This is a genomic window from Halomonas sp. SCS19, from assembly GCF_040147015.1.
Classification (GTDB): domain Bacteria; phylum Pseudomonadota; class Gammaproteobacteria; order Pseudomonadales; family Halomonadaceae; genus Halomonas; species Halomonas litopenaei.
Genome location: NZ_JAMSHN010000001.1, coordinates 517839 through 747776 on the forward strand (window position 1 = coordinate 517839; position 229938 = coordinate 747776).

The window sequence follows — 229938 nt, forward strand, 5'->3', positions numbered from 1 at the left end:
CGATGGCGTCCTGCAGCAGTGTCATCGCGCGCAGCGGGTCCTGGCCGACATGATCGCCTTCCAGGTAGGCCTTGCCGAGCTGGTAGCTCGCCCAGGGGTGGCCAAGTTGCTGTCCCTGGCGCAGGTGCTCAAGCGCCAGTTGCGGTTGGGCAGGCACCTTGTCCCCGTCCAGATAGAGGCTTCCGAGCACGGCGTGGGCCAACGGGTCGCCCTGTTCGGCGGCCCGGTTCAACAACGCCGTGCCCTCGTCCAGATCTCGCTCAAGGCCGTTGCCTTCCACCAGGGCTCGCCCCAGTACCACCATGGCGTTGACGTCCCCGGCGGCCACAGCGCGATCGAGCCAGCGAAGGGCGAGGCGCGCATTGCCGTCGCTGGCCCTGAGGTGGTCACGTCCCAGCGCGGTCATCGCCGACACCTCACCGGCGTTTGCCGCCCGCGACAGCCATTGCCGACGCCGTTCACTGTTGCCTGGATGCCAGCCACCCTCGGCGTAAAGCTCGGCCAGGTCGACCATGGCCGCGGGTTCGCCGGCCTCGGCCTCGCGCTCAAGGGCCCTGAGCTGACGCCGGCGATAGTCTTCCACCAGCTCCGGCGCCTCGGCCAGCCAGCCGCCCGGCGCATGGGCCTCGGCCAGCGCCGCCATGGCCTCGCTATCACCGTCATCGGCCAGTTCCTGGTACAGCGTTCGAGCCTTCGCCGGATCGGCACGCACGCCATCTCCTCCACGGCTGAGCAGTGCAGCCAGCCGGGCCTTGGCGTCGCGCCCGACGTCCTCCTCGATGGCCTGCTGGAGCAGGTAGTAGCCCAGCAGATCATCCCGCTGCACGCCGTCGCCTTCCAGGGTCAGTCGCGCCAGGTTCAGCGACGCATGGCCGCGAATCCAGGAAGGCGTCGCCACCGCCTTGCGATAAAGCTCGGCGGCTCGCTCGGCATCGCGCGGCACGCCAAGCCCCTGGTCGTAGATCTTGGCCAGCTCGTAGTAGCCCTGGGGCAGCCCCTGATGGGTCAACCGCTCCAGCGCCCTTATCGCCTGCTGTGTGTCTCCGGCGGCCAGGGCTCGGTCGGCCTCCTCGACGCGGTTCTTGTGCATCCACAGAAGGTTATTGGCCTGGCCGCCGTTAAACAGCGCCTGGTCCTCGGCGGCAAGCTCGCGTGTCCCGTGGGGCCCCAGGTCGCTTGCGGTGGTGACACAGCCGGATAACAGCAGTGCCACGCCGGCGGCGCTGCCCCAGTGCCTGACATTTGTGATCAATCTGGGTGTTATCATGGTGGGCCTCCGTTATCGGGTATCAGCGAGACGCCATCGGCCTCGTTGAGTGCCTCCAGGGTCTGCTGCTTGCGCGACTGATCCTCGAGCTCCAGGTGTTGCTGGGCTCCTGGCGCCATGAAATAGAGCGTCACGTAGCCCCCGGCGCTGCGGTTGTAGATCGGCCGACGCTGCTCGAGAAAATCGGCGATGCGTGGGTCGTCGAAGCGCGACTGGTAGACCTCCATCCACGAGAAGTACTGGGGGTCTGTCAGAAAGCCGCGGTACTGCTCGCTGGGGGCCATATCCCCCAACACGCCAGGGTCATCGATGGCGCTCATGGTGAAGTCCACTGCGTCATGGATCGTCTTGCCGTCCACCTTCAGCGAGAAGATGTCGTAGCCCTGACGGGCGATCACCTGCATGTTGGTAATCAAGTACAAGAGTGCGTAGTTCTGGTAGTGGGTGGCGCGACGCCCCCGCTCCATCTCGAGCGGAAAGGCGCCTTCCTTGGTCATGTCATTGAGCGCCGAGTGGATGGCGCTGACGCCGAAGCGAAACAGCTCGTCGTTTTCCACCAGCACCCCCACCGTGCTGGCGTACAGCGCCCGCCGGTAGAAGTGGTTGTTGCAGCAACTGTTGCCGGCGTCGCCGGGGATCGCCGAATGCTCAAGCGCCAGATCCTCGAGCCAGCGCTCGACCCTCTGCCTCGGCTCTTCCAGACCGTCCACCTCGGGGCGCACCACCGAGTAGGCCAGCGCCGCGGCGAAGATCATCGACTCGGTGGCAAACCAGGCCTGGGGCTCCTCGGGCTCGTAATGGAAGCGAGTCAGGGCGTCCTGGCTGGCCCAGTGATCGAGATAGCGCACCAGACAATTGGCGTAGTAGTCATCGCCGGTGGCGACGAAGGTTCCCGCCAGCAGCGACACGCTGTCCTCGAACTCGAACAGCGGCGCCGAGGCTTCACGCCACTCCTCGGGGCTCGGGTAGAAGCCGGGAATGCGCATCTGCGAGGTGATGGGCGGCGGCTGCAACAATTGACGACAGCTGACACCCTCACCCAGGGAATCCTGTATCTGCGTCAGGATGCTGTTGTCCTGCTCTTCCAGCAGCGCCATGCGCGCCTCGACATCGAAGTAGGAGGCCTGTGGGTCCGAAACCCGGTAGTCCTCGAGGTCAAGCGCCTGGCGCTGCTCCAGGGTCAGGGCGCTGGCCACGGGCAGCCAGCCACCCAGCAGCAACGCAAGGCCGCCTGCTCGCGCCAGGCGCGGCAGTGTTATCGCTACATTCAGCATCGTGTCTCCTGGCCGGCAGCAGGTCGCTACCGGCGATAAAATTCGAAGTCGGCAAAGTCCAGGTGCTGGTCTCGCGGGGTGCGCCAGGACTCGCCGGTGCCACCGAAGAAGGTGGAAAACATCAGGCCGTCGATGTAGCCGTCCTCGACGTCGCGAAACTCCACGCCGGATACCTCGAGTCGAGGCTCGCCGTCGATCCACACCCGCATCAGGCCATCCTGACGGCTCGGCTCATTGAGCCGGATTTCCTGCTCGACGGTGACCCAATCGCCACTGGCGAAGTGCCAGCTCCCGCGCCCCAGCGAGGCGCCGTAGGCCGTATCCTGATTGACCACGTAGGCGTAGAGCTCACCCTGACCGTCGCGCCGCCACATGAAGCGGGCGCTGAAGCCGTTGTCACCGGTCGCCTGGGTGCCGCCACTGGGCGCCTCGCCCCCATAGAGCCCGGGCAGCTTGCCGCCCTTGACAAAATCGAAGCCGTCGGGAACACGCAGCCGATAGCGCAGGCAGGCATGCTCGGCCCCGGCCAGGGCCTGGGGCGCGGCGTAGAAGCCCGCACCGCCACGTTTACCATCGCTGGGTGAAGAGGTGCCCGCGGGATAGAAGGCCCGCAACACGGCTCCCGCCTCGGGGTCCTCGACCAGGCTCAGGTTCTCCAGGCCCCAGTCGCGATGGCTACCGAAGCGCTGCTCGATGATGTCGTCGATCTCCCCCTCGACGTCGTCGAGATCCGGCGCGAATACGGGTCGCAGCCGCTGCGAACAGGGTGCCGCCGAGACGTCGCTGGTGACCTCCATGGTGTCGGCCCCTGCCCCGGGGGCCAGGATGGCAAGCGAGAGCCCCAGGGCGAGCCCGACATACAGCGTCGGCCCGGTCTGTGACTGCGTTGTGTCGATGGTCTTGTCGTGGTGCATCGGTCGCTCCCGTCGGCCCGTTCGGGCCCTCGGTGGCGGTCATCACCGTGACGGGGTCTGGTCGGCCCCGCCACAGGGGCGTCTCGAGTGCTGCGCTAGACGTTCTCGCGCACGCTCTCTTCTACCTGCTCATAGAGGTCCTGAGCCTCGTTGAACACGGTACGGCCGCCCTGCCAGACCCGCTCGACGGTCTCGCCGATGATTGGGGTCTCGTTGAAGCGAACGTCCACCGGGGTACCGACGCTGCTGGCAGGTAGCGGTTTCTCGGGAATCAACAGCACACTGGCCACGTTCTTCTGCTGGCGAACCCAGCCAGGAAAGCCGGCGCGCGGCTCGCGCTCGACATCCAGCGCCACGCTGCGCACCCGAGCGTCGATCATGCCGGACTCGTGGGGCAACGAGATAAAGGCCTTCTGGTTGGGCTCGATTCGCTCGATATCGCTCATGTGAACCAGTGCCTCGACCATGATCTCGTCGTCACCGGTGCGCACCAGCGTCATGATCCGCTCGCCCTGGTCGATATAGGTGCCGTCGGCGCTGGACAGCGCCCAGGCCACCAGGCAGTTGCAGGGACTGAAGATCTCGTTCTGGGCCTGCTCGGCCTCGAGCGCGGCCAGGCGCGAGCTCTGATACTCGCGGGCGGTCTCGAACTGGTCGATGCGGGCCCGCGCCACCGCCGGTGACACCGTGTCGTAGCTCACCGAACTGCGCCCGGCCGGCTTCGACGAGTTGGCCACACTGACCGGGCCGGAGCCCGCGGCCTCGAGGCTCTGCTCCAGGTTGTCGATCAGCTGGTCGTTATACTCCTGGGCGGCCTGGGTCAGGATCAGCCCGGACTGCAGCTCGTGGTTCCTGACACTGGTGAGCTTTTCATCGCGCTCGACGCGATCCCCGGCGCGCAGCCCGTGCTCCATCAAGACGCCGGGCCCGGGGGCGCGCACCTCGATACGCGGTGCGCTGACCGCGGCAAAGCTTGGTTCGATCAGCATGAAGTTGCGATACAGCGCCGCCGTCAACACCAGACCGAGCGCCGCAATACCGGCGACCAGCAGCAGATAGCGGCCCCAGCGCCGACCACCGCCCCCCTTGTGGCTGGCGCCGGCACCTGCGCCACCCTTGCGCTTGCGCGGTGTCTGGGCGTTCTCGCTGCCGACCATCGACTGGGGATCGAGGTGGCGGCCGCTCAGGCGTGCCCGGACGATGTCCTTGACCAGCGCCAGGTGCTGCGGCTCGATCGAGGTGAATTCCCAGCCGGTCAGCGGCGCTTCACCCTGGTGGGCTTCGGTCTTGTGGCGGCACACCGCCGAGAAGGGCACGATGAACTCGCGCCCGGCTTCCTGGATACGCAACTCCGCCTGGATCCAGTCGCCGGGGGCGTGGCGCTGGTCGCCTCGCATGGCCATGCCGCCCAGGGAAAGATCGATGCCCCTGGCGTGCTCGCCCTGCGGCATCACCACCTCGAAGTCGGGTGAGACGCGAATATGGTGACGCTCGCTGCGAGCTTCATGGCTGACCTGATCCATCCGGCTCGCGGTGTCGTCACGCCTGTTGCCGTCGTTGTCTGTGGTCATGGTTGATCCGTTGTGCTTGGTGTCCGAAGGGCGCGCCCGCCTCTCGGGCCGGGACGCGCTTGCTTGCTGTGGTGTCGTTAAGTTGGCGAGTGGCAGGCACTCTGCGCACGTGGTGGCGCGCGGGCGGTGTGACGGTGGCTAGAGCACCTGCACCTCGAGGCGTTCCAGGGCGATCTCCTGCCCGCCCAGGGACAGCGCACAGCCGGCATCGACCGGGCAGCTCACCCTGGCCTCGCGGCTCGCGGTCAGTCCCGGCAGCCTGAGTGCCTGGGCGGCGAATTCGGGGCTCAGCGACAGCACGGTGGCGTCGCCGTCATCGGCGCCGAGCAGGCGCTCGACGCGCACCTCGTCCTCGCTGCCCAGTTCGCTGGCCAGCTGATGGTCCAGTGCCACCACGCCGGGGGGCAGGCGCAGCGCCGTGCCTTCCGGTGCCCGCACTGCCGCCTGGGACAACCAGCGGTTGTCGCTGCCAGTGTCGACCTGGTCGGCGGCAAGCTGCTTGCTCAGCAGGTTGGCGCTGGGCAGATCAGGGGCCTTGAGTGCCCCGGTGACCAGCACCAGCACCAGCACCAGTGCACCCATATGGAAGCCATGCAGCAGGTGGCCCATGCGCCGCTGGCGACGTGCCGCCCGTGGATCGTCGGGCTCGCCGGCGGCGATGCCCTGGCGCGACCAGGCCTGACGGTTGAAGCGAAAGCTGACGTAGGTCTTCAGCAGCGCACCGAAGATCTGGTTGTAGTAGAGCAGCGGCAGCCACAGCACGCTGAAGCGGCGACGCTGCAGGGCCAGCACCAGAGTCGCGATACCGCGGGTGAACAGGATCCACAGCAGGTAGGCGAAGATGAACGAAGGCCGCACGAACAGCGTGACCAGGATCGCCACCGTGGGACCGATCAGGGTGGTCCACATCGACAGCCGCTGATCGACCAGACACCACCAGGTGAACCAGCCCATGGGCCTGGGGCCGAGCTGAATAGCCCTGCCACTGGTGCGCAGCATGTTGCCGTACCAGCGACGCATCAGATCCGTGGTGGAATGAAAGAAGCGATGACGATCGGGCAGCTCCTCGAAACCACTGACGTACACGTCCGGCACGTACAGCATCTTCCAGCCGCGCTTGAGCAGGCAGAACCAGGTGGACTTGTCGTCCCCGGACAGAAACTTGAAGGTGCCGAAGCGCCAGTGGTCGATATGGTCGCTTTCGACCGTCTGGATAAACTCCCGCTCCACCGCCACATCGGCACGAAACACGCTGTAGCGACCGGTCAGCACCAGTTGGCGCTCGGAGATCGACATCGAGCTCATCATCAGGTGACGCTGGGCGTAGCGCAGGTCGTACCACTCGCGGGTAGCGTCGCCACCGGTCACCCGGGCGCGGTTGTTGGTGGTGATGGCGCCCAGGTCCGAGCGCATCAGCAGAAACGGCAGCGAGCGCTCGAGGGTGCCGGGTTCCAGCAGGATGTCCCCGTCCATCGACACCAGCAGCGACGAGGGCCCGGGCATCTGGCGCGAGATGGCACGCAGCACCTCGGCCATGGCCGAGCGCTTGCCGTCTCCGCGCTGAAACATGTAACGCACGGACACGTTGGCCGGCTGGCCGCATACGTCCATCACGTGCTGGATCACGTCGACGTCGGTGCGGTCGGACACCGAGGCGAAGATGGTGGTCGGCACGCCGTAGTTGGCGCACTCTTGCACCAGCGCCTCATAGACCGGGAAGCTCACCTCCGGCTCGATGCGAAAGGAGGTGCACAGTACGAAGAGTTCGTCCGGCCGTATGGCCTGGGCCGTGGCGTCGGCGTCACGGCGCAGCTGCGGAAAACGCACTCGGTTGTACCACAGCGAGCGCGCCGCATGGATGAACCACCAGCTGTAGCGCCAGGCACCGATGGCCCCGATGGCAAAGAAGAAGCTCTGCGACTCGGGGGAAAAGACGTCGTCGGGCAGCTCCAGTACCAGGATCGTCAGCAGCGCCAGCAACAGAAGCATGGTTGCAAGCTCGGTGACGCGGCTGGCCCTGGAGGAGGCGAAGGTCGCCTTGCTCATGCCTCCTCCTCAGCCGTTGGCCACGTGACGGCGGCCGATGGCGTGGTACTGAAGCCCCGCCTCACGCACACGGCTCGGCTCGAACAGGTTGCGTCCATCGATGATCACCGGACGCTTCAAGCGCTCGCGGATGGTGGCAAACTCGAAGCCACGAAAGCTCTTCCACTCGGTGCAGATCACCAGGGCATCGGCACCCTCGAGCGCCTGTTCGGCGGAGTCGGCCAGCGCCAGGTCGTCACGCTCTCCATACAGCCGCTGGCATTCCGCCTGGGCCTCGGGGTCGTAGGCGCGAACGCTGGCGCCGACCTCCCACAGCGACTCCATCAGCACTCGGCTCGGCGCCTCGCGCATGTCGTCGGTGTTGGGCTTGAAGGCGAGCCCCCACAGGGCGATGGTGCGCCCGGCGACATCGCCGTCCAGGGCCTCGTCGAGCATCCGAAACAGACGATGCTTCTGGCCCTTGTTGACCTGCTCGACGGCCTTGAGCAGCGCCACCGGCTGCTGGACTTCGTTGGCGGTCTGGGCCAGCGCCTTGACGTCCTTGGGGAAGCAGGAGCCACCGTAGCCGCAGCCCGGATAGATAAAGTGGTAGCCGATGCGCGGGTCGCTGCCGATGCCGTGGCGGACCTGTTCGATGTCGGCGTCCAGCTCCTCGGCCAGATTGGCCATCTCGTTGATGAAGCTGATCTTGGTGGCAAGCATGGCGTTGGCGGCGTACTTGGTCAGCTCGGCGCTGCGCACGTCCATGAAGATCATCTTGTCCTGCTGACGGCTGAACGGGCTGTAGCACTCCCGCATCAGGCGGCGGACCTCGTCGGAGTCGGTGCCGACCACGATGCGCGCACCACGACTGAAGTCATCGATGGCCGCCCCTTCCTTGAGGAATTCGGGGTTGGAGCAGACATCGAAGGCCTGCTCGGCGCCACGTTCGGCCAGGGTCTGCTCGACGGTCTGGCGAACCCGGTCGGCGGTGCCCACCGGCACGGTGGACTTGTCGATGATGACCTTGTAACCCTCCATGTGTTGACCGATGGTGCGCGCCACGCTCAACACATAGTGCAGGTCGGCACTGCCATCCTCATCCGAGGGCGTGCCGACAGCGATGAACTGCAGGGTAGCAAAGGCCACGGCCAGGGCCGGGTCGGTGGTGAAGTTCAGACGGCCGGCCTCGACGTTGCTGGCGATCAGCGTTTCCAGGCCAGGCTCGTAGATCGGGATGTCGCCTTGTTCAAGACGCGCGACCTTGTCCTTGTCGACGTCCATGCAGATCACATTGTGTCCCGCGTCGGCCAGACAGGCGCCTGTCACCAGGCCGACGTAGCCCGATCCAAAGATGGTGATATTCATGCGGTTCTATGCTCCAGCGACGAGCCGCCTCGATGCCTGGCAACGCAGGTCGACGCGTCGGTCGTTGTCGTCGAATGATCTTCCACTGCAGACCGGCGCAAGCCGCGGGCTCGCTTGAACACTGCGCGGTGGGCTCGTCGCCGGGTGCGAAAACGGGTGGTCGGGATGCCTTGCCAGTCCCTTCATCGGGCGTCCCTGGCTTGGGACGCCGAGGGCATCCCGACGCAAGGAGTGGTTCCGTCCAACTCCGAGGGGCACGTTAGGCGGCGAAGATTAATCCAGTATTAGCGGAAGGAAATTCTTTGCCGACAACCACTTGCTGACCCGATCGAGGCGCCCCTTGCCGATCAGCGGTACGCCGGACACACTGACGATTAGCGGCGGCGGCGATGGACTGGCGCCGCGGTACCCCAGACGACAACAGACTTCCGTCGCCCCCTCCCCGGACAAGCGAGGCCGCCGTGACCACATCGACTCCCACTTCCACCCTGTCGGCGGCCTGGAGCCTCTGGGCGCTGCTGCTCGGCGTCGGCCTGCTGATGCTCGGCAATGGCCTGCAGGGCAGCCTGCTCGGGGTGCGCGCCGCCGAGGAATCCTTCGGCAACACGGTCACCGGCCTGGTGATGTCGGCCTACTTCGTCGGCTTTCTGGCCGGCTCCACCCTGACCCCACGCAAGCTTCGCGACGTCGGCCATATCCGGGTGTTCGCCGCCCTGGCCTCGATCACCTCCATCGCCATCCTGGTCCACGTCATGTTCATCGACCCCTGGGTGTGGGCGGCGATGCGTTTGATGACCGGCTTCGCCTACGCCGGGCTCTACGTGGTGACCGAAAGCTGGCTCAACGGCCACGCCAGCAACCACCTGCGCGGGCGTCTGCTGGCGTTCTACATGGTCATCAGCTATCTCGGCATGGGCGGCGGCCAGTTGCTGCTGAACGTGGCCGACCCCAGCGGCATCCTGCTGTTCTTGATCGTCTCGATACTGATGTCGCTGGCGCTGGTGCCGATCCTGTTGAGCTACACCCCCCAGCCGGACACCAGCCAGCCCGAGGCGATGAACCTGCTGCGCCTGTATCGACTGTCGCCGCTGGGCACCCTCGGTTGCCTGCTGACCGGGATCGCCAACGGCACGGTGTTTGGCATGGGCGCGGTGTTTGCCGCCAACCATGGGCTGGAAACCCACCAGATCGCCGCCTTCATGGGGGCATTCATCCTCGGTGGGGCGCTGTTTCAATGGCCCCTAGGCAAGCTCTCCGACAAGACCGATCGCCAATGGGTGATCCTCATCGTCGCCGCCCTGGCCACCGCCTTCTCGCTGGCCGGGCTGCTGTTCGACCAGGGCGCAAGCCATGCGCTGACGCTGCTCGGCGTGCTGCTGGGTGGCACCACCCTGACGCTCTATTCGCTGTTTCTCGCCTGCGCCAATGACGTCCTGACGCCACAGCAGACGGTGTCCGCCAGCAGCAGTCTGGTGCTGGCGCTCGGCATCGGCGCCATCCTCGGCCCGCTAAGCACGGGGCTATTGATGGACCTGCTGGGCTCAGCTGGCTTTCTGTGGGACCTGGCGCTGATCCACGCGCTTATCGTGGTCTTCGGCGGCTACTGCCTGTGGCGCTATCCGAACCAGCCCTCGGACACCCACGGCCACTATGTCGCGGTCCCCGCCGGCACCGCCTCCCTGGGGGCGACCTGGGTCGAGGAAGCGGCCGACGATCCGGTGCAGCTCGACCTGGAACTCATGGACGCGGACGAGGAGTCCTCCCTGGAGGAAGGTCAGGTGAGCGCCGCCGAACCCGGGCGCAGCTGACAGGCCCCTGCCGAACGCGCCCGCCAGAACACGCCTACCGTCGTTTTTCCCCGCCAGTGCCTTGCGCTGGCGGGGCCCCGCATCACCGCCAATGTCCCTTCCCACCTCCAGCGGCGTCTTCTACCGCCGGCCGCCTTCTGCCAGATCGTCTTGCCCCTGGTCGTTCGCGTCAGGGCTGCTCTTCTTGCCTGGTTTCCTTTTCTTGCCTGACCTTCTCTTGGTTCCTGACCTTCTCCGCTTGCCCGGCCCCTGCACCAGGCCAATGGTGCCACTTCGCCAAAAAGTTCTGCCGTTTTGTGCATTTGTGGCATCTCGCATAGACAACTTGGCAGCGCTCATAAACACCCACCAATGGAAACGTGAATAATTTGCATTCTTAAAACATAAACAGGGAACCCCTTTCGTGCCGTACCATTCCGCTCCCCTCACCTGCCTTGTTCCAAGCCGTCTCGTTCCTGGCCACCTCGTTTCTGGCCACCTCGTTTCTGGCCACCTCGTTTCTGGCCGCCTGGCTATCGCCATTGCCCTGGCCTCCGGTGCCGCCCTGTCGACCCCGGTGCTGGCCCAGGACGCCGAGCAACTCGCCAGCATGACCGTGGTCGGTGACGACCTGCGTGCCACCACCGAATCGACCAAGAGCTACCAGGTGGCCTCCAGCACCAGCGCCAACGGTCTGACGCTGACGCCGCGCCAGACGCCACAGTCGATCAGCTTCCTGACCCGCCAGCAGATGGACGACGAGGCCATCACCAGCACCACCGAGGCGGTGGAACGGCTGCCCGGCGTCTCGGCGATCCGTCTGGACGGCACTCGCACCAGCTTCCAGTCCCGCGGCTACACCATTCGCAACTTCCAGTTCGATGGCCTGCAGAGCAATACCAGCGCGTTCTGGCCGTTCGGCGACGCCGAGTGGGACACCGCCATCTACGACCGGGTCGAGGTCGTGCGCGGCGCCACCGGCCTGATGACCGGGGTCGGCGATCCTTCCGCCACCGTCAACTTTGTGCGCAAGAAGCCGCTGGACGAGGCGGCGGGTAGCGTGACTGCCGCGGTGGGCCGCTGGGACCGGGGGCGCGGCGTGGTCGATGTCAGCACTCCGCTGGACAGCGAGGGGCGCGTCGGCGTGCGCTTCGTGGCGGCCAAGGACAGCTCGGACAGCTTCATGGACGGCGTCGAGAACGACCGCGAGACCCTTTACGGGGTGATCGCCGCCGAGCTGACCGACAACACCGAGCTCAGCGTGGGCATCGAATACCAGCACTACGACCAGGATGGCGCCTACATCGGCGTACCGCAGTACTACCTGGACGGTGGCCGTACCGACTTCGACCGCTCCACCGCCAACAACACCGACTGGGCCAACTTCTTCACCGAGAACACCCGCGCCTTCGTCGACCTGACCCACCACTTCGACAATGGCTGGTCTGCCCGCGCCGCCTACAGCTACGGCGACGCCAACTATGGCCTGACCTACAACTACCGCGGCGGCTATCCGGATCGCGAGACCGGTGTGCTCTACTACACGCCCAGCTACGCCACCGAGTCCTACCTGGTCGACTATCGCGGCGATCGCACCCAGAAGAATCTGCATGTCAGCGCCGAAGGTCCCTTCACCCTGTTCGGCCGCGAGCATCAGCTCGGCTTCGGCTACATGGACCTGCACGAGGACTACCAGATCAACAGTCGCGGCCCGGCCGGCGACGTGCCGGCGCTGGGAAGCTTCAGCGACCGCAACGACCCGGCCCTGGCAGAACCGGTCTGGGGCGAGTGGGGCCTGACCGATGACACCGTGACCGAACAGCAGGGCTACTACGCGGTATCCCGCTTCTCGCTGGCAGACCCGGTGCACTTTATCGTCGGCGCGCGCATGACCGACTGGAAGATCGACCAGGACTATCGCGGCGAGCGTGAGTACGAGTACGACAACGAGTTCACCCCCTACGCGGGTCTGATCGTCGACATCACCGACGACCTCAGCGCCTACGCCAGCTACACCGAGATCTTCAACACCCAGAGCGAGCGCTCGCCCAGCGGCGCCCTGCTGGATCCGCTGGAAGGCATCAACTACGAGGCCGGTCTCAAGGCCGAGCTGTTCGACGATCGTGCCGACGTGTCCTTCGCGGTGTTCCACAGCCAGCAGGACAATCTGGCGGTGGAAATCCCCGGGGTCTTCGTCGCGGGCACCACCGACCAGGCCTACACCACCACCGACGGCGCCGAGGTCGAAGGCTTTGAGCTCGAGATCGCAGGCGAGGTGGCCGACGGCGTCAACCTGTCCGCCAGCTACGCCCTGGTGGACGCCGAGGACGCCGACGGTCAGCAGCTCAACACCAGCTATGCCCGCCAGCAGGCCAAGCTGTTCGCCAGCTGGCAGCTGCCTGGCCGCTGGTCGAACCTGACCCTCGGCGGCGGTGCGCGCTGGCAGGGTGACACCTACCGCGACAACGACACCCCCAACGGCACCGAGAAGATCGGTCAGGGTGACGTCTTTGTCGCCGATGCCATGGCCCGCTATCGCATCAACGACAGCATGAGCGCCCAGCTCAACGTCACCAACCTGTTCGACGAGGAGTACTACTCGCAGCTCGGCTTCTATAGCCAGGGTATCTATGGCGAGCCGCGCAGCGCGCTGCTGAGCCTGACCTACGACTTCTAGCGCCCTGGAACGCCGAAACCTCGACATCCGCGTCGGGCGCTGTGCGCCCGACCGGCACTCGCGACACCACTGTCAAACCGGCTCTCCTGCGAGAGCCGGTCATCGCCTCTACAAGGAAGACCCCCATGCCCCTGATCCACCCACGCTGGCCGCTCGGCCTTGTGTTACTCGCCGCCGTCCAGCCTGTCCTCGCCGCTGGCGACGATGGCTATCCGATCGAAATCGAGCACGCGCTCGGCGTCACCGTGATCGAGGAAAAGCCCGAACGGGTCGCCACGGTGGCCTGGGCCAACCACGAGGTGCCGCTGGCACTGGGAGTGGTGCCGGTGGGGTTTCCCGCCACCACCTTCGGCGATGACGATGGCGATGGCCTCTGGCCCTGGGTGGAGCAGCGTCTTGACGAACTCGACGCCGGCCCTCCCAACCTGTTCGACGAAGGCGATGGCATCGACTTCGAGGCGGTGGCCGCGAGCCAGCCCGACGTTATCCTGGCGGCCTATTCCGCCCTCAGCCGCTCCGACTACGACACCCTTAGCAAGATCGCCCCGGTGGTGGCCTACCCCGAAGCGCCCTGGTCGTCGGGCTGGCGTGACATGATCCGGCTCAACAGCGCGGGCATGGGCATGGCCGAAGAAGGCGAGGCCTTGATCGCACGCCTGGAGGCCCAGGTGGAGCAGCAGATCACCGAGCACCCGGAACTCGCGGGCAAGAGCGCCATGCTGATCAGCCATATCAAGCCCACCGACCTCAGTCAGATCAACTTCTACAACGACAACGACGCCCGGGTGCGCTTCTTGCACGAGATCGGCCTGATCTCGCCCCAGTTCGTCACCGACAGCTCCGTTGACGGCCGTTTCGCCGGCTCCATCAGCGCCGAGCGTATCGACGAGATCGCCGATGTCGACATCATCATTACCTATGGTGGCGAGCCGCTGGTGGAGCGACTCAACGAGCATATGCTGACCTCGCGCCTGCCCGCGGTGGAACAGGGCTCGCTGGTGCTGCTCGGCAACAATCCCACCGGAACCGCGGCCAACCCGACGCCGCTGTCGATCCCCTGGGTGCTCGACGACTACGTCGAACGACTGGCCGAAGCCGCTCGCAAGCGTCAGCAACCCTGAATCAAGCGTCAGCAACCCTGAATGGAGCGTCTGGACGGGATGGATACGCACAAATGAGCAGGAAGGGAAGGATATGAAGGCAAGGCCGCTGGCGCCTGGCAGGCCACGCCATTCGCGCCCGACCGGCGTCTATCTGCTGCTGGCGGCGCTGGCCGCCAGCGTCATGATGTCGGTGGTCATCGGCGCCAGGCCGACGGATCTGACCGCGCTCATGGGTCTGCTGGATGGGCGTATCGACTCCATCGACGAAGCGGCGATCGCCAGCCGTCTGCCCCGCACCCTGCTGGGGTTGCTGGCAGGGGCCGCGCTGGCCGTGGCCGGGGCGACCATGCAAGGCCTGACCCGCAATGCTCTGGCCGATCCAGGCCTGCTCGGGGTCAACGCCGGCGCCGCGCTGGCAGTCGTCATCGGCATCGCCTGGTTCGATATGCAGCAGGCCTCTGGTTACATCTGGGTGGCCATCGCCGGCGCCGGCGCCAGTGCACTGCTGGTCTACCTGGTGGCCAACCTCGGACGAGGCGGCGCCACCCCTCTCAGGCTGGCGCTGAGCGGCGCGGTGGTGACCGCCGCCCTGACCTCGCTGACCTCCGCTGTGATTCTGCCCCGCACCGACATCGCCGGGCTGATCCATTCCTGGCTGATCGGCGGCGTCGGCGGCGCTACCCTCGATCGCATCACCCCGGTGCTGCCCTTTCTGGCCCTAGGCATTGCCGCGTCGCTGCTGGCGGCGCGCAAGCTCAACCTGATGGCGCTGGGCGATGAGGCGGCGACCGGCCTCGGCGAGCGCGTGGCCCTGGCCCGAGCGCTGGCCGCGGTGGGGGCCATCCTGCTGTGCGGGGCGACCACCGCGGCCTGTGGTCCCATCGGATTCGTCGGCCTGGTCGTGCCCCACGCGCTGCGCCTGCTGGTCGGTGCCGACTACCGCCGCCTGCTGCCGCTGTGTGCCCTCGGCGGCGCCCTGCTGGTCATCCTCGCCGACACTCTGGGCCGGGTGCTGGTCCGTCCGGCAGAACTCGACGTCGGTATCGTCACCGCCCTGCTCGGCGGTCCGGTCTTCATCTGGATCGTCCGCCGCCATACGCTGAGGTCACTGTGACGACGACACCGACCACCTCCCCGCGAGCGACGGCCACTCAAGCCATGTCCTGCCGAGCGACGTCCTCTCAAGCCATGTCCCCCCGAGCGACGTCCTCTCAAGCAAGGTCCACCCAAGCAAGGTCCACGCCGTCGACCGTCAGGCAACTGCGACGGCAACGCCAACGCCAGCGCCGGCGGATCATTGCGCTGCTGCTGTGTGCGCTGCTTGCCGGGGTCTGCCTCACCCTGATGCTGGGCCAGTCGTGGATCGACCCTGCCACGGTGATCGCGGTGCTGTCCGGCGAGCAGGTACCCGGCGCCTCCTTCACCCTGATGGAGTTGAGGCTACCCCGGGCGCTGATTGCTGTGCTGGCCGGGGCCTGCTTCGGCCTCGGCGGCGCCGCCTTCCAGACCATGCTGCGCAATCCGCTGGCCAGCCCCGACGTGATCGGTATCAGCGCCGGCGCCAGCGCAGCGGCGGTCTTCGCCATCGTCATGCTGTCGCTGCGTGGCGCTCCGGTGGCACTGGTGGCCATCGTCGGCGGTCTTGGCGTCGCCGTGCTGATCTATGCCCTGTCGTGGCGCCGCGGCGTCGCCGATACCCGCCTGATTCTGACCGGCATCGGCCTCGCCGCCATGCTCCAGAGCGCCATCGCCTACCTGCTGACCCAGGCCCCGGCCTGGCCACTGCAGGAGGCCATGCGCTGGATGACCGGCAGCCTCAACAGCGTGCACCTGGATCAGAGCCTGCCCCTGCTGCTGGCGCTGATCGTGCTTGGCCTGCCGCTACTTCACTTCGCCAGGGACCTGGAGGCGATGCGCCTGGGCGATGACATGGCCCGGGGGCTCGGTGTCAGGCTGTCGCTCACCCGCCTGGGCATCGTGGTCGCGGCGGTGGGGCTGGTCGCCTTTGCCACCGCGGTGACCGGGCCGATCGCCTTCGTCGCCTTCCTCAGCGGCCCGGTCGCCGCCTGGTTGATCCGTCACAACGGCTCGGTGCTGATCCCCGCTGCCCTGGTCGGCGCCCTGTTCGTGCTGCTGGGTGACTTTATCGGCCAGCATCTGCTGCCGGCCCGCTATCCCGTGGGGGTGGTCACCGGCGTGATCGGCGCCCCCTACCTGATTACCCTCGTCATGCGCGACAACGCCCGAGGATCCACCTGATGACGCCTACCCGACTCAGTGCCCGAGGCCTGACCGCCGGCTACCGTGACCGAGCGGTCCTCGACAACATCGATCTGGAGGTCAAGCCAGCGGGTATCACCGCCATCGTCGGCGCCAACGCCTGCGGCAAGTCGACCCTGCTGCGTTCGCTGTCACGCCTGCTGGCGCCGCAGCGCGGCCAGGTATTGCTCGACGGCCACGACCTGCACCGGCTGCCCGCCAGGCGCCTGGCCCAGCGCCTGGGCCTGCTGCCTCAGGCGCCACTCGCCCCTGAAGGCATCACCGTGCTGGAGCTGGTCAGCCGTGGCCGCCACCCCCACCAGGGCATGTTTCAGCGCTGGAGCCGCGAAGACGATGACGCCGTCAGCGAGGCGCTGGAAGCCACCGACACCACCGGCCTCGCCGAGCGTGTGCTGGAGGAACTGTCGGGCGGCCAGCGCCAGCGGGTGTGGATCGCCATGGCCCTGGCCCAGCGCACCGAGGTGCTGCTGCTCGACGAACCCACCACCTATCTCGATATCCATCACCAGGTCGAGGTGCTCGATCTGCTCGAGGACCTCAACCGCCAGCGCGGCACCACCATCGTCATGGTGCTGCATGAGCTCAACCTTGCCGCGCGCTACGCCGATGAGTTGATCGCCATGGCCGCCGGCAAGGTCTACTCAAGCGGCCCGGCCAGTGAGGTGATGACCACCACCATGGTCAGGGAGGTATTCGGACTGGACAGCCACGTCTTCGCCGATCCCGTCAGCGGCCGCCCGATGATGGTCCCGCTGGGTCGACAGGACCGCAGGCCACACTCGCAGGCAAGGGCAGTGCACAAGGATCGTCGATCGACGGTCCCCGACACCGAAGCGTCATCATCGTGACATGACCTCGGCAGCACGCTGGGACTCGCGGTGGCGACGGTCGGCCGCCCTGATCACGATGCTGGCCATGATGTTGGCCAGGATACGGGCCAGGGTGCCGACGCGATGCTGGCGCGATGGTTGAGCAGCGCCGCCGCGGCACGTTAGGGTCCCGGGCTGACAAATGCCCAGAGGCAAGCGCCCAGTGGCAAGCGCCCAATGGCCTTGCCAGGCGCTACGCCCAGGCGTGCCGCGACCGTTCCTTTTCCCAGACAGGAGCACGATGATGAAGACCATTCTGATCACCGGCGCCGGCAGCGGACTCGGCGAAGGTACGGCACTGGCCCTGGCCAGGGCGGGACACAAGGTCATCGCCACCACGGAGATCTGGCCCCAGGTCACCTCGCTCAAGGAAAAGGCCCGGCAGCAGGAACTGACGCTAACCGTCGAAAAGCTCGATATCACCGACAAGCGCGATCGGGACGCGGTGTTTTCCAGCTACGGACACCAGGTCGATATCGTGGTGGCCAACGCCGCCATCGGCGAGACCGGCCCGCTGGCCGAGATCCCGGTGGACCGGGTACGCCGGGTGTTCGAGACCAACGTCTTCTCGACCCTGGAATTCGTGCAGCCCTACGCCCGCGAGTTCGTCGAGCGAGGCAAGGGCAAGATCGTACTGACCTCCTCCATCGCTGGTTTCACCACCTTCCCCTACCTCGGTCCCTACGTCGCCTCGAAGCACGCCCTCGAAGGCATGGCGCAACTGCTCTACGAAGAGCTCGCCCCGCTGGGCGTCAAGGTGGCCACCCTCAACCCCGGCCCCTTCCGCACCGGCTTCAACGACCGCATGTACAACACCCTGGACCAGTGGTACGACCCCGACGCCTGCTTCACCCCTGAAAAACCGATTCGCTCGGTGCAGCAGCAGTTTGCCGGCGACGACCTGCAGCAGGACCCGGCGGCGATGATCGACGAGATGGCACGACTGATCCCGCTGGACGAGCACCGCTTCCGCAATGTCTACCCGGACAGCTTCGAGGCCAGTGCCAGGGAGTATCAGGATGGGCTATGGGATCGCCTCATCTAAGGCTTGTCCGAAAAGTGCCTGCGCTCGGTAATACGGCGTTAAAAATCGGATCAACATGCTCATTTACACCCCGTAAACTGCGCTGTCTCACCGATTTTTGCCTTGTCTAACCTTCGCTCGTCGACTTTTCGAATAAAGCCTGGGCGCCCCTGTTGATCGTGTCCCGGGGCCTGTAAGGTTGGTTGCCCTGCTAACGACCAACCCGGGACACCTTTCTTCAGGAGTAGAGGCCGACATGCCCACATCCCCAGATAGCCACGACAGCGACACCACCATCACCGTCGACATCGTCTCCGACGTCGTCTGCCCCTGGTGCATCATCGGCTACCGCCAGCTCGCCGAGGCGGCGCGCCAGAGCGGGATAGACATCGAAGTGCACTGGCACCCCTTCGAGCTCAATCCGCAGATGGGCGAGGAAGGCGAAAACCTGCGCGAGCATATCGCCGCCAAGTACGGCACCAGCGATGAGGACTCGCGCAGCGCACGGGAACGGCTCACCCAGATGGGCGCCGACCTCGGCTTCACCTTCAACTACACCGATGACATGCGCATGGTGAATACCTTCCGCGCCCACCAGTTGATCGACTGGGCGGAGCAGCGCTCTCCAGATGAAGGCCACCGCATGAAGCAGGCCCTGTTTAGCGCCTTCTTCACCGAGCGCCGCGACCTCCACCGAATCGACGTACTGGCCGATGTGGCGGCGAGTCTCGGCCATGACTGCGACGAGGTCGTGGCGATGCTCGAGTCGGGCGAGCGTGGCGAATCGGTACGACAGCGCCAGGCCTTCTGGCAACAGCAGGGCATCAGCGGGGTACCCGCCATGGTGTTCAACCGCCGCTACCTGGTCACCGGCGCCCAGGGCGTCGAGAACTACCAGGAAGTCCTTGCGCAGGTGGCCGCCGAGCGAGCCGAAGTGACGTCATGACGACAACGCCGGGTGCCACAACACCCGGCGTTATTGGTCAGGCCCGCGGGCCTGACCCTACGTTCTGACGAACGGAAAGGTCAGTTCAGCCCAACCCGGGATCATACACCTAGATGGCTCTGAGACTCTTCGAGCGGAAGATCGACCGAGGCATGTAGAAGGACACCACCCAGTTGGGCTGATCGACGATCTCGCTGACCCGTAGCCGCCCTGCCACGCTGCAAAGCGCGTAGGCCAGCTGCTCATCCATGCCGGCCTGACGGTGCAACCGATCGATCATGAAGCGCACCGCGTCACGGGCGCCCTGCATCAGCTCCGGCCCCACCCCGGTGGTGACCAGAAAGCCCGCATCTTCCTCGCTCGACGCTCCCGGCGGCACGTCGAACATCGGCGCAGGAATATTGCCCGCCTTGTGCAGACGCAATGTGGCCGTGGCGGCCATGCGGGTCTCTACCGCGGTTCCGCAGACCTCTCCGTCGCCCTGGCAGGCGTGGGTATCGCCGATACTCAGAAGTCCTCCCTTGACCTGCACCGGCAGGTACAGCCGAGCTCCCTTTACCAGGTCGCGGATGTCAAGATTGCCGCCGCAGATGCGCGGCGGCACGATGGAGTGCTGCCCCGGCTCGGCAGGCGCGAGCCCGATGGTACCGGCGAAGGGCCGAAACGGAATCACGATGTCCTCGTCGAAGTACACCGACTCGCTGTCGTACTCCGACACCTTGAGCCAGGGCGAGGTGAAATCGTCGGCCAGCAGCCCGAAACCCGGGATCAGCCCCGTCCAGCCCCACTGCCCCGGTTCGAAGTCGACCAGTTCCACCTCGATCACATCGCCGGGTTCAGCATCCTCCATATAGAGGGGGCCACACACCGGATTGAGCTCCCCTGCCGGCAGTCGGGTCAGCGCGTCGGCCTGGCTGTGTCGGGTAATCAAGCCACCGCTGGCATCGAGAATATCGAAGCGCCGAGTATCACCGGAACTGATCGTTTCCTGCGGCTCGAGGGCGTGGTCAAAACAGTGATGAACGTCGTGTATCGTCTTGATCTTCATTCTTGTGTCTCCACCTCGAGGCGCCGGTCGTCTCCGCCGACCGACGCCTCGAGTGTTTTCAATTGGCCCTGGGCGCTGTTCTCAACATCGACTAGCGCAGGCACTTTTCAGGCAAGCCTTAGATTTCCATCTGCACGGCACGTCCACCGCGCTTGGCAAAGGCGTAGACGCCGACACCGACAACCGCCCAGGCCAGCCCGATCAGCACGGTATAGGACTCGAACCCGCTCCAGATGTAGCCGACCACGGCCAGGCCGAGCAGCGGACACAGGATATGCAGGAAGGGATTGGCGGCCTTCTTCTTGAACACGAAATAGTAGAGCGTGGTGATGTTCAGAATGATGAAGGCGGTCAAGGCGCCGATGGTCACGATGGAGGTCAACAACGCCAGCTGCTGCATGAAGGCGATCCCCGCGACGATGGACACGGCACCGACCAGCAGCGCACTGACGTAGGGCGTCTTGAAGCGCGGGTGAACGCGAGCCAGCGGCGCCGGCAGCAGCCGATCACGGCCCATGCTGTAGAGGATTCGCGCGGTCGCGATCTGGGCCACCAGGGAGTCAGCGACACCCCAGGCGATAGCGGTGGTCGCGGCGGTCAGCACCGCCAGCCAGCCGCCCCCGGCGATACGTGCGGTTTCATAGAAGGCGGTGTCGAGATTGTTGAACGAGGCGGGATCGGGCTGGATCAGCGCCGCCACCCAGGTCTGGGCGATGAACAGGCCACCGATGATCAAAAGCACCAGGAAGATCGCCTTACTGACCGCCTTGCCACCGCCCTTGGCCTCTTCTGCCAGGGTGGAGATGCCATCGAAGCCGAGAAAACTGAGCACCGCGATCGGCACCGCAGAGATGATCAGCCCCAGCGAGAAGTCATCGGCATCGTAGACCGGGGCCATCGAGAAGACCGCACCGTTGACGTTATTGCTGATGGCCACCACCCCCACCACCAGAAACACCGCCAGCACCAGCAGTTCGGCCACCAGCATCCAGCGGTTGAAGGCGGCGGTAAAGCTGATGCCGCGAATATTGATGTAGGTGTTGAATACGACAAAGGCCACCACCAGCAGGATCGGTGACAGCGACGGGAAGATGTCGTGAATCGCCAGCGCCCCCACCACGTACAGCAGCGCCGGAATCAGGATGTAGTCCAGCAGCATGATCCAGCCCGCAACGAAGCCGGCAAAGCTGCCCGCCCCGCGGGACACGTAGGAGTACACCGAGCCTGCTACCGGGAATTCCTTGGCCATCTGGGAGTAGCAGATGGCGGTAAACAGCATCCCAACAAGGCCGATGACATAGGCGGTGACGATCATGCCACCGCTGGCGCTCATGACGTGGCCGAAGATTCCGAAGGGAGCAATCGGCACGATGAAGATCAGGCCGTAGATCACCAGATCTCTCAGCTTGAGCGTTCGTGAGAGTTCCTGGGTGTAGCCCAGACTCTCCAGGGTATTGTCACTCATCGGTGACCTCCTCTTGTTGTAGTTGGCAAGGCGGGGATCTCCCGCCATCGAGCGGTCGTAGACGTCCACCGGGGGCGAGGCTGCCTGCGTGGCGACACTGGGCGGCCTCTTGCTGTGCATTCCCTTGGCCGGTCAAGAATCTGACGGCGCCGTGTATACTCGAACCCGCCGGTAGACCCGGACGCGGCTCGCGACCGGCGACAGTGCGCCTGACACAGCGACGTTGACCGCTTCATTTTTAGAAAATCACACTTAAAGGTATTGTGACAATACCTTTTGGAGAGAATCCTATGCTTGAACCGTCTCGAACCGACCTGCCAGGCGCCGGCGGCGCCCGCTCTGCCACCCAGGAGCTGGCGGACCGGATCGTGACGGCGATCGCCATCGGCGCTTACTCCCCCGGGGATCGCCTGCCGCCGGAGCGCGACCTGGCGGAGCGCCAGGGGGTCAGTCGCGTCACCGTCCGCGGCGCCTTGAAGATCGTGGGCGAGCTTGGCCTGATCGAATCCCGCCGTGGTCGTGATGGCGGTACCTTTGTCACCTTCAAACGGGTCGACGAGGCCTCGCCCAACACCGCCCAGCGTATCCTCGGACAGGAGCTGCCCCAGCTCAGGGACTTCTTCGACTATCGCTGTCTGGTGGAGGGGCTGGTGGCCAGAACCGCCGCCGAGCGTCACGACGAGGCCCAGGCCAAAACGTTGCAGGCGCTGCTGGACCGCTTCTGCGACACCGACGACGCCTCCGTCGCCCGCCAACTCGATGAGCGCCTTCACGACTGCATCATGGCGATGGCCGACAATCACCATCTGGTCGCCCAGTCACGTCAGCTGACGGCGCGAGCCACCCTGGGATTCGGCTCCGAGCCCTACCCTGCCGAATCATTGCCAAGGGCAAGACGGGAACATCGTGAACTGGTCCAGGCCATCCTCGAGCGACGCGCAGACGACGCCTTCAGCGTCGCCCAGCATCACTTCACACTGACGCTTGCGATCATGGAGCATTCACTGGATGGGCGACCGCTCTAGCCCGACTCCCGGGAAAGCGGCTTTGGTGAGCGCCTTTGATAAAGGACTTTGCAAGCGGCTTTGGCGAGGGGTTTGATGAGGGGCTTTGCTGAAGTGCCTTGGCAAAGAGTTCAGAAATCAAGGAAGAGAACCGGTGGACGAACGAGCCGGGCAGGCCCTCTGATTCGCCTAAAAAATGGCCCGCTATTCGCGGGCCATGGTCGTCTCGGTGCATCCGTCTTCAGGCTTCGCAGAACTGCGCCACGCCATCCCTGAACGACCAGTCGATGTCCTGGTTCTCGGTGATGGTGATCATGACGTTGTGCGGGGGGATGCCGGGGTTTTCGGCAAGTGACTCGACGACCCTGGCGTAGAACGCCTTCTTGTCGGCGTCCGGACGGCCACTTCGCATCACCAGGTGCATCATGACGCGATCCGAATCACGCCGTTGCAACTGCAGGTTCTCCGGCTCGCACTCATTGATCACCTGATAGCGATCGTCGTCTGGGAAGCCCATGGTATCGATGACGGCGGCGTTAACCTGATCCGCCACGGCCCTGACGTAGTCTCTCGACTTCCCTTTCACTAGATTGATCGTCACAAACGGCATCCACCCCTCCTGCCCCGGTCAATGATTGACGCTCTGTATTCGACGCTGTTGGTCGTCTTTCGTCGCTAGCTCGGCAGACGTCTAGCGATGGCGGAAGACCGGCGCACGCTTCTTGACGAAGGCATTCATGCCTTCCTTCTGCCCCTCGGTGGCAAAGGCCGCCTGGAACAGTAGACGCTCCTGGCGCAGGCCTTCCGCCAGCGGGGTCTCGAAGGCCGCGTTGACCGCTCGCTTGGCCATCTTGACGGCTGGCGCGTTGTAGCCTGCGATGGTGTGCGCCGCCTCGAGGGCAGTCTGCATCAGCTCATCCTTCGGCACGACTCGCGCCACCAGCCCGATCTCCTTGGCCTCCTGGGCGCCGATGTTGCGACCGGTCAGCACCAGGTCCATCGCCATCGCCTTGCCGACCGAACGTGCCAGTCGCTGGGAGCCACCGATGCCGGGCAGGATCCCCAGCTTGATCTCGGGTTGCCCGAACTGGGCGTCGTCGGAGGCGATGATCATGTCGCACAGCAGGGCCAGCTCGCAGCCGCCGCCCAGCGCAAAGCCGGCCACCGCAGCGATGATGGGCTTGGAAATCTGGCGCACCTCGTCCCAGGGGGCCAGGAAGTCATCCATGTAGAAATCGGTGAACGACTTCTCGGCCATCTCCTCGATATCGGCGCCGGCCGCGAAGGCTCTCGGGTTACCGGTAATCACGATGGCACCGATGCCGGGGTCGGCGTCCAGCTCGCGCAGTACCGCGAGCGTTTCTTCCGCCAGTTGGCGATTGAGTGCGTTCAAGCTTTTCGGGCGATTCAGGATGATCAGCCCGACCCGTTCACGGCGTTCCACCACGATCATCTCTGGCTCACCGTCACCTGCCTCAAACGAAGCCTCCGAGGCGACATTCTGTGTTTGTTCTTCGACCTTCTTGTTCATCTCTTGTCTCCTGACGTTACCCGTAAACCAGCTGCGTATCGGTTCAATACGCTCCCACCTGCGGCCGCCACCTCGCCTGGTCGTGATGCGACCTGACAGCGCCGCGCCACACCGGATATTCACGACCCGGTATCGCCAAGCGGCGTACATCTGATGAAAAAACGCGTCTGACGACTATGGTTTTCCGACCCGCTTGCCCAGATCTCGAGCGGGTTCTTGACCCTGTTTGTCGGAGGCCGACTGGCCACCCTTTATCCGGGTGGCGGCGCTGCCACTCGCCTTGCGCGAGTCTTGCCTGGCCATCGCTGCTTGATCGCTCTGGGCTCCTCGACGTTGCCCCGAGGATGTCGCGTCGGCCTTGGCCGACCGCGCCTTGTCGGCTTGCCCTGGCGTGGAAGGCAGGCAATAGGAACCGTGACGTGCCATCAACTCATCGAGAATGGCCTGTCGATGTTGACCCAGGCCTGGCGCCACAAGCGGTGTATCGCTGCCAAGGTCCACCCTGCCGGTCATCTTTATCGGGTTGCCCGCTGTCCTGAAGGGCTTCCCAGCGCTTCCCTGGACCTGGACGATCATGTTTCTCGCCTTCAACTGGGGATGATCGAGCAGTTTGTCGATGGTGTTGATCGGCGAGCAGGGAACGCCTTCCTCGTTGAGCAGGTCGACCCAGTGCTGCACGGGCCTGGTCGTCAGGATGCGCTCCATCTCCTCCACCAGCGCCGGGCGATTCTGGCAGCGAAGATCATTGGTGATGAACCGGGGATCGAAGGCCAGTCGCGAGGCGCCGATGGCATCGGCCATCAGCAGAAACAGGGTGTCGTTGCCGGCGGCGATGACCAGCTTGCCATCCTCGGCCTTGAAGCTTTCGAAAGGCGCCAGCGACGGGTGGCAATCACCGGTTCTATTCGGCACGACGCCTTCGATGTCGTAGCGTGCCAGCGCCGTTTCCATCATCGCCGCCTGGCAGTCCAGCATGCCGATATCGACACGGGTCCCCTGGGCGTCCTTGGTTCGGCTATACAGCGAAGAAATGATGCCCACCGCCGCAAACAGGGCCGCGCTCAGGTCGCCAAAGCTGGTACCGACTCGGGCCGGTTCACCGTCCGGCCAACCGGTCAGACTCATCACGCCGCCCATGGCCTGCACCACCATGTCGTAGCCTGGCAACTCGCTGAACGGGCCGGTGTGACCGAAGCCTGAAATCGAGGAATAGATCAGGTGAGGATGGGTCTGGGCGAGGCGCTCCGGACCATAGCCAAGACGCTCCATGACCCCGGGTCTGAAGTTCTCCACCAGCACATCGGCCTCGTCCAGCAGGCGCTCCAGCAACTCGCGATCACGCGGCGACTTGATGTCCAGTACGATGCTTTCCTTGTTTCTATTGAAGCAACTGAAGTAGGCACTTTCGTTTTCGACAAAGGGGCCGAACTCTCGTGTGTCGTCACCGGTGCCGATCTTCTCGACCTTGATGACGCGGGCGCCAAGGTCCGCCAGGACCATGGTGCAGTAGGGCCCTGCAAGCACCCGCGAGAAGTCCAGTACCGTCACGCCGTCCAGAGGCCCTTTCTTTGGTTCGTCCAGTGGTGTGTTGGCCATCAACTTGTCTCCTGTGTTGTTGTATCGAGCGCCAGCGTCAGCTGGCGACTGGCCACACCGGAGGCACGGTGGCAGGCGTGCTGATGGCCCGGAGAGGCAGGTTCACCGATCTGGCCAGCGACGAGATGGGAAGCGATAGCGGTCATGGGGATCGGCCCTTTATAAAATTTGTTTAATCTGCACCGAGGGGAATCGACCCTTAGCGGGGCTCCTTCTTGGTTATGCCTCAGAATATGGGGACCACAGACCAGTACAATTCAGTTATTCGCAACCCAGATATAAGTTTTGAAAATATCAAAACCCACTAAGTGAGAACCCGATACGGTACTCACCGCCCGAGGCGCGCCAGCATCACGATGGTGTGCCCAGCCGATCGACATCACGACGACATCTCCCGCTGGTGAACATGTCCTGGCGTTGCATCTAAAGTTGAAGCTACAAACAACGACGCCCGGGGGACCGGACAGTATTGGGCGTGCACGGGTTAGGGATGGTGTTCGAGTGCCGCTGCCTGGCCATCGGCGTGCAGGGGGCGGACAACTACCGCAAGGGGCTTGAGCTGGGGTCGGTCGAGCAGGCCGATGAGGCGTCATGGCCTGAAGTCGAGCGCGGACGGTCTGAAGAATCGCTTTCAGGCCCCAGCCGCGCCCTGTTGCAGATCTTAAATCGCCTGCCATGCCTCCGGCAGTTCCACATGCCCACTCAGTGCCGATCCGACAAAGGAGGCGGCAGCCTCGAGTCCGGCCAGCGCCATGGCGCCACCTTGCCAGCCGAAGATGCCGTTGCCCGAGTCACGAGAAGATTCAGCGCTGAAGGAAGCCTCGTCATCGAACAGGTCACCAAGGTGAAGGGCGTCATCACGGGCCCCGACCGAGGAGACGCTATCGCCGGCATCGGCAAGCGAGACCTCTTCCCTCGACCACTCGGCGCCTTGGCCGTCCTGAGGTGCATCAACGAAGGCAATATCGCGATCGAACCAATCGAATCGAAACTCGTCTTCCAGACGATCGTCTTCGATAACGTAGCGCAGGCCGGGACCGGCACCGCGAAAGCCGCCGCCGTACTCGAACTCGATGCGCTCGATGCCGCTCGCCAGGGTCAGGGAATCATGGCCGGACACGCCAATCCGCCCATCGTCCAGCCGGTAGACCTCGTAGTCGTCCGCCTCTCCCTCGAATAGCAGCGTGTCAGTGCCCTGCCCCCCTTCGACCTGATTGGTGCCGGTCGAGACCCGGATCTCGTCGTCTCCGGCAAAGCCTTCGATGTAATCATCGGACGCGCCGTCACGCAGCAGGTCGTCAAAGACACTGCCGACAATAAAGGCCGGCTGGCCCGCGTGATTGGATGTCGGCGAGTCGACGTCGCCCACCCAGTGTATCGCGCGCCCGGCAGCACCAAGCGAGGACACCACCACTACGCAGTCCTGACTCATCAGCTCATAAAACGATGAGGAGACAATGCGCGCGACCGCGTCCGACGTGATGCCACCGAGATGCGCGCCCCAGGCGAAGGGATTCAGCCCGCTGTCGCTGGCCAACAGCCAGGGCGACTTGCTGTAGACGGCATCGAACAGCACCAGATTGTCCACGGAGCTTGAGTAGTTCTCATCGCTGTTCTCCAGAAAGCCATCGAAGCCCTCGAGCGCCGACTTCAGATCCTCGTGGTCACCGACGAAACGATGGATGACGTCGTTCTCGAAACCGATATTGAGTACGTTGTCGGCTTCGAAGATCAGCGGTGACGCATGGCCAAGATAGTGACTGTCAGCGAAGAACCCGCCCGCCAACTGATCCGAGAAGCGCGCCTGGATATTGGCCAGCGCCCCACCCAGGCTATAGCCGGTAATGATGGCGTCATCACCCTCAAGCCCATGCTGGTCCATGAACGACGCCACCCCGGACAGCACGGGTGCCATGGTCTTCGCGATCTCCTTGCCGGAATTCAGAAAGGAGTAGTCGACGATATCTACCGGGGCATTGGTACCGGCATAGGCCACGCTGACGCGGCTGATGTTGCCCAGGGCGTCCTGCTCGGCCAGGACCTTGAGCTGGGGGCCACGGGAGACATTGCCGAGCAAGGGGCTCTGAAGCGTGATGTAGCCATCGACGTCCACCAGAGAGGATGGCAACCCCAGTTCGCTGGCCGAGACTTCTCGCCAGCCACCCGGCAGGCCACTGGTGACCTGATTGGCTGAAAAGGTCCCCGGTCCTGCGATGTTGTCCAGGGTCACCAGCATCTGTCCAAGGGGAAGCCCGAGCGCACGGTCTGTCTGCGAGTAGGTCGCCAGCGCATGCGAGGTGACGGCGAGCTCGGCAGAGGCCGACGAGTCAAGCCCGGAGATCGTAAAAAGTGGCATAGAACATCCTCACCTGTGAACTTCCGCACAAGAAAAGACAACAGCCTAGCCCAGTTTCTACGCTTTCCGACCCCATCATTGCTTCACCGACTTTTCAGGCAAAGCAGCTGCGATAAAGCGTCGAAAAAAGAAGCGATATGGAAAGAAGATTCCTCCCATCCATCTTGTATTTTACGAGCTATCAAGACGGTGAGTTTTACCGGACCACCATGCCCGAACCAGTGTCGATCGCTGCGTAGATGTGCCCGAACGGTGCCCTGGCAATGGCCCGCCAAGCACCTGGCCGGCTAGCGCTCACGGGCTATCGCGCTGCCGGACCAGCTATGGTTAAGCCAAGGTTCAGCCAAGGTTCAGAAGAATGGAGAGACATCGCTCTACGGGCGTACGACGGGCGCAACTCTCACTCAGTCTTGGTCCGATGCCTAAAGCACGCGAGTAGCCCCTGAAGCGGATGTGGCAAGTGGGCGCCAGAAAACCGCCGAGCCTGGCAGCGACAGGAATAGCCGCTGGCCAACAGGCGTCCCTGAAGATCCGGATCCTCGACTCGGGGCTGCCAGGATTGCGCATAGATAAGCGCAGACGTCTGGCGATGCTCCACTTCATGGCCGTAGGTACCTGCCATGCCGCAACAGCCGCTTTGCAGCACCTCGAGCGACAGACCAAAGGCTTCGTACAGACGCTGCCAGTCCTTGGCCGCCCCGGACACATGGGTCGCCTCGGTGCAGTGAAGCAGCAACCGATAGTCCGGGTCCTTGACGACCGACGACCGTGCGGCTTGTTGCGCCGCTCGCGGCCTGCTCGTCAGCCACTGCGCCAACCAGGAGCCCAGCAGTTGCACCTGGGGCACCGCAGCGGCGCCCAGTGCCTTCACGTACTCCTGGCGATAGGTCAGCGTCATGGCCGGGTCGATGCCGACCAGCGCCACCCCGGCCTCGGCCAGCGCCCGCAGGCGCTCGGCCTGCCTTGCGGCGGTGCGTTCGAAGGCTCCGAGAAAGCCCTGGACATGCAGCGGCTTGCCGTTGGGGCCATAGGGGGCCACGAACACCCTCACCCCGAGCCCTTCCAGCAACTCGACGGTATCCATCACCAGACGGGATTCGAAGTAGCTGGTGAAGGCGTCCTGTACCAGCACCACGCTGTGCGCCTTTTCCGCCTCGTCCAGGCGCTTGAGCGCCTCTGGCGTGGCCCGCTCGACCCCATGGCGATCGAGCCAACCATCAAGGCGCTCTGGCGACAGCCGCGGACTGTCGACCACACCGAACACACCGGCCATCAGGCACGAAACTCCTGGTATTCGCAGCGTGGCGTTGTACAGCGGCGCAAACCGCGAAAGTGTCGGCAGCATGACTTCCAGCCCCCCGACCAGGTAGTCCCGCGGCGCGCGCAGGTAGCGGCTGTGATAGAGCTCGAGGAAACGCGCCCGGAAGCTCGGTACATCGACCTTGATCGGACACTGGCCGGCGCAGGACTTGCACGACAGACAGCCGGCCATGGCCTCATGCACCTGATGCGAGAAGTCTCGCTCGCCGCGACGGCGCCCTAGGCTTCGCCCCAGCCTTGCGGGGAAGGCCTTGAGCGCCGCCCAGGCGCTGCGCTTGCGCAGCCGCCGGGACACGTCCAGCACATCGACACCCGCCAGTTGCTGCTGGCGTAGCCATTCACGCATCAGGCTGGCACGCCCCTTGGGTGAGTGGATGCGCTGCCGCGTCGCCTTCCACGAAGGGCACATGGCGTCGTCGGGATGGTAGTTGTAGCAGGCGCCGTTGCCGTTGCAGTACACCGCCTCGCCGTAGGCCTGCCACACCCGCTCGTCGATCTGGCGATCGAACTGACCACGCAACGCCACCCCATCCACCGCGAGCAGCCCCGGGTCGCTCTCACGGCCCGTCGTCTGGTCGGCGTGGTCGAGCGGATCGGTGGGGGGATCAGTGAGCGGTGTCGCGATCTTGCCTGGGTTGAGCTGATTGCAGGGGTCGAAGGCGCCCTTGAGCCGTTGCAGGCTGGGGTAGAGCGGCCCGAAGAAGGCCGGGGCATACTCCGAGCGAATGCCCTTGCCATGCTCGCCCCACAACAACCCACCGTACTTGTGCGTCAGCTCAGCGACCTCATCGGTGATCTCGCGAATCAATGCCACCTGGGCGGGGTCCTTCATGTCCAGAGCCGGACGCACGTGCAGGACCCCGGCATCGACGTGCCCAAACATCCCGTACTCAAGCCCCCTGGCGTCGAGCAAGGCGCGAAATTCCGCGATGTAGTCGGCCAGGTGCTCGGGTGGCACGGCGGTGTCCTCGACAAAGGGCAGCGGACGCCTCTCGCCGGCCACATTGCCCAGCAACCCCACCGCGCGCTTGCGCATGGCATAAACCCGGGTAATCGCCTCGCGTCCCTGGGCCAAGGTGTGGCCCAGACGCCTGACACTCGAGTCTTGGTCCAGATACCGGCAAAAGGCCTCGACCCGGCGCCCCAGCCGTGCCGGATCATCATCGTTGAACTCGACCAGGTTGATGCCCTGGGTCCGGATATCGCCGGCATCGGGGAAGAACTCGCTGACCGAGTCCCAGACATAGTCACCACGGGCCAGCTCCAGCACCCGCTCGTCCACCGTTTCGATGGAAGTGGGTGCAGCGTCGCTGGTCATCAACGCCCGAGCGTCACCCAGCGCCTCCATGAACCCGGCGTAGCGAACATTGACCAGGGTCGAGTGGGCCGGGATCGACAGCACCCGGAGCACCGCCTCGCTGGTGAAGGCCAGCGAACCCTCGGCGCCGCACAGCACGCTGTTGAGGTCGAAGCGGCCATCCGCCGTGGTCAGATGGGCAAGATCGTAACCGGTGAGGCAGCGATTGAGCGGCGGAAAGGTCTCGTCGATACGCTCACCTTCGCACTCGAGAATGTCGCGGACGACGCGGTGCACGCGGCCCACACCGTCCTTGCGAGCGCACAGCGCCGCCAGCTCGAACTCGTCCACTGGCCGGCTGACCAGGCGCTCGCCGCCCAGCAGAACGCTCTCGAGTTCCAGCACATGATCGCGGGTCTTGCCGTACTCGCAGCTGCCCTGGCCGCTGGCATCGGTGGCGATCATGCCCCCGAGGGTGGCGCGGTTGGAGGTGGACAGCTCAGGGGCAAAGAACAGTCCGTAGGGCTTGAGCGCGGCGTTGAGCTGATCCTTGACCACCCCGGCCTGGACGCGCACCCGGCGGCGTGCCACGTCGATCTCGAGGATGGCGTTCATGTGCCGCGACACATCCACGACCAGACCATCGGTCAGGGATTGCCCGTTGGTGCCGGTGCCTCCTCCCCGGGGCGCCAGCACCACCTGGCGGAAAGCTTCGCGCCCCGCCAGCTCGGCGATACGCACCAGATCCTCGGTCCCGCGAGGATAGAGCACCGCCTGGGGCAGGCGCTGGTAGATCGAATTGTCGGTGGCCAGCACCGTGCGATTGGCGTAGTCAGGGGCGACCTCCCCTTCGAAGCCCTGGCCCACCAGGGCTTCGAGAAAACGCCGATAGCTCGTGGCCACGTCCATCCCCGCATCATTCCAGGCGTGGTGGCGGGAGTCGTGGCGGGCGTCATCACGGAGGGCGATCCGGGCAATCATGGCGTGAGCGTCGCCAACGCGCGCTCCAGCCGCGCCATACCTTCTCTCAACACCTCAGGCTCTGCGGTCAGCGGGGCCAGCAGGCGCAGCACGTTGCGGCGACGCCCACTCGGCATCAACAGCACCCCCGCCTCGCGTCCGGCGGCCAGCAACGCGGCCAGGTGCTCGGCGCCGCTGGCCCCCGCGGTATCGTTGAACACGATGCCGCGCATGGCACCTACCCCGGTCAAGGCCCCCACCATCGGAAAGCGCTCCTTCAGGCGGGCGTGGGTCGCCACGATCAGTGACTCCTGGGCCTCGCTCCAGCCCGCCAAGCGCGTCTCGCTCATCACCTCCATCACCGTACGAGCCGCCGCACAGGCCACCGGGTTACCGGAATAGGTACCGCCGAGCCCACCCTTGGGCAGGGCATCCATGAATCGGGACTTGCCGGCCACCGCCGCCAGCGGCAGCCCCGCCGCCATGCTCTTGCCCATCAACAGCAGGTCAGGCTCGACGCCCAAATGGGTGAACGCAAAACGCCTACCGGTACGCCCGAATCCGGACTGGATCTCATCGAAGATCAGCGCCATGCCGTGGCGGTCGCAGAATTCGCGAAGGTGCGCGGCGAAGGTCGCATCGAGCAGGCGGAAGCCGCCCTCGCCCTGCACCGGTTCGACGATGATAGCGGCGATCTCGTCAGCGGGCAGCTCGACCTCGAGCAGACGGTCGAGGGCGTGTATGGCCTGCTCGGTGCTGACATCGTTGTCCCGGCTCGGGAACGGCAAGTGATACACCGGCCCCGGCAGACTGCCGAGCCCGGTCTTGTAGGGCTTGACCTTGCCGTTGAGGTTGAGCGCCGCGAGGGTGCGGCCGTGAAAACCGTCATCGAAGGCGATGACCGCCTGACGACCGGTCGCCCCTCGCGCCACCTTGAGGGCATTCTCGGTCGCCTCGGCACCGCAGTTGGTCAGCATGCACGACAGCGGGTAGGACACTGGCACGAAGGCATCGAGCGCCTGGGCCACCTCCAGATAGCCACGGTGGGGCAAGGCGTTAAAGGCGGAATGCATCAGCCGATCCACCTGGGCTTTCACCGCTTCCACCACCGCCGGATGTCCATGCCCCAGATTGAGCACGCCGATGCCGCCGATAAAGTCGACGTAGTGTCGACCGTTCTCGTCCCATAGCTCGGCGTTGCGCCCATGCTCCACACACAAGGGGTGAACGATGCCCAGCGAGGCGCTGACGTGAGGAAAGTCCATGTCCGGTACCTGTCGAATCGTCGAGGAATTCAGGACGACGATGTAACCAGCGGCACTGGAGCTCTTCAAACGAAAAAAAGCGTCTTATGCATTCCAGAAATGAATACCAGGCGCGTCGATATCCTCTCGAAAAACTGCGGCATCGGCACGTAAATGAGCAAAAGGAATAGATCGAGTATTAGATTTCTTTTGTGGGTGATAAAGGCTCGTGGTAACAATGCCCGCCGCTCTGCTTGCGCCAGCGACAATAGCCAAAAAAACATGGCCAGAGAGCCACGACATCACCTCAACGACAGGAACGTCACATGACTCATCCCCTGAAGCCGGCCGCGATCGCCATCGCCGCATCCACTCTTCTCAGCGCCTGCAGCGACGGCGCCTCCTCTACCCCGAACGTGGCGATCGGCCCGCCCGCCAGCACCACCCAACTGGTGTCAAAGCTGCTGCTCGACGCCCACGGGGTGAAGGAAGATGACTACAGCGCCTATCAGGAAGGTTTCGGCGCGGCGCTCGACGGTGTCCAGGACGGCAATATTGACCTGTCGATCGGCATCCTCGGCTTGCCGTCCGGAAGCATCGAGAACCTTCAGGCAGCCGCCGGTGACGTTCGCATGATCGGCCTGAGCGACGACGCGGTGGACTATATCGAAGCCAATAGCGAGTACCGTCGCTTCGTCATCCCCCAGGACAGCTACGAGTTTCTTGACCAGGACGTGACCACGGTGACCGCCTACGCCGTGCTGGTGGGCAACACCCACAGCATCGACGAGGAGCTTGGCTATGAACTGGCTCGCCTGATGCACGAGAAGGCCGAAGAAAACACCCACGCCCAGTCCGCCTTCATGACCCTGGAGAACGCACTGAACGGCTCGGCTGGCATCCCGATCCATCCGGGTGCCAAACGCTACTACGAAGAGCAGGGACTGGAGGTGAGCAACCCGGTGGCTCAGCTCGAGATCCAGGGCGACAAGAGCGAGTACATCCTCGGTACCGGCAGCCAGGGCGGCACCTACTACCCGCTGGGTGGCGAGATGGCCACCATCTGGAACAACTATCTCGACGGGGCCAACTTCACCAACATCGAGACCGGCGCCTCCATCGAGAACCTCGTCAGCATACGTGACGACCGCATGGACCTGGGCATGACCGTGCATGCACCGGCCAAGGACGCGGTATCCGGCAACGGTGAGTTCGACGACAACGCCATCGGCAACGTCGCCTTTATCGGCCACATCTATCCGGAAGTCATCCAGATCGTGACCCGCGAAGACAGCGGTATCACCAGCCTCGACGACCTCGCCAAGTAAACCATGTCATCGTCAGGCGCCGGCGTGTCGGCGCCTGGCGATCATCGGGAGATTCACGCCATGGTCGAAAAAACAACGGCCGATGCCCCTCGGCAATTGCTCGAGAAGTACGACCGGGAGTCCAGCGTTCGCGCTCACCTGGGCCGCTGGGGCTGGGCGGTGTCGCTGCTCGGCATCGCGCTGACATCCTTTCACCTCTATACCGGCTACTTCGGTACCCTGCCATCGCAACAGCAAGGGGCGGTACACCTGGGCCTCGCGCTCGGGATGATCTTCCTGCTATTCCCCGCCTGTCGCGGCGAGCGCGCCCGCCGAGCGGTGCCCTGGTACGACGTGGTACTGGCCTTCACCGCCACCTTTGGCGCCTACTACAAGATCCTGTTCTACGACGAGGTGCTGCGCGCCCGCATCACCGGCTATTCCACCCTGGACCTGATCGTGGCCGGCGCCGGTGTGCTGTTCGTGCTGGAAGCGACGCGTCGCACCGTCGGCTTGCCCATCGTGATCGTGGCCCTGCTGGCGCTGGCCTATGCTCTGCTGGGCAACCATATTCCAACGGCGCTGCTGTCCCACCCCGGGTTCTCGCTCGAGCAGGTCGCTCCCTATCTGTGGTTCCGCGAAAGCGGCGTGTTCGGCACGCCCCTGCAGATCTCGGCGAAGTTCATCTTCCTGTTTCTGTTCTTCGGCGTGGTACTGATCCAGACCGGGGTCGGCCGCTTCTTCAATGACCTCGCCTTCGCCGCCACCGGTCGCTTCACCGGCGGGACCGCCAAGGCGGCGGTGATCGCAAGCTCGCTGCAGGGCATGATCTCGGGCAGCTCGGTCGGCAATACCGTGGCCTCGGGCTCTTTCACCATTCCGATGATGAAGAATGCCCGCTTCCGTCCCGAGGTCGCCGCCGCCACCGAGGCGTCGGCCTCCACCGGTGGGCAGATCATGCCGCCATTGATGGGCGCGGCCGCCTTCATCATGGTCGAGTACGTCGGCGTGTCCTATCGCGAGATCATGTACGCCGCACTGATACCGGCGCTGATGTACTTCACCGGTATCTTTATCGGCGTGCACTTCGAGGCCAAGCGCAGCCGTATCCTGGGCATCCCCAAGGACCAGCTTCCCAGCAAGCGCAAGCTGTTGATGCGTCAGGGATACATGCTGCTTCCGCTGGCGGTGATCGTGACCACCGTCAGCGTCGGCTTCACCGCCCAGCGTGCCGCCCTGCTGGGCATCGCCGCAGCACTGGCGGTCAGCCTGCTGCGCAAGGAGACCCGACCGTCGCTTGCCGACCTGGTACGCCTGCTGGACAAGGGCGCCAGGGTCGCGCTGCCGGTGATCGCCGCGGTGGCCACCGCCGGCATCATCGCCGGGGTGGTGGGCATGACCGGGCTGGGCGCCAAGTTCGCCGCTGGCATCATCAGCCTGGCCGACGGCACCCTGATCCTCGCCCTGATCTTCACCATGCTGGCCTGCATCGTGCTGGGCATGGGCCTGCCGACCACCGCCAATTACGTCGTCACCGCGACCATCGCCGCGCCGGCGCTGATCAACGAGTTCGGCCTGGCGCCCATGGCGGTGCACCTGTTCGTGTTCTACTTCGGGATCGTGGCCGACATCACGCCACCGGTCTGCCTGGCGGCCTACGCCGGCGCAGGGATTGCCGGGGCCAATCCGATGAAGACCGGAGTGACGGCGCTGAAACTGGCCATCGGCGCCTTCATCATCCCCTACGCGCTGATCTACAACCCGGCGCTGGTGATGATCGACGCCACACCGCTGGGCCTGGTACGCGATGTCGGCTTCCTGCTGGTGGGCCTGGTCGGCGTAAGCGCCGCTTTGATCGGCCACTTCGTGCGTGATGCCTTGATGTGGGAGCGGGCGGTGCTGCTGGCAGCGGGCCTGGCCATGGTGGCCCCGGCCCCCATCACCAGCAGCCTGGGGCTGGTGGCCCTGGCGCTGGTGGCATTGTGGCAGTCACGCCGCCCCGAGGCGCCGCTGGATACGGCAACGTCGGCCCAGCGCTGACGGCGACGGTGTCGATGAGCGCCAGTTCCCGGCGGCCCTGTTCTGGGCGCCCCTGTTCCCGGTAGCCCAGTGGCCGCCGGGAACTTAAATGAGCACCTCAGCAGGAGGTCGTTTCGAAAAACGTACCGGCAACAGCGGTAGTTCCTCGGTTGGGGTAGAATGGCGGTTTTTTACGCTGGAGTCAGCGTTCGATGAAGGCCCGTCATCTCCCCTCGACCACCACGCTTCAGTGTTTCGAAGCCGCCGCCCGGCACCTGAGTTTCACCCGGGCGGCGGATGAGCTGAGCATCACCCAGAGCGCCATCAGCAAGCAGGTGGCCCAGCTCGAGGACTACCTTCAGCACAAGCTCTTCCGTCGACTCAGGCGCACCCTGGTGCTGACGCCGGAGGGCTCGCTGTACCTGACCGAGGTGCGCAAGATCCTGGCCCACCTCGAGATGTCGGCCAACGCCATCATGACCTACAGCGGCCACGGTGACGTGCTCAAGGTGGCCACGCTTCCCACCTTCGGCACGCGCTGGCTGTCGCTGCAGCTACCGGCCTTCTTCGAGGCTCACCCCGGTATCACCCTGCACCTGTCCGACCGCGTGGAGACCTTCGATCTGGAAAACGAAGGCATCGACATAGCGATCTTCCACGGCCACGGCAGCTGGCCCAACCTCGAATGTCACAAGCTGTTCGAGGAAGAGGTGATGGCGGTCGGCGCACCCGGCTATCTGGCGCGCCAGCGCATCGTCAGCCCCGCCGATCTGGCCAACTGCCGGCTGCTGCACCTGTCGACCCGCCCCGACGCGTGGCACCGCTGGTTCGACGAACAGGGCATTCGCACCGATCGCAGCTACCACGGTATCCGCTTCGAAACCTTTCAGACGCTGATTCGCACGGTCATGGCCGGCGGCGGCCTTGCCCTGATTCCACGCTTCATGATCGACCATGAACTAGAAGCCGGCGCCCTGGTCCCCGCCTGGCCCACCCTGTTGCGCGGTCCCGACGCCTACTACCTGGTCTATCCCGAGCACCTGGGCGAGCTCGCCAAGGTGCGCCAGTTCGTCGACCACCTCAAAGGCTGCGCCGCGCCACAGGCCCCGTCCGAGCAGGCCCGGTCAAAGTAGGCCCGGTCAAAGTAGCCCCCCGCGAGTAGTCCCCGTCCGAGCTAGCTCCGCCCGAGTAAGCCCCATCCGAGTAAGCCCCGCCCGAGTAGCTCCCAGGGGGGCAGCCGGCTGAGACCCTCCGTTTTCGGTGGCTCGGCACATGGCCTGGCCCCTTCCCTGCTCCTGCACGAAAAGTTTTCTTCTGGCTGTAAGGTCCCGCTTTCAGATGCGACACAGCCTCCCACGGCGCTCGCCCATCGAGCGCCATCCCCTAGAAGACGACCAAGGAAGCTCAGATGCACACTGAAGGAAACGAGATGGCGGGCCTCAAGGGCGGGCTGCTGGCGATGCGTATCGGCATCTTTCTGGTACTGCTGGTCTGGACCCTGAGCAAGTTCATCAATCCAAGCCAGGGCAGCGGGATCATGGACAAGTATTTCGGCATCGCCGGCGTCGGCACCGCCGTCGTGGTGGCGCTAGGTGTGCTCGAACTGGTGCTGATCCTGGCCTTCGTCAGCGGCAGCTTCAAGCGCATAAGCTATGGTGGCGTGCTGCTGGTACACGGCGTCTCGACACTGGTGACCATCCCGGCGATGGTGACCGATCCCTTCGGCCATATGCTGTTCTTCGCCGCCCTGCCGATGCTGGCCGCCTGCTACACCCTCTATCGACTGCGCGACCAGGACACCCTGCTGACCCTGGAACGCCCGGCGCCCCTCGCCACCGCCTGAGGCGACGTCGCCAGAACAGACGCGCCCCTGGTAAGCAACCACTTGCTCACCAGGGGCGCTTGATGTAGCGACTTCGCTAGCTCACTACTGGTGCACTGCGAGGCTCCAGACGCCTCTCGGGCTCACTGAGTGGTCACCCCAGGCACCCAGGTCTTCCGCTCGACCCAGCCAAGCAGGCTTGCCACACTGGACGTCAGCACAAGATAGATGATCCCCGCCCAAAGAAACACGTGGAAAAAGTCCAATGTTCGCGAGCCGATATCCTGAGCAATTGCCGTAATCTCAACCACGCCGATGGTATAGGCAATGGAAGTGAACTTGAGCTCGATGATCGCTTCGTTGGACCACTGAGGTATCACCCGCCGTAACGCCTGCGGCAACATGACGTGTCGGATAGCCTGCCATTTGCTCATCCCGCACGCCCTTGCGGCGGTCAATTGCCCTGAAGGCACCGACAGGATCGAACCACGAAAGTACTCAGCCTGGTAGGCGGCACTGTTCAAGGTGATGGCGATCACCGCGGAGGTGAAAGCATCAAAGACAATGCCTACGTGGGGGAGACCCAGATAAATAAAGAACATCTGGACCAGCATCGGCGTCCCGCGAAAAAGCTCTATATATGCGGTACTGATCCAGTACCAGACTCGCCCGCCGTAGACACGCGCCCAACACAGCGCAAGCCCGAGAAAGAAACCGAGCGTGATCGCAATCGCCCAGAGGGCGAGGGTGATCGGAACCCCTGTGAGGAGTTGCGGCAGCCACTCAAGGCCAAAGCTCAAAAAATCCATCATAGCGCTCACCCATGCTCTGCGATGACGTTGAGGAAAGCCCTGGTTCGCTCATTCTCTGCGCCTGTGAACAGGGTCTGAGGGTCACCCTGCTCAACGATATAGCCCTTCTCCATAAAGATGATCTCGTCGGCAGCCTGACGTGCAAAACTCATCTCGTGAGTTACCACGACCATCGTCATCCCGTCACTGGCGAGTTGCTGCATGACTTTGACCACTTCCCCCGTCAACTCCGGGTCCAACGCTGATGTAGGTTCATCAAACAGCAGCACGTCAGGGTCCATCGCCAGCGCCCTTGCAATAGACACACGCTGCTGCTGACCACCCGAGAGTTCTGCCGGATAAGCATCTGCCCTGTCCGACAACCCCACTCGCTCCAACTCCTCGTAGGCGCGACGAGTCGCCTTATCTCGCTCGACTCCATTTACCCTGATTTGGCAAATTCGTACGTTGTCCAAGACGGTCAGATGGGAGAACAGGTTAAAATCCTGGAAAACAAAGCCGATCCGCGCCCGCATCTTGTCGATATTACTGTCGGTGACTTCTTCTCCCTTGAGGTAGACCTTGCCATCGTCGGGGTGAGTGAGATGGTTGATACTGCGCAAAAGCGTACTTTTTCCTGATCCGGATGGACCAATAAGAACTTTTGTTTCACCCCGATGAAGAGAAAAGCTGATACCTTTCAGGACCTCTACACCGCCATAGCTTTTCTTCACACCTTTTACATCGAGAACCAGATCGCTGTCCATATCATTATCTCTCATCTTATTTTTCGAACCCCGGAACCGACAACTTCCTTTCAAAAGCATAAAGGGCACTATTCCCGGCTCTATTTAGAATAAAATAGAGAAGGGCGACTACCGCAAATACGATGAGGACGTTTCCTTGGGTACTGGTAATTATATAGTGAGCTTGACGCGTCAGTTCGACAACACCGATCACGTACGCAAGCGACGTTTCCTTTATCTGAGATGAAAACTCGTTTGTCCAAGGCCCTATTGCGTGTCGTATGGCTTGAGGTAAAACGATATATGCAATCGCCTTGGAACTAGACATTCCCATCGCCCTCGCAGCCAGCATCTGGCCCTCAGGAACAGACTGGAAGGCACTACGAAAAATCTGAGATTGATAAGCAGCAGATCTTAGCCCCATTGCCAAAACTGCCGCAGCGAAAGCGGAGATATCGTATACACCAGATAGTCCATAGAAAAAAATGAACAGCATTATAATGATTGGAATACCACGAAAAATTCGCTCGTAGACGATCAGCGGCCACTGAACAAAACGAGAACGTGGCCCGTACAGCTGTATCAAGCATATAGCCAGGCCAAGAAATAAACCTATAACCAAAAGACAGAGCAAGAGGACAATCGCGACCCCCAGCCCTTTCAAAAGAAAGGGAAAGTCTCTAATAAGTACATCATAGATATCCATGACATCGGCCCCGATGAAAAAAGGCGCTTCCGGTCGAGGAAGCGCCTACAGCAATATAACGCCAGATTTATTCGTTTCCGAGCTCGGGAAGTCCACTCACCGGCTTGTCATAGGTATCTACGAAATCCGGCATATGGCCAGGAATGGCAGGCGCCACAACCCCGGGGATATAGCTGCTTACGATTTCCTGCCACTCACCAGAGTCATAAATATTCATGATACCCTGGTTCAACTTTCCAAGGACCTCCTGCGGATCATCCTTGGTGACAGCCAGCGCCAAAGGAGCACGAATATAGATCTTGCCAGCCATCTTTACCGGTCGGCCAGAGTTGATATATTCCTGAGCCGACGTATCGTCCACGATGACCGATGAAATCCTGCCGATCGCCATGTCATCGACAGCGGTCACATAGCTGTCGTACTTGGAGAGAGAAACGTCAACATCGCTATTGTTGATAACGTTCTCTTCCATCCATGCCTGCTGGGACGAACCACCTTGAACGCCGACACTAGCGCCACAGCAGACTGCCGTAAAGACATTGGCGTCAGAGTCTTCAGGAACCAACACAACATCGTTGGTTTCCCACCAGGGTATACTGAAATCGATAGCCCCTGCCCGCTCCTCTGTCACAGTCAGTCCGGTCGCCAATATATCAATTTTTTGAGCCGCCAGCGCTGGAATCAGAGAAGGGAAAGGCATGTCCTGAAATTCAATCTCAAAGCCTTGATCTTCAGCAATTGCACTCATCGCATCGATGGCAATGCCCTTGAACTCACCACTTTCTACATATGCCCAAGGTGGAAAAGAGGCTTCAATACCCACCGTGTATGGATCTTGAGCCAATGCCGTCGAGGAAATTCCCGTTCCTGCAAGACCTACTGTTGCTAGAGCAAAATAGGTGACCCAGGATGGCTTCTTGTTCTTCATAATTGCCTCATATTGTCTAACGAATTTATCGATTAACCAATCCAATATGGTGGCTATTAAGGCTGCATGTCAAGCCAGCATCCCTTCGTTAAAAATGAGTTGATGCATAATCGCGAATCAAACAAAAAAACCTTAGCCCTCCCGCTGAATACAGAAAAAACCCATATTCATTGCTGCTCCGACAAAAAAAATGGCAGGCAGGCGCCCCTTGCCATCTTCTCGGGCATTCACTCACGGTGACGGCCATCCCCCGGATCAGTTCAGCATCCGGCAGGCCCTGCCCTACCCCCGCCGTGCCGCCCTTTCCGCCAGCGTTGCCACCACCGAGCGCACCTGTTCGTAACCGGTCCTCAACAGGAAGGTGGGGGCGCGGCCGTAGCTCTTGATGCCCAGGATATACAGTCCCTGCTCCGGATGGCGGAGCTCCTCGGCGCCGTGGGAGGGTACCGAGCCACAGCTGTGTACGTTGGGATCGATCAACGGAGCCAGACGAACCGGACTCTGGGTGGCCGGATCCAGCTCGAGGCGAAGCTCGGTCAACAGCGACAGATCCGGCCGGAAGCCGGTAGCGACGATGACCTCGTCTACCGGCGGCAGGCTCTGACCTTCCCCGTGGATGAGCAGACCATCGGCCCCCTCCTCAAGTCGCTCGATCCTGACCCCGGGATAGACCTCGATCCTGCCATCGCTCACCAGGCGCTGAACCTCCAGCCCGAGCCGACCACGTTCCTCGAGAGGATCGTCGGCGCACCCGCAGAACATCCTGGCCAGTGAATCACCACGGATCGCCCACAGCACCCTGGTATCCGGGGCTGCCTCGCCAAGCTCGGCCAGATCGCGGAGTAGATTGAAGGCCGAATGCCCGGCGCCGACCACCAGCACACGACGGTTGGCGTAGCGATCGCGCCCCTCCTTCAGCACCGCCGGCAGACCGTAGGTCACTCGCTGTGCCCGTCGCGCTTCCCCCAGCGCTGGCATGCCGTGGGCTCCCATCCAGTTGGGCTGGCCGAAGGTACCGGAGGCATCTATGACAGCATCGGCCAAAAGGTCGCGCTCGCCATCGGGGGCTTCGATCCTCAGGACGAACGGCGCCTCGAAGCGCCCCTTGTCCTTCAGCACATCGATCCCGGACCGACTCACGCCCACAACTCTACTTTGCAGGTGTACGCGGTCTCGGAGCTCAGGCAGGTTCGCCAGCGGCTCCAGATAGTGCTCCACAAGCTCCTGCCCGGTCGGGCAAGCATTGCCGCCTGGTGGCTGCCATCCCGAAGCCTTCAACAGTGTGGCAGCGTGATCGTCGAGGTTGCATTCCCAGGGCGTGAACATTCGCACATGCCCCCACTGCCGCAGATGCTCACCGACGCCCGTACCCGCTTCGATGACTACCGGATCGAGTCCATGCGCTAGCGCATGGGCGCAGGCGGCGAGCCCGATGGGGCCACCTCCGATAATCGCGATCCTGCCGCTTGCCTGATTCATCTATCGCTCCTTCAATGAGTGGCATCTAGGCGGGAGTGCCTCGAACCCGACATAAGTTGTTAGTACCAACGATATAGGCAAAAAAAACTCAGGTCTCGTCCTCGACAGCACTCAGGGTCCCAGGCCCCGGACCACAGCGCCGTTGCGCGGCCTGGGTCAACTGCCGTATCAGGCTCAGCGCCGCCTGACGCATATCCGGGGTGAGTCCTTCGAGCATCGCCCGCTCTTCAGCGATCAGGTCGGCGCGTATCGTCTGGTACAGCGCTTCTCCCTGCACCGTGGGGCGAATCAGTGCGGCACGTCGATCTACTGGATCAGCAACCCGGTCGACATGTCCCTTGCGTACCAGGGCGTCCACCACGCGACTCGCCGTGCTCTTGTCCAGGTACATTTCGCTTGCCAGCCCCTGCAGGCGCAATGGCCCTTGATGGACCAGGGTCTCCAGGGCATAGCACTGGGCCACCGAGAGGTCATAGCCGCAGATGCGATCGCGATCTCGAAACTGGTGGACCCGAATCAGCTGATTGAGTGCGTCATAGAGCGCTCGAGCATCCCGATCGAGGTTCTCGCCGCTCGGGAGGTCGAGAGGGTTGTTGCTATCGCTTTGGTTGTCGCTATCGCTTTGGAGAGGCATCGTGTCTCAGGCAGTTTAGTTGGTACCTGCAACGTAAATGACGGCCCTGCGTGGGTCAAGCCGCTCTCTTGCCCCTCCTTCTCCCCTTTTCTTCACACCGGGCGCCTGTTGCCGGTCCTGCGCCCCCCGGGCCGAGCTACGCACTGATGATTCGATAGCTCCGCGCCTTCGGCGAGCGGCATCGCCATATAGAAGGGAACGAGAGAACGCTCAAGCAAGCTGCTACGACCTCATTGACAGCCGGTCACCTGCGGGATAGGTTGGGGTCTGCGCCGATTTGAATCTCAGCTTGCGGGCGCTTTAAAAAATGCAGCTAAAGCGACGCCAGAGGCCCGCTTTAGCTATTGCTGAGCGGGTTTTTTGTTGCCCAAACACTTTTTATTGCCGAACACGTAACGCCGCCGATTTAAGCACCAACTTGCGGGCGGAATACAAGTGCAGCTAAAGCGGCGTGCGACTCCTAACCCCTGGGTCGGCGCTTGCCGACTCACAAGGGGACCAGGAGACAGACATGACCACTTCCACCCGCCCTGCTCGAAGCCTCACCACCTCTTCCAAGCCGTCCGCCCAACTCAAGACACTGTGTCTGACACAGGACGATCTGGTGCGCGCGGAATTTCACAACGACGTGATTCTTGCGGGTCTCGACAGCCGCTTACGCCACCCCTCGACACCGGATAACACTCGCGACAACTGGCGGCCGTAGAGAGCTGTCGCCTGGAGCCAAATCCAGGTTAGCTTGACGGCCACGAACCCATCTGTGCGTATTACAGCGTCTCCCTCAGGCGTCCGGTACTGCCGGGCGCTTTGCCATCACGGGTATAAAGAAAATGCATGGTGGAGGATAAGCCAGCGCCTCTACTCCGTCGCCGGGAGATGGCTCAGCATGCGCGCCGAACGCTTGCCAGACACCGGAGACCCGCGATGCGAAAGCCAACCTCCCGCCCTGAGTTCGTCATCCAAGAACAGCCCCCGGCCGTCGTTGTCGTCGACGGCCAGCAGTCCCGCGAGGTCAGCCCGCTGTGGCTGCGCGAACGTACCCAGGCGCCGGATCAACTGGAGCCGATGACCCAGCAACGGCTGTTCGACTCCCACGCCATCGACGCGAATCTGGCGCTGACCCAGGCGACCCAGGTCGATGAGCAGCAGGTGGCGCTGGCCTTCAGCGACGGCCATCGCGAGACCTACGATCTGCGCGTCCTGGCCGAGGAACTCGGTGAGAGCGAGCTGTTTCCGGCCGCCGAACCCTGGGACGCCTCGCTCGATCAGAACAAGGTGCGCTTTGACTGGACCCAGGTGCTTGACGACCCCGACGTCTTTCGCGAGTCACTGGATGCCTATCTACGCTACGGCTATCTGGTGCTTTACAAGGTACCCACCGACCCGGAACGCATCCTTCAGGTCGGCAGCCACTATGGCTACGTCAAGGAAACCAACTTCGGTCGCTATTTCGAGGTCTATTCACGCCCCAGCGGCAATGACCTGGCCTATCGCAGCGTGGCGCTTGGTCCCCACACCGACAACCCCTACCGCAACCCGGTGCCGGGTATCCAGCTGCTGCACTGTCTGGTCAACGAGACCAGCGGCGGCCTGTCCACCCTGGTCGACAGCCTCAAGGTTCTCGAGCGGCTACGCCAGGAGACCCCCGAGGGCTACGAGCTACTGAAACATACCCCGGTACGCTTTCGCTTCGTCGACGCTGGCACCCAGCTGGTGACCCAGCGCACCATGATCCAGACCGATGACGACGGTCGCCCCACCGGCGTTCACTACAGCCCGCGCCTGGATGGCCTGCCGCTGCTCTCCGACGCCGAGACACGGCTGTTCCACCGCGCCCGCCAGCGCCTTGGCGAGCTGTTTTCCGACCCGACCTACGAGGTACGCTTCGCGCTCGGCGCCGGCGAACTGATGCTGTTCGACAACAGTCGCGTACTACACGGCCGCACCAGCTATGACAGCAACGAAGGACAGCGCCACCTGCAGGGTTGCTACCTGGATACCGACGGCCCGCGGGAGCGTTTCGCCAGTCTCTTGAAGCAACATGCGTCCATCGAGGAGGTCGCCTGAATGGAAAAGGTCACGTTTCGCCAGATGAAGGACGGGACTCGGGAGGAATACGTCTTTCTCGAGCAACTCGAAGATAACTTCAACCAGGGATTGGTCGACCGCCTGCTGGACGCGCTGCGCCGACTCGAGAACAGCCTGAGCGGCTACCAGGTGACGCGTCTGGAACACTCGCTGCAGTCGGCGGCACGGGCCGAAGCCGACGGTGCCGACGAGGACATGATCGTGGCCGCGCTGCTGCACGATCTCGGTGACGACCTGGCGCCCTACAACCACTCCCAGCTAGCCGCCGCCATCATCCGGCCCTATGTGCGCGCCGAAGTGACCTGGGTGATCCATCACCACGGACTGTTCCAAAAAGTGTACTATGCGCACCACTTCGGAGAGGATCCGCACGAACGCGATCGCTACCGGGACCATCCCTGGTTCCAGAGTTGCGTGGACTTCTGTGAACGCTACGATCAGGCGGCGTTTGATCCGGACTATCCGACGCCACCACTGGAACACTTCGAGCCCATGCTGCGGCGCATCTTCGCTCGCCAGCCCTTCGATCCGGAGGTGATCGGCGAGGAGCATCCGCTGGAGCCATGAGCCACAGGTCTGACGCGGCGGCTCGCCCCGAGCCGCCGCGCCGACAAGGCCGCTCACGGTAGCGGCAGCGGGATCGCCGGCCCGAGGTCCGGCTCAAGAGGACACAGACTATCGCTACTCCAGAATCATCTTCCCCGGGGTCTCCCCCCGACGACAATCCCCACGCGGTAATGGGTACCGACTACAAGGTGACCGAACTCGAACAACGCGGCCCCTTCCAGGGCATGCACCGCGGCATGACGATCACGTCAGGGGCACTGATCCTGCTCTTCGTACTGTTCACCGGTCTCAGTTCCGACACCGCCGCCGTGGTCTTCGGCACCGCACGCGCCTGGATCGAGGGCACCTTCAGCGGCTACTACCTGGTGACCGTGGTCGCCCTGCTGGTGGTCTGCGCCTTTATCGTCTGCAGTCGCTACGGCAGCATCCGCCTGGGCACCGACGACAGCCGACCGGAGTTCAGCAACTTCGCCTGGTTCTCGATGCTGTTTTCCGCCGGCATCGGTATCGGCATCCTGTTCTTCGGTGTCGCCGAGCCGATCTTCTATCTCGATAATACCGACTCCTTCGGCTACCCCAACAACCCCCACGCCGACATGGCCGGGGCCACCGCCATCGGGCATGAGCGCGCCATCGACGCGCTGCGGGTGACGGTCTTCCATTGGGGGCTGCACGGCTGGGCGATCTACGTCATCGTCGGCATGTCGCTGGCCTACTTCGCCTACCGCAAGGGCCTGCCGCTGGCGTTAAGATCGGCGCTTTACCCCTTTATCGGCGATCGCATCTTCGGGCCCGCCGGGCATCTGTTCGACATCTTCGGCGTGCTGGGCTGCGTGTTTGGTGTGGCCACCTCGCTGGGACTCGGCGTCAGCCAGATGGGCGTGGGACTGGAAAAGCTGTTCGGCATCGACGATGGCCTGCCGACCCAACTGGTGCTGATCGCGGTGATCTCGACGCTATCGATCATCTCGGTAGTCAGCGGCGTGCAGAAGGGCATCCGCATCATCTCGGTGCTCAACATCTGGGTATCCGCGGTCGTGATCGGCATCTTCCTGTTCGGCGGGCCGACCCTGTGGCTGATCCAGACCTTCGGCGAGACGCTGGCGGACTACGCCACCGAGGTCATTCCCATGGGCCTGTGGTACGCCGAGCAATCCGGTACCAGCGAATGGCAGCAGGCCTGGACCATCTTCTACTGGGGCTGGTGGCTCGCCTGGGCTCCCTTCGTCGGGCTGTTCATCGCTCGCATCTCCAAGGGCCGCACCCTGCGCGAATTCGTCCTCGGTGTGCTGCTGGTACCGACGCTGCTGGCCTTTGTCTGGCTGGTCATCTTCGGCGGCAACGCCATCCACCAGGAGCTGAACGCCGCCGGTGGCGCTGGCACTGCCGGCATCATGGAGATGGTGCGCGCCTGGGATCTGCCGTCTGCGCTGTTCGCCACCGCGGACGGGATCGTCGGCTCTGGCGTCTTCGGCTGGGTGCTGTCGGCCATGATGGTGTTCCTGCTGATGAGCTGGTTCATCACCTCATCCGACTCCGGCACCCTGGTGCTGACCACCATCCTGTCGCTGGGCGATGACGATCCGCCCAAGCTGTTCCGCGTCTTCTGGGGTGTGGTGATCGGCCTGGTGGCCGCCGTGCTGCTGGTGGTCGGTGGGCTTTCCGCCCTGCAGACCGCCCTGATCGCTGCCGCCCTGCCGGTCAGCGTGGTCATCCTGGTCATGACCCTCGGCGTGCTGCTCTCGCTGTTCCGCGAACCCGGCGATCCCTATCGCCAAGGCTTCCGACTGCGCCCGCGCCGGCGCTGACAGGCCGCCCCGTGCCCACATCGGGCACGGGGTCCTGGGCCCCGCCTCTCTCTATCCTCGTCACCTCTCTTCCTCTCTTCCTCTCTTCCTCTCTGCACCTTTGCCATCACCATGGCGAACGCATCCACGCCCAACGCATGCCCTGCTTTGCGTCAGTGCGTCTTATCAGCCCCGATCTGGCGCCCCCTCAGCGCAACCGCCCCGGGTCTCCCGAGGTGGCACCCTCACCACGATGCACCGCGTCCAGCAGCCAGTCCCTGACCGGCTCCGTGACCGCGCTGCGCTGGTGCTTGACGCTCAGCCAGTAGCCATAGTCTTCCCGCGTAACCTGCGGTCCCAGGGCTGTGAGCTGGCCGGTGACCAGATACTCCTCGACCAGGTTCGACCAGCCCAGCGCCACGCCCTGATGCGCCAGCGCCGCGTTCAGCAACAGCGCGTAGTTGTGGTAGGCGAAGATATCCTCCGCCGGGGGTGGAGTGAGCCCCGCATGGCGGCACCACTGGGCCCAGTCCAGCCAGCGCGGATTCCTGATGTCCTGGTGCAACAGCGAGAGCCGTGACAGGTCCTGTGCTGACAGGGGGCCGGATAGCCCATGTGCCTGCGCGTAGTCAGGGCTGCACACCGGAAAGACCGCCTCCCGGGCCACCAGCCGCCCTTCTTCCTGGGGCAGATAAGGCCCGAAACAAATCGCGATGTCGGCGGCCAGCAGCTGCGGATCGTCCGAGCGGTCGATCGGCATCAGGTGAAAGCTGAAGTCGGGAAAGGCCCGCTTGAGCGCCGGTAGCCGAGGCAACAGCCACAGGTGGGTAAAACCCGCGTCGGCTGCGATGACGACCGTTGGCGCTGGCCCCTGGCCGTGGCGCACGAAGCGATCACAGGTGTCTCTGAGGGTGGTGAGACTCGGCGCCATCTCGCGGTAGAAGCGCTCGCCCTCGACGGTCAGGCTCAGCCGGCCGCCGTGCCGGTCGAACAGTACCAACCCCAGGTATTCCTCCAGCCCCCGGATTCGCTGGGAGATGGTCGGCTGGGTGGTTCGCTCGGCCTCCGCAGCGGCGGTCATGGAGCCGAGCCGGGCCGTGGCCTCGAAGGCGATCAGCGACTTCATGGAAGCGGGGTTGGGGTTCATAGGCAGAAGATGTGATGGGCCGGGTAGTTTGCAGGGACGCCCCTGGGGTGACAGACAGCGGCAGACAATGGCAGATAGCACCAGCCATCCAGTGCAAGGCAGGCGGTTGGCGAGCGCGCCGCGAAGGGTGCGGTGATCTGAAGGGGATATGGTGAGGGAATCGGCAGGAAGATGCCAGGCAAGAGGGGCGCTCGGCCAAGTACCACCTGGCCGAGCGTTTGGCATGGGGAAGACGGGTGAACAGCGCTCGATACCGCACCACCACACGGGTGGCGCGGTATCATTCAGCCGTCCAGGGACGCTAGGCGCTGTCCGAAAAGTCGACGAGCGCAGGCACTTTTCAGACAAGCCCTAGAGCTTGACCGTCACGTTCTTGTTCCTCAGGTAATTGTCGAGTGCCAAAAGGCCCTTTTCTCGGCCAAACCCTGAGTGCTTGGTGCCACCGACCGGTGCGTATATTCCGCCGGCAAAGTACTGGTTGATGGTGACCTGACCTGCATCGATCTCGGCGGCAAGTCTAAGCGCCCTGGCGACATCGCGGCTGTAGACACAGGCGGCAAGGCCGTAGTCGGTGCCATTGGCAATCGAGAGGGCTTCCTCATCGCTGGCGACCACCTGTACCGCCAGGACCGGACCAAAGATCTCTTCCTGCACCAGTCGGTCATCACGCTCCAGTCGATCAATCACGGTGGGCTCAAAGAAGAGCCCCTTGCCGCTCTCAGGGTCACGGGTAACATTTCCGCCACAGCGGATGGTCAAGCCGCGCGCCTTGGCGTCATCGACGAAGGAGGCAATCTTGGCCAGGTGGCCGGCGGAGTTGATAGCGCCGATGTCTCGTCCCTTGAGGCCATGTCCCAATGTCAGCTCCGCCACTCGCGGCAGAAAGGCCTGCATGAAGGCTTCGTGCTGGGACTCGTGGATCACCAGGCGTGAACCGGCGGTGCATACCTGGCCGGCGTTGTAGTAGATCGCCCAGACCATGTCCTCGGCGACCTTGTCGATATCGGCGTCGGCCAGCACCACGGCAGGGGACTTGCCGCCCAACTCCAGCAGCACGCTGGAAACATTGTCGGCAGCCGACTTCATTACCTGCTTCCCGGTCGCAACCGAACCGGTAAAGGTCACGTGCTGAACCAGACGATGGGACGTCAGGGCATCGCCAATATCGTGACCATAGCCGGTCACGACATTGACCACACCGTCGGGCAGGCCGGCTTCGCTGAACAAGGCCGCCATGACCAGCGTGGACAGCGACGTCAGCTCGGACGGTTTGACGACCGCGGTACAGCCGGCCGCCAGTGCCGGGGCGATCCCGCGTACGGCGGTCAACAGCGGAAAGTTCCACGGAGCGACGTGGGCGGTCACCCCCACCGGCTCGCGGCGATTGATCGAGACAAACCCGTCGCCCAGGGGGGTGGTGCTTCCCTCGATCTTGTCGGCTAGCCCTGCATAGTAGGCGAGCTGTGACGCTGCCCCCTGAATATCAGCTTCGGCCTCGGCGTAGGGTTTGCCCGAATCCAGACACTCGATGACCGAGAGCAGTTCGCTATTGCGGCGCACCGTGTCGGCGAGACGAAAGAGGTGCTCGGCCCGGTCGGCAGGCGCAAGGCGGCGCCAGTGTTCGAAGGCACGCTGGCTGCCGGTTACTGCAGCCTCGACGTCTTCCGGGGTGCCCCTGGCGATGTGCGCAATCGTGCTCTCGCTGCCGGGATCGGTAACCTCGATAGTCTCGCCCGAGGTAGACGTATGCCACCGCCCGTCAATGAAGTGCTGCGGCGTAAGGTGCGGCGTCGGATCGATCACGCCGGCTTTCTCGCAAAGAGTCTTGAGTGCTGTCATGTCAATTCGCTCGCTCGGTAGTGGGCGGATTCCAGCCAGTCCTGGCGCACGCGGATGCCCCAGCCTGGCTCGTCGGGGATGGCAACCTTGCCATCCTTGGCCACCGGGAAGTTGTCATAGATGCCGTACTGCCAGGGATAGTAGTCGTCTTCCTCGATGGAAAACTCGAGATAAGGGCCAGCATTGTCGATGGCCCCTTGAAGGTGCAGGGTGAAGATGGTCACCAAGCTGAGATTCGCGGTGTGAGGGGTCACGACACGCCCAGCCTTGCGGGCCATTTCCACCACCTGAAGGGTGCGTGTGATGCCGCCCATATAGCAGATGTCTGGCTGCAGCACGTCGACCACGCGGTCATCGATCATCTTCTGCCAGGCCGGCAGATAGTGATCCTGCTCGCCCCCTGTCACGTCCAGCGACAGCGCGGCCGTGACATGGCGAGTCCACTCCATTTCCCAATAGGGGCAGGGTTCTTCGAAATGCTGGATGCCATTGTCCTGCAGAAGACGCCCTACCTCGATGGCGCGCTCCGGTCGAAAGCAGCTGTTGGCGTCGGCCAGCAGGTCGACGTCAGGCCCCATGGCTCGACGAATGGTCGGGATGATCGCCTCCGTGCGCCCCGGCCATTCATCCTGGTTACGACCGCACTCGGCGCCCACACGAAACTTGAAAGCGTCATAGCCGTGGCGATCACGCAAGCGTAGAAAGCGTTCAGCTTCCTGCTCGGGGGTAATGTCGCGCTTCATGCTGGAGGCATAGACCCTGAGCGGTCGAACCGTACCACCGAGTAGCTCGCAGACCGTCTTGTCATGAGCCTTGCCGAGCCAGTCCCACAGCGCCGTCTCGACACCGCACAGCGCGCGATAGAGATATGAGCCCAGAAACTTGTGCTGGCGTTCCAGCACCAGGGCCACGCTGTCAGCGATATCATCAATCCCGTTGATGTCGCGCCCCTCGAACCAGGGAACCACCTGACGATGCATGATCTCGACACTGATGTCGGCGTTGTAGGTGGACACCTGGCCCACGCCCTGGCTGCCGTCGGCCATGGTGACGCGGACGATACCAACGTCCTCGCTGTAGAAAGATTCGACCTTCTTGATTTTCATCTAAGTGTTCCAGGACTGGCGAATGATGTCGGCGGCCACCTCGGCCACCATCAAGGTGGGGGCTTGGGTATTGCCGGAGGTAATGTTGGGAAAGATGGACGCGTCGACGACCCTCAGGCCCTCGGCTCCGTGAACCTTGAGTGACGGGTCGACGACCGAATTCTCGAGCCGGGTACCCATGGCGCAGCTTCCGCAGAGGTGGTAGATCGACCCGCACGACGCCCGGAAGTCGTCGAGAATGGCCTCGTCACTGTGCATATCGGCGTAACCGCGGTGATCGACCAGGATGTCCTTGAGCGGCCCCGCGCTGGCTAGACTGCGTACCTGACGAAAGGCCGCGAGCAGTTCTGCCTTGTCACGAGCATCGGACAGGTAACGATTGTGAATTGCCGGCGCATCGTCGGGGTCAGCGCTCTTGAGCGTCACGGAGCCGCGACTGTAGGGTCGGCAGACATTGTAGAAAAGCGACACCTCGGCGTGCCGATGCAACACCAGGCGCCCCCCGGCCTCTTCCGGCAGGGCGTAGGAGATGGGATTGAAGAACACCTGCGCCTTGGCGTGACCATCGCCACTCCCTTGCACCGGGTGCTCCCCGTGACCCGACACCCCCGTCCCCTCGAGGGGGACAAAGGCGCCAGCGTGCTTGACGCCAAAGGCCAAGGGACCCTGGCGGCGACTCACGTAGTCCCAGCCAGCCCGCAACTTGCCCGTCAGCCGGCCAAGCGTCACGTTGAGTGTCGGCTCGCGACTCTCGAAGAACAGACTGCCGCACAAATGATCCTGCAGATTCTGCCCAACCCTGGGGTTGTCGATGACACTATCGATGCCCAGTCGAGCCAATGCCTTGGCGTCCCCAACGCCAGAAAGCTGCAACAACTTCGGAGAATCCACCGCTCCGGCACACAGGATTACCTCCTGGCGGGCCTTGATCGTGCGTCGTTCGCCACCGCACGCGACCTCGACACCGACGGCACGTCGCCCCTCGAACACCAGTCGCCTCGCCTGCGTCTGCGTCATCAGCGACAGATTCGAGCGCTTCAGCGCCGGGGTCAGGTATTCCCGAGCGCTCGATGAACGCAGACCGGCCCGAACATTCATGTCGTAGAAGCCATAGCCATCCAGGCGCTCGCCGTTGAAGTCATGATTATTCGGCAGTCCAGACGCGTCACAGGCAGCGAAGAAGGCATGGCAAAGCTCGGGGGCACTATCCCGGGTGGAAAGGACCCCAATGCTGCCATCACGACCGTGATACCTTGTGTCCTCGCTATGGTGTCGCTCCAGGCGCCGAAAATAGGGCAGGACAGCGTCATAGGACCAACGTGGAGAGCTGACCGCAGCCCAGTCATCGAAGTCTCGCCGATCACCACGCACGTAGATCATGGCGTTGATCGCACCGGAGCCACCAACCCCCTTCCCCCGGGGCTGGTAAACCCGCTGCTGCCCCAGCTCGGGCTCAGGTTCGGAGCGATAGCAGTAGTTGTAGCGAGGACTGTTGAAGTGATGGACGAACCCCGCCGGCACCGAGATTGTCGGCGTCTTGCCGCGGGCTCCTGCCTCAATCACCAGCACCTGTCGATCGCAATCCTGTGACAGCCTTTCCGCCAATACACAGCCGGCGGAGCCTGCTCCAATGATGATGATGTCGACCTCTGAAACCATGCGGGCTGCTCCAGCCAGGAAAGGTGATGACTGACCACAATCTAACATTCTAGATTTGGTGTTGTGAAGACACGAAATAGTCATGCGCATCACAACAGCATAGACTTTTGTCGTAGCGAAAAACCTTTAACCAAAACACAACAAACCTTCATATGTTTGTTTTTAATGGAAATTAAAGGGCTCACTCAGTGACATCTCTCGCTCTGACACGACATCACCTTCGCACAGCAGTTGAAAGACAACCCCTAAACTAGCATTTTAGATAGCCACAACACGCCTGCCCCCTGCTTCGACAGGGTTTTTGTTTTCACCTGCAAAGGCTTCGCCCATGCGCTATCAGAAAATAAGAAAGGAAATCGCCGGCATCGATCCAGCGGTGTTCATGCCTGCACTCCTCCTCACCCTGCTACTGGCTCTGGTCTTTTCCCTCTGGCCCGAGCAGAGCGGGAGCCTCCTCCATCAGATTCACGCCTTCACCACCAACGAACTTGGCTGGTTCTTCCTGCTGGCCACCATCGGCGCGATCAGCTTCTGCCTGTATCTGGCGATGTCGCGTTACGGCAAGGTGGTTCTGGGAGACCGCGACACTCGTCCAGAATTCTCGACCCTCACCTGGCTGGGCATGATCTTCACCTCGGGCACCGGCGGTAGCCTGCTGTACCTCAGCGCCGCCGAATGGATCTGGATCATGCAGTCGCCTCCCTTCGGCGCCGAGCCCGGTACTGCAGAGGCGGCACGCTGGGCCAGCGCGTTCGGCATGTTTCACTGGGGCCCCTCGGCATGGGCCTGGTATATCGCCTGCGCGATACCGATCGGCTATGCCATGTACGTCCGCAAGCAACGCAACCTGAAACTCAGTGAACTGACTCGCCCGGTGCTAGGGCGCTGGGCCGATGGCCTGGTCGGTCACGCCATCAACTTTCTGTATATGTTCGGCATCATCGGCGGCGTCATGACGTCGATCGCCCTTGGCACGCCGCTTATTTCGAGCACCTTCGCCTACGCATTTGGCATGCAGGCAGGCAACCCGGTACTCGACGTCTTCGTGATATTTCTGTGGACCGCCATTCCGATGATGGCGCTGATCCTCGGCCTGCAGAAAGGCGTCGCTCGCCTGTCCAATTTCAACGTCCGCCTGGATATTGCCTTGCTGGTGGGCGTCCTGGCGTGTGGCCCGCTGTCTTTCACGCTCAACCAATCGGTAGACGGGCTGGGCCTGATGCTCCAGAACTTCGTCTACATGAGCTTCGCCACAGACGTTATTCGCAATACCGGCTTTCCCCAAGCCTGGACGATCTTCTACTTCTCCTGGTGGGTCGTCTACGCCCTGCCTTACGGACTTTTCATCGCCAAGATATCGCGTGGCAGGACCATTCGGGGAATCGTCTTCGCCGGCCTGGTGGCCGGGTCGCTGGGCTGCATGGTGTTCTACATGGTCTTTCCGGCATTCGGCATCCACCTCCAGACCAGCGGCCAACTGGACCTCATCGCGGTGATGAACGAGGCGGGTCGCGGCGAGGTGGTGAAGGCCATGCTCGAGCAACTGCCTGCCGCAGGACTGTTCATCGTGGTGTTCGGTCTGGTAGCCCTGCTGTCCTATGTCAGCGGTCAATGTGCGGTCGGCTATTCACTAGCCTCGGCGACGCAAAAGACCCTGCTTCCCGAGCAGGAGGCGTCACGCTATAACGCGTCTTTCTGGCTGGTGCTGGTCGGGCTGGTCTCCACAGCGCTCTACTTCCTCAATCCAGAAAGCTTGACGCCACTACAGACGATATCGATCCTGACGGGGTTTCCGCTGTGCTTCGTCATCGCCATCGTTGGACGTAGCTTCATGCTGATGCTGAATCGGGATCTGTTCAACGAAACGGCGGTGCGAGATATCGATGGCAAGAAGTATCTAACGCCGACCACCACTGGCATCGATGCACCAGTCAATACCGGCGCAGTATCGCCAGAACTGGACTAAGTCCACGATCGACAGTAAAACACACGGGCTTGGTGTCATTGGCACCTCGCCCGTTGTCACGGCGGAACGGATACGGTCTAAAGAGCAAGAACAGGAGAAGAAGGATGGCCGACGGTGCCGAGTCGATGTCGCAGCAGGCATATACCATCATCAAGGATCGCGTCCTGAAAGGCACCTATGCCCTGGACCAGAAGATCTCGATCAAGGAATTGACCGAGGGCCTCGGGATTGGACGCAGCCCGGTAGGCGAGGCGTTGAAACGCCTGCAGCATGAAGGGCTGATCACCATTTCACCCAAGAGCGGCAACAGGATCTGGAACCCCACGCTGACCGAGCTTGAACAGCTCATGGCGTACCGAAAGATGATGGAGATTGGCGCCCTGCACATGTCTCGAGATGTGTTATCCCTCTCAGACAGTCTGTTGACCCTGTGCCATCAGATGGATGAAGCCATCTCGAAAGAAGACTGGCTGAGCTATGAAGCGTTCGACTACCAATACCACATGACCTTGATCGAATCTTCCGGCAATCAATACCTCATTGACTCCTATCGCCTGGTAGCAGACAAGATCCGCCTCGCTCGCAACAACATGACCCGCACCTTCGATCTATCCAACGCCGGCCACTACGATATTGCCAACGCCCTGAAGCGCAACACCTTCCTGGCCGAGCGGGAGCTGGACAAGCACTTGACGGTATCACGAGACCGCTTCACCCGTTTACACACGCCCACCAACACACGAGGCTAAACCGAGCCTGCCACCCCTCCCCTCTCACGACGTACCGCCAAGATTCACTCCACGTTTCAAAGGCCTTCCCTGCCCCGCCGGCCGGCAGCTGCCGGTGCCGCCCGGTTCTCGAGTAGCTAGCCACCGGGTCAGACGCGTACAATGCGCCCTCCACTTTGGTCGAAGCCCCTTGCCGTGCCGGCCCAAGTCTCTCATTCATGTTCATCCCGCGAGATACTCTGCCGTGCTCTCTACCGCCAACATCACCATGCAGTTTGGCCCCAAGCCGCTGTTTGAAAACGTTTCTGTCAAATTCGGCCAGGGCCACCGCTACGGTCTGATCGGGGCCAACGGCTGTGGCAAGTCGACCCTGATGAAGATCCTCGGGGGCGACCTCGAGCCGACCAGCGGCCAGGTGATGAAGGACGCCACCACTCGCCTGGGCAAGTTGCGCCAGGACCAGTTCGCCTTCGAGGACGAACGTGTCATCGACACCGTCATCATGGGCAACGAAGAACTGTGGAGCGTGACCGCTGAGCGCGAGCGCATCTACTCCCAGGCCGAGATGAGCGAAGAAGACGGCATGGCGGTGGCAGACCTCGAAGTCCGCTACGCCGAGCTCGACGGCTACACCGCCGAGGCTCGTGCCGGTGAGCTGCTGCTGGGTCTGGGGATTCCGCTTGAGCAGCACGACCAGCCGATGAGTGTGGTGGCACCGGGCTGGAAACTGCGCGTACTGCTCGCTCAGGCGCTGTTCAGCGACCCCGACGTGCTGCTGCTCGATGAGCCGACCAACCACCTGGACATCAACACGATTCGCTGGCTCGAGGACATTCTTCGTGCGCGCTCGTCGACCATGATCATCATCTCCCACGATCGCCACTTCCTGAACAGTGTGTGCACGCACATGGCAGATCTGGACTACGGCGAGCTGCAGCTGTTCCCCGGCAACTATGACGAGTACATGACCGCGGCCACCCAGGCGCGTGAACGTCTGCAGTCCGAAAACGCCAAGAAAAAGGCAGAAATTGCCGAGTTGAAGCAGTTCGTCAGTCGCTTCTCGGCCAATGCCTCCAAGGCCAAGCAGGCGACCTCACGCCAGCGCAGGATCGACAAGATCCAGCTCGACGAGATCAAGCCGTCATCACGGATCAGTCCGTTCATTCGCTTCGAGCAGAACAAGAAGATCCACCGCCAGGCGCTGGAAGTGGAAGCGCTGTCCAAGGCCTGGGACGACAATGTCCTGTTCGAGCGCTTCGGGTTGCGCATCGAAGCCGGAGAGCGGGTCGCCATCATCGGCCCCAACGGCATCGGCAAGACCACCCTGCTCAACTGCCTGGTCGGCGCGATGGAGCCCGATGCCGGTGAGGTCAAATGGACCGATGCCGCCGAAGTGGGCTATTTCGCCCAGGACCACGCGGCGGACTTCGAGGGGGGCGAAACCCTGTTCGAATGGATGCAGCAGTGGACCACCGCCGGTGAGCAGATCGTGCGCGGCGCCCTCGGGCGGATGCTGTTCTCCAATGATGATATCGGCAAGTCGGTGAAGGTGATTTCAGGCGGTGAACAGGGACGCATGCTGTTCGGCAAGCTCTCGCTGCAGAACCCCAACGTGCTGGTGATGGACGAGCCCACCAACCACCTCGACATGGAGTCCATCGAGGCGCTCAACCTGGCGCTCGAGCACTATCCCGGCACCCTGATCTTCGTCAGCCACGATCGCGAGTTCGTCGGCTCACTGGCCACCCGCGTCATCGAGATGAAGGACGATGGCATCGTCGACTTCAGTGGCAGCTACGACGACTACCTGCGTAGCCAGGGCGTGCTCGGATAAGTTACCACTCACACACGCAGGGCGGCGGATGCTGCCCTGCGAGCCGGATTTACCGCCTTCAGCGAGATCACCTCGTGGTCGACCCAATATCGATACCCATCGCAGCGGGCAAGACAATGGCGAGCAGGTATTACGCGCTCGGCGCCCTCGCTTGGGGCTCTCCCCCTGAAACCTGAATGCCTGCCACTTCTCTAGCCCCTGGCAAGCGCCTGGTATTGGCTCCACTGCTTGGGGGACTTTCCATACAGTCGTTTGAACTCTCGACTGAATTGCGAAGCACTTGCGTACCCGACCGCCATTGACGCTTCGCTCACGTTCATTCCCGTAGCAATCTTCATGGCGGCGCTGTTCAGCCGCATCGTTTTCACGAACTGAATGGGTGACATCGTGGTCGCCTGCTTGAATTTCCGATGAAAAACAGCACGACTCATCCCCACATACGAGACGATTTCGTCAATGGTGACAGTTTCATCGAGGCGGGACTGTAAATATTCGATGGCTCTGGCAATCTCGTTGCCGACTCCAAAAGCGAGCCTCGCCGAAGCCCCGGCATCTCCCATCAAAACGGCATAGTACAACTCGCGAAGGCGCCCTTCTCCGAGAACCTCGGTCTGCGTCTTGCTATCACCTAATTGCAACAAGCGTAACAGTGCTTCAGAAAATCCATCATCCCATCGGGCAAGCGATACGCTTTGCGACAAAGAATCCCCACGAGGTTTTTCAGCCCCCGCTGCAGTGCTTTCTACCTGAATAACTATTTCTTTCATCACTTTTGTATTCAGGGAAATAGACACACCCAACAAGGGATCTTCTGGGGAGGCAGCCGGGGTACCTGCCTCGACCGGCAACGAAATGGGGCAACACATGTATTGGCTGCTGTCATACACATATCGCCTGCCATTCACGATGGCTTCCTTGGAACCGCCTACGATCGCGATCACGCTAGGTTCGTAGACGGCAGGAGTACAATGAAGCGCCTCAGTAACACGGAATATCTGAACGCCCGATACCCCCGTTTCCATCACCCCATCTTCGTGAAACTTGCTTTCGACAAGCGCTTTTATCTTGTGCCTGCTCATTCGACAAAACTCGAATAACTTAGTGGAAGAAAACTATCAACCAAAAGAGACAAAGTCAACGAAGTGATACGAATAGGCATGTTTTAGAGATTATCTGGTCTACATTCACGCATGGCCGAGAGTTATCATTGGCACCACAAACTTCAGACACTGTTTGACTAGTCGGTCTGGCTAGAATTGGAGACACGAAAATGTGTACAAAAAAATCCCTAGCGAAGGGCTGGACACCAGATCAACTCGAGTCCCTGCAGGGAAACACCTATGTGATTACTGGAGCCAACTCAGGTACGGGCTTTCAGGCGGCGCGCATTCTGGTGTCCAAAGGCGCCGGGGTGGTGATGATGAATCGTAGTGTCGAAAAATCGGAAGCAGCGATAGCAGCACTGAAACAAGAATTCGGTAGAGAGGTACAAGCAACGTTCGTTCGACTGGATCTTGCTTCGCTTGACTCGGTGCGTAAAGCATCGGCAGAAGTACTGGCAACGCTCCCCCGAATTGATGCCCTTATCTGCAACGGTGCTATTGCACAGGTCGCCAGGCAGGAATTTACTCAGGATGGTTTTGAAAGTCACCTCGGCGTAAACCACTACGGCCATTTCCTTCTTTGTGGACTGCTCTACCAGCGAATCGATGATTCGAACGGGCGCATAGTCGTAGTTGGCAGTGAAGGCTACAAGATGGGCTTAAAAACCATCCAGTTCGATGATATGAACTGGATCAATAATTACCACCCCAACAGCACTTACTGCCATAGCAAACTAGCTCAGATGATATTCGCCTACGAGTTACAGAGAAGAACAACAGAGGCAGGGAAAAACATAAAAGTATATGTGTGCCATCCTGGTGCATCCCGGACTTCCCTGATAAACGAAAAGGCCAATGTGGCGTCACGTTTGATCTTTTCGTTGATGGCAAAATCACCGATGGTGCAAACAGCGGAAAGAGGCGCCTACCCGGAAGTGATGTGTGCCACCACTAAAAACCTCGAACAGCAAGCTTATTATGGTCCTTCCGGCTTATTTAACTGGATAGGGCCAGTCGGAAAATGTGAGATCAAACCATTTGTCTGGGACAGGGCCGTCGCCGAGAAATTATGGGCAGTCTCAGAAAAAGAAACATCTATCGGATGGCAAATATAAAAATCTCGACAAGACGAAAAAACCAGAAAAAACAAGAGAGCAAAAGCAATGCATATCATGACCCTTCCGATCGCGACGGTTCTATTCCTTGCGCCAACCATGGGGGCCAGCGATACGCTACACTTTGGCATCGGCATCGCAAATTACAACAACGAACAGCTACACTACTCGGACAAGGCATTTTACGAAAACTTCAGTGCAGAGCTTGGCGCCCACACAGACTTTGACGACTCATTCATGCTTCATCTGGATGCGCACCTGTACACATCACCCAAGGACCTGCTAGCACGTATAACTCCCATCTTCTACGCCGGCGCAGGGATCATGTTTCTCAAAGGACAAGAAGACTACGGCTTCGAGAACAAGAGCAACAATACCAACGAACGCTGGGGAGTCAGGCTTCCCATCGGCATTGAGCTGATGACGCCGATCGATATTTCGGTCTTCTCGGAGGTCGTCCCGAGCTACGTATTTTCCCCGGATGAAGATTATGAAAGCATCTTCACATCGGGAATACGCTACTACGTGTACTGACACCATTGCCATGGCGAGTATTCAACCGGAGAGAAAGCACTCACCTTGCATGGAAGGCCATGCGTCCCTCTGCTCCAAGCAGGACGCCCCCTGCCGACGCACCGGCAGGGAGGCCTGGCCCTTTGTCAGCTCAGGTAATCTGACCCAGGAAGTTCTGCAGACGTTCGTTCTGCGGGTTGGTGAAGAACCCGGTCGGTTCGTTGATCTCGACGATCTTGCCCGCGTCCATGAAGACGATACGATCGGCCACAGCCTTGGCAAATTCCATTTCATGGGTCACGCACATCATCGTCATGCCCTCCCCGGCCAGATCGATCATCGTATCCAGTACCTCCTTCACCATCTCCGGATCGAGCGCAGAGGTCGGCTCGTCAAACAGCATGATCCGTGGCTTCATGCACAGAGCCCGTGCGATGGCCACGCGCTGTTGCTGCCCACCGGAGAGCTGCGCCGGATACTTGTCGGCCTGCTCGGGGATCTTGACTCGCTCGAGGTAGTGACGAGCGGTCTTCTCGGCTTCGGCACGACTGACCTTCTTGGTCTTCATCGGTGACAGGATGCAGTTCTCCAGCACCGTCATATGAGGAAACAGATTAAAGCTCTGAAACACCATGCCGACGTCTTCGCGTACCTTGGCAACGTTCTTGCCTCCCGCGGTAAGCTCGATCCCGTCGACGACGATCGTGCCCGAATGTATCTCTTCGAGCTGGTTGATGGTGCGGATCAGGGTGGACTTCCCTGATCCGGATGGGCCGCAGATGACGATACGCTCACCCGACTCGACGGACAGGTTGACGTCTGTCAGGGCGGCAAACTCGCCGTAGTACTTCACGACATCCTGCATCACGACAGCTTGTGCAGACATTGGCAGTCCCCAATTATTGGCTTACTTGTTCAGGTAATCCGGAAGCGGCTCACCCAGCCACTCCTGGTGGATGTCGTTCAGGGTGCCATCGGACTTGATCTGGGCGAGGTAGCTGTTGATCTGCTCCAGCAGCTCGTCGGAGCCAGGCGCCACGCTGATTCCCTGGAGCTGGTTGGACAGATCGAGCTTCTTCTCGAAACGGCCACCGGTGACGGCGATCACTTCTCCCATCACTACGTTGGAGGCGCCTAGAAGGTCGACCTGGCCCGACATCAGCGCCTGTACTGCACCGGCACCATCATCGAAGCGACGGATTTCCGTGCCCTCCGGGGCCGCCTCGACGACGCCCTTTTCCTGGGTGGAGCCCCGGGCTACGCCCACGATGTAGTCGGCCAGGTCCGCTTTCGATTCGACTTCCTTGGACGCATCGCCGTACACGGCAATACTGATGGCCGCGTAAGGGTCAGAGAAATCCACCTTCTCAGAACGAGCCGGTGTAATGCCAAGGGACGCCACAAGAACATCGACCTGGCCAGACAGCAGGTAAGGGATACGGTTAGGCCCTGTCACCGGCACGATCTGCAAATCGACGCCGAGGCTTTCCGCCAGTTCAGTTGCCACGGCGGCATCATAGCCATCGGGATTGCCTGAGGTATCGAGCACACCGAAGGGGGGAAAATCAACCAGCATGCCGACACGTAGCTTGCCGGACTCCTGGATGTCGGTGAGTTCAGCAGCGACGGCGGACGCTTGTGTCCCGACGGCCATGAGGGTCAAGGCGGTGCTGGCGACAAGATGTTTTATTTTTATCATCTTTTTATGCTCCTTAGGGGATTATCGAACGGTTGAGAGTCTCATCCGCGCTTCGAGTCGCTTGGCGAACATCGACAGCGGACAACACAACAGAAAATAGAAAATGGCAATCGTGCCGAAGACCAGAATCGGCGAGAACGTGGCGTTGTTGACGATCTGTCCGGCGCGGGTCAACTCGGTGAAGCCGATGATCGAGGCGAGCGAGGTGCCCTTGATCAGCTGTACCGAAAAACCGACGGTGGCGGGCGTGGCGATCTTGATCGCCTGGGGCAGGATGATATGACGCATCCGGTTGACGTAGCTGAGCGCAAGGGCCTTCGACGCTTCGGTCTGTCCACCCGGCACGGCCTCGATGGCGCCTCGCCAGATTTCACCAAGGAAGGCGCTGGCATGCAGGGTGAGGCCCACCGCGGCAGCGGTGAGGGGGCTGACCGGAAAGCTGGACACCGAGAAACCGAAGTAGATCAGGAAGAGTTGCATGAGCAGCGGAGTGCCCCGGAACAACTGGATATACAAGGCTGCAGCAGTGCTCACCATCTTGTAGCCGGAGGTACGCATGGCGGCGATCAGCAAGCCCCCAATCGCGCCGCATCCAAAGGCGATAAGCGACAGCAAGAGCGTCCAGCGCACGGCGGAGGCCATGAAAAGTATGTCGGCGGTCGAGAATTCACGAATCATGGCGTCAGCTCACAGGGTAGGTGAAGAGTTTGCGACGAATGAGCGCGAATACGCCCGAGAAGCCCAGCGCCATCGCCAGGTAGGCGGCGGTCAGCACCAGATAGACCTCAAAGCTTGCGAAGGTCGCGGCGTTGATGTCGGCGCCGACAGAAGCGAGGTCGCTTGCCGAGATGACCGAGACCACACTCGACATCAGCATCAGGTAGATGAACTGGCTGGTCAGAGAGGGATATATCGTGCGAAGCGCAGGCTTGATGACCACATGGCGAAAGATGTTGAACGGGCTGAGTGCCAACGCCCGCCCCGCCTCGATCTGGCCGCGCGGAATCGCTTCGATACCGGATCGTACGATCTCGGTGCCGTATGCGCCGACGTTGATCGTCAGCGCCATTAGCGCCGCGGTGTTCGGGGAAAGCGTGATGCCAGCCGCCGGCAGGCCAAAGAAGATGAAATAGATCTGTACGATGAAGGGCGTGTTGCGGATGACCTCGACATAGGACGCCACGATCATTCGCAGGGGTCGAACATGTGACGTGCGGGCGACGGCACCGAGAATCGAGATCCCCAGCCCGAACACCATCGCGGTGGCCGATAGCCGAATGGTCAGCAGTGCCCCGACGAGCAGCGCATCCCAGCTCGCGAAGACTGGCTGAAAATTGAAATCGTACATGTTTGTCCTCCTTGTTGTTTATATCGTTCTAAATTGCACCTTACACAATGTCAAGGTAGGAGGCCGGTTCACGCCAAGGGCCATCGCTGCCGGCACCTTCGCCAAGCCATCCGTTAGCGTTGTCGAATATGAATCTACAACACTGTTAAACATGGATATTTCTAGCGTATTCGAGAACTTCTTCGACGCCGGAACAGCAGGAAATTCCGCGGGCGCCAGGCTTGATATCAATAGTCGTAGAAGCCGACATCTCAGGCTTCCTGGCGCTTGGGTCGTCGATACCGCAGCAAGCGCCGACAAGGGGAGACTACCGGGAGGGCGAAGGAGGATCGCACTACCACTCGCCGGTAGCATCGAGCCGCTCCAGCGAGAGTGATTTAGACGAAAAATAGCAAGCAGAAACAGCGAAGTAGCCTGTAAGTACTACCGTCGACTGTCCACTACAGGGCGAAGGTACTACCGCGAACCACCAGGGAGGGAACGGTAAGAACACGCTCGAAAGGCGCATCCGGCTTGCCCAGACGGCGCGCTAAAAGAGTGGATGCGCTCGATCCCGTGTTGCCGGGATTCGTTGCCACCGTCGTCAACTGCGGATACGCCATCCGCGCCACGGGCAGATCGCCAAAGCCGATGATGGCATGCGTCTCGCCTGGTACTGCGCCGCTCTGGCGTAGCCCCTGCATCACCCCAGCAGCGACGATATCGTTGAAGCAGATGATCCCAGTAGCGTCAGCGGCTTCGTCCTTGATGCGGGCCCCCGCCTCGATGGCGCCGTCGAGCGAGAACTCGGTCTCGATGATGGTTCCCTCGACTCCGTCGGCCTCGGCCAACCCTTGATGGAAGGCGCCAACCCGCTCGGCCCGCGCCGACGACCTGGACGAAACAGACACAAAAACAATGCGTTGGTGTCCAAGGGAGGTCAGATGCCGAACGGCGCTAAGCATGCCGCTGGCGTTGTCGGTCCCGGCATAGTCAGACTCGGTCGGAGAGACCGCGCGCATGGCCTGGATCACCGGAATGCCCCAGTTGGCGATGCGTGAAAGCAGCTCCGGTGGGGTGCCTACGGCCGGACACAGGATGATGCCATCGACCGAATGCTCCCGGAACCTCTGCAGGATATCCTCCTGACGATCGGTGTCGTCATAGCTGTTGGCCAACAGGATGACCCGACCTTCGTCGGCCATGGTCCGCTCGGCGCCCGCCAGGAAATCGATGAAAAACGGATTGATCAGGTTTGGAACGATCAGCCCCACCGTACCGCTGCTGTTGCTGCGCAGCCGGGCGGCCGCACGATCAGCGACATAATCCATATCTTTCATGGTCTTGGTGATCAGCTCGCGAGTCGCATCCGACACCAGTGGCGAATTTCGCGCGACAAGCGAAACAGTCGCCCGAGACACACCGGCCGCCTTGGCCACCATCTCCATCGTCACTTTCTTACGCATCGGACCTCCTTTTTCTCAATCATGCCGCTGTCCTGCCACAAATACTAGCTCACTTGACACCTAGTTAGATCGTTCTATTGACGTCTATCCAAATCTCGCTCTACAGTCATCCATCACGCATGCGAGGAGAACAATATGGATAAGCAACCCAACGTGATAATGATCCTGGCCGACGACATGGGCTTCTGGAGCCTGGGAACGCGCGGCAATCAGGAAGTCCAGACCCCCCATATCGACGCTCTGGCGCGAAGCGGAGTGGATTTCGTCAACTGCTACTGTGTTTCTCCGGTGTGCTCCCCTGCCCGCGCCTCACTACTCACCGGGCGCATCCCGTCGCAGCACGGTGTGCTCGACTGGATCCGTCAGGGCTCCGAGGACAAGAATGGCGACAGGTCCGTCGAATACCTGCAAGGCATGCTGGGATTCAGTGACGCGCTTCATGACAACGGCTACGACTGCGCCTTGATCGGCAAGTGGCATCTGGGTGATAGCGCACGCCCCCAAAAAGGATTCACCCACTGGATCACCATGCCGAAAGGCTCCGACAGCTATTACGGCGCCAGAATGTACCGCAACGGCGTCGAAGAGATAGTCCCGGGTTATCTTACGGACTTCCTGGCCGACGAGGCGACCCACTACCTCGAGTCCCGTGCCGGAGAAGACCGTCCCTTCTTCCTGTCCTTGAATTTTTCCGCTCCCCACCGGCCCTGGCACAAGTCACAGCATCCACGCGAGGTCTGGAGCCAGTACGACGATTGTGAGTTTTCCACCTTCCCTCGCCAGCCGCGCCATCCCGATCAGATCAACAACGGCGTCTATCCCCAGGAAGACGTCAACGAGATGATCCAGGGCTACTGCACCTCACTGACCGCAGCCGACGCGGCGATCGGACGGGTCCTGGCCAGGCTCGAGGATCTCGGTCTCACCGAAGATACTCTGGTCATCTTCACCAGCGACAACGGCATGAGCCTTGGCCACCACGGCATCTACGGCAAAGGCAACGCGACCTACCCGCAGAATATGTACGACCAGGCGGTTCGCGTGCCCTTTATCATGGCCCAGCCCGGCAAGATCACACCAAGAGCCTCGACGGCACTCGTCAGTCACTACGATTTCTGCCCGACCTTGCTCGAGTACCTCGGCATCGATGCGAAGGTCGGCGACAATCTGCCTGGAAGGTCATTTCTGCCCATCCTGACGGGGCCAGATGACACGCAAGACCGGGATGTCGTGGTGTTCGACGAATATGGACCCGTGCGAATGCTCCGCGACAGCCGTTGGAAGTTTATCTGGCGCGTGGGTGACTGGCCCAACGAACTCTACGACATGACCGAGGATCCGGACGAACTCAACGACCTCATCCACTCCCCCGAGCATGCCGATATCGCGGCAGAGCTGGAACAGCGCATGGTTGCGTGGTTCGAGCAGTACGTCGATCCAGCAAGAGATGGCACCAAACAGCCGGTATTCGGCCGCGGTCAGATTGCCCGCGTCGATGCCAACGATACCGATGGTGCACCCTTCGCCGATGATTGGTTCTACCAGAGCAGCGGTGGCGAGGATTCCGGGCCGACACTCTAACCACTGGCTGAAACACCAAGGCACCAGGGCGAATCACTCACTCGGTGCTTGGCCATCGGGCCGAAACTGGGTGACAACGGCGGTCAGGCTCACGCAACCGGTTCAGCCTGATTGCCGCTTCAGCCAGACAAGGGAACGACACCACCATCTGTTGGCTCGTTGAGTCCGCTGTCATGGTGGAGCGCCTCACGTCTTTGGATAGACGGCATTGCATGGCGCGCCCCCTTGGCGATCGTCCCCGCCCGCAATGCGAGGACACGCGGTCTTCCCGACACGAAGCTCACTGGGCGATTCTGGCAGTTCGCCGGCGGGCACGGCCAGGAAATAAAACGCAGTGTGAAGCCGCTTCATCGACCCACGGTCCCCGACATCAATTCCCCAGTTCGACAAAAAGCTCCTTATCTCGGTGAGAAAAGGAGCCCATTGCCATATCGAAACATATATTCGAATCGACTAGAAAGTATTTCCATCAAAAGTCGATCACATCAAAAGTCACTATTTCCTATGTACTACCCTTCGACCTTCTTTACATGAAAGGGATCAAAGAAAGGCGCGGCGACGAGTATCTTGTTCTCCTGGCTGACCAGGTACCCCGCCTCGGCGCTTTTCGCGAGATATTCTTTCCACTCCGGGTCTGCCTGTAGCTTCTGGCGCTTGGCTGCGCGGTCGGCCGAATCCTCGTACATCCACACATGAACATAGGAGTTGACATCACCCGTTTCAACCGCCCCATAAACAACGGGATAACCCAGGTGTTTACTCTGTACCTTCCACCCGTGGTCTTCATAGAGCTTCATGTGTTTCTTGATGGTACCCGGGCGGCATGTGTATGTTCTTAGATCGTAGATCATCTTACTTCTCCTTCATCATGGTAGAAAATGGCGCTTTAACGTCCGCGATCGATTCAAACAGATCACGCAATGAGTAAATCATCATCAATGTTCCCGAGATGGGGATAGCGGCATAGAAAAGCCCCGTCGGAAGGTTCAGTACAGGCGTTACTGCACTGCTCCGTGCCGTCAGCTCCCATCCGTACCACGTCATGGCGAGCATGAACCCAAGGGATAGAAATGCCAGAAAGGCCCTGAGCAAAGGTGCCGCACGCTTTTGCCCTATCACCTGCTCGAGCCAATCTACTCTGAAGTGTGCCCGCTCTCGCCATAAGGCAGCGGAGCCCATGAATACCATCCAGGAAAACAAGCCCCTTACCACCTCATCCAGCCATGCGAAGCTCGCAAGTTGAAAGCTGCGCGCAATGACGCTTGAAAACAGCAGGATGAACAACGCTGCCAAACAGAATGAGGCAATCGCGCGCAGGAGTTGGCCCACCACTCGATCAAGTTTATTCATGAGTTCATCACCAGATCAGGCAGCCATGTCGATATCGCTGGAATCATGACGACGGCCATCAACACCACGAAAAGACCAATCAAGTAAGGCGTCAAGGCACGCGACAAGCGGCCGACGCTGATTTTGGCAATCGACGATGTTGCAAAGAGAACCATACCCACGGGAGGCGTCAGCAAACCGACCATTGAACACATGATCATGATCACGCCGAAATGCACCGGATCAACGCCAATCTGAGTTACGACAGGAAGAAACAAAGGCACGGTTAGTACGATGACCGCGATACCTTCCAGAAACATCCCCAGGACCAGCAAGATAGCAACGATAATAGCCATTATTATTGCTGGACTCTCGGAGAGGGAAAGCATGGTCTCCACCAACTGATTGGGAATGCGTTGGTGTATCAACAGCCAGCCAAAGAAGCCGGCGGCAGCAATAACGAACATGACCCGTACCGTATGGACCAGTGTTTCCCAGATTATCTCGGGAAGGTCGGCTACCTTCACTTCACGATAGACAACCATTGATAAAAACATGGCGTAGGCACTGGCCATGACCCCCGCCTCGGTCGGTGTAAACACGCCACCAAATATCCCCGCAATAATGATCACCGGCGTCAGCAACGATAGAAGTGCAGACAGGAAACTACGGCCGATTTCGGCCCAATCGACATGATCCCGTCGGGACATCTTGTGGCGCAAGGCGTGAACGTAAACCGCCAGCATCAATGCCAGCGCCATCAGGACACCTGGCACAACGCCTGCAAGAAAAAGCTGGGCTACCGACACCCCAGTGATCGATGAATACAAGACGAAGGGTATGGATGGCGGAAACACAGGCCCTATGGTGGATGAGGCCGCCGTGATTGCCGCAGAAAAGTCCGGATCGTAGTCTCGATCCGCCATCGCTTTAAGCTCAACCTGCCCAAGCCCGGCCGCATCCGCCACAGCGGCCCCAGACATGCCGGAAAAGAAGAGTGACGCCAGAACGTTTACCTGCCCCAGGCCACCACGAATATGCCCGACACACGCATCGGCGAAACGAAAGATCCGGTGAGTAATCCCTCCCGTATTCATGAGATTACCGGCCAGGATGAAAAACGGTATCGCTAGAAGCGTAAAACCGGTGGTTGCCGAAAACATTCGTTGCGGCAACATCGCCAGAATATCAAAGTCCCCCTGCAGGGCATAAAAACCAACGGAAATCAGGCCCAGCGCAGCAGCAACCGAAAGCCCGATACCAATCAAAGAGACAAGAGCTCCGAGGATGACGAATGTCAGCATATAGCACACCCCATACGGGATGGAGCGCAGTCCAACGCTCCAACCCGTGCCGTAGAGATTAATCCAGGAAGCTCAGGAATGTTTGCATGTTTTCCTGACCGACATACTCTGAAACGCGATCTCTGGCCGGCCCCATCAGCTCAACAAACATCGCCGAGTCGGGATCCGTCACTTGCATGCCTCGCTCCTTGAGGGCAGCAATATCTTTCTCCTCTTGTGCGATGACGGCGTCCCGCATCATCGTCGAGGCCGCGACACTCTCCTCACGGACAATGGTCTGCTGATCTTCGGAAAGAGAATCCCAGGTGTCCTTATTGACCACGTGGACCATGGAGTTGTAGACATGGCGTGTCAGAGCCAGATGGTCCTGCAACTCGTCAAAGTTGAAGTGGTAGATAACGCTGATGGGATTTTCCTGCCCGTCAACGACCCCTTGATTGAGAGCATTGGGGAGCTCGGGGAAGGCAATCTGCGCGGTTGATGCACCAAGTGCCTCAAGCGCTGCGACGATCTGCAATTCTGGCGGGGTGCGCAACTTCAAGCCGTCCACATCTTCGGGGCTCTCGATCGGCCTGACACTATTGGTGATATTTCTGAACCCATACTCCCAGTTTGACAGCATGACCAGCCCCTCCTCTTCGAGCTGTGGCGCTACCCACTCAAAGAAGGGACCGTCAAGGACGCTGTGAGCCTCTTCGTAACTTCCGAAGGCGAAGGGTGTCATTACCGTACCAAATGCTTTTACATACTTGTCCAATCCCCCCTGGGTCGGCAAGTTCATATCGACGACACCGAGAACGGTTTGCTCAAGCTGCTCGGGAGGTGAGCCAAGCTCGTTTGCGGGATATAGCTCGACAGATACCGCACCCTCTGTTCTTTCTTCAACATTTTTCGCGAATGCCAACGCCGCCTGATGGGCAGGATGAGATTCTGCAGCAAAATGTGCCATTCGTAACGTAACATCCTGCGCTTCAACCGAGGCTGACAGAATGCAAGCGAGCGTGCCGAAAAGGATTTTATTATAATACATAGTACAACCTTCCTCTCATTATAGTTATCAGTTCTGTTTCATTACATCAGTGAGCGCCTACTCCTTCAGGCAAGCTTCGATGCCAGAAAGCTCTTCATATGCCTTGATCACGGCTGTGCAGCCTTCGCTACCGTGCCCCATTATCGAAGCGAGGGCATAGGTGTTGTGCACCGACTGCGCCATGAAAGCCGGAAGACCTGCCTGTTCCAACCACTCGGCATAATAACGAACGTCTTTCTGAGCATTTTCCAATGACATGTGTGGCGTAAAATCACGCTGGAGCGTCAGGTTGCCATAAAGGTCCATCATCCCAGACTTGCCACCAGCCGCCGAGATAATCCCGATGACCTTTGACATATCGAGCCCCTCTTTCGCGGCAAGGGCGAAGCCTTCGCACCAGGACGCCACATTGGCGAAGGCAATGTAGTTATGGATCAACTTCAAGCGTGTCGCGTGTCCGGCGGGACCCACATGAAAAATGTTTTCAGCATAAGCACCGAAGACGGGGCGCAGTCGCTCCAGCAGTGCCTCATCGCCACCAAACAAGACGTTGACCTCACCACGTTCAGCATGAGCGGGAGTGCGGGTCATTGGGGCTTCTGCGTATTGAACAGAGGCCTGCTCACACGCTTTTCGCATCAGCTCGACATGCTCGACCGAGACCGTCGTGTGGTCCAGAAAGATGGCATCCTTAGGCAACTTGGCCAAGGCGCCATCGGGTCCGAGGGCGAGCGCCTGGACCGCTTCTGCGGTGGTGATACAGACGGCAAGAACATCGGACTCTGCGGCGATCTCGCCGACCGAGCCTCCTTTTACCGCACCTTCATTGACCGCTCTGGCGACCCTTTCCGGATCCAGATCGTAGACCGTAACCCTGTGGCCCTTGAGGCAGAGATTCTTGACGAGCCCTCTCCCCATGCCACCCAGACCAACAAACCCGATACGTTGCCCTGCCATTACCTTCTCCTTGTTGCTCTTGTGTTCTGTGGACCTCAAGCTAGTTCAAGCCTGTTTGTCTGACAACTGTTTTTAGTGCTACCTTTGTCGCACTAGCCCCTTGCAGGTCGCATGGCCTACGCTTCAACGACGCGTCGCGGCTTGAGCTGTTCAGACGATCAGGAAGACATCCCAATGCAGGATTTTGAAATCTATGGGCGTATTGATCGCCCTCGCCGGCTACCTGATGAGGTCGCGGTAGCCCTGACCAAGGCGATCGAAGGAGGCCAGCTTCGGCCTGGCGACCGCCTTCCAACCGAGGCGGTACTTTCCAAGAAATTTGGCGTCGCGCGCACGGTGATCCGCGAGGCGATTTCGCTTCTCAAGTACGATGGCGTCGTCGACTCACGACGTGGCGTCGGCACTTTTATTACGGAAACCACCAATCGGTCGGCGTTTCGCATCAGCCCGGGATGTTTCGAAAAACGCAAGCAGATCATAAAGTTGCTTCAGCTTAGAGCAGAGGTGCAGGCAGGAGCCTCGGCGCTTGCCGCTGGAACACGCACGGCTGAGCAAATGCAGGCTTTAGAAGAACTCTTTGCAGAAATCGAGCGACTCGACGCACTCGGTCCAGATGGAGCGCTTGAGCAAAGAGTCGACACCGAGCTCGAATTCTATCGGCGCATTACCGAAGCTTCTGACAATGAATATTATGTCGAGGTTATCGGCATGATTGAGGGGAATATACAGAGCAACCTGCGCTCGGCCTTTCTGAAGAATGCAGCGGCTTCTGAATTCGGCCCTTCCATTCTGGATGAACACCGCGCGGTGAGAGATGCACTGGCAATACAAGACGCATCGCTAGCTCGCAGCGCGACACGCCTACGCTTCGAACGCGCGGCTGAGCGCCTGGCAGCTCGCGAAGACTTTCTATAAGAACAAGGGTCTAGATTTATGAGTGAACAACCGTCACGTCATGGTGGAAAAGTTCTCGTCGAAGCCCTCGAGGCACAGGGGGTGGAGCGGGTATTTTGTGTGCCTGGAGAAAGCTACCTGGCCGCTCTTGATGGGCTTTTCGATTCCGGCGTGGACACCATCGTGACGCGACACGAAGGCGGGGCCTCGCTGATGGCCGAAGCCGATGGGAAACTTACCGGGCGTCCTGGCATCGCTTTCGTCACGCGGGGCCCCGGCGCCACCAACGCTTCCTGTGGCGTACATGTCGCCTACCAGGACTCGACGCCCATGATTCTCTTCATTGGGCAGGTGGCGAGCGATCAGCGCGACAGAGAAGCTTTCCAGGAAGTCGACTACCGGGCCATGTTCAATCCATTGGCAAAATGGGTCGCGGAAATTGATCGCGTCGACCGGATTCCTGAGTACGTAAGCCACGCCTTCCATGTCGCTCAAAGCGGCCGTCCGGGTCCTGTTGTGCTCGCACTTCCCGAGGACATCCTCTCATCAGACTACACTGGCGCCCCGGCTGTACCGGCTGCCACGCTACCTTCGGGCAAGGCGGCTGAGAGCGATGTCGGCGCCATTGTCGACATGCTGGCGAAGGCCGAACGCCCGTTGGTTATCGTCGGCGGTGGGCCCTGGTCCCAGAAAGCCGCCAATGCGCTCGGACGATTTGCCGACAAGGCCGCGCTACCGGTGGGAGCCTCTTTTCGCTGCCAGGACTATCTCGACAACCGACATTCACACTATGTTGGCGACGTTGGTATCGGCATCAACCCCAAGCTCGCGGAACGCGTCAAGAATGCCGATGTCATTCTCTCACTCGGTGCTCGACTGGGTGAAATGACGACCAGCGGTTACACCTTGCTGACGCCTCCCCTGCCGCGACAGACCCTCATACACGTCCACGCAGACGCTGCGGAAATTGGTCGTGTCTATCGACCGGCCCTCGGCGTCGTCGCGAACGCTGCTGAGCTCGTCTGTCAGCTGGCCGATGCAGCAAGGTCGCCGGAGTCACCGCGTGATCAATGGATCACCGGCGCGCGCTCGGACTACGAGGAGTGGCAGCAACTACAGCAGAGCCCCGGTGACCTGAAGATGGAACAAGTCATCTCTCACCTCAACGAGGCGCTCGGTGAGGATGCCATCCTGACAAATGGTGCCGGGAACTACTCCGCGTGGCTTCATCGCTACTATCGCTATCGCAACTGGCCCACCCAGCTTGCCCCCACCAGTGGCTCAATGGGCTACGGCTTGCCGGCAGCGATCGCCGCCAAATTGCGCCACCCCGAGCGAGACGTGGTCTGCCTGGCAGGGGATGGCTGCTTTCAGATGGTGATGCAAGAGTTTGGTGTTGCCTGTCAGTACGGCGCAAATGTCATCGTTCTGGTGTCCAACAACGGCATGTACGGCACCATTCGCATGCATCAGGAACGAAAGTATCCGGACCGCCCCTCGGGAACACGAATGCACAATCCCGACTTCGCTGCATTCGCCAGAAGTTACGGGGGCTTTGGCGCAACCGTGACAAGCGATAGCGAATTTCCAGCCGCACTGCAGGCAGCCAGAGAGGCAGGGGTTCCCGCGATCCTGGACTTGAAGGTAGACCCACACGCCCTGTCGCCCAAGCTGACCCTGGCCCGTCCATGAAGGCAGTAGCCAAGAGATACCCGCACGGACAGGAAGCTGCCCTGCCATCGCCAGGGTAGGCTTGATTCACCCCGACACCCCTGCCGGGCCGCAGCAGCATCTCAGTATCAAGCTGCACTTAATAGGAACCAGCTGCTCGCGCAGAAAGCTGCGCTCGCGGCCCGGGATCGGCTAGCTTGATGGCATCTGATGCACAACTTGGGCTATGGCAATGCGGCGAGCGAGGATGGTATTTCACAGACCTTTCACTGGTAAGTGATCCACCGCCAAGGCGAAAAGCTCGCCACACGTATTTCGATAGCCGGTGATCTTGCGGTACGGGCAATACGCACCATCAGGCCGGTTTGACGCGCCTTTCCACACCACCGCGGGGTGAGATCAGCCCCCTCGTCAGGCCTCTCTGCGCAGGGCGTAGACGTAGGCCTCGACCCTACCGCCATCATCGAGCCTGACGGTGACCGGGGTACGTTGGTACTCGGGCCCCTCGAACTCGTCCAGGGCCGCCCAGTGTTCCGGTAGTGCGTCGGACACGAAGACGTGGCCTCGGATATCGTCGCCGGCGTCATCCAGCACCAGGCCCGGGAAGCCCATCTCGGCGCCCCAACCCGCCTGGTGCAGCCGTCCCTTGATGCTGCCCGGTTGCCAATGGCCGCCGATGGCCTGCATGACGTGTTCGTTGGGTCCGCCCGGCCCCAAGGTCCCGTAGATAAACAGGTGTGCCAAAACGCACCTCCCTCTCAATAGGTAAACGACTAATTTTCTCCGCTAGCCCCTGGGCTGGGCAAGCCCGGCCTGCTGCCAGCGTGCTGTGCCACGCGGTGGAGATCTGCCGTTTGAGAGTGGGAGGTATCGTCAATTCCGGTGCTGTGAAGCGAGGCTTTACCGCTGCCAGATGGATCAGGCTGGCGAACCTGAGGAAGGACAGACACCCTGCATGGATTGGGGTGGGGTCAACGCGGATAGAATTCACATAGAAAAAAGCCGCTGATTTCTCAGCGGCTTTCTCAAATTCTGTGGCGGAGGGGGAGGGATTCGAACCCTCGAAGCCTTTCGACTTACACACTTTCCAGGCGTGCTCCTTCGACCACTCGGACACCCCTCCGCATTGTCATCTCGAGAAACATGATGCCCGCGTTGCGCGGTGCTTATCCCTCAAGACGGCGCATACTTTATCGCCTTAAGTTCTCGATTGCAAGCCGTTTTTCGGCTTACATCAGATTCGTCGTGTGGCAGTTCGGGGTCTGATGGCAAAGCGGCGCGATGGCGTCAGCGTGCTGCGATGGGAGGTTCGCTGGCCAGCACGGCGTAGTCACCCCTCGCTTCCAGGCAAAGGGTGTCGCCGCACCACAGCTGCTGGACCAGGGCTATACGGCCCTTGCCGCGTTCCGCCAGGCGCTGCTCCAGCGCCGCTTCGGCGCCTGTTTCCCTGCCGACCTGCCCGGCACTACCCTGCCCTGCCGCACCACTGGCATCAACGTCTGAGGAGCCGCTTGCCTCGGGTCGGCAGATCAGGCGGTAGTCGCCGGTGACCGGTGCGAGAAAGCGCTGGCTGGCCTCGGCCACCACTACGTCGCGGTTGTAGCCTCGACGGCGCAGCCACAGGGTGGTCCAGCACCAGCCGAGCAAGGTGGTCTGGGCGGCCAGCGAGCCGCCAAAACCGGTGCCCTTGTCGTTGAGGTTAGGGGTCAGGGCAAGCTCCCAGCGCAGCGAGTCCTGGTCGCGCGCCATACGGGTGATGCCAAGCGACCCGACCAGGGGGATGGCCTCACCCAGCCAGTCGAGAAAGGCCCCGGGGTCGTCCTCGCCTCCCTCGGGCGGCAAGACGGGCCGCGGGTGGGCCGTGCCAACGCGTCTGATCAATTCATCCATGAGGGGTTAGTCCCAGCGCTCGACAAAATCCTCACTATCGTGACAGGCGATGGGCTTGTGGCGGCCTCCGAGCTGGCCGATGTAGATAAAGGCGACCAGTTCGTCGTCGTCGCCGAGCCTGAGGCCCTTGCGCACGGTGTCGTCGAAGGCGTACTTGCCACTGCGCCACATGGCGCCGAGCCCCAGGGCGTGGGCGGCCAGCAGGATGCCGTGGGCAGCGCAGCCAGCGGAGATGACCTGCTCGATCTTCGGCACCTTGGGCACGTCCGGGTTCACCTTGGCGACGACGCCGATGATCATGGGTGCGCGCTTGGGCTTCATTCGAGCGCTATTGAGGCACTCGTCTGTCGCCTTGGGGTCTTCGCGAAATTCGGCCTCGGCGAACAATTCACCCAGGCGATCGAGCCCCTCGCCGGAGAACTCGATAAACCGCCAGGGTCTGAGCTCCTTGTGATCCGGTGCGCGCAGGGCGGCGCAGTAGATCGCCTCAAGCTGCTCACGGCTGGGCGCCGGCCCCATCAACTTGCCCATGGAGCTGCGCTCGTGCAGCAGTGTCATTGCATCCATCGTGTCACTCCAGAGGGTCCGAGCCCTGTCACTGTTCAGCGATCGAGAATTCTTCGCATTACCCTACCAGATCACTCGGGTATTGTCTGTGGCGCTGTCGCTATCGCCCTGAGCCATTGCCGACTACTGGCGCGCCAGGCGCAGCGGCGTAGGCGGTGTCTCGCCGGGGGTACCGCGCCAGGGGCTGATGTCGAGACCGCCGCGGCGCACGTAGCGTGCCAGCACCAAGAGCCGTTCTGGGCGAGCCTTGTCCATCAGGTCCATGAAGATATGCTCGACGCAGTGCTCGTGGAAGTCTTGGTGCTGGCGATAGCCGACGATGTAGCGCAGAAGGCCTTCGCGATCGAGCCGGGGACCGCGGTAGCGGATCATCACGCTGCCCCAGTCGGGCTGGCCGGTCACCGGGCAGTTGGACTTGAGCAGGTGGGACGTCAGCGTTTCCTCGACGATCTCGTCACTGACCGAAAGGTGCTCCGGGCTCGGCGTATAGTCGCTGATCTCGATGTCCTGATCGTCGATGCACTCCCCCGGCAACGGGCGCGGGTTGAGCTCGGCGTCGTCCACCGCCAGGATCTCCACGCTGAGCTCGGCACCGGCGGCCTCGCTCAAGTCGCGCTTCAGCGTTTCGATCAGTTCGTCGTGGCCAGCAAAGCGGGTCTGATTCAGGCTATTGAGGTAAAGCTTCCAGGACTTGGACTCGATCAGCCGGGGCGAGCTTGCCGGCAGGCGAAAGCGTGCCACGGCGACACAGGGCTTGCCCCTGGGCGTCAGCCAGGACAGCTCGAAGGCGTGCCATTCATCCTCGCCGACGAAGGGCAACGCGCCCTCCTCGATTCCCAGCGGTTTGCGGTTGGCGGCGCGTTCGATGGGAAACAGAAGCTGCGCATCGTAGCGCTCGGGATAGTCCGACTCCCGTCCCAGGGGCGCATCGGTCAGGGTGTCGGGGCGGTGGTGGGGATCCCGAGGGATAGTGGACATGGCGATACCTGAACAAGAGAGAGTCCGAGAGACAAACGGCGACCGGCCGCCCGAGGCGGCCGGAGCGATCAACTGCGAATGCCCTTGCCGTTTTCCAGCATCCACAGGGCAATGGCGAACAGCACCACGATAAAGCCGAAGATAGCGGCGAGCGCCCAGCCGACCGGGATGTCGGAGACGCCAAGGAAACCGTAGCGGAAGACGTTGACCATGTAGAGGATGGGGTTGAGCATCGAGGCGCCCTGCCAGAAGGCCGGCAGCAGCGAAATCGAGTAGAAGACCCCACCCAGGTAGGTCAGCGGCGTCAGCACGAAGGTCGGCACGATGGAGATATCGTCGAACTTCTTGCCGAGCAGCGCGTTGATGAAGCCGCCGGTGGCGAACAGTGCCGCGGTCAGGATCACCACCCCGATGGTCAACAGCGGGTGGGCCACCTCGATACGGGTGAAGAACAGCGACACCCCGGTGACGATAATGCCGACACCGAGCCCGCGCGCCATGCCACCGAGGATAAAGCCCGCCAGTATCACCCAGTTGGGCATCGGCGAAACCATCATCTCCTCGACACTGCGCTGGAACTTGTTGGAGAAGAACGACGAGGCCACGTTGGAGTAGCTGTTGGTGATCACCGACATCATGATCAGCCCCGGGACGATGAAGTCCATATAGCTGTAGCCGTCCATCTCACCGATGCGTGAGCCGATCAGGTTGCCGAAGATGATGAAGTACATCGTCATGGTGATCGACGGCGGCAACAGGGTCTGCGGCCAGATCCGGGTAAAGCGCCGGACTTCCTTGGCCACCAGGGTCCACAGGGCGATCGCGATCTGACTCGGGTTCATCCTCTCAGCTCCTTGTCGGCGTTGCCGCTTTCCACCATGGACACGAACATTTCCTCCAGCCGGTTGGCCCGGTTGCGCATCGACAGCACCCGCACGCCGTCTGCCTTGAGGGCATCGAAGACGTCGTTTAGGCACTGCCCGCGATGCACCATCACCGATAGCTGGGCGCTGTCCACCTGCTTGACCTCGAAGCCTTCGATGGCGGGGGCATGATCGATGGGTTCGGCCAGATCCAGCAGGAAGGTCTCGGTGTCGAGCTCACTCAGTAGCTCGCGCACGCTGGTGTTCCTGACGATCTCGCCGTGGTTGATGATGCCCACGTTGCGGCACAGGCTCTCCGCCTCTTCCAGATAGTGGGTGGTCAGGATGATGGTGGTGCCTTCCTCGCGGTTGATACGCCGCATGTACTCCCACATGCTGCGGCGCAACTCGATATCCACCCCGGCGGTGGGCTCATCGAGGATCAACAGCTTGGGACGGTGCATCAGCGCGCGGGCGATCATCAGGCGGCGCTTCATGCCGCCGGACAGCATGCGTGCGCTGCCGTTGCGCTTGTCCCACAGGCTGAGATCCCTGAGCAGGCTTTCTGCCCGAGGCAGGGCTTCACGGCGAGGCATGCCGTAGTAGCCGGCCTGGGCCAGCACGATATCGATGACCCGCTCGAACTGGTTGAAGTTGAACTCCTGCGGCACCACCCCGAGATGGTACTTGGCCCGGGCAAAGTCCTCGTCGATATCGATGCCGAAGATCTTTACCTGGCCGGCGGTCTTCTGCACCAGCGAACAGACCACGCCCAGGGTGGTGGACTTGCCCGCCCCATTGGGGCCAAGCAAGGCGTAGAAGTCGCCCTGCTGGACGTCGAGGTCGATGCCCTTTAGGGCCTTGAAGCCATTGCCGTAGACCTTGGTCAGGCCTCGAATGGACAGAGCCGGTTCGGCCATGAGGGATCCTTGGTGTCAGGGTTGAAAGCTTGGGCTTTGAAGCATGAGATCGGACGCCAAGCGCTGCACGCCTTCGCTAGCTTGCCTGTCGCGGGTGACTCGACGTTGACGGTTGGCATCAGCTTGCCCAACCCGTCGCGATCGCGCCGTGCCGAGCGACGGGATTCGCTATTCGATAGAAGGCTTAGCATATGGGGTCGGTCGGGAGCATCTTCAACCGGACAAAGCGGCAAATGCGGCGTCGACGCAGGGGGCACTCGATGGTCTTACGCCGGACTCGCTTCGCGCAAGCACAAAAAAATCGCCGATCAACGCGATGATTCGCGTCGCTCAGGCGACTGTTGCTGCTTCTGGCGATGTGCTTTTCACAGGTATTTGAGACGCTTCTCGATACTGGAGCGGGAAACGAGATTCGAACTCGCGACCCCAACCTTGGCAAGGTTGTGCTCTACCACTGAGCTATTCCCGCTTGATCGATGCAGTCCAACGATGTCTTCATCGTGTCCTGCCTGCGCTGCGAAGTGGCGTCCCATAGGGGGTTCGAACCCCTGTTCCCGCCGTGAAAGGGCGGTGTCCTAGACCACTAGACGAATGGGACGCATGGAGCGGGAAACGAGATTCGAACTCGCGACCCCAACCTTGGCAAGGTTGTGCTCTACCACTGAGCTATTCCCGCAAACGCATCGCAAATTGTACCGGAAAGTGGCGTCCCATAGGGGGTTCGAACCCCTGTTCCCGCCGTGAAAGGGCGGTGTCCTGGACCACTAGACGAATGGGACGCATTGGAGCGGGAAACGAGATTCGAACTCGCGACCCCAACCTTGGCAAGGTTGTGCTCTACCACTGAGCTATTCCCGCGCTGCGCACTACTGCCGCATTCCGGCCTCGAGATTCGAGTTGGCGTCCCATAGGGGGTTCGAACCCCTGTTCCCGCCGTGAAAGGGCGGTGTCCTGGACCACTAGACGAATGGGACGCATCCGCCTCGTCTCATCTCGAGGTGGCGCGTATGTTACTGAGCACCCTCAAAAGTGTCAACCCCGGCTGAAGGATTTCCTGCTCGATTCAGCGCCCTTCTCTATATAGGCTCTTTCTATACGCATTCGCTCTCCATCGACGCTTTAGCCACCCTCCCCTGCATCGTGGAACGCAGGAGTTGGTCAAACTGCAGCAAACGTCTTAGCTTGAATACCGAGGCTGCGACTTTGATGCAGTCGTGGGTGCCGCATCGACGCGAACCACGATGCGCAAGCCTCGACCGAACGTCACGGGAGACCGTCCATGCGCAAGAAGATCGAGAAGTCCGACGCCGAATGGCGAGAGCAGCTTACCCCGGAGCAGTACCACGTCACCCGCGAAAAAGGCACGGAACGTCCCTTTACCGGTGACTACCAGATCACCGAGGTGCACGGCATCTATCACTGCGTGTGCTGCAACGCCCCCTTGTTTGAAAACGAGCACAAGTTCGACGCTGGCTGCGGCTGGCCCAGCTTCGACCGCCCGCTGTCCTGCGAAAGCGTGCAGCGCCACGAGGACACCAGCCACGGCATGCACCGCATCGAGGTCACCTGCCATCGCTGCGATGCCCACCTAGGCCATGTGTTCCCCGACGGTCCGACCAGCACCGGAGAGCGCTTCTGCATCAACTCGCTGGCCATCGACTTTCATGAGGGGGAGTAGGCGTTGCGCCATCCCCTGGCCTACGCCCCAGACGTCTCTCTCCCCTTGCCCCTTTCCTTCTCGCTGCAAGCCCCTGTGCCCGCCGCCAGGTGTTTTTCGGCGGGCCTGGCGCGCTTGTCGCCCGGACCTTGCGACCTCGCCTCCCACCGTGTGCGACCCTGCCCTCCATCATCTGCGACCTTGTCATCCACCGCTCGCGACATTTGCCTCGCATTTCCATAAGATGGGGAGCCATTTGCGCAACACCCTTTAGAGAAGGCAGGAGAACGAGATGCTGGGCTGGTTTCCGGGACACATGAACAAGGCGCGACGCCAGATTCTCGAGGCGCTGCCGGAAATCGACGTGGTCATCGAGGTGCTGGACGCGCGCCTGCCCTATTCCAGTGCCAATCCGATGCTGGCGAGCCTGACCCGCCACAAGCCGGTACTCAAGATCCTGTCCCGAGCCGATCTGGCCGATCCTGAGGGTACCCGTGCCTGGACCGCCCACTTCGACGCCCAGCCAGACACCCGCGCCCTGGCGGTGACCACCACCAATACCCGCGAGCTCAAGCGCATTCCCAAGCTGTGCCATGAACTGGCTGGCCAGGTGCGTGCCGACCGCGACGTGCGGGTGATGGTGATGGGCATCCCCAATGTCGGCAAATCGACGCTGATCAATGGTCTGGCGGGACGCACCATCGCCAAGACCGGTAACGAACCGGCGGTGACCAAGCGCCAGCAGAAGGTACGCATCCAGGGTCGCGTGGCGCTGACCGACACCCCGGGCGTGCTGTGGCCAAAGATAGAGGATCAGGCCAGTGCCTATCGTCTGGCGGCCAGCGGCGCCATCCGCGATACCGCCATCGACTATGTCGATGTGGCCCTGATCACCGCCGCCGAGCTGGCCAAACGCTATCCAGAGGCGCTCAAGGCACGCTATAAACTCAAGGCGCTGCCGGCCTACGAGGCCAATCCCGACGCCGACAAGGTCGAGGCCGACGGAGACGCTCGCCCGGACCTGATGGCGCTGGCCGGCTTCGACGGCCACGCCATCCTCGCCGAGATCGCCGCCAAGCGCGGTGGCCTGCGCGCCGGTGGCGAGATCGACCTGCACCGCGGCAGCGAGGTGCTGTTGCACGAACTGCGTGACGGCAAGCTCGGGCGCCTGACCCTGGAGACCCCGGAGGACATCCCGGCGCCTGAGGAAGCCGCTGTCGACGCCGCAAACGATGCCTCGGAAGACGGCTCGCAGGATGTCACAGAAGGCGCCTCGAAGGCAGCACCTCACCAGGGTGCCCAGGGCGGAGCGGCGAGCGACGACTAGGCCGCACGCCCGGCCACCGCCGCCCCGGCAACGCATCGACAGGACTCACCAACAACGACACTCCCGCCCCGGCGGGCACGGACACACGGACCCAGCGAGACCCGCGCCATGGACACGCCCACCCTTTCCAAGTCTCACAAGCTCGACAACGTCTGCTACGACATCCGCGGGCCCGTGCTCGAGCACGCCAAGCGGCTGGAGGACGAAGGACAGCGCATCCTCAAGCTCAATATCGGCAACCCGGCGCCGTTCGGCTTCGAGGCGCCGGAAGAGATCCTGCAGGACGTGATGCGCAATCTACCCACCGCCCAGGGCTACTGTGACTCCAAGGGTCTCTACTCGGCGCGCAAGGCGATCATGCAGGAGTGCCAGCGCAAGGAGATCCCTGGCGTAGGTATCGAGGACATCTACATCGGCAACGGCGTCTCCGAGCTGATCGTGATGGCCATGCAGGCGCTGCTCAACGACGGTGACGAGGTGCTGATCCCGGCCCCCGACTACCCGCTATGGACCGCTGCGGTGAACCTGTCCGGCGGGCGTGGCGTGCACTATCTGTGCGACGAACAGGCCGACTGGGCGCCAGCGATGGACGATATCCGCGCCAAGGTGACCAGCCACACCCGCGCCATCGTCATCATCAACCCCAACAACCCCACCGGTGCGGTCTATCCCCCCGAGGTGCTGCGCGAGCTGCTCGACATCGCCCGTGAGCACAACCTGGTGGTGTTCTCCGACGAGATCTACGACAAGATCCTCTACGACGACACCGTGCACGTGGCCACCGGGGCACTGGCCAGCGAAGACCAGCTGGTGGTGACCATGAACGGTCTGTCCAAGAGCTACCGCTGCGCCGGCTTTCGCAGCGGCTGGATGACCCTGTCCGGGGCGGTGGCACGCCAGCGCGCCAACGACTTTATCCAGGGCCTGACCATGCTGGCCTCGATGCGCCTGTGCGCCAATGTGCCCGCCCAGCACGCCATCCAGACCGCACTGGGGGGCTACCAGTCGATCAACGACCTGATCCTGCCCGGCGGGCGCCTGCTGGCCCAGCGCGACATCACGGTGGAAAAGCTCAACGCCATCCCAGGGGTCAGCTGCACCACGCCCAAGGGCGCACTCTACGCCTTTCCGCGCCTGGACCCCAAGGTCTTCAATATCCAGGACGACCAGCAACTGGTGCTGGACCTGCTGCTGCAGGAGAAGATCCTGCTGGTCCAGGGTACCGCCTTCAACTGGCCCGACCCGGACCACGTGCGCATCGTCACGTTGCCCTGGGCCGATCAGCTCGGCGACGCCCTGGATCGCTTCGCCCGCTTCCTCTCGCGCTATCGCCAGTAAGCGGTCACGCCGACGTCATCGCCGGGTGCCAGCATCGAATCCGCTATCTCGACGCTGGCACGGTGATAGCGTCATCCGCGCCCGGGCGCTTGAAACTTGTCGCTCCAGGGCTTATCTAAGCATCTGATTCCTCCCGTCGAGCCGATTGGCTCGGCAGGTTTCCTTCCTTACGGAGAATGTCGGCAATGATGAGAATCCTGCTCTTCCTGGGCACCAACCTGGCGGTGATCCTGGTGGCGAGTATCACCCTGCGCCTGCTCGGCGTGGAGCCCTACCTCAACGCCCAGGGCATCAACTTCAACAGCCTGCTGATCTTCTGCTTCGTGTTCGGCATGGCGGGTTCCATGGTGTCGCTGTTCATCTCCAAGTGGATGGCCAAGCGCTCCACCGGCACGGTGATCATCGAAAATCCCTCCAACGCCACCGAGCAGTGGCTGGTCGACACCGTCGCCGAGCTGGCCCGCGAGGCCAACATCAAGACCCCGGAGGTCGGCATCTTCCCGGCCCAGCAGTCCAATGCCTTTGCCACCGGCTGGAACAAGAACGATGCCCTGGTCGCGGTGTCCGCCGGTCTGCTCAATCGCATGCAGCCCGAAGAAATCAAGGCGGTGCTGGCCCACGAGATCGGCCACGTCGCCAACGGCGACATGGTCACCCTGGCGCTGATTCAGGGCGTGCTCAACACCTTCGTGATGTTCTTCGCCCGGGTGGTCGCCCAGGTGGTCGACAGCTTCCTGCGGCGTGACGACAACGAGGGCCTTGGCTTCTTTGGCTACATCGCCGTGGTCATGGTCGCCGAGATCGTGTTCGGCATTCTGGCCTCGATGATCGCCGCCTGGTTCTCGCGCTTCCGCGAGTACCGCGCCGACGCCGCCGGGGCCAAGCTCGCCGGTTCCGGCGCCATGATCAATGCCCTGGCTCGACTCAAGGCCGAGACCCAGATGCCCGACCAGATGCCGGACACCCTGACCGCCTTCGCCATCACCACCGGCCAGACCCGCAAGCTGATGGAAAAGCTGTTTGCGAGTCACCCGCCGCTGGACGACCGCATCCGCGCGCTCAAGGAAGCCGCCTACCGCCAGTAAGCGCACACTTGATGCGCTCGCAACGCCCCCGCCCGGCCCTGCCTGGCGGGGGCGTTGTCGTTGGAGCCGGCTTTCACTTACTCCTCTCGGCACACCCAGGATCGCTTCGCCATTTGCGCGTACGCCTCGTCACGACAATAGTTAAGCAGCGTACAACGAGGCGTTCTGGCCGCACGGCCAGCGGCCTGCAACGATCTACCGAAAACACGAGGGTATGCCATGTCAGTCTCTTACTCCCTGCGCGGGGCAATCGCAGGCTCGGCGCTAGGGCTCGCTCTGGGTCTCGTCTCGACCTCGGCGCTGGCCGACAGTCAGGCGATCCTGGAAGGCGAACGCTTCCATCCTGAGGTCAGCACCCGCGGCATGGTCGCTACCAGCCACTTCCTGGCCTCCGAGGTGGCCCGAGAGGTGCTGGCCAACGGCGGCAATGCCGTGGACGCCGCCGTGACCGCAGGCTTTGCGCTGGCGGTCACCCAGCCGCGTTCGGGCAATATCGGCGGCGGCGGCTTCATGCTGATCTCCGACGAGAACAGCGATGAAGTCATCGCCATCGACTACCGCGAGAAAGCGCCCAAGGCGGCCTACGAGACCATGTTCCAGGACGACAACGGCGACGCTGTGGCCGAGCTGTCCCGCTACACCCACAACGCCGCCGGCGTACCCGGCACCGTGGCAGGGCTGGCGCTGGCGCTGGAGCGCTACGGCACCATGAGCCTGGCCGAGACCCTGGCCCCGGCCATCAAGCTTGCCGAAGAGGGCTTCGCCGTGCCCCAGCGCTTCGTCGACGGCATCGACAGCGCCAGCGAACGCTTCGAGCCCTGGGAGGCCAGCCGCGCCAAGTTCTTCAAGGAGGATGGCTCGCGCTACCAGGTCGGCGACATCTACCGCCAGCCGGACCTGGCCGCCACCTTGAAGCGCATCGCCGAACAGGGCCCCCGTGAGTTCTACGAGGGTGAGACCGCCGAGCTGATCGCCGCCGAGATGGAGCGTCACGACGGCCTGATGACACGGGAGGATCTGGCCAGCTACGAGGCCACCGTGCGCGACCCGGTGCATGGCAGCTACCGTGGCCACGACGTCTACGCGATGAGCCCGCCGTCCTCCGGTGGCGCCCATATCGTGCAGATCCTCAACATCCTCGAGGACGACGATATCGGCGAGCTGGGCTTCAACTCGGCCCGCACCATCCACCTGATGGCCGAGGCAATGAAGCGGGCCTACGCCGATCGCTCCCAGTATCTGGGTGACACCGACTTCGTCGAGGTGCCCCTGGCCGGGCTGACCTCCGAGGAGTACGCCGCCGAGCTACGCAGCGATATCGCCGCCGACCAGGCCACCCCGAGTGCCGATATCGCGCCAGGCAACCCGCTGCCCTACGAGTCCAACGAAACCACCCACTTCTCGATCGCCGACGGCAACGGCCTGGCGGTGTCCAACACCTACACCATCAACTTCAGCTATGGTTCGGGCATCGTGGTCGACGGCGCCGGCTTCCTGCTCAACAACGAGATGGACGACTTCTCGGCCAAGCCGGGGGTACCCAACGCCTACGGTCTGATCGGCGGCGAAGCCAACAAGATCGAGCCGGAGAAGCGCATGCTGTCGTCGATGACGCCGACCATCGTCAAGCGCGACGGCAAGAACTACCTGATCACCGGCAGCCCCGGTGGCTCGCGCATCATCACCACCACCCTGCAGGTGCTGATGAACGTGATCGACCACGACATGAACATCCAGGCAGCGGTCAGCATGCCGCGCATCCACCACCAGTGGCTGCCCGACGAAATCCGTATCGAACAGGGCGTCAGCCCCGACACCCTGGACCTGCTGGAGAGCATGGGCCACACCGTCAGCCAGCAGGAGGCCATGGGTGCCGCCCAGTCGATCCTGATCGAGGACGGCGTCTTCTACGGCGGCGCCGATCCGCGCCGTTCCACCTCCTCGGCCATGGGGCTGTAACCTGCTGACACCCAGGCAACGCCAAGACTTGGCCGCGACGCCAAGACTCAGCCGCGCGATGGAAGTCGCAGTAGAGGATGTCCGCCCCAACAGACAAGGGCCCGGCGCATGGCGTCGGGCCCTTGGGGTGTCCATGTAGCTGGTCGGGAAAGACCACTTGGACGGCGGTGCCGTCTGTGTCAGCGGTGCCGTCTGAGTCAGCGGCAGTCCACTTGAAAGCCGGCCCCGGACAGCAGGGGCGCCAGCTCCTGCGCCTGGCCGACAAGCTCCAGCGTCAGGGTCGAAAACTCACGACGCAGCGGATAACTCGCCCGACACTGATCAAAGCCCTTGCCCGGGTCATCGACGGCCATGGCTCGCAGCAGTCGATCATGATCGCGCCGCGGGTCATACACCGCCCGCATGCAAAGCGCCAGCGCCTCCTCCGGCGACAGGCCGCCATCGAGCACCAGGCGTGACAACGCGGGAGCGGGCAGCAGCTCCGCGAGGGAAACCCTTTCCCCCAGCCCCAGGTGGGCCACCAGCGCCTGATGGATCTGATGGGTACCGCGCAGCTTGCCGTCCAGGCTATGCCCCGCGATATGGGGCGTGGCCAGGGCGACCTGGTGCGCCAGTACCTGGTCGATGGAGGGCTCTTCCTCCCACACGTCGAGCAGTGCGGTGAGGTCATCACCGCGAGCCAGGCGTCGGCTCAGCGCCTGACCGTCGACGCAGTCGCCACGTCCGGCATTGAGCAGCAGCGTACCGGGCAGCAGCTCCTCGATGCGCCGGGCGTCGAGCAGGTGGCGAGTAGCGTGGCATCCCTCGCGCACCAGCGGGGTATGCAGGCACAGCACGTCGCAGCTGTCGATCAGGGCGTCCAGCTCGACAAAGTCCTGGCCGTTCTCGTCACCGGCTCTGCTGCTGGCTTCCCTCTCGGCCCTTGGCGGGTCGCACAGCCGGTGCTCGATGCCCATGGCGGCCAGACGGGTCGCCAGCCGGCCGCCCACATTACCGACACCGACGATCCCCACGCGACGCTCGAGCAGCGACTGGCCACGACGCTCGCAGGCCAGCATCAACGCCGACAGCACGTAGTCCACCACCGGCTCGGCATTGCAGCCCGGGGCGCTGGCGAAGGTGATGGCATGGCGCGCCAGGGCGGCCTGGTCGACATGGTCGGTGCCAATGGTGCAACTGCCGACAAAAGACAGCGGCGAGCCCTTGGCCTTGGTGGCCTCGATCAAATCGGCGTCGAGACGCGTGATCGAGCGAATCACCAGGGCATCCACATCGGCCAGGCTGTCGGCGTCGATCTCGCGCCCCGGCCGGCGGCTGACCTGGCCAAGCGGCGCAAAGCAGGCATCGGCGGCGGGCACGTTGGCATCGACAAGAATCTTCATGGGGTTCCCCGGGTCGCAGGTATCGGGCTCCCGGTCATGCAACCGGGCTATTTGTGGATTAGCCTCAAGGGCTTACAATGCCCATGATAACCATAATGGAAACACTGCAAAGGCTTTATCAGCGTTTCCAGAAACGGAGCCGGCGCCCGCCCTCCGTAGCCACCAAGTGATATGACGGGAGTCGCCGTGATCGTCCGCTGGGAAACCGACCATGACTATGTCCTCGTGCACGTGCACCAGGACATGTTCGGCGACTGGATCTTCAGCCGTGCCTGGGGCCAGATCGGAACCCAGTTCGGCGGGCTCAAGCATCAGCTGGCCGATGACTACGGTCAGGCAATGATGTGGCTGGAAGACGAGAAGACCATCCTCGGATCGCGAGGTTTCACCAAGGTCCTGGAAGCCGACGACCATAGCCCGGAAGGCCGTGAAGCCATGGGGCAACTGTCACTGCTGGACGAGCACTGAGCATGGCGGACACCTCCCCTGCCAGCCTGGCTCCCCGACTGCGTGCCCTGCTGGAGAGCCTGCCCGACAGCGCCCTGCCGATCACCTACCAGCAGGCCGCCGAGGCTCTAGGGCTCACCCCGCCACGCACCATCCGCCGGGTGGCCGAAGCCCTGGAAATCACCATGCGCGAGGATGTCGCGGCCGAACGACCGCTGATCGCCGCCCTGGTGGTCAGCCGCCAGGCACCCCAACTGCCGGGCCCTGGCTTCTTCGAACTGGCGGTGGCACTTGGGCGTCTTGACGAGGAGCCGACCTCACATCTCGAGGCCTACCAGCGAGAGCTGGCCGCTGCCCTGGCGACCCGCCGCTAACGCGGTGGCCGCCATGGCGACGAGGCCACCACTACGGGCGCTCTCGCCATAGCCCTTGTTACAGTCATCCTACAGCCATCCCGGCACCCGCTCAGAGCTTGCCGAAGACGCGGCGTCCCTTCACCCGGGACGCTGTTACTGCGGGAGCCTCCCTCCCCTGGCTCGCCGAGTCCGCTTCGGCTTGCACAGCGACCACTTGCTCGCTCAACCACCCGCGTGTCGCCAGCCAGCGCATGACGGCATCCGGCTCCACCCGCCCCTCCAGGACGTCATCGGGACGTTCAGCGTCGATCAGCACCGGGATCCTTTCGCCGTAACGGCGAAGCAGGGTGTCGTCTTCGCTGATCTCGATACGCTCGATGGTGAACTCCACCCGGGCAAGGGCACGCACCAGGGCTTCCATCTGCTCGCACAGATGGCAGCCCAGGGTGGTGTAGAGCGTCAGTACCATCACGACGCCTGCCGATGGCGGATGAGGAAGCAGTGGTGCAGGTCCGGCCGGCGGCTGAAGTCAGGGTCGAAGGTCTGACGCGAGATGTCCTTGACCTCGAAGTCGACGGCAAGCTCGTCATCCATCTGAAAGCGCCGCTGGTTGTTGGAGAACACCAGGGTACCGCCCGGCGCCAGCCGAGCCATGGCCAGGCGCACCAGGCGCGGGTGGTCCCGCTGGACATCCAGGGTGTCTTCCATCTTCTTGGAGTTGGAGAAGGTCGGCGGGTCCATGAAGATCAGGTCGAACTCGCCGCCTGCGGTCTCCAGCCAGCGCAGGCAGTCGTCGCGCACCACCCGGTGGCGCGACGGGTCGAGCCGGTTGAGCGCGAAATTGTCCCGCGCCCACTCCAGGTAGGTGTTGGACATGTCGATGCTGACACTGTCACTGGCGCCGCCCTCGGCCTCGCTGCCGAGCGCTGCCTGCACCGTGGCCGTGGCGGTGTAGCAGAACAGGTTGAGAAAGCGCTTGCCGGCAGCCATCTCGCCGAGCATACGGCGCACCGGGCGATGATCGAGAAACAGCCCGGTGTCCAGATAGTCACGCAGGTTGACCCATAGCGTCGCGCGACCTTCGGTGACCTGGAAGCGCTGGCCGCTGCGACCCTGCTTCTCGTACTGAGACTTGCCCTGCTGACGCTTGCGCCGCTTGATCACCACCTTGCCGGGGTCCACTTCCAGCACCTCGGGAATCACCCCGAGGGCATCGAACAGACGCCGCTGGGCCTGGGACGGATCGATGGACTTGGGCGCGGCGTACTCCTGGACGTGGACGTGATCGCCGTAGACATCGATGGCCAGGGCATACTCGGGCATGTCGGCGTCATACAGCCGATAGCAGCTCTCGCCGCTGCGCTTGAGCCACTTGCGCAGCTTCTTCTGGTTCTTTTCCAGACGGTTGGCAAACATCTGGGCGCCCTCGCTACGAGGTGCCGTGGATGTTGCCTGGGTATCGGAGGACGCCGCCTCCAGGCTTGCCCGAGTGGCCGGGCTAGCCTGGCCGTCGACCGCCGACGTTGCCTCAGCGTCATGGCGGCGACCCTGGCTCCGATCCTGGTTCTGATCCTGGTTCTGGTTCTGGCCATCGCGGCGTGCGATATCGATCAGCAACAGCTTGGCCTCGAGCGGGCCGTTTCTCAGCGCGTACTGCTTGTGGGCACGCATGCCGAGACGGTGGCCAAGGTCCGGATTGCCGGTGAACAGCGCCAGGCGCCAGCCACCGAAGTCGGCCTTGAGCCGCTCGCCCAGGTCCGAATAGAGCCGCACCAGCTCCGGCAGCTCGCCGATACGCTCGCCGTAAGGCGGGTTGCTGATCACCAGCCCCGCAAGCTCGGGGTCGAGCACCCGCGGCCGCGCCAGGCGATGCACGCTGGCGCCATCGAGGTGGATCAGCGCCGGGATGCCGGCGCGCATGGCGTTGGTCTTGGCCGCCGACAGCGCCGGCGGGCTCTGGTCGAAGCCAAAGATCACCGAGCGCGCGCGTTTTCGTCCGATGCTCGCCCGGGCCTCGGCCTCGCGCAGGACCTCGCGCCACAGCGCCGGGTCGTGGCCGGCCCAGCGGGCAAAGCCGAAGCGCTCCCGATTCAGGTTGGGCGCCATGTCGGCGGCCATCAGCGCAGCTTCGATCAACAGCGTGCCCGAGCCACACATGGGGTCAACCAGCGGCGCGCCCTGCTTGGCCAACTCCGGCCAGCCGGCGCGCACCAGCAGCGCCGCCGCCAGGTTTTCCTTGAGCGGGGCGTGGCCGGTATCGCGACGATAGCCGCGCCGGTGCAGGCTGTCGCCGGACAGGTCGATGCCCAGCGTCAAGCGGCCACGGTGCAGGTGGGCATAGAGGCGAACGTCGGGATTACGGACGTCGACATCGGGACGCGCCTGGCCGGCCGCACCAAGACGGTCGACCACGCCATCCTTGACCGTCTGGGCGCCGAAGCGGGTGTGTCGAATCTCGTCACTGCGACCATGAAAGTCCACCGCAATGCTGGCACCGGCAGGCAGATGGCGCTGCCAGTCGACGGCGGCGGCGGCATCGTGCAAGGCATCCGGCGTTTCGACGCCTTCCGTCCGCGACAGACACAGGATGACCCTGTTGGCCAGGCGCGACCACAGACAGGCCCGGTAGGCACCCTCGAGATCGCCCTCGGCGTTCACGCCTGCCACGGTGGTCTTGCCCGGTGTCAAGCCGAATGTGACTAGCTCGTCGGCTAACAGTTGTTCGATGCCCCGCGGACAGGTTGCCAGAAGGTCAAGCTTCTCAGGCACTTGCTTCTCCTACATTAATGATGACTGCGAAAGCCATTATTCGGTTAACCATTTCATGACGACAAGGTGAACAGGTTGTTACAAAACAACAGTCGACAATGCCGAGCGGCTTACGCTATCAATGGAATGGTAGCTACGAGATACGACACATGTGTCCCTGTCAACAAGCCTTCATTTCGTGCGACTCGGGAGAGCCTGCACATCGCAGGGCTTGGGCATCACGGGCCTGCCGCTTGCATCCCCCGAATTTCCCGCAGGGGCAGGTCAGATTGGTACCTTTGTCACGAGGTAGACCCATGAAACGACAGAAACGTGATCGCTTCCAGCGTGCCTATGTACATGGCTACAAGGCCGGTCTCTCGGGTAGATCCCGCGATGACTGCCCCAGCCAGGACATCAATCTACGGGAATACTGGATGAGCGGTTGGCGTGAAGGTCGTGGGGACCAGTGGTCGGGCATGACGGGAGTGTCCGGCATTCACAAGAACCCCATGGTGCTCTGATAACGCAGTACTGTCGAGGTAAAGGAAAGACCCGCCAAGCCCATGGCAAAAGACGCCATGGGCTTTTTGCTGCCCGCCCTTTCAGCGCGCCGACGCCAGCGCCCTGGCGCACTCCCGGACCAGCCCCGGTCCGCGGTAGATAAAGCCCGAATACACCTGCACCAGATCCGCCCCTGCCTGACGCTTGGCCACCGCCGCCTGGCCACTGTCGACGCCGCCGACGCCGATGATCGGCATGTCGGGCAACGCCTGGCGCAGCCGCTCGATCACAAGGTTGGAGGCATCGAACACCGGGCAACCCGACAGTCCGCCCTGCTCATCGGCGTGCGCAAGCCCTTGCACCGCTTCACGGGATACCGTGGTGTTGGTGGCGATCACCGCGTCGATGCCATTGTCCGCCAGCGCCCGCGCCACCAGAACGACCTCTTCCTCGTCCATGTCCGGGGCGATCTTTACCGCCAGCGGCACACGACGCCCACTCTGTTCATCGAGGCGAGTGCCTGTCGAGCGCAGGCGTCCGAGCAACTCATCGAGGTGGTCGCCGAACTGCAGGTTGCGTAGCCCCGGAGTATTCGGTGACGAGATATTGACCGCCACGTAGTCGGCGTGAGCGTGAACCCGCTCCAGGCAGTAAAGGTAGTCGTCACCGGCGTCCTCCACCGAGGTGGTCAGGTTCTTGCCGATATTGATGCCGATCACCCCGCGGTAGCGGCTGGCCTTTACCTGCTCCACCAGGTGATCCACGCCGAGGTTGTTGAACCCCATGCGATTGATGATGGCGCCACGCTCGGGCAGGCGGAACAGCCGGGGCTTGGGGTTGCCGGACTGGGCCCTGGGGGTCACGGTGCCGACCTCGACGAAGCCGAAGCCCAGCGCCCCCAGGGCGTCGAGGTGATCGGCGTTCTTGTCGAGCCCCGCCGCCAGGCCGATACGGTTGGGGAAGCTCAAGCCCATCACGTTGACCGGATCGTCCACGCGGGCACCTGCCAGCAACCGCGTCGCCTTCACGCGCGCCGCCCAGTCCAGCGACGTCAAGGACAGGCCGTGGGCCCGTTCGGGATCCAGGCGAAACAACAGGGAGCGGGCGAGATCGTACATGGCGTCTCCGAGGCGAAAAAGGACGAGGGCGCGCGGCCGGGCGCGAGTATAGCGCAGCCGCGACGCCACGACGACTTCCTGAATCAGACCTCAGCCGTTTTGCCCAAACGGGCTTTCATCCCAGGTCGTCAGTGTCCAATGTCCCCTTCGGTAAACAGAAACTCGCGTAGATACTTGTCCATGGCGGGATCCTTGCGGCGCAGCCACTCCAGGGTCATGGCCGCGTGCTCCTTTTCCTCATCACGGTTATGTTCGAGGATCTTGCGTAGATCTTCGTCCTGACAGGCGTCAACTCGCTGGTTGTACCAGTCGACTGCCTCCAGTTCCTCCATCAACGACACGATGGCGCGATGGTAATCCCGGGTCTGCGCCGTCAACTCTTCCACCGGTTCGTGGTAGCCCTCGCTCGATCCAGCCATTCGCCACTCCTTTTCTTTGTAAATAGTTGTGTTCTACTAACTCCATCAACGTAGGACACGATCGTTGTCTTGTCAGTCAGCGACATATGCCGGGAGGGCCCATGACAGAAGTGACCGAGACGTTTGAAAGCCAGCTGTCGCGCATCCACCTGGCCCTGGAAGACGAGAACCCCCAGGAGGTCTCCGAGGCCCTGGAGGATCTCGAACCCGCCGAGGTCGCCCTGCTGCTCGAATCGCTGCCGCTGAGCGAGCGCATCAGGCTATGGGAACAGGTACCGGCGGAGGACGACGGCGAGGTCCTGCTGCACGTCCATGACGAGGTGCGCAGCACCCTGCTCGAGGACATGGACCCCGAGGAGATCGTCGCCGCCACGGCAAGCCTGGACACCGCCGACCTGGCAGAGCTGTTCGAGGACCTGCCCAAGCAGGTGGCCGAGGACATGCTGCGCACCATGGACGAGATGCAGCGCACTCGTCTGCAGGAGACCCTGTCGTTCGAGGAAGACAGCGCCGGGCGCCTGATGCGCACCGACGCCATCGGGGTGCGCTCCGACGTCACCCTCGAGACAGTGCAACGCTTCCTGCGCTGGAAGGAGTCGATCCCGGACAACACCGACAACCTGATGGTGGTGGACCGCATCGGCCACTTCGTCGGCGTGCTGCCGCTGGCCCGGCTGGTTTCCCATGATCAGGAGACCTCGGTGGCGGAGCTGATGGACGCCGACGTCGACGTCATCCAGGGCGACATGAAGTCCCGCGACGTGGCCACCCTGTTCCAGACCCACGACCTGACGTCGGCCCCGGTGGTGGACAACGACGGCATGTTGATCGGCCGTATCGTCATCGACGATATCGTCGACGTCATCCAGGAGAACTCCGAACAGGCGCTGATGAACATGGCCGGCCTCGACGAGGAGGAAGACCTGTTCGCGCCGGTTTTGCCCAGCGCCAAGCGTCGTGCGGTATGGCTCGGCATCAACCTGCTGACCGCCTTTCTCGCCGCCTGGGTCATCGGTCAGTTCGAGGATGCCCTGGAGAAGGTGGTGGCGCTGGCGGTACTGATGCCGATCGTCGCCAGCATGGGCGGCATCGCCGGCAGCCAGACCCTGACCCTGGCCATTCGCGGCCTCGCCCTTGGCCAGATCAGCAAGACCAACAGCAACTGGCTGCTGCGCAAGGAGGTCGGCATTGCCCTGCTCAACGGTATCGTCTGGGCACTGGTGGTGGCGGTGCTGGCGGTGCTCTGGTTCAAGAGCGTGGCGATCGGCGTGATCATCGCCGCCGCCCTGGTCATCAACATGCTGGCCGCCGGGGTCTGCGGCATCGTGATTCCCCTCGTGCTCAAGCGCATGAACATCGATCCAGCGCTGTCCGGCTCGGTCATTCTGACCACCGTCACCGACGTGATCGGCTTCATGTCCTTCCTCGGCCTGGCGACGATCTTCCTGCTGTAGCGCTTCGCTGAGCGGATTCATCGACCGGCCATCACTGCCCCACGGGCACTGATGGCCGATCGGTGGTCCCGCCACCTCGTCGCCTATCTACCGATTCCTGCCTCCCGCTTGGTACGCCCCTCGTCTGCTGTCGCTTATCTACCGGCTCTTGTCTACCGACTCTTGCCTCCCGCTCCGTGCGCCCCCTCATCTGCTGTCGCTTATCTACCGGCTCTTGTCTACCGACTCTTGCCTCCCGCTTCGTGCGCCCCCTCATCTGCTGTCACTTATCTACCGGCTCTTGTTCGCCGTCCCTTGCCGGCCGTCTCCTGTCTGCGACACCCCCCGTCGCCGGTACGCTACTCTTGTGCTGCTGTGCTGATTCGTTAGCATGGTCAGCAAGGCGCGGGTGACAAGCGCCCATCCCTGCTGGAAACAGGGATCCCCGAGACGGAAAAGGAGAGACCGCATGATGATCAAGACTCGCCCCATGATGCTTGCCCTCGGCGCCATTGCCGCCCTCGGCCTTGCCGGCTGCGCCAGCGACAGCGCCTCGATGGAGAAAGAGAGCACCGACTACATCGTCACCGGGCTCGGCGACGATCGCCAGGAAGCCCTGGAAGAGGCCAAGGAGCGCGCACTGGAGCAGTGCGAGGCCCAGGATCGCGACGAATTCATCATCGAAGAGCAACAGGTGCTTGGCCCCAACACCAGCCCGGAAAAGCGTGAGCGCGCCGAGGCCATGGTCGAAGGCGGCACCGTCAACGAAGACACCAACCTGGCGGCGCTGAACGACGATAGCGAAGGCTTCAAGGCGATCTGGAGCATCAGCTGCCGCTAAGCCTCGGTCCGTTGGTTGCCGACAAGGCATACGAAGGCCAGACGCAAGAAGGGCGCCCCCAGGGGCGCCCTTCTTGCATTGTGTGAACCGCCACCTGGTGTGAACCGCCACCTTGTGTGAACCAACGTCACGGATTCACTCGATCGGTGTTGGCTACGACGAGGACGCCCGTGGGCGTCCTCTAGTGGTCGACTCACTGACCCGGGGTCTAGACCTCGCTGTTGCTCTCGGCCAGATCCACCAGCTCACGCACCGCCACGGCAAACAGCGGGAAGCCGCCCTGGGCGCCACTGTCGACCTCGTTGATCAGGCGGCACCAGCGCTTGTGCATGGACTCGTGGTGCTTGAGCCACTGATCGACACGTCCGGCGGTATCGCGGGCGCCGCTCTCCATCTTCATCACGCTGGCGGTCAACGCCATCTGCTGACGCTCGATGTCGTCGCGGAAGGTCTCCCGCGCCTGGGCCTGCCAGCTATCCTTCACCGGCAAGGCGGTAACCTGCTGGATCATCCACGGCAGCTCCAGACGGGCGCCGATCTCGTAGCAGACCTCGGCCACCTTCTGCGGCTTCTCGTTGACCTGGCGGGCGGTCTGGATGATGCCCAGCGCCGCGTACAGGCTATCGGCCGCGGCCACGGTGGAGGCCAGCGCCTCGGGCACCCCGGCGTCGACGAGTTCGTCACGGCGGGCCTGCCAGGCCTCGAGTTCCTCGCCACGCAGACGCTTGCCGATATTCTCCTGCAGCTGGGCAATACGCGGCTGGTAGTACTCGATGCAGTCACCGGCAGCCTGGCCCGAACGATGGCGCAGGAACCAGCGTGAAGCGCGGCGAATCATGCGCATCAGGTCGAGCATCATTCCGTACTGGATATCGGTCGAGACCTGATTGTCGAGCGCTTCGATCTGCTCCCACAGCTTGGGCAGCTGGAAGCTGTCACGGGCGATGACGTAGGCCCGCGCGATGTCCGCACGCCCCATGCCGGTGGAGTCGATCAGCCGGCGGGTGAACACGATGCCCATGTGGTCGACCAGATCGTTGGCCAGCTGGGTCGCCACGATTTCGCGCTTCAGGCGGTGGCTCAGGACCTGGTCGCGGTAGCGCTCCACCAGGCTCTGGGGGAAGGCCCGGGTGGCGTGCTGGGCGATGATCTCGTCGTCGGGCACGTCGGAGGCGATCAGGTCGCCCTTGAGCGTGCTCTTGGCGTAGGAGATCAGCACCGACAGCTCCGGCAACACCATGCCCTGGTCATTGGCGGAACGCTCCTGGAGCTCCTCGTCGGAGGGCAGGAACTCGAGTTCGCGATCGATCTGACCGGCCGCTTCCAGTTCGCTGATAAAGCGGCGATAGGGCCCGATCCCCTGGTGGGACAGCCGCTCGGACAGATCCAGCGCCAGGGTCTGACGATAGTTGTCGGTCAGCACCAGCTCGCTGACTTCCTCGGTCATGTCCGCCAGCAGCTGATTGCGCTGCTTGTCGGTCATGTCACCGTTGGCCACCACCTCATCGATCAGGATCTTGATGTTGACCTCATGGTCGGAGCAGTTGACCCCGCCAGCGTTGTCGATGAAGTCGGTGTTGACGCGCACACCACGCGCCGCCGCCTCCATGCGCCCGCGCTGGGTCAGGCCAAGGTTGCCGCCCTCGCCTACCACTCGGCAGTTCAGTTCCTTGCCGTCGATGCGCAGCACGTCGTTGGCCTTGTCGCCGACCTCGGCGTCGGTCTCGGTGCTGGCCTTGACGTAGGTGCCGATGCCGCCGTTCCAGATCAGGTCGACCTTCGAGCGCAGCATCGCCTGGATCAGCTCATTGGGCGGCAGCTTGTCTTCGCTGATGCCGAAGACCTCCTTCATCTGCGGCGTGATCTTGATCGACTTGGCCGCACGGGAGAAGACACCGCCGCCTTCGGAGATCAACGAGGTGTCATAGTCTTCCCAGCTGGAGCGCGGCATCTCGAACAGGCGCTTGCGCTCCTTGAAGGTGCTGGCCGCATCCGGCGTCGGATCGACGAAGATGTGCATATGGTTGAAGGCACCGACCAGGCGAATGGTCTCGGACAGCAGCATGCCGTTGCCGAAGACGTCACCGGCCATGTCACCGATACCGACCACGCTGAACTCGTCGGACTGGGTATTGATGCCGAGGCCACGGAAGTGACGTTTGACCGACTCCCAGGCGCCCTTGGCGGTGATGCCCATCTTCTTGTGGTCGTAGCCGTTGGCGCCGCCGGAAGCAAAGGCGTCACCCAGCCAGTGGCCATACTCGATGGAAATCTCGTTGGCGATGTCGGAGAAGGTGGCGGTGCCCTTGTCGGCCGCCACCACCAGGTAGGGGTCCGCCTCGTCGTGGCGTACCACGTTCTTCGGCTCGACGACCTCGCCACCGACCAGATTGTCGGTCACGTCCAGCAGCGCGCGGATGAAGGTCTGGTAGCAGGCGATGCCTTCCTTCTGGGTGGTCTCGCGATCGGCACCTTCCGGCATGCGCTTGCACACGAAGCCGCCCTTGGCCCCCACCGGCACGATCACCGAGTTCTTGACCTGCTGCGCCTTGACCAGCCCGAGCACCTCGGTACGGAAGTCCTCGTGGCGATCCGACCAGCGCAGGCCGCCACGGGCGACCTTGCCACCGCGCAGGTGAACACCCTCGACCCGCGGCGAGCAGACGAAGATCTCGAACATCGGGCGCGGCTTGGGCATGCCGGTGACCTTGGACGGTTCCAGCTTGAACGACAGGTAGTCCTTGAAGCCGCCGTCTTCGGTCTTCTGATAGTAGTTGGTGCGCAGGGTCGCCTGGATCAGCTCCACGTAACGACGCAGCAGCCGGTCGTCGTTGAGGCTGGCGACGTCGTCGAGCAGGCCATTGATGCGCTCGACGCAGGCCTCGATCTCACCCTCGGCGGGACGATCCTCGGGATCGAAGCGCAGCTCGAACAGGGTCACCAGCTCGCGGGTGATCTGCGGGTGGGCCACCAGTGCATTGGCGATGAAGTTCTGGGAGATGCCGAAGCGGATCTGCTTCAGATAACGCGCGTAGGAGCGCAGCATCGCCACTTCACGCCAGTCGAGGTTGGCGCCGATGATCAGACGGTTGAAGCGGTCGTTGTCCGCCTCGCCGGCCCAGATGCGCTGGAAGGCCTCGATGAACGGCTTGCGCATCTCCTGCAGGTTGACCTCGGTGTCGGTGTGATGCTCCAGATCGAAGTCGTGGATCCAGTAGCTCTCGTCCACCGCCTCGACCTCGTAGGGGCGTTCACCGATGACCCTGAGCCCCAGGTTTTCCATCATCGGCAGCACGTCGGACAGCGGAATCGGCTTGCGCTTGTGGAACAGCTTGAGGTTGACGCCGCTGCCCTCTTCCTCGATCAGTCGGTACAGCGACAGCGCCAGCGGCTTGCCGTTGTCCAGCTCGCCGATGTGCTGCAGGTCGTAGACCGCGGTGCGGGCACTGAAGTCTTCCTGGTAGCTGGCCTGGAAGGCGTCGCGGAAGCGATCCAGCAGCTGGTTGGCGTGTTCCTCGCCGAAGCCTTCGATGGCGGCATTAAGCAGATCATCGCGCCAGTTGCGGGCGAGCCGCGCCAGCTTCTCTTCCAGCGCCTTGATGTCGTAGTCGGTCGGCGTGTCGCCGTTGAAGCGCAGGATGAACTGGATCCGCGCCAGCACCGATTCGGACAGGTAGGTGTTGAAGTCGCCGAAGGTGGCGTCGAGTTCCTCGCACAGCAGGTTCTGCAGACGCAGACGAAGCTCGGTCGAGAACACGTCGCGCGGCACGAATACCAGGCACGAATAGAAGCGACCGAAGCGATCCTCGCGGATGAACAGCCGCACCCGGCGACGTTCACGGATATCGAGGATACCCAGCGCCGTCTGGGCCAGCTCGTCTGTGTCGATCTGGAACAGGTCGTCGCGGGGATAGACCTCGAGGATCTGGGTCAGCTGCTTGCCGTTGTGGCCCTTGGGGTTGAAGCCGGCGATATCCATCACCGTCTTGAGCTTGCGCCTCAGGATCGGAATATGACGCGGCGAGTCGTTGTAGACCCCAGCGGTGAACAGCCCCAGGAAGCGACGCTCGCCGATGACGTTGCCCTTGTCGTCATAGCGATCGATAGTCACGTAATCCGGATAGGTGGGACGGTGGACGCGGGCGTGGAAGGCACTCTTGGCGAATGACAGAAGCTGCGGCACCAGCACGTAGCGATCGCCCTCGACCCCCTGGTCGGTGCGGATACGCTGGCGATACTGGGCATCGGACAGACGGAACAGACCGAGCTCGCTGCCGTCGACCTGATTGAGGCTCTGGCCACCGTTGTCCTTGTCGACGGTGAACTCGTCATAACCGAGGAAGGTGAAGTTGTCTTCCAGCATCCATTCGAGGAAGGCCACCGCCTCGTCGTGATCGGCCTTGTCGATCGGGCCCGGGCAGCAATTCTTGAGCTCGTCGATGGTCTCGCGGATGCGCGCGCGCATCGGATCGAAGTCCGCCACCGCCGTGCGCACTTCCTTCAGCACCTCGTGGATGCTCTGCTCGATGGCCGACAGCTCCTCGGGGTCGGAGTGACGATCCACCTCGATGGCGATCAGCGACTCACGATGCTCGGGGGCGTCCTTTTCACCCGGAGACGACACACGCTCGACCCGGTGCTGCTTGTCACGAGCGACCGACAGGACCGAATTGTGGATGGCGTGGACGGTCATGCCACGACGGTTGAGCTCGATGCGCACCGAGTCGACCAGAAACGGCATGTCTTCGTGCAGCACCGCGACAAAGGTGTGGGTCGACTGCCAGCCGTGCTCCTCGAAGTCAGGGTTCATGACCTTGACCTTGGGTGAGGCCGGATCGAACTGCTGCAGGAAGTGCCACACCGACAGGGTGGCGCCGTACAGATCATCCAGGCGCCGCTCGCTGAGATCCTCCAGCGGCACCGTGGAGTAGAAATGGCGAGCGAAGTCACCCACCAGACCGGCCTTTTCCTGATCGAGGCGTCCTTCCAGCTTTTCCTCGAGTTGCTTGAGCAGATCCTCGCGACTGTCATCCTGTGCGACGTGTAACATCCTCACCTCGGTTGGCGGCGGCCACTTCACTGTGGCCTGTGTAAAGGTAGTGACGAGCGTGCTGCGCGGCGCTACGCATCCGGCGCTCCCGGCGCATTCGGCAAGCTTACGCCAATCCCCACCCCACCCCCATCCAGATGCCCGCCTTCTCATGGAGCATGACGGTTACGCATCCCCCCTTGACAGCACGCTTGCGTTAGGCTCGTTGGCGCCTCAGGAGCGCCGTTCCAGCAAGACCCCGCACTCACAGTGATGGGTGAAGGGGAACTGGTCAAACAGAGCGAAACGAACGATGCGGTGCGTCCTGGTGAGCTGTTCGAGATTGACGGCCAGGGTGTCCGGATTGCATGAAATATAGACGATACGCGGGTATTCACTCAGTTGATCACAGCTGTCGGCGTCCAGACCGGCCCGCGGTGGGTCTACCAGCACTGTGGAGAAGTCATAGTCACCCAGGCACATCTCGTCCACTCGCCGGCCTGTTTTCTCCCCTTTGAGCGCAGAAGAGAAGTCTTCGGCAGACATCCGCGCGACAAAGGCATTGGTCACCGCGTTGGCCTCGAGATTGACCCTGGCGCTGGCCACCGAGGTGCGCGAGATCTCGGTGGCCAGAACCCGGCGAAAATTCTCTGCCAGGGCGATGGTGAAGTTGCCGTTGCCGCAGTAGAGCTCGACCAGGTCCTGCTGCTGGCTGCCGGCGGTCACCTCCCGTGCCCAGGACAGCATGGAGGCGCAGATGCGCGCGTTGGGCTGGGTAAAGCTGTTTTCCACCTGCTGGTAGTGCAGTACCTGTCCGTCCACCTCGAGACGTTCCCACACGTGATCACGGGTCAGCACCAGCCGCTGCTTGCGTGAGCGGCCGATGATCATCACCCCAAGCTCGCGCTCGAGTTCCCGGGCATCCCGCTCCCAGTCTTCTTCCAGCGGGCGGTGGTAGATCAGGCTGATCAACGTCTCACCCGCCAGGGTGGTCAGAAACTCCACCTGAAACAGCTTGCGCCGCATCACCGGGTTGTCACGGATGGCGTCGAGCAGCGCCGGCATCAAGGCATTGATGCGTTCGCTGGCCACCGCGAACTGGTCCATGCGTACCAGTCGCTTGTCGTCGGGGTCCTCGGGATTGACCTCGAACATCACATAGTAGAGATCGTCGCCCTCGTGCCAGACGCGAAACTCGCAGCGTTGCCGGTAGTGGCTCGGCGGTGACGGATACACCTCGAGTTCGGGCGGAGAAAACCGCGCAAACTGCTCGACCAGGCGATCACGCTTGGCGGCGAGCTGTTCGGCATAGCGTTCGGGTTCAACGACGGGTATGGCCACGGAAACTCCTGGAAAAACGATGAACAATAAACAAATGACGTGGGCGATGACGGCGTGGTCAGCGCCGGTGCCGAACGGTGTACAAGAGATGGGTCAAGCGCTGGGCACGTCCAGCAGACAAGGGGCCGCAAAGCCGAAGGACGCAAGCCCTCGCGTCAGCCTTTCCGAGGCGTCCGTCGCACCTGACGAATCCCGCAATAGACTCGTGACCCAGGCCGCATCGAGGCCCTGTCGGGCGTCCGGGCCCACCGCCACCTGGGCCGTCCGTCGGGCAATGGCGTCGCCGGAGTCTACCCAGGTGACGGCCCGCGGCATGGCCTCGTCGAGCCAGCGACGCAGCAAGGGAAAGTGGGTACAGCCCAGCACCACCGTATCGATACGGGCATCCTCCACAAGCGCTGCCAGCGCCTGGCGAACCACCGCAGGATCGATAGCGTGCCCCTGGATGGCGCGCTCCGCCTCGGCCACCAGCGCGTCGGCGGCCACCTTCTCGACCTGGCAGTGCGGCGCATAGCTGTCGATCAGCCGCTGGGTGTAGGGCCGGGCGACCGTTGCGCTGGTGGCCAGCAGTGCCAGATGCCCACTGCGACTGGCCTGGGCGGCCGGCTTGATCGCCGGCACCGTGCCCACCACCGGCACGTCCAGGCGCTCGCGCAAGGCCTCCAGTGCCAGGGTGCTGGCGGTATTGCAGGCCACCACCAGGGTATCGGCACCGGTACGATTCACCGCCGCCTCGCACACCGCGACGATCCGCTCGACCAACCAAGGGTCCGGCCGCGTACCGTAGGGCAGCATGGCGTTGTCGCAGCAGTAGGCAAGCGCCGTATCGGGCAGATGGCGTCTGAGCGCCGCCACCACGGAAAGCCCGCCCACGCCGGAGTCGAACACCAGCACAGGTCCGGCCATCAAGCCTCCTCCCTGACGGGCAAAGCCCATGCCCACCGCCACTGCCGGACGGCGGGGAAATATCCCCCACGATCGGATCGGGCCGCCATCGAGGCCGACCGGAGACGGGGAAGGAGGAGGGGCAAGAGGCTGAGCAAGGGAAACGGCACCTGAATCAACATGGGCGCCATTCTACCCGACATTGGCGGACCTGCATAAGCGCAGCAAGGGCGCCCACGGATACGCCAGCGCGCCGAGGTGAGCGCAGACGTCATGCGGCCCGAACCGGAGTTCGGGCCGACGACGTGATGCTCGAGAAGCAAGGAACGAACGAGGGAAAAACCGATCAGGCGGGTACCGGCTCCTCGCGTAGCTCGGCATAGAGTTCAGGGTAGGCCGCCTGGAGTCGCTCAAGTTCGGCGGTGGCGTTCTCCGGCAGGGCGTGGGCCAGGCGATCGAGATCTTCGTCCGAGAAGTGCTCGCTGATCAGCGGGAAGAGTTCCTCACGCTCTTGGCGCAGGTAAGCACGGTGGCTGTCCAGGTACTGCTTGAGGTCATCGGCAAACTGGTCCATGGGGATGGCGACATCCATCAGGATCATGTCGATGTCACGGGACAGGCGCGTCAGCCGGGCCTTGAGCTTGCGGTAGTCGCCGGACAGCTGCTCGGCCACTGCCTCGCTTTCGGGGGCCAGCTCCTTGAGACGGTCGGTACAGATCTGCTCCAGGGGCAGGGTGAAACCCGCCATGTAGTCGAGAATATAGTCAACCACCTCCCTGACGAGCTGGAAGTTGGGCCGCTCTCCCTGCGCGAGGGTCTTTTGCTTGAGTTGCAGGACGTGCAGTATGCGCGCCATGTTGGCATGATCCCGTCGCAGTTGCTTTAGCATGGGCATGACGGAAACCTCCTGTGGTCAGCATGAGCTGAAGGCACCCTAGCTTAGACTGGCCTTCTCGGGTCAGGTTCCGGATCGTGCGGGAACCGGAATGTATCACCCTAGACGCATAATCGAGTTTTTGCCCGACGAAAATTGCCACATTCAGAAGGGTTGATTTCCTACAGACCGCCTGAGCGTTGACGTCTGGCGCTCAATTCATTCTTCTCAGGAGTCGTCGATGGACATGTTCGAACAGGCCCACCAGGAAGACGCCGCGCCCCTGGCCTGGCGCATGCGCCCGAGGTCCCTGGACGACTACGTGGGCCAGCCGTCGCTGGTGGGGCCAGGCAAACCATTGCGGCGCATGGTAGAAGCCGGCCAGGTACGCTCGATGATCCTGTGGGGGCCACCCGGCGTCGGCAAGACGACCCTGGCCGATATCCTCGCCAGCGCCTCCAGCGCACGGCTGGAGCGCTTGTCGGCGGTCATGGCCGGGGTCAAGGACATTCGCGAGGTGGTGGAGCGCGCCCGGGTGGCCCAGGGCCAGGGACAGACCACGGTATTGTTTCTCGACGAGATCCACCGCCTCAACAAGAGTCAGCAGGACGCCCTGCTGCCCCACGTCGAGTCAGGCCTTCTGACGCTGATCGGCGCCACCACCGAGAACCCCTCCTTCGAGGTCAATTCGGCGCTGTTGTCCCGGGCCCGTGTCCATGTGCTCAAGGCGCTGGACGAGGCCGCGCTGATCGAGGTCATGCGCCGCGCCCTGGCCGACCCCGAGCGCGGCCTTGGTCACCGCGACATCCGCGTCGACGACGAGGTGCTGGCGATACTGGCGCGCGCCTCGGCCGGCGACGCCCGGCGCGCCCTGGGCCTTCTGGAGACCGCCTGCGACTTCACCCAGGCTGAAGGCGGTGCCGAGCGTCTGCCCCGCGAGGCGCTCGAGGACGTCATCGGCCACACCGCCAGCGCCTTCGACAAGCAGGGCGATCACTACTACGACCTGCTGTCGGCGCTGCACAAGTCGGTACGCTCATCGCGCCCCGACGCCGCCCTTCTGTACATGGCCCGCTTTATCCAGGGCGGTGGCGATCCGCTGGACGTCATCCGTCGCCTGGCGGCCATCGCCTCGGAGGACGTCGGCAACGCCGACCCGCGTTGCCTGCCACTGGTCATGTCGGCCTGGGATGCCTACCTGCGTCTGGGCGACTACGAAGGCCAGCGCGCCATCGCCCACGCCGCCATCCACCTGGCGGTGGCGCCCAAGAGCAACGCCATCGACCAGGCCTGGAAGAAGGCGCAGGCCTTTGTCGCGGCCCAGCCGAGCCTGGAGGTGCCGACCTACCTGCGCAACGCACCGACCAAGCTGATGGCCTCCCTGGGCCACGGCGAAGGCTACCGCTACGCCCACGCCGAGCCCAACGGCTACCCGGCGGGGTCGGCCCACGACTGCTGGCCCGAGGCAGTGCCGACCGAGCGCTTCTACCACCCCACCGATCATGGCCAGGAAGAACGTTTCGCGCGTATCATGGCCTGGCGGGCACAACTCGATGAGGCCGCGGATGGCGGATGAGATAACAGCGGAGGTGGCAGCTCAGATACCACTTGAGAAAAACCATCTGTCTTCGACGTGGGAAGGAAATAGGCCGCTGCAGCACAACCACGCATCGTAAGGAGCGAGCCGACATCGCGACTACACAGGCCTTCAGTGCCCATGGTGGGCACCCGATGCTCCGGAGGGACTGTCATGTCGGCCACCCAGCTACAGCAAGCTCGTCAGATCCTGGTACAGAACGCCCGTCACCCCAACCATCACGACGTGCTGCTGGCCTACGCCCGCCAGCAGGCGACACCCGCGGTACGTCGTGCGCTGTTCAAGCTGCTGTTCGGACCGAACTGAGGCCCACTGTCTGCCACATGTTGACCGCTCAGGCCGGCGCCTCTTGCCTGCTCTGGGCCGCCCACGGCGACCCAAAGGGACAAGTTCGCCGGCCACGTTGATCAGCCCTTGGGTGCCTCGCCCGGCTCAGCCGCCGACGGCGACTCCTGCTCCCAGCCGGGTTCGACGGGCGTTGGCTCGATAGCGGCGGCGTCTTCATCAGACTCGTGATGGTTCACCTCGAGCACGCCATCGTGGTAGCCGTCCTCATCGAAATAAGGCACGTACTGACCTTCCTCCGCTGGCGGCCCCACCATGGGCTCGGCCACGTCCACGTCCGGCACCACGTCGGACAGGTCTTCCATATGCTCGTGCTCCTTGGCGCCCGCCACCCACTCGTCGGTGACCACGAATTCCGCACCCACCGACGACAACGGCGTCGCCGGGGAGAACGGCACCACCGGCACCGGCGCCGGACGCACCAGGCGACGCCAGGCGAAGAACAGCACCAGGGCGCCACCGAGGGCGCCGAAGGCCATGAACAGGGCGGTATCGCCAAGCGCCGCCATCACCGGGCTGACCAGCGGCGGACTGACCGAGGAGCCAAGCGCGCTGATCAGCAAAAGGCCCTGACTCATGGGCACCAGGGCGCCGGCGGGGGCACGGTCCGCCGAGTGGCTGACCGATACCGGATACAACGAGAAGACGCCACCGCCCAGCAGGAACAGCAGCGCGGCTAGCCCCCAGCTCGGCAACGGCAGCAGCAGCACCGCCAGCGAGATGGCCAGGCAGAACAGACCGATCAGGATCAGCACCAGCTGGCGGTCGTGACGATCCGACCAGCGGCCCACCGGATACTGCAGCAGCATGGCGCCGAGTACCGTTATCGCCATCAGCTGGCCGACTTCGGCCAGATCAAAGCCGGTACGCTGCAGATACAGCGGCATCAGGGCGTACACCGCGGCCGCCAGCATGCCGGAACCGAAGGCCCCCACCACCCCGGTGGGGGTGAGGATCATCAGGCGCAGCGGCGACAGCGGCTCGACCTTGTCGAGCAGTGGCGTGACCCGCGGAATCATCGCCATCGGCAGCACCGACAGCGAGGCCAGGGCACCGATGACCATAAAGGGGGCCGTTTCGCCCATATCCTGGGTGATGCCCAACAGCAGCTGACCGAGCACACCTGAGCCGTACAGGGCGATCATGTACAGCGCCAGCAGACGCCCGCGCACCTTGGAGTCTCCGGAGGCCAGCAGCCAGCTCTCGATCACCAGGAAGACCCCGACCGTGGCCCAGCCACCGATCAGACGCAGGCCGAACCAGGCCACCGGATCCAGGATCAGCCCCTGCAGCAACACCGTCACCGCCACCAGCGAGGCGAAGCTGCCGTAGGCACGAATATGGCCGATGGCGAGCAGCAGCCGGTCGTTGAACAGGGCACCCAGGCCAAGACCGATGAAGTAGGCGCCGGAGACCCAGCCGATGACCACCGGCGATTCACCGGCGGCGTCCAGGCGCAGGGTGATAAGCGAAGACAGAAAACCGTTGCCGATGCCCAGAATGAATAGCCCCAGAACGGGGGGCAGGGCCATGGCCAGGAGTTGGGGAGACATGAGGAGTCGGGCTCCAGCGATGCGGACGACGCGGACGGCGGCGGCGGGTGGGTGTTGATGTTTCGAGTCCGTCCGTCGCGGTGCGTATCGACGACTCTTGGGCGGCGAATATACCCCCCTTTTCGCGCCTGTCAATGTCTTTCGAAGGGTGTCACCCATGCATCTGTAACGCATTGTTGGCCAAGCATAAATTTGGCCTCAGTGACTCGTGTCACGGCGCATCAGAACCACATCGGCCGCGGGGAAGTCGACACTCATGCCAAGTGCCTCGCCCAACCAGCGAAAGCTCGTCTCGCTGAAGAACACCACATGGGTGGGATCACGAATATAGTGCCAGCGGGCAAAGTCCTCCGGCGTGCGCTTGGTCATCAGCCCCAGCCAGCCACCGGGTCGCAGTTGTCGGGCCAGCGCAAACAGCACCGGGCCGGGCGCGAACAGGTGCTCGACCACCTCGGTGGCGGTGATGAAATCGTAATACCGCTTCAGGTTCTCCGGCGCGGGATGGTAGTAGGGATCATGGATCCGAGTGGGAAACCCCGCCTCCTCGAACATCAGCGACAGCGTCGGACCGGGCCCCGCACCGAAATCGAGCCCCTCGGCACCCGGCGACAGACGCTCGCTCAGGGGATCAAACAGACGACCCAGAAAACGACGATAGCCGGGATCATCCGGGCGGTTGTCGTGCTGATCGTAGACCGCCTTCTCGGCCTGCGGTCCCAGGCGCTGCTCGGGAGGCACCGCCACCAGGTCACATACCGAGCAGCGAAAATAGTCGCGGCGCCCGTCCGCATGAAAGTGGTGCGTCGTCGGGTTTGCGCATAGCGGACAGCTTGGCATCGTCGTATTCTCTGGGACTTGGATCATTTGTGGAGAGAGGCATGCTGTCAGGTCTAGATCACCTGGTCATCACCGTGACCGATATTTCCCGCGCCGTGGACTTCTACACCCGCGTTCTGGGCCTGGACGTCCGCTATCGCGATACCGAGCGGGTCGACCTGATGCTCGGCGAGCTGGCCCTGCGCCTGCACTGGACCGCCACCGACGTGACCCCCAGGGCCGCCACCCCTACCCCAGGCAGCCTCGACGTCTGTTTCAAGAGCCATCTGCCGCTAGGTGAGGTGAAGGCTCACCTCGATGCCCTGTCGGTCGAGGTGGAACTGGGCCCCGTGGAACGTCAGGGTGCCACCGGCAAGATCGAGTCGCTGTATCTTCGCGACCCGGACGGCAACCTGCTGGAGATCAGCCGTCCGCTCAAACTGGAGTAACGTCGGTCGTCCCTGCGGGCCGCTTCGCCTGTCATGGCAATGCGGCACAGGCTGGGTATGATAACGGGGCCGTATGACATGCACCCAAGGGACCATGGATGAGCCAACACGACCTTACGCCTCAACGACCCACTGTCGAGCCTCCCTCACCTGGCGACACGCCCCCCGCCGACACCACCATGTCGCTGGTGGGCTACGCGCTGCTGCTGGCCAACCTGGTCACCGGCTTCACCGCGGTGATAGGGGTGATCATCGCCTACGTCTACCGTGGCAAGGGCCCCGAGTGGCTAGACGAGCACTATCGCTACCAGATCCGTACCTTCTGGATAGGCCTGCTCTACGGCATCGTGGCCTCGATCCTGACCTTGATCGTGATCGGCCTGCCGCTGCTGCTGGCCCTGGCGGTGTGGTTGATCGTGCGCTGCGTCAAAGGCTTCAAGGCACTGCAGGAAAAGCGCGCTCCGGACAATGTGGAAAGTTGGTTGATCTGATATGAACGTCCCCTGGCAACAGCGACTCCAGGCTACCGCGATATCACGCCTGTGGCGGATACTGTCACGTCTGTCACCGACGACCCTGTGGCGACTCAGCGTCGCCCTGGTCAATGTGGCCTACCCCCTGCTCAAGCGCGAACGCGCGGTGACCAGGCTCAACCTGGAAGTGGTCTATCCCGACCTTACCGAGGCCCGTCGCGCCACCCTGGGGCGCGAAAGCCTCAAGCATTCCACCGCCACCATGCTGGAACTCGGCTTTGCCTGGCAGGGCGACCCCGACCGAGTGGCCGACAGCATCGTCGAGGTACATGGCCGCGAACTGCTGGATGATGCCCGCGCCGAGGGCAAGGGCGTGATCATCCTGGCGCCTCACTTCGGCAACTGGGAGGTGCTGAACTTCTGGCTGTCGAGCCACTTCCCCTTCACCGCCATGTACGAGCCGCCCAAGCTGGCACCGCTGGACCCGATCATCCGCGCCGGGCGCGAGCGCTGCGGCGCCAGCCTGGTGCCGACCAACCCCCGAGGCGTGGCGGCGCTGCTCAAGGCGCTCAAGCGATCCGAGGCCGTCGGCATCCTGCCCGATCAGGAACCCAGCTGGGGCAGCGGCGTTTTCGCGCCCTTCTTCGAGCGCCCCGCCTACACCGCCACCCTGTTGCCCAAGCTGGTGTCGCGCACCAATGCAAGGGTCGTGACCGGCGTCGCTCTGCGCCGTCCCGGGCGGGGCTTCGCGCTGTACTTCCTGGCCGCCGACGAGCGCGTCTACGATGAAGACGAGACCATCTCCTGCAGCGGGGTCAATGCCAGCATCGAGGCGGTGATCGCACTCGACCCGGCCCAGTACCAGTGGGAATACAAGCGCTACACCAAGACCCTGGAAGAACAACGTGGCGATCCCGACTTCCGCCGTTACCGCCTCTACAGCTCGAGGAACATGAAGTGACGACAGCGTCAGTGTCACCGCCGCCGGAGACTCGCGTCGGCCACGTCCTCTATCTGCTCTACCTGGCAGGGCTGGTGAGCGGATTCGTGACACTGTTGATCGCGCTGGTCGTCGCCTACGTCTATCGCACCGACGCCGCCCCCTGGCTGCGTGCCCACTACCAGTTTCTGATCAGCACCTTCTGGATCGGCCTGCTCTACATGGTCGCCGCGGTGGTACTGTCGGTGCTGATCATCGGCCTGGCACTGCCCCCACTGCTGGTCACCGCCTGGTTCGTGATCCGCTGCATCGTCGGCTGGCGTGCCCTGCACCAGCGCCTGCCGCCGCCCAGACCATCCAGCTGGCTGTGGTAGGCGCGGCAATGCCAGCACTAGGGCTTGTCTGAAAAGTGCCTGCGCTCGGTAATACGGCGTTAAAAATCGGCTGGTGCGCCAGCCCGGTCAAAATGCTCATTTACACCCCGTAAACTGCGCTTTCTCACCGATTTTTGCCTTGTCTAACCTTCGCTCGTCGACTTTTCGGACAGCGCCTAAGAATTTGCGACCACGGCCTATTCAAATAACGTACGAACACGCGCTAAAGCATCATCGACGACGTGATCCGGGGCAGACTCGACTCTGCGCGCTCCGCGCGCTTCAAGATCGACAGTCCTGATCTGATTGACCAGCACTACCCCCTGCGTACGGGTCCCGCTCAGAGGTACCGCAAAGCCTGCGTGGCGCGCGAAGTTGCCACCTTGGGTGATGGGTGCCACGACCACCGTACCAAAATGATTGAAAGCTATTGGCGTCAACACTAGCGCAGGGCGAAAATCACCTCGCTGCTCGCGTCCTTCGGTCGGATTGAGGGGAACTCGCACAATATCGCCACGGCTATATTTGTTACGCTTCATTCTTCACGCCCTACCGGGGCCATTTCCTGCCAGGCTGCCAGGTCTTCAGGCTCGGGAGCCTCGGGATCACAGCGTGCCAGCAATTCCTCCAGGGAATACTTTGGCTTTGACGCCACAGGCTTCAACACCAACCTGTGGGAAGTTTCCTCGACTTCCAGCAAATCCCCATCGCTGAGGCCCAGCTGTCGAAGCAATTCAACTGGCAACCTGATGGCGGCACTATTGCCCCACTTCTGAATCTTGAGTTCCATATCACTCCCCTCCTGTACGTATCTACACAGTAGATACGCGCTGCCTCGACCGCAAGCTCGTGCATCAACTTCGCCTGTTACCGCTCAGTAACCTGCCCACCCCAACGCCGTCGCTAATCGGCGACACGGAACCCGAATTAGCACAAACCCTCAAATGCACTCGAATGACATCTATTGCAACTTTTGTCTCGGCCAATAGGCTAGATTAAAGGCTGGCTCGATTTGGCATAGAAAGCGACATAGAAAGTCGCATAGAACATGCCATCGATGTGAACGGCAGAAGGATCCCCTACACCCCCAGCGGGCGAACCCGAGCCACCGGGCGTTCGTCCGCTCGCAAGGAGAGCGCACTTGGACACGGCAACATCTCTAGCACGACACACCCTTGCACGGCGGCGACCGGGCTCGCGCAACCTGGCGCTCGCCTTCGTCGGCGTCATCACCAGCGCCGCATTGACGACGCCGGCCATGGCCGTCGAGACCGGCGCGCTGTTCGAACAGGTCACGAACCGGGCCAAGGAACTGGCCGCGTCCCCCTATGAAGAGGCCTCGGCCGAGCTGCCCGAGGCATTAACCGAGATGGACTACGATCGCTACCGACAGATTCGCTACCGCGATGAGCGGGCACTGTGGAAGGATGATGGCGATTTCGAGGTGGAGCTCTTCCACCCAGGCTTTCTATATGACCAGCCGGTGGATATCCACCTGCTGGAGGATGGCGAGGTACGCTCGCTGCCCTTCGAGCCTGAGCGCTTTCGCTACGACGACGATGCCGCCGACCTCGCCGAGCTCGACCTGAGTGGGCTCGGCTATGCCGGCTTTCGCCTGCACTACCCGCTCAACCGCGCCGACTACAAGGATGAGTTCGCGGTATTTCTGGGCGCGTCCTACTTCCGCCTGGTCGGCCGCGACCAGGGCTACGGCCTGTCGGCCCGTGGCCTGGCCATCGACACCGCCCTGCCCCAGGGCGAGGAGTTTCCTGCCTTTCGTGAATACTGGCTGGTCAAGCCGCAGCCCGGCGATACCCACATGACCGTGCTGGCGCTGCTGGACAGCCCGTCTCTGGCCGGCGCCTACCGCTTCGACATCGCCCCGGGCAAGCGCACCCAGGTCGACACCGAGGCCCGCCTGTTTGCCAGGGAAGACGTCGAGAAGCTCGGCGTCGCACCGCTGACCAGCATGTTCCTGCATGGCGAGATGGATCGCCGCCAGGAGGACGACTACCGCATCCGGGTACATGACTCCAGCGGCCTGCTGATGGCCACCAGCACCGGCGAGTGGACCTGGCGCGTGCTGGAAAACCCCGAAAGCCTCCAGATTTCCGGGCTGCAGGACACCTCGCCCAAGGGCTATGGCCTGGTCCAGCGGCCCCAGCACTTCAACGCCTACCTGGACATGGAGGCCCGCTACGAGCGTCGCCCCAGTCAATGGGTCGAACCCCAGGGCGAGTGGGGTGAAGGCCATGTCGAGCTGGTGGAGATCCCCACCGACAGCGAGGCCCACGACAACATCACCGCCTACTGGGTACCCGCCAACCCGCTGATGGCCGGCGACTCCCGCACCTACCGCTATCGTACCTGGACCTTCGGCGACACCCCCACGGCCGAACCGCTGGCTCGTGTGGTGCGTTCGCGCCAGGGCTGGGGCGGTGTGCCGGGACAGAGCGATCCCCCTGACGAGCGCCTGCGCCAGTTCATCATCGACTTCCGCGGCGGTGAGCTCGAGGGACTCGATGCCAGCCAACCGGTCGAGATGACCCTGACCACCTCCAGCGGCGAGACCGCCGAGGCCAAGGTCACACCGCTGCCCGACGACGACACCTGGCGCGCCAGCTTCACGCTGCTGCCCGACGGCGACCAGCCCGCTGATATCCGCCTGACCCTCATGCTTCGTGGCGAGCGCCTGAGCGAAACCTGGAACAGCATCTGGAGCCCCTGATGAACGCCCATACTCCCGAGGTACCCTGGCCACGCCTGCGACGTCTTGGCGTCGGCCTGGCCATTGCCGCCACCACGGCGCTGGGGGTCTGGACCATGTTCAGGATCCTCTACGTGGAGGGCATCAGTCCGCTCGAGATGGCGATCATCGGCCTGTTCGCGATCACCTTCGGCTGGATCACTATGGCCTTCTGGAGCGCGCTGATCGGCTTCGTGCTCAACCTGACCGGGCGTGACCCGTTGAGCCTGAAGCCGCGCCATTCCTATCCCATGCGGCCCGAAGGCTCCCACTCCCGCACCGCCCTGGTGATGCCGATCCACAACGAGGACGTGCTGCGAGTCGCCGCCGGACTCGAGGCCACCTGCAAGGATCTGGATGACCTGCCGCAAGGCATCGAGGTGGAAGCCTTCGTGCTCAGCGACAGCACCGACGACGAGGTGGTAGCCGAGGAAAAGGCCGCCATGGCCGAGCTGCAGAAGCGCCTGGAAGGCCACTGCCAACTGCACTACCGCCACCGTGACAGTAACGTCGGGCGCAAGGCAGGCAATCTGGGCGACTTCTGCACCCGCTGGGGCAGCCACTACGACTACATGCTGGTGATCGACGCCGACAGCCTGATGAGCGGCACGACCGTCATCGAGCTGATCGACGAGATGATGGCCAACCCGCGCCTTGGCCTGTTGCAGACGGTGCCGATTCCGGTGCGCCAGGACAGCCTGTTCGGCCGCGCCAACCAGTTCGCCGCCGCGCTCTACTCGCCGATGCTGGCCAGCGGTCTGAGCTTCTGGCACGCCACCGCGGCCAACTACTTCGGCCACAACGCCATCATTCGCGTGGACGCCTTCACCGATGCCTGTGGCCTGCCGGAGCTGCCCGGCAAGCCACCGCTGGGTGGCGATATCCTGAGCCACGACTTCGTCGAGGCGGCGCTGCTGCGCCGTGCCGGCTGGCAGGTGCGCATGCGCACCGACCTGGGCGGCAGCTTCGAAGAAATGCCGAGCCATATCCTCGACTACGCCAAACGCGACCGGCGCTGGGTCCAGGGCAATCTGCAGCATATGCGCCTGCTCGGCGGGCGCGGACTGCACGTGCTCAGCCGTCTGCACTTCTTCTTCGGTGCCCTCGCCTACCTGTCGTCGCTGGTGTGGCTGGCGATCCTGGTGATCAGCACCATCGACGCCCTGATCCGGGCGCTGGTGCCGACCAACTTCTTCACCTCGAGTTCGCAGCTGTTTCCCGACTGGCCGATCGCCCCACCCAACCTGATCATGCCGCTGCTGATCGGCACCCTGGGCATGCTGCTGATGCCCAAGGTACTGGGGCTGGTGCTGGGGCTGATCCAGAACCCGCAGGCCTATGGCGGACGGGCCCGGCTCGTCGCCAGCATGCTGCTCGAGACGCTGTTTGCCATGCTCATCGCGCCGCTGATGATGGTGTTCCACAGTCGTTTCGTGATTCAGGTACTGAGCGGCCGCACCGTGGCCTGGGATCCACAGTCCCGCGAGGGCCGCGCCCTGCCCTGGAAGGAAGCCTTTCGCCACACCTGGCTATGGTCACTGATCGGCGCCTTGTGGGCGCTGGTGACCTGGGCCTTCACCCCGAGCTTCTTCATCTGGCTGACGCCGGTGTGGCTCGGCCTGGTGATGGCCGCCCCGCTGGTCCGCTGGAGCTCCAGCCTGAGCATCGGCCGGGCCCTGAGGCGCGCCGGCCTGTTGCTGGTCCCGAGCGAGACCCGCCCCCCGGCGGTGGTAGGCGAGCTTCGCGTCGCCGAGGCACCACCGCCGCCGGCGACCCCGGCTGAGCCGCCACGGGAAATCCCCCGCGAGATGCCGGTGCAGTCCTTTCGCGAGCACGGCACGGAATCGGCGCCGGAAGTCTCCGGCGAGAAGCCCGTCGACTGAGCCGGTGCCGTGGCACAGCGTTGTGTCCTCCCCCTCCTTTTGCATCATCCGGAGGGGGAATCCCAGCGGACTACTACACGTCAAGCATAGTGGCGTGATCCATGATTCATCTGTTTGCCGCTGTCTGGTGGTAACACTTTGCTCTACAAAGAGCGTTCTCCAGCTCCGAATAACACACATCCGCCAGGAAAACCCTTTGTCAATCTCTACTTAAAAAGCAGGATAGCCACTTTTTCCCGAACTCTTCGTTCATATGCCTGATATCATGGTCTGGATGCGCTTCCTCATCCATGGCATCCCCTACAGGCAATCTTTTACTTCCCTTCGAGAGCTCCCGCTCCGTAAAACATCCGTTGACGATGGTATCAGCAGGCTGAGCGATCAACTCGGCATTGCATTTATCATATACTTCATCGTTCATCAACTTTATTCCGGACAGGTAGCTTTCCGGAGGATAACTTCTATCATCACCTTTCTTCTGAATAGGCAGGGGATTATGTCCAACATATATCTTTTTGTTGGTCACGCTCCTGATCATTTCCATGATCTTCCAGGACGTCGTACCCTTGACACTATCCAGCACGGTTTGATTTATTACTGCTGATGAAAAAAATTTGCCAGGTTCGACAAAAAAAACTTCCATCTGAAGTCCGTAAATCAAGAATAGATCATATTCAACGATATCAATCTCACTCTTGCCACCCGATGTATAGGTGATGGTTCTCTTTAATCTATCTGTTTTTGGAACCAGTTTATTATCGATGAGAATCAGTCCACCCAAGCCATTACTTCTAGCGGTAAAGAAGACAAGATTATATTCTTGATGCCACTCTGGCATCAGGTCCCAGGCTCTTTTCAAAGCACCAACGTGGCTATTGCCCAGCACACAAATATTTTTCTTCATTCCTTACCTCCAAAGGCGTCGAAGATCTCTTCTTCGCAAACCAGATCATTAATTTTCTTTACGTTACCTACCCTCTTGTTTTGTTTTCCGAAAATCTCAGCGCCAAACTTTGTCCTCAGAGAAGAAAAAAATGATTCATCACAAAATCGACACCGTGGGGGTTAACACTTCGTTGATTGGGTTCGAAAAACACCCCCTTGAAAACCGGGCTGTTGATTATTTCATACGAAGGAAAATAATCCACATAATTACAACCTCTAGAAATCTGCCCAGCCACGGCACGCAACACTGACTTGGATTCCATTGTAGCGACGATCACGTTGTTCCTGGAGTTTGTCGCTACCAAAGGAACAGGGGAAACTGTCAATATAAGGCGTAGCGCAGGATTCTCATGACGCATTATTTCTATGGCATCTCGCAGATCATTCATCACAGAGGGATACATCTGATTCTTGAACGCATGGATACCTTTCAGGTAGGTCCCTGCTGAAGTCCCGGGACACATCGGATACTCGTAGCCGTATTCCGAATTGAACCAGCTTTCAGTCAACCCTAGGGTGAAGACAAAGAAGTCTGATGAGACGATGCATTCCCTAAATGCTTTTATTGTCTCCTCTCGAGAGAGCATTAACTCTTCTTTACTACAGAAACCCTCCGGTTCCACCACGGGGCGAAAGGGATCATAGAACCGTCCGTCCTTTTCCCAAATCTCCTCGGGCGGCTCTTTTATCCCTGTTGCCCACTCTACCCACTGCTTCAACAATGAGGTGGTGTATATATTCCCGGTTCTTGCCGAAAAAATATTGTAATTGTATTTTTTTGCATTTTCCTGCGAGAGCCCCTTGGGTGGAGTTTCTGTCGAGACCCAGTTGAACCCTCTGCTATCAAGAGCATTTCCAATATGTTGCGCAAAGCAGGAACCGAAGGTAACCACTTTACTATCCTTTGTGATCTTGAACTTTGGAGACCACAAATTGGATATGTCAAAAATTGACTTTTCGGATACAGCTTTTTTCCAGAAGGCACGGTCTGGAAGTGTCGAATATGGATTCATCTTACTCACCTCAAATATAAGATATAATATCGGTCGCGAACGAACAAAATTGATAACGTCTATCTTAAATCACCCATTGCCACGACGAATAGGAATGTTTACGCCAACACTGGCATCTCGTCTTCCTTTCTAAAATATTTGCATAAAAAAAGATAGGCGAAATATTTGTCTATTGTGTTGAGAAACGAGCACTGACAACGGCCCCGGAACCCTTCATAAAACCTTTCCCATGCACCATTTCCCTGACCCATGGGGGGTTCAAAAGAGAACAAAGCAAGCATTTTTAGCTTCCATGAAAACTCGGCGAACCAATGCTTCCAATAAAACGGGACCAACACACCTTTCACTTTCTTCCCTTCTTCACAAAGGAGTCGTCAAGCGCACAACGAATGTCAGAATATCGATAAAAAAACGTACTTTTTTCACTCTAGATTCTCTCACATCTTCTCTATCAGGCAGCCGCAAAACACGCAAATACAATCCAGAGAACATCCAAGAAAAACCACGAAAATACCCCTTTAAACAACAACAAAATCGTCGAAACTTTGTCGAATTGATCAATCAGGACTCTACTTCGCCACATTTCCTCAATCGGATAAAATGCATTCTCAACCATGCGGAAACTTCTCCAGATATCTGGGCAGTTGCACTCTCGCGATATCGTGGGAACCTCCTCCCCCCAGCGGCGTATCTACTGATCGGGATCGGTTCTTGCCAAGCCGAGGTGGACTCCCTTCGAGGTCATGCTAGACTCGATTCAGACTCGCTTGACGGGGTGCCGGTGAATCCGGCTGAGATGGCGCAGGGCCAGGGTGACGAATCACCGGCCGCCAGCGCCGATCCCGTGGAACCTGATCCGGGTGCGGTGTGGCTTCACACCTTGAACCGGCGTAGGGAATCAGGCGGTGGTGTCTGCCCCTGCGCGCGCACCTCCCTCCTTTCTCGTCGCCGTGTCCTTGGCCGCCGCCCTCCGGATCCGCACCAACCGGAGGCAACATGGGCTACCGCTTTACCGATCTTGTCGACGCCTGCCGCGATGACTGGCACGCCTACATCGAACACGACTTCGTGCTCGCCCTTGGCCGTGGTGAACTGGCCGACGCCAGCTTCCGTCACTATCTGAAGCAGGACTATCTGTTTCTGCTGCAGTTCTCCCGGGCCTACGCCCTGGCGGCCTACAAGAGCCACAGCCTCGACGAGCTGCGCGGCGCCTTCGACGGCATGAAGACCATCCTCGACGTGGAACTCGGCCTGCATCTCGCCTTCTGCCGCGACTGGGGCATCGGCGAGGCCGAACTCGCCGAGCTGCCCGAAGCCCGCGCCACCCTGGCCTATACCCGCTACGTGCTGGACGCCGGCAGCCGCGGCGACCTCTTGGACCTGCACGTGGCGCTGGCCCCCTGCATGGTCGGCTACGCCGATATCGCACGAAACCTCAACGCCCGTTCGGACACCCTGCGCGGTGCCGACAACCCCTTCGACGCCTGGATCGCCATGTACGAAAGCGACGACTTCCAGGCCGCCGCACGCCAGGAGCAGGCCTGGCTCGATGATCAGCTTGGCCAGGTATCCGGCGAGCGCTTTGCGCGACTGTCACGGATCTTCGCCGACGCAACACGACTCGAGATCGACTTCTGGCAGATGGGACTCGATCTAAGCGACTAACACAATCAGCACCACGCTTGACGGGGGGCCGCCAGAGGCGGCTGAGATCATGCAGCGCATGGGACCCGTTGAACCTGATCTGGGGGTAACCCCGATGCCATGGCATCGCGGTGAGGACCAGCGTAGGGATCAAGCGCTCACGGCCCAGGCCACGACGCCCCCTCCTTCCTCACGCGATGCACACAACAACGCCAGCACCCAGTGCCGTGAGAAGGACAAGCCAATGCCGCTCGATCAACCCGTTTCCGCCAACAAAACTCGCCATAGCGCGCACTTCCTGGCCGAGACCGCCCAGGTCGACCAGGCCGCAGTTACGCCCCTGCCGGGTTCGCGCAAGGTCTATGTAAAGGGCTCCCGCGACGACCTGCGGGTGCCGTTTCGCGAGATTTCGCTGTCGGCGACCCGCACCTCCGGGGCCGACGAGGCCAATCCGCCGCTCTTGGTCTACGACACCTCCGGCCCCTACACCGATCCCCAGGTCGAGGTCGACCTGCGTCGCGGGCTTGCCGAGTTGCGCCGGCCCTGGATCGAGGAGCGCGACGACACCGAATGGCTCGATGGCCCGACCTCGGACTACGGTCGCCGACGTGCCAACGACCCGACGCTCGCCCCGCTGCGTTTCGAACTGACCCGAACGCCGCGCCGCGCACGTCGTGGCGCCGACGGCAGCGCCGGCAATGTCACCCAGCTGCACTATGCCCGCCGCGGCATCATCACCCCGGAGATGGAGTTCATCGCCATCCGCGAGAATCAGCGCCGCCAGGCCCTGGCCGATGGCTATCGAGGCAGCGACGAGGTCGAGCGCATCCTTGGCCACCAGCATCCCGGGCAGGGCTTCGGCGCCCGTCTGCCAGAGGAGATCACCCCCGAGTTCGTGCGCCAGGAAGTCGCCGCCGGGCGCGCCATCATCCCCGCCAACATCAACCACCCGGAAGCCGAGCCGATGATCATCGGGCGCAACTTCCTGGTGAAGATCAATGGCAATCTGGGCAACTCGGCGGTGACCTCCTCCATCGAGCAAGAGGTCGAGAAGATGACCTGGGGCATCCGCTGGGGCGCCGATACCATCATGGATCTGTCCACTGGCCAGAACATCCACGAAACCCGCGAGTGGATCATCCGCAACTCGCCGGTACCGATCGGCACGGTGCCGCTCTATCAGGCGCTGGAGAAGGTCAAGGGCGTGGCCGAGGACCTCACCTGGGAGGTGTTCCGCGACACCCTGATCGAGCAGGCCGAACAGGGCGTGGACTACTTCACCATCCACGCAGGCGTGCTGCTGCGCTACGTACCGCTGACCGCCAACCGGGTCACCGGCATCGTCTCCCGCGGTGGCTCGATCATGGCCAAGTGGTGCCTTTACCATCACCAGGAAAGCTTCCTCTACACCCACTTCGAGGAAATCTGCGAGATCTGCAAGCAGTACGACGTGGCCTTCTCGCTGGGCGATGGCCTGCGCCCGGGCTCGGTGGCCGACGCCAACGACGAGGCCCAGATGGCGGAGCTCAAGACCCTGGGTGAGCTGACCCATATCGCCTGGAAGCACGACGTCCAGGTGATGATCGAAGGCCCCGGCCACGTGCCCATGCACCTGGTCAAGGAGAACATGGACAAGCAGCTCGAGTACTGCGACGAGGCGCCCTTCTATACCCTTGGGCCGCTGGTGACCGATATCGCCCCGGGCTACGACCACATCACCTCGGGCATCGGAGCGGCGATGATCGGCTGGTACGGCTGCGCCATGCTGTGCTACGTCACCCCCAAGGAGCACCTGGGCCTGCCCGACAAGGACGACGTCAAGACCGGCATCATCACCTACAAGATTGCCGCCCACGCCGCCGACCTGGCCAAGGGGCATCCCGGCGCCCAGCGCCGCGACAACGCCCTGTCCAAGGCGCGTTTCGAGTTCCGCTGGGAGGACCAGTTCAACCTGGGCCTCGACCCTGACACCGCCCGCGCCTATCACGACGAGACGCTGCCCAAGGACTCCGCCAAGGTGGCCCACTTCTGCTCCATGTGCGGCCCCAAGTTCTGTTCCATGAAGATCAGCCAGGAGGTCCGCGACTACGCCCGCGACAACGGCCTGGAGGGTGACGGCGACGCCGTCATGGCCGGCATGGAAGAGCGCGCCCGGGTCTTCCGTGAACAGGGTGCGGAGCTCTACAAGGAGGTCTGAACAAGGAGGTCTGAGACAAGCCATTCCCCGGCGCATCCCCGGGCAGCGTTCGACTGCCCGGGGATGCACGTCTTGTACGCCCGGTTCCAGTTCCGCCGCACAAAGTTAGACAAAAGTCTAATCCAAAGATTCATGCACTTGACGCTCATCACGGCTTCGTTGGATCCACCAGCAAAGCCGTTCGACTACCTCCCCAGGCCAGTTATTCGCGCCCCGGGGCGGTGCTAGATTCGCCGCCATCCCACGCATTCTCGCCTCACCAAGGCGTCTTTTCTGGAGATGGCATGAAAGCCCCGATTCTGGTGATCAACTGCGGCTCCTCTTCGATCAAGTTCGCGCTGGTCGATCAGGCCCCCGACGCTCCCCGACTGTCCGGTATCGCCGAGCGCCTGGGTAGCCACGAGGCTCGCCTCAAGCTTGTAGACGAACACGGCAGCACCCGCGAGGTCTCGCTTCCCCGAGCGACCCACGCCCTGGCGCTCAAGACGATTCTCGAGCACCTTGACGTCCACCGGCCCATCGGTATCGGCCACCGGGTGGTACACGGCGGCGAGCGCTTCACCGCCGCCACCCTGCTCGACGACGCCGTGGTGCGCACCATTCGCCAGACCATCAGCCTGGCTCCCTTGCACAATCCGGCCAACCTCGACGGTATCGTCGCCACGCGCCGGCTGTTCGAGGATCTGCCTCAGGTGGCGGTGTTCGATACCGCGTTTCACCAGACCCTGCCGCCCCACGCCTACCGCTACGCCATCCCCGAAGAGCTCTACAGCCGACACGGCATCCGTCGCTACGGCTTCCACGGCTCGAGCCATGCCTACGTGACCGGACGCCTGACAGAAGTCAGCGCCCGTGGTGAAGGCGGCTGGCTGATCGCCCACCTGGGCAATGGCTGCTCCGCCACTGCGGTATGGGCCGGCAGAAGCCTGGACACCAGCATGGGCATGACCCCGCTGGAAGGCCTGGTGATGGGCACCCGCAGCGGTGACGTCGACCCCGGCCTGCACCTGCACCTGGCGCGCCAGCTGGGCATGTCGCTGGAGGGCGTCGATCAGTTGCTCAACCAGAAGAGCGGACTGCTGGGGCTGTCCGAGCTGACCAACGACATGCGTGAGCTCGAACAGGCCGCCAGTGAAGGTCACGCCGGCGCGAGCCTGGCCATCGAGGTGTTCTGCTACCGCCTGGCCAAGTCCCTGGCGGGCCTGGCCTGTGCCCTGCCCCGGATCGACGGCATCGCCTTCACCGGCGGCATCGGCGAAAACTCTGCCCTGGTGCGCGCCCGGACCCTGGGCCACCTGGAGGCCCTCGGTGTACGCCTGGACGCTGACGCCAACGAGAGCCTCCCGCGTGGCGAGGAAGGCCAGATCCACGACCGAGGCACCAGCTCGGCGCCGGAGATCCGCGTCATCCCCACCGACGAAGAAGGCTATATCGCCAGCCAGACCCGGGAATTGATCGCGAGCCTGACGTCCACGCCAAGGCTCGAGGAGGTTCAGTGAGCACCCAGTCCCGCACGCTGCTGCTGATCCCCATCGACGACGGCGTCGCCCTCACCTCCGCCGGCCTCGGCCTGCTTCGTGCGCTGGATACGCTGGGGCTGGACGCGGGTTTTCTGCAGCCCTTCAGCCAGTCCGAAGGTGGCGAGCAGGCAAGTGACAACGACGAACGCGCCCGCTCGCTGGTGGCCAGCACCCTGGGCATAGGTTCGCCGCGTCCGATCTCGCGCCAGACACTGGAGCAGTATCTCGGCCGCGACGATCGCGATGGTCTGCTGGAACTCGCCGTGGAGCGCCACGCCCGCGTCGCCCGCCCTGCCACCGGCAAGGCACCGGCGCTGATCGTGGTGGAGGGCGTTCGCCCACTGCCGCGAAACGCCTACGCCTTCGACCTCAACGTGCGCCTGGCCAGTGCCCTCGACGCCCAGGTGGTACTGGTCGCCGATGGACAGATCGCCGATCCCCAGGAGCTGGCCAAGCAGTTGCAGTTCCATCGCCAGAGCATCGACGCGGTGGGTTCGGTGCGTACCCTGGGTGCCATGCTGATGCGACTGCCGGGGGACGGCGACGGCTCGGCCATCGACCAGACCCTGGCCTCGGTCAGCGAGGTCGAGGCCCGCGCCCATCGCCAGCACTGGCAGCAGCAGCTCGCCACCGGCGCCGATCTGACCCTGCCGGTGGTCGCGGCGGTGCCCTACCGGGCCTCCCTGACCGCACCGCGTGTGGTAGACGTGGCCCGTGCCCTCGATGCCAGGATCCTGCACCACGGCGAGGCCGATCGCCGCCGCGTCGCCCACTCGACGCTGGGGGCCCGCAGCGCCGAGCACCTGCTCTACGCCCTGCGTCCCGGCGAGCTGATCGTGTCCCCCGGGGACCGCGACGACACCCTGCTGGCGGCGGCCCTGGCCACCATGAATGGCGTGCCCCTGGCGGGCCTCCTGCTGACCCACGGCGAGTCACCCAGCCAGCAGCTGATCGACGTCTGTCGCCCGGCGCTGGCCTCGGGGCTGCCGGTACTCTCGGTGGACACCGACAGCTACGCCACCGTGGCCCGGCTTACCGAGATGTCCGGCGGCATCCCGGTGGATGATCACGAGCGCGCCGAGGCCATCTGCGCCTTCGTCGCCGATCACCTGGATCGTGACTGGCTGCTGGCACTGATTCACGACGACGCCCAGCGTCGCCTGTCACCGGCGGCCTTCCGCCATCAACTGGTCAGCATGGCCCAGCACAAGCGTCGGCGAATCGTGCTGCCCGAAGGCGACGAGCCACGCACCCTGGAAGCGGCCATCCTGTGCCAGCGTCGTGGCATCGCCAACTGCGTGCTGCTGGGCAAGCGTCGCGCCATCCTCGAGGTGGCCAAGGCGCGTGGCCTTGAACTGCCCGATGACCTCCAGATCCTCGACCCGGACGCCGAGCGTGGTCGCTTTGTCGCCCCCATGGTCGAGCGCCGGCGTGGCAAGCTGACCCCGCTGACCGCCGAGGCCCAGCTTCATGACAGCGTGGTGCTGGGTACCATGATGCTCGCCGAAGGCGAGGTCGATGGCCTGGTCTCCGGCGCCGTGCATACCACCGCCAACACCGTGCGCCCGGCCTTTCAGCTGATCAAGACCGCCCCCGGCTACGGCCAGGTGTCGTCAGTGTTCTTCATGCTGCTGCCCGACCAGGTGGTGGTCTACGGTGACTGCGCGGTCAACCCTGACCCCGACGCCGAGGCGCTGGCAGAGATCGCCCTGCAGAGCGCCACCAGCGCCGAGGCCTTCGGCATCGAGCCGCGAGTCGCCATGATCAGCTACTCCACCGGCGAGTCCGGCAGTGGCGCCGACGTCGACAAGGTCCGCGAGGCGACCCGCATCGCAAGGCAACGGGCGCCGCACCTGGCCATCGACGGCCCGCTGCAGTACGACGCTGCGGCCATCGCCAGCGTGGCCCGGCAGAAGGCACCGGAGTCACCGGTGGCCGGCCGCGCCACGGTGTTCGTGTTCCCGGACCTGAACACCGGCAACACCACCTACAAGGCGGTCCAGCGCAGCGCTCGGGTGGTCAGCATCGGCCCCATGCTTCAAGGCCTCAACAAGCCGGTCAACGACCTGTCCCGGGGCGCCCTGGTGGAGGATATCGTCTATACGATTGCGCTGACCGCGATCCAGGCCGGTCAGTAACGACCAACACAGCGCCACAGACCGTCAGAAATGCCAAGGCCCCGGAGAACCGGGGCCTTGGCATTTGTGTGGGCTTTGGCCCGGGACCGCTCGCTACCACTCGGCGATGCCGGTATACAGGCACACCAGCACCAGCCCAAGCAGGAAGACGGTCTCGGCGACCATCAGGATGACGGGCTTCCAGCCAACCACGGCGAGCTTCTGGAAGGAGGTCTTGATACCGAGTGCGGCGATGGCGGTGACCAGGCACCAGCGCGACAGGTCGGTCATGCCCTCGACCATCACCTGGGGGATCACGCCAAGGCTGTTGATCAGCACCAGCACCACGAAGGCCACCAGGAAGCTCGGGAACATCGGCACCTTGCCACCTTCACCGCCACGGGCGCGGCGAAACAGCAGCATGAACACCATCACCGCCGGCACCAGCATGGCGACCCGCAACAGCTTGACGAAGGTTGAGATATCGCCGGTCTCGTCGGAGATCATATAGCCGGCACCGACCACCTGGGCGACGTCATGGATGGTGCCACCAAGAAAGATGCCGGCCTGGGTGTCGGTCAGTTCCAGCGCGCCGACCAGCAGCGGGTAGAGCACCATGGCGGCGGTGGACAGCGTCGTCACGCCAACCACGGTCAGGATGGTATTGCGCTCGGCGATCTCGTTGCGCGGCATCGCCGCAGACAGCGCCAGCGCCGCCGAGGCGCCGCAGATCGCCACCGACCCGCCGGTCAGAAGCCCCAGGTCATTTTTCAGCCCCAGCAGTCGCGCCAGCACGCTTCCCGCCAGAATGGTCAGCACCACCCCGGCGACCACCGTCACCACCGGACCGATACCGAGTTCCGCCACCTGCTCCAGGGTGATGCGCACCCCCAGCAGGGCAACACCCAGCCTGAGGATGGTGCGGGCGGCAAACTCCACCCCCACCAGGCACGGGCCCTGCTCGCTGAGAAAGTGCAGGGTCATGCCGAACAGCAGTGCGTACAACAAGGTCGGGCCACCGTAGTGATCGGCGATAAAGGTGGTGGCCAGGGCAATGGTGATGCAGATCAGCACCCCCGGCATGCGCTCCCGGGCGGGCTCCAGATGGCGACGCCATCCGGTCACGGGCGTCTCGGGCTTGGCGTGTGTCGTTGGCTGGGACATGGGCGTCCTCTCGTTTATTCGTTGTTCGCGTATCAGGGGTCGCGCTCAGCGGGTCAGCCGATGACGCGCTATTGATTTGATCCTGGCCCAGCCCGCTACCGCGACGTTAGGGCCAGAGCGCGGCCTCGAGTAAGGCCAGGCCCCGATGGCATCGATCCGCTGTCGAGATTCCAGCGCTGCACGTCAAGCGACGCGCGCCTGGGCACGGCGATCGGCCTTGATCATGTCCGCCGCGCGTTCGGCGATCATGATGGTCGGGGCGTTGGTGTTGCCCGAGACGATGATCGGCATGATCGAGGCGTCCACCACCCTCAGTCCCTCGAGGCCGTGCACCCGCAGTCGGTCATCGACCACCGCCAGGTCGTCGTGGCCCATCTTGCAGGTGCCCGCCGGGTGGTAGATGGTCTGACTGTAGCGCCGGGCAGCCTCGAGCAATTGCTCGTCGCTCTGATACTCCCGCCCCGGCACGTATTCATCGGTGATCACCTCGGCAAGCGGTGCCTGCTCGGCGATGCGTCGCGCCACCTTGATGGCGTCCACCGCCACGCGACAGTCTTCTTCGGTGCTCAGGTAGTTGGGCTGGATCGAGGGATAGACGGCGGGGTCGGCGCTGGTGATGCGAATACGCCCCCGGCTGGTCGGACGCAACTGGCACACCGAGGAGGTGAAGGCCGAGAACGGATGCACCCCTTCGGCCGGCTTGTCCGCCGACAGCGGCTGCATGTGGAACTGGATATCCGGGCGATCCAGGCCCTCCCGCGACTGGGTGAAGATGCACACCTGACTGGCCGCCAGGGTCAGCGGGCCGGTGCGAGTCAGGGCGTACTGGGTCCCCACCGCCAGCTTTCTTAGCGGATGACGCACCTCGTCGTTGAGGGTGCGACAGGAGGTCTTGAACACCAGCCGGATCTGCAGATGGTCCTGCAGGTTCTCGCCGACGCCCGGTAGTGCGTGGTGGCAGTCGACGCCGACCTCGGCCAGGTGGTCGGGGTCCCCGATGCCGGAGCACTGCAGGATCTGCGGCGAGCCGATGGCGCCGCTGGACAGCAGCACCTCGAGCCTCGCGCTTGCCCGATGGGTGCTCTGCCCCTGGCGGTACTCGACCCCGACCACGCGCTTGCCCTCCAGCAGCAGCCGCTGACAGTGGGCTCGCTTGACCAGGGTGAGATTGGGGCGCTTGAGCGCCGGACGCAGAAACGCCTTGGCGGTCGAGCAGCGAAAGCCCTTGTAGGAGGTCTGCTGGAAGTAGCCCACGCCTTCTTGCCTGGCCCCGTTGACGTCGCGGTTCTCGGGAATCCCCGAGGCCTTGGCCGCCTCGATGAAGCGTTCGGCGATCTCGCGGCGCAGGCGCAGATCCGAGACCTTCAAGGGGCCATCGGCACCGTGGTAGTCATCGGCGCCCCGCTCCTGGCACTCCGACTTCTTGAAGTAGGGCAGCACCGAGTCATAGTCCCAGCCGTCGTTGCCCAGCTGCGCCCAAACGTCGTAGTCCTCGCGCTGACCGCGAATGTACAGAAGCCCATTGAGCGAGCTTGACCCTCCCAGCACCTTGCCCCTGGGCCACTGCAGCCGGCGACCGTCGATGCCCTCGTCGGGATCGGTGAGGTAGCACCAGTCGGTGGCCGGATTGTGCATGGTCTTGAAGTAGCCCACGGGCACGTGGATCCACGGATTCCAGTCGGACCCGCCGGCCTCGAGCAGCAGTACCGACACCTCGGGGTCCTCGCTCAGGCGGTTGGCCAGCACGCAGCCGGCGGAGCCCGCCCCCACGATGATGTAGTCGAAAGCCTCTGGCGGTGGTGTTGTGGTTGTCATGTCGCTCACTCAATCGAGACAATTTGTCTCATTTAACTATAGATAGTTTTCGCAAAAGATCAATATCGAGACAAAAAAACTCAATTTTATTGATCTATTCCCGAGAGACTTCTAAGGTGTGGTCAAGGCCCTTTGTCGGGCCCGGAGCCAGGCGACGATCGCCAAGCGCGAACGCCGGCACTCCCCTGCATCCCTACACCAAACACAAGACTGGGAGCCTTCCATGAGTTCACGCCTCTTCTCATCAGACGTGTCGCGCCGCGACTTCCTGAATATCTCGGGTCGCTTCGGCATGACCTCCACGCTGCTGGCCGCCAGTGGTCTGGGCGCTGGCCTCACCGCCTCGAGCCTGGCCCGAGCCGCCGACGCCGAGCAGCAACGCCGCTATCAGACCGAACCCAAGTTCCAGCTTCGCTTTGGCGCCTCGGGATTCAACGAGCGCAATCTCGATATCCAGAAGTCCGGGCAGCTGTTCTTCGCGCGTGACGTCGAGGAGCGCACCAACGGCGCCATCCGCGTCGAGTTCATGGGCTCCAACGAGGTCTGCAACCAGCTCGATTGCGTCAGCAAGGCCCAGCAGGGCATCGTCGACATCTTCTCGGCCTCGACCCAGAATTCCGCCGGCGGCGCGCCCTACCTGAACGTGCTGGACTTCGCCTACATGTTCCCGAGCGTCGCCTCGATGTTTCACTTCTTCTACGACCCTCGCAGCGAGGCCCTCTTGCGCGAGCCGATGCGCCAGCGCCACAACCTGCAGTTCCTGTTCACCCACTGCGACCTGCGCGGGCTGATGATGGGCCAGAGCTGGGCCGACAAGCCGCTGGTGGACAGCCTCGAGGTGCTGCAGGGCACCAAGAACCGCGTCACCGGCACCCAGCTTGGCCGCATCGCCATGGAACAGCTTGGCCTCAACCCGGTCCCGGTGGCCTGGGAAGAGACCCTGGACGGCCTGCGCCAGGGCCTGCTGGACGGCGCCGAGACCTGGATGAGCGCGGTGGCCTACGCCGGCATGGCGCCGGTGGTGTCCCAGGCGGTCGACCTGCGCTTCTTCGCCGGTACCGAGCACACCGCCATGAACCTGTCGAAGTTCGAGGCGCTGGATGCCGAGCTGCAGGATCAGGTGATGGAGTCGGCCTACGCCGCCCAGATCTTCACCCAGGGCATGAACGAGGCCGGCCGCTACCAGATCGTCGGAGCCACCGAACACCCCGCCGCCGGCACCGTGTTCGCCGAGAACAACGTGCGGGTGGCCCCGCTGTCCGACGAGATCCGTGCCCAGGCCGAGCAGCTATGCGCCCCGGAGTTCAACCCAGAGCCCTGGGAGCAGTGGCGCGAGCGGCTCAATGCCTGGGCCGGCGACGTCGACATCTACAAGGAAATCCACACCATCGCCCGGGAGATCCCGCGTGAGATGGCGGCGGTCAACGTGGCGCCGAAGCGCTGGTGGAGGGCGTAATGACCGATCACAAGGCCACCGCGGCCCAGGCGACGTCGAACGACGTCGCCGATCGGCCGACCCCCGCCTGGCTCTCGCCACTCAAGTGGCTCGACGCCAATCTTGAGAAGGTGATCATCCTGGTCTCCTACAGCGGCATGGCGGGCATCATCTTCGTCGAGGTCATCCGCCGCTTCTTCTTCAGCCTGCAGGCGCCCTGGAGCACCAGCATTCCGGTGCTGCTGTTCCTGTGGCTGACCTGGTTCGGCGCCTCGCTCAACGTCAAGCAGCGTACCCACCTGTCGCTCAACGAGATCCGCATGCGCCTGCCCTACGCCGGTCAGTTCGCCTGCCAGGTACTCGACGCCGTGCTGTGGATCGGCTTCGGCGCCCTGGTCATCCACTTCACCATTGCCCAGGTGGAACTGGCGCACATGAACTTCGCCATCGTGCCGGGCACCGACAACGTGATGCAGTGGTGGTTCTACCTGGCCACACCGCTGGCCTGGGCCCTGATCATCTTCCGGGTACTGCAGAACCTGGCCAGCGACATCGCGCGCTTCCGGCGCCGCGAGCCGTTCAACCTGCAACCGTCCATCATGGACTAGGAGAGACGTCATGACCGACGGCATGCTTATCGGCCTGGTCACCGCGGGCTGCACCACCATCTTTCTGCTGGGGGTACCGATCTTCCTGGTGATCGGCCTGTGGGTGGTCGGCACCAGCCTGATCATCGACTTCACCCTGGCCAATATCGGGGTCACCCTGTTCCAGGGCCTGAGCTTCTTCGGCCTGCTGGCCCTGCCGCTGTTCATCCTGACCGGCGACTTGATCAACGCCGCCGGCATCGCCAAGCGACTGTCCGACTTCGCCTATTCGGTACTGGGCTGGCTGCGTGGCGGCATGGGCATGGCTACCCTTGGCGCCTGCGGCCTGTTCGCGGCGATCTCCGGGTCCAACGCCGGCACCACCGCCACCATCGGCTCGATCATGCAGCCGGAGATGGTCAAGAACGGCTACGACGAGCGCTTTTCCGCCGCCACCGCCGCCTCCGGCGGAACGGTCGGCATCATCATCCCGCCGTCGATCATCTTTATCGTCTACGGCTTCATGATGAACCTGTCGATCAGCGACCTGTTCATCGCTGGCATGATCCCCGGAGCGATGATGGTGTTCGGCATGATGGCGGCCTGTCACCTGGTGGCGCGACGTCACGGCTGGGGTACCCTGATTTCGTTCAAGGCCGGTGAAAGCGCACGCTTCGCCAGGCGCGCTTATCTCGGCTTCGCTACCATCGGGGTGGTGATCTACGGCATCTACTCGGGCAAGTTCTCGCCCACCGAGGCCGCCGCCATCACCGTGGGCTTCACCCTGATCGCGGGGCTACTGATCACCCGCGAGATTCGCTTCACCGCGCTGCCCTCGATCATGCTGCGCTCGGGCCAGATCGCCGGCATGCTGGCGCCGTTGATCGCGATCTCGGTGGTGATGCAGCAACTGCTGTCGGTGCTGGGCGCGGGCCAGGCGCTGCAGGACCTGCTCAGCGGTCTGGGCAACTACTACGTGATCCTGGGGGCCTGCATGCTGATGATCCTGCTGGCCGGGATGATCCTCGAGAGCCTGCCGGTCACCATCATCCTGGCACCGATCCTGGCGCCCATCGCCCAGAACGCCGGGGTCGACCCGATCCACTTCGCGGTGATCTTCCTGGTCGGTGCCGCCATCGGCTTCGTCACCCCGCCCTTCGGCCTCAACCTCTACGTGGCCTCGAGCATCACCGGGATCCCCTACCTGCGCCTGGTGAAGTTCGTCATCCCCTACTTCATCGCGCTGATCAGTTGCTGGATCGCGATCTCGATGTGGCCGGCGCTGTCACTGATGCTGGTGAACCTGTAACACCGACAGGCAAGCAGGAGCACGCGGCAAGCCTCACCGGGCTTGCCGCGTTATCATGAGTGCCTGCCACCATTTTCCGTCGTCAAGGATCGCGTATGTCTACAGCAAGCACTCGGACCACGACCAATTCGACGCTGCAACGAGGCCTGGTACTGCTGGAAACCATCGCCACCTCGATCCACGGCGTCAGCGCCTCGGACCTGGAGCGTCAGCTCGACATTCCCAAGCCCACCCTGCATCGCCTGCTCAAGCAGCTCGAGGAGCAGGATCTGATCGTGCGCGACGTGGAAGGACGGCATCTGCTTCCCGGCGAACGACTGCACCGTATGGCCATGGGCGTGCTCGCCAACGAAAGCCTCAAGGCGCCGCGCCGTATGCTGCTCAAGCGCCTGGCCGAAGAGGTCAACGAAACCTGCAACCTGACCCTGCTGGAAGGTCACGAGGTGCTCTACTACGAACGGGTGGAGACCAACTGGCCGGTACGCATACAGCTGCCGCCGGGCTCGCGTCTTCCGCTGCACTGCACCGCCAGCGGCAAGATGTTTCTGGCGCTGATGGGGCCGGCCCAGCGCCGCCAGCTGCTCAAGCACCTGCCGCTGGAGGCCTATACCCCCTACACCGCCACCGAAGCAGACGAGCTGGAGCGACGCCTGGCGGACATCGCCGAAAAGGAGCTGAGCACCGACAACGAGGAGTTCATCCAGGGCATGGTGGCCATCGCCGTGCCGGTGTACGACCAGACCGGGCGCATCCAGGCGACGCTGGCGATCCACGCGCCCCGGCTGCGCCACAGCATCGACTCGCTGATGGAGTGGGCGCCCTTGATGCGGCGTATCGCCGGGCAGCTGCAGGATACCTTCGACCACTGAGCATACGAACGCATGAACGCATGAACGCATGAACGCATTGCCAAGGTACGCTGACTGACCGATCGGGTCAGGACACGCTCGGCCAGCCAGACTGACGTTCTTCGTGGCTACATCGGTGGCACCACCACCACCGGCACACTGGCACGCTTGATCACGCCCTTGGTCACCCGGCCTGCATAGGACGAGGCGAAGCCGCGCTTGTTGGTGGCCATGATGATCATGTCGCAGTCATGGCGCACGGCGTAGCGGGTAATTTCCGATGCCGGGTACCCCTCCAGCACCGACTTGGCGGCCACCACCTCGCGCCCAGGCAGGTTCGCTTCGTGCTCTTGCCAGAAGGCTTCGACAAATTCGTCCAGACGCTCTCGCGCCAGACGCAGGCGCTGCTCCATCAAGCCATCCAGGGTGGCGCGTTCACCGATGTTGGCCTTGAGGGTATGCATGACGTCATCGGACAACGACTTGACCGCATGCAGTACGTGAACCTCGGCCCCGGTGGCCTTGGCCAGCGTCAGGGTGTGGGCAAGCACCTGGCGGCAATCGTCCTTCAGCCCCAGGCAACAGAGAAGACGCGAGATCGAAACAGGCATGGCGTGACTCCTTGGCGAGAGGCCGGGTCGCCGCGACATGCGGAGACACCCGGCCTTTTTTGCGGTGCGCTGATGATGCGTAATCAATACCCCAGCATACGGGGTAGCCACAGCGATATTTCCGGAAAGTATGCAATAACGAACAGCGCGAACACCGAGCTTGCGGCAAACGGCAGCGCCTTGATCGATATCTCCTCGATGGAGGCGCCGCCAATGCCCGAGGCCACGAACAGGTTCTCCCCCAAGGGCGGCGTCTGGAAGCCGATGGCCAGGGCACAGACGACGACGATACCGACGTGCACCGGGTCCATGCCCAGCATGTACATGATCGGCAGCAATACCGGCGTCAGGATCATGATAGCCGCCAGGGTTTCCATGAACATGCCGACAAAAAGCAGAAATGCGATAACCATGGCCCAGATCAAGTACAGGTTATCGGTCAGTCCCAGCATGCCCTCGGCGATCACCGCCGGCACCCGCTGTTCGACCAGCAAGCGGCCGAATACCGTGGCGGTGAACAGAATCAACAGCACCCGCCCGGTGATCCAGGTGGTGGTCTCCAGGGTCTTGAGCGTAGGCTTCCACTTGAGCTCGCGGTGCAGGAAGATACCGACGATCAGGGTGTAGGCGATGGCCACGATGGCCGACTCGGTAGGCGTGAACAGGCCGCTGTAGATACCGCCGAGGATGATCAGCGGCGCCAGGATCGACCACACGCCACGCTTCAGGCTCCTGGCGATGGTGTCCCAGGACCAGCTGTCGCTCAGCCCGCTGTAACCGCGCCGGCGCGAGATGATGTAGTTGACGGTCAACAGGCAGCCAGCGATCACCATGCCGGGCAGGATGCCGGCGATGAACAGCTTCGGAATCGACAGCGTCTGGAAGGCGCCGTGTGCGGCCACGGCCTCCGCCGGTGGCTGCAGCCCCATCCCCGAGATACCAAAGATGACCATGGGAATGGACGGTGGAATCACCACGCCGAGGCCACCGGAGGACGCCGTGATGGCAGAGCCATAGCCGCGATCATAGCCGCGGTTGGCCATGGCCGGGATCATCAGCATGCCCACCGCCGCGGTGGTGGCGGGCCCTGAGCCTGAAATCGCGCCGAAGAACATGCAGGCGAACACCGTCGCGGCGGCGAGACCGCCGGTCACCGGCCCTGCGAAGGCCTCGGCGATATCCACCAGGCGTCGCGAGATGCCGGCGGCTTCCATCAAGGCCCCGGCGAGAATAAAGGCCGGCAGCGCCATCAGCGGAAAGGACCCCACCGAGGTGAAGGCGATCTGCACGAAGGCCATGGGGTTCTCCCCCAGCGACAGATAGGTGGCAAGCGCGGCCACCCCCAGCGACACCGTGATCGGCGCGCCCAGCACCAGCAGCAGAAAGAACACGCCGAACAGCACGTAGATGATGGTCGTCTCCATGGATCAGTCTCCCTTCTCGTTGGATGACGACAGCGTCGAGGACTTGGCCTCGGCGATGGCCTCGGCCTCGGGATCGACGGGCTCGCGATGCTTGACGAAGCGCAGGTAGTTGTTCTGCAGGATGCGCAGGGTCATCAGCACGAAGGCCAGCGGCAGGATCAGGTAGAACACCTTCATCGGGATGCCCAGGGTCTGGGACTTCCAGAAGGTATTCATCTTGTTGAACACGAAGTCGTAACTGAGCCAGATGAAGACCAGGTTGAAGGCGATCCAGATCAGATCGGTCAGCGCACCGCAGGCCAGCTCCACCCAGCGCGGGAAGAAACGGAACTGGAAGGTGACGCGGTTGTGGGCCGACTTCTTGGCGGCGTAGACCGCCCCCAGGTAGGCGAACCAGACGAAGGCGTAGGTAGCCAGCTCATCGGCCCAGGGCAGCGAATAGCTGAACAGGTTGCGCAGCATGATCTGGGCAAACAGCAGCGTCACGAAGGTCACCAGCAACAGCTGGCACAGCCAGTTCTCGAGGTTGTCCACGAGCTTCCATAGACGATTCATCACGACGACCTCTGAGCAGGCACCACCTGGCGTCCAATGGCAGACGTTCGGCGGTGCCATGATTCATGGCGCCTGGAGTCAGGCGCCGGGAGGATTCAAGACGATAGCGACGTCGTGACAGATCAGGGAGCTGGCTCACGTCCCAGCGCGGCGAGCGCCTCGTCGAGCTTGGCCTTGCCGCCGATGCTGTCGTAGAAGTCGGGCCAGATGGCGGTGGCCTGTTCGATCCACGCCTGCTCGCCGTCGGCGGGCTCGGTGATCTCCATGCCGTGCTCTTCCACCAGCCGGGTCTTGATCGCGTCTTCCTGGGCCAGCAGATACTCGTAGCTGTGGTCGGTGGCCTCCTGAGCGGCCTCCAGCACCCACTGCTGCTGCTCCTCGGACAGGCTCTGGAACATGCCTTCACCCATGATCAACGGCTCCATGGAGAACACATAACAGCTGTCGGTGACGTGATCCTGGACCTCGTAGAACTTCATCGCGTCGATGGTGATGTAGGGGTTGTCCTGGCCGTCGACGACGCCCTGCTGCAGGGCGGTAAAGGTTTCCGACCAGGCCAGCGGGTTGGGATTGACGCCCCAGGACTGGTAGGCGGAGATCATGATCTCGTTCTTGGGCACCCGGATGACCAGGCCATCCAGATCCTCGGGGCTCGCCACCGGCCTCGCCGAGTTGGTCAGACGGCGACAGCCGGAGTAGGCCCAGCCCAGTATCCGCACGCCGGCGTCACGGATGGTGTTGTCGACCATCTCCTGGCCGATCTCGCCCTGGGTCAGGGTGCGGGCGTCCTCGGGACTCTGGATCACGTAGGGCAGCGTCATCACCCCGACCGTGGGCGAGAACGGCGTGATGTTGTTGATCGCCAGTACCGACAGGTCGAGCAGGCCCATGCTGGCGTTGTTGACGGTGTCCTGCTCACTGCCCAGCTGGCCGTTGGGAAACAGGTCCACGCTGACGTCGCCGCCGGACTTTTCCTCGATCAACTTGGCGAAGGTCTGTCCCATCTCGTGCTGGGTGCCACCGGCGGCGTCGCCCAGCGCCATCTTCCAGGTCGCAGCCTGGGCCGAGCCAGCGGCGCCCAGCAGCGCCAGGGCGACCGCCGCCACCAGCGGGCGTGGGCCGAGGCGCCGGGTCGAGGCGGCAGCGCCGATGGCCGCAGGAGTCATGTTGCGCGGGGGCGTGGTACGGAGGAAAGGGGACTTGGTGTGCATGCGGAACTCCCATCATTGTTGTGCCGCTTAAAGCGGAATCTTGTTGCGGGTGTCACATCTTGATCGTCATTGGCTGGCGAGCGCGGTCAGGTCCGACCCGCCATGTGACTCACTCTCCCCCGTCGAGCATCGACGCCATAGGACCAGTGGCCCCACATCGATTGGGCCAGGCACCCGCGAGCCCTCGACAAGACGTCGACGCTGTAAGATCGTAGGCGGGCGTGGCCGCCAGGCCTGGGCCACGCCGGAACTCGTCCAACAACCACCATCCGGGAACCCGTCGTCGGTATGAGCGCCCCCCTGTTTCGACTCGACGCAAAGCGTCAGGAAAGCCTTCAGTGCCAGCTTCGCGAGCAGATCGCCCACGCCATCCTCGAGGGGCACCTGCCCACCGGTGAGGCGCTGCCTTCGAGCCGCAAGCTCGCCAAGGAGCTGGGTGTGGCCCGCAACACGGTGATGATCGCCTACGAGCAACTGCTGGACGACGGCTACCTGGTCGCCCGGGAGCGCAGCGGCTACTTCGTCAATCCGGATATCCTCGCCGGACGCGTCACGCCCCCGGCCGACATCGGCCCCCCAGCCGCCAGCGCCACCTCCCACTCCGGCACAGCGACGCCCTGGGACGAGCTGTTGACGATGCGACCCTCGCGCCAGCCGACCATCGTCAAGCCGGCCAACTGGCTCGACTATGACTACCCCTTCCTCTACGGCCAGATCGATCCCAACCTGTTTCCCACCCAGCACTGGCGGGAGTGCAGCCGCGACTCGGTCAGCGTGCCGGCCATCCGCCGCTGGTCGGCAGACCACCTGAGCGAAGACGACCCGCTGCTGATCGAACAGATCCACCAGCGACTGCTGCCCCGCCGTGGCGTCTGGGCCCGACCGGAGGAGATCCTGATCACCGTGGGCGCCCAGCAGGCGCTATGGATCACCGCCATGCTGATCCTGGGGGCGGGTCGACGCTTCGCCATGGAGAACCCTGGCTACGTCGACATGGTCAATATCGCCCGCACCTTCACCGACGATATCGTCGCGGTGGACGTGGACGACCAGGGCCTGATGATCGACCAGCGCCTGGCCGATTGCCACCTGGCCTACGTCACCCCGAGCCACCAGTCGCCCACCGGCGTGACCCTGCCGATGCAGCGCCGCCGCGACCTGCTCGACAGCGCCAGCGCCAACAACTATCTGGTCATCGAAGACGACTACGAGAGCGAGACCAACTTCGTCGACAACCCGACGCCGGCACTCAAGAGTCTCGATAGCGATGGCCGGGTGATCTACGTGGGCAGCCTGTCCAAGACCCTGGCGCCGGGCCTTCGGCTCGGCTACATGGTGGCGCCCCCCGCCTTTATCGCCGAGGCGCGCGCCCTGCGCCGGCTGATGCTGCGCCACCCTGCCACCAACAACCAGCGCAGCGTGGCGCTGTTTCTCGACCGCGGCTACCACGACGCCCTGCTGCGCCAGATTCGCCAGACCTACCAGCGCCGCTGGCTGTTGATGCGTGACGCCCTCGCATCCCACCTGCCCGAGCTGCGTATCCGTTCGACCTTCGGCGGCTCCTGCTTCTGGCTGGAGGCCCCCGCCGAGACCGACGTGGCACTGCTGAAGCGGCTGGCCGAGGAGCACAGCATCCTGATCGAGAACGGCGAGGTGCACTTCCTGACCCCGGCGCATCGCCCCACCCTGAGGCTCGGCTTCTCGGCCATCGACGAGACCCGCATCGAGCGCGGAATCGAACGCCTGGCGGCCCTGCTGCCCCAGGCACGTCGCACCAACTGAATCCGGGAGGCGCTGGACTAGCGCCCGATCGGTGCCATCGATGCCGTACCGGCCTCACTGTCGAGCTGCGCAAGCTCCTCCATCAACCGGGTAAAGCGTTCGCCCCGACGACCGATGCACACCAGCACGGCGCCGGTGGCGGGCGGCCCGTGGCTCTGCCAGGCGAGGCGCTGTCCGCTCAACTGCAGACTTCGCCACTCTTCCCCGTCCGCCAGCCGACAGCGTACAAAACCCTTGGCGCGAAACAGGCAGTCGCGGTAGCGCTCGAGCAGCGCTTGCAGCTCCTCGGCCACCAGGGGGTGGCGAAGATGCAGGGTGGCATCGGTCAGCCCCGAGTGTCGGGCACGCTCGGCGAACGGCTCCGCCGATGGCTTGGTGCCATTTCCCTGCCAAAAGGCCGGGCCAGAGGACGTCGTCCTGGACGACGCGGGAGCCACCTGGACCGGCTCTGTCGCCACCGCCGCACCTGGGGCGAGCTGTCCCAGCCATCCGAGCAGCTGGTCGCGCGCGCTGTCCTCTTGAGGCAGACGATTGACCAGCAGACGATGGGCGGCGTGCACCTGGGCGCGCCATAGCTCCCCCACCTGGGCGTCCAGCGCCAGACGGCCAGCCTGGCTCGCATCCACCAGAACCACGATATCGGCAAGTTCAAGCCCCGGCGCCAGCCTGGCGATATCGGCGATCCGCTGAGGATTGGCCACGCCGCTGGCCTCGATCAGAATTTCCGTGGGCCTGGCCTTGAGTCGCAGCGCCTGGGACAGCTGCTCGGCCAGGGTGCCCCCCAGGGTGCAGCAGACGCAGCCGTTGGACAGCGACAGCACGCGATCGTCGCGGTAGTCGATCGCCGCCACATCGACGTTCACCTCGCCGACGTCGTTGACCAGAATCAGAGCATCCTCGATATCCCCCGACGCCAGCCGACGGTTGAGATAACTGGTCTTGCCCGCACCCAGGAAACCTGCGATCACCGTCACCGGCACCCGATCATCACACCTCATGCACCTGTCCTCCCGACACCGTGGCGTGTACCCGGATGTGTCGCAGATCCTGTGCTGAAACTTGCAATGGATCGTCATCCAGTACCGCCATATCGGCAAACTTGCCGACGTCCAGGCTACCCACACGGTCGTCCATACCCAGCGTGATGGCAGCGCCCAGGGTGATCATTTCCAGTGCATCTTCCACGCTCACCGCCTCGTGGTGGCCCAGCGTCTGGCCACTGGCGCTCTGCCGGTTGACCGCACACCAGGCGGTGAACAGCGGCCCCAGCGGGGTCACCGGCGCATCGCTGTGGATGGCGGTGACGATGCCCAGTCGGCGGGCCGAGGCCAGCGGCTCCAGGCGCTGGCAGCGCGTCGGTCCCAGGGTGCGTTCCAGGTGCACATCACCCCAGTAGTAGAGATGATTGGCGAACATGTTCAGGCACAGTCCAAGACGGGCGGCGCGACGTAGCTGGGCATGGTCGATGATCTGGCAGTGCTGCAGGGTATGGCGGTGATCGAAGCGCGGCCACAGGGTCAGCGCCTCCTCCAGGGCGTCCAGCATCAACTCCACGGCCTCGTCACCGTTGGTGTGAATGTGCAGTTGAAGCCCCGCCTGGTGGTAGGCGTGCACCAGCGCCACCAGTCCCTCTGGCTCGGCGTTCCACAGCCCGTTGGGATGACCGTCATGGTAGTGGGGCCACTTCAGCCGCGCGGTATAGCCCTGGATCGAGCCGTCGGTCATCAGCTTGGCCGGGCCAAACACCAGCCGCTCATGGCTGTGGGCCATCGCCGCCTGGAGCCGCGCGATGCCCTCCTCGGCCGACCACGTCAGCACCCCCATGGCCGGCACCAGGCGCACCGGAAAATCGGCCTCCCGGGTCACCTCGACCATCGAAGCGATGGCGTCATCGCTCAAGGGGTTGTACAGATCGGTGATGGTGGTGACGCCCTTGGCCGCCGCGATGGCGCCGTAGCGCCTGAGCACCTCGGGTGACGCCACCGCCTCGAACAGATTCCTGCCAAGGGCATCGAACACCACGAACATGGCGGCCATTTCCTGGAGCTCGCCATTGGGCTGGCCGTCCTCGTCGAGCATGATGCCCTCGACCCGCGGCCCCTCGCTGATGCCGGACAGTGCCAGCATGGCCGAATTGACGGTCATCACGTGCAGGCTTGCGTGCAGCACCACCAGCGGTCGATCTCCCACCGCCTCGTCGAGCTGGTGGCGATTCAGGCGCTGGCCGGGAAAGTAGACCGGATCAAAGCCCCAGGCGACCAGCGGCTCGCCCGGCGGCAGGCTATCTGCATGCTGGCGCAGCCGTGCCTGCATCTCGGCGACGCTCTTCAGCCCCGGCCACTCCTTGCCCTCGGCATCGACCCGGCTGAAATACCCGAGATAGAGGTAGTCCCACATGGCGCCTTCCAGGGCGTGGCTGTGGCCTTCGACGAAACCCGGCAGGATCACCTTGTCGGCAAAGCGATCATCGATGCGGGCGTCGATTGGCATCGCTTGCGCATCCCCCACCGCCAGGATGCGATCTCCCTGCACCGCGACATGGGTCGCCTCGGGCTGGGACGGATTCATGGTCAGGATGCGTCGAGCGGGATAGACGGTGATGCTCATCAGGAGGCAGCTCCCTTGTTGATGGTGGGCGAGGACGCGGAGGCTGAGTCTGACTGGGCGGCGGCATGGCCTTGTGTGGGAACACCCTCGGCCCAGCCCGACGAGGGCGATGAGGCTCTGCCGTGCCGCCCCCACATCAGCATCAGCGGGATGCAGGCGATCAGGGCGATGGCGGTGCCGCCGAACACCAGCAGATAGATCGCCGGCGTCAGCGACGGCACGATAGGAGCGAAGATCATCAGGATGTGCAGGTTGACCACCACGATGGCCAGATTGAAGAAGGCCAGCTCCTTGGGCACCGAGGTGGAAAAGTCGGCGTCCATCATCCGCAACAGCAAGAGCCCGGTACCGGTGGAGCCGCAGCAGCAGCCAAAGGAGGTCACGGTACGCTCTGGTCCCAGATTGCCGCTCAACCGCCCGATCAACAGACAGCCCACCAGGGTGGCGATCGTCACCGTCACGGTCACCAGCAGGATCGGCGCCAGCAGCGCGTAGAGCACCGCGAACTGGATGCTCATGAGGGTCCCCACCACCATGAAGTCCACCGCGCTGCCGGTGATCCGCTTGAGCGTCTCGTCATCGACACGGTGGGAAAGCCCGAGCCGATCGATCACCATGCGCATCAGCACGCAGACACCCAGCCCGTGCAGAAAGAACAGGTTGTGGCTGAAGAGCACCCCGACGTTGATGCCGAACGGCGAGGCATTGCCGATGATGCCCTGCACGAAGGTCAGCCACAGGTGGGTGATCACGTAGGCGATGGCAAGCAGGCCCAGATGGTAGGCCAGCGAATCCAGATTGCCCGGGTGCGACACCATGCGCCCCATCCCGGGAGCCTGCTGGTTGCCCTCGTCGTCGCCCGCCCGGGTAAAGAAGCCCAGGCGAAAGTTGTCATCCAGGCGCGAGGCGCGATTGGCGTTCAACCCCTTGGTCAGGTAGCGCCGGGCCAGGGGCACGCCCAGGGCAAACGCCATCAAGAATCCCAGTGAGGCATAGATCAGCCCCACCTGGGCGGCATTGGCGATGCCGTACTCGGTCTCCCAGATGGTGCCGTAGGTCAGCGCCTGGCCCGGCCCCTGGGTAAAGCCGTGGGTCACGATGGCTCCCAGAAATCCGCTGACGTCGCTGCCGGTCACGGCGTCGTAGCCGGTCACCACCAGGAAGCCGATGGCACCTTGCATGCCCAGGCTGATGCTCCAGGCAAGCGTCAGCCAGAGCCCGCCGCGTACGATACTGCCGCCACCACCGGGCGCGTCCTGGCGACCACCCCCGGTAAGGCACAGCGACATGAAGCTCAGGGTGAAGAAATGAAAGGTCAGAGCGGTGAAGTCGGCGGGTGAGTAGCCCGGCAGCAGATCCAGCGAAAGCGCCAGAAAACCGATCAGGCCGCCGACGATGCTGGCCGGCACCAGCGAGGCCCGAAGCCAGCTCAGCCGGCTTCGCAGCTGGCTGCCGACCCACAGCATGAGGGCAAGCAGCGCGAAGGCGATCACCCCGTGAAAGGAGTCTTGCATGATGGAGTCACCTCGACGTTGTCGTTGTTGGAAGTGAAGCGAACACTTCCAGCCTAGGCACGCCATCGTTGCGCGTATAATATCATTTAACGTTCACTTGATACCTGTGAGGCATCAATGCGCATTGAGCTTCGCCACCTTTACGCCTTTGTCGCCGTAGCCGACAGCCTGCACTTTCGCCGCGCCGCCGAGCGTCTCAACGTCGCCCAGCCGGCGCTGAGCCGCACCATCGCTCAGCTCGAGGACGCCATCGGTGAAGCGCTGTTCGTGCGCAACAATCGTCAGGTCCGCCTCACCGATCCGGGACGCATCATGCTCGAGGAGAGCCGCCAGATACTGCGCCAGGTCGATGATGCGGTGCTCAAGACCCAGCGAGCGGGCCGTGGAGAACTGGGCCGGCTGGCCATCGGCTACACCGACTTCGCCATCACCGGTGAGTTGCCGGCACTATTGGACGACTTTCGCCGCCAGAATCCGGACATCCATTTCGACCTGAGCTTCGGCTCCACCGCCCAGCAGCTTGACGAGTTGACCGAGGGACGCCTGGACTTCGGCTTCGTTACCGGCCCGGTGCTGACCCCGGGGCTGCGTTCCCGTCCCATCCAGCGAGATCGCTTTATCGCCGCGGTCGGTGACAACCACCCGTTGGCCGGGCGCAAGAGCATCCGGCTGGAGGAGTTGGCCCGGGAGCCGTTCATTCTTGGCGCCCGCAGCATGTGGCTCCACTTTCGCCAGATGCTCGAGCAGATCTGTCGGCAGGCGGGCTTCGAACCCCATGTCGCCCAGGAGACCTTCAACAGCGAGACCATGTTTGCCTTTGTCGCCTGCGACTTCGGCGTCACCGTGCACCTGGAGTGCGCCACCAACTATGTGCGCAAGGGCGTCACCCTGCTGCCGCTGGAGGGGGTAAAGGAGTGCCTGGTCACCGAGGTGGCCTGGCGGGAAGACGGCGTGACAGCGGTTCAGCAGGCGTTTCTCGACCGCCTCGACAAGATGCTGCCACCGGAGGAAGTGAAGTAGCCGCAGCACCCGCCGCAGCACCATAGACATTGAAAAGCCGCGACCCCAAGGTCGCGGCATCGTCGTGAGGGTTACCCATATCCAGAACGGGACCGATCAGGTTCAGAGCACCTCATCCTTGAAGTAGTAGTAGCGATAGAGGAAGCGCTGGCCGAATCGGCGGAAGGGGGCGAAGGCCTCCGACTCGATACGCTCGCGCAGGTTGGGAAAGGGCAGCTTCGAGGTGAAGATCGGCAGATCCAGCGACCTGCCCTCCCCGGCGATCCACTGGGCCAGGCGCTTGCCGGCCTGGGCCGAGTACATCACCCCGTTGCCGCCATAGCCCAGGGCGTAGTAGACGCTCTCCTTCGGATCCGGCTGATGGATGCGCGGCATCATGTCGTGGCTGACGTCGACCCAGCCCCACCAGGAGTAGTCGATCTCGATGCCGGCGAGCGCCGGGAACTTGCGCTCCAGATCGCCCCGGAGCACCGCCGCGTAGCGCTCCCTGGGGGCATCGCGGCCGCTGATGGCGCTGCGACTGCCGATCTGCACGCGGTTGTCCGGCAGCAGCCGATAGTAGTGGCGCAGGATTCGGGTGTCGGTCAGCACCTGTCGGGTGCGGAAACCGGTGGTCTCGATCTCGGCCTCAGTCAGCGGCCGAGTGACCATGGAGTTCGACAGAATCGGCAGCAACCGGTTCTTGAGGTGGGGGCTCAGCTGGCCGGTGACGTAGCCGCCGGTGGCCATGCCCACCGCCCGCGCCTTGACCACGCCACCTGGCGTGCGCAGATGGTGCACGTCGCCATGGGTCTCCCAGCCCAGCACCGGGCTCGCCGGGTGGATCTTCACCCCCAGAGCGCGCGCCTTGCGATGGTAGCCGAAGGCCAGCTTGGCGGCGTGGATACCGATGCCCTCGGGCTCGTGCATGGCGCCGGCCGCCTCGCTGTCGCCCACCCACTCTCGCTTGACGGTGTCGCCGTCGATGATGCGAGCGTCGTAGTCGAAGGTCTCGCGCAGAAGCCGCGCCTCCTTCTCCAGGCTCGGCATCACCCTATCCTTGTGGGCGATATACAGGTGCCCGCCGGGCTGCGGGTCGCAGTCGATATCGGCGATCAGCGACTTGAAGGTCTGCATGCCCTCGACACACTCGCGGTGCAACTTGAGCGCGGTATCGAGGCCATAGCGCTGGATCCACTGAGACCGCTTGAGCCGCCCCGAGGCGCACTGGGCCTGGCCGCCATTGCGGGTGCTGCATCCCCAGCTGACGCGGTTGGCCTCGAGCACCGTGGCCTTGATGCCGTAGCGCTCGGCCAGAAAGATCGCCGCCGTAAGACCGGTGAACCCGGAGCCGATGATCACCACATCGGTGTCGGTGTCCGCCACGATCGGGCCATCGTCGGCCGGGGGCTCGCCGGCGGTGGCGATCCAGTAGGTCGGCGCATAGTCACAGCCGGTACCGACCTGCCTGGCGGTCAACGGATCATAGGCGGGATCATAGGGGGCCTGGGCCGGAGTGGCCCGGGCGGCATCGTCCGACGAAGCGGCCAGCGGGGTCTGTAGATCCAGCATGTCGAAGCTCCCGAGTCAGGTATCCGAGGTCGCTCAGCCGTTGTTGACCGGCGTGGCGGGGCGCTGCTTGCGGTAGGCGTTCTTCACCGCGATCTTGCCGTCACGGAAGGTGAAGGCGTCGATCATCCGCGCCTCGGAGCGCATGCCATCGGCGGTGGTGCCGCTATAGGTGCTTTCGCTGTAGCCGCGATCTCCCACGACCTGATGCACGCCGTCTAGCCATTGGGCGTCCGGCGCGTTTTCCCAGGCGGCACGCAGCCCGGCGCGAACCTCCTGCTGACCACGAAAGGTCTTGCCGAGCAGGTCGGGACCTGCGACTGCATGAAATTCGCAGTCGTCGGTCATCATCGACATCACCGCATCGATATCGTGGCGGTTGAGGGCGTCGGCGAAGTCGGCGAGAAACTGGGCGTCGGGCTGGCTCATGGTGAGACTCCTTGTTATTGGCAGCGAGAGGGGATGTCGCTCACGCTGTGTCGGCAAAGTGGTGGCGAGGCGCAGCGCGCCTCGACTCACCTTGAGCCTATAGGGGCCGGTCGTCTGCCACTTAGCACCAGTTGCCCGCCGTCGATTGGGCCAGCCCCGACACGGACGTCGAGCCAGCGGTAGAGAAAGGGCCCGCCGGCTCTTCGCGCTGGATGCGATAGGGGGCTGGTTCCACGCAAGGGGTGCGCCCCAGCATCAGCTCGACGCCCAGCCGCGCCGCCGCCGGCGCCAGCACCAGGCCGTTGCGAAAGTGCCCGGCATTGACGTGGAGTCCACGACATCCCGGCACCTCACCGATAAAGGGAATCCCCCCGGGGGAGCCGGGACGCAGGCCCGCCCAGTGGTGCTCGATCGACGCCCGGGCGAGCGCCGGCAGCAGGCGCACGGCCCTGCGATACAGCGACACCCGGGCCTCGCTGGTGGTGCGCTTGTCGAAGCCTTGATGCTCAAGGGTGGACCCCACCAGGATGCGGCCATCACGCCGTGGAATCAGGTAGCGCCCATCGGCCAGCACCACCCGCGACAGCGGCCGCGGCGTGCCGGGAGCCGGCCGCAGGACCATCATCTGGCCCTTGACCGGTGCCACCGCCATGCCGACCCCGAGGTGCTTGAGCAGGGCACCGCTCCAGGCGCCGCCGCATACCAGCACCCTGGACGCGGTGAGCACGCCGGTGGCAGTGTCGACGCCCTGGATCTGCCCGGCCACGACCTTGAAGCCGGTCACCTCACAGCCCTCGCGCAGCTCGACCCCCGGATGCCGCTCGAGCCGCGCACGCAGGGCACGGCCCAGGCGCGGATTGCGCAGACTACCCAGGGTCGGCATCCACAGTCCGCCCTGGCCCTGGCGGACCCAATGGGTGTCGGCCAACGCCGGCTCCATCCTGCGGATGGCGTCGGCGTCGATGTCCTCGAGTGGCTTGGCATGACGCCTGGCCCAGCGACGCGCCGCGTCGGCATCTTCCACCGCCAGGTACAGAAGCCCGTGCCGGCTGAACTGAGGGTCGACGCCGGTGGTCTCCCTGAGTTCATCGCAGAGCCGCGGATAGACCTCTTCCGATAGTGCCGACAACGCCGACACCGGGGCGCTGTAGCGCCAGGGGTAGAGTGGCGAGACGATACCGCCACCGGCCCAGGAGGCCTCCCGGGCGCAGCGCCCGCGCTCCACCAGGGTCACCGAAAGCCCCGCCTCGGCCAACTGCCAGGCACTCATCAGGCCGATGACCCCGCCGCCCACCACCACTACGTCGCTCATGCTCGCCTCCTCGCTCGTCTGCCCATGTCAATTCAGCGCCGCTATCGCGACCGCTGCCACCACCGTTATCACCGCTGTTATCACCGCCAAAGGCCAATCGTCGCAGCGACACAAGATCAATCAAATCTCATTTTTCGATACAATTTGCGTTATTTTTTAAAACAGGTCTATAGTGACGACACACCTTTCCACCGCGTTTCAGGATTGACGACCATGGCCGACGCCTCACCCCTGCTCGACGACGCCCTCCCCGCCCAGCGTTGGCACAGCGCCCGGGAAATCTTCGGCATCGACTCCGACCTCCAAGTCCCGGTGTTCGAGACGCGCGACGACCATGTGCCGGCCATCGATGACGCCTATCGCTTCAATCCCGACGTGACCCTGGCGATCCTGGCCGGCTTCACCCGCAACCGTCGGGTGATGGTTCAGGGCCTGCACGGCACCGGCAAGTCGACCCATATCGAGCAGGTGGCCGCCCGCCTCAACTGGCCCTGCGTCAGGGTCAACCTGGACGGCCATATCAGCCGCCTCGACCTGGTCGGCAAGGACGCCATCGTCATTCGCGACGGGGTCCAGGTCACCGAGTTTCAGGAAGGCATCGTGCCCTGGTCGCTGCAGCGCCCGGTGGCGCTGATCTTCGACGAGTACGACGCCGGGCGTCCCGACGTGATGTTCGTGATCCAGCGCATTCTGGAGCGCGACGGCCAGTTCACCCTGGTCGACCAGAATCGGGTCATCAGCCCGCATCCAATGTTTCGCCTGTTCGCCACCGCCAATACCGTGGGACTGGGCAACCAGGACGGCCTCTACCAGGGCACCCAACTGCTCAACCACGCCCAGGTGGACCGCTGGAACATCGTCGCCAAGCTCGACTACCTGCCCCGCGACGAAGAAGTGAAGATCGTGCTTGCCCGGGTGCCGAGCAAGGACAACGAACGTGGCCGACGCCACATCGACGCCATGGTGGCGGTGGCCGAACTGACCCGTAAGGGCTTCGCCAACGGCGACCTGTCGACGCTGATGTCGCCGCGTACCGTCATCACCTGGGCCGAGAACTGCGAGATCTTCCGCGACCCGGCGCTGGCCTTCCGGCTATCGTTTCTCAACAAGTGCGACGAGCACGAACGGCCCCTGGTCGCCGAGTTCTACCAGCGCTGCTTCGATGCCGAACTCAGCGAGTCAGTGGCCAGTGTGTCGTCAGACGGCGATTCACAGGCCAGGGACTCACTGGACAAGAAAGAAGACGCCGGGGAGGCGCCATGAGCGCAGCGGGCGAGGCGGCGCTGGCGCTCGCCCGCCAGCAGTACCTGGAGGAGTTGGAGGCCGCCGTGCTGCGCGCCCATACCGGTGAGCACGACTGGTTCTACGCCGGTCGCAGGCTCTACCGAGGGGCGTCCCGGGTGGCCCTGCGCGCGCCTCACCTCAAGCTCGCCGAGGACTGCCTGTCACTCGCCGACTATCGCGCCGTCAGCGACGCCCTGGCATTGCGCCAGCGCTTCAGCGACGACCGGCTGCACCAGCGCCTGCGCCCCGAGGAACCCGAGCCGCGACTGATCTACGACTGGCTCGAGCAGTGTCGGGTCGAGGCCCTGATGGACGGGCCAGCCCCAGGCATGGCGCGCAACCTGAAAGCACGCTTCGAGCGCTGGTCGCTGGACTATCACCACGCCCAGCTCACCGAGAGCGCGCTGGGCCTGTTGCTGTTCTGCGTGATCCAGATCAGCCGGTCACGGCTGATGGCGGCGCCCATGCTCGAGGAATTCGAGGACTTGCTGGAAGCGACCCGCGCCAATATCGTACCGGCGCTGGGCCACGCCCTGGCGGGACTGCGGCGCGAGCGCCACGACCAGCAAGGATTCCAGCGTCACGCCCGCGACATCGCCGACTGGATCAGTGCCCAGCTCGAAGGTTACGAGCCCCAGAGCGAGCGCGAGGACGAAGCCAAGGACCCACGCCGGGCGCTGGCACTGCTGCTCGACAGCGAGGACGAGCTCGACGACGAGGTGCCCCTGGCCGCCACCGGCCAGAGCCGCACCCTGGCCGACGGCGCCCATCGTTATCGCGCCTTCACCACCGCCTACGACAGCGAGCGCGAGGCCGACAGCCTGGTGCGTCAGGCCCAGTTGGAAGAGTATCGGGCGCGCCTGGACGAGCGCCTGCACGCCCAGAAGGTCAATGTGCGTCGTCTGGCCCGTCAGTTTCGCCGCCACCTGTCGGTGGCCGATCGCGATGGCTGGCAGGACGGCGAGGAAAGCGGCGTCATCGACGGCCGCCGGCTGTCCCAGATCGTCTCCTCCCCTCAGGAGCGGCGCGTCTTTCGGCGCGAGCGCTACCGTCCGGTCAGCGACGCCCAGGTGACCCTGCTGATCGACTGCTCCGGCTCGATGAAGGCCCACGGCGAGTCCATCGCCATGCTGGTCGAGCTGTTGACCCGGGCGCTGGACATGGCCGGCGTCGACAGCGAGGTGCTGGGCTTCACCACCGCCGCCTGGAACGGCGGCCGAGCCCAGCGCGACTGGCTCAAGGCCGGGCGCCCCGCCACGCCGGGACGGCTTAACGAGGCGCGCCATCTGATCTTCAAGGACGCCCAGCAGCCGTGGCGACGCGCGCGAAAGCGCTTCGCCGCCCTGCTCAAGGCCGACCTGTACAAGGAAGGGATAGACGGTGAAGCGGTCGAGTGGGCCTGCCAGCGCCTGATGGCGGCAGACGTCAATCGCCGCCTGCTGGTGGTGATCTCCGACGGCAGCCCCTCGGACAGCGCCACCAACCTGGCCAACGACCGCCACTACCTCGACAACCACCTGCGCTCGGTGGTCGCGACCTTCGGCGGTGGCAACGGCCGTCGCCCCGGCCCCATCGATATCATCGGCCTCGGCGTCGGCCTGGACCTGAGTCCCTACTACGCCCGCCACCGGGTCATCGCCCTGGACCAGACCCTCGACAACGCCCTGCTCGACGAAGTGGTGGAGCTGATGTTGTCGAGGCGTCGCTACTAGAACCGGGCAGGGGACAGGCTGGCGACGTAGTCAGGCAGGACTTCACCGTGGATCATGGCCGCGATCAATTCACCGGTATGGGCGGACTGGGTCAGCCCCAGGTGGCCGTGGCCGTAGGCCACAAAGAGCCCTGCTCTGCCCGTCACCTGCCCCACTACCGGCAGGCCGTCCGGTGTCGAATGGCGCACTCCCATCCAGCGCTCTGCCAGGCTCAGGGGCCGTCCGAACAGCGCTTCCCCCCAGCCCTTGAGCCTTTCCCAGCGGCGCTCGTCGGCGGCGCGGTCAGGAGCGGTAAACTCGGTGGTGCCGGCCAGGCGAACGCCGCCATGCATGGGGGTGGCATAGAAGTGGCGGGCCAGCCAGCCCACCGGGCGCGACAGCGAAAGCGGCGTTTCAAGCCGCACATGGTAACCGCGCTCACTCACCACCGGCAGCGACACCCCGAGCGACTTGAGCAGGGCATCATTGGCGATGCCCGCGCACAGCACGACCTGGTCGGCCTGGTACTCACGGGACTCGCCGTTCTCGCCGTGCTCACCATTCTCGCCATTCTCACCGTTCTCGCCATTCTCGCCGATCAGGCGCCAGCCCCCCGCGGCCAGCGGCACCAGCCCCCTGATGCGGGTACCATGCTGCACCACGCCCTCGCCTGCTAGTCGCTTCCACAGGGCTCGGCTCACCGCCAGGGAATCCTTGAGGTGGCGCGTCTCGGGGAAGTACAGGCCGCCGACGAGATCCGCGGGATGGATCGCGGGTTCCAGATCGCGCACCTCCTGCGCCGTAAGCACCTCACAGGCCACCCCATCGGTCCGCTTGGCACGGGCCGACGCCTCCAGGGTCGCGGCCAGCGGGTCGCCTTCGCGGGCGAGTTGCAGACAGCCAGTGTCGGCGTACAAATTCGGCGCTTCAAGCGACTCAAGCAACGCGTGCTGAGCCTTGACCGCATCCTGAATCAGCGCCATCAGATCCGACTTGTGGCGGGCGAAACGCGACGGCGTCGCCGCCTTGAGAAAGCGCGGGCCAAAGCCCGCCAGGCGGGCCAGATAGCGAGGGTCAACCGACAGCGAGGCGTCACGCCGACACAGCTCTCCAGGCAGTTGCCTCAAGGTATCGATACTGGCCATGGGCGAGGTGGCGTAGTTGGCGATCAGGCCGGCGTTGCCGAAGGAGGTGCCCTCCCCCGGCGGGCCCGGGTCAAAAAGCTGTACCCGGTGGCCACGTCCCGCCAGCGAACGCGCCACGGCCAGCCCGACGATGCCGGCACCCACGACGGCGATGGTATTCATGCACTGTCTCCTGTTGGACGAGGGCGGCCGGCCCGTGCTTGGGGCCAGCCGCGTCTTGTGGGCAATATCGTGGGGTTCAGTTGTCGCGGTAGAAGCGCCAAGAGGCGATACCCACCCCCACCGCGGTGAGGATGCTGACGGCACTGACGGTATACAGAGCAAGAGCGTACAGAGTCATGGGAATCTCCTTCACTGAGCCTTGGCGGTGACAGGGGCGTCGGGGACCGAGCGGAACAGTCGGTAGACCAGTACAAACACCAGCACATTGGCAATGACGCCGGCGATCAGCGCGGTCAGACCGGTCGCTGCCTGCAGGTCGAACGGGCCCCACTTCCACAGGATGGTCACCAGGGCGCCGGCGAGCATGGCGGCGACCGCCGAGCGGGTGCAGCGCAGATCGAACAGCACCGCGAACACGAAGGGCAGCAGAATGGTCGGCGCCCACAGCGCGTAGCTGAGCAGCAGCGCATCGATGATCGAGGTGGCGTAGAGGGCGAAGACCACCGCGCCGAGGCCAATCAGCAGGTTGACCAGTCGCTCGATCCACAGCCGCTTCTTCTCGCTGACGTCAGGCTCGATAAAGGGCTTGTAGATGTCACCGACGAAGATCACCGCCGCCGAGTTGAGGTAGGAGTCGGCGGTGGACATCACCACGGCCAGGAGCGAGGCCAGCACCAGTCCGGTGATGCCCACCGGCAGGGCGTCGCGGATCAGGGTCGGCATCGCCTGGTCGGGCGAGATGGTCGGATAGAGCACCAGCGCGACCAGCCCGATGGTGGCGCTGACCAGATAGAACAGGAAGCCGAAGCCGCCGGCCACCGAATAGCCGATGCGGGCGTGGCGCGAGTCAGGGGCCGACAGAGCGCGCTGGGTGTAGGGCGGCACCAGGGTCTCGCCGAGCAGAAAGGCGATGAAGATCGACAGGAACATGCCCACCGAATAGTCGCCCATCAGGCTGAAGTGGCCCTCGGGCAACCGCTCCACCAGCGCCTGGGGGCCGCCCAGGTCATGGATGCCGATCAGCATGGTCACCGGCAGGAACACCGCCAGCATCAGAAACTGCACCACGTCGGTCTGGATCACCGCCCACATGCCACCCACGGTGGAATACAACAGCACCACCGCCATGCCGATCAGGATGCCGGTGGAGACCTCGATACCGAGGATGGCGTGGAACACGGTGCCTACCGCCAGGGCCTGGGCGCCGAGGATGCCGATGCAGAACACCAGCGAGAAGATGCCGGTGAACAGTCGCGCGCTGGCACCGAAGTGCTGCGCCATGATGTCGCCTACGGTCTGGGCGTTGACGTAGCGCTTGAGCCGGGGGGCGATGAACAGACCCGCCAGTACCGTGGCCAGGGGAAAGGCCGAGGCGGCGACCATGAAGGCGTAGCCTTCGTCGAAGGACTTGCCGGCACGCCCCATGGAGGCGCCGCCGCCGAGGAAGGAAGCCGCCAGGGTGGCGAACAGCACCGGCCAGATGATCTTGTTGCCGGCCACCGCAAAGTCCGCGCTGCCGGAGACCTTCTTGGCGCTGCGATAGCCGATGTAGATCAGTATCGCGAAATACAGAAGCAGACCGCCGAGGTCGATGGGATTCATGGAACTACCCTCGTTATGGTTGTTGGGGGTGGTTTCAGCATCGACCGCCATTGCCATAAAGACAACTTTGAGATAACTATGAAACCATAAATACAATTTAGAGGCGCTCACTCACTTCCCGAGGGCGCCCGGAGGGACGCCCATGAAGGTTCGTCACCAGCTTCGCCAGCTCCAGATATTTCGTGAGGTTGTGCACACCGGCAGCCTGTCGAAGGCCGCCCGTCGTCTGGAACTCAGCCAGCCGGCGGTCAGTTCGGCCATCGCCAATCTCGAGCAGGAGGTGGGGTTCTTGCTGTTTCGCCGCAACAACTACGGCACCGAGCTGACCCCCGAGGCCCGCTATCTGATGGAGGGGGTCGACAAGGTACTGGCGTCGGTGTCATATCTGGACGAACTCGCCGATGGCCTGCGCCAGGGCCGCGCGGGCAAGCTGATCCTGGGCTGCATGCCGGGGCTCTCGCCCACCGCCATGCCCGGGATCATGGCCGAGTACCTGGCCGACTATCCCGATACCCGGCTGTCGTTGCAGACCTTCAGCTCGCGCAAGATCCGGGACTGGGTGGCCGAGGGCCAGTTCGATGTCGGCGTGATCGAACGCCAGGATGACCTTAACGACCTCGATGCCCGCCACCTGTCCCTGCGCATGCACCTGGCGGTACCGCGCCACAGCCCGCTGGCGGGCCTTGCTCAGGTAGAGGCGGCGGATCTTGACGGCAAGGCCCTGGTGACCCTGGACGAGCACCACCAGAGCACACTCAAGTTGAAGCAGGCGCTCAGACAGGCCGGTGCCGACTGGCAGATCGCCGCCGAAACCCACCTGTTCCCTTCCGCCATCAGCCTGGTCAATGCCGGCATCGGCCATGCCCTGGTGGACCCGGTCTCGGCCTGGAGCTTTCTGATGCGTCGCGACTGCGCCGTGGCGATCCTGCCCTTCGTTCCCGCCATCGACCTCGATATCGCCGTGATCACCTCGCGCTTTCACACCAGTTCGCGCCAGTGCCAGCGGTTTCTGCCCTATCTGGAAAAGGGACTCGACACCTGGCACCGGCGCGCGCTGTCGCCGCTCAGCCCGTGACGAGCGGGTCCGGCGCCGATTGCTGCCTGCCGGCAGCGGAGCGAAGGATCAGCTCGAGTGCCGGCACAATATCGTAGACCGGGCAGCCCGCCTCCCGTCGCACCACCTCCACGAAAGCGCTCAGGTCGGTACACTCCAGCACTACCGCGTCCAGCGGCGCTTGCGCTTTCAGTCTTCGGGTTGCCTGTGCCAGCTCCTGCGCCATGGCGGCGAGATCCAGGTCATCGCGTCGACCTTCCAGGATCACCTGACGAAACTCATCACCGTCTTCGAGCCCCTGCACCACCGGCAGAGGCCCTTGCCAGCCAGCGCCGACGAAGTGGGCGCGCTTGAGCGCCCCCGCGTCTGCGGTCAGCACGCCGATCCGTCCTGTGCCACCGTGCACGCTGGCGAGCCACGGCAGCAGGGTCAGGCTGGACAATACCACCGGCACCGTCACCGCGGCCGCGACCCGTTCCTGATAGCGCGCCATGAAGCCACAGCTCCCGGCGATGGCACACACCCCCTCACGCTCCAGACGCCTGGCGCGGTCCACCAGCAGCGCGCCCAGCTCATCCCCGGGTGCATGCAGCAGGCGGGGAATATCGATGCCCTGCAGCACCTCGTAGCGTATCGGGTGGCGAAAGGTGTCGGGGTTGCGCAGATGACCAAGCGGCTTGGTAAAGGAAGAATCCAGACACAGCACCCCAAGCGGTGCCTCTTCCATGGCGACTCTCACGGGCAAACTCCTGTTCCGTTGTAGTATCTGTGCGAACCTCACGCCCTGGTCCACAGCGCCAGGCTGCCGTCGAGCATCAGCCCCACGCCTATCACCATCAGCGTCAGCATGGCCACTCGTCTCAATAGCACGGCGCTGCAGGGCGGCGGATAGCGGCGTCCGGCCCAGGTGGCCAGCGCCACCGCCGGCAGGGTCCACAACGCCAACAGCCAGACCTGGGCATCGAGCCCGCCGGCGGCGCCGACATACAGGGTGCGCACCCCCGAGGTCATGGCGAAGCAGGCGATCAACAACAGCCGGATGGTCTCGGTGGGCAGCGGCTGGCGATAGCAGTGGTAGATGACCGGCGGCCCCGGCATGCCGAACATCCCGGCCAGAAGGCCGGTCATGACGCCATTCGCGGCGAAGCCTGCCGAGGACGATACGGCCGCGCGTGGGCGCGGCCGCAAGCCCACGCTGAGCCCGCCGTAGAACACCAGCGCCCCCAGCATCAGCATCAACAGCGCCTCGGCGCTGACGCTCAGCCAGTTCAGCGCCCACACCCCGAGGCCGATGGACGGCACGATGCCGAGCCCCAGTGCCAGCAGGTGGCGCCGGTCGAGATGATGCAGCTTGCCGGGCAGCGCCACGGCGCTGTTGACTAGGGTCACCAGACTGACCACCGCCACCAGGGTGGCGACGCTGACCAGCTCGAAGCCACTGGCCACGCCGATGATGATCATGCCGATACCGAACCCGGACACCGTGTGCAGGTAGCCTGCCAGCACCGTGATGAGTATTACCGCCAAAAGGCCAGAGAGCTCCATTCCCTCGGGTACCAGTGTCATCTTCCCTCCCGGCCGGCCAGATGAGTGTTACGCCACCGACAGGCGCTGCGCCTGGACCGTGGTGACAGCGATCACGTTGACGATATCCTCTTCGCTGCAACCCCGCGAGAGGTCATTGGCGGGCCGGGCAAGTCCCTGCAGCAGCGGACCGATGGCCTCGGCGCCGCCGATCCGCTCGGCCAGCTTGTAGCCGATATTGCCAGCCTCAAGGTCCGGGAAGATCAGCACATTGGCGTTGCCCTTGACCCTGGAGTCCGGCAGCTTGCGCTCGGCGATCTCGGCGACGATGGCGGCGTCGAGCTGCACGTCCTCGTCGATGGCCAGGCCCGGGCGCGCGTTCTTGACCTTGCGCGCCGCCTCCACGACCTTGTCCACCGAGGCGTGATGAGCGCTGCCGCTGGTGGAGAACGACAGCATCGCCACCCGTGCCGGTTCGTCGAGCAGCGCCTCGGCACTGTCGGCGGCGGCCATGGCGATCTGCGACAGCGCCTCGGCGTCGGGGTCCACCACCAGCCCGCAGTCGGAGAAGATCATGCCCCCCTTCAGGCTATGGAACTCCTTGCACAACATCATCAGAAAGAAGCTCGACACCAGGCTCGCCCCCGGCGCCTTGCCGATCAACTGGATGGCGGCACGGACGACGTCGGCGGTGGTGTGCACCGCCCCGGCCACACAGCCGTCGGCCAGGCCGTCGCGGACCATCAGGTTGGCAAAGATCAGCGGCTCACGTACCCGCTGGGCGGCATCCTCCGCCGTCATGCCCTTGGGCCCGCGCAGTTCCAGCAGGAGCGTTGCCAGGCGATCGGTGTGCTCGGAGTCGGCGGGATCGATCAGCTCGATCGCCCCAATCTCGAGCCCTTCGGCCTCGGCCCGGGCGTCGATCGCCTGACGATCCCCCACCAGCAAGATTCGGGCATAGCCGGCCTGGCTTGCCGCCAGTCCTGCCTTGAGCACCCGCGCATCGTCGCCCTCGCACAGCACGATACGTCTGGGGTCCTGGCGGGCCATGTCGCGTATATGATTGAGCGCTTTCATCGGAACAGCTCTCCCGGGGTCATTGTTATCGGAGACTCCGCCCATCCCTTCACTCGGCCGGGGCTCTTTACCACCCTCTGGCGAATGTAAAAAAGCCCTGGCACCAGGCCAGGGCAATGTCGTCATACCGGACGAGAGAGTCTTGCGTGGCGAGTCAGACAGGGGAGTCCTTCGCCGCCGGTATCAGACGTAGTCCTGGTACTTCTCCAAGAGACGCACCGGCTTCTTCAGGGCGTCACGGCGGAAGGGGTCGCCCAGTTCGCGGGTACACATGATCTCGATGATGCAGGTCTTGCCCTCGTTCATCTGCATGTCCACCGCCTTCTTCAGCGCCGGGCCCACGTCTTCCAGACGGTCCACGGTGATGCCCTCGGCACCCATGGCGCGGCCGATCTCGGCGAAGCTCTCGTTGTCGAGCTCGCCGGCCACGAAGCGACGATTGTAGAAGTCGACCTGGTTCTTCTTCTCGGCGCCCCACTGGCGGTTGTGGAACACCACCGCGGTGACCGGGATACCGTGACGCACGGCGGTCATGGTCTCCATCAGGCTCATGCCCCAGGCACCGTCACCGGCGTAGGCGATGGCTGGACGATGCGGCGCGGCGGTCTTGGCACCGATGATGGTCGGCAGGGCGTAACCGCAGTTGCCGAAGCTCATCGGGGCGAAGAAGCTGCGCGGCTTCTCGAAGCGCAGGTAGCTGTGGGCCACCGAGTTGATGTTGCCGATATCGGTGGAGACCATCACGTCTTCCGGCATGGCCTTCTCGAGCTCACGCAGCACCTGACGCGGGTGCAGGTACTCGCCGCCGGAGAACGGCTTTTCGTCCTTGGCTTCCTCGATGGCGTCGAGGCTGAACGGATCACGCTCGTGGGTCCACTCGTCGAGTTCCTTCTCCCAGGCGTCCTTCTCGGCCTTGATCTTGGCAAGACGCTCGTCCTTGGAGGCGTCGCAGGCCAGGTCACGGCCCTCGAGGCGCTGGCTCAGCTCGACCGCGGCGGCCTTGGCGTCGCCGCAGATGCCGACAGAGATCTTCTTCACCAGACCGAGCATCTTGTGGTCGGCGTCCACCTGGATGATCTTGGCGTCCTTCGGCCAGTAGTCCATGCCGTGCTGCGGCAGGGTACCGAAGGGCCCGAGACGAGTGCCGAGCGCCAGCACCACGTCGGCCTGGGAGATCAGCTTCATGCCGGCCTTGGAGCCCTGGTAGCCCAGCGGACCACACCACTGCGGATGGCTGGCGGGGAAGGAGTCATTGTGCTGGTAGCTGTTGACCACCGGCGCGCCGAGGCGCTCGGCCAGGGCCTTGCACTCTTCCACCGCGTCGGCCATGACCACGCCACCACCGGAAACGATCACCGGGAACTTGGCCTCGGCCAGCAGGGCCGCCGCCTCGTCCAGTGACTGAGCGCCACCGGGGCCGCGGTCGATGCGACGCGGCTCGGGAATCTCGGCCTCGATCTCGCCGTAGAAGTAGTCACGCGGAATGTTCAACTGGGTCGGACCGATCTCCGACATGGCCCGCTCGAAGCAGCGACCGGTGTACTCGGCCATGCGCGCCGGGTGGGTGACGTGGCCCTGATACTTGGTGAACTCCTGGAACATCGGCAGCTGGTTGCACTCCTGGAAGCCGCCCAGGCCGATACCGGTGGTGCCGGTTTCCGGGGTGATCATGACCACCGGGCTGTGGGCCCAGTAGGCCGCCGCAATGCCGGTCACGCAGTTGGAGATGCCGGGGCCGTTCTGGCCGATGACCACACCATGGCGGCCGGAAACACGGGCATAGCCGTCGGCCATGTGGGCCGCGCCCTGCTCGTGCACCACCGGAATCAGACGAATGCCGGCGGGGGCAAAGATGTCCATGGCGTCCATGAAGGCCGAGCCCATGATGCCGAACATGTCGGTGACGTCATTGGCGACGAGGGTTTCGACGAAGGCCTCGGAGGGCGTCATCTTCTGCTTACCCTTCACGACCTGGCGCTTGTTGGTGTTGTCGTTGTGACTCATGGGGCTCCTCCAGGGAACAAAAGCGGATGCTGGCGGCGTCGGCCATCAGGGCCTCGGGCCTTGTCTTGGCTTGAGCCGCTCCGGATCGGTCGCCTCAAGCTTTTCGATACCATAAGTTCCGATTTGCGAAACTTGATCCAAAGGTAGCGACCGATTCGTGCCCGGTCAAGACGAATTTCATTATTTGATACGTTACGGTTCGTTTTTTATAAAAATAGGCCGTCGTCGTGCCACCCTGTTTACTCCGCCAAGCCCCCAAGACTGCGGCAAGCCAACCACCAGAGCCCACTTCCCAGGACTTCGCAGTTTTCGAACTCCCTCCCTCCCCGGCGGCACCACTCGACACGTCCCCTCATGCCCACCATCGAGGAAGCTCCGCCCTGCCATACGCAGCATTTTCCGGGTTTTTCGACCAGCACAGCATCGCCGTCCTTGTCAGTCGTCGCACCCGCCGCCCGCTGTTTCTCTTTCCGGTCTGAGGCCAGGGGTCACACGGCCGGAAAGGTGTCTGCACAGGAGCCCCGTGATAGATTGATGAAATACCACTTAAGAATGAAACGGATGAATCAAGGTGTGAAAGGGGCGAGCGCCGTCACGCTGCTGCAGGGCAGCGGCGAGTCAGACAAGCGCATGACCCGAGCAGCCTCCCCTTCCGACCTTGCCAGCAGCGGGATCTTGCGAATGACCAGTGAAAACGAATCTGATCGCCTTGGCCTCTTCTCCCCCGAGGTGATGGTGGCACAGCCGGGGAAACCGCTGTACCGACTGCTGCAGGACCATATTCGCGGCCTGATCGAACGGGGGGACCTGGCCCCGGGCGACCTGATTCCACCCGAATGGCAGCTCGCCGACCGACTGCAGATCAGTCAGGGAACGGTCAAGAAGGCCATCTCCAATCTGGTCTGGGAAAAACTGCTGTTCCGCCATCAGGGCAAGGGCACCTATGTCTCGCGGACCGACTTCGAGGAAACCCTGTTTCGCTTTGTCAGCTACGGGGACGCCGACGGCAAGGACGTGCGTATCCACAAGACCACCACCGATCGCGCCATCCGCCAGGCTCCCGATGACGTCTATACCCGCCTCGGCCTGAGCCAGACCAGCCCAGTCACCTATATCGAACGCCTGGGAGTGGTCGATGACGCCCCGACCCTGGTGGAGTACAGCTGGTGGCCAAGCGTACTGGTGCCGGGGCTGGAAGATTCCGAGCTTTATATTCCCGACTACTTCTATGCCTTGATCCTCGACCGATTCGGCATCCCCGTCGTCCGGGCCGACGAAACCCTGACCGCAGAAGCCGCCGATACCCACACCGCCGCCCTGCTGGACATTGCTCCCGGCACCCCGGTGGTGGTGCTCAAGCGGATGACCTACACCAGCCACGACCGTATCGTGGAAGTCCGTACCACCAAGGGAAGGGCCGACCGCTTCAGCTACCGTGCCGAAATCCGCTCGGACTTTTGACTCGGTGCAAGCTCAGACAGGGCAGCCTATGCCGGATACCGCGACAACCGGTTGGCCATGGCCGAGTCCTGGCTCATGGGTGCCTGTCCACTCACGTCCGCCGCCCGGTTCCCGACGCCGACGTGCTTCAGTCAGAGACGACAGCAACCTCGGTGAATTCCGTTTTCCGATACACATTGATTAATTTTTAGATACGTATAGGCTTGTAGTATCGAGGAGACCCCGCCATGAGCACAGCAAGCTTTGACACCCGGATCATCGAGGGCGACACCCCGGCCCAGCGCCTGCTGGCGCTGCTCGAGGTGATCGCGGAGAAGGACCAGTACTTCACCCTGCAGAGCCTGGTGGACGAGACCGGCCTGCCCAAGCCGACGCTGCACCGGATGCTGCAGCAGCTCGAGAACTCCGGCATGCTGCAGCGCGAAGCGGACAACCGCCACTACAGCAAGGGCAGCCGCCTGCGCCGGCTGGCCGAGACCCTGCTGCTCAACGACACCGTTCAGGGCGCACGTCACGGCGTGTTGGCGGAGCTGGTCCGCGAGGTCGGGGAAAGCTGCAATATCACTGCCCTGTCCGGCAGCGAGGTGCTCTATCTGGACCGCGTCGAGACGTCGGCTCCGCTGCGCTTCTATCTACACCCCGGCTCCCGGGTGCCTGCCCATTGCTCCGCCAGCGGCAAGCTGTTTCTGGCGCAGATGAGCGCCCCCCAGCGCCGTCGGCTGCTCGCCGATGCCACCCTGGAGGCCTTCACCCGAAACACGCTTACCGACATCGACGCTCTGGAAGCGGAGATCGAGCAGGTCAAGCGCGACGGCTACGCCTTCGACGACGAGGAATTCCTGCCGGGGCTTCTGTGCATCGCGGTGCTGGCCCCCAACCCCACCGGGGTCTCCAACGTCGGCCTGGCGATCCAGGCACCGGTGATGCGCATGGACAAGCAGCGCGCCCTGGATTGCCTGCCCGCGCTGGAGCGTGCCGCCGCCGCCATCGCGCGGATCAACCAGGGTGCCCTGCCCGAGCCCATCGCAGAACCCGAAACCTCTGCCTGACGCCCTCGCCTGGCGGCAACTCCCGCCATGTCCGGAATGCACGCCCCTGACGTCAACCTGCAAGACGTCAAGCAGCCAGGCATCAAACAGCAAGGCGCCACCACCGCGACAACGGTGATGGCGCCGAGATGGTTCGACGAGTCGCTCCCTTGATCGCCGACCCTGTTGCCCTGCCCCCCTCCTGCAACGAAAGCAACGAGCGCTGCCGAGGTGACACAGGCCTCAGTTGTAGAAGAAGCTGACGCAGCGCACGAAGCTGCTGCCTCCCGCGGTCACACAGCGATGTCGTATCCAGCGGTCTCGCTTGGATAGCCCCTCATACCGGGTCCACTGCCAGTAGCCTGAAGGCAGGTGAAAGGTATGTAGATGCTTCCAGTTGCCAAAGACATTCTTGTAGTAGTGCAGGGTGGCCGCCGGCCCATGGCAGGCAGTGGTGACACCAAGAGAGTTGCGACGCTTGTGGTCAGAGGTCCAGCGATCCCGGAAGGAATAGTGGGCCTCCGGGTCGCACCACCACCAGGTGTTGCTCGGGAAGGAGACGGTCTCGCAGTTGTGGTTGCGAAACAGATGATAACCATCGCCCGGGACACAGTATTGCTGGCCTGGTCCGCCTCCTGCCGAGGACCCTGCCCTAGCAGTGTCCGGCGTTATGCCCAACGCGTCCAGATCCACCTCGATGGGTTCTACCACCCGCTCCACGGTGCGATTCTTGAACGCCTTGCGGTCGATGTCGGGATTCAGCTCGAGCAGCATTTTCGGGATGGGCACCTCCTGCGGGGCGAGCATAAGGTAGTGATCCAGCGCGGACTTGCCAACTTCGCTTGCAAAGGTTCGCGGGGTCGCACGATCGCTCACGCCCAACTCCCGCATACCTACCTGGGCCTCCTTGTCGTCGCCTCTAAGCCCGACGAATTCGACGCGGTTGCCGTTGCTGAGATCGAAACGGGCCAGCGGCATGGGCTCCGCAGGACCGCTGACCAGCGGCGCCCCGTCCGGCCCCAGTCCCACCGCGGCCAGGTCATCTGGCCTGTCCAGCTCTGCCGGTTCGGCCAGTGTTTGCTGATATCGTGCCGACAGTTCCTGTGCCAATTGCGGGTTTCGCGCCAGCAGCACGTCGAGCTGCTCAGGCGTCAGTCCAGCGGCCTGACACGTACATGATGATGGTTCGTTCATGATCGACGTCCTCCACCTGGGAAGATCGTGCTCCGCCGGCCGGACCTCCCGGCGTCACCGACGGCGTTAGACGAAACACGCTGCGACGCCTTATTGGCAGCGGTCTTCTCAGCATGGTCAAAGTTTGCTTTGCCAGCCATCGGTCATGCCGCGCTGCTTCAGCTACTGAGATGACATCTACGCGAAATGGCTGATAAGTCTCATGAAAATCCTTATTGGCGGGTTAGGCCGTTTTTTACTCGAATCAGTACAAAAACACATATCACGACGGACTCGGATGTAACGACAGTCACACAAGGAAAATGACCGCGCCACGCGCGAGCCGCCGTCCTCTGGCCGCCACCGCCCTTTAACCTTATGCTGTAGAGAATAATGAGCGCCGAGCCCTAGCCGCTCGGCGCCGTCGTCGCTGACGCAGTCCGCGTCTTCGGCTTGTTCAACGCCCACTGTAAGGATGCGCCTCATGCCTGGCTTGCTCCCGGACGTCGATCCCGATGGCCTGCTGGAATACTCCGTGGTCTATACCGACCGCGCCCTGAACCATATGTCGCAGAGCTTTCAAGGCGTAATGCGCGACATCTCCACCACCTTGAAGCAGGTGTACAACGCCCACAGCGCGGTCATCGTGCCCGGGAGCGGCACCTTCGGCATGGAGGCGGTAGCCCGCCAGTTCGCCCAGAACCGCAGCGCCCTGGTCATCCGCAATGGCTGGTTCAGCTACCGCTGGCACCAGATCCTCGAGATGGGCAAGATCCCGGCCGAACTGTGCGTGGAGAAGGCCCGACGTCAGCAGGACAGCGATCCGACCTCAGCGTTCGCCCCGCCCCCCATCGAGGAAGTCGAGCAGGCCATCGAGCGACTGCAGCCGGACATCGTCTTCGCCCCCCACGTGGAAACCTCGTCCGGCATGATCCTGCCGGACGACTACATCCGTCGCGTATCCGATGCGGTGCACGCCCACGGCGGCCTGATGGTGCTGGACTGCATCGCCTCGGGCACCGTCTGGGTGGACATGCAGGACACTGGCGTCGACCTGCTGATCAGCGCCCCCCAGAAGGGCTGGAGCGGCTCACCCTGCTGCGCCATGGTGATGCTCTCGGCCCAGGCGCGAGAGATCATCAAGGAAACCACCAGCACCAGCTTCGCCGCCGATCTCAAGAAGTGGCTCGAGATCATGGAGGCCTACGAGAATGGCGGCCACGCTTACCACGCGACCATGCCCACCGACAGCCTGCGCGAGCTACGCGAGATCATGCGCGAGACCGACGCCTACGGCTTCGACAAGGTGAAACAGGAACAGTGGGCCCTGGGCCAGGGAGTGCGCAGCCTGCTGGCCGAGTACGGCTTCAAGAGCGTCGCCGCCGAGGGTTACGAGGCGCCCGGTGTGGTGGTCTGCTACCACAACGACCCGGGGCTGGTCGGCAAGTTCGCCGCGGCCGGCGTCCAGGTCGCCGCCGGGGTCCCGCTGATGTGCGATGAAGGCGACGATTTCCAGACCTTCCGCATTGGCCTGTTCGGCCTGGACAAGCTGCATCAGCCCGAGCGCAGCATCGACCACCTGCGCAAGGCGCTGGACAGTATCAAGGGATAGACGGGCCGATACCCACCAGATCGGGCCGCACAGAAAAGCCCAGATAGAAAGAGGGGCGACGCATCAGCGTCGCCCCTTTTGTCTTACCCGTATTGTCGGTCTGAACGGTCCGGTCTTTCACGTCTCGAGTTTCACTGCTCTCGGGTCATCCCCGTCGACTTGTCACTCTTTAGCCGACCTCTAGTCACCCTCTAATCACCCCAGCAGCGACAGAATGATGCGCTCGCCGTAGCCCCACAGCAGGACGGTCATGCCGAGCAGTCCTTCGAGCACCAGTACCCCCACCGCAAGGGTGGTGCTGGAGACGACGAAGCCTTCCTTTTCGCTGATATCGAGAAAGGAGGGAATGCCCAGATACAGCAGGTAGGCGGTGTAACAGAGGCCGATAACGCCGGCCAGCAGGCACAGCCAGATGATCGGGTAGATCGCCACGATGCCGCTCAGGAACATCGGGGTCGCCACATAGCCGGCAAAGATGATGCACTGGCTCTGGCTGGGTGTCTTGGGAAAGCGTTTGGCCGAGTAGCGGATGGTCTTGCCGACGATGTAGACCGCCGCCAGGATCACCAGATAGAAGGCGATCCCCGCCCCCAGGGCGTCTAGATAACTGAGCTTGATGGTCGTGCCGCCGCCGAGACTCCAGCCGACCTGGGTGGTACCGATGTACGAGCAGATCACCGGTATGGCGGCCAGCAACAACACGTGATGCGCGTACAGGTGCGTTATCGTCTCCCTTTCCTGCTTGATCTGCTTCCATTCGCGATTCGGGTGGGCCATCAATCCCCAGACGTGTGTCAGCATACTGACTCCCTCCTGCTACCGCTGAAGTAAGTCCCGAGACCGGCACTCGGCGCCCGCGACTCCGTTGTCCTTAACTTGCAGTATAGAAGCGATTTTTCGCTTCGCTACCAACGTTACCGTACATACTATACAAGTCCTGTACAACACTTGATCTCCAGTCACGCTTCACCCATACGACTGATAAACACAAAAAAAACCCCGCATCGGTGAAGATGCGGGGTTTCGGTTTCAGCGCCACCCGATCAGGACATGGAGGTCCACATCGGCGTGCTTGGCATCAGCGTCGCGTCCAGTGACATCATCAGGCTCAGCGCCGTGATGGTGAGGATCGAGATGCCGAATACCTGTCGCGCCCAACGCACGTTGTCGTCGGTACGGTAGCCCTTGGCCGCGATATACAGCCAGTAGACGCCCAGCACCAGGGCAACGATGAAGTAACCGGGTCCAGCGTAGCCGGCCAGACTCAGCGACAGCGTCGCACCGATAAAGGCCAGGATATAGCCCAGGATATGGTGCTTGGCCGTACCGATACCGCGAACCACCGGCAGCACCGGAATGTTGGCGGCGCGGTAATCTTCCATGCGAAAGATCGCGATCGCGTAGGAGTGCGGCATCTGCCACAGGCTGAAGATCACCAGCAGGGTCAAGGCCCCGGTATCGAAGCTGCCGGTCACCGCGCAATAGCCCACCACCGGCGGCACCGCCCCGGAGAGGCTGCCGACCAGAGTGCCGAACTCGGAATTGCGCTTCATGTAGAGGCTGTAGGCCCCCACATAGATGACGAAGCCGAAGGCCGCCAGACCCACCGTCAACGCATTGGTCCCCAGCGCCAGCAGACCGAAGCCGGCGATGCCCAGCAGGGTGGCAAACCGAAGTGTCGCCGCTTCGCTGACCCGCCCCTGCACCAGCGGGCGGTTGCGGGTGCGCTCCATCAGGGCATCGATGTCCTTGTCGATGACGTTGTTGTAGGCGCAGCCCGAGGCGATTACCAGGGCCAGACCCAACAGCGCCGACAGGAACACCACGGCATCGAACTGGCCCTGGGCGGCCAGGAAGTAGCCGCCCAGAACAGAGATCACGTTGCCGCCGATGATGCCCGGCTTGGTGATGGTGAGGTAGTCCCTGAGAGTGTCCCTGAACATCATGCGAGTCGGCGTCAGCCGATCATCATGTTGCGATGCAGGTGGTACATGATCCATAGGGAACCTCCGATGACCAGAACCAGGATCGCCACGGTGAAGACGAAGGACATGAAGTTCCAGCCTTCATCGGCCTTGGTGTTCATGTGCATGAACAGCACGAGCTGCACCAGCACCTGAGCCACCGCGGTACCGACGATCACGATCAACGTCGCGAAGGTGTCGAAGGCGCCGGTCATCACCGCCCCGAAGGGAATGACGGTCAGCACGATGGACAGGATCAGGCCGATCACATAGGACTTGACGCTGCCATGGCTGTGATGGTCGTTGGCGTGTCCGCTCATATCACAGGGCTCCCATCAGGTAGACGAAGGAGAAGACGCAGATCCAGACGATGTCCAGGAAGTGCCAGAACAGGCTCAGACACATGATGCGCGGACGCACCATATCGTCGAGACCACGCTGCTTCACCTGGATCATCATCACCAGGATCCAGATCAGACCGGCGGTCACGTGCAGACCGTGGGTACCGACCAGCAGGAAGAAGGCCGACAGGAAGCCTGAACGATCCGGACCAAAGCCCTCATGGATCAGGTGACGGAACTCATAGAGTTCCAGCGCCACGAAGGCCGCGCCCAGCAGGAAGGTGATCCCGAGCCACTTCATCACCTTGGATGCCTGATTGGCGTTCATGGCGAGCACCGCCATGCCGTAGGTGAAACTCGAGAACAGCAGCAGGAAGGTCTCGACCAGGATGAACGGGAGCTGGAAGATCTCGCCCGGGGTCGGACCATCGGCCGTGCCCCGAAGGAGCACGGCGTAGGTGGCGAACAGTGACCCGAAGATCACCAGGTCGCTCATCAGATAGACCCAGAAACCGAAGACCTTGGTGCCCGCGGCATCATGATGGTCGTGGTCGTGATCATGGTCATGCCCGTGGGCATGACCTTGCTGGTTGAGGGTGTCGGTTGCCATGGTTATGCCTGCATCTCCACACGGTTCTGGTGTTCGCGCTCGATACGCTCGACTTCCGCGGCCGGCACGTAGTAGTCGACGTCATCGTTGAAGATACGCGCGATGAAGGTGGCAAACATGCCCAGTGCGGTCACGATGGCAAGCCACCAGATATGCCACACCAGGGCGAAGCCGAAGACCGCGGAGATCAGACCGATCACCGGACCTTCCCAGGTGTACTTGGGCATGTGAATGTCCTTGTACGGTCCCTTGGACACGCCGGCCTTGCCGCCGTTGGCCTGCTTCTGGTTCCAGAAGTCGTCGATGTCCTTGATCTCGGGCAGATGCGCGAAGTTGTAGAACGGTGCGGGAGACGAGGTCGCCCACTCCAGGGTACGCGCATCCCAGGGATCGCCGGTGACGTCCTGGTTCTTCTTGCGATCACGGATACTAACGTAGAACTGGATCACGGTGCAGGCGATACCACACAGAATCAGCACGGCGCCGATCCAGGCGATGATCATCCACGGCTGCCAGGCGCCGTTGTCATAGGACTGCATGCGACGCACGGCACCGAAGAAGCTGAGCACGTACAGCGGCATGAAGGCCACGTAGAAGCCGGTCAGCCAGAACCAGAAGGAGCGCTTGCCCCACTTCTCGTCGAGGGTGAAGCCGAAGGCCTTCGGGAACCAGTAGGTCAGACCCGCCAGCATGCCGAACACCACGCCGCCGATGATGACGTTGTGGAAGTGGGCGATGACGAACAGGCTGTTGTGCAGCACGAAGTTGGCCGCCGGTACCGCCAGCATCACACCGGTCATGCCACCCAGGGTAAAGGTGATGATGAAGCCGATGGTCCACAGCACCGGAGAGGTGAACTCCAGACGACCGCGGTACATGGTGAACAGCCAGTTGAATACCTTCACCCCGGTGGGGATGGCGATGATCATCGTCATGATGCCGAAGAAGGCATTGACGTTGGCCCCGGCCCCCATGGTGAAGAAGTGGTGCAGCCAGACGATGAACGACAGGAAGGTGATGGCGATGGTCGCCCACACCATGGTGCCGTAGCCGAACAGCCGCTTGCGAGCGAAGGTCGCGATGACCTCGGAGAACACCCCGAATGCCGGCAGGATAAGGATGTACACCTCAGGATGGCCCCAGGCCCAGATGAGGTTGACGTACATCATCATGTTGCCGCCAAAATCGTTGGTGAAGAAGTGAGTCCCCAGGTAACGATCCAGCGTCAGCATCGCGATGGTCGCGGTCAGAATCGGGAAGGACGCGATGATCAGCACGTTGGCGCACAGCGACGTCCAGGTGAAGATGGGCATACGGAACAGGGTCATGCCCTTGGTGCGCATCTTCAGGATGGTGACGAAGAAGTTGATACCGGTCAGGGTCGTACCAATGCCAGATATCTGCAACGCCCATATCCAGTAATCCACCCCGACGCCGGGACTGTACTCTATCCCCGATAGTGGCGCGTAGGCCAGCCAGCCGGTCGCGGCGAACTCACCGACCACCAGCGAGACGTTGACCAGGATGACACCGGCAACGAACAGCCAGAAGCTCAAGTTGTTAAGGAAGGGGAAAGCCACGTCGCGCGCGCCGATCTGCAGCGGCACCACCAGGTTCATCAGACCGATGACCATGGGCATGGCGACAAAGAAGATCATGATCACACCGTGGGCGGTGAAGATCTGATCATAGTGGTCAGGCGGTAGATAGCCCTCGGCTCCGGCCGAGGCCATGGCCTGCTGGGTACGCATCATGATGGCGTCGGCGAAGCCACGGATCAGCATCACCAGCGCGACCAGGAAGTACATGATACCGAGCTTCTTGTGGTCGACGGAGGTGATCCACTCGCGCCACAGATAGCCCCACTTCTTGAAGTAGGTCAGGCCGCCGACCACGGCGATCCCGCCCAGGGCGATACCGATCGCCACCACCATGATGATGGGCTCCTGGATCGGAATCGAGTCTAACGTCAGTTTTCCAAACATGATTTACTCCGCTGCCTCTGCGCTCATGGACTCGCCGTGAGACTCGCTCTCGTCGCCATGGCCGCCTGCGCCGTGCCCGTTGACCACGCCGCCGTAGGTCTCGACGAACTCGGCATGCTTGCCGCCGGCCAGGAAGCTCTTGATGATGCGCTCATAGAGCGCCGGGGTGATCTCGGAGAAGTACTGGACCTCGTTGTCCTCGCTTGGCGTGGCGAGATCGTAGTACTCCTCGGGGAAGGTCAGCGTATCGGACGAGGAACGCACCTTCTCCACCCACTCTTCGAAGTCCTCGACGGAACCCACGTGGGCGTCGAAGGTCATCTCGGAGAAGCCTGCACCGCTGTAGTTGGTGGAGCGGCCCGGATAGACGCCCTGCTCTTCGGCGATCAGGTGAACGTCGTTATCCATGCCGGCCATGGCGTAGATCTGGCTACCCAGGCGCGGAATGAAGAAAGAGTTCATCACCGAACCGGAGCTCACCCGGAAGCGCACCGGAGTGTCCTCGGGGAAGGCCAGTTCGTTGACCGTGGCGATGCCCTGCTCCGGGTAGATGAACAGCCACTTCCAGTCCAGCGATACGGCCTGGATTTCCATGGGCTCGTTCTGTCCTTCCTTGGCCTCGAGACTGCGGTGCGGGTCGAGGCTATGGGAGGTGTACCAGGTCAACAGCGCCAGGAAGACGATGATGACGCAGGGAATGAACCAGACGATGGCCTCGATCTTGGTCGAATGGGCCCAGTCGGGTGAATAGGTGGCATCGGTGTTGCCACGGCGATAGCGCCAGGCAAACCACAGGGTGAGCACGATGACCGGCACCACCACGATCTGCATCAGACCGAAGGCGGTGAGGATCAAGGTACGCTGCTCACGGCCGATCTCCCCCTTGGGGTCGAGCAGCGCCGATTCGCAGCCCGCCAGCAACAGGGGCAGCGCCAGCATCAGCACAACGCTGAGCACGCGCAGGTACGACTTTCTTCTCATGTAGCAACCTCGTCAGGGCTTGGAGGCGGAATACCAGAGATTACGAGCTCAGGCTCGCGCGATGTGCAGGGGCCGCTGAGGTGGAACATTGCATGCACCTTTGGCAAAAGTTGCATGAAATGTGCCGAACCACGGACTAGACCCGCAAAATTTCGCATCCCCTACCCTGCCTCGGTACCACGACAAGACGTCGTCACCTGAACAAAAGAAGTAGATGGAATGCGACCGGGGCGTATTGTCGACAGAGCGACCAGACTTGAGAAGCGACGATTTGCCGCAGGGGTGTCGCACCTTTCCTTGATCTGTCGCACCAAGGCGTCGCAACAGTGCACAAATGGCCAATTGCCTGGGCCAGCAGAACCTGCCCTGCGACCCAACACCACACCCAGCAAGCACCACCAGGAACCGTATCAGCGAGGCCGGACCCCACCCCATGGGAAAGGCGATCTGATGGAAAAGAACGATAAGCCGCGCCGCGCTATCGCATGACGCTATCGCCTGACGTTATATCCCCCGACGCCATCGCCCCAACGCCAGGACGAAAACGATGACGATGTCGAGAAGGCCAGACCGTGAAGAGGGCGATAAGGAAGGTGCAGATAGGAAAGGATCAGATAAGGAAGGATCAGATAAGGAAGGATCAGATAAAGAAGGACCGGCTCACCAAGGGCCTGGTCATGAAAGAGCGAATCGGCGACGAGGGCCAGATCAGCAAGGAGGCCAAGGGAAGGCTCGAGCAGAAGGGACAGACCACAACGAGAGGCGCAACCGTGCGCCCAGGGGACCACTATCGAGAAAGGCCGTCAGAGACTGAAAGGCCAATGATCCGCAAGACAAGAAGTCACAAGACAAGGATCCACAAGCCAAGAATCCGAAAGACAAGGATCCACGCTGGGCAAGAAACCGAAACCGGGGAATCAGGGATGAACCAGCCGAGACGCCACTTCCGGCGTGCGTGACAGGCCTGCGGCACCCTCGCCGTGGGTGATGATGACATCGGCGTCGATCAGGGCGCCAAAGAAGGCGGGGCGCAGCACGCCCCACTTGCTGTCGTCGAATACCAGGATCCGCTGGGCGGCGGTTTCGATGGCGGCCTGCTTGGGCGCCACTTCATGAAAGTGAAAGCAGCTCAGGCCCCGTGCGGCATGCACCCCGGCGGCGGAGAGAAAGGCGCGATTGATGCCGAGTCCCCGGACCTGGCGGGCAATATCTTCGCCGTCGAAGGACTGGGAGACGCCCTGATAGACGCCGCCCAGCAGGATCAGTCGGATGCCATCGAAATGGCTGACCGCATTGGCCACGTTCAGGGCGTAGGTCACCACCGTCAGGTCTCGTCGGCTGGCAAGTTCTGCGATCATCGGCACCAGGGTGGTGCCGCAATCGATAAACAGGGTATCGCCGTCTTCCACGTAGCCACTGGCGCGGCGACACAGACGCGCCTTGATATCGGCGCCGCGATCCTGTTGAGTTTCCAGGTCGTAGACTGGCGTGAAGTGGGGGTCGTCGCGGCGAACCAGATGCCCGCCCATCAGCATCAGAGGGCTGTCCTTGGTGGACACGTCGCGCCTCAGGGTCATCTCTGACACACCGCAGAGGATGGCGGCGTCCGCCAGCCTCAGGCTGCCGCCTCCGGCGAGCGCCTGCAAAAGGCGCTCCTGTCGCTGAATACTGCGCTGATTCATGGATTCTCCCCCGCGCCTCGACGGTCATGGCTTGCTGCCGTCGTTTTTCAATAAGCATGCCCTGAACTACCGGGTTCAGCCAGTGCCCGGGCAGGTAAGAAAACGCCACTGCACAAATGTTATTTTTCTCACATCAGGTGTTACTATACACTCATTGACGGATGGGCCCAGCCCGTGCCGGCCAATTCCGCTCGACAACAATCACTCGACACGAGCCGCCGCCATGCCCCATCACCTCTATAATTCCTGTTCTGATACCCCATTCGGCATAAGAGATTTCCGCCCCGTTCGAGGCAATTGCCCGCTATCAACGCGATGCGGGACGCCAGACCAGGCCCGAAGTGCGATGATCTATTCTTCAACGTTCATATTTTGATGAGGCGAAGGAACCTATGACACTCCTGATGAGCCTGGTCGGCATGGCCACCCTGATCGCCATCGCCGTCGCGTTCTCCTACAACCGCCGTGCCATTCGCCTGAGAACCGTGGGGGGCGCCTTCCTGATCCAGGCTGGTCTCGGGGCCTTCGTCCTTTACGTGCCCTTTGGCCAGAAGGTCCTCAAGACCGTATCGGACGCCGTCAGCCAGGTGGTGCTGTACGCCAACGACGGCATCGATTTCCTGTTCGGCGGCCTGGCCAACGCCGACAGCGTCGGCTTCGTGTTCGCGGTCAAGGTGCTGCCGGTCATCATCTTCTTCTCGTCGCTGACGGCGGTGCTCTACTACCTGGGCATCATGCAATGGGTCGTGCGGCTGCTCGGCGGCGCGCTGCAGAAGCTGCTCGGCACCTCACGCACCGAGTCGCTGTCCGCCACCGCCAATATCTTTGTCGGCCAGACCGAGGCGCCGCTGGTCGTGCGGCCCTTTATCGCCCGCATGACCGCCTCCCAGCTATTTGCGGTGATGTGCGGTGGCCTTGCCTCGGTGGCGGGCTCGGTGCTTGCCGGCTACGCCGCACTCGGCATCCCCATGGAATACCTGGTGGCCGCCTCCTTCATGGCGGCCCCCGGCGGCCTGCTGTTCGCCAAGCTGATCATGCCGGAGACCGATCCCGAGGCGGACAAGGCCGACCGCGTCTCCGAGGTCATCGAGGACGAGGACAAGCCGGCCAACGTGCTTGACGCTGCCGCCGGTGGCGCCTCGTCCGGCCTCAAACTGGCGGCCAACGTGGGCGCCATGCTGCTGGCCTTCATCGGCTTGATCGCCCTGCTCAACGGTATCCTCGGTGGCGTCGGTGGTTGGGTCGGATTCGAGGATCTCAGCCTCGAGCTGATCCTGGGCTGGGTGTTCTCGCCGCTGGCCTTCCTGCTCGGCGTTCCCTGGGAAGAGGCGACCCTGGCCGGGTCCTTCATCGGCCAGAAGCTGGTAGTCAACGAGTTCGTCGCCTTCATCAACCTGGCCCCCTATATCGACGGCGAGCAGCTCGTGGCCGCCACCGGCGAGGTGATGAGCGACCACACCGCCGCGGTGCTGTCCTTCGCGCTATGCGGCTTCGCCAACCTGTCCTCCATCGCCATCCTGCTCGGCGGGCTCGGCAGCATTGCCCCGAGCCGTCGTCACGACATCGCCCGCTATGGCCTCAAGGCGGTACTGGCCGGCACCCTGTCCAACCTGATGTCGGCCTGCATCGCCGGCTTCTTCATGACCCTGGGCGCCTGATCCCACGTCGCGGATCCAGCGCCCGCCCTCACATCTTCGGCCGCCCGAGGCGGCGGCCTGTCCCACTTCAGGAGCCTCCCATGTCCCCCCAGTCGACCAACCCCTCCGTGATCGCTCGCCAGGCACTGTCCTTGATGGATCTGACCAGCCTCAACGATGACGATACCGACCATGTCGTCGAGGCCCTGTGCCAGCGGGCCAAGACGCCGCTGGGCCACACTGCTGCGGTGTGCATCTATCCGCAGTTCGTGGTGCCGGCGCGGCGCGCCCTCACCGCCCACAACCTCAGCGGCCAGGTCAAGATCGCCACCGTGACCAACTTCCCCCACGGCGAAGACGATGTCATGGCAGCCGCCCGCGCTACCCGCGAAGCGGTGGCTTCCGGTGCCGACGAAGTGGACGTGGTCTTCCCCTACCGCGCCTTCATGAATGGCGATGATCAGATCGGCCAGGAACTGGTCGAGATGTGCAAGGCCGCCGCCAGCGGCCGCACCCTCAAGGTGATCCTGGAAACCGGCGAGTTGAAGGACGCCGAGCTGATCCGTCGGGCCAGCGAGCAGGCCATCGCCGGTGGTGCCGACTTCCTCAAGACGTCCACCGGCAAGGTCGCCGTCAACGCGACGCCCGAGGCCGCCCGAGTGATGCTGGAAGTCATCCGCGACGCGGACCGCCCGGTCGGCTTCAAGGCCGCCGGGGGCGTTCGCAGCGTCGAGGACGCCGCCGTCTATCTGGAGCTTGCCGCCGAGATCATGGGTGCCAACTGGGCCCGTCCCGAGACCTTCCGTTTCGGCGCCTCGGGCCTGCTCGACAACCTGCTGATGACCGCCGGTGTCGGTGTCGACGGCGGGGGCCAGTCCGGAGGCTACTGATGCTGTTGCAGGATATTCTTGCCGCCAAGCGTGACGGTCAGGCGCTGTCCAGCGAGGCCATCCGCCAATTCGTGATGGCCATCGCCGATGACAGCGCCGGTCAGGAACAGATCGGCGCCTTCGCCATGGCCACCTATCTCAACGGCATGACGCTGGATGAGACGGTGGCGCTGACCGAGGCGACCCGGGACTCCGGCAGCGTGCTGGACTACCGACAGCTGGACCTGCCGGGGCCTATCCTCGACAAGCATTCCACCGGCGGCGTGGGCGACCCGGTATCGCTGATCCTCGGCCCCTGGCTCGCCGCCTGCGGAGCCCACGTGCCGATGATCTCCGGTCGTGGTCTGGGCCACACCGGCGGCACCCTGGACAAGCTCGAGGCCATCGCCGGCTATGACGTCACTCCTCGGCGCACCACCTTCGAGCGCCTGCTCAAGGACGTCGGTGTGGCCATCGTCGGCCAGAGCGGCGATCTGGCGCCGGCGGACAAGCGCCTCTACGCGGTGCGCGACGTCACCGCCACCGTTGCCTCGTTGCCGCTGATCGTTGCCTCGATCCTCGGCAAGAAGCTCGCCGAAAACCTCGATGCCCTGGTCATGGACGTCAAGATCGGCAACGGCGCCTTCATGGCGAACGACGACGAGACCCGAACCCTGGCAGCCACCATCGCCGACGTCGCCCGACGTGCCGGCACCCCGACCACGGCGGTGCTCAGCGACATGAACCAGACCCTGGCCGAAAGCGCCGGCAACGCCATCGAGGTACGCGAGTGCCTGGCGATCATGCGCGGTGAGCGGCGCGATTCGCGGCTGTTGACGCTGACCCGCCGCCTGGCGGTGGAAGCGCTGCTGGCCGGCCGACTGGCGACGTCCAAAGAGGACGCCGAACGCCAGCTCGAGGCACGCCTGGCCAGCGGCGACGTGGCCGAGCGCTTCGAGCGCATGGTGGCAGGTCTTGGCGGACCGACCGACCTGCTGGAAAACGCAGGCGCCCTGCCCGCCCCGGCCCCGGTGATCCAGGACGTCCTGGCCGAGCATCCGGGACGGGTGGCACGTCAGGACGTCAAGGCGCTGGGCATGGCGGTGGTCGAGCTGGGCGGCGGGCGCCGCCGTGCCGGCGACGCCATCGACCATCGTGTCGGCCTGGACGCCATCGCCGCCATCGGCCAGACGGTCGACCGTCACACCCCGCTGGCGCGCATTCACGCCGCCAGCCAGGCGGACGCCGACAGACTCGCGGCACGAGTACGTGAGGCCTTCACCCTCGGCGACGAGGGCACGCCCCCGCCACTGGTGCACGAGACCTTGTGCGATCCTTCGATAACGGGAGAGACACCATGAGCCGCGCGATCGTGCTGGTGATGGATTCCTTCGGCATCGGTGCTGCCCCCGACGCCGAGCGCTTCGGCGACGCCGGCGCCGATACCCTGGGCCATATCGCCGAGGCCTGTGCCCGCGGGCAGGCCGACGACCGTGGCCGCCGCGGCCCGCTGCAACTTCCCAACCTGGCCCGCCTGGGGCTCTATCACGCCCACCGCGAGGCCACCGGCGCCAGCGCCGCAGGCATCCAGCTAGGCGAGATCGACGGCGCCTACGCCCACGCCATGGAGGTGTCCTCGGGCAAGGACACCCCGTCCGGGCACTGGGAAATCGCCGGGGTCCCGGTGCGCTTCGACTGGGGGTACTTCGAGGACAGGGAGCAGAGCTTTCCGCCGCTACTGCTCAGGGCATTGATCGAGGAGGCGGCGCTACCCGGTGTGCTGGGCAACTGCCACGCCTCAGGCACCGAGATCATCGCCCGTCTGGGTGAAGAACACTGCGCCAGCGGCAAGCCCATCGTCTACACCTCCGCCGACAGCGTCTTCCAGATCGCCGCCCATGAGGACAGCTTCGGCCTTGAGCGCCTGCTGTCATTGTGCGAGACCGCCCGGCGGCTGCTCGAGCCCTACAATATCGGTCGGGTGATCGCGCGCCCCTTCGTCGGTGACGACGCCGCGAGCTTCCAGCGCACCGGCAATCGTCGCGACTATAGCGTCGAGCCGCCCTCGCCCACGGTGCTGTCGAAGCTTCACGACGCCGGCGGCGAGGTCGTGGCGATCGGCAAGATCGCCGACATCTATGCCCACTGCGGCATCAGTCGTCTGATCAAGGCGTCGGGCCATGACGCTTTGATGGAAACGACCCTGGCGGCCATGGATGAACCGGTGGCGAGCGACACCCAGCGCCTGATCATGACCAACTTCGTCGACTTCGACATGGTCTACGGCCATCGCCGCGACGTGTCCGGCTATGCGGCGGCGCTGGAAGCCTTCGACCAACAGCTGCCGGCGCTGCTCGAACGGCTGACCGACGACGATCTGCTGGTGATCACCGCCGACCACGGCTGCGACCCCACCTGGCAAGGCAGCGACCACACCCGCGAGTTCATCCCGGTACTGGCCAGTGGCGCCGGGCTTACGGCCGGATCGCTGGGGCGTCGGCAGAGCTTCGCCGACATCGGCCAGAGCCTGGCGAGCTATTTCGGTCTTGCCCCCATGGCCGACGGTGAAAGCTTTATCGAGCGCAAACGAGCATTGGATAGACGAGGAGCTTAGATGGCTACCCCCCACATCAAGGCCGAACGTGGTGATTTCGCCGACACCGTGCTGATGCCCGGCGATCCCCTGCGCGCCAGATACATCGCCGAGACCTTTCTCGAGGATGCGCGACTGGTCAACGAGGTGCGCAACATGTACGGCTACACCGGCCGCTACAAGGGACGCGAGATCTCTGTCATGGGCCACGGCATGGGCATCCCCTCGGTATCGATCTACGCCAAGGAACTGATCACCGAATTCGGCGCCAGACGGCTGATCCGCGTGGGTTCCTGCGGCGCCGTGCGCGACGACGTCAAGGTACGTGACCTGATCATCGGCCTCGGCGGCAGCACCGACTCGGGCGTCAACCGCTCGCGCTTTCGCGGCCTCGACTTCGCCGCCATCGCCGATTTCGACCTGACCCGTGCCGCCGTGGACGCCGCCGGCGCCCAGGGCACTCCGGTCAAGGTCGGCAACATCTTCTCCGCCGACCTGTTCTATCACCCGGACCCGGCGCTGATCGACTGCCTGCGCAAGTTCGACATCGTCGGCGTCGAGATGGAGGCCGCCGGGCTCTACGGCGTCGCCGCCGAATTCGGCGCCCGCGCCCTGACCATCTGCACCGTATCGGACCATATCGTCAACGGCGACAGTCTCTCCAGCGACGAGCGCGCCACCAGCTTCGACGAGATGATGACCATCGCCCTCGAGGCCGTGCTCGAGGACGACCGCCAGCAAACCAGCCGCCAGGAGACCACCCGATGAGCGATCCAAGGACGCCAGAGACCGTCGACGCCGATATCGTCAAGGCGCTGATCGAGGTACGCGGCCGCGCCTACGTGCCCTACTCCAGCCACCCGGTGGGCGCCCTGCTGATCAGTGACTCGGGAGCCCGCTATGTCGGCGCCAACGTCGAGGTCGCCCACTACAAGGGGCTGTGCGCCGAGGCCTCGGCCATCGCCGCCATGGTCACCAGCGGCGAGACCCGGCTGAAGGAGGTCTACGTCATCGGTCCCGGCGAGCACCTGTGCACGCCCTGCGGTGACTGCCGTCAGCGCCTGCGCGAGTTCTCCTCCCCCGACACCCTGATCCGGGTGGTGGACGCGGACGGCCAACTGCTCAAGCGCTACACCATGGACGAGTTGCTGCCGGACTCCTTCGGGCCAGAAAACCTGGGCAAGGACTCCGCTTTCGTCAGCTAGGCGAGCGAATTCACTTCCTCGGAGTTGTCCGCTCTGGCGCTGCCGAATCGGCTCGATTTGCCTGGCAGATCTGCCTGAGCGCCAAACGAACTGACTCGGCAACCGGAGCGCTACTGGATGCCCTGAAACAATCTCGGATTGTAGATCCGTGCCCGGATGTCGATGAGCGAGACTTTGTCCATGTCCGGGTGCAGCGGATTCACCACCGCCACCTGATCAATACCTGCAGCAGCGGTACTTGGCACCAGCAGTATCAAGTTGCGGGCCGCCGACAGGAACGCGGTACCGAGTCGCCGCGTGTGTTCAGGAGGGGGAAACAGGTCCCAGCCATCAGGCAATTCATCGACTCCGACCTTCTCGACGGCGCTGCTTTGTACGTCATAGATGCCCAGGCGAAAATCCTTCGGGACCAATCGCGGGTCTGGAATATAGTTACCCATTTCCAGCATGGCGACGGAGGCGCTGGTACCGAAATACAGCACCGGATGGCCGGGGTCATTCCAGCGCGCTCCATCGTGATAGCTGGCACCGCGCCCGGACAGGTTGGCCAGAAAACGCTCAGGAGCGATACGGTACAGCCTCATCAACTGAAGTCGCCGTGACTGATCTTGCGCAGCACCTGTCGTACCAGTTCACGGCCAGCAAAGGTATCCAGGAGTTCGATCGGACGCGAGCCGGCGAGTGCGGGTACCTCGGCGTGTAGCCATTGATGACCGACCGCTTCGTCAGCGAACACCTCACCTACCTCGACAAACAACTTCAGCGTGTCGAGCACTTCTTCGCTTTGCGCACGCCCCAGCGCCTTGCGCTTGTAGAAGCGATGCAGATTGCCGGAGTCCGTCTCCAGCAGTCGTACAAAGAGATCGCGGTCGGCCGACAGTGCATCGATCGCCTGTTTGAGCACGCTTCCCGGCAGCCCTTGCCTGACGGTTCTGATAAAAGCGGCTGAATCGGTGTACACCTCGCGGGGCAGGTCGATCTGCGCCATCACTCCGCCACCCGCTGCACGGTCCTTTTCGAGAAGCTCCATCACGGTCTCCCGGCGCTCACTCGCTGGCACGGCGCCAGCAACGTTACTGCCTGTACGCTTCAGCATACCTCAGATCGAAGTTTTACCAACATCAATATGACCTAAGCCCAGCAAGGGTGCACCCTCGCCGACTCGCCACCGCCAGCGGAACGCGTCACCGCCAGCGGACAGCACCGGCCCGAGCCAATTCGGCCTATGCTCAATACTGTTCAGCGCGACCCCGCCCGGCTCACCACACTCGCTCGAGACGTGACATTCGCTTTGGCCGCGAGGCAGGACGAGGGGCACCCGCGCTGCATCACCTTGTGCACGTCCTCGGGGTGGCGGCCATCACGGCGCAAGCTCCTGCGTCCAAGTACCCGCCTCAATTCAAACAACAAGGTAACGGTCCATGACCACAGACTTCTCTCCCGGCGACAATATCGCCATGAAGATTCCGGCCCACGAGTACGAGGCGACCGTTGCCTTCTACCGCGAGATCCTGAAGCTCGAGGAATTGACGCCACCCGGTGTCCGGGAGACGCCGCGCTTTGCCTTCGGCGACAAGATACTGTGGCTAGATCGCGAGCCGCACTTGAGCCAGGCGGAGATCTGGCTTCAGATCGTTGCCAGCGACATCCAGGCCGCCTCGAGCTACCTCGAACAGCGTGGCTGTCAGCGCTGCGACGAGATCGAGCGCCTGCCGGAAGCATTCAACTCGTTCTGGATCACCAGCCCCTGCAATATCATCCACCTGGTGTCACCCGCCGATGACTCGCCCCCCGACGATATGACAAAGGAAAACTGAGCCGACGGTATTGCGACTGCCACCGCGCGCCAGACGCAAAAAAGGCCACCACTGGTGGCCCACAAGGTTTGCTGGACTTGCCTGAGATCGGTTCCATCAGACGTGCTGTAGCGTCTTTCGCGTGGCGAGACTGGCGGTGACGCCACGCGATTCGAAGGCTCGTTTGTCCCAAGTGGTGGCCGCGCTGATTTCAGGGATCGCTGGCTTCAGGCCACCCTTGCTTCAGGCCGCTTTGGGTTCATGAGTCCCACGACGTCAGACGCTTTGCTTCAGGCTACCTTTCCCTTGCTGAAGCGCTTTTTCAGGTAGGCGACGATGTCCATGGATTCGTACATCCAGGTCTCGCTGCCGTCTTCATTGGTGATCAGCAGACACGGCACCTGAATCTTGCCGCCGCCTTCCTTCAGCGCCTTGCGGTGCGCCGGGTTGGCGCCCGCGTCGCGGATATCCACCTCGACGCCGAGCTTGTCGAGTTCACGGCGCACAAAGGCGCAGAACGGGCAGTGGGCGAAATGGTAAAGCGCGAGATCCTTGGCAACGGTCATGGTGACGACTCCCTCGTGGGTGATACCGCTCGTTGACGATATGGTCGGTGACGTCACTCCCTTCAAGAGTCGACGACACCCGAAACAGTTGGTGCAGGCGACGGCGCGTTCCGGAGGTTCAACCTTGGCGCTGAGCCTTGGTACCAGACCTTGCCGCCGCCCGACTTGCTAGCTTGGTGTCGCCACTCGCGAGTTCCTGACAGCCTTTCCCGACTTTTCTCACCTCAGTGCATTGCATGCGGGGTACAGCACAACGCCATCAGGTTCCCGGATCGGGCGAGGCGCCGGTAGCACTGGTTTGATGGTGGGGGTCTGCCACCCCGGCCTGGCCTCGGGCGCGCCCGCTGGCATCGCGCCCCTGGTGGTCGGCCTCGCCTTCGCTGGTGGTGCCATCGAGACGCCCGCCGCCACGGCCTTCCATGCTGACGCTGAGGCGCGGCGCGCCCAGTTCGACGCCCATCTCCTCCATGCGCTGCTTGAGCAGCATGTTGAAGGCACGGGCCACGTCCCACTGCATTTCCGGCGAGGTGCGAAAGCGCATCCGCAGGATCGCGCAGCCATCCTCGAAACGATCGATACCCTGCATTTCCAGCGGTGACCAGATGTGGTGGCGCATGATCGGATCCTGGCGCAGATCCCGGGCGGTCTCCTGCATCAGGGTGGTGGCGTCGTCGATCTTCATGTCGAAGGGAATGCGGATCTTCATCAGCGCCACGCCGAACTGCCGCGACATGTTATGGATGGAGTCGATACGCGAGAAGGTCAGGATATGCACGATGCCGTCCAGGTCACGCAGGCGTACGGTCCTGAGCGTCAACCCTTCCACCGTGCCCATGTGGCCGTTGATCTCGACGAAGTCGTCCACCGCCAGGGAGTCCTCGATCAGGATGAAGATGCCGGTGATCAGGTCCTGCACCAGGGTCTGGGCGCCGAAGCCGATGGCCAGACCGATCACCCCGGCACCGGCCAGCAGCGGCGTCACGTTGACCCCCAGATTGGCCAGGCCGACGATGGAGGCGATGATCACGATGGCTGCGAAGATCACGTTGCGAATCATCGGGGTGATGGTCTGGGCCCGTGCCTGGTTGACCCGGCGCCCGCGCGAGCGCGCCGAGGAGGTCAGCGCCCGCTGGATGGCGGTATCGGCGAAGATCCACACCAGCCAGGCCAGCAATACGGTAAAGGCGATCGCCAGGATCGCCTGGCCGATGCGCACGCTGGCCACCCCTTCGCGGCCGATGCCCACCAGCGAGCCACCCCACACCTGCAGCGACAGCTCGGCGAACACCAGCCAGGCAAGCACATGCCCCAGGGTATAGGCGAAACGTTCGAGCCTGCGGCGATACTCGCTGTGGTGGCGGTGGCGACCCCGGCTGTGGTCATGACGTTCGTTCTGGCGGCGCAGCAGCGCGGTGACCACCAGCGTCAGCACCAGCAGGGCGGCGTTGATGATCGAACGGGCCAGTGCGGTACCGACATCGCCTCCGGTGACGAAGATAGCCACCAGCGAGGCTCCTACCAGCAGCAGCGCGGGAATATGCCACAGCCGACCGATCACCCGGGTGACCTCGGTGGGGCTCGAGCAATCGCTGCGGATGGTGTAGGTGCGGTTGCGAATCAGATGCTTGATCGGCCGCTTGAAGCGAACGATGAAGCGGAAGGTCAGCACCGCGGCCAGGATATTGGCCAGCACCGAGGCTAGCGAGGACAGGTCAACCCCCAGCAGGTCCACCAGACGTTCGGTCTTGAAGGCGTCGCCGAGGGCGATCAGTGCGCCGATGACGAACAGCGGACGCAGAGCCCGCTGCTGCAGCAGCTTGACCGCGGTATAGCGATGCCCGCGGGTGAACACCGAGATGACGATCTCGACCACCACCGACAGGATGCGCCCGCACAGCGCGGCGTAGGCGATCACCGATACGACGGTGCGCCCGGCGCTGCCGGGCACCAGCTGTGACACCCCCAGCACCGCCAGAAAGGCCAGCGCCCAGGGCAGCATGCGGCGCAGAAAGTGAGCCGCCAGCAGCCAAGCCTTGGGCTCTCTCGGCAGGTCCATCGGCCAGCCCCGGCGGGACCCGATCAGACGCCCCAGCGCCACCAGGATGATCACCATGCCACCCCAGATCGTCAGCAGGATGCTGAACTCCACGGCGAACTGGGCCAGCTCGCTATGGCTGGTGTCGGCGATCAGGCCATTGATATCGCGCCAGCCCTCCGCCAGCTTGGCGCGCCACTGGGCCATGGGCGACCCGGCCCCTTCGGCCTGCTCGCCAAGCTCGGTGAAGGTGTCGGCAAGCGCCCCCAGCAGTCCCTGGGAACTGGTGCCGGTTTCCGCTGCGGCCTGGCCCGCGTCGCGCAGTGACCTGAGGCTATCGAGCAACTCCTGACGGCTCTGGTCGCTTTCCAGCGTCTGGATCAGGGTATCCAGAGATCGCTGCAGCTCTTCGGAGGAGGCTTCCTGTGGGGCCTGTTCACCGCCCCCGGCCAGGGCCTCCAGCGCCAGGCCCTGGGCCGACGCCTGAACGGGCAAAATACATGCCCCAATGAGAAAGAGAAGCACAAACCATTGAAATATGTGAACTATTTTACTTCTATGCAGCAACATTCGTGCTCCCTGCCGGTGAGGACTCGGCGCCGCCGCCGATGAAAAGTGACCGCCTATGGTAGTCTGCGAAGTAACGTCCCACTAATGCCTTATCAGGATGCCGCCATGAAAGCTCAAGCGCCACCCGAGCCCACCACCGCCGACGGAGACATCCGCAAGGTGGGAGTGGAAATCGAGTTCGCCGGCCTGGACCCCATGGCCACCGCAGAGATGGTCCAGTCCCTGTTCGACGGTCGTATCGAGGTCCAGAGCGCCCACCGGATGAAGGTCAGCGACACCCAGTGGGGCGACTTCAAGATCGAACTGGACTCTCAGTACGTCCACCCCGAATCACCCGAGGACGCGGCCAAGACACCCGGCGACGACTGGGATCGCATGCGCCGCGACCTCGACCGTCGCTCTCGCGAGCTGCTTGGTGACATGGTCACCGGACTGGTCCCGACGGAGATCGTCTGCCCCCCGGTCCCCTGGGATGAGCTCGACAAGCTCGACGCGCTGTTCGACGGACTGCGCGAGCACGGCGCCAAGGGCACCGAGGCCAGCCTGATGTACGGTTTCGGTCTGCATCTGAATCCGGAGCTCCCGAGTCTCGAGGCCGAGGACATCCTGCGCTATCTGCGCGCCTACCTGCTGTCCGCCGACTGGCTGCGCGAACAGATCCGGGTCGATATCACCCGGGAGGTGCTGCCCCACGCCAATCCCTTCCACAAACGCTACTGCCTCAAGCTGTTCGACGAGGACTATGCTCCCGATATCGACCAGTTGATCGATGACTATCTGGCCGACAACGACACTCGCAACCGCGATCTGGACATGCTGCCGTTGTTCGCCCACCTGAGGCCCGACCATCCCCACGAGCTGTTTCGCAAGGAACTTGTCCAGCCGCGACCCACCTTTCACTACCGTCTGCCCAACGCTCAGCTTTCCGAAGCCGACTGGGGCGCGGTGACCGAATGGAACCGCTGGCTCGAGGTAGAACGCCTGGCCTGCGCGCCCGAGACCTTGCATGAGCGTATGGCGGAGTATCGAGCCCGTCACCTCGACAGCTCGCTGTGGCAAAAGATAAAGCACAAGCTCAAGGGAGACTCCAAGGATGGCTGAACGCCCGGTGATCGGTATTTCCACCTCCGACCACAAGAGCCTGCTGGCCTGGTGCTTCGACTGGTTCGCGGTGTGGCGCCATGGAGGCAAACCGCTCAGGCTATCGCCGTCGCGGCCACGACCGGACCGGCTCGATGGCCTGATCGTCGGCGGAGGTGATGACATCCAGGCGCATCTGTACGGCGGCGAGATGCAGCTCGACGTGCGCGTCGATCCAGAACGTGACGAACTGGAACTCGAGCTGCTGGCCCGCGAGATCCCGCGCAATACACCGGTACTCGGTATCTGCCGCGGCTCGCAACTGATCAACGTCCACCTGGGTGGCACCCTGGACAGCGACATCTACACCACCCACGAAGGGCTCAAGCGCCGGCGCACCGTGCTGCCACGCAAGACCGTGGACATCGTCGAGGGTAGCCGACTACATCAGCTGCTGCGGGTCAGCTGGTGTCGCATCAACAGCCTTCATCACCAGGCGGTGGAACACACCGGTCGCGGTGTCGATATCGTGGCACGTGACCGGGACGGCCTGGTTCAGGGGATCGAGTCCCGTGAGCACGACTTCCTGCTGGGGGTTCAGTGGCACCCGGAATTCCTGATCTTCAATCGCCCCCAGCAACGACTCATCCGCGCTCTGGTCGACGCGGCGAGAAAGCCCCACGCCGAGCGCCAGGTGCCACCGGAACCCCGCGCCGAACGTCCCACGCAAAGCGCCTCCTGAGCACGAGCCTTCGAGGGTCAATGCAGCTGCGCGAAAAAGCCCGCCAATCGGCGGGCTTTTCCATGTGGCAACAACATCGTGGCAACGACGTCGCTGACGCGACCCGGCCGGATCAGGCCAGCTTGGCGTCCAGGCTGATCTCGGCGTTCAACAGCTTGGAGATCGGGCAGCCGGCCTTGGCCTTTTCGGCGGCCTCCTGGAACACCGACTCGTCGGCGCCGGGGATGCTGGCGCGAGTGGTCAGATGCACCTTGGTCACGGCGAAGCCACCGTCGACCTCATCGAGGGTCACCTCGGCGCTGGTGTCGATGCTGTCGGCTTCAAGGTCGGACTCGCCCAGAATCATCGACAGTGCCATGGAATAGCAGCTGGCGTGGGCCGCACCGATCAGCTCTTCCGGATTGGTCCCGGCCTGGCCTTCGAAGCGCTGCTTGAAGTCATAGGGAACATCGCTGAGCGCGTCGCTGTTGGTGGACACAACGCCCTTGCCCTGCTTGAGACTGCCCTTCCACTGCGCGGATGCGGTGTTGGTGATACTCATGACGACTCCTTCCAGTTGAGATACACGGGCTGGTAAACACACTACGGTGGCGCCTCTTCCTGAGGCGCTCGCCCCGCCACCTCCCATCGATGGGCGGTACCTGCGGGGCCAATCATCCCTGGCGGGACAACTGATGACTTCACCATGCATCTTGTACCGAGGTCTGTCCAGCCTCGTCTTGCGCGCCGACGGTCATGGCTGCGATAGTCGATCGCATCTCTGGAAAACTATTCCGCAAAGGTGTGCGACATGACGACTGCCAAGGTTCTGCTGGAAACCGGAAGCACCGCCGAGGCCCTGCCTGCCCTGGGCCAGGGCACCTGGTACATGGGTGAAGGGCGTGCGCCCCGGCGACAGGAAATCGCCGCCCTGCAACGTGGGCTGGAGCGAGGTCTGCGGCTGATCGACAGCGCCGAAATGTACGGCGACGGTGCCGCCGAACGCCTGGTCGGCGAGGCCATCCAGGGTCGCCGCGACCAGGCGTTTGTGGTCTCCAAGGTCTACCCCTGGAACGCCGGTCGCGACAGCGCCATCGCCGCCTGCGAAGCGAGTCTTGAGCGCCTGGGCACCGATTACCTGGATCTGTACCTGCTGCACTGGCCGGGGAGCATCCCGCTGGACGAAACGCTGGAGGCCTTCGATCGCCTGGTCGCTGCCGGCAAGATTCGTCGCTTCGGTGTGTCGAACTTCGACGTGGACGATATGCAGACGCTGGCTCGCCTGCCCGGTGGCGGCGACTGCGCGGTCAACCAGGTCCTCTACCATCTGGCGTCGCGGGGAATCGAGGTCGCCCTGAGGCCATGGCAACGCCGGCAACGGATGCCGCTGATGGCTTACTGTCCGCTGGCCCAGGCCGGCGCCGTCGGCGCAGATCCCCTGGCCGACCCGCAACTTGGTGAGCTCGCCGCGGACCTCGGCCTGACCCCGGCGCAACTGCTGCTGGCCTGGGCCATCCGACCGGTCGAGGGCCAGCACGAAGTCATCGCGATTCCCAAGGCCGCCTCCCCCGAGCACGTCGACGACAACGCCAGGGCGCTGGAGGTAACCCTGGACGAGGCAACACTTGCGCGACTCGACGCCCTGTATCCGGCGCCCCAGCGCAAGGTGCCGCTGGATATCGTCTAGCCGGGCCGGGCTCGACGAGACACGGGAGTTCGCCTTCGACTCAGCGAAAGCGTGCTTTCAACTCGGCCAGTTGCTCGGCCAGACTGTCGCTGCCGATCTCCCTCAACCTTTCGATATTACGCTCGGGGATAGCCTCGGGGTCGGGATAGTGGGCCAGCGCCCTTTCCAGACCCTCTTCACGCAGCAGATGCCAGACCGGCCAGGGAGAACGATTGGTGAAGTTGGCCGGATCATCATCCTCCACGCCGTCGAAGACATAGTCAGGGTGGAAGCTCGCCAGCTGGAAGACGCCCTCGTAGCCACGGTCGGCGAGCAATGCCTCGGCCATGGCCAGGGCGTCGAGATAGTCGTCGAAGTCGGCAAGCCCTCGGGTGAACACCAGCAGACTGGTCTCCACCTCGGGTGTCGTCTCGAGGTGGTGGCAGGCCTCCATCAGCGCCACCAGGGCGTCCTCGAGCCTGCGTCCGTCGACCTCGATATAGCGAATCGATCCGCGTGTGACCTCACGCCCGGCGAAGGGGCAGACGTTGAGGCCAACCACGAATTCCTCGACCCAGGCTGCGGTGGCCGCAACGCCGGGTGATACCTCTGTGTCGGACATGGCGAGTTCTCGGATGCTTGAGTGAAGGCCGGCTCAGCGCCGTGACGCCAGCCTGTCGGCCAGCCTTGTGGGTTCGGGCAACTTGTAGCGGCCGAGGCAGGCCACCGCCCAGGCCCTGGCCGAATCCACCGACAGCCGGTGGCCCGGCGACACGAACACCGGCTTGACGCCGGCGCGCGAGCGTAGCACGACCCCGATGCGCTCGTCGCCGTCCATCAGGTCGGTACTTTCCGCACGCCCATCGGGGACCTCGCCATGGCGCCCGGTCAGGCGTTTCTTGGCCACGCCCAGGGTGGGCAGATCCAGCCACAGTCCAAGGTGCGCCGCCACCCCGAGGCGCCGGGGATGGGCGATGCCGTGGCCATCCACCATGACCAGATCCACGCGGCTGTCGAGTCGTTCGAAGGCCGCCAGGGCCGCCGGTATCTCACGAAAGGACAGGAGCCCCGGCACGTAGGGCATGCGCGTCGGCTGACGCGCCACCACCTGCTCGATCGGCGCAAGCCCCGGCCAGGACAGCACCACCACCGCGGCGCGGGTGGTGTCGCCTCCATCTTCGAAGCCGATATCCACTCCGGCAATGTGTTCCACTTCACCGAGGGCGTCCTCGCGTATCAGGCGTCCTGCCAGGGTACGCTGCAAGGCGATGGCCTCCTTCGGTGCCAGGTCCCAGTCGTGCAGCGCAGTCTCTCGTGTCCTGGGGTGCTGGGTCATGTCACCTCCCTGTTGATGACCTGCGGTGGCTGAAGACACCACCCGCTCGCGGTAGACTACGCGCCAGTCACGGGGATCAACAAGCTGCCGGCCGCAGGGCCTGGCGCTCCATCAGGGAGGACGGATGAGGATCATCCACACCGCAGACTGGCATCTGGGCCAGAGCTTTCACGGCCAGGAACGTCACGAGGAACATCGCGCCTTCCTCGACTGGCTGGTCGACATCCTAGCCGAACGCCAGGTGGACGCGCTGCTGGTCGCCGGCGACGTCTTCGATGTGGTCAATCCGTCGCTGCGCGCCCAGGAGCTGCTCTATGACTTTATCGTCAGGGTCCACCAGCGCTGTCCCGACCTGACCATTGCGCTGATCGCCGGCAATCACGACAGCGGCAGCCGCATCGAGCTGCCCGCCCCGCTGATGCAGCACCTGCGCACCCATGCCCTTGGCCGGGTGCGCTTCGTCGATGACGGCGCGCTGGACAGCGATCGCCTGCTGGTGCCCTTGCGCGATGCCCAGGGTGAGGTCCGCGCCTGGTGCCTGGCGCTGCCCTTCCTGCGTCCGGCGGAGATCACCGGTCGTGGCCGGCAGAGCAGACAAGCGGCGGACGCAGCAGAAGAAGAGACGAACGCCGGCGACGACTATGTGGCCAGCGTCGAGCGGGTCCATCGCGAACTGATCGCGGCGGCCCGGGAAAAGCGCGAGCCTGGCCAGGCGCTGATCGCCATGAGCCACGCCCACCTGCGTGGCGCCACCGTCTCCGAGGCCAGCGAACGCCCTATCGTCATCGGCGGCGAGGAATCGCTGTCGGCCTCGCTGTTTCCCGACGACATCGACTACGTCGCCCTGGGGCACCTGCACCGCGCCCAGCGGGTCGGCGACGAACGCATACGCTACAGCGGCAGCCCGCTGCCGCTGGACTTCAGCGAGGTCGACTACCCCCATCAGGTGCTGATGGCGGACTTCGCCGATGGCGCCCTTGCCCATGTCGAGCCCATCAGCGTGCCGCGGGCGGTGGCCATGCGTCGCCTCGGCCCTGCCCCGCTGGAAGAGATCCTGGGCGCGATCGAGGCGCTGCCGGCCCGCGACGGGGCAGGCCCGGTCGAGCGCTGGGACTGGCTCGAGATCAACGTGCGCCTGGACGCCCCGATGCCGGAGTTGCGCTCACGCATCGAGCAGGCGCTGGGCGACCGGGCGGTACGCCTGCTGCGACTGAAGCGCGAGCTGCCGGTCACTGAGTCACAGGCACCCGGACGTGGCGAGCGCCTCGAGGACATCGGACCCCGTGAGCTGTTTTCGCGCACCTGGAAAGAGCGCTGGGGCGAGGCGCCGGACGACAGCGTGATCGCCGACTTCGACTGGCTGTGCCAGCGCGTCCAGGACGCGGATGCCGAAGACCAGAGCGCGGATGCGCAAGTCCAGCACACCACCGAAGGGGGCACGCAGCCATGAAGATTCTCGCCCTGCGCCTGTCCCAACTGGCCTCCCTGCCCGGTCCAGTCGAGCTGGACTTTACCGCGGTGCCACTGGCCGATGCCGGCCTGTTCGCCATCACCGGCCCCACCGGCGCCGGCAAGAGCACCCTGCTCGACGCCCTGTGTCTGGCGCTGTTCGGCAATACGCCCAGGCTTCGCCACGCCCCGGGGCGCGACTCCCATCTGGAGGACCTGGACGGCTCGCGGATCGCCACCGCCGACCCCCGCAGCCTGCTGAGGCGCGGCGCCGCCAGCGGCTACGCCGAGGTCGACTTCATCGGCCGCGACGCTCGCCGTTACCGCGCGCGATGGGCCGTGCGGCGCGCCCGGGACAAAGCCGACGGCAAGCTGCAGGCGGTGGAGCAATCGTTGACCGACCTGGACGACGAACGCCTGTTGACCGCCCAGAAGCGCGAATTCGCCGAGCTGATCCCCGAGCGCCTGGGGCTATCGTTCGAGCAGTTCACCCGCGCCGTGCTGCTGGCCCAGAGCGAGTTCGCGGCCTTTCTCAAGGCCGACGACAACGCCCGCTCGGACCTGCTCGAGAAGCTCACCAATACCCAGGAATACTCGCGCATCTCGGTCGAAAGCTACGCCCGGGCCAAGGAGGCCCGCGACGCGGTGGCCCGCCAGCAGGCGCTGCTCGCCGAGGACGCGCCCAGCGACGACAGCGCACGCCAGGCCATGGAGCAGGAACTCGCCGAGGCCGGATGCGAGCTGGACACCTGCCAGCGACAGATGAAGGCGCTGGACGAAGAGGCCCAGTGGCTCGCCCAGGACGCCCAGTGGCGCCAGCGCTGCGAACAAGCCGACGCCAGCCTGGTCGAGGCAGAGGCCCGATGGGAGGCACTGAGCGAGCAGCGCCGTGAGTGCGAGATGCTCGAGCGCGTCGCACCCTGGCGCCCCCAGTTGCTGCGCCAGCGTAGCCTTTCTCGACAGTTGCCGGACCAGCGCCAGCAGCTCGATGAAGCCAAGTCAGCCCTGGCCCAGGCACGCACCGCCCTGGAACAACAGCACCAGCAAACCAGCCGTCGCCGCCAGACCCTGGAGGACAGCGAGCAGGCGCTCGAGCAGGCCCGGCCCGCCATCGCCCAGGCCCGTGAAATTGCCAGCGAACTCAAGGGCCGCGAGCAACAGCATCGACAGCTGGAGGACGAACACCAGAAGCGCAAGCGCCAGCGCGAGGATCTCGACGGGCAGCAGCGAGCCCTGGCAGAGCGCCATCGCCGCCATCTGGAGCAGCGCGACGCCGCCACCCGCACCCTGTCAAGCCATCTTGGCCAGCATCAGCAGGTCGCAACGGCCAGGGCCGAGGCCCAGCAACACCTCGAGGACGCCGGCCATCGCCTGCTGGCGCTGTCCGAACTGGAGCAGCGCTGGCGTCTGCTGCGCCAGCTCGATGAGCAGCAGCGCCGGCTCGACGCCGAGCGCCGCCGCGACAGCGCACAGCGCGACGAACTGCTGGACCAAGGCAAGCAGGCGCGGGCGCGCCTGGACCACGCCTCGGCGGAGCACGAGCAGCTCACGCGCTTTATCCAGCGCGCCCGCGCCACCCGAAGCGACAGCGTCGCCGACATGCGCGCCACCCTGGAACCGGACACCGCCTGTCCGGTGTGCGGCAGTCACGAGCACCCCTGGCGCGACTCGCCCCCCGCCACCCAGGAGGCCACCCAGCTCGCCGCCCAGATCGCACTGGAGGATGATCAGCTTGCCGAGTCCGAAAGCCGACTCGGCGAGCTGCGCGAGCAGCGTGACGCCCTGTTCGGGCGCTTTCAGGCGCTGAAGGCCAGCGTCGAACAGGCCGAGACCAGCCTGCTCGCGCTTGAACCTCGAAGGAACGAGGCCCAGGCCGGTCTCGAAGAAGCCCAGGCCGGGCTCGACGACCCGGCGCTCGCCGAGCAGTGGCGCGCCCTCGACGCTGAGGCCCGCCAAGCCTGGCTCACCGAGCACAGCGACAAGGCCCGCCAGCGCCAGCAACAGGCTCGCGAGCGCCTCCAGGCACTGGACGACGCCGAGCGCCAGCTGGCCCCGCTGGCAGAGGCCATCGAAGACGACGAGCGAGAGCGTCAGGCGCTTGCCTTGCGCGCTGCCAACTTCGACGAGGAACTCAAGCGACTCGACGATCAGCGTCCCGAACTGACCCGCAGCATCGACGAGCACAGACGACGTCTGGCCGAGGCGCTCGGCGATGACCGCTCGGCGGATGCCTGGCTCGAGCGTCTCGAAGCCCAGGTCCGCCAGGCACGTCAGGACCATGAGCAGGCCCGCCAGGCCCATGACCAGGCCCAGCGTCAGGTGCTGAGCCTGACCCAGAGGATCGAGCACGAGGGCAAGGCGCTCTCGGTGCTGGAGGACGAAAAGACCCGCCTGGACGCCGAACTGGAACGCTGGCGCAGCGAGCACCCGGACATCACCGATGGCGACCTGGAGCGGCTGCTCGACCAAGCCGACGATGCGCTCAAGGCCCTGCGCGCCCGGCTGGACGGCGCCCGCGAGGCCTGCCAGACCGCCCGCACCAGTCGCGACGAGCGTCGCCAGGGCTGGCGCGCCTGGCGCGCCCGCCATCTGCCGGAGCAGGACCCGCAGACACTGCTCGACGAGGCCACCCAACGCCAGCTGGATGCACGCCAGGCCGACCTCGACGCCAGACGTGAGGCCAACCGGCCGCGGCTGGAGGCCGCCCAGCAACGCCGCGATGGCGCCCTGCACGCCGTGCGCGACGATGATCGACGCCGGCAGCGCCAACGTGACGGCCTCGAGGCTCTGGAAAGGGCCAGGGCCGAGCATCATCGCTGGGGCCGCATCGCCGAGCTGATCGGCGCCGCCGACGGCAAGACCTTCCGGCGCATCGCCCAGGCCTGGAACCTGGAGCGCCTGATCGACGAGGCCAATGTCCACCTGGCGGGCCTCAGCCGGCGCTACCGTCTGGTGAGAGGGGGCAGCCCGCTGGGGCTCCTGGTGATCGATCAGGACGTCGCCGACGAGCGTCGCTCGGTGCACTCGCTATCCGGCGGCGAGACCTTTCTGGTGTCACTGGCCATGGCGCTCGGGCTCGCTTCGCTGGCCTCGGGGGAGCTGGCCATCGAGTCGCTGTTCATCGACGAAGGCTTCGGCAGCCTCGACCCCCAGTCGCTGGCGCTGGCGATGGACGCCCTCGACGGCCTCCAGGCCCAGGGCCGACGGGTCGGGGTCATCTCCCACGTCCAGGAGATGCATGAGCGCATTCCGGTGCAGATCCAGGTGCATCCCGCCGGCAATGGCGAGAGTCGGGTCGCGCTGTCCGACTGAACCCCGTCCGCCCCGCACGTCGCGGTTGGGCGACCTAGTCTTGATCGACCCGGGAGAGCGACGCGCTCGGGCGGTACCCCGGGGCGATACGCTGGGGCGCGTCGCCTGGCCATGGTACATTGACGCTCCTTGTGACCTCAGTCGACGGAGCCTTCATGACCGCACACGACCTGCTCAAGACTCTGGTGGGCTTTGCCACCGTGTCTCGGGATTCCAACCTGGAATTGATCGCCTTCGTCGAAGAGTGGCTCGACCGCTACGGCGTCGATCACTGGCGGGTCGAGAGCGACGACGGTTCCAGGGCCAACCTGCTGGCGCGCATCGGCCCGGCGGTAGAGGGTGGTGTGGTGCTCTCGGGCCATACCGACGTGGTGCCGGTGGTGGGCCAGCCCTGGACCAGCGATCCCTTCACCCTGACCGCCGGCGAGGGCGACAATGCCGGGCGCCTGTACGGTCGCGGCACCTGTGACATGAAAGGCTTCATCGCCTGCGCCCTGGCCGAGGTACCGCGCTGGAGCGAACTGGAGCTTGAGGTGCCGATCTGGCTGGCGCTGTCCTACGACGAGGAAATCGGCTGCGTCGGCGCCCCGCGCATGATCGAGACGCTGATGGCCGAACACCCCCGCCCTGCCGCCGTGGTGGTCGGCGAGCCGACCCTGATGGAGCCGGTGGTGGCCCACAAGGGGGCCAGCAACTTCCGCACCACGGTGATCGGACGCGAAGCCCACTCGAGCCAGGTGTATCAAGGGGTCTCGGCGATCCACGTCGCCGCTCGCCTGGTCACCCGCATCGAGGACGTGATGGCGGAGCTCAAGGAAGAGGGTCGGGTCGACGAGGCCTTCAGCGTGATCCACTCGAGCCTGCACGTGGGCAAGATCGAGGGTGGCACCGCCATCAACATCATGGCCAGGCGCTGCAGCTTCGAATGGGAAATTCGCCACCTGCCCACCGATGACGCCAAGGAGCTGCTGGCCCGGGTCGAGGCCACCGCCCGCGAACTCGAAGCCCGCATGCGCCAGCGCGCCCCCGAGGCCTCGATCACCACCGAGGCGCTCAACACCACCGTGCCGGCCCTGGCCGATCGTGACAACAGCGAGGCGCTGGGCCTGTGCCGCGAACTGCTCGGCGACGGCGCCGACGGTGCCGCCGTGGCCTACGCCACCGAGGCCGGTCAGTTCCAGCTCGCCGGCCTGCCCACGGTGATCTGCGGCCCCGGCAGCATCAGCCAGGCCCACCAGCCCGACGAATACATCGAGCGCGAACAGCTCGACGCCGGCAGCCGCTTCATGGTCGCCCTCGGTGATCGCCTCACGCGCGGCTGAATCTACACCTGCAAGCGCCCCTGGATTCCCCTTTTCGAGCCAAGACCGTGACCCACACTGCTTCAAGCCCGGCGAGGCCTGTTGAGCCGCCTCGCCTTGCCATCTTCAAGACCGGTGACAGCTTCGCCGATGTCGTCGCCGAGCACGGCGACTTCGAGGACCTGTTCAGCGCACGTCTCGACGGCTTTCGTCGTCGTGGCGGCGTCATCGAGGTGATCGACGTTCGCCGCCAACCGCTGCCGGCAATCTCTGATCAGGACGGGGTGATGGTGACCGGGTCCCACGCCATGGTGTCCGACCGGGAAGCCTGGAGCGAAGCGCTCAAACCCTGGCTGAGGGAGGCGCTCGACTGTGGCCTGCCACTGTTTGGCGTGTGCTATGGCCACCAGCTGATGGCCGAAGCCTTCGGCGGCAGCGCCGGCTACCACCCCGGGGGGCGGGAATGCGGCACGCGTACCCTCACGCTGACCGAGGCCGGTCGCGGGGACCCGCTGTTCGGTGCGCTGCCCGATGCTTTCGCCGCCCAGCTGACCCACGCCCAGAGCGCCCTGTCACGCCCCGAGACCGCCACGGTCCTGGCGGCCAACGACCATGACCCCAACCAGGCCCTGCGCTATGGCCCAGCCCAGTACAGCGTGCAGTTCCACCCGGAATTCACCGTCCAGGTGACCGCGGCCTACCTGGCGCACCAGCGCGATATTCTTGTCGCTCAGGACGAGGACGTCGAGGCACTCGAGCGGTCTGTGGTCGAGACCCCCGAGGCCAGCAGCCTGCTGGACGCCTTCGCCCTAACCCTGTTCGATCGGCGAAGCTAGCCAGACGAGATATCTCCAGGCAAGCAGGTCGCCTGGCGCTGGGCGATACGCGGCGCTGCACCCTGGTGCGGCGTCGCCTCGCGTTGCGGCTCCAGTGTCAGGCGGCAGCGCTCCCGCGGGCTCGGCCCCCAGCGAAGCTGATAGCCGCGGTGTGCATCGATTCCCCTGACCACTGCCATGCGCCCCTGACCCAGCACCGCCAGCACGTCGCCATCGGCGTCGATCAACTGCGCGCCGAAAGGCGCCGGCGTGGTCACCCGCACCAGGGTCGGCGCCCCCACCAGGGTGTCGTAGGTCAGCCTGACGATAGCGCCTCGGCGAGGCGCTACCCGCCTGGCATTGCCCTTGAGCTCGACGCCATCGGTCATGCCGGAGGGATCCAGCGCCACCCGGTTGTAGCGGTAAGGTGTCAGTCCGCTGATCGCCCCCTTGCCTCGCCCGTCCAGCAACACCTGGTCATGTTGAGAAATCGCCGCGCCCTTGGCGCCCGGCGCCTCGATGACCGCCATGGTCTCGCCTTGATCCCGCGTCAGCACCAGGCCACCCGCATAGGCAATGGCGGTGCCATCGGCGCTGGCGCTGTAGCTGCGGTAGTCATCTCCGGCGCTGAGGTTGAGGCCAAGACGTACCCTGGAGGTGTCCATCCCCAGGTTGCCGCCATAGCTTGAATCGTGCGACCGGTCATCACGGCTGTGGTTGACGTAGACACCATAGTTCAGCGCGCCGCTGTCGCCGCTGAGGTTCAACTGGCCCGAGCGATGATCGCCCCGATGGGCCAGATTGGAGGTCAGTTGCAGGTGGCCTCCCAGCGGAACGCTGAGATTGAGGTAGAACTCGTTGGTGTAGTCGCCTTCGGTCTCGCTACGGCCTGCGGTGGCGCTCAGGGTGCCCCAGGAGAAGCCACGACTGACACCGACCTGATAGGTGGTCGCGTCCTCGCGATCCCAGTAGTCGGCGCTGATGCCAGAGGCAAACAGCCTGGTGCCGCCGGCCAGGGTCTGGGTCAGATTGACCTCGAGACGTTGGCGCTCGCGGTCCCGTGGTGAGGATGTCATGCCGTCATCGCGCAGCAGCGCAACGTCCGAAAGGCTCAGATAGTGCTGACTGGAAAAACGGTAGTTGACCACCGACAGCTCGGTGTCGGTGGGATCAAAACGGGTGTTGTAGCTCACACGAAAGCTCTCGCCACGCGGGCTCTCCGGCTCACCGCTCAGCGCCTCCAGGTGATTCGCCCGGGTCATGGTGGCATCCAGCGCGAAGGCGCCCAACAGGGTCGACACGGCGCCACCGGCAAGCCCCGCCATATAGTCCTCGGCCAGGATGGCGCCGGAGTATAGCGTCAGCCGATTGCTGACCCCGCGTCGGTATTCGGCCTGAACGAACCGGGGCAGGTCGACGAGGCCGTCATCCCGATACTCCCCCAGGGTCAGGTGGAAGCGGTGGGCGCCGGGTCGCAGCAACTGTGCCACCGAGGTATAGGGCAGCACGAAGGCGCGCTCGCTGCCGTCGGCCTCGGTAATGGTGACCTCAAGGTCGTCAGCCACATTGGTGGCGTAAAGGTCGTCGATGGCAAAGGGGCCGGGCGTCACGCTGGTCTCGTAGATGACGTCCTCCCCCTGACGGACCGTCACCCTGGCGTTGGTGCGAGCGGTGCCTCGCACTACCGGGGCGTAGCCCCGCCGGGAAGGAGGCAGCATGGCATCGTCGCTGGCGAGCTGGACGCCGGTGAAGGGTATCGACTCGAATCCCATCCCGGAGGTCTGATACTCGCCGATGACCAGGTCGGCCTGCCAGGGCGTCACGTCGTGGCGCAGGTAGGTGTTGGTGACATGATAGTGGGCGGTCTCGCCACTGGCGTCATCGAGACTGGCATTGTGACGAAGCTGCCAACCGCCAAGGTTCACCCCGGCGTTGATCCCGAGTCGATAGTCCTCACGGGACTCCTGCCCGTCGCGCTCGCCACGGAAGGCATTGCTGTTGTAGCGAACAAAGGCGCCATTGATGCCGTCCTGCCACGCCTCGGCCGGCACCTTTCCCCTGACGCGATGCCGCAGATAGGCCTGGGGCACGCTCAGTTCAAGTCGCATGTTCGCCGAGTCGATCGAGCTATCGACGTAGGGATAGCGAGCGGCCAGATCGACGCACTCGCGGCCTGAGTCGCCTCCCCCTGCCGCGGGCTTCAGCGGCAGGCGCTTTATCGCATCAAGCGACAGACACAGACGCGTCCCTTCCGGGTCCTCACCGATCGTCACCGTCTCGCGACCGAACGCCTGGCCATTGACCAGAACGTCGAGTTCATAGCGACCAGGGGGGACCGTCATACCCTGCTCGAAGCGGGTCAGGTCCATGCCCTGGAGTGATCCTTTCAGCAGCTTGGCGTTGAAGGCGTACTCGACCCGGCGCTCGGACGCACCGCCGGTCACCCTGCTACCGTCGTCGGCCCGGGCGGACAGACCGGCGTCGGTGACGAGGGACAGCCCCAGCGCAATGAGCACAGACAGGCCTCCGTGCCGCCGCAAGCCTCGAACCTTGCCGGCTGCTGTGCCAGACAGACGTTTCACAGCTCGAATCGGCGCCGCTGCGTCACCCCGTAGTCATTGATCCAATCGAAGAAACCCTGGGAGGTTGCCAGCGGTTCGATGCCGAAACGGCGGGAGCTCTGGGCCGGGATCAGGCTGCCACGAGCCGTGACCTGGTGCTCTTCGTTGCCTAGCCCGACCCGACGAAGCGACACACTGTAGGGGCTCTCATTACGGGCCACCAGCGTCCAACGGCCTGGCCCCCGCTCAAGCTCCCAGTGAAGCTGCTCGGCGGCCTGCTCGGGGGAAGCGGCAAGCCCGACGGGTCGATAGAACAGCTTGATGCGGGTGCGGTATGCCAGCTGCAGCACGTTTCGGTCCGGCGCCGCCTGGGTGGCGGGCACCTCCAGCACGTTCAACCAGTAGACAGACTCGCGATCGACAGGCGCCACCTCGCCCAGATAGGCGATCCGAATCGCCTGTCCTCCATGGGCATTGATGCGTGTCACCGGCGGTGTCGTCAGAAACGGCACCTCGACACTCTCCGGCGTGGAGTCCGGGTCGCCACGATCGATCCACACCTGCACCAGCGAGGGCGTATCGCCCGCATTGGTCAGCGCGACGCTCACATCCCTGGCATCGGCGGGGTAGATCACCCGGGTGCCCGAAACCACCACACTGGCATCGACACGACTGACAAGGCTGCAAAGCGCCACCAGCGCCAACAGCGCCACTCCCCTTCCCCACGACTCCCGTACACGCATGATCCCTATGCCTTTCTGTAGCCTTTATGAAGCCTTGCCAGACGCCCTACCTCCGCGCACTTCTGCCAGTGCGGGCGGACTGCGAGATCTATTGGTAGTTCAGGGTATACACCGCTGAGGTGCTGACGGTCCCCGCGACGGCGTCCGCGCCACTGGCGTAATAGCGCGCGGTGTAGCGAAGTTGAGTCGCCGTGGTGTCGTCGGCCAGATCCATCGCGGTGGCATCATTGGCGATCAGATTGATCACCTTGTTGGTATGGTCGAGCAGTTGTATCTCGACGTTCTTGGCGCCGCCGGTACCTGCGGTATTCACCAGATAGCCGGTGGCGGCATCGACATTGGTAGGCTCGAAGTACGGCTTCACATTGTCCACGGCAGCGGAGCAGTTCATGTCGATGGTGAAGGAGGTGTCACCCGCCGTCTCACCGCTCTTCAAATCGCTGACACTGACCGTGGGAAGCACCACAGTGCCATCCCCGGTTCCCGCATTGTTGACCTTTACCGTACAGGTCGTGGCAAGCACCTTCCCGGATATCGTGATGGTGCCGGTGGCGGCGTATCCATTGCCTGCCAGGGTAAAAAGCATGACGCCAAGCAGCCATCCCTTGCCTGTTTTCCGTTCCATGTCCCGTCGCTCTCCATTGCAATCATGCCTTCAGCCCGGCCGGGACAAGAGAGACCCTGTCACCGCACCCGGATGTTACACTTTGCAACATTATGTCGTGCTTCGGCCATCAGGAGCGGCAGCATCGGGTCAGAGGTTGACGTAGGTCAGGCGGGGAGAAAGTCGACATGCAAGGGAATGAGATGAACATCGGGCCCGATGCCAGGGAGCCAACGCCCAGGGAGCCAACGCCCAGGGAGCCAACGCCCAGGAAGCCAGCGAAACATGCACACGCAAACGGGCCGGTGGATATCCACCGGCCCGTTCACGAAACTTGCCTTGTCGTGATCCGAAGCGTCATCGGATCAACAGGGGCCTTGTACCAGCTGTCGGCTCAGGCCCCTGGCACCTCGATCAGGCGCGCGACTGGCGACGCACAGGCGCCTCGTCATCGCGACGACGACGGGGAGCACGCTCGCCGCTGCGCTCGCCACCACGCTCAGCGCGATCACCGCCACGGTCTTCGCTGATTTCCAGCGGACGACCGGCCACACGGGCACGTGCCATCTTGGCCAGGATGCTGGCCGGCAGACCATTGGGCAGCTCCACGGTGGAGAAGCCGTTACGGATGTCGATGCGGCCGATACGGGCGCCTTCGATACCACCTTCGTTGGCCAGGGCTCCGACCAGTTGGCCAGGCTTGACGCCATCCTTGTGGCCGACGGAGACGCGGTAGCGGGTCATGCCTTCGCTGGGTCCACGGCTCTCGCGGCGACGCTGCGGCTTGCCGTCACGCGGGGCGCGGTCATTGCGCTCCTTGCGCGGCGCCTGCAGGCGACCGATGGGTGCCTCGTCGGCGCGCGCCATGGCGGAGAAGGCACAGGCCAGCTCGATGGGATCGTAGCCTTCCTCGACCAGACGCTCGACCAGAGCACGCTGCTCTTCGGCACCCTTGGTGACGGAGGCGATCACGCGCTGATGGAAGACGTTGTCGCGGTGGGCACGAATGGCGGCCTCGTCGGGCAGCTCCATGACCGCCATCTTCTGGCCGGTGGCCTGCTCGAGCCAACCTACCTTGCGGCCTTCACGGAAGCCGGCGAAGGTGATCGCCACACCGTTGCGGCCGGCACGGCCGGTACGGCCGATGCGGTGGGTGTAAGCCTCGGCATCCTGGGGCAGGTCATAGTTGATGACGTGGGTGATGCGCGGCACGTCGAGACCACGAGCGGCCACGTCGGTGGCGATCAGCACATCGACCTTGGCGCGCTTGAGGCGAGTGATAGTGCGCTCGCGCAGGCTCTGGTCCAGATCACCGGACAGGCTGGCGACATTGACGCCACGCGCAGACAGCTGCTCCATCAGAGTGGTACAGGCGGCACGGGTGCGCACGAACACGATGGCGGCGTCCACCGGCTCGACTTCAAGGATGCGCGACAGCGCTTCCAGCTTGGCGCCACCATCGACGCGCACCAGGCGCTGTTCGATGCTCTCGGCGGTGGTGGTACGCGCCTCGATGGCGACCTTGACCGGATCCACCAGGTAGCGATTGACGATGCGCTCGATCTCGGTGGGCAGGGTCGCCGAGAAGAACACACGCTGGGCGTTCTCGGGGGTATCGGCGACAACACGCTTGACGTCGTCGATGAAGCCCATGCGCAGCATCTCGTCGGCTTCGTCCAGCACCAGAGCGTTGAGGCCGGAAAGCTTGAGGCTGCCACGATCCAGGTGATCGATGACGCGGCCGGGGGTACCGACCACTACCTGGGCGCCACGACGCAGCGCGCTGAGCTGCTCACGGTATTCCTGGCCGCCGCACAGGGTGGCGACTTCCAGACCCTTGAGGTTCTGGCCGTACTTGCTGAAGGAGACGGCTACCTGCTGAGCCAGCTCGCGGGTCGGCGCCAGCACCAGCACCTGGGGCTCACGCCGATCGAGTTCAATACGAGACAAGATGGGGAGCGCGAAGGCAGCGGTCTTGCCGGTGCCGGTCTGGGCCTGGCCCAGCATGTCGCGGCCTTCCAGCAGGGCTGGAATGGTCTGCGCCTGAATGGGCGAGGGAGTCTCGTAGCCCAGGGTCTCGATGGCGGAGAGAACGGCAGGCAGCAGGGCCAGATCACCAAAAGACGGTGAAGCGACAGTCGTCGAGGTCATGAATCACACCTTGGTAGGCCGGGGTTACCGGCAAAATAACGTGGTTGGCGTCCCTGACGCGCCCGTATTCGGGGCGAACAGAAATACGTCGCTCTACTCGTGGTAGAGCAAGGTCAACAAGTCTGTTGTCAACATTCGGAGTCGGGGACGCCGGTCGCACCTGGCATCGGCTCACGCAACTGCGTGGAGCCATCGTGGCGACCGTTTGCACCGCGGGCGTCGGGATCGACGTCGGGTGCTCCATCTTCACAATTCGAACGCGTCTTGCGCGTTGCAGCATCTGTTTGAACTCTCGAGGCCGCTTGGGCGTCGGAGGTCGCTGCGTCATGATGGTGGGGTCAACACATGCGAGGAGGGCGCATGCTACCATCGACTCATGGCTCTGACCAGCCCTTTTATGATCGAGCCCCCTTTTTCTGCCCCGGAGACACCAATGCCCCAACTATGGGTCGACGCCGACGCCTGCCCCAGAGTCGCTCGCGACATCATCGTCCGCGCCGCCGAACGCACCACCACCCAGACCTGGTTCGTCGCCAACCACCAGATCCCGTTGCCCAGTTCGAAGTGGGTCAAGGCCATGGCGGTGAGCCACGGCTTCGACGCCGCCGACAACGAGATCGTCAGCCGCATCGCACCCGGTGACCTGCTGGTCACCGCCGATCTACCGCTGGCACTGGAGGCGCTGGACAAGGGGGCCATGGTAATGACCAACAGAGGCGAGACCCTGGATCGCAACAACATCAAGGCACGCGTACAGATGCGCGACTTCATGGAGACGCTGCGTGCCAGCGGCGAGCACACCGGTGGCCCCAAGGGCTACTCGGACAGTGATCGACGGGAGTTTGCCAACGCCCTCGATCGCTGGCTGGCCAGGCACGCACGCTGATCGAGCCGCCCGGACCGGCTCGCGAGCCGGTCCCCTCCCCCACCCACGGCTCACCAGCGGATCCTCTCCGCCAGCGTCTGACTCAGCCCTGGTAGACGCCTTCTGAGGCCAGACGCTCTCTGTCGTGGTCCCGATCCAGTCTCAGCACAGGTCCCAACGGCACGATGGCGTTGGGATTGATGGTGTCGTGGCTCATATAGTAGTGGCGCTGGATATGATCCAGGTTCACGGTCTCGGCGACACCCGGCCACTGGTAGAGCTCGCGCAGGTAGTGCGACAGATTGGGATAGTCCTCGATGCGATAGAGGTTGCACTTGAAGTGGCCATGGTAGACAGCATCGAAACGCACCAGGGTGGTGAACAGACGAATATCGGCCTCGGTCAGCCAGGCTCCGGCCAGATAGCGATGATTGGCAAGCCTCGCCTCGAGCCTGTCGAGACAGGCGAACAGCGCCGAGACGTGACGTTCGTAAACCGCCTGATCGGAGGCAAAGCCCGCCTTGTAGACACCATTGTTGATGTTGTCGTAGACGTCGGCGTTGATCTCGTCGATGGTCTGGCGCAGGAACTCGGGATAGAAGTCGAGACGATTGCCGGTCAGCTCGTCGAAGGCCGAGTTGAACATTCTGACCAGTTCGGCCGACTCGTTGTTGACGATGCGCTTGCGCTGCTTGTCCCACAGCGCCGGGACGGTCACCCGACCGGTGTAGTGAGGGTCGGTCAGGGTGTAGAGCTCATGATGAAAGCTCACGCCGTTGATCGAGTCACCACTGGAGCCTTCGGCCTCGTTGTAGCTCCAGCCCTTGTCGCCCATCAGCGGACTGGTGTGGGAGACGTCGATCAGCGCGTCAAGCCCCTTGAGTCGGCGCATGATCAAGGTGCGATGGGCCCAGGGGCAGGCCAGACACACGTACAGGTGAAAACGTCCCGCCTCGGCCTTGATGCCTGGCTGGCCATCGGGGCCCGGCGCGCCATCGGCGCTGACCCAGTCTCGCAACTGGGCGGACTCTCGCACGAACTCGCCGCCGGTACTCTCGGTGTCGTACCACTGGTCGTGCCAGACCCCATCGATTAACAGTCCCATACGGTCTCTCCCGTGAAGCGCCTTGGAGAGCCCAGCATACGGTGAAAAGAATCGACTACAAGCGCACATTTTTCCGCCAACCTTTCGATTCTTTCGAACCCATTGCCTCCGATGTGCCCAGACCTCAGCAACTGCAGTCCCGGACAGCCTGACGCAGATGCTCCGCCATGGCCCTGGTGGCGGGTCCCGCCCGGTCGGCGTCGCGATGATACAGCTGGATGGGCACCTCACGCGTACCGCCGGCCTGCAGCGGTAATGGCTTGAGCCGGCCACTGGCCAGTTGGTCGCGAATGCGGGTCTTGGGCAGCCAGGCAAACCCCAGCCCGTGCTCGAGCATCTCTACCGAGGTGGCGATATGGCTGACGGTCCAGCGCTGCTCGGCCTTGAGCCAGCCCGAATCGCGCGACGCCCTTTGCGACGAGTCCCTCACCACGACCTGGCGATGGTGCTCCAGATCCCTGAGGTCCAGCGGCCTGCTCATGGCATGCAGAGGGTGGTCCGGGTGAGCGACCGCGATAAATGGCACGCTGACCAGGGGTTCGCCCAGATAGCCCGACGTGGTCACCCCTGACACCACCAGGTCGGCTCGGCCATCCTCGAGCATTTCCACACCACCATTGAGTACCGACTCGTGCAATTGCAGCCTGACTTGCGGAAGAGCGCTGGAGAAAGCTTCCATCGCCTTGGCCAGTACGTTCGAGGGAAAGATCTGGTCGATGCTCAGCACCACCTCGGCCTCCAGGCCTTCTCGCAGTCGAGCGGCGATATCCACGAGCGCGTCGGAGCTCTCCAGCAGCTGGCGGGCACGGCGCAGCAGCAAGGCCCCTTCCTCGGTAAGCCGAACCTGGCGCCCCACCGGTTCCAGCACCTTGACCCCCAACTGCTCCTCCAGCTTGTGCACTGCATGGTTGAGGGTCGAAGGGCTCTTGTGAACGGCTTCGGCGGCCCTGGCAAAGCCACCGTGATCGACCACGGCGGCCAGCATCTGCCACTGTGCGAGCGTGACACGCGACATGCTTGAATCCTTTTGACGGTATCCATTGAGCATGCCAGCCGACGCCGCCAATGGCACGACTTGCCATCGATGAAAGTCGCATCGATGAAAGTCACGATACGCCCCTCCCGCGCGAGGCCTTGTACGGCGCCTGGCCAGTCATTGGACTTATATCAACAAAATGAGACTTATCGTCCTTCAGGGGGAGTAGAAAGCACTACGACTTACCGGGGGGTTGCATTTGTTCAACGCTAAGGGTCCAATGAACAACAGTTAATAAACAGCGTTCGAACAAGGTTTTGTCACAGCTTCATCCATTCCTGGCGCCCCCGGTCACATAAATCACCGGGCGATGCGCCATCCGCTGTATGGCCATACAGTCTAGGCATACCATACTTCATGGGGTATGGTGCAATAGCCTATATATTTACCTTCATCAATTTTTCTATGGCCCTTTTACCATGATGCGAATCCTCCATTCGCTGCCCCGCACGCACAAGCTGCTGCTGTTACCCGTTGCCACCATGGTCACCGTGCTGGGCGCCCACAAGATTGTCACCACCTACGAAGACGTTCAGCGAGGCAATGAATCGCTGGAGTCAGTTCTGGTTCCGCTAGGAGAGTCTGCCTCGCCGGAACTGCCATCGCTGAACTTCGAGCGAACCCAGGTCGCCGAAGCCATCGACCTGGCGCTGGATGCCACCAGCCAGCACATCCCGATTTCTCAGCTCAAGGCCAGCGAAATCGTCGACATCGACTTCGTCGACGAGGCCCACGCCGACGTCAAGTTCGAGAACGCCATGCGTTCATCGTCGGGACTACCTCCTCTTACCTTACAATCCTCTCGCACGCTTCCTGGCGCCGCTGATTCATCTACCGCGGCGCCAGTTGCGTTGGACGGCAATCCGCAGCCGCCCGCCTTCAAGCTCGACGAAGGCTCCCTGCATATCGCCGTGGTGCTCGGCACCGTGGCCAGTGGGCTGCTGGAGCAGCAGTCACTGGACGTCGCCAGCGACGCCACTTCCTATGAGGATGTCAGCGAAGACGAGCTCGAACTGTTCGATGAAGGCCCGATCGTGCTCGAGGAAGAGATTGCGGCCAACGAGCCGTTCGTCCCGACCTGGCAGACCTATCGCGTCCAGCAGGGCGACACCTTCGCCGAAATGGCCGAAAAGACCCTGGGGCTGGGCTACAGCGAGGTCATGGCGCTGCTCGAGGACCTGCCCGACCAGAACGTGCTGACCCGCTGGCGCGTCGGTAACACCTTCGAGTATCAGCTTGGCGAGGACGGTCGACTGCTGGCGCTGCGCATCATGAAGAACGTGCGCGACGGCTACCTGATCGAACGCCAGGATTCAGGCTTTGACGTGGCGACCATCGAGCGTGCCGGCGAAGCCTCACAACGCCTTTACGCCGGCACCGTGAGCGGCAGCTTCGCTCGCTCCGCCGAGGCCGCAGGCCTGAGCCGTGCCGAAGTCTCGGAGATGGCACGGGTGCTCGAGAAGAAGCTCGACTTTCGCCGCGACACCCGTCGCGGAGACAGCTTCCGGGTACTGGTCGAGTCCGACATCATCGACGGCCAGCGCCTGGACCCCCGCGTGCTGGCGGTGTCCTACGACGGCGAGCGCATGGACCTGACGCTGGTGCGCAATCCCGAGGACAATAACTTCTACACCCCCGAAGGCCAGAGCCTCGACCCGGCCTTCAACCGCTACCCGTTCTCCGGCAGCTACCGCATCAGCTCCAACTTCAACCTCAACCGCCGCCATCCGATCACCGGCCGCGTCAGCCCGCACAAGGGCACAGACTTCGCCATGCCGATCGGCACCGGCATCGAGACCCCGGCCAATGGTCGCGTGGAAAAGGTCGGCAACCACCCGGCGGCGGGTCGCTATATCGTGATTCGTCACGACAATGGCTACAAGACACGCTACCTGCACCTGTCGCGCCCGCTGGTCAGCACCGGACAGCGCGTGACCATGGGCGAACGGATCGCCCTGTCGGGTAACACCGGTCGCAGCACCGGACCTCACCTGCACTACGAGGTCATGGTCAACAACAATCAGGTCAATGCGATGCGCGTGGCCCTTCCGGAAAACCAGAGCCTGTCCGGTCAGGCGCTGGCCTCCTTCCAGCAGGAAACCGGCCCCACCCTGGCCGCGCTTCAGACCGCCAAGCCCGGCTCCGAAGTGGCGCTGGCCAACGACCTGGCCGCCGACAGCGACATCTGATGCTCCGCTGCGGTTGATCACGACAAGGCCCTGCAACAAGGCCCTGCTGCGACACAGCAGGGCCTTGTCGTTTCAGCCCAGGAGACTGGGGCAGAGGGGACAGCGGCACACGAGAGACAGGTGCAGAGAAGACAGGCTCGATCGGTTCGGCGTCAGGCGCGCCCGCGCCAATAGTCCATGCGCCGGACCAGCTGGTCCTTCCAGTGTTGCGCCAGGGCTTCGACGCCGTGCAATTCGGCCATGGTATCCAGGGGCGCCCTGCGGTCTTCCAGCACCCGCCAGCAGGCCTCCACGCTCCACCTTTCATCACCGCGCTCGACCACCTCGATGACAGGCCCCGGCGCCATCCATCCTTCCTCCAGCACGCGGTAGAGCCAGCCCATCCGGGCCTCCTGCATAAAGGCCCGCGCCAGCCCCGGCTGGCCGGTACGGGCATCGACCTTGGCGCAGGGTTGCCTGGGCTGGGTCACCTGCACCAGCGCTTCGCCGATGCGATAGACGTCACCGATACGCACCTCACGCTCATCGGCTCCTTGGCTCGCAATATTCTCACCCAGCACGCCGGCCTCCAGCACCACACCGGCGTCGGGATAGCGCTCGTTCCAGCGGGGATAGTGATCGGCGCAGTAGTGACACAGGGCGCGGTCCACCCCGCCGTGGTCGACCTGATTGGCCTGGCTGTCATTGGAAAGCCCCAGTCGGGACAGCCATTGAGGCTCAGCGGCAGCGACCTTGTAGATACCACTCTTCTCACCGAAGCCCGGCAGCATCTGGGGCTCGCTGATAAAGGGCCCCCTGACATTTGAAAATTCCATCCTTGCCCCCATCCTCCTTCTCTTGTCGCTATTCGCCGCCCATGCTTGAGCGCTTGTCGTGCTCCTTGCCCCCACTTGCGAATACCGCCTGGGAATCCTCCGGCTCCGCTGGACGCCCTGCATCAAGACGCACCGTTATTCAGCCGCCACGTGCGCCTTCATACATGACCATCCAGGCGACGCCGAAGCGATCCTTCACCAGGGCAAAGCGCTCGGCCCAGAAGGTTTCCGACAGGGGCAACATGATCTCTCCACCTTCAGCAAGCCCGGAACAAAGCCGTTCGGCTTCTTCGCGTGAGTCCACTGAAAGCGCCAGAGAAAAGGCCTGAGGCGCCTCCCCAGAGGCGTCCGCCCCCATCAGCACATGACCCGCCACCTCGATCTGCATATGCATGATGTGCTCTGGCGACGGTGTACCCGCTTCCCCGCATCCAGCATCAGGTGCATCGGCGGGCATGTCCCTGTAGCGATGAAGCTCGCTCACTCGGCCGTTCATCAGCTCGGCATAGAACGCCAGGGCCTCTTCACACTGGCCGTCGAAAAACAGGTAAGGGTAGATTTGCATGAGCTTTTCCTGATGACTCAACGACGTTCTTTCGATGCTCGGGTTGGCGGTCCGAAGGACTGGCGCCGGACGTCATCAAGATAGCCCAGAAATCACATCGACGAGGCGTAGTAGTCGTCCAGCAGCCGCATCCCCTGCTCGATGTCGGCGGTCACCGCGCGACAGAAGGCGTCCCTGTCCCCCCGGCGCAACGCCTGGGTAATCTCACGATGGTGATCGTCGGCGATGGCGGAGCCGCCCCAACGCGTGCAGATAAAGCCCATGCTGGGACCGTATTGCTGCCATAGCTGCTCGACCAGCGGCAGCAATACCGTCGAGCCGCTCAGCCGGTAGATCAGAAAGTGAAAGGCGTGGTTGCCACGCATGTAGCTCTTGAGATCAGCAGCTTCGATGGCTCGATTGATGCCATCGTCCAACGCCTCCAGGGCGTCGATGTGCTGGTGCTCGATCGCCGTAAAGGCTTGCCGGGCCAGCTCGGTTTCCAGCCGCCTGCGGGCGAACAGCACCTCGGTGAAGCGCTCCCGGCTCAAGTGCGGCACGATGATCTTGCGGCTGTCGACAAACTGCAGAGCCCCCTCGCTCACCAGCCAGCGCAGCGCCTCCCGAGCAGGCATGGCGCTGGTGTCATAGCAGGCGGCGATGCCGCGGATCGAAAGCACCTCGCCCGGACTGAAGGCCCCTTCGCACAGACGACGCCTCAGGTCCTGGTGAATTCGGGTCGAGGCGGTATCCGGCAGGTAGGGCGGAGGCGATGGTTCCGTGCCGATCGGCGCGACCATGGCGTCATCGCTATTGTCAGTATGAACGTCGGTCATTGCGCTTCCTTGTCACTCCTCTGTCCATTCCTCTCAGCCATTCCGCTCTTTATTCCCTTCTCCATTCCGCTCTTTATTCCCTTCTCCATTCCGCTCTCCATTCCTTTCTGCCATTCCGCTCTCTATTCCCCTCGCCATTCCCCTCGCCATTCCTTTCTCCACTTCACTCCTCACGCCAACCCACTATAACTTTTCTATCACTCCCCTTTTGCTTCTTTTGCCGGCCGCCCGTCGACCGCTCGTCTGTCACCATCGGCGGAAAACCCGACAGGCCGCTGGCCTGCCACCATCACGGCGATATCTACCTGCGTCTGGCGTCAAGACTAGCCCATCGCGATGACGATAGCCCACGCCGAGACGCCGCAGCCTGGGCCGCCCAGGGTCGAATTCGCATCTTGTGCGCATCTGCAAGCCCTGCTAGTGTGATCACAACATGTGATCACACCAATAACAAGCTGCCATCGTTTCGGGAGTCGTCATGAGCGAACCGCGCTGCGCGTCCTACTACGCCGCGACCATCCACGAAGAAGCCGAATATCCCAGGCTCGAGGGCGAGCATCGGGTCGACGTTGCGGTGATCGGAGGCGGCTTCACCGGCGTCAACACCGCGCTGGAACTCGCCGAGCGTGGCTACCGGGTAGCGCTGGTCGAGGCCAACCGGATCGGCTGGGGGGCCAGCGGTCGCAATGGCGGTCAGGTCACCGGCAGCCTGTCGGGGCAGGATGCCATGCTCAAGCAGCTCTCCGGCCCGCTAGGGCGAGAGGCAGCCGAGAACTTCGTCTGGGATCTTCGCTGGCGAGGCCACCGCATTCTGCGTCAGCGTGTCGACAAGTACGCCATCGCCTGTGACCTGAAGTTCGGCCACCTGCACGCCGCCTACCGACCGAGCCACATGGCCGAGCTTAAGCGCGACGTCGAGGCGGCCCAGGGCCACGAGATCGCCCGGCACCTGAGTTTGCTGGACGCCGATCAGACACGCGAACTGGTGGGCACCGAGCTCTACCATGGCGCGGTGCGCAACGACTACAACATGCACCTGCACCCGCTGAACCTGTGTCTTGGCGAGGCCCGCGCCCTTGAGGACCTGGGCGGCTTGCTGTTCGAGGACACCCGGGTCACCGAGATTCGCCACGGCGCTACCCCCTGTGTCGTCACCGAGCGTGGCCAGATCCACGCCGACAGCGTGGTGCTGGCCGGCAACGCCTATCACCGGCTGGAGCGCAAGGCGCTCAAGGGCAAGCTGTTCCCCGCCTCTCTCGGCATCGTCACCACCGCCCCGCTGAGCCGGGAGCAGCAGGCCGCGATCAATCCCCAGGACCTGGCGGTCTACGACACCCGCTTCGTGCTCGACTACTACCGCCTGACCGCCGACGGTCGCCTGCTGTTCGGTGGCGGCGCCAACTATTCCGGCCAGGACTCAGCGGATATCGGCGCCGAACTGCGCCCCCGGCTCGAACACACCTTCCCGCAGCTCAAGGGCATCGCGCTCGACTACCAGTGGCAGGGCAAGGCGGGCATCGTGATCAACCGCATCCCTCAGCTCGGCAAGCTGTCACCCAACGTCTTCTACGCCCAGGGCTACTCGGGCCACGGCATCGCCACCTCGCATATCGTTGGCAACATCATGGCCAGGGCGGTCAGCGGACAGCTGGAGGAGTTCGACCTGTTCGCTGACATGCGCCACTGGCGCATCCCGGTCAGCGAGCGCCTCGGCAACGGCCTGTTGGCCGCGGGCATGTGGTACTACCAGTTGCGCGAAAAACTGCGCTGAGCGTCCGCCGCCGACTCGCCGTCGGCAGCTCGATATCGACCGGACCTTTCACCATCAACGACGCCAACATCAACGACAACCAATAGCTGTCACGCCACGCTCCTGACCGACGCGACCCCCGGCCATCGCCAGGTCGCTTCACCAACAACAATGATCGTCCAGGAGGACATCCATGGAAGCGTTTTTCCCCGCAGGCGGCTGGCTGGTGCTGCTGCCCACCGCCGTTGTACTGCTGCTGGCACTGTGGAGCCGTCGCGCGCTCGAGCCGCTGGTGGCCGGCGCCTTCGTCGGCACCCTGTTGATCGAGCCGACCAGCGCCCTCTCGACCCTGTCGGAGAGCCTGCTCAACGTCCTGACCGACGAGGACGTGGCCTGGGTGATCGCGGTATGCGGGCTGATGGGCTCGATCATCGCGCTGCTGCTGAAGTCGGGCGCCTCGCGTTCCTTCGCCGAAAGCCTGTTGCGCTACATCACCAGCAAGCCTCGGGCGCTGCTCGGCTGCTGGTTCATGGGCATCGTGCTGTTCGTCGACGACTACCTCAACTCCCTGGCGGTCGGCACCTCGATGCGTCAGGTGACGGACCGCTTCAAGACGTCACGAGAGATGCTGGCCTACGTCATCGACTCCACCGCCGCACCGATCAGCGTACTGATCCCGATCTCGACCTGGGCGGTGTTCTTCGGCGCGCTGATCGAAAAGAACGGCCTGGCCGCCGACGGCCAGGGAGTCTGGACCTATATCCAGGCCATCCCCTTCATGTTCTATCCGTGGATCGCGGTGGCCATGGTGCCGCTGGTCGCCTACGGCAAGATTCCGCTGTTCGGCCCGATGAAGCGCGCCGAGCAGCGCGCCCAGCTCGAGGGTCGCTGCGTGCCGCCCGGCGCCGAGCACATCGATGAAGAGATCGCCCACCTGGCGGCCAAGGACCAGACACGCAGCAGCGTCTGGATGTTCCTGCTGCCGATGATGTCGCTGGCCTTCTTCACCTGGTACTTCGATCTCGATTTCCTGATGGGCATCTTCGTGACCCTGGCCGGCATGATCGTGGCCTTCATCGGCCTGAAGAAGCTGACCCCCGGCGAGACCTTCGACAACATTCTGGAGGGCTTCAAGTCGATGCTGGATGCCCTGGCGGTGCTGGTGGCGGCCTTCATGTTCAATGACGTCAACACCACCCTGGGACTCAACGAGTACATCATCACCACGGTCGAACCGCTGATCAATGCCCAGATCCTGCCCTTCATCATCTTTGCGCTGATGGGCTTCGTCTCCTTCGCCACCGGTTCCAACTGGGGCGTGTTCGTGATCATCCTGCCCATCGTCACCACCCTGGGCCACAATCTGGGCGCCGACATGACGCTGGTGATCGGTGCCACCCTCTCGGCCAGCACCTTCGGCAGCCACGCCTGCTTCTATTCGGACGCCACGGTGCTGACGGCCCAGGCCAGCGGCTGCACGCCCTTCCAGCACGCCTTTACCCAACTGCCCTACGCGGCCCTGGCCGGCTTGCTGGCCGCCGCCCTCTATCTGGTACTGGGATTCATGTGATGACGAAAGCACCGTCCAACGACGCCATCTTCTGGTCACACCGAGACAACGGGCGAGTCCCACTCGCCCCCCTCTCCATTGCTGAACAGGCCATCGATGAACGGACCACCGATGAACAGGCCATCGGTGAACAGACCGGGGATAAACAGGCTATCGATGAACAGACCGGGGATGAACAGGCAGACGTGGTCATTGTCGGCGGTGGCTTCACCGGCCTTTGGACCGCCTATCACCTCAAGCGCCTGGCCCCGGAGAAGGACATCCGGGTCCTCGAGGCCAGGCGTTTCGGCCACGGCGCCTCCGGGCGAAACGGGGGCTGGGTGGTGGGCAACCTGGCGGGCCTCGAGCGGCACCTGAAGGGCCTGACCCTGGCCCGGCGCCAGGCGCTGTGCGAGCTTTTGTCCGCCAATGTCGACGAGATCGGCGCGACCCTCTCGCAGGAGGGCATCGACGCCGACTTCCACAAGGGCGGGGCGCTCTACGCGGCGGCGCGCTACCCGGCCCAGGAGGCGCTCCAGCGGGACTACCTCGCACACCTGCTGGCACTCGGCCATCGCCAGCATGACTGCCGCTGGCTGTCCGCCGACGAACTCAGCGACCGGGCCCGCTTCCGCCGCCCCTTCGGTGGCATCTTTCATCGTCAGGTCGCCACGCTGCACCCGGGCAAGCTGATCGATGGGCTGGTCGCGCGACTCGCGGCCATGCAGGTCAGGCTTTACGAACAAAGCCCGGCGACGAGCATCGATGACGGCAAAGTGACCACGCCCCAGGGCAGCATCCGCGCGCCGATGATCGTGATGGCCACCGAAGGCTACAACACCCTGCCCCAGCTACGTCCCCACCTGGTCCCGGTCTCCAGCCTGGTGATCGCCACCGAGCCCTTGAGTCAGAGCCAGTGGGACGCCATCGGCCTGGCACAGCGACCGACCTTCGCCGACGCCAGCCGGTTGATCAACTACGGCCATCGCAGCCGCGATGGTCGCCTGATCTTCGGCGCCAGGGGTCGCTACCGCTTCAACGCCCGTCCGCGTCACCAGGCCTCCATCACCCAGGGCGACATCCAGATGCGCAAGGCGCTGCTCCAGGATCTGTTTCCCGACCTCGGCGAGGTCGATATCAGCCACGGCTGGGGCGGCACCCTGGGCCTCTCGCGCAGTTTTCGCCCCCACGCCCTCGTCGATCGGCGAGCCGGCATCGCCACCGCCGGCGGCTATGCCGGCGAAGGCGTCGCCGCCAGCCACCTGATGGCGCGCACCCTGGCCGAGATGCTCTGTGGACAGGACACTCCGCTGACACGGGCCCCCTGGGCCTTCGATGGCTGTGCACTGGACCAGGTGGTTCGTCGCTGGGAGCCCGAACCCCTGCGCTGGCTGGGCGCCCAGACCATCACCCTGAGCTACGCCACCGAGGAAGCCCTGGCGTCGCGTGAGCGCCACCTGCCGCTGATCGGCCCGGCGCTGAGCCGACTCAACGACCGTTTTGCCGCCGTGATCGAGTAGACAGCGACAGCAGCGATGCAGGCCGCACACTCGTCACCTTGCCCCGGAACTGCCAAAGGAGACACCGCCATGTTGATCGTTCATAGCGACGCCACCCGCGACCGTCGCACTCTCACCGAGCTGTTTGCCGGCCAACTGGTCGCGCCCTTCGAGTGTCCCGAGCGGGTGGACTACATCATCGAACGCGCCAGGACCGAGTCCATTGGCGAGATCCGCGGCCCCGACGAGCATGGACTAGAGCCGGTGCTGGCCATCCATGACGCGGACTACATCGACTTTCTGCGGGTTGCCTGGCGCGACTGGCAGGCGGCCGGTTACGAAGGCGAAGCGATTCCCAATATCTGGCCGACACGGCGGATGCCCGGCGGCCCCATACCCCGCCATATCGAGGGCCGCCTTGGCTACTACGCCCTGGCCGGAGAAACTTCGCTGAACGCCGACACCTTCGAGGCGGCCCTGCTCAGCAAGGACATCGCCCTGACCGCCCTGGACCAGGTGCTCGACAGCGGCGCGCCGGCCTTCGCCCTGTGCCGACCGCCCGGCCATCACGCCGCGCGAGACCAGTACGGCGGTTACTGCTTCATCAACAATGTGGCGGTATCCGCCCAGCGGGCACTGGACCGGGGCCACCAGCGGGTCGCCATCCTCGACATCGACTTCCACCACGGCAACGGCACCCAGGACATCTTCTACGAGCGCAGCGACGTGCTCACTCTCTCGCTGCACGGCGACCCCATGGACGAGTTTCCCTACTTTCTCGGCTTCGCCAACGAGACCGGACGAGGTGACGGCGAGGGCTACAACGTCAACTACCCCCTGCCCAGCGGCACCGACTACGCCCGTTGGGCGCAGGCGCTGGATGACGCCATCGCGCGCGTCAGGGACTTCGCCCCGGACATGCTGATCATCGCCCTCGGGGTCGACACCTTCGAGAACGATCCGATCAGCTCCTTCACCCTGCAAAGCGACGACTATCTGGACATCGGCGCCCGCCTCAAGCGCATCGGACTGCCCACACTATTCGTGATGGAAGGCGGCTACGCGGTGGAAGAGATCGGGGTCAATGCGATCAACGTGCTCAAGGGCTTCGACAACGCCTGAGCCCCGGCACACGGCACAAGGAACAAGGCACAAGGCACGACCGATTCGACGAAAACGCTCGACGCCCCGTACGACATCAGTAGGTCGCTTGTCCCGGACGGGCGTCGGCGCCACGCGAGCACCGCCGGTTTTCCATACTGGTTTGCCACGGGGACCGTGCACGGTTCGGCGAAACGTCTCCCCCGACGCAGCCGCCAGACCGCATCGACGACGGCAACCTGGAACGGGCGGTAGACCACGCCCTGAGCAGCGCTCAGAACAACAACAGCAACAACAGGAACCGACCCATGACACAACAACGACGTTCCAGCCTCCCCGAGGCCCCCGACGGCCAGGACAGCGGCCTCAAGCGCATCCTTGGCCTGCCTGCCCTGGTGTTCTTCGGCCTCGCCTACATGGTGCCCCTGACCGTATTCACCACCTACGGCGTGGTCACCGAAACCACCGGCGGCCATGTGCCCATGGCCTACGTGATCACCCTGGCGGCGATGTTCTTCACCGCCTACAGCTACGGCAAGATGGTCGAGCACTACCCTACCGCCGGCTCCGCCTACACCTACACACGCCGCGCCTTCGGTGGCCGTGTGGGCTTCATGGTGGGCTGGGCGCTGCTGCTCGACTACATCTTCCTGCCGATGATCAACTACCTGGTGATCGGGATCTACATGAAGGAGGTCTTCCCCGCCATCGATCAGGGCGTCTGGGTGGTAGGAGCCATCGTCGCCGTGACCGCACTGAACATCCTGGGCATCAAGCTGGTGGCCAAGATGAATCTGATCATCATCGGCTTTCAGTTCGTCTTTCTGGCCACTTTCATCGCCATCTCGCTGAAGGTCATCGCCGGTGGCGAAGCCCCCTCGCTGCTGGCGCCCTTCCACAGCGAAGGGCTCCAGTGGACCACCATCGTCGGTGGTGCCGCCATCCTGTGCCTGTCGTTTCTTGGCTTTGACGCCGTCTCTACCCTGTGCGAGGAAACTCGCGAGCCCAAGCGTGACATCCCCCGCGCCATCATGCTGTGCACCCTGATCGGCGGCGGCCTGTTCATTCTGGCCTCCTGGGTCGGGCATCTGGTGTTTCCCGACTATCACAACTTCGGCAGCGCCGACTCGGCCGCGGTGGACGTGATGCGCCGCGCCGGCGGGGGCTTTTTGGTCGCCTTCTTCACCGCTGCATATGTAGCAGGCTGCTTCGCCTCGGCCATGGCCGCCCAGGCCAGCGTCTCCCGGATCCTGTTCGCCATGGGCCGCGACCAGGTCCTGCCCAAGGTCTTCGGCAAGCTCAGCCAGCGCTACGGCACCCCGCTGGGGTCGACGTTGATCGTCGGCGCCATCTCGCTGATGGCGCTGGTCATCAGCCTGGAGCTGGCCGCCACCATGATCAGCTTCGGTGCTCTGGTCGCCTTCTCCTTCGTCAACCTTTCTGTGATCAAGCACTACCTGGTGGATGAGCACCTGATGCAACCCAAGAACCTGCTGCGCTACGGCGTCATGCCAAGCGTCGGCTTCCTGTTGACTATCTGGCTGTGGTCGAGTCTGTCGCTCAACACCTTCCAGGTGGGACTCACCTGGGTCGCCGTCGGCTTTGCCTACCTGCTCTATCTGACCCGCCTGTTCAAGGTCGAAGTACCGGACCTGGAGCTCAAGGAAAACTGAGCGCTGACCGCGGCGCCTCCGATCAGAGCGTCGCGGTTTACAGCCCCTGCCCACAGCGCCGACATCCCGGGATGTCGGCGCTCTTCTTTGGCGCACCACAAACCTTGCAAGATCGCGCATCGAGGCATCGCATCGACCTTTTTTCCGGCCGTGTTGTGGCAAGGCACAGCCATGAAGAGCACCGCTGCAGGACTGCCCTAAGGTAAGAGACAGCTATCGAGAGTCCCTTCCCATGGAGAGCCCCGCCCATGACGCTACGCCTGCCCACCCTGATGCTGCTGACACTTGCCCCGCTGTCCACCTGCCTGGCGGCAGAAACGATCTACGTGGTCACCAACAAGACCGAAGGCAACTCGGTCGCCGCCTTCCATGCCGACGATGACGGCACGCTTTCCCTAGCCTCCGAGTATCCCACCGGGGGCCTTGGTACCGGTGATCTGGAGATTCCGGCTCTGGAGAAGAACCCTGACCACCCGCTGGCCAACGGCGATGACCCCCTGATCTCCGCCAACGCCATCGCGGCCTCCGCGGACGGCGGCTGGATGGTGGCGGTCAACCCAGGCGACGGTACCCTCAGCCTGATGAACCGCGCCCCCGACGGCAGCCTTCAGGCCGTCAACAGCGTGACGGCCTCGGACCGTTTCCCGATTTCTGTCGCCATCCACGGCCACCTGGTCGCCTCCGCCAGCGTGGGTGACAGCAACCAGGCCGGCTCCATCGCGCTGTATCGCCACACCCCCGAAGGACTGATCGCAATCCAGGGCAGCCGGCGCGACCTGGGCGCCCGCCCCTCGACCATCGCCTTCTCGCGTTCCGGAGCCTTCGTCATCGTCAACGAGCTGGTGACCGGCAAGATTCACAGCTTTGCGGTCAGTGACGATGGTCTGTCCGCCGATCCGATCGCCAGCGTGGACAGCCCGCGTGCGCCGGCCGAACGCTTCCACGCCATACCGGTGGGCTTCGCCATCGGCCAGGGGGACCAGGGCGAGACCCTGCTGATGTCGGAGGCACGCTTCCTGACGCCGGAGTTCGGCCTGCGTGAGGAGGCCGACAAGGTACCCCAGAGCCCGCTCTACAGCTGGCAGACCAGCTCGGTCTCGAGCTATGTGCTGGATGATCATGGCGGACTCACCCTGAAGACCGCCGACGCCCTGACCGGCGCTGCCATGGAAGGAGGCGAGATCGCCAACTGCTGGGTCGCGCTGAACGCCGACGGCGACACTCTCTACACCGCCAACGCCCTGTCGAGTTCCATCAGCCGCTACAGCGTCAAACCGAACGGCAGCATCGCCCTCGAGGATGCTACCGCCTACAAGGACGACGGCGAATTGCTGTTCTTCTCGGACATGGCGCTGAGCCCCGACGGCGACACCCTCTATCAGCTGGTCGGCAACACCGGCCAGGTGATGGCCTTCGATGTCGCCGAGGATGGTGGTCTATCCCTGCGCACCAGTGCAGGCGGACTGCCGGAGCTCGGCAGCTACGGCCTGGTGGTGCTGGAAGACGGCTGATGTAGCCGCCGGCATCGGTGCACCCGTGGTCATATTTTCGAGGATCGTATTTTGGCTGTCTCCATGAGGGCGGTTGCTGGTATTCCGGTTCGGCCATCACATCACCCTGAATCGGCCACGCCGCTCTCGACCTGACCCTCGGTCTAGCCCTCGACCGGCCCCTGTCCACCTTCCATGGCGTGGAGTTTCTCCACCCGCCGGCGGTACTCTTCATCACTGGAGAACTCCGCCTCCAGAAAAGCCTTGATCAGATCATTGGCAAGCCAGGGGCCCACGATCTGTGCGCCGATACACAGCACATTGACGTCGTCATGCTCGACACACTGGTGCGCCGAGTGCACGTCATGGCCCACGGCGGCACGAATTCCCCTGACCTTGTTGGCGGCGATGGCCGCGCCCACTCCGGTTCCACAGACCATCAGTCCACGCTCGACCTCTCCGGAGGTGACACGAGAGGTCACCTCTCTGGCGATATCGGGGAAGTCGACCGGCTGGTCATCGTAGGAGCCCACATCCTGCACCTCATGACCGAGGGATTCGACAAAGGCCACGACGGAGGCCTTCAGCGGAAAGCCCGCATGATCTGAACCAATGACGAGTTTCATGACAACTCCATTGCTGGCAAGGGAAAGTTAGCGCATCAGACCCGGCAGCCACAGCACCAGATCGGAGGCAAAGGTGATGATCGCAAGGGTCAGGAACAGCGGGACGTAGAACGGAATCAACGCCTTCAACAACTGCCGCAAGCTGACCTGAGCAATCGATGAGATCAAGTAAAGCGACAGCCCCATGGGTGGCGTCAGCAGCCCGATCATCAGGTTGAAGATGGCGACAATCCCCAGATGTACGGGATCGACACCCGCCAGCACCATCGGAGGGGCAATCACCGGCACCACCAGCAGGGTCGCGGTAGTGGAATCCAGAAACATGCCCACCACGAAGAAGATCAGGTTGGCAATCAACAGCAGTACCAACGGATCTGTGGATATCTGCAAAATAAAGGCCGCAAAGCTCTGGGGTATCTGCTCCACCGCCAGGATCCAGCCAAACAGCGAAGCCGCAGCAACGATGATCAGGATCGCGCTGGTACTGCGCAGCGTCGCCTGCAGCGCGGACCACAGATGGGCCCAGGTAAGCTCCTTGTAGATCATGCCACTGATCAGCACCACATAGGCTGCGGTCACCGCCGCCGCCTCGGTGGGGGTAAACAGTCCCAGCATCATGCCGGCGATCATCAGCACTGGTGCCAGTAGCGCCGGCAGTGCAGGCAGCAGCGACGTGACGACCTCCCTGGCCGTCGGCCAGCGAGCAGAGCGTGGCATGTCGGAGCGCAGTGCCAGCACTGCGGCGGTAATCATCAGCAGTGCGACACAGATCAGTGCCGGCACGATACCCGCAATCAGCAACTGAATGATCGAGACGCTGGTCACCGAGCCGTAGACGATCAGCGGAATGCTCGGCGGAAAGATCGGCCCGACCACCGCAGAGGATGCGGTCACCGCCGCGGCAAAGGGTGCCTTGAAGCCGCGCTTGCGCATGGCTTCGATCTCGATCTTGCCAAGCCCACCCACGTCGGCCAGCGCCGCCCCGGACATTCCCGAGAAGATCAGGCTGGAAAAGATGTTGACCTGGGCCAAGCCTCCCGGGGCTCGCCCCACCAGGGTGTCGGCGAAGCGAAAGATGCGGTCGGTGACACCGGAGAGGTTCATCAGGTTGCCGACAAAGATGAAGATTGGCACCGCCACCAGCGGAAAACTGTCCAGCGCGTAGGTGACACGCTGCCCCAGCAGCCCCAGCGGAAAGCCCTCCACCACCACATAGGCGATAGCCGGCAACAGGATGGCGTAGACCACCGGAAAGCCCAGCAGAAACAGCACCAGAAAGGCAACGATCAAGGCCAGTCCCATCAGGAAACCTCCGGCGGATCGTCATGAGATGCAGTCGCGGACTGGCCACGCAGCCGTATCACATGCTGCAGTGCCGCCACCGCGAAGCCGATAGCGGTAGATCCCAGGAAGATCCAGAACGGAATCTTGAGGGTCGGGGTGGCATTGTTGAGGTTATCGGCGATGGTCGTGATGGTAGCGAACGCCACCACACCGCTGGCCACCGCCGACGCCACGAAAATGGTGGTATCGAGCAGACGACGAGGCCGGCCGGTCAGCATATCGCGGAGCTCACTCATGCCGATGTTCTCGCCGTGGCCTACTACCAGCGGATAGCTGGCGAAGACCAGACACACCAGCAGAAAGCGCGTCAGTTCCTCGGCCCCGACCAGCGGTGACAGGAAGAGATCACGCATTACCACCTGCGACAGTGGCACTACCACGATGCCGACCAGCAGCAGCGCACAAAGCCCCTGCCAGAAACGCTTCAAGCCGGACACGGCGTTCTCCTTGTTTCCTCTCGATGGACGGGGCGTCGCCCCGCCCATCGCTGACGATGCTTGCCGGTTCAATCGACCTTGGCGATCTGCTCGACATAGCTGTCAAAGGAGGGAAAGTCGGCACTGATCTGCGCGCTGACCTGCTCACGGAAGGCATCGAGATCGAGGCCGTCGTCGGCGGTGATCACCGTCATGCCACGGCCTCTGAGCTCTTCCACCAGGGCATCTTCGGACGATTGAGCCCACTCGAGCGACTCATCGGCCTTGTCGTCGAGGACCTCGGTGATTGCAGAACGCTGGTCATCGGACAGTCCCTGCCAGACATCCTCGTTGATGAAGACGGCCAGCACCGAGTGCATATGTCCGGTCAGGGCCACGTGGGACTGCACTTCATCGAGCTTGTTGGCGGCGATCATGGTCAGCGGGTTTTCCTGCCCAACCACCAGACCGGTCATCAGCGCGGTCGGCAATTCCGACACCGCCACCGGCGTCGGGTTGGCGCCAAAACCCTTGACCATGGAGATCCACAGATCCAGCGGAACCGCCCGGAAGGGCTTGTCCTTGAGGTCGGCCGGCGACTTGACTTCGAAGTTGGACGATACATGCCGTGCACCGCGATAGATGCGCCCGACGATGCGCACCCCACCGTCCTCGATCAACCGTTCGTTGATCTCCTTGACCGCGGGTGTCTCGGGATCGGTGGCGGCCAGGGCGTGGGCCGCATCGCGATAGATATAGGGGGCGTTGAACACCGCCGCCTCGGGAACGATACGCGCAAGGGACGCGAAGTCATGATGTCCCATACCGATGGAGCCCATGCGCACACCATCCACCATTTCGGCAACGCCACCTAACTGACTGGCCGGATAAACCTGGATCTCCAACTCGCCATTGGAGGCCTCGGCGATGGCCTCTGCCGCCTCGCTGGCATAACGTGTCTGCAGATCGCCTTCAGCCCCGACATGGGCATAGCGAATCGTTTCGGCAGAAGCGCTTGCAGCCGAAAGGCTGATCGCGAGGCTCAGGGCCACCCCCTGAGTGGCAAGGGTCGCAGCGGTCTTGAAATTCATCAGGCTCACCTCTCGTAGCGTTGTATTGTCGTTGTCGTACTTCGGTATCGATGGTGCGTCGTCACCTTCCTGGCAACAGACTGACGCGGCGCCATGACGATGGCTGGCGCTCAACGTCGGCCAAGGCCTGCTTCGGCTTCCTGGGTATAGGCGGCGATGATGCTCTTGCGGCGCAGTTCGTCGCCGATGGAAAAATGCTCGCGCAGGCGCTGGTTGGCCTTGTCACCGTCGCCTTCGACGATGGCCAGGAACACCTGTCGGTGAGAATCGATATGCGCCTCGATCACCTCGTCCGAACCAAGGGTGATCTGTCGACGCTGGACGTGGCTCTTGAGCAACAGCGCGGAAATCGCGTGGTACAAGGTCATCAGCGACTGACAATGGCTGGCCTCGACGATGGCAAGATGAAACTGGTAGTCGGCGCGCCCGCCCTGCTCGGGATCCTCAAGCGTGGCCATCAACTGCTTGAAGCAGGTCTCTATGCGGGCGATGTCGTTATCGGTAGCGCGATCACAGGCCAGTCGCACCGCCTGACACTCGATGGCTATCCGGGCCTGCATGACGTCGTCGAGGGCGTTTTTCTCCTGAGCCAGGTAAAAGGCGAAGAAATCCGACAACACCTTGAAGTCGGCCTTGGCCACATAGGCGCCCTTGCCGTGACGGATGTCGAGGACCCCGAGCATATCCAGCGAGCGCATCACCTCACGCAACAGCGGTCGGCCTACCTTGAGCTCCAGAGCCAATTCACGCTCGCTGGGCAAACGATCGCCAGGCCGCCACTCGCCATTGAGGACGCGTTCACGAAAGACCTCGAACACTCTTTGATAGCCGTTGACCGACTCGCCCTCACGGATCGCGCTGTCCAACATTGGTCATCCTCCCACCCAACTGGTCTTACCTCTTAAGAGCCCTCAAGACCACTTCTCGACCATTTCACCTGACGCACATCAACAGCGACTCTCGCCGGTCACGACAATGCTGATCGCCGCCCTTCTTATTGCCAGTTTCCGCGAAATCCGACGCTTTCTCGTCAATGCCTTGAACCATAGTCGTCAGGTCTGGGCTGCAAAAGGCGACTTTGGTGCCAGCCATGTGGTCTTACCACTTTCAACCTCCAGCGCCTTCCTGAAGCGGCAACGCGCCTTCCGCCAACGATTCAGGGGCGCACAAGCCTGACGCAGGCACATTGCACAAAAAGGCCCCGCCTAAGCGGGGCCTCAATATCTGGCGCTTGGTCGACGCACCCAGGCAAGGCAACCATCTAGCCAATACAGACGACCGACACGCCTATCTGCGAACCAGCGACTGAAGCCTGGACGTGCCGCTGCAGTACCGTCACCACCTAGGCGCTGTCCGAAAAGTCGACGAGCGAAGGTTAGACAAGGCAAAAATCGGTGAAAAAGCGCAGTTTACGGGGTGTAAATGAGCATTTTGACCGGGCTGGCGCACCAGCCGATTTTTAACGCCGTACTACCGAGCGCAGGCACTTTTCAGACAAGCCCTAGCGAAAGTGCGGATTCAGCCTGCCAATTTCGTAGAGATCGTGAAGGTAGACGTCCAGCTTGTAGACCAGGTGGGTGGCGACGATCAGCAGCGCGATCAACGAAAGCAGGACGGCGGGATCGTTGGCCCAGGCGAACGCCGGTGAGCCCAGTTCATAGCCGATGGTATAGACGCTGAGCCCACCCAGCCCCAGCACCGACAGGCACAGCGCGATGATCACGATGATCAGGGTGCCACGCAGGTCCCGGCTCGGCGGGCGGGTCGTCCAGCTGGCCAGATGGCGGACCATGATGCGCCCATTGGTGACGATCTGGCGACGGCGGCGTAGCAGCATGGCGGCATTGACCGGCTCGTCGTCCCGGGAAAAGGCCGCCAGCGCTACCCTGGGGTCGACACGGCCATCGAAGCGCTCATTCACCGCCCGGGCAAAGGCCTCGCGATCACCGGTATTCCTGGCCTGCTCGGCCAGCCGAGACAGCTCCTCAAGCGCCTCGGCGTCCATTCCGGGACGCTTCTCGAAGTCGGCAAAGTGCTGCTCGTAGTAGATGTAGTAGACCTGATAGATCGACAGCAGCACGGCCGCGTAGATCATCACGTAGAGGGCGATATCTGACATGCGTTTCTCCCTGTCCCTGGCGGTAGGCCGTCGAGACACTCGATCCCGAAGCGGCACAAAGATCCCCATTATCTGAATCTTTTATTATGGCCGGTAGCGGGTGTTTTGCCGCACCCTTGTCGGCCACCTTGTGACACAAGCAAGAGCCCCCGACGGGCATCCGACGGGGGCTCTTGCTGCAACGGCGTTGTTTCAGGGCAGGAGCCGAATGTTCGGCTCCCCTCCCTGCTCGCCTATTGTGACGCCTGATCCGGCAGCTTGTAGGCCATCACGTAGTCACCGATGGTGGTGCCGATCGAGCCATGCCCCCCGGCCACCAGCACGACCATCTGCTCGCCCTGGCTGTTGAGGTAGGTCATCGGCGTGGCCTGGCCGCCGGCTGGCAGCCGCGACTCCCACAGCTGCTCGCCGGTGGTCAGGTCGTAGGCACGGAAGTAGTCGTCCACGGACGCCGCCAGGAAGGCTACTCCTCCGTCGGTGATGATCGGACCGCCGATACCCGGCACCCCCATCTCGAAGGGCAGCGGCAGCGCTGTCATGTCTTCGATGGTACCGTTCTTGTGCTGCCAGGCGACCTCACCGGTACGCAGGTCGGTGCCGGCCACGTAGCCCCAGGGCGGCTGCTGACAGGGAATGCCCAGCGGCGACAGGAACGGCTTCATCTCCACCGCATAGTCGGCACCGGCGTTCTCGTTGAGCCCCTGCTCACCCTGGTTGGTCTCGCCGAGTTCGGCGCCATCCTTGGGCACCAGGGTGCTGGTGAAGGCCAGATACAGCGGCATGCCGAACATCACCTGGCGCTTGGGGTCCACCGCCAGGCTACCCCAGTTGAAGACGCCGAAGTTGCCGGGGAAGACGATGGTGCCCTGCTCGGACGGCGGGGTGTACTGACCCTCGTAGCGCAGCGAGCGGAACTGGATACGGCAGACCATCTGGTCGATCAGGCTGCCTCCCCACATGTCGGCCTCGCGCAGCTTCGGCGGACGGAAGCTCAGGGCAGACCTGGGCTGGGTCGGTGCCGCGTAGTCGCCTTCGATGGTGCCCTGCGGTGCCGGCTCCTCGGTGATCGGGAAGATCGGCTCGCCGGTGGCGCGGTTGAGGACGTAGACGTCCCCCTGCTTGGTCGGCACCACCAGCGCGGGCTGCATGCCCTCGTCGGTCTCCAGGTCGACCAGGCTCGGCTGCGCCGGGGTGTCCATGTCCCACAGGTCGTGGTGGACGAACTGCTGGACCCACTCCACCTGGCCGCTGTCCAGACGCAGCGCCACCACCGAGGTGGCGAACTTCTCTTCGGCCTCGCTGCGGAAGTGGCCGAGCTGGTCCGGGGTCCGGTTGCCCATCGGGAAGTAGATCAGTCCCAGCTCCTCATCGGCGCTGGCCACCGCCCAGCTGTTGGGGGAGCTGGTGGCGTAGGTCTCGTCCTCACCGATCGGCGCGGTCTCGTCCGGGTTGCCGGAATCCCAGTTCCAGCGCAGCTCGCCGGTCCTGGCGTCGTAGGCGCGGATCACGCCGGAGGGTGAATCGACGGCGTAGTTGTCATTGACCGCCCCGGCTACCACCACCAGGCCATTGGCCACCACGGGGGGCGAGGTCGAGTAGTAGAAGCCGGACTGGGTGAACGGCATGTTGTGCATCAGGTCCAGCTCGCCGTTGTCGGCGAAGTTGGCGCAGCGGGCACCGGTGGCCGGATCGACGGCCAGCAGGCGCGCATCGGAGGTCGGCATGAACAGCTGGGCGTCGCACTGGATCGGCTCCAGCGCCTCGGCCGGCTGGCTCGCCGCCGCGACGTCGAGGCTATCGCCATCGCCGGATGTCGGCGGCAGGTAGGAGACGCCACGACAGGTCTGGTGCTGGCGTGAGCTTTCCGCCGGCACCTTGGCGTCATACTGCCAAAGCTTCTCGCCGCTATCGGCGTCAAGCGTCACCAGCCAGTTGTGCGGCGTACACAGAAACAGCGCATTGCCCACCTTCAGCGGCGTGGCCTCGTAGGTGGTCTCCCCGACGTCGTCAGGGCCCTTCCTGTCACCGGTCTGATACTGCCAGGCCAGTTCCAGTTCGCCGACGTTATCCGGGGTGATCTGGTCCAGCGGCGAATAGCGCTGACCCAGGTTGCTGCGGCCGTAAGCATGCCAGCTCGCCTCCGGCGAATCGCCAAGCTTGGGTGACTGGACGATCTCGTCCTCGTTGAGTCGCCCCTCGATGCGATGGGCGTCCACCGCCAGACTACCCAGCAGGCCTACACCCAGCACCGCCCAGACCGGCAGCAGCACGACCGTGCCCAGACGCTTGCCGGCGCGCCGCGGCCACAGAAGCGGAATGGCAAGCAGCATCAACAGGCCCATGCGGGTGGCCAGCGGCCACCAGTCATAGCCGGATTCCCAGAGGGCCCAGGCGGCCGTGGCGACAAGCAGCCCGGCGTAAAGCAGCTGCGCCGGCACGCGACGGGAGCGCGCCATGGCGCCCACCGCGATCAGCACCAGACCGGCCAGGGCGTAGTACCAGCTTCCACCCAGGGTGACCAGCCAGGCGCCGCCCCCCAATAGCGAAAGCCCCACCAACAACAAGATGAGGGAGTAGATGATCATGATCCAAGGTCCTTGCGCTGAATCGTTTAAGTGGCCGGCATGTTAATTGATTAGCATGAGAATTAACATGCCGGTGCACAGCTTCAGTGTAGGCCCTCTTCTTGTAATACAGGCAAGTTGCCTGCGTCTTTTCAAAGGCCGGGCAAGGCGATCAGGGTGACCATGGAAGGCGACAGCGCCTCAGCAAAGGCTCTCGCAGCGCTGCGGACGATCCCCCATCCTGGCCAGTCCATCGTGCAATGCCTCGAGCTCGGCCCGTCGCCCCCGGGCGCCGGCTTCGAGACAGTCGAGCGCCCAGTCGGGCAGCTCGGCGCTCAGCCGGTAGTGGACCCACTGGCCATCGCGACGATCCTGGAGCAAACCACAGCGACGCAGCTCTGCCAGGTGGCGTGACACCTTGGGTTGCGACACCTCGAGCACCGCGGTCATTTCGCAGACGCAGAGCTCTCCTTCCTGCAGCAGCAACAGCATGATCGACAGGCGCGTCTCTTCCGACAGGCACTTGTAGAGGCGCAACGGGTCCAGCGACATCATCGGCGTTTCCTGTTCATCTTTGCCTGTTCATCTTTTTTCCCTGGGCAGCGGCTTTCTTCGTTCAGCGTCACGGGGTTCCTCCGCGGGCCGACTATCCTAGGCTCTGTCCGAAAAGTCGGCGAGCGAAGGTTAGACAAGGCAAAAATCGGTGAGACAGCGCAGTTTACGGGGTGTAAATGAGCATGTTGATCCGATTTTTAACGCCGTATTACCGAGCGTAGGCACTTTTCAGACAAGCCCTAAGCGGGCCTTGCCTCGTCGTCAGCGGCTGCGGACTCAGGCTCACCATCGCCGGGCAAGGCTAGTGCCATCAGGGCGCTGGCCAGCACCAGCGCCGCCGACACCCACAGGCAGGCCGACAGCCCCTGGCTTTGATACAGCCAGCCCGACAGCAAGGTGCCGAGCAGGCGCCCCATGGCGTTGGCCATGTAATAGAAGCCCACGTCCATGGAGGCACCCTCGGCGCGTGCGTAGTGCACGATCAGGTAGCTGTGCCAGCTAGAATTGATGGCGAACAGCACCCCGAACAGCAACAGACCCACCACCAGCCAGCCCACCTGAGCCAGCGGCAGCACCGCCAGCAGGGCTGGCAGCCCCGCCAGGGCCAGCGCCCAGAATACCGTCGTGCGTCGCTGGCTTCCTGCCATCAGCGAGGTCAGCCGGGGCGCCTGGGTCTGGACACCCCCGTAGCCGATCACCCAGATCGCCAGCAGCCCGCCCACCGTCCAGTGGCTCCAGCCATGCTGGTCATAGAGAAACACCGGCAAGGCCACCACGAACCAGACATCCCGGGAGGCAAACAGACACAGGCGCGCGGCCGACAGGACATTGATCGCGCGGGACTTGGAAAATATCTCGGAGAACTTGGGCTTGCGCTTCGCGCGCCCCAGATCGGCCTTGAGGCGAACCAGCGAGAGGACCAGCACCGCCAGCAGCATCACCGCCATGACGATGACCGCGCCACGAAAGCCGATCAGCGTCAGCAGCAGGCCACCGAGGAAGAAACCGGCTCCCTTCAGCGCGTTCTTGGAGCCGGTCAGGATCGCCACCCAGCGATACAGGGTGGAGCTTGCCGAGGCACTCTCGGCGGGCACCAGTACCTTGACCGCGCTCTTGGCGCTCATCTTGTTGAGGTCCTTGGCGATGCCAGACAATGCCTGGGCCGCCATGACCCAGGCCACGCTCAGCGCCGAGGACGGCACCATCAGCATGGCCAGCGCCACGATCTGCAGAGCGAGTCCCAGATTCATGGTGCGATTGAGGCCCAGCCGTGCCCCGAGCCAGCCCCCCACCAGGTTGGTGATCACCCCGAAGGCTTCGTAGAACAAGAACAGCATCGCCACCTCGAGGGGCGAATAGCCCAACTGGTGGAAGTGCAGCACCACCAGCATGCGCAGGGCGCCGTCGGTAACGGTAAAGGCCCAGTAGTTGCCGGTGATCAGCAGGTACTGGCGGATTTCGAAGGGCAGCGCCTTCACCCGCGCCATCAACGATTCAGCCACGACCCACCTTCAGCGCCAGCTCTGCGGTGCGGTTGGCGTAGCCCCACTCGTTGTCGTACCAGGCGTAGAGCTTGAGCTGGGTGGCGTTGACCACCATGGTCGACAGCGCATCGATGATCGAGCTGCGCGGGTCGGTGCGGTAATCGATGGACACCAGCGGGCGCTCCTCGTAGCCGAGAATGCCGGCAAGCTCCCCTTCGGCGGCCTCGCGCAGGGCGGCGTTGACCTCATCCACCGTGACCTCGCGTTCAAGTTCGAAGACCATGTCGGTGAGCGAGGCATTGGCCAGCGGCACGCGGATGGCGTGGCCATTGAGCTTGCCCTCGAGCTCGGGAAAGATCGCGGTGATCGCCTTGGCCGACCCGGTCGTGGTCGGGATCAGGCTCATGCCACAGGCCCGCGCCCGACGCAGGTCCTTGTGGGGCGCGTCGAGGATGGTCTGGGTGTTGGTGATGTCATGCACCGTGGTCATGGAGCCATGACGGATACCGAAACGCTGTTGAATCACCTTGACCACCGGGGCCAGACAGTTGGTGGTGCAACTGGCGGCGGTGACGATGCGGTGACGCTCGGGCTCGTAGAGATCATCGTTGACCCCCATGACCACGTTGAGCACGCCCTCCTCCTTGACCGGCGCGCTGACCACGACGCGCCGCACGCCCTGGTCGAGATAGGCCTGAAGCCTGTCCAGGGTCTTGTGCTTGCCGGAGCATTCGATCACCACGTCGCAGCCGGACCAGTCCGCGTCGGCCGGCACGCTTGCTCCGCTGAAGGCCACCGCGCGACCGTCGAGGTTCAGCTGCTCGCCCTCGCCATTGATCCCGCCCTCGGGCGAAAAGTGGCCATGCACCGAATCGAACTCCAGCAGGTGGGCGAAGGTGGCGGCGTCACCACCGGGATCGTTGACGCGAACCAGGTCGACCTCTCCGGCGGCGATACACGGCCACAGACTGCGAACCACCAGGCGGCCGATCCGCCCGAAACCATTGATACCGATACGTAGTGTCATGAAAGTCTCGCTTTAGAAAGTGAGTATCGCGCCCCGGCACCCGCCAGGCTCTGCCGACAGAGGGTTGCGCCATCAATCGTCGGCCAGGTGGCGGGCGCGATCACGATCCTTGATCTGCAGCCACAGCATCAGGCGCACGCGGATTTCCTGAAGCGCCTGGGCGTAGGCGTTGTCGCGCTCGATGCCACGGGGATCGCGGATATCCCAATAGAGATGCTCGTCGCGACTGCCCTCCCAGTCGCGACAGGTTTCCTGGGCCTTGTCGCACAGCACGATGACGGCATCGAAGTGCTGTCCCTCGAAGCTGTCGAGGGACTGACTGGCGAGCCCCTCGGTGCTGATGGACTGCTCCTTGAGCGCGGCCAGCGTCTTCTGATGCGGCTCGTCCGGCTCGGTACCGGCGCTGAAGGCATCGAAGCGATCTCCGGCCAGGTGGCGCAGCAGCGCCTCGCCCATCAGCGAGCGAGCGGAATTGGCGTGACACAGAAACAGCACGCGTTGCTTGCGGGACTCTTGTGACATTGTCATCGGGGGCGCCTCAGGATATATGGAATTTCATATATACGAGACAAGGATGTCAATTCCGTGACCGTTTCGCGTCCACCACAAGGAATCGACGACAGGCGCCAGTATCAGTGGGCGGCGGCCGAGGCCTGGCGCCTCAGGCGCACGATGGTGATGATATTGGTGGCGAAGATCAGCGTCTCGGCCAGGGTGCCGCCCAGCGACCCTGCCAGCAGATTGCTGATGATCCAGCAGAAGGCGGCGCCGGCCAGTACCAGACGCATCGCCACCCCTCTGAGCATGAACATGGCAAAGGTGCCAAGCAGCCCTGCCGCCAGGGCAGGAATATCACGCGCATCACTCCAGGTCAGCGCCGCTACCAGCAAGGTGGCGAGCAACATGCCAAGCATGATCGCCAGATTGCCGGGAAAGCGTCGCGCCAGAGCGATGCGCAGGATGATCAGGGCCGAGATCGACGCGGCTACCCAGCTCCCCAGCAGGGCAAACTGGGTCGCGAAGGCCAGGTTGGCTCCCAGCAGCAATACCAACAGCTTGTCGTCATGCCGGCTGGCGAAGCCGATCACGCAGAGCGTGAGCGCCACCAGGCTGACGGCCTGCCCGGCGAGCCATCGCAGCCCCATTTCCTCCATGCCAAGTCCCCAAGCGATCGAAAAAGGATCGGTCATCCTAGCACGGCTGTTGCGCTGTGCCGGGCAGGCAAGCGACCGAGCCTGTCCGCATGCGTGGTGACGACGCGCGAAGGCTGGCAAGGCCGCTGCCCTCGCACTAGGCTAAACCGAACTTTGCTACGCGTAACCGCCCATGCCCCTCTCGGACTTTCCCTGCGACCAATACCTTGAGCGTATCGGCCTTGTGCAACCCGTCGAGGTGTCTGCCGAGTGCTTGCGCGCGCTGCATCGCGCCCAGCTCACCTCGCTGCCCTTCGAGAACTTCGATATCTGCCTGGGCCGCGGCGTGGATGTCAGTGCCCAGGGCATTCTGGCCAAGCTCATCGGTCAACGCCGGGGCGGCTACTGCTTCGAGCTCAACGGCCTGTTGCTGATGGCGCTTGAGGCCTTCGGATTCGAGGCCAGGGCCCTGTTGGGACGTGTGCATCTGTCGGGAACCCCCACCGGGCGCAGTCATCAGGTATCGCTGGTAACGCTGGACAAACGCCAATGGCTGGTCGACGCCGGCTTCGGCACCAATACGCCCCGTGCACCGATCCCGCTGACCCCGGACACCCCGCTCCACATCGGAGACCAGACACTACGACTGGTGGAGAACGCTCGCTACGGGATCATGCTGCAATCATTGATGGGAGCCCAGTGGGTCGACCTCTATAGCGTCGATTTCACCACGGTGTGCGAAGGTGATATTCAGATGGCCAATCACTTCACCTCCACCTGGCCAGGCCTGCACTTCACCACCTCGCGCATGGCCGCGCTGGCCACCCCCGAGGGCCAGATCAGCCTTTCCGACTTCACCCTGAAGATCCGACGCGGGGACACGACAAGCGAACAGCTCCTGCCCCCGGGAGCGGCCTATCTGGCGGCGCTTGAAGAGCACTTCGGGATCGTGCTGGAGGCGAGCTACGAGGATCTCGCCCCACTCTAGGGCTTGTCTGAAAAGTGCCTGCGCTCGGTAATACGGCGTTAAAAATCGGATCAAAATGCTCATTTACACCCCGTAAACTGCGCTTTCTCACCGATTTTTGCCTTGTCTAACCTTCGCTCGTCGACTTTTCGGACAGCGCCTAGTCGATCCCGCTGTCGATCTCTCGATCGATCCCGCAGTCGCTCCAGCTTCCACGCTATCCGAGGTCGACCGCGTCTTGTGTAGGGTTGGGCTGGACTGGACTGGGCTGCGCTGAGAAAAAGAGAAAATCCGACATGGCGCCGTGGTCAGTGCCCTTAACCCCTCGCGACAGTCGCCAACAGGCCCCATTCCGTGTTGAACTATGCCCCGAGCCTTTGTCTGCCAATGGATTTGGAAAGGAGCCTGCCGTTTATGTTCAATCGCCTTGCGTCCGGCCTGCGTGCCGCCGGTGTGCTGAGCCTGCTGGCGCTGTCGCCGCTGACCTTCGCCCAGAGCACCGGTAATGCCGGACCCGCCGTCAACACCGAAACCTTCCAGTCCTGGGAGGTCAACTGCCCGGTCAACTCGTCCGACGGCTCCTGCTCCATGACCCAGCTGGTCAATGGTGCCGATGGCGAGCCGGTCCTTCGGGTCGTGGTCGGCAACCCTGCTCAGCTGGACGGTTCTGCCATGACCTTCCTGGTTCCGCTGGGCGTACGTCTGGCCCCAGGCCTGCAGCTCAAGGTCGATACCAACGAGCCGGTGGGCATGCCCTACCAGGTGTGTGTGCCCCAGGGCTGCCGTGCCGACATCCCGCTGCAGCCGCAACTGCTCAACCAGTTGAAGGCCGGCAGCACCGCCACCGTCAGCATCGTCAACCCGCGCGGCCAGCGTCAGGACCTCAACGTGTCGCTGATGGGCTTCAGCGCCGCCAAGGATCGCGTCGACCAGAACTGATCGATCCTTCACGCCACCC

194 protein-coding genes, 7 tRNA genes and 2 riboswitches (1 of these 203 cut by a window edge) are annotated in these 229938 nt (G+C 63.4%); of the genes, 84 read left to right on the forward strand and 117 right to left on the reverse strand.

The annotated features are described in order from the left end of the window. The 6 genes from NFH97_RS02030 to NFH97_RS02055 form a co-directional block, all read right to left on the reverse strand. Positions 1 to 1267, reverse strand: partial view of a tetratricopeptide repeat protein gene (locus NFH97_RS02030; protein WP_349624329.1) — the beginning only. 1361 nt of this gene lie to the left of the window's left edge; only the first 1267 of its 2628 coding nucleotides appear in the window; it begins with the start codon at positions 1265 to 1267; its stop codon lies off the left edge, out of view. Further along, positions 1264 to 2541, reverse strand: coding sequence for an alginate lyase family protein (locus tag NFH97_RS02035; protein ID WP_349624330.1), 1278 nt, complete (start codon positions 2539 to 2541; stop codon positions 1264 to 1266). Before NFH97_RS02035 ends, NFH97_RS02030 begins: the two co-directional genes overlap by 4 nt. 26 nt (positions 2542 to 2567) lie before the next feature. Beyond that, a complete protein-coding gene (locus tag NFH97_RS02040) occupies positions 2568 to 3455 on the reverse strand; it encodes a polysaccharide lyase (protein WP_349624331.1) in 888 nt (295 codons plus the stop codon). Between the two features lie 95 nt (positions 3456 to 3550). Continuing rightward, on the reverse strand, positions 3551 to 5026 hold the full coding sequence (locus NFH97_RS02045) for a PilZ domain-containing protein (RefSeq protein ID WP_124802308.1): 1476 nt from the start codon (positions 5024 to 5026) through the stop codon (positions 3551 to 3553). A gap of 138 nt (positions 5027 to 5164) precedes the next feature. Further along, positions 5165 to 7072: a glycosyltransferase gene (locus NFH97_RS02050; protein WP_349624332.1), complete on the reverse strand. Its 1908-nt coding sequence runs from the start codon at positions 7070 to 7072 to the stop codon at positions 5165 to 5167. A 9-nt stretch (positions 7073 to 7081) separates the two neighbouring features. Next, positions 7082 to 8419: a UDP-glucose dehydrogenase family protein gene (locus NFH97_RS02055; RefSeq protein ID WP_124802312.1), complete on the reverse strand. Its 1338-nt coding sequence runs from the start codon at positions 8417 to 8419 to the stop codon at positions 7082 to 7084. A gap of 461 nt (positions 8420 to 8880) precedes the next feature. Between NFH97_RS02055 and NFH97_RS02060 the strand changes: the two genes are divergently transcribed. From NFH97_RS02060 to NFH97_RS02095, 8 genes are all read left to right on the forward strand, one after another. Beyond that, positions 8881 to 10227: an MFS transporter gene (locus NFH97_RS02060; RefSeq protein ID WP_349624333.1), complete on the forward strand. Its 1347-nt coding sequence runs from the start codon at positions 8881 to 8883 to the stop codon at positions 10225 to 10227. A gap of 403 nt (positions 10228 to 10630) precedes the next feature. Further along, a complete protein-coding gene (locus NFH97_RS02065) occupies positions 10631 to 12883 on the forward strand; it encodes a TonB-dependent siderophore receptor (protein WP_349624334.1) in 2253 nt (750 codons plus the stop codon). A gap of 125 nt (positions 12884 to 13008) precedes the next feature. Next, entirely contained in the window at positions 13009 to 14004 is a 996-nt protein-coding gene (locus NFH97_RS02070) for an iron-siderophore ABC transporter substrate-binding protein (RefSeq protein ID WP_349624335.1), read from the forward strand. Between the two features lie 73 nt (positions 14005 to 14077). Next, a complete protein-coding gene (locus NFH97_RS02075; protein ID WP_349624336.1) occupies positions 14078 to 15100 on the forward strand; it encodes a FecCD family ABC transporter permease in 1023 nt (340 codons plus the stop codon). A gap of 74 nt (positions 15101 to 15174) precedes the next feature. Then, positions 15175 to 16245, forward strand: coding sequence for a FecCD family ABC transporter permease (locus NFH97_RS02080; RefSeq protein ID WP_349624337.1), 1071 nt, complete (start codon positions 15175 to 15177; stop codon positions 16243 to 16245). Beyond that, on the forward strand, positions 16245 to 17114 hold the full coding sequence (locus NFH97_RS02085; RefSeq protein ID WP_349624338.1) for an ABC transporter ATP-binding protein: 870 nt from the start codon (positions 16245 to 16247) through the stop codon (positions 17112 to 17114). Before NFH97_RS02080 ends, NFH97_RS02085 begins: the two co-directional genes overlap by 1 nt. A gap of 265 nt (positions 17115 to 17379) precedes the next feature. Beyond that, positions 17380 to 18180, forward strand: a complete 801-nt coding sequence (locus tag NFH97_RS02090; protein ID WP_349624339.1) for an SDR family oxidoreductase — start codon at positions 17380 to 17382, stop codon at positions 18178 to 18180. A 235-nt stretch (positions 18181 to 18415) separates the two neighbouring features. Then, the gene (locus tag NFH97_RS02095; protein WP_349624340.1) at positions 18416 to 19105 is read left to right on the forward strand and encodes a DsbA family oxidoreductase; all 690 of its coding nucleotides are present in this window, start codon (positions 18416 to 18418) and stop codon (positions 19103 to 19105) included. Between the two features lie 109 nt (positions 19106 to 19214). On the opposite strand, the gene NFH97_RS02100 is transcribed toward NFH97_RS02095, so the two are convergent. Further along, positions 19215 to 20153 (reverse strand): acetamidase/formamidase family protein, encoded by a 939-nt coding sequence (locus NFH97_RS02100; RefSeq protein ID WP_349624341.1) that lies wholly within the window; start codon positions 20151 to 20153, stop codon positions 19215 to 19217. Positions 20154 to 20271: 118 nt separating this feature from the next. After that, a complete protein-coding gene (locus NFH97_RS02105; protein WP_108449869.1) occupies positions 20272 to 21618 on the reverse strand; it encodes an APC family permease in 1347 nt (448 codons plus the stop codon). A 290-nt stretch (positions 21619 to 21908) separates the two neighbouring features. Here NFH97_RS02105 and NFH97_RS02110 point away from each other — a divergent pair, with 290 nt between their 5' ends. Continuing rightward, the gene (locus NFH97_RS02110; protein ID WP_108449868.1) at positions 21909 to 22643 is read left to right on the forward strand and encodes a FadR/GntR family transcriptional regulator; all 735 of its coding nucleotides are present in this window, start codon (positions 21909 to 21911) and stop codon (positions 22641 to 22643) included. A 220-nt stretch (positions 22644 to 22863) separates the two neighbouring features. Here NFH97_RS02110 and NFH97_RS02115 read toward each other — a convergent pair whose 3' ends face one another. The 6 genes from NFH97_RS02115 to NFH97_RS02140 all read right to left on the reverse strand — a co-directional run bounded on the left by NFH97_RS02115 (position 22864) and on the right by NFH97_RS02140 (position 32947). Further along, the gene (locus NFH97_RS02115; protein ID WP_124802326.1) at positions 22864 to 23232 is read right to left on the reverse strand and encodes a tautomerase family protein; all 369 of its coding nucleotides are present in this window, start codon (positions 23230 to 23232) and stop codon (positions 22864 to 22866) included. Positions 23233 to 23313: 81 nt separating this feature from the next. Beyond that, a complete protein-coding gene (locus NFH97_RS02120; protein ID WP_502878686.1) occupies positions 23314 to 24153 on the reverse strand; it encodes an enoyl-CoA hydratase-related protein in 840 nt (279 codons plus the stop codon). Positions 24154 to 24327: 174 nt separating this feature from the next. After that, positions 24328 to 25749, reverse strand: a complete 1422-nt coding sequence (locus NFH97_RS02125; protein WP_349624342.1) for a CaiB/BaiF CoA transferase family protein — start codon at positions 25747 to 25749, stop codon at positions 24328 to 24330. A 661-nt stretch (positions 25750 to 26410) separates the two neighbouring features. Then, the gene (locus NFH97_RS02130) at positions 26411 to 28105 is read right to left on the reverse strand and encodes a hypothetical protein (protein ID WP_349624343.1); all 1695 of its coding nucleotides are present in this window, start codon (positions 28103 to 28105) and stop codon (positions 26411 to 26413) included. 400 nt (positions 28106 to 28505) lie between these two features. Continuing rightward, positions 28506 to 31631, reverse strand: a complete 3126-nt coding sequence (gene ydiJ / locus NFH97_RS02135) for a D-2-hydroxyglutarate dehydrogenase YdiJ (protein WP_349625488.1) — start codon at positions 31629 to 31631, stop codon at positions 28506 to 28508. 68 nt (positions 31632 to 31699) lie between these two features. Then, positions 31700 to 32947 (reverse strand): 2-aminoadipate transaminase, encoded by a 1248-nt coding sequence (locus tag NFH97_RS02140; protein ID WP_349624344.1) that lies wholly within the window; start codon positions 32945 to 32947, stop codon positions 31700 to 31702. 305 nt (positions 32948 to 33252) lie between these two features. Here NFH97_RS02140 and NFH97_RS02145 point away from each other — a divergent pair, with 305 nt between their 5' ends. From NFH97_RS02145 to NFH97_RS02160, 4 genes are all read left to right on the forward strand, one after another. Further along, positions 33253 to 34254: a TAXI family TRAP transporter solute-binding subunit gene (locus NFH97_RS02145; RefSeq protein WP_108131683.1), complete on the forward strand. Its 1002-nt coding sequence runs from the start codon at positions 33253 to 33255 to the stop codon at positions 34252 to 34254. A gap of 60 nt (positions 34255 to 34314) precedes the next feature. Further along, a complete protein-coding gene (locus NFH97_RS02150; RefSeq protein ID WP_108131682.1) occupies positions 34315 to 36273 on the forward strand; it encodes a TRAP transporter permease in 1959 nt (652 codons plus the stop codon). A 191-nt stretch (positions 36274 to 36464) separates the two neighbouring features. Next, positions 36465 to 37385, forward strand: coding sequence for a LysR substrate-binding domain-containing protein (locus tag NFH97_RS02155; RefSeq protein WP_349624345.1), 921 nt, complete (start codon positions 36465 to 36467; stop codon positions 37383 to 37385). Between the two features lie 275 nt (positions 37386 to 37660). Continuing rightward, positions 37661 to 38095 (forward strand): hypothetical protein, encoded by a 435-nt coding sequence (locus tag NFH97_RS02160; protein ID WP_349624346.1) that lies wholly within the window; start codon positions 37661 to 37663, stop codon positions 38093 to 38095. 122 nt (positions 38096 to 38217) lie between these two features. Here the strand turns inward: NFH97_RS02160 and NFH97_RS02165 are convergent, their stop codons facing one another. From NFH97_RS02165 to NFH97_RS02190, 6 genes are all read right to left on the reverse strand, one after another. Then, on the reverse strand, positions 38218 to 38886 hold the full coding sequence (locus NFH97_RS02165; RefSeq protein ID WP_349624347.1) for an amino acid ABC transporter permease: 669 nt from the start codon (positions 38884 to 38886) through the stop codon (positions 38218 to 38220). 5 nt (positions 38887 to 38891) lie between these two features. Beyond that, entirely contained in the window at positions 38892 to 39632 is a 741-nt protein-coding gene (locus tag NFH97_RS02170; RefSeq protein ID WP_156088599.1) for an amino acid ABC transporter ATP-binding protein, read from the reverse strand. Positions 39633 to 39648: 16 nt separating this feature from the next. Continuing rightward, positions 39649 to 40317: an amino acid ABC transporter permease gene (locus NFH97_RS02175; RefSeq protein ID WP_349624348.1), complete on the reverse strand. Its 669-nt coding sequence runs from the start codon at positions 40315 to 40317 to the stop codon at positions 39649 to 39651. A 67-nt stretch (positions 40318 to 40384) separates the two neighbouring features. Further along, positions 40385 to 41245, reverse strand: coding sequence for a transporter substrate-binding domain-containing protein (locus NFH97_RS02180; protein ID WP_349624349.1), 861 nt, complete (start codon positions 41243 to 41245; stop codon positions 40385 to 40387). 282 nt (positions 41246 to 41527) lie between these two features. Then, positions 41528 to 42724: an NAD(P)-binding domain-containing protein gene (locus NFH97_RS02185; RefSeq protein ID WP_349624350.1), complete on the reverse strand. Its 1197-nt coding sequence runs from the start codon at positions 42722 to 42724 to the stop codon at positions 41528 to 41530. 88 nt (positions 42725 to 42812) lie between these two features. Further along, entirely contained in the window at positions 42813 to 43358 is a 546-nt protein-coding gene (locus NFH97_RS02190) for a MarR family winged helix-turn-helix transcriptional regulator (RefSeq protein WP_349624351.1), read from the reverse strand. Positions 43359 to 43869: 511 nt separating this feature from the next. On the opposite strand from NFH97_RS02190, the gene NFH97_RS02195 reads away from it, so the two are divergent. From NFH97_RS02195 to NFH97_RS02210, 4 genes are all read left to right on the forward strand, one after another. Next, entirely contained in the window at positions 43870 to 44064 is a 195-nt protein-coding gene (locus NFH97_RS02195) for a hypothetical protein (protein ID WP_349624352.1), read from the forward strand. Positions 44065 to 44282: 218 nt separating this feature from the next. Beyond that, positions 44283 to 45425, forward strand: coding sequence for a TauD/TfdA family dioxygenase (locus NFH97_RS02200; RefSeq protein WP_349624353.1), 1143 nt, complete (start codon positions 44283 to 44285; stop codon positions 45423 to 45425). Further along, entirely contained in the window at positions 45426 to 46013 is a 588-nt protein-coding gene (locus tag NFH97_RS02205; protein ID WP_349624354.1) for an HD domain-containing protein, read from the forward strand. 170 nt (positions 46014 to 46183) lie between these two features. Continuing rightward, complete coding sequence (locus NFH97_RS02210) at positions 46184 to 47821, forward strand: BCCT family transporter (RefSeq protein WP_181248556.1); 1638 nt, start codon at positions 46184 to 46186, stop codon at positions 47819 to 47821. A gap of 187 nt (positions 47822 to 48008) precedes the next feature. Here the strand turns inward: NFH97_RS02210 and NFH97_RS02215 are convergent, their stop codons facing one another. From NFH97_RS02215 to NFH97_RS02230, 4 genes are all read right to left on the reverse strand, one after another. Then, a complete protein-coding gene (locus tag NFH97_RS02215) occupies positions 48009 to 48947 on the reverse strand; it encodes a LysR substrate-binding domain-containing protein (protein ID WP_349624356.1) in 939 nt (312 codons plus the stop codon). Between the two features lie 351 nt (positions 48948 to 49298). Beyond that, positions 49299 to 50786 carry an aldehyde dehydrogenase family protein gene (locus tag NFH97_RS02220; RefSeq protein ID WP_222515378.1) on the reverse strand — a complete coding sequence of 496 codons (1488 nt, stop codon included), beginning with the start codon at positions 50784 to 50786 and terminating at the stop codon, positions 49299 to 49301. Continuing rightward, positions 50783 to 51892 carry a mandelate racemase/muconate lactonizing enzyme family protein gene (locus tag NFH97_RS02225; protein WP_349624357.1) on the reverse strand — a complete coding sequence of 370 codons (1110 nt, stop codon included), beginning with the start codon at positions 51890 to 51892 and terminating at the stop codon, positions 50783 to 50785. The genes NFH97_RS02220 and NFH97_RS02225 overlap by 4 nt, the downstream gene beginning before the upstream one ends. Continuing rightward, positions 51893 to 53551 carry a GMC family oxidoreductase gene (locus NFH97_RS02230; RefSeq protein ID WP_348827788.1) on the reverse strand — a complete coding sequence of 553 codons (1659 nt, stop codon included), beginning with the start codon at positions 53549 to 53551 and terminating at the stop codon, positions 51893 to 51895. 328 nt (positions 53552 to 53879) lie between these two features. On the opposite strand from NFH97_RS02230, the gene NFH97_RS02235 reads away from it, so the two are divergent. The 3 genes from NFH97_RS02235 (at position 53880) to NFH97_RS02245 (ending at position 58079) form a co-directional block, all read left to right on the forward strand. Further along, the gene (locus NFH97_RS02235; protein ID WP_348827787.1) at positions 53880 to 55517 is read left to right on the forward strand and encodes a BCCT family transporter; all 1638 of its coding nucleotides are present in this window, start codon (positions 53880 to 53882) and stop codon (positions 55515 to 55517) included. 104 nt (positions 55518 to 55621) lie between these two features. Next, a complete protein-coding gene (locus NFH97_RS02240; RefSeq protein WP_213228402.1) occupies positions 55622 to 56266 on the forward strand; it encodes a GntR family transcriptional regulator in 645 nt (214 codons plus the stop codon). A 223-nt stretch (positions 56267 to 56489) separates the two neighbouring features. Continuing rightward, positions 56490 to 58079, forward strand: a complete 1590-nt coding sequence (locus NFH97_RS02245; RefSeq protein ID WP_124802350.1) for an ABC-F family ATPase — start codon at positions 56490 to 56492, stop codon at positions 58077 to 58079. Between the two features lie 191 nt (positions 58080 to 58270). Here NFH97_RS02245 and NFH97_RS02250 read toward each other — a convergent pair whose 3' ends face one another. After that, the gene (locus NFH97_RS02250; RefSeq protein ID WP_349624358.1) at positions 58271 to 59158 is read right to left on the reverse strand and encodes an AraC family transcriptional regulator; all 888 of its coding nucleotides are present in this window, start codon (positions 59156 to 59158) and stop codon (positions 58271 to 58273) included. 263 nt (positions 59159 to 59421) lie between these two features. Here NFH97_RS02250 and NFH97_RS02255 point away from each other — a divergent pair, with 263 nt between their 5' ends. Both NFH97_RS02255 and NFH97_RS02260 read left to right on the forward strand, forming a co-directional pair. After that, positions 59422 to 60297, forward strand: coding sequence for an SDR family oxidoreductase (locus NFH97_RS02255; protein WP_349624359.1), 876 nt, complete (start codon positions 59422 to 59424; stop codon positions 60295 to 60297). A 48-nt stretch (positions 60298 to 60345) separates the two neighbouring features. Further along, entirely contained in the window at positions 60346 to 60831 is a 486-nt protein-coding gene (locus NFH97_RS02260) for a hypothetical protein (protein WP_349624360.1), read from the forward strand. A gap of 130 nt (positions 60832 to 60961) precedes the next feature. Here the strand turns inward: NFH97_RS02260 and NFH97_RS02265 are convergent, their stop codons facing one another. The 5 genes from NFH97_RS02265 to NFH97_RS02285 form a co-directional block, all read right to left on the reverse strand. Beyond that, the gene (locus tag NFH97_RS02265; RefSeq protein WP_124802358.1) at positions 60962 to 61696 is read right to left on the reverse strand and encodes an amino acid ABC transporter ATP-binding protein; all 735 of its coding nucleotides are present in this window, start codon (positions 61694 to 61696) and stop codon (positions 60962 to 60964) included. A gap of 21 nt (positions 61697 to 61717) precedes the next feature. Next, entirely contained in the window at positions 61718 to 62509 is a 792-nt protein-coding gene (locus NFH97_RS02270) for a transporter substrate-binding domain-containing protein (RefSeq protein ID WP_124802360.1), read from the reverse strand. A 21-nt stretch (positions 62510 to 62530) separates the two neighbouring features. Continuing rightward, on the reverse strand, positions 62531 to 63187 hold the full coding sequence (locus tag NFH97_RS02275) for an amino acid ABC transporter permease (protein ID WP_124802362.1): 657 nt from the start codon (positions 63185 to 63187) through the stop codon (positions 62531 to 62533). A gap of 4 nt (positions 63188 to 63191) precedes the next feature. Next, entirely contained in the window at positions 63192 to 63857 is a 666-nt protein-coding gene (locus NFH97_RS02280) for an amino acid ABC transporter permease (protein WP_253028971.1), read from the reverse strand. Positions 63858 to 64297: 440 nt separating this feature from the next. Further along, positions 64298 to 65302 (reverse strand): LacI family DNA-binding transcriptional regulator, encoded by a 1005-nt coding sequence (locus NFH97_RS02285; protein WP_349624361.1) that lies wholly within the window; start codon positions 65300 to 65302, stop codon positions 64298 to 64300. A gap of 135 nt (positions 65303 to 65437) precedes the next feature. On the opposite strand from NFH97_RS02285, the gene NFH97_RS02290 reads away from it, so the two are divergent. Further along, positions 65438 to 66883, forward strand: coding sequence for a sulfatase family protein (locus NFH97_RS02290; RefSeq protein ID WP_349624362.1), 1446 nt, complete (start codon positions 65438 to 65440; stop codon positions 66881 to 66883). Positions 66884 to 67392: 509 nt separating this feature from the next. Here the strand turns inward: NFH97_RS02290 and NFH97_RS02295 are convergent. The 5 genes from NFH97_RS02295 to NFH97_RS02315 are packed head-to-tail and all read right to left on the reverse strand — an operon-like array spanning position 67393 to position 71542. Continuing rightward, complete coding sequence (locus NFH97_RS02295; RefSeq protein ID WP_349624363.1) at positions 67393 to 67734, reverse strand: NIPSNAP family protein; 342 nt, start codon at positions 67732 to 67734, stop codon at positions 67393 to 67395. Between the two features lies 1 nt (position 67735). Further along, complete coding sequence (locus NFH97_RS02300; RefSeq protein WP_253028975.1) at positions 67736 to 68233, reverse strand: TRAP transporter small permease; 498 nt, start codon at positions 68231 to 68233, stop codon at positions 67736 to 67738. Further along, on the reverse strand, positions 68230 to 69516 hold the full coding sequence (locus tag NFH97_RS02305; RefSeq protein ID WP_349624364.1) for a TRAP transporter large permease: 1287 nt from the start codon (positions 69514 to 69516) through the stop codon (positions 68230 to 68232). The genes NFH97_RS02300 and NFH97_RS02305 overlap by 4 nt, the downstream gene beginning before the upstream one ends. A gap of 58 nt (positions 69517 to 69574) precedes the next feature. Next, positions 69575 to 70546, reverse strand: a complete 972-nt coding sequence (locus NFH97_RS02310; RefSeq protein ID WP_349624365.1) for a TRAP transporter substrate-binding protein — start codon at positions 70544 to 70546, stop codon at positions 69575 to 69577. A 57-nt stretch (positions 70547 to 70603) separates the two neighbouring features. Beyond that, complete coding sequence (locus NFH97_RS02315; RefSeq protein ID WP_349624366.1) at positions 70604 to 71542, reverse strand: NAD(P)-dependent oxidoreductase; 939 nt, start codon at positions 71540 to 71542, stop codon at positions 70604 to 70606. A 135-nt stretch (positions 71543 to 71677) separates the two neighbouring features. Between NFH97_RS02315 and NFH97_RS02320 the strand changes: the two genes are divergently transcribed. Together NFH97_RS02320 and NFH97_RS02325 are read left to right on the forward strand one after the other, a co-directional pair. Further along, a complete protein-coding gene (locus NFH97_RS02320) occupies positions 71678 to 72418 on the forward strand; it encodes a FadR/GntR family transcriptional regulator (protein WP_349624367.1) in 741 nt (246 codons plus the stop codon). A gap of 18 nt (positions 72419 to 72436) precedes the next feature. After that, positions 72437 to 74089 (forward strand): thiamine pyrophosphate-binding protein, encoded by a 1653-nt coding sequence (locus NFH97_RS02325; RefSeq protein ID WP_348827782.1) that lies wholly within the window; start codon positions 72437 to 72439, stop codon positions 74087 to 74089. A gap of 390 nt (positions 74090 to 74479) precedes the next feature. Here NFH97_RS02325 and NFH97_RS02330 read toward each other — a convergent pair whose 3' ends face one another. The 13 genes from NFH97_RS02330 to NFH97_RS02390 all read right to left on the reverse strand — a co-directional run bounded on the left by NFH97_RS02330 (position 74480) and on the right by NFH97_RS02390 (position 80260). Further along, positions 74480 to 74812 carry a gamma-glutamylcyclotransferase family protein gene (locus tag NFH97_RS02330; RefSeq protein WP_349624368.1) on the reverse strand — a complete coding sequence of 111 codons (333 nt, stop codon included), beginning with the start codon at positions 74810 to 74812 and terminating at the stop codon, positions 74480 to 74482. 291 nt (positions 74813 to 75103) lie between these two features. After that, positions 75104 to 75191 (reverse strand) — tRNA-Ser (locus NFH97_RS02335). A gap of 164 nt (positions 75192 to 75355) precedes the next feature. After that, entirely contained in the window at positions 75356 to 75958 is a 603-nt protein-coding gene (locus NFH97_RS02340; protein WP_349624369.1) for a YiiD C-terminal domain-containing protein, read from the reverse strand. 6 nt (positions 75959 to 75964) lie between these two features. After that, positions 75965 to 76525, reverse strand: a complete 561-nt coding sequence (locus NFH97_RS02345) for a nitroreductase family protein (protein WP_108131653.1) — start codon at positions 76523 to 76525, stop codon at positions 75965 to 75967. Positions 76526 to 76648: 123 nt separating this feature from the next. After that, positions 76649 to 77503, reverse strand: coding sequence for an NADPH-dependent 7-cyano-7-deazaguanine reductase QueF (gene queF / locus NFH97_RS02350; protein ID WP_124802430.1), 855 nt, complete (start codon positions 77501 to 77503; stop codon positions 76649 to 76651). Between the two features lie 68 nt (positions 77504 to 77571). Beyond that, complete coding sequence (locus NFH97_RS02355) at positions 77572 to 78345, reverse strand: ABC transporter permease (RefSeq protein WP_045993708.1); 774 nt, start codon at positions 78343 to 78345, stop codon at positions 77572 to 77574. Further along, positions 78342 to 79286 carry an ABC transporter ATP-binding protein gene (locus tag NFH97_RS02360; protein ID WP_124802432.1) on the reverse strand — a complete coding sequence of 315 codons (945 nt, stop codon included), beginning with the start codon at positions 79284 to 79286 and terminating at the stop codon, positions 78342 to 78344. The genes NFH97_RS02355 and NFH97_RS02360 overlap by 4 nt, the downstream gene beginning before the upstream one ends. A 394-nt stretch (positions 79287 to 79680) precedes the next feature. Then, positions 79681 to 79755: transfer RNA gene (locus tag NFH97_RS02365), tRNA-Gly, on the reverse strand. 53 nt (positions 79756 to 79808) lie between these two features. Further along, positions 79809 to 79884 (reverse strand) — tRNA-Glu (locus NFH97_RS02370). 3 nt (positions 79885 to 79887) lie between these two features. After that, a tRNA-Gly gene (locus NFH97_RS02375) sits at positions 79888 to 79962 on the reverse strand. A 27-nt stretch (positions 79963 to 79989) separates the two neighbouring features. Next, positions 79990 to 80065 (reverse strand) — tRNA-Glu (locus tag NFH97_RS02380). Positions 80066 to 80069: 4 nt separating this feature from the next. Then, positions 80070 to 80144, reverse strand: a tRNA-Gly gene (locus tag NFH97_RS02385). Between the two features lie 40 nt (positions 80145 to 80184). Then, positions 80185 to 80260 (reverse strand) — tRNA-Glu (locus tag NFH97_RS02390). 305 nt (positions 80261 to 80565) lie between these two features. On the opposite strand from NFH97_RS02390, the gene msrB reads away from it, so the two are divergent. The 5 genes from msrB to ggt all read left to right on the forward strand — a co-directional run bounded on the left by msrB (position 80566) and on the right by ggt (position 86652). Then, complete coding sequence (gene msrB / locus NFH97_RS02395; RefSeq protein WP_045994885.1) at positions 80566 to 80964, forward strand: peptide-methionine (R)-S-oxide reductase MsrB; 399 nt, start codon at positions 80566 to 80568, stop codon at positions 80962 to 80964. Between the two features lie 271 nt (positions 80965 to 81235). Beyond that, positions 81236 to 82270, forward strand: a complete 1035-nt coding sequence (gene ylqF, locus NFH97_RS02400; protein WP_349624370.1) for a ribosome biogenesis GTPase YlqF — start codon at positions 81236 to 81238, stop codon at positions 82268 to 82270. Positions 82271 to 82378: 108 nt separating this feature from the next. Next, the gene (locus tag NFH97_RS02405) at positions 82379 to 83608 is read left to right on the forward strand and encodes a pyridoxal phosphate-dependent aminotransferase (protein ID WP_045994887.1); all 1230 of its coding nucleotides are present in this window, start codon (positions 82379 to 82381) and stop codon (positions 83606 to 83608) included. 185 nt (positions 83609 to 83793) lie between these two features. Beyond that, complete coding sequence (htpX, locus tag NFH97_RS02410) at positions 83794 to 84693, forward strand: protease HtpX (RefSeq protein WP_045994888.1); 900 nt, start codon at positions 83794 to 83796, stop codon at positions 84691 to 84693. Between the two features lie 219 nt (positions 84694 to 84912). After that, positions 84913 to 86652 (forward strand): gamma-glutamyltransferase, encoded by a 1740-nt coding sequence (gene ggt, locus NFH97_RS02415; RefSeq protein ID WP_108449652.1) that lies wholly within the window; start codon positions 84913 to 84915, stop codon positions 86650 to 86652. A gap of 197 nt (positions 86653 to 86849) precedes the next feature. Here ggt and pdxB read toward each other — a convergent pair whose 3' ends face one another. Next, a complete protein-coding gene (gene pdxB, locus NFH97_RS02420) occupies positions 86850 to 88034 on the reverse strand; it encodes a 4-phosphoerythronate dehydrogenase PdxB (RefSeq protein ID WP_124802436.1) in 1185 nt (394 codons plus the stop codon). Positions 88035 to 88220: 186 nt separating this feature from the next. Here pdxB and NFH97_RS02425 point away from each other — a divergent pair, with 186 nt between their 5' ends. Both NFH97_RS02425 and NFH97_RS02430 read left to right on the forward strand, forming a co-directional pair. Beyond that, positions 88221 to 88502, forward strand: a complete 282-nt coding sequence (locus NFH97_RS02425) for a hypothetical protein (protein ID WP_045994908.1) — start codon at positions 88221 to 88223, stop codon at positions 88500 to 88502. A 2-nt stretch (positions 88503 to 88504) separates the two neighbouring features. Continuing rightward, the gene (locus NFH97_RS02430; protein WP_045994891.1) at positions 88505 to 88855 is read left to right on the forward strand and encodes a hypothetical protein; all 351 of its coding nucleotides are present in this window, start codon (positions 88505 to 88507) and stop codon (positions 88853 to 88855) included. Between the two features lie 91 nt (positions 88856 to 88946). Here NFH97_RS02430 and NFH97_RS02435 read toward each other — a convergent pair whose 3' ends face one another. Continuing rightward, on the reverse strand, positions 88947 to 89306 hold the full coding sequence (locus tag NFH97_RS02435) for a glutaredoxin family protein (RefSeq protein ID WP_240184286.1): 360 nt from the start codon (positions 89304 to 89306) through the stop codon (positions 88947 to 88949). Continuing rightward, positions 89306 to 91606: a bifunctional 23S rRNA (guanine(2069)-N(7))-methyltransferase RlmK/23S rRNA (guanine(2445)-N(2))-methyltransferase RlmL gene (gene rlmKL / locus NFH97_RS02440; RefSeq protein ID WP_349624371.1), complete on the reverse strand. Its 2301-nt coding sequence runs from the start codon at positions 91604 to 91606 to the stop codon at positions 89306 to 89308. Before rlmKL ends, NFH97_RS02435 begins: the two co-directional genes overlap by 1 nt. A 296-nt stretch (positions 91607 to 91902) precedes the next feature. On the opposite strand from rlmKL, the gene rmf reads away from it, so the two are divergent. Then, complete coding sequence (gene rmf, locus NFH97_RS02445; RefSeq protein WP_045994893.1) at positions 91903 to 92109, forward strand: ribosome modulation factor; 207 nt, start codon at positions 91903 to 91905, stop codon at positions 92107 to 92109. 81 nt (positions 92110 to 92190) lie between these two features. Here rmf and NFH97_RS02450 read toward each other — a convergent pair whose 3' ends face one another. Both NFH97_RS02450 and NFH97_RS02455 read right to left on the reverse strand, forming a co-directional pair. Further along, the gene (locus tag NFH97_RS02450; protein ID WP_045994909.1) at positions 92191 to 93207 is read right to left on the reverse strand and encodes a quinone-dependent dihydroorotate dehydrogenase; all 1017 of its coding nucleotides are present in this window, start codon (positions 93205 to 93207) and stop codon (positions 92191 to 92193) included. A gap of 128 nt (positions 93208 to 93335) precedes the next feature. Continuing rightward, positions 93336 to 93626, reverse strand: coding sequence for an encapsulin-associated ferritin-like protein (locus tag NFH97_RS02455; protein WP_045994894.1), 291 nt, complete (start codon positions 93624 to 93626; stop codon positions 93336 to 93338). A 101-nt stretch (positions 93627 to 93727) separates the two neighbouring features. Here NFH97_RS02455 and mgtE point away from each other — a divergent pair, with 101 nt between their 5' ends. After that, positions 93728 to 95080 carry a magnesium transporter gene (gene mgtE, locus NFH97_RS02460; protein ID WP_045994895.1) on the forward strand — a complete coding sequence of 451 codons (1353 nt, stop codon included), beginning with the start codon at positions 93728 to 93730 and terminating at the stop codon, positions 95078 to 95080. Positions 95081 to 95528: 448 nt separating this feature from the next. Continuing rightward, the gene (locus tag NFH97_RS02465; protein ID WP_222515392.1) at positions 95529 to 95900 is read left to right on the forward strand and encodes a hypothetical protein; all 372 of its coding nucleotides are present in this window, start codon (positions 95529 to 95531) and stop codon (positions 95898 to 95900) included. Positions 95901 to 96108: 208 nt separating this feature from the next. Here the strand turns inward: NFH97_RS02465 and NFH97_RS02470 are convergent, their stop codons facing one another. From NFH97_RS02470 to NFH97_RS02485, 4 genes are all read right to left on the reverse strand, one after another. Further along, positions 96109 to 100950 (reverse strand): NAD-glutamate dehydrogenase, encoded by a 4842-nt coding sequence (locus NFH97_RS02470; RefSeq protein ID WP_045994897.1) that lies wholly within the window; start codon positions 100948 to 100950, stop codon positions 96109 to 96111. A gap of 213 nt (positions 100951 to 101163) precedes the next feature. Further along, positions 101164 to 102270: a tRNA (uridine(54)-C5)-methyltransferase TrmA gene (gene trmA / locus NFH97_RS02475; RefSeq protein ID WP_253555700.1), complete on the reverse strand. Its 1107-nt coding sequence runs from the start codon at positions 102268 to 102270 to the stop codon at positions 101164 to 101166. Between the two features lie 93 nt (positions 102271 to 102363). After that, a complete protein-coding gene (gene murI / locus NFH97_RS02480; protein WP_045994899.1) occupies positions 102364 to 103176 on the reverse strand; it encodes a glutamate racemase in 813 nt (270 codons plus the stop codon). Positions 103177 to 103501: 325 nt separating this feature from the next. Beyond that, a complete protein-coding gene (locus NFH97_RS02485) occupies positions 103502 to 104044 on the reverse strand; it encodes a hemerythrin domain-containing protein (protein WP_045994910.1) in 543 nt (180 codons plus the stop codon). A 226-nt stretch (positions 104045 to 104270) separates the two neighbouring features. Between NFH97_RS02485 and NFH97_RS02490 the strand changes: the two genes are divergently transcribed. Both NFH97_RS02490 and NFH97_RS02495 read left to right on the forward strand, forming a co-directional pair. Continuing rightward, positions 104271 to 105605, forward strand: coding sequence for a replication-associated recombination protein A (locus tag NFH97_RS02490; protein ID WP_349624372.1), 1335 nt, complete (start codon positions 104271 to 104273; stop codon positions 105603 to 105605). A gap of 174 nt (positions 105606 to 105779) precedes the next feature. Continuing rightward, complete coding sequence (locus NFH97_RS02495; RefSeq protein WP_156088597.1) at positions 105780 to 105932, forward strand: hypothetical protein; 153 nt, start codon at positions 105780 to 105782, stop codon at positions 105930 to 105932. Positions 105933 to 106033: 101 nt separating this feature from the next. Here NFH97_RS02495 and NFH97_RS02500 read toward each other — a convergent pair whose 3' ends face one another. Both NFH97_RS02500 and NFH97_RS02505 read right to left on the reverse strand, forming a co-directional pair. Beyond that, positions 106034 to 107524 carry an MFS transporter gene (locus NFH97_RS02500; protein ID WP_349624373.1) on the reverse strand — a complete coding sequence of 497 codons (1491 nt, stop codon included), beginning with the start codon at positions 107522 to 107524 and terminating at the stop codon, positions 106034 to 106036. A 198-nt stretch (positions 107525 to 107722) separates the two neighbouring features. Beyond that, on the reverse strand, positions 107723 to 108361 hold the full coding sequence (locus NFH97_RS02505) for a class I SAM-dependent methyltransferase (protein ID WP_349624374.1): 639 nt from the start codon (positions 108359 to 108361) through the stop codon (positions 107723 to 107725). Between the two features lie 41 nt (positions 108362 to 108402). Here NFH97_RS02505 and NFH97_RS02510 point away from each other — a divergent pair, with 41 nt between their 5' ends. From NFH97_RS02510 to NFH97_RS02525, 4 genes are all read left to right on the forward strand, one after another. Beyond that, a complete protein-coding gene (locus NFH97_RS02510) occupies positions 108403 to 108789 on the forward strand; it encodes a VOC family protein (protein ID WP_349624375.1) in 387 nt (128 codons plus the stop codon). Positions 108790 to 108887: 98 nt separating this feature from the next. Beyond that, positions 108888 to 109280: a DUF4870 family protein gene (locus tag NFH97_RS02515; protein ID WP_045994904.1), complete on the forward strand. Its 393-nt coding sequence runs from the start codon at positions 108888 to 108890 to the stop codon at positions 109278 to 109280. 1 nt (position 109281) lies between these two features. After that, positions 109282 to 110223, forward strand: a complete 942-nt coding sequence (locus NFH97_RS02520) for a lysophospholipid acyltransferase family protein (protein WP_045994905.1) — start codon at positions 109282 to 109284, stop codon at positions 110221 to 110223. Then, on the forward strand, positions 110220 to 110576 hold the full coding sequence (locus NFH97_RS02525) for a DUF4870 family protein (RefSeq protein WP_231498501.1): 357 nt from the start codon (positions 110220 to 110222) through the stop codon (positions 110574 to 110576). The genes NFH97_RS02520 and NFH97_RS02525 overlap by 4 nt, the downstream gene beginning before the upstream one ends. A gap of 197 nt (positions 110577 to 110773) precedes the next feature. On the opposite strand, the gene NFH97_RS02530 is transcribed toward NFH97_RS02525, so the two are convergent. Further along, positions 110774 to 111115, reverse strand: coding sequence for a type II toxin-antitoxin system ChpB family toxin (locus tag NFH97_RS02530; RefSeq protein ID WP_349624376.1), 342 nt, complete (start codon positions 111113 to 111115; stop codon positions 110774 to 110776). Then, on the reverse strand, positions 111112 to 111366 hold the full coding sequence (locus tag NFH97_RS02535) for an AbrB/MazE/SpoVT family DNA-binding domain-containing protein (RefSeq protein ID WP_124802450.1): 255 nt from the start codon (positions 111364 to 111366) through the stop codon (positions 111112 to 111114). Before NFH97_RS02535 ends, NFH97_RS02530 begins: the two co-directional genes overlap by 4 nt. A 351-nt stretch (positions 111367 to 111717) precedes the next feature. On the opposite strand from NFH97_RS02535, the gene NFH97_RS02540 reads away from it, so the two are divergent. Both NFH97_RS02540 and mdoH read left to right on the forward strand, forming a co-directional pair. Continuing rightward, positions 111718 to 113304, forward strand: a complete 1587-nt coding sequence (locus NFH97_RS02540; protein WP_349624377.1) for an OpgD/OpgG family glucan biosynthesis protein — start codon at positions 111718 to 111720, stop codon at positions 113302 to 113304. Continuing rightward, positions 113304 to 115205, forward strand: a complete 1902-nt coding sequence (gene mdoH, locus NFH97_RS02545; RefSeq protein WP_222515397.1) for a glucans biosynthesis glucosyltransferase MdoH — start codon at positions 113304 to 113306, stop codon at positions 115203 to 115205. Before NFH97_RS02540 ends, mdoH begins: the two co-directional genes overlap by 1 nt. Positions 115206 to 115404: 199 nt before the next feature. Here the strand turns inward: mdoH and NFH97_RS02550 are convergent, their stop codons facing one another. Continuing rightward, positions 115405 to 116109, reverse strand: coding sequence for a hypothetical protein (locus NFH97_RS02550; RefSeq protein ID WP_349624378.1), 705 nt, complete (start codon positions 116107 to 116109; stop codon positions 115405 to 115407). A gap of 115 nt (positions 116110 to 116224) precedes the next feature. Next, entirely contained in the window at positions 116225 to 117163 is a 939-nt protein-coding gene (locus NFH97_RS02555; RefSeq protein ID WP_349624379.1) for a GSCFA domain-containing protein, read from the reverse strand. A 761-nt stretch (positions 117164 to 117924) separates the two neighbouring features. Beyond that, positions 117925 to 118078, forward strand: a riboswitch (TPP riboswitch). Positions 118079 to 118159: 81 nt separating this feature from the next. On the opposite strand from NFH97_RS02555, the gene tenA reads away from it, so the two are divergent. From tenA to pta (NFH97_RS02575), 4 genes are all read left to right on the forward strand, one after another. After that, on the forward strand, positions 118160 to 118828 hold the full coding sequence (gene tenA / locus NFH97_RS02560) for a thiaminase II (protein WP_108449662.1): 669 nt from the start codon (positions 118160 to 118162) through the stop codon (positions 118826 to 118828). 11 nt (positions 118829 to 118839) lie between these two features. Continuing rightward, positions 118840 to 118974: riboswitch (TPP riboswitch) on the forward strand. Between the two features lie 77 nt (positions 118975 to 119051). Beyond that, a complete protein-coding gene (thiC, locus tag NFH97_RS02565) occupies positions 119052 to 121004 on the forward strand; it encodes a phosphomethylpyrimidine synthase ThiC (RefSeq protein WP_349624380.1) in 1953 nt (650 codons plus the stop codon). 284 nt (positions 121005 to 121288) lie between these two features. Further along, on the forward strand, positions 121289 to 122503 hold the full coding sequence (locus tag NFH97_RS02570; protein ID WP_349624381.1) for an acetate/propionate family kinase: 1215 nt from the start codon (positions 121289 to 121291) through the stop codon (positions 122501 to 122503). Continuing rightward, positions 122500 to 124662 (forward strand): phosphate acetyltransferase, encoded by a 2163-nt coding sequence (gene pta / locus NFH97_RS02575; protein ID WP_349624382.1) that lies wholly within the window; start codon positions 122500 to 122502, stop codon positions 124660 to 124662. Before NFH97_RS02570 ends, pta (NFH97_RS02575) begins: the two co-directional genes overlap by 4 nt. Before the next feature lie 93 nt (positions 124663 to 124755). On the opposite strand, the gene NFH97_RS02580 is transcribed toward pta (NFH97_RS02575), so the two are convergent. Together NFH97_RS02580 and NFH97_RS02585 are read right to left on the reverse strand one after the other, a co-directional pair. Then, positions 124756 to 125805, reverse strand: a complete 1050-nt coding sequence (locus NFH97_RS02580) for a YeiH family protein (RefSeq protein WP_253029110.1) — start codon at positions 125803 to 125805, stop codon at positions 124756 to 124758. Between the two features lie 183 nt (positions 125806 to 125988). After that, a complete protein-coding gene (locus NFH97_RS02585) occupies positions 125989 to 127620 on the reverse strand; it encodes a GMC family oxidoreductase (protein ID WP_349624383.1) in 1632 nt (543 codons plus the stop codon). A gap of 223 nt (positions 127621 to 127843) precedes the next feature. On the opposite strand from NFH97_RS02585, the gene NFH97_RS02590 reads away from it, so the two are divergent. The 4 genes from NFH97_RS02590 (at position 127844) to NFH97_RS02605 (ending at position 131820) form a co-directional block, all read left to right on the forward strand. Further along, the gene (locus tag NFH97_RS02590; RefSeq protein WP_197037057.1) at positions 127844 to 129076 is read left to right on the forward strand and encodes a TRAP transporter substrate-binding protein; all 1233 of its coding nucleotides are present in this window, start codon (positions 127844 to 127846) and stop codon (positions 129074 to 129076) included. Next, positions 129076 to 129663: a TRAP transporter small permease gene (locus tag NFH97_RS02595; RefSeq protein WP_108131568.1), complete on the forward strand. Its 588-nt coding sequence runs from the start codon at positions 129076 to 129078 to the stop codon at positions 129661 to 129663. The genes NFH97_RS02590 and NFH97_RS02595 overlap by 1 nt, the downstream gene beginning before the upstream one ends. 10 nt (positions 129664 to 129673) lie before the next feature. After that, positions 129674 to 130951: a TRAP transporter large permease gene (locus NFH97_RS02600; RefSeq protein WP_349624384.1), complete on the forward strand. Its 1278-nt coding sequence runs from the start codon at positions 129674 to 129676 to the stop codon at positions 130949 to 130951. A 95-nt stretch (positions 130952 to 131046) separates the two neighbouring features. Further along, entirely contained in the window at positions 131047 to 131820 is a 774-nt protein-coding gene (locus tag NFH97_RS02605) for an IclR family transcriptional regulator (protein ID WP_045991949.1), read from the forward strand. A gap of 107 nt (positions 131821 to 131927) precedes the next feature. On the opposite strand, the gene NFH97_RS02610 is transcribed toward NFH97_RS02605, so the two are convergent. From NFH97_RS02610 to NFH97_RS02625, 4 genes are all read right to left on the reverse strand, one after another. Next, positions 131928 to 132410, reverse strand: coding sequence for a universal stress protein (locus tag NFH97_RS02610; RefSeq protein ID WP_045991948.1), 483 nt, complete (start codon positions 132408 to 132410; stop codon positions 131928 to 131930). A gap of 83 nt (positions 132411 to 132493) precedes the next feature. Then, positions 132494 to 133834 carry a TRAP transporter large permease gene (locus NFH97_RS02615; RefSeq protein WP_108131566.1) on the reverse strand — a complete coding sequence of 447 codons (1341 nt, stop codon included), beginning with the start codon at positions 133832 to 133834 and terminating at the stop codon, positions 132494 to 132496. Between the two features lie 3 nt (positions 133835 to 133837). Then, a complete protein-coding gene (locus NFH97_RS02620; RefSeq protein ID WP_349624385.1) occupies positions 133838 to 134389 on the reverse strand; it encodes a TRAP transporter small permease in 552 nt (183 codons plus the stop codon). A gap of 122 nt (positions 134390 to 134511) precedes the next feature. Continuing rightward, positions 134512 to 135600, reverse strand: a complete 1089-nt coding sequence (locus NFH97_RS02625; RefSeq protein WP_253555674.1) for a TRAP transporter substrate-binding protein — start codon at positions 135598 to 135600, stop codon at positions 134512 to 134514. A 288-nt stretch (positions 135601 to 135888) separates the two neighbouring features. On the opposite strand from NFH97_RS02625, the gene pdxR reads away from it, so the two are divergent. Further along, positions 135889 to 137382 carry a MocR-like pyridoxine biosynthesis transcription factor PdxR gene (gene pdxR, locus NFH97_RS02630; protein WP_349624386.1) on the forward strand — a complete coding sequence of 498 codons (1494 nt, stop codon included), beginning with the start codon at positions 135889 to 135891 and terminating at the stop codon, positions 137380 to 137382. A gap of 17 nt (positions 137383 to 137399) precedes the next feature. Here pdxR and NFH97_RS02635 read toward each other — a convergent pair whose 3' ends face one another. The 3 genes from NFH97_RS02635 to NFH97_RS02645 are packed head-to-tail and all read right to left on the reverse strand — an operon-like array spanning position 137400 to position 141503. After that, positions 137400 to 138380, reverse strand: coding sequence for a CobW family GTP-binding protein (locus NFH97_RS02635; RefSeq protein ID WP_349624387.1), 981 nt, complete (start codon positions 138378 to 138380; stop codon positions 137400 to 137402). Beyond that, on the reverse strand, positions 138370 to 139989 hold the full coding sequence (locus NFH97_RS02640; RefSeq protein ID WP_349624388.1) for an amidohydrolase: 1620 nt from the start codon (positions 139987 to 139989) through the stop codon (positions 138370 to 138372). The genes NFH97_RS02635 and NFH97_RS02640 overlap by 11 nt, the downstream gene beginning before the upstream one ends. Beyond that, the gene (locus NFH97_RS02645) at positions 139989 to 141503 is read right to left on the reverse strand and encodes a sodium/glutamate symporter (RefSeq protein WP_349624389.1); all 1515 of its coding nucleotides are present in this window, start codon (positions 141501 to 141503) and stop codon (positions 139989 to 139991) included. The genes NFH97_RS02640 and NFH97_RS02645 overlap by 1 nt, the downstream gene beginning before the upstream one ends. A gap of 117 nt (positions 141504 to 141620) precedes the next feature. On the opposite strand from NFH97_RS02645, the gene NFH97_RS02650 reads away from it, so the two are divergent. Next, positions 141621 to 142523, forward strand: coding sequence for a LysR family transcriptional regulator (locus tag NFH97_RS02650; RefSeq protein ID WP_045991943.1), 903 nt, complete (start codon positions 141621 to 141623; stop codon positions 142521 to 142523). A 102-nt stretch (positions 142524 to 142625) separates the two neighbouring features. Here the strand turns inward: NFH97_RS02650 and NFH97_RS02655 are convergent, their stop codons facing one another. From NFH97_RS02655 to thiO, 3 genes are all read right to left on the reverse strand, one after another. Continuing rightward, positions 142626 to 144074 carry an NAD(P)/FAD-dependent oxidoreductase gene (locus tag NFH97_RS02655; protein ID WP_349624390.1) on the reverse strand — a complete coding sequence of 483 codons (1449 nt, stop codon included), beginning with the start codon at positions 144072 to 144074 and terminating at the stop codon, positions 142626 to 142628. A 33-nt stretch (positions 144075 to 144107) separates the two neighbouring features. After that, positions 144108 to 144500, reverse strand: a complete 393-nt coding sequence (locus tag NFH97_RS02660; RefSeq protein ID WP_045991941.1) for a nuclear transport factor 2 family protein — start codon at positions 144498 to 144500, stop codon at positions 144108 to 144110. Positions 144501 to 144621: 121 nt separating this feature from the next. Next, positions 144622 to 145812 carry a glycine oxidase ThiO gene (gene thiO / locus NFH97_RS02665; protein WP_349624391.1) on the reverse strand — a complete coding sequence of 397 codons (1191 nt, stop codon included), beginning with the start codon at positions 145810 to 145812 and terminating at the stop codon, positions 144622 to 144624. Between the two features lie 213 nt (positions 145813 to 146025). On the opposite strand from thiO, the gene NFH97_RS02670 reads away from it, so the two are divergent. Together NFH97_RS02670 and NFH97_RS02675 are read left to right on the forward strand one after the other, a co-directional pair. Beyond that, positions 146026 to 147075, forward strand: a complete 1050-nt coding sequence (locus tag NFH97_RS02670; protein ID WP_349624392.1) for an AAA family ATPase — start codon at positions 146026 to 146028, stop codon at positions 147073 to 147075. Further along, positions 147072 to 148808, forward strand: coding sequence for a cobaltochelatase CobT-related protein (locus NFH97_RS02675; RefSeq protein WP_349624393.1), 1737 nt, complete (start codon positions 147072 to 147074; stop codon positions 148806 to 148808). Before NFH97_RS02670 ends, NFH97_RS02675 begins: the two co-directional genes overlap by 4 nt. Here NFH97_RS02675 and NFH97_RS02680 read toward each other — a convergent pair. Next, on the reverse strand, positions 148805 to 150094 hold the full coding sequence (locus NFH97_RS02680; protein WP_349624394.1) for an NAD(P)/FAD-dependent oxidoreductase: 1290 nt from the start codon (positions 150092 to 150094) through the stop codon (positions 148805 to 148807). The genes NFH97_RS02675 and NFH97_RS02680 overlap by 4 nt on opposite strands. Before the next feature lie 189 nt (positions 150095 to 150283). Next, positions 150284 to 151696, reverse strand: coding sequence for a sodium:solute symporter family protein (locus NFH97_RS02685; protein ID WP_045991937.1), 1413 nt, complete (start codon positions 151694 to 151696; stop codon positions 150284 to 150286). Positions 151697 to 151838: 142 nt separating this feature from the next. Here NFH97_RS02685 and NFH97_RS02690 point away from each other — a divergent pair, with 142 nt between their 5' ends. After that, positions 151839 to 152771: a LysR family transcriptional regulator gene (locus NFH97_RS02690; protein ID WP_349624395.1), complete on the forward strand. Its 933-nt coding sequence runs from the start codon at positions 151839 to 151841 to the stop codon at positions 152769 to 152771. Here the strand turns inward: NFH97_RS02690 and NFH97_RS02695 are convergent. The 4 genes from NFH97_RS02695 to xsc form a co-directional block, all read right to left on the reverse strand. Next, the gene (locus NFH97_RS02695; protein ID WP_124802470.1) at positions 152761 to 153489 is read right to left on the reverse strand and encodes an aspartate/glutamate racemase family protein; all 729 of its coding nucleotides are present in this window, start codon (positions 153487 to 153489) and stop codon (positions 152761 to 152763) included. The genes NFH97_RS02690 and NFH97_RS02695 overlap by 11 nt on opposite strands. A gap of 38 nt (positions 153490 to 153527) precedes the next feature. Then, positions 153528 to 154316 carry a TSUP family transporter gene (locus NFH97_RS02700; RefSeq protein WP_205254722.1) on the reverse strand — a complete coding sequence of 263 codons (789 nt, stop codon included), beginning with the start codon at positions 154314 to 154316 and terminating at the stop codon, positions 153528 to 153530. Positions 154317 to 154343: 27 nt separating this feature from the next. Further along, the gene (gene pta / locus NFH97_RS02705; protein WP_045991935.1) at positions 154344 to 155351 is read right to left on the reverse strand and encodes a phosphate acetyltransferase; all 1008 of its coding nucleotides are present in this window, start codon (positions 155349 to 155351) and stop codon (positions 154344 to 154346) included. Positions 155352 to 155534: 183 nt separating this feature from the next. Next, the gene (gene xsc, locus NFH97_RS02710) at positions 155535 to 157355 is read right to left on the reverse strand and encodes a sulfoacetaldehyde acetyltransferase (protein WP_045991934.1); all 1821 of its coding nucleotides are present in this window, start codon (positions 157353 to 157355) and stop codon (positions 155535 to 155537) included. Between the two features lie 681 nt (positions 157356 to 158036). Between xsc and NFH97_RS02715 the strand changes: the two genes are divergently transcribed. Both NFH97_RS02715 and NFH97_RS02720 read left to right on the forward strand, forming a co-directional pair. Then, a complete protein-coding gene (locus NFH97_RS02715; RefSeq protein ID WP_162197827.1) occupies positions 158037 to 158816 on the forward strand; it encodes a GntR family transcriptional regulator in 780 nt (259 codons plus the stop codon). 227 nt (positions 158817 to 159043) lie between these two features. After that, a complete protein-coding gene (locus NFH97_RS02720; protein WP_349624396.1) occupies positions 159044 to 159865 on the forward strand; it encodes an IclR family transcriptional regulator in 822 nt (273 codons plus the stop codon). Positions 159866 to 160087: 222 nt separating this feature from the next. On the opposite strand, the gene NFH97_RS02725 is transcribed toward NFH97_RS02720, so the two are convergent. Then, positions 160088 to 161038, reverse strand: coding sequence for a hypothetical protein (locus NFH97_RS02725; protein ID WP_349624397.1), 951 nt, complete (start codon positions 161036 to 161038; stop codon positions 160088 to 160090). 463 nt (positions 161039 to 161501) lie between these two features. Here NFH97_RS02725 and NFH97_RS02730 point away from each other — a divergent pair, with 463 nt between their 5' ends. Further along, positions 161502 to 162629: an aminotransferase class V-fold PLP-dependent enzyme gene (locus tag NFH97_RS02730; protein WP_045991926.1), complete on the forward strand. Its 1128-nt coding sequence runs from the start codon at positions 161502 to 161504 to the stop codon at positions 162627 to 162629. Positions 162630 to 162824: 195 nt separating this feature from the next. On the opposite strand, the gene NFH97_RS02735 is transcribed toward NFH97_RS02730, so the two are convergent. The 7 genes from NFH97_RS02735 to NFH97_RS02765 all read right to left on the reverse strand — a co-directional run bounded on the left by NFH97_RS02735 (position 162825) and on the right by NFH97_RS02765 (position 170192). Next, positions 162825 to 163430, reverse strand: a complete 606-nt coding sequence (locus NFH97_RS02735) for a Yip1 family protein (RefSeq protein WP_083970270.1) — start codon at positions 163428 to 163430, stop codon at positions 162825 to 162827. A 242-nt stretch (positions 163431 to 163672) separates the two neighbouring features. Next, complete coding sequence (gene cyoE, locus NFH97_RS02740; protein ID WP_231498497.1) at positions 163673 to 164572, reverse strand: heme o synthase; 900 nt, start codon at positions 164570 to 164572, stop codon at positions 163673 to 163675. Between the two features lie 14 nt (positions 164573 to 164586). After that, a complete protein-coding gene (gene cyoD / locus NFH97_RS02745; protein ID WP_045991965.1) occupies positions 164587 to 164913 on the reverse strand; it encodes a cytochrome o ubiquinol oxidase subunit IV in 327 nt (108 codons plus the stop codon). A 1-nt stretch (position 164914) separates the two neighbouring features. Then, complete coding sequence (locus NFH97_RS02750; protein ID WP_108131549.1) at positions 164915 to 165544, reverse strand: cytochrome o ubiquinol oxidase subunit III; 630 nt, start codon at positions 165542 to 165544, stop codon at positions 164915 to 164917. Between the two features lie 2 nt (positions 165545 to 165546). Further along, a complete protein-coding gene (cyoB, locus tag NFH97_RS02755; protein WP_045991923.1) occupies positions 165547 to 167529 on the reverse strand; it encodes a cytochrome o ubiquinol oxidase subunit I in 1983 nt (660 codons plus the stop codon). Positions 167530 to 167532: 3 nt separating this feature from the next. Further along, positions 167533 to 168510, reverse strand: coding sequence for a ubiquinol oxidase subunit II (cyoA, locus tag NFH97_RS02760; protein WP_045991922.1), 978 nt, complete (start codon positions 168508 to 168510; stop codon positions 167533 to 167535). A gap of 917 nt (positions 168511 to 169427) precedes the next feature. Then, positions 169428 to 170192, reverse strand: a complete 765-nt coding sequence (locus NFH97_RS02765; RefSeq protein WP_108131548.1) for a DeoR/GlpR family DNA-binding transcription regulator — start codon at positions 170190 to 170192, stop codon at positions 169428 to 169430. A gap of 392 nt (positions 170193 to 170584) precedes the next feature. Here NFH97_RS02765 and NFH97_RS02770 point away from each other — a divergent pair, with 392 nt between their 5' ends. The 6 genes from NFH97_RS02770 to cdd all read left to right on the forward strand — a co-directional run bounded on the left by NFH97_RS02770 (position 170585) and on the right by cdd (position 176496). After that, a complete protein-coding gene (locus tag NFH97_RS02770) occupies positions 170585 to 171850 on the forward strand; it encodes a NupC/NupG family nucleoside CNT transporter (protein ID WP_349624398.1) in 1266 nt (421 codons plus the stop codon). Positions 171851 to 171930: 80 nt separating this feature from the next. Continuing rightward, positions 171931 to 172719: a deoxyribose-phosphate aldolase gene (deoC, locus tag NFH97_RS02775; RefSeq protein WP_108131547.1), complete on the forward strand. Its 789-nt coding sequence runs from the start codon at positions 171931 to 171933 to the stop codon at positions 172717 to 172719. Continuing rightward, positions 172719 to 174059, forward strand: a complete 1341-nt coding sequence (gene deoA / locus NFH97_RS02780; RefSeq protein ID WP_045991918.1) for a thymidine phosphorylase — start codon at positions 172719 to 172721, stop codon at positions 174057 to 174059. The genes deoC and deoA overlap by 1 nt, the downstream gene beginning before the upstream one ends. Continuing rightward, entirely contained in the window at positions 174056 to 175312 is a 1257-nt protein-coding gene (locus NFH97_RS02785; protein ID WP_349624399.1) for a phosphopentomutase, read from the forward strand. Before deoA ends, NFH97_RS02785 begins: the two co-directional genes overlap by 4 nt. Continuing rightward, positions 175313 to 176059 carry a purine-nucleoside phosphorylase gene (gene deoD / locus NFH97_RS02790; RefSeq protein WP_045991916.1) on the forward strand — a complete coding sequence of 249 codons (747 nt, stop codon included), beginning with the start codon at positions 175313 to 175315 and terminating at the stop codon, positions 176057 to 176059. Beyond that, positions 176056 to 176496: a cytidine deaminase gene (gene cdd, locus NFH97_RS02795; RefSeq protein ID WP_222515422.1), complete on the forward strand. Its 441-nt coding sequence runs from the start codon at positions 176056 to 176058 to the stop codon at positions 176494 to 176496. The genes deoD and cdd overlap by 4 nt, the downstream gene beginning before the upstream one ends. Before the next feature lie 110 nt (positions 176497 to 176606). On the opposite strand, the gene NFH97_RS02800 is transcribed toward cdd, so the two are convergent. Continuing rightward, positions 176607 to 177080: an RES family NAD+ phosphorylase gene (locus tag NFH97_RS02800; protein ID WP_108131542.1), complete on the reverse strand. Its 474-nt coding sequence runs from the start codon at positions 177078 to 177080 to the stop codon at positions 176607 to 176609. Then, positions 177080 to 177526, reverse strand: coding sequence for an Xre family toxin-antitoxin system antitoxin (locus tag NFH97_RS02805; protein WP_045991913.1), 447 nt, complete (start codon positions 177524 to 177526; stop codon positions 177080 to 177082). The genes NFH97_RS02800 and NFH97_RS02805 overlap by 1 nt, the downstream gene beginning before the upstream one ends. 391 nt (positions 177527 to 177917) lie before the next feature. On the opposite strand from NFH97_RS02805, the gene NFH97_RS02810 reads away from it, so the two are divergent. Continuing rightward, positions 177918 to 178313 carry a VOC family protein gene (locus NFH97_RS02810; protein ID WP_349624400.1) on the forward strand — a complete coding sequence of 132 codons (396 nt, stop codon included), beginning with the start codon at positions 177918 to 177920 and terminating at the stop codon, positions 178311 to 178313. A gap of 269 nt (positions 178314 to 178582) precedes the next feature. Here NFH97_RS02810 and NFH97_RS02815 read toward each other — a convergent pair whose 3' ends face one another. Both NFH97_RS02815 and NFH97_RS02820 read right to left on the reverse strand, forming a co-directional pair. Further along, positions 178583 to 178858: a glutaredoxin family protein gene (locus tag NFH97_RS02815; protein ID WP_052704282.1), complete on the reverse strand. Its 276-nt coding sequence runs from the start codon at positions 178856 to 178858 to the stop codon at positions 178583 to 178585. Positions 178859 to 179117: 259 nt separating this feature from the next. Further along, on the reverse strand, positions 179118 to 181463 hold the full coding sequence (locus tag NFH97_RS02820) for a mechanosensitive ion channel domain-containing protein (protein ID WP_502878687.1): 2346 nt from the start codon (positions 181461 to 181463) through the stop codon (positions 179118 to 179120). A 105-nt stretch (positions 181464 to 181568) separates the two neighbouring features. On the opposite strand from NFH97_RS02820, the gene NFH97_RS02825 reads away from it, so the two are divergent. Then, a complete protein-coding gene (locus tag NFH97_RS02825) occupies positions 181569 to 182564 on the forward strand; it encodes an amidoligase family protein (protein ID WP_108131539.1) in 996 nt (331 codons plus the stop codon). Then, positions 182557 to 183285 (forward strand): gamma-glutamyl-gamma-aminobutyrate hydrolase family protein, encoded by a 729-nt coding sequence (locus NFH97_RS02830; RefSeq protein WP_045991909.1) that lies wholly within the window; start codon positions 182557 to 182559, stop codon positions 183283 to 183285. The genes NFH97_RS02825 and NFH97_RS02830 overlap by 8 nt, the downstream gene beginning before the upstream one ends. Before the next feature lie 112 nt (positions 183286 to 183397). Here NFH97_RS02830 and NFH97_RS02835 read toward each other — a convergent pair whose 3' ends face one another. Beyond that, positions 183398 to 183826: an OsmC family protein gene (locus NFH97_RS02835; protein WP_045991908.1), complete on the reverse strand. Its 429-nt coding sequence runs from the start codon at positions 183824 to 183826 to the stop codon at positions 183398 to 183400. A gap of 249 nt (positions 183827 to 184075) precedes the next feature. Here NFH97_RS02835 and NFH97_RS02840 point away from each other — a divergent pair, with 249 nt between their 5' ends. Further along, entirely contained in the window at positions 184076 to 184951 is an 876-nt protein-coding gene (locus NFH97_RS02840; protein WP_253555650.1) for an aldo/keto reductase, read from the forward strand. 40 nt (positions 184952 to 184991) lie between these two features. Here the strand turns inward: NFH97_RS02840 and NFH97_RS02845 are convergent, their stop codons facing one another. Both NFH97_RS02845 and nfi read right to left on the reverse strand, forming a co-directional pair. Then, positions 184992 to 185552: a DUF1415 domain-containing protein gene (locus NFH97_RS02845; RefSeq protein ID WP_222515428.1), complete on the reverse strand. Its 561-nt coding sequence runs from the start codon at positions 185550 to 185552 to the stop codon at positions 184992 to 184994. A gap of 33 nt (positions 185553 to 185585) precedes the next feature. Continuing rightward, positions 185586 to 186266, reverse strand: a complete 681-nt coding sequence (gene nfi, locus NFH97_RS02850) for a deoxyribonuclease V (RefSeq protein ID WP_349624401.1) — start codon at positions 186264 to 186266, stop codon at positions 185586 to 185588. A 124-nt stretch (positions 186267 to 186390) separates the two neighbouring features. Here nfi and NFH97_RS02855 point away from each other — a divergent pair, with 124 nt between their 5' ends. The 4 genes from NFH97_RS02855 (at position 186391) to NFH97_RS02870 (ending at position 193164) form a co-directional block, all read left to right on the forward strand. Next, entirely contained in the window at positions 186391 to 187716 is a 1326-nt protein-coding gene (locus NFH97_RS02855) for an exonuclease SbcCD subunit D C-terminal domain-containing protein (RefSeq protein ID WP_349624402.1), read from the forward strand. Beyond that, complete coding sequence (locus NFH97_RS02860; protein ID WP_349624403.1) at positions 187713 to 191027, forward strand: AAA family ATPase; 3315 nt, start codon at positions 187713 to 187715, stop codon at positions 191025 to 191027. The genes NFH97_RS02855 and NFH97_RS02860 overlap by 4 nt, the downstream gene beginning before the upstream one ends. A 155-nt stretch (positions 191028 to 191182) precedes the next feature. Continuing rightward, positions 191183 to 192349, forward strand: coding sequence for an acetylornithine deacetylase (gene argE, locus NFH97_RS02865; RefSeq protein ID WP_349624404.1), 1167 nt, complete (start codon positions 191183 to 191185; stop codon positions 192347 to 192349). Positions 192350 to 192396: 47 nt separating this feature from the next. Then, positions 192397 to 193164, forward strand: a complete 768-nt coding sequence (locus NFH97_RS02870; protein ID WP_349624405.1) for a glutamine amidotransferase — start codon at positions 192397 to 192399, stop codon at positions 193162 to 193164. Here the strand turns inward: NFH97_RS02870 and NFH97_RS02875 are convergent. The 4 genes from NFH97_RS02875 to NFH97_RS02890 all read right to left on the reverse strand — a co-directional run bounded on the left by NFH97_RS02875 (position 193161) and on the right by NFH97_RS02890 (position 199202). After that, positions 193161 to 195659 carry a fimbria/pilus outer membrane usher protein gene (locus NFH97_RS02875; RefSeq protein ID WP_349624406.1) on the reverse strand — a complete coding sequence of 833 codons (2499 nt, stop codon included), beginning with the start codon at positions 195657 to 195659 and terminating at the stop codon, positions 193161 to 193163. The genes NFH97_RS02870 and NFH97_RS02875 overlap by 4 nt on opposite strands. A 62-nt stretch (positions 195660 to 195721) precedes the next feature. Then, complete coding sequence (locus tag NFH97_RS02880; RefSeq protein WP_052704280.1) at positions 195722 to 196417, reverse strand: fimbrial biogenesis chaperone; 696 nt, start codon at positions 196415 to 196417, stop codon at positions 195722 to 195724. A 118-nt stretch (positions 196418 to 196535) separates the two neighbouring features. After that, complete coding sequence (locus NFH97_RS02885) at positions 196536 to 197072, reverse strand: fimbrial protein (RefSeq protein WP_052704279.1); 537 nt, start codon at positions 197070 to 197072, stop codon at positions 196536 to 196538. A 393-nt stretch (positions 197073 to 197465) separates the two neighbouring features. Beyond that, complete coding sequence (locus NFH97_RS02890; protein ID WP_045991899.1) at positions 197466 to 199202, reverse strand: DEAD/DEAH box helicase; 1737 nt, start codon at positions 199200 to 199202, stop codon at positions 197466 to 197468. Between the two features lie 433 nt (positions 199203 to 199635). Between NFH97_RS02890 and NFH97_RS02895 the strand changes: the two genes are divergently transcribed. Beyond that, positions 199636 to 200088 carry a YaiI/YqxD family protein gene (locus tag NFH97_RS02895; RefSeq protein WP_045991898.1) on the forward strand — a complete coding sequence of 151 codons (453 nt, stop codon included), beginning with the start codon at positions 199636 to 199638 and terminating at the stop codon, positions 200086 to 200088. An 82-nt stretch (positions 200089 to 200170) separates the two neighbouring features. Here the strand turns inward: NFH97_RS02895 and NFH97_RS02900 are convergent, their stop codons facing one another. Both NFH97_RS02900 and NFH97_RS02905 read right to left on the reverse strand, forming a co-directional pair. Continuing rightward, positions 200171 to 201172: a glutathione S-transferase family protein gene (locus tag NFH97_RS02900; RefSeq protein WP_349624407.1), complete on the reverse strand. Its 1002-nt coding sequence runs from the start codon at positions 201170 to 201172 to the stop codon at positions 200171 to 200173. Between the two features lie 124 nt (positions 201173 to 201296). After that, positions 201297 to 202187 (reverse strand): LysR family transcriptional regulator, encoded by an 891-nt coding sequence (locus tag NFH97_RS02905; protein WP_045991896.1) that lies wholly within the window; start codon positions 202185 to 202187, stop codon positions 201297 to 201299. A gap of 440 nt (positions 202188 to 202627) precedes the next feature. On the opposite strand from NFH97_RS02905, the gene NFH97_RS02910 reads away from it, so the two are divergent. Beyond that, entirely contained in the window at positions 202628 to 204397 is a 1770-nt protein-coding gene (locus NFH97_RS02910; RefSeq protein WP_045991895.1) for a peptidoglycan DD-metalloendopeptidase family protein, read from the forward strand. A gap of 152 nt (positions 204398 to 204549) precedes the next feature. Here NFH97_RS02910 and NFH97_RS02915 read toward each other — a convergent pair whose 3' ends face one another. The 3 genes from NFH97_RS02915 to NFH97_RS02925 form a co-directional block, all read right to left on the reverse strand. Then, positions 204550 to 205212, reverse strand: coding sequence for an MOSC domain-containing protein (locus tag NFH97_RS02915; protein ID WP_349624408.1), 663 nt, complete (start codon positions 205210 to 205212; stop codon positions 204550 to 204552). A 139-nt stretch (positions 205213 to 205351) separates the two neighbouring features. Further along, a complete protein-coding gene (locus NFH97_RS02920) occupies positions 205352 to 205798 on the reverse strand; it encodes a VOC family protein (RefSeq protein ID WP_349624409.1) in 447 nt (148 codons plus the stop codon). Between the two features lie 71 nt (positions 205799 to 205869). After that, complete coding sequence (locus NFH97_RS02925; RefSeq protein WP_348827733.1) at positions 205870 to 206592, reverse strand: GntR family transcriptional regulator; 723 nt, start codon at positions 206590 to 206592, stop codon at positions 205870 to 205872. A 478-nt stretch (positions 206593 to 207070) separates the two neighbouring features. Between NFH97_RS02925 and NFH97_RS02930 the strand changes: the two genes are divergently transcribed. The 6 genes from NFH97_RS02930 (at position 207071) to NFH97_RS02955 (ending at position 215675) form a co-directional block, all read left to right on the forward strand. Then, complete coding sequence (locus NFH97_RS02930; protein WP_287165837.1) at positions 207071 to 208363, forward strand: NAD(P)/FAD-dependent oxidoreductase; 1293 nt, start codon at positions 207071 to 207073, stop codon at positions 208361 to 208363. Between the two features lie 172 nt (positions 208364 to 208535). Continuing rightward, a complete protein-coding gene (locus NFH97_RS02935) occupies positions 208536 to 209912 on the forward strand; it encodes a Na+/H+ antiporter NhaC family protein (RefSeq protein WP_045991891.1) in 1377 nt (458 codons plus the stop codon). Next, on the forward strand, positions 209912 to 211411 hold the full coding sequence (locus NFH97_RS02940; protein WP_349624410.1) for an NAD(P)/FAD-dependent oxidoreductase: 1500 nt from the start codon (positions 209912 to 209914) through the stop codon (positions 211409 to 211411). The genes NFH97_RS02935 and NFH97_RS02940 overlap by 1 nt, the downstream gene beginning before the upstream one ends. Before the next feature lie 69 nt (positions 211412 to 211480). Next, positions 211481 to 212512, forward strand: coding sequence for a histone deacetylase family protein (locus NFH97_RS02945; RefSeq protein ID WP_287165840.1), 1032 nt, complete (start codon positions 211481 to 211483; stop codon positions 212510 to 212512). A gap of 287 nt (positions 212513 to 212799) precedes the next feature. Then, on the forward strand, positions 212800 to 214164 hold the full coding sequence (locus NFH97_RS02950) for an APC family permease (RefSeq protein WP_045991889.1): 1365 nt from the start codon (positions 212800 to 212802) through the stop codon (positions 214162 to 214164). 248 nt (positions 214165 to 214412) lie between these two features. Beyond that, positions 214413 to 215675 carry a lactonase family protein gene (locus NFH97_RS02955; protein ID WP_124802500.1) on the forward strand — a complete coding sequence of 421 codons (1263 nt, stop codon included), beginning with the start codon at positions 214413 to 214415 and terminating at the stop codon, positions 215673 to 215675. A gap of 143 nt (positions 215676 to 215818) precedes the next feature. On the opposite strand, the gene rpiB is transcribed toward NFH97_RS02955, so the two are convergent. The 5 genes from rpiB to NFH97_RS02980 all read right to left on the reverse strand — a co-directional run bounded on the left by rpiB (position 215819) and on the right by NFH97_RS02980 (position 220000). Next, positions 215819 to 216280 (reverse strand): ribose 5-phosphate isomerase B, encoded by a 462-nt coding sequence (gene rpiB / locus NFH97_RS02960; protein WP_124802502.1) that lies wholly within the window; start codon positions 216278 to 216280, stop codon positions 215819 to 215821. A 27-nt stretch (positions 216281 to 216307) separates the two neighbouring features. Continuing rightward, a complete protein-coding gene (locus tag NFH97_RS02965; protein WP_124802504.1) occupies positions 216308 to 217582 on the reverse strand; it encodes a TRAP transporter large permease in 1275 nt (424 codons plus the stop codon). Then, on the reverse strand, positions 217582 to 218061 hold the full coding sequence (locus NFH97_RS02970; protein WP_221621127.1) for a TRAP transporter small permease: 480 nt from the start codon (positions 218059 to 218061) through the stop codon (positions 217582 to 217584). The genes NFH97_RS02965 and NFH97_RS02970 overlap by 1 nt, the downstream gene beginning before the upstream one ends. A gap of 68 nt (positions 218062 to 218129) precedes the next feature. Next, positions 218130 to 219131, reverse strand: coding sequence for a TRAP transporter substrate-binding protein (locus tag NFH97_RS02975; RefSeq protein ID WP_124802508.1), 1002 nt, complete (start codon positions 219129 to 219131; stop codon positions 218130 to 218132). 110 nt (positions 219132 to 219241) lie between these two features. Further along, positions 219242 to 220000: a FadR/GntR family transcriptional regulator gene (locus NFH97_RS02980; protein ID WP_349624411.1), complete on the reverse strand. Its 759-nt coding sequence runs from the start codon at positions 219998 to 220000 to the stop codon at positions 219242 to 219244. A gap of 106 nt (positions 220001 to 220106) precedes the next feature. Between NFH97_RS02980 and NFH97_RS02985 the strand changes: the two genes are divergently transcribed. After that, positions 220107 to 220307 (forward strand): hypothetical protein, encoded by a 201-nt coding sequence (locus tag NFH97_RS02985; RefSeq protein WP_124802512.1) that lies wholly within the window; start codon positions 220107 to 220109, stop codon positions 220305 to 220307. Between the two features lie 325 nt (positions 220308 to 220632). Here the strand turns inward: NFH97_RS02985 and NFH97_RS02990 are convergent, their stop codons facing one another. The 7 genes from NFH97_RS02990 to NFH97_RS03020 all read right to left on the reverse strand — a co-directional run bounded on the left by NFH97_RS02990 (position 220633) and on the right by NFH97_RS03020 (position 228034). Beyond that, positions 220633 to 221250 (reverse strand): hypothetical protein, encoded by a 618-nt coding sequence (locus NFH97_RS02990; RefSeq protein ID WP_222515446.1) that lies wholly within the window; start codon positions 221248 to 221250, stop codon positions 220633 to 220635. 233 nt (positions 221251 to 221483) lie between these two features. Then, positions 221484 to 223835, reverse strand: coding sequence for a glucose/quinate/shikimate family membrane-bound PQQ-dependent dehydrogenase (locus NFH97_RS02995; RefSeq protein WP_349624412.1), 2352 nt, complete (start codon positions 223833 to 223835; stop codon positions 221484 to 221486). Positions 223836 to 224015: 180 nt separating this feature from the next. Next, a complete protein-coding gene (locus NFH97_RS03000) occupies positions 224016 to 224369 on the reverse strand; it encodes a metalloregulator ArsR/SmtB family transcription factor (RefSeq protein WP_348815570.1) in 354 nt (117 codons plus the stop codon). A 239-nt stretch (positions 224370 to 224608) separates the two neighbouring features. Continuing rightward, positions 224609 to 225856 (reverse strand): organoarsenical effux MFS transporter ArsJ, encoded by a 1248-nt coding sequence (arsJ, locus tag NFH97_RS03005; protein ID WP_108131518.1) that lies wholly within the window; start codon positions 225854 to 225856, stop codon positions 224609 to 224611. A gap of 7 nt (positions 225857 to 225863) precedes the next feature. After that, positions 225864 to 226880, reverse strand: coding sequence for an ArsJ-associated glyceraldehyde-3-phosphate dehydrogenase (locus NFH97_RS03010; protein WP_349624413.1), 1017 nt, complete (start codon positions 226878 to 226880; stop codon positions 225864 to 225866). Positions 226881 to 226952: 72 nt separating this feature from the next. Next, the gene (locus tag NFH97_RS03015) at positions 226953 to 227408 is read right to left on the reverse strand and encodes an arsenate reductase ArsC (protein WP_308812402.1); all 456 of its coding nucleotides are present in this window, start codon (positions 227406 to 227408) and stop codon (positions 226953 to 226955) included. A 104-nt stretch (positions 227409 to 227512) separates the two neighbouring features. Beyond that, the gene (locus tag NFH97_RS03020) at positions 227513 to 228034 is read right to left on the reverse strand and encodes a YgjV family protein (protein ID WP_349624414.1); all 522 of its coding nucleotides are present in this window, start codon (positions 228032 to 228034) and stop codon (positions 227513 to 227515) included. Between the two features lie 172 nt (positions 228035 to 228206). Here NFH97_RS03020 and NFH97_RS03025 point away from each other — a divergent pair, with 172 nt between their 5' ends. Next, a complete protein-coding gene (locus NFH97_RS03025; protein WP_349624415.1) occupies positions 228207 to 229001 on the forward strand; it encodes an arylamine N-acetyltransferase family protein in 795 nt (264 codons plus the stop codon). A 393-nt stretch (positions 229002 to 229394) separates the two neighbouring features. Then, on the forward strand, positions 229395 to 229919 hold the full coding sequence (locus tag NFH97_RS03030; RefSeq protein WP_348815565.1) for an invasion associated locus B family protein: 525 nt from the start codon (positions 229395 to 229397) through the stop codon (positions 229917 to 229919). The last annotated feature ends 19 nt before the right edge of the window (positions 229920 to 229938 follow it).

What these genes read in the sequence shown, in the direction of transcription:
- NFH97_RS02115 (WP_124802326.1), bottom strand. Translation starts at nt 23,232, where the DNA reads ATGCCGTTTGTGACGATCAATCTAGTGAAAGGGAAGTCGAGAGACTAC.
- cyoD (WP_045991965.1), bottom strand. Translation starts at nt 164,913, where the DNA reads ATGAGCGGACACGCCAACGACCATCACAGCCATGGCAGCGTCAAGTCC.
- NFH97_RS02860 (WP_349624403.1), top strand. Translation starts at nt 187,713, where the DNA reads ATGAAGATTCTCGCCCTGCGCCTGTCCCAACTGGCCTCCCTGCCCGGT.
- NFH97_RS02905 (WP_045991896.1), bottom strand. Translation starts at nt 202,187, where the DNA reads ATGTCGCGTGTCACGCTCGCACAGTGGCAGATGCTGGCCGCCGTGGTC.
- NFH97_RS02805 (WP_045991913.1), bottom strand. Translation starts at nt 177,526, where the DNA reads ATGGAGCTTCTCGAAAAGGACCGTGCAGCGGGTGGCGGAGTGATGGCG.
- NFH97_RS02840 (WP_253555650.1), top strand. Translation starts at nt 184,076, where the DNA reads ATGACGACTGCCAAGGTTCTGCTGGAAACCGGAAGCACCGCCGAGGCC.
- NFH97_RS03025 (WP_349624415.1), top strand. Translation starts at nt 228,207, where the DNA reads ATGCCCCTCTCGGACTTTCCCTGCGACCAATACCTTGAGCGTATCGGC.
- NFH97_RS02715 (WP_162197827.1), top strand. Translation starts at nt 158,037, where the DNA reads ATGACCAGTGAAAACGAATCTGATCGCCTTGGCCTCTTCTCCCCCGAG.
- NFH97_RS02080 (WP_349624337.1), top strand. Translation starts at nt 15,175, where the DNA reads ATGTCCCCCCGAGCGACGTCCTCTCAAGCAAGGTCCACCCAAGCAAGG.
- NFH97_RS02730 (WP_045991926.1), top strand. Translation starts at nt 161,502, where the DNA reads ATGCCTGGCTTGCTCCCGGACGTCGATCCCGATGGCCTGCTGGAATAC.
- NFH97_RS02455 (WP_045994894.1), bottom strand. Translation starts at nt 93,626, where the DNA reads ATGGCTGGATCGAGCGAGGGCTACCACGAACCGGTGGAAGAGTTGACG.
- NFH97_RS02810 (WP_349624400.1), top strand. Translation starts at nt 177,918, where the DNA reads ATGACCACAGACTTCTCTCCCGGCGACAATATCGCCATGAAGATTCCG.
- NFH97_RS02855 (WP_349624402.1), top strand. Translation starts at nt 186,391, where the DNA reads ATGAGGATCATCCACACCGCAGACTGGCATCTGGGCCAGAGCTTTCAC.
- NFH97_RS02160 (WP_349624346.1), top strand. Translation starts at nt 37,661, where the DNA reads ATGCACACTGAAGGAAACGAGATGGCGGGCCTCAAGGGCGGGCTGCTG.
- NFH97_RS02510 (WP_349624375.1), top strand. Translation starts at nt 108,403, where the DNA reads ATGCTGTCAGGTCTAGATCACCTGGTCATCACCGTGACCGATATTTCC.
- NFH97_RS02295 (WP_349624363.1), bottom strand. Translation starts at nt 67,734, where the DNA reads ATGATCTACGATCTAAGAACATACACATGCCGCCCGGGTACCATCAAG.
- NFH97_RS02100 (WP_349624341.1), bottom strand. Translation starts at nt 20,153, where the DNA reads ATGAAGATCAAGACGATACACGACGTTCATCACTGTTTTGACCACGCC.
- NFH97_RS02585 (WP_349624383.1), bottom strand. Translation starts at nt 127,620, where the DNA reads ATGACAACCACAACACCACCGCCAGAGGCTTTCGACTACATCATCGTG.
- ydiJ (WP_349625488.1), bottom strand. Translation starts at nt 31,631, where the DNA reads ATGGACGTGGCCACGAGCTATCGGCGTTTTCTCGAAGCCCTGGTGGGC.
- NFH97_RS02820 (WP_502878687.1), bottom strand. Translation starts at nt 181,463, where the DNA reads ATGTTGCTGCATAGAAGTAAAATAGTTCACATATTTCAATGGTTTGTG.
- NFH97_RS02830 (WP_045991909.1), top strand. Translation starts at nt 182,557, where the DNA reads ATGGCTGAACGCCCGGTGATCGGTATTTCCACCTCCGACCACAAGAGC.
- NFH97_RS02950 (WP_045991889.1), top strand. Translation starts at nt 212,800, where the DNA reads ATGACACAACAACGACGTTCCAGCCTCCCCGAGGCCCCCGACGGCCAG.
- NFH97_RS02555 (WP_349624379.1), bottom strand. Translation starts at nt 117,163, where the DNA reads ATGAATCCATATTCGACACTTCCAGACCGTGCCTTCTGGAAAAAAGCT.
- NFH97_RS02280 (WP_253028971.1), bottom strand. Translation starts at nt 63,857, where the DNA reads ATGTACGATTTCAATTTTCAGCCAGTCTTCGCGAGCTGGGATGCGCTG.
- NFH97_RS02310 (WP_349624365.1), bottom strand. Translation starts at nt 70,546, where the DNA reads ATGTATTATAATAAAATCCTTTTCGGCACGCTCGCTTGCATTCTGTCA.
- NFH97_RS02640 (WP_349624388.1), bottom strand. Translation starts at nt 139,989, where the DNA reads ATGAGCATCACCGTCTATCCCGCTCGACGCATCCTGACCATGAATCCG.
- NFH97_RS02505 (WP_349624374.1), bottom strand. Translation starts at nt 108,361, where the DNA reads ATGCCAAGCTGTCCGCTATGCGCAAACCCGACGACGCACCACTTTCAT.
- NFH97_RS02170 (WP_156088599.1), bottom strand. Translation starts at nt 39,632, where the DNA reads ATGGACAGCGATCTGGTTCTCGATGTAAAAGGTGTGAAGAAAAGCTAT.
- cyoA (WP_045991922.1), bottom strand. Translation starts at nt 168,510, where the DNA reads ATGAGAAGAAAGTCGTACCTGCGCGTGCTCAGCGTTGTGCTGATGCTG.
- NFH97_RS02040 (WP_349624331.1), bottom strand. Translation starts at nt 3,455, where the DNA reads ATGCACCACGACAAGACCATCGACACAACGCAGTCACAGACCGGGCCG.
- NFH97_RS02975 (WP_124802508.1), bottom strand. Translation starts at nt 219,131, where the DNA reads ATGAATTTCAAGACCGCTGCGACCCTTGCCACTCAGGGGGTGGCCCTG.
- deoC (WP_108131547.1), top strand. Translation starts at nt 171,931, where the DNA reads ATGTCCCCCCAGTCGACCAACCCCTCCGTGATCGCTCGCCAGGCACTG.
- NFH97_RS02770 (WP_349624398.1), top strand. Translation starts at nt 170,585, where the DNA reads ATGACACTCCTGATGAGCCTGGTCGGCATGGCCACCCTGATCGCCATC.
- NFH97_RS02230 (WP_348827788.1), bottom strand. Translation starts at nt 53,551, where the DNA reads ATGGTTTCAGAGGTCGACATCATCATCATTGGAGCAGGCTCCGCCGGC.
- NFH97_RS02670 (WP_349624392.1), top strand. Translation starts at nt 146,026, where the DNA reads ATGGCCGACGCCTCACCCCTGCTCGACGACGCCCTCCCCGCCCAGCGT.
- NFH97_RS02240 (WP_213228402.1), top strand. Translation starts at nt 55,622, where the DNA reads ATGGCCGACGGTGCCGAGTCGATGTCGCAGCAGGCATATACCATCATC.
- NFH97_RS02355 (WP_045993708.1), bottom strand. Translation starts at nt 78,345, where the DNA reads ATGAACCCGAGTCAGATCGCGATCGCCCTGTGGACCCTGGTGGCCAAG.
- NFH97_RS02595 (WP_108131568.1), top strand. Translation starts at nt 129,076, where the DNA reads ATGACCGATCACAAGGCCACCGCGGCCCAGGCGACGTCGAACGACGTC.
- NFH97_RS02940 (WP_349624410.1), top strand. Translation starts at nt 209,912, where the DNA reads ATGACGAAAGCACCGTCCAACGACGCCATCTTCTGGTCACACCGAGAC.
- NFH97_RS02180 (WP_349624349.1), bottom strand. Translation starts at nt 41,245, where the DNA reads ATGAAGAACAAGAAGCCATCCTGGGTCACCTATTTTGCTCTAGCAACA.
- NFH97_RS02435 (WP_240184286.1), bottom strand. Translation starts at nt 89,306, where the DNA reads ATGGTACTGACGCTCTACACCACCCTGGGCTGCCATCTGTGCGAGCAG.
- NFH97_RS02050 (WP_349624332.1), bottom strand. Translation starts at nt 7,072, where the DNA reads ATGAGCAAGGCGACCTTCGCCTCCTCCAGGGCCAGCCGCGTCACCGAG.
- rpiB (WP_124802502.1), bottom strand. Translation starts at nt 216,280, where the DNA reads ATGAAACTCGTCATTGGTTCAGATCATGCGGGCTTTCCGCTGAAGGCC.
- NFH97_RS03000 (WP_348815570.1), bottom strand. Translation starts at nt 224,369, where the DNA reads ATGATGTCGCTGGACCCGTTGCGCCTCTACAAGTGCCTGTCGGAAGAG.
- NFH97_RS02305 (WP_349624364.1), bottom strand. Translation starts at nt 69,516, where the DNA reads ATGCTGACATTCGTCATCCTCGGAGCTCTTGTCTCTTTGATTGGTATC.
- NFH97_RS02590 (WP_197037057.1), top strand. Translation starts at nt 127,844, where the DNA reads ATGAGTTCACGCCTCTTCTCATCAGACGTGTCGCGCCGCGACTTCCTG.
- NFH97_RS02085 (WP_349624338.1), top strand. Translation starts at nt 16,245, where the DNA reads ATGACGCCTACCCGACTCAGTGCCCGAGGCCTGACCGCCGGCTACCGT.
- NFH97_RS02530 (WP_349624376.1), bottom strand. Translation starts at nt 111,115, where the DNA reads ATGAAGCGTAACAAATATAGCCGTGGCGATATTGTGCGAGTTCCCCTC.
- NFH97_RS02095 (WP_349624340.1), top strand. Translation starts at nt 18,416, where the DNA reads ATGCCCACATCCCCAGATAGCCACGACAGCGACACCACCATCACCGTC.
- NFH97_RS02495 (WP_156088597.1), top strand. Translation starts at nt 105,780, where the DNA reads ATGTCGGCCACCCAGCTACAGCAAGCTCGTCAGATCCTGGTACAGAAC.
- pdxB (WP_124802436.1), bottom strand. Translation starts at nt 88,034, where the DNA reads ATGAAGATTCTTGTCGATGCCAACGTGCCCGCCGCCGATGCCTGCTTT.
- rmf (WP_045994893.1), top strand. Translation starts at nt 91,903, where the DNA reads ATGAAACGACAGAAACGTGATCGCTTCCAGCGTGCCTATGTACATGGC.
- NFH97_RS02125 (WP_349624342.1), bottom strand. Translation starts at nt 25,749, where the DNA reads ATGGCCAACACACCACTGGACGAACCAAAGAAAGGGCCTCTGGACGGC.
- arsJ (WP_108131518.1), bottom strand. Translation starts at nt 225,856, where the DNA reads ATGGCGCGGGTGAAGGCGCTGCCCTTCGAAATCCGCCAGTACCTGCTG.
- NFH97_RS02035 (WP_349624330.1), bottom strand. Translation starts at nt 2,541, where the DNA reads ATGCTGAATGTAGCGATAACACTGCCGCGCCTGGCGCGAGCAGGCGGC.
- NFH97_RS02835 (WP_045991908.1), bottom strand. Translation starts at nt 183,826, where the DNA reads ATGAGTATCACCAACACCGCATCCGCGCAGTGGAAGGGCAGTCTCAAG.
- NFH97_RS02930 (WP_287165837.1), top strand. Translation starts at nt 207,071, where the DNA reads ATGAGCGAACCGCGCTGCGCGTCCTACTACGCCGCGACCATCCACGAA.
- murI (WP_045994899.1), bottom strand. Translation starts at nt 103,176, where the DNA reads ATGGCCGGACCTGTGCTGGTGTTCGACTCCGGCGTGGGCGGGCTTTCC.
- NFH97_RS02635 (WP_349624387.1), bottom strand. Translation starts at nt 138,380, where the DNA reads ATGAGGTGTGATGATCGGGTGCCGGTGACGGTGATCGCAGGTTTCCTG.
- NFH97_RS02985 (WP_124802512.1), top strand. Translation starts at nt 220,107, where the DNA reads ATGCTGATCGCCGCCCTTCTTATTGCCAGTTTCCGCGAAATCCGACGC.
- pdxR (WP_349624386.1), top strand. Translation starts at nt 135,889, where the DNA reads ATGAGCGCCCCCCTGTTTCGACTCGACGCAAAGCGTCAGGAAAGCCTT.
- NFH97_RS02890 (WP_045991899.1), bottom strand. Translation starts at nt 199,202, where the DNA reads ATGACCTCGACGACTGTCGCTTCACCGTCTTTTGGTGATCTGGCCCTG.
- queF (WP_124802430.1), bottom strand. Translation starts at nt 77,503, where the DNA reads ATGTCCACTATCCCTCGGGATCCCCACCACCGCCCCGACACCCTGACC.
- NFH97_RS02605 (WP_045991949.1), top strand. Translation starts at nt 131,047, where the DNA reads ATGTCTACAGCAAGCACTCGGACCACGACCAATTCGACGCTGCAACGA.
- NFH97_RS02300 (WP_253028975.1), bottom strand. Translation starts at nt 68,233, where the DNA reads ATGAATAAACTTGATCGAGTGGTGGGCCAACTCCTGCGCGCGATTGCC.
- NFH97_RS02580 (WP_253029110.1), bottom strand. Translation starts at nt 125,805, where the DNA reads ATGTCCCAGCCAACGACACACGCCAAGCCCGAGACGCCCGTGACCGGA.
- NFH97_RS02610 (WP_045991948.1), bottom strand. Translation starts at nt 132,410, where the DNA reads ATGCCTGTTTCGATCTCGCGTCTTCTCTGTTGCCTGGGGCTGAAGGAC.
- NFH97_RS02685 (WP_045991937.1), bottom strand. Translation starts at nt 151,696, where the DNA reads ATGAATCCCATCGACCTCGGCGGTCTGCTTCTGTATTTCGCGATACTG.
- NFH97_RS02765 (WP_108131548.1), bottom strand. Translation starts at nt 170,192, where the DNA reads ATGAATCAGCGCAGTATTCAGCGACAGGAGCGCCTTTTGCAGGCGCTC.
- NFH97_RS03030 (WP_348815565.1), top strand. Translation starts at nt 229,395, where the DNA reads ATGTTCAATCGCCTTGCGTCCGGCCTGCGTGCCGCCGGTGTGCTGAGC.
- NFH97_RS02615 (WP_108131566.1), bottom strand. Translation starts at nt 133,834, where the DNA reads ATGGAGACGACCATCATCTACGTGCTGTTCGGCGTGTTCTTTCTGCTG.
- NFH97_RS02750 (WP_108131549.1), bottom strand. Translation starts at nt 165,544, where the DNA reads ATGGCAACCGACACCCTCAACCAGCAAGGTCATGCCCACGGGCATGAC.
- msrB (WP_045994885.1), top strand. Translation starts at nt 80,566, where the DNA reads ATGCGCAAGAAGATCGAGAAGTCCGACGCCGAATGGCGAGAGCAGCTT.
- NFH97_RS02345 (WP_108131653.1), bottom strand. Translation starts at nt 76,525, where the DNA reads ATGGATGCAATGACACTGCTGCACGAGCGCAGCTCCATGGGCAAGTTG.
- NFH97_RS02700 (WP_205254722.1), bottom strand. Translation starts at nt 154,316, where the DNA reads ATGACACTGGTACCCGAGGGAATGGAGCTCTCTGGCCTTTTGGCGGTA.
- NFH97_RS02120 (WP_502878686.1), bottom strand. Translation starts at nt 24,153, where the DNA reads ATGAACAAGAAGGTCGAAGAACAAACACAGAATGTCGCCTCGGAGGCT.
- NFH97_RS02320 (WP_349624367.1), top strand. Translation starts at nt 71,678, where the DNA reads ATGCAGGATTTTGAAATCTATGGGCGTATTGATCGCCCTCGCCGGCTA.
- NFH97_RS02360 (WP_124802432.1), bottom strand. Translation starts at nt 79,286, where the DNA reads ATGGCCGAACCGGCTCTGTCCATTCGAGGCCTGACCAAGGTCTACGGC.
- NFH97_RS02205 (WP_349624354.1), top strand. Translation starts at nt 45,426, where the DNA reads ATGGAAAAGGTCACGTTTCGCCAGATGAAGGACGGGACTCGGGAGGAA.
- deoD (WP_045991916.1), top strand. Translation starts at nt 175,313, where the DNA reads ATGGCTACCCCCCACATCAAGGCCGAACGTGGTGATTTCGCCGACACC.
- NFH97_RS02405 (WP_045994887.1), top strand. Translation starts at nt 82,379, where the DNA reads ATGGACACGCCCACCCTTTCCAAGTCTCACAAGCTCGACAACGTCTGC.
- xsc (WP_045991934.1), bottom strand. Translation starts at nt 157,355, where the DNA reads ATGAGTCACAACGACAACACCAACAAGCGCCAGGTCGTGAAGGGTAAG.
- NFH97_RS02945 (WP_287165840.1), top strand. Translation starts at nt 211,481, where the DNA reads ATGTTGATCGTTCATAGCGACGCCACCCGCGACCGTCGCACTCTCACC.
- NFH97_RS02720 (WP_349624396.1), top strand. Translation starts at nt 159,044, where the DNA reads ATGAGCACAGCAAGCTTTGACACCCGGATCATCGAGGGCGACACCCCG.
- thiC (WP_349624380.1), top strand. Translation starts at nt 119,052, where the DNA reads ATGCCGCTCGATCAACCCGTTTCCGCCAACAAAACTCGCCATAGCGCG.
- NFH97_RS02645 (WP_349624389.1), bottom strand. Translation starts at nt 141,503, where the DNA reads ATGCAAGACTCCTTTCACGGGGTGATCGCCTTCGCGCTGCTTGCCCTC.
- cyoE (WP_231498497.1), bottom strand. Translation starts at nt 164,572, where the DNA reads ATGTTCAGGGACACTCTCAGGGACTACCTCACCATCACCAAGCCGGGC.
- NFH97_RS02910 (WP_045991895.1), top strand. Translation starts at nt 202,628, where the DNA reads ATGATGCGAATCCTCCATTCGCTGCCCCGCACGCACAAGCTGCTGCTG.
- NFH97_RS03010 (WP_349624413.1), bottom strand. Translation starts at nt 226,880, where the DNA reads ATGACACTACGTATCGGTATCAATGGTTTCGGGCGGATCGGCCGCCTG.
- NFH97_RS02825 (WP_108131539.1), top strand. Translation starts at nt 181,569, where the DNA reads ATGAAAGCTCAAGCGCCACCCGAGCCCACCACCGCCGACGGAGACATC.
- NFH97_RS02650 (WP_045991943.1), top strand. Translation starts at nt 141,621, where the DNA reads ATGCGCATTGAGCTTCGCCACCTTTACGCCTTTGTCGCCGTAGCCGAC.
- mgtE (WP_045994895.1), top strand. Translation starts at nt 93,728, where the DNA reads ATGACAGAAGTGACCGAGACGTTTGAAAGCCAGCTGTCGCGCATCCAC.
- NFH97_RS02090 (WP_349624339.1), top strand. Translation starts at nt 17,380, where the DNA reads ATGAAGACCATTCTGATCACCGGCGCCGGCAGCGGACTCGGCGAAGGT.
- NFH97_RS02845 (WP_222515428.1), bottom strand. Translation starts at nt 185,552, where the DNA reads ATGTCCGACACAGAGGTATCACCCGGCGTTGCGGCCACCGCAGCCTGG.
- argE (WP_349624404.1), top strand. Translation starts at nt 191,183, where the DNA reads ATGACCGCACACGACCTGCTCAAGACTCTGGTGGGCTTTGCCACCGTG.
- deoA (WP_045991918.1), top strand. Translation starts at nt 172,719, where the DNA reads ATGCTGTTGCAGGATATTCTTGCCGCCAAGCGTGACGGTCAGGCGCTG.
- NFH97_RS02500 (WP_349624373.1), bottom strand. Translation starts at nt 107,524, where the DNA reads ATGTCTCCCCAACTCCTGGCCATGGCCCTGCCCCCCGTTCTGGGGCTA.
- NFH97_RS02130 (WP_349624343.1), bottom strand. Translation starts at nt 28,105, where the DNA reads ATGCCACTTTTTACGATCTCCGGGCTTGACTCGTCGGCCTCTGCCGAG.
- NFH97_RS02655 (WP_349624390.1), bottom strand. Translation starts at nt 144,074, where the DNA reads ATGCTGGATCTACAGACCCCGCTGGCCGCTTCGTCGGACGATGCCGCC.
- NFH97_RS02680 (WP_349624394.1), bottom strand. Translation starts at nt 150,094, where the DNA reads ATGAATACCATCGCCGTCGTGGGTGCCGGCATCGTCGGGCTGGCCGTG.
- NFH97_RS02075 (WP_349624336.1), top strand. Translation starts at nt 14,078, where the DNA reads ATGAAGGCAAGGCCGCTGGCGCCTGGCAGGCCACGCCATTCGCGCCCG.
- NFH97_RS02265 (WP_124802358.1), bottom strand. Translation starts at nt 61,696, where the DNA reads ATGTCTGCACAAGCTGTCGTGATGCAGGATGTCGTGAAGTACTACGGC.
- NFH97_RS02885 (WP_052704279.1), bottom strand. Translation starts at nt 197,072, where the DNA reads ATGGAACGGAAAACAGGCAAGGGATGGCTGCTTGGCGTCATGCTTTTT.
- NFH97_RS02175 (WP_349624348.1), bottom strand. Translation starts at nt 40,317, where the DNA reads ATGGATATCTATGATGTACTTATTAGAGACTTTCCCTTTCTTTTGAAA.
- NFH97_RS02285 (WP_349624361.1), bottom strand. Translation starts at nt 65,302, where the DNA reads ATGCGTAAGAAAGTGACGATGGAGATGGTGGCCAAGGCGGCCGGTGTG.
- ggt (WP_108449652.1), top strand. Translation starts at nt 84,913, where the DNA reads ATGTCAGTCTCTTACTCCCTGCGCGGGGCAATCGCAGGCTCGGCGCTA.
- NFH97_RS02165 (WP_349624347.1), bottom strand. Translation starts at nt 38,886, where the DNA reads ATGATGGATTTTTTGAGCTTTGGCCTTGAGTGGCTGCCGCAACTCCTC.
- NFH97_RS02935 (WP_045991891.1), top strand. Translation starts at nt 208,536, where the DNA reads ATGGAAGCGTTTTTCCCCGCAGGCGGCTGGCTGGTGCTGCTGCCCACC.
- nfi (WP_349624401.1), bottom strand. Translation starts at nt 186,266, where the DNA reads ATGACCCAGCACCCCAGGACACGAGAGACTGCGCTGCACGACTGGGAC.
- NFH97_RS02270 (WP_124802360.1), bottom strand. Translation starts at nt 62,509, where the DNA reads ATGATAAAAATAAAACATCTTGTCGCCAGCACCGCCTTGACCCTCATG.
- cdd (WP_222515422.1), top strand. Translation starts at nt 176,056, where the DNA reads ATGAGCGATCCAAGGACGCCAGAGACCGTCGACGCCGATATCGTCAAG.
- NFH97_RS02735 (WP_083970270.1), bottom strand. Translation starts at nt 163,430, where the DNA reads ATGCTGACACACGTCTGGGGATTGATGGCCCACCCGAATCGCGAATGG.
- NFH97_RS02900 (WP_349624407.1), bottom strand. Translation starts at nt 201,172, where the DNA reads ATGGGACTGTTAATCGATGGGGTCTGGCACGACCAGTGGTACGACACC.
- NFH97_RS02430 (WP_045994891.1), top strand. Translation starts at nt 88,505, where the DNA reads ATGGCGGACACCTCCCCTGCCAGCCTGGCTCCCCGACTGCGTGCCCTG.
- NFH97_RS02725 (WP_349624397.1), bottom strand. Translation starts at nt 161,038, where the DNA reads ATGAACGAACCATCATCATGTACGTGTCAGGCCGCTGGACTGACGCCT.
- NFH97_RS02675 (WP_349624393.1), top strand. Translation starts at nt 147,072, where the DNA reads ATGAGCGCAGCGGGCGAGGCGGCGCTGGCGCTCGCCCGCCAGCAGTAC.
- NFH97_RS02140 (WP_349624344.1), bottom strand. Translation starts at nt 32,947, where the DNA reads ATGGACTTTCCTCACGTCAGCGCCTCGCTGGGCATCGTTCACCCCTTG.
- NFH97_RS02980 (WP_349624411.1), bottom strand. Translation starts at nt 220,000, where the DNA reads ATGTTGGACAGCGCGATCCGTGAGGGCGAGTCGGTCAACGGCTATCAA.
- NFH97_RS02915 (WP_349624408.1), bottom strand. Translation starts at nt 205,212, where the DNA reads ATGGAATTTTCAAATGTCAGGGGGCCCTTTATCAGCGAGCCCCAGATG.
- NFH97_RS02340 (WP_349624369.1), bottom strand. Translation starts at nt 75,958, where the DNA reads ATGGATGAATTGATCAGACGCGTTGGCACGGCCCACCCGCGGCCCGTC.
- NFH97_RS02990 (WP_222515446.1), bottom strand. Translation starts at nt 221,250, where the DNA reads ATGTCAGATATCGCCCTCTACGTGATGATCTACGCGGCCGTGCTGCTG.
- pta (WP_045991935.1), bottom strand. Translation starts at nt 155,351, where the DNA reads ATGAAAGCGCTCAATCATATACGCGACATGGCCCGCCAGGACCCCAGA.
- tenA (WP_108449662.1), top strand. Translation starts at nt 118,160, where the DNA reads ATGGGCTACCGCTTTACCGATCTTGTCGACGCCTGCCGCGATGACTGG.
- NFH97_RS02215 (WP_349624356.1), bottom strand. Translation starts at nt 48,947, where the DNA reads ATGAACCCCAACCCCGCTTCCATGAAGTCGCTGATCGCCTTCGAGGCC.
- NFH97_RS02535 (WP_124802450.1), bottom strand. Translation starts at nt 111,366, where the DNA reads ATGGAACTCAAGATTCAGAAGTGGGGCAATAGTGCCGCCATCAGGTTG.
- NFH97_RS02105 (WP_108449869.1), bottom strand. Translation starts at nt 21,618, where the DNA reads ATGAGTGACAATACCCTGGAGAGTCTGGGCTACACCCAGGAACTCTCA.
- NFH97_RS02620 (WP_349624385.1), bottom strand. Translation starts at nt 134,389, where the DNA reads ATGAATCGTCTATGGAAGCTCGTGGACAACCTCGAGAACTGGCTGTGC.
- NFH97_RS03020 (WP_349624414.1), bottom strand. Translation starts at nt 228,034, where the DNA reads ATGGAGGAAATGGGGCTGCGATGGCTCGCCGGGCAGGCCGTCAGCCTG.
- mdoH (WP_222515397.1), top strand. Translation starts at nt 113,304, where the DNA reads ATGAACGCCCATACTCCCGAGGTACCCTGGCCACGCCTGCGACGTCTT.
- NFH97_RS03015 (WP_308812402.1), bottom strand. Translation starts at nt 227,408, where the DNA reads ATGACAATGTCACAAGAGTCCCGCAAGCAACGCGTGCTGTTTCTGTGT.
- NFH97_RS02200 (WP_349624353.1), top strand. Translation starts at nt 44,283, where the DNA reads ATGCGAAAGCCAACCTCCCGCCCTGAGTTCGTCATCCAAGAACAGCCC.
- NFH97_RS02490 (WP_349624372.1), top strand. Translation starts at nt 104,271, where the DNA reads ATGGACATGTTCGAACAGGCCCACCAGGAAGACGCCGCGCCCCTGGCC.
- NFH97_RS02625 (WP_253555674.1), bottom strand. Translation starts at nt 135,600, where the DNA reads ATGCACACCAAGTCCCCTTTCCTCCGTACCACGCCCCCGCGCAACATG.
- NFH97_RS02045 (WP_124802308.1), bottom strand. Translation starts at nt 5,026, where the DNA reads ATGACCACAGACAACGACGGCAACAGGCGTGACGACACCGCGAGCCGG.
- NFH97_RS02260 (WP_349624360.1), top strand. Translation starts at nt 60,346, where the DNA reads ATGCATATCATGACCCTTCCGATCGCGACGGTTCTATTCCTTGCGCCA.
- NFH97_RS02465 (WP_222515392.1), top strand. Translation starts at nt 95,529, where the DNA reads ATGATGATCAAGACTCGCCCCATGATGCTTGCCCTCGGCGCCATTGCC.
- NFH97_RS02145 (WP_108131683.1), top strand. Translation starts at nt 33,253, where the DNA reads ATGACTCATCCCCTGAAGCCGGCCGCGATCGCCATCGCCGCATCCACT.
- NFH97_RS02895 (WP_045991898.1), top strand. Translation starts at nt 199,636, where the DNA reads ATGCCCCAACTATGGGTCGACGCCGACGCCTGCCCCAGAGTCGCTCGC.
- NFH97_RS02600 (WP_349624384.1), top strand. Translation starts at nt 129,674, where the DNA reads ATGACCGACGGCATGCTTATCGGCCTGGTCACCGCGGGCTGCACCACC.
- NFH97_RS02190 (WP_349624351.1), bottom strand. Translation starts at nt 43,358, where the DNA reads ATGCCTCTCCAAAGCGATAGCGACAACCAAAGCGATAGCAACAACCCT.
- NFH97_RS02185 (WP_349624350.1), bottom strand. Translation starts at nt 42,724, where the DNA reads ATGAATCAGGCAAGCGGCAGGATCGCGATTATCGGAGGTGGCCCCATC.
- NFH97_RS02155 (WP_349624345.1), top strand. Translation starts at nt 36,465, where the DNA reads ATGAAGGCCCGTCATCTCCCCTCGACCACCACGCTTCAGTGTTTCGAA.
- cyoB (WP_045991923.1), bottom strand. Translation starts at nt 167,529, where the DNA reads ATGTTTGGAAAACTGACGTTAGACTCGATTCCGATCCAGGAGCCCATC.
- NFH97_RS02210 (WP_181248556.1), top strand. Translation starts at nt 46,184, where the DNA reads ATGGGTACCGACTACAAGGTGACCGAACTCGAACAACGCGGCCCCTTC.
- NFH97_RS02570 (WP_349624381.1), top strand. Translation starts at nt 121,289, where the DNA reads ATGAAAGCCCCGATTCTGGTGATCAACTGCGGCTCCTCTTCGATCAAG.
- NFH97_RS02925 (WP_348827733.1), bottom strand. Translation starts at nt 206,592, where the DNA reads ATGACCGACGTTCATACTGACAATAGCGATGACGCCATGGTCGCGCCG.
- NFH97_RS02660 (WP_045991941.1), bottom strand. Translation starts at nt 144,500, where the DNA reads ATGAGCCAGCCCGACGCCCAGTTTCTCGCCGACTTCGCCGACGCCCTC.
- htpX (WP_045994888.1), top strand. Translation starts at nt 83,794, where the DNA reads ATGATGAGAATCCTGCTCTTCCTGGGCACCAACCTGGCGGTGATCCTG.
- NFH97_RS02150 (WP_108131682.1), top strand. Translation starts at nt 34,315, where the DNA reads ATGGTCGAAAAAACAACGGCCGATGCCCCTCGGCAATTGCTCGAGAAG.
- NFH97_RS02995 (WP_349624412.1), bottom strand. Translation starts at nt 223,835, where the DNA reads ATGATCATCTACTCCCTCATCTTGTTGTTGGTGGGGCTTTCGCTATTG.
- NFH97_RS02550 (WP_349624378.1), bottom strand. Translation starts at nt 116,109, where the DNA reads ATGAAGAAAAATATTTGTGTGCTGGGCAATAGCCACGTTGGTGCTTTG.
- NFH97_RS02290 (WP_349624362.1), top strand. Translation starts at nt 65,438, where the DNA reads ATGGATAAGCAACCCAACGTGATAATGATCCTGGCCGACGACATGGGC.
- NFH97_RS02955 (WP_124802500.1), top strand. Translation starts at nt 214,413, where the DNA reads ATGACGCTACGCCTGCCCACCCTGATGCTGCTGACACTTGCCCCGCTG.
- NFH97_RS02195 (WP_349624352.1), top strand. Translation starts at nt 43,870, where the DNA reads ATGACCACTTCCACCCGCCCTGCTCGAAGCCTCACCACCTCTTCCAAG.
- NFH97_RS02520 (WP_045994905.1), top strand. Translation starts at nt 109,282, where the DNA reads ATGAACGTCCCCTGGCAACAGCGACTCCAGGCTACCGCGATATCACGC.
- NFH97_RS02055 (WP_124802312.1), bottom strand. Translation starts at nt 8,419, where the DNA reads ATGAATATCACCATCTTTGGATCGGGCTACGTCGGCCTGGTGACAGGC.
- NFH97_RS02225 (WP_349624357.1), bottom strand. Translation starts at nt 51,892, where the DNA reads ATGAAAATCAAGAAGGTCGAATCTTTCTACAGCGAGGACGTTGGTATC.
- ylqF (WP_349624370.1), top strand. Translation starts at nt 81,236, where the DNA reads ATGCTGGGCTGGTTTCCGGGACACATGAACAAGGCGCGACGCCAGATT.
- NFH97_RS02785 (WP_349624399.1), top strand. Translation starts at nt 174,056, where the DNA reads ATGAGCCGCGCGATCGTGCTGGTGATGGATTCCTTCGGCATCGGTGCT.
- NFH97_RS02275 (WP_124802362.1), bottom strand. Translation starts at nt 63,187, where the DNA reads ATGATTCGTGAATTCTCGACCGCCGACATACTTTTCATGGCCTCCGCC.
- NFH97_RS02070 (WP_349624335.1), top strand. Translation starts at nt 13,009, where the DNA reads ATGCCCCTGATCCACCCACGCTGGCCGCTCGGCCTTGTGTTACTCGCC.
- thiO (WP_349624391.1), bottom strand. Translation starts at nt 145,812, where the DNA reads ATGAGCGACGTAGTGGTGGTGGGCGGCGGGGTCATCGGCCTGATGAGT.
- NFH97_RS02110 (WP_108449868.1), top strand. Translation starts at nt 21,909, where the DNA reads ATGCTTGAACCGTCTCGAACCGACCTGCCAGGCGCCGGCGGCGCCCGC.
- NFH97_RS02485 (WP_045994910.1), bottom strand. Translation starts at nt 104,044, where the DNA reads ATGCTAAAGCAACTGCGACGGGATCATGCCAACATGGCGCGCATACTG.
- NFH97_RS02800 (WP_108131542.1), bottom strand. Translation starts at nt 177,080, where the DNA reads ATGAGGCTGTACCGTATCGCTCCTGAGCGTTTTCTGGCCAACCTGTCC.
- NFH97_RS02250 (WP_349624358.1), bottom strand. Translation starts at nt 59,158, where the DNA reads ATGAGCAGGCACAAGATAAAAGCGCTTGTCGAAAGCAAGTTTCACGAA.
- NFH97_RS02450 (WP_045994909.1), bottom strand. Translation starts at nt 93,207, where the DNA reads ATGTACGATCTCGCCCGCTCCCTGTTGTTTCGCCTGGATCCCGAACGG.
- NFH97_RS02220 (WP_222515378.1), bottom strand. Translation starts at nt 50,786, where the DNA reads ATGACAGCACTCAAGACTCTTTGCGAGAAAGCCGGCGTGATCGATCCG.
- NFH97_RS02965 (WP_124802504.1), bottom strand. Translation starts at nt 217,582, where the DNA reads ATGGGACTGGCCTTGATCGTTGCCTTTCTGGTGCTGTTTCTGCTGGGC.
- NFH97_RS02515 (WP_045994904.1), top strand. Translation starts at nt 108,888, where the DNA reads ATGAGCCAACACGACCTTACGCCTCAACGACCCACTGTCGAGCCTCCC.
- NFH97_RS02325 (WP_348827782.1), top strand. Translation starts at nt 72,437, where the DNA reads ATGAGTGAACAACCGTCACGTCATGGTGGAAAAGTTCTCGTCGAAGCC.
- NFH97_RS02235 (WP_348827787.1), top strand. Translation starts at nt 53,880, where the DNA reads ATGCGCTATCAGAAAATAAGAAAGGAAATCGCCGGCATCGATCCAGCG.
- NFH97_RS02815 (WP_052704282.1), bottom strand. Translation starts at nt 178,858, where the DNA reads ATGACCGTTGCCAAGGATCTCGCGCTTTACCATTTCGCCCACTGCCCG.
- NFH97_RS02470 (WP_045994897.1), bottom strand. Translation starts at nt 100,950, where the DNA reads ATGTTACACGTCGCACAGGATGACAGTCGCGAGGATCTGCTCAAGCAA.
- NFH97_RS02690 (WP_349624395.1), top strand. Translation starts at nt 151,839, where the DNA reads ATGAAGGTTCGTCACCAGCTTCGCCAGCTCCAGATATTTCGTGAGGTT.